Raw genomic sequence first — 230,686 nt, 5'->3', positions numbered from 1 at the left:
AGAAGCAGCAGGAGCCCATGTCCACCTCGTTGCCGTCGCCCCCACCGCAGAAGAAGCGGGCAGGTCGTGACCTGCGCGCCGCGATAGGGGTCGGTCTCGGGCTCGGCGTGGTCGTCGCCGGTTCGCTCTTCATCGTGAAGGCCGTCTTCGTCGGTGTGGTCGTGCTGGCGGTGGTGGTCGGGCTCTGGGAGCTCACCTCGCGCCTCAAGGAGCGCAAGGGGATCAACGCCCCCCTCGTGCCGCTCGCCGTCGGCGGCGCCGCCATGGTCGTCGCCGGCTACGTGCGGGACGCGGAGGGCGCCTGGGTCGCCATGGCGCTCACCGCGCTCGCGGTGCTCGTCTGGCGGATGACCGAGCCGCCGGAGGGCTACCTCAAGGACGTCACGGCCGGTGTCTTCGCCGTCTTCTACGTGCCGTTCCTGGCGACGTTCGTCGCGATGATGCTCACCGCGGACGACGGTCCGTGGCGGGTGCTGACGTTCCTGCTGCTCACCGTGGTCGCCGACACCGGTGCGTACGCCGTCGGCTGGCGCTTCGGCACGCACAAGCTCGCACCGCGCATCAGTCCCGGGAAGACCCGCGAGGGCCTGTTCGGCGCGATCGGGTTCGCGATGGTCGCCGGTGCGCTGTGCATGCAGTTCCTGATCGACGACGGCAGGTGGTGGCAGGGACTGCTGCTGGGCCTCGCGGTCGCCGCCAGCGCCACCCTGGGCGACCTGGGTGAGTCCATGATCAAGCGTGACCTCGGGATCAAGGACATGGGCACACTGCTGCCGGGCCACGGCGGCATCATGGACCGGCTGGACTCGCTGCTGCCGACCGCGCCGGTGGTCTGGATGCTGCTGGTGCTCTTCGTCGGATCCGGCTGAGCAGGCTCCGTACACATACCGTTCGACCTGCAGTTCTACGAGTGAGGGTCCGTTGCCCACAGGGCGGCGGGCCCTCACTCGTGCTGTGCCCGGCCTCGGCTCCGGTGCGGGGGAGCCGCGCCGCGTACAGTCGGCCACGGGTGCGATCGGTCACGGTCGCGCGCGCGGCCCGGACCCGTCCGCGGGCCGTCATAGGGCCTCCGACATCGACGGACGGCACCGGCGGCGGCCCGGACACGGTCGCGCCCTGCCCCACCCGGGCAGGTGACGATCTCTGGCACCACGGCGTGTCTGCGACACTGGAAGAACCATGCCTAAGCCCGGAGAACTCCAGTTTGTCGCGCCCCGCGGAGCCAAGCAGCCGCCGCGGCACCTCGCCGACCTCACCCCCGACGAGCGCAAGGAAGCAGTCGCCGCGACCGGCGAGAAGCCCTTCCGCGCCAAGCAGCTGTCGCAGCACTACTTCGCGCGGTACGCGCACGACCCGGCCGAGTGGAACAACATCCCGGCCGCTTCGCGGGAGAAGCTCGCCGAGGCGCTGTTCCCCGACCTGATGTCCGTCATGCGCCACATCAGCTGCGACGACGACACCACCCGTAAGACGCTCTGGAAGCTGCACGACGGGACGCTCGTCGAGTCCGTCCTGATGCGCTACCCGGACCGGGTGACGATGTGCATCTCCTCGCAGGCCGGGTGCGGGATGAACTGTCCGTTCTGCGCGACCGGGCAGGCCGGCCTCGACCGGAACCTCTCGACTGCCGAGATCGTGCACCAGATCGTGGACGGCATGCGGGCGCTGCGCGACGGTGAGGTCCCGGGCGGACCCGCGCGGCTCTCCAACATCGTCTTCATGGGTATGGGCGAGCCCCTGGCCAACTACAAGCGCGTCGTCGGAGCCATCCGACGGCTGACCGACCCCGAGCCGGACGGGCTCGGGCTCTCGCAGCGCGGGATCACCGTGTCCACGGTGGGCCTGGTGCCGGCCATGCTGCGCTTCGCCGACGAGGGCTTCAAGTGCCGTCTCGCCGTCTCGCTCCACGCCCCGGACGACGAGCTGCGCGACACCCTCGTTCCCGTGAACACGCGCTGGAACGTCCGGGAGGTGCTGGACGCGGCGTGGGAGTACGCCGAGAAGTCCGGCCGCCGTATCTCCATCGAGTACGCGCTGATCCGCGACATCAACGACCAGGCGTGGCGGGGCGACCGGCTGGGCCGGCTGCTCAAGGGCAAGCGCGTGCACGTCAACCTCATCCCGCTGAACCCGACGCCCGGTTCCAAGTGGACCGCCTCGCGGCCCGAGGACGAGAAGGCGTTCGTCGACGCGATCGCCGCTCATGGTGTGCCCGTCACGGTTCGTGACACCCGTGGCCAGGAGATCGACGGGGCCTGCGGACAGCTGGCGGCCTCCGAGCGCTGATGCGGTTCCGGGGACGGGCGCCATCCGGCCGGAACGGCGCGATCCGGCCGGTGTAGCCTGGCCCCGAAATCAACTTCATATTCCGACAGGGGAGCGCCACAGCGCTGAGAGTGCGGCACCGAGCCGCAGACCCTCTGAACCTCGCCCGGGTCATTCCGGGTAGGAAGTTCGGACCTTACTCAAGCTGTTGCGCCCTGCCCGCTCGCCGAGCGGGTGGGGCCGCGTCTCTTCCTGGTCACTTCCAGGAGGAATCATATGAACACCACCACGAAGTGCGCGGCGACGGCGCTTGCCGCCGCGCTGGGCGTCACCGTGCTCGCAGGCTGCGGCGGATCGGACGACGACGCCTCCGGTTCCGGGAGCTCCAAGGCCTCCAAGACCGTGACCCTCGTGAGCCACGACTCCTTCAACGCCTCGGAATCGGTCCTGAAGGCGTTCACCAAGGAGACCGGCTACACGGTCAAGGTGCTGAAGAGCGGTGACGCAGGTGCCGCGCTCAACCAGGAGATCCTGACCAAGGGATCCCCCCGCGGCGATGTGTTCTTCGGCGTCGACAACACGCTGCTCTCGCGTGCCCTGGACAACGGACTGTTCACGCCGTACGAGGCGAAGGGGCTCGACCGCGTCGCGGCCGACACCCAGCTGGACGCGGACAAGCACCGGGTCACGCCCGTCGACACCGGCGACATCTGCATCAACTACGACAAGAAGTACTTCGCCGACAAGAAGCTCGCGCCGCCGCAGTCGTTCGACGACCTGCTGAAGCCCGCGTACAAGAACCTCCTCGTCACCGAGAACGCCGCGACCTCCTCGCCCGGCCTCGGCTTCCTCCTCGGCACCGTCGCCACCTACGGCGAGGACGGCTACCAGGACTACTGGAAGAAGCTGAAGAACAACGGCGTCAAGGTCGTCGACGGCTGGGAGCAGGCGTACAACGAGGAGTTCTCCGGCTCCGCGGGCGGCAAGAAGACCAAGGCCGACCGGCCGCTCGTCGTCTCGTACGCCTCCAGCCCGCCCGTCGAGGTGCTGTACGCGGAGCCCCGGCCCACCGAGGCGCCGACCGGGGTCGCCACCGGAACCTGCTTCCGCCAGATCGAGTTCGCCGGCCTGCTGGACGGTGCGAAGAACGAGGCGGGCGGCAAGGCACTGCTGGACTTCCTGATCAGCAAGCAGTTCCAGGAGGACATGCCGCTCAACATGTTCGTCAACCCGGTCGCGAAGGACGCCGCGCTGCCGGAGCTCTTCACGAAGTTCGGTGCGACCGTCGACAAGCCGACGACCGTCGACCCGGAGAAGATCGCCAAGAACCGTGAGCAGTGGGTCCAGTCGTGGTCCTCGCTCGTCGTGAAGTAGCAGCGCGTCCCCCGCGCGGGGGGAACGCGGCGCGGCTCGGCCTGATGGCCCTGCCCGTCGCGTTCTTCGCGCTGTTCTTCGCCTACCCCGTCGTCGCGATCGTCGGCCGGGGGCTGAAGGTGGACGGCGTCTGGCAGTTCGGCCGGATCGGCGAGGTGCTGAGCCGGCCGGACATCGCCGAAGTCCTCTGGTTCACCACCTGGCAGGCGCTCGCGTCGACCGTGCTCACGCTGCTGATCGCGCTTCCGGGCGCCTATGTCTTCGCCCGGTTCGACTTTCCCGGCAAGCAACTGCTGCGTGCGGTCGTGACCGTGCCGTTCGTCCTGCCGACGGTCGTCGTGGGAACGGCGTTCCTGGCACTGCTGGGGCGCGGCGGATTCCTCGACGAGCTGTGGGGCGTCCGGCTCGACACCACGGTCTGGGCGATCCTCCTCGCCCATGTCTTCTTCAACTACGCGGTCGTCGTACGGACCGTCGGCGGCCTGTGGTCGCAGCTCGACCCCCGTCAGGAGGAGGCCGCCAGGGTGCTCGGCGCGGGACGCCTCGCGGCCTGGCGGCGGGTGACCCTGCCCGCGCTGGCGCCGGCCGTGGGCGCCGCCGCCCTGATGGTCTTCCTCTTCACGTTCACCTCGTTCGGAGTCGTCCAGATCCTCGGCGGCCCTGCCTACTCCACGCTGGAGGTGGAGATCTACCGGCAGACCGCCCAGCTGCTCGATCTTCCGACGGCCGCCGTGCTGACCCTGGTGCAGTTCGCCGCGGTCGGCGGGATCCTCGCCGTACACGCGTGGACCGTACGGCGCAGGGAGACCGCGCTCAGGCTCGTCGACCCGGCGCAGACCTCCCGCAGGCCGCGCGGGGCCGGGCAGCGGGCCCTGCTCGGCGGCGTACTGCTGACCGTCGCGCTGCTCATCGTGGTGCCCCTGGGTGTGCTGGTGGAACGCTCCCTGGACACGTCCGGCGGCTACGGCTTCGGCTTCTACCGCGCCCTGCAGTCCGCCGACGCGAGCGGCTCCACGTTCCTGGTCCCGCCGCTGGAAGCCATCGGGAACTCGCTGCAGTACGCGCTGGTCGCGACCCTCATCGCCCTCGTGATCGGCGGTCTCGCCGCGGCGGCCCTGACGAGGCGGGCGGGACCACTGGTGCGCGGCTTCGACGCGCTGCTGATGCTGCCTCTCGGGGTGTCCGCCGTCACCGTCGGCTTCGGCTTCCTGATCACGCTCGACGAGCCGCCCCTGGACCTGCGCACGTCCTGGATCCTCGTACCGCTCGCCCAGGCGCTGGTGGGCGTCCCCTTCGTCGTACGGAGCATGCTGCCCGTCCTGCGTGCGGTCGACGACCGGCTGCGGGAGGCTGCGGCGGTGCTCGGCGCCTCGCCGCTGCGGGCCTGGCGCGAGGTCGATCTGCCGCTGGTGCGACGGGCACTGCTGGTGGCCGCGGGCTTCGCGTTCGCGGTGTCACTCGGCGAGTTCGGGGCGACCGTGTTCATCGCCCGCCCCGACAACCCCACCCTGCCGGTGGCGGTCGCCCGGTTGCTGGGGCGGTCCGGGGAGCTCAACTACGGGCAGGCGATGGCACTCAGCACGATCCTGATGCTCGTCTGCGCGGTGTCCCTGCTCCTGCTCGAACGTATCCGCACCGACCGATCCGGGGAGTTCTAGAGATGCTGGCACTGGATTCGGCCACGGTCCGCTTCGGGGAGCGGACCGCGCTGGACGCCGTGGACCTGGAGGTCGCCGACCACGAGATCGTCTGTGTCCTCGGGCCCAGCGGCAGCGGCAAGTCGACGCTCCTGCGGGTCGTCGCCGGGCTGCAGCGGCTGGACGGGGGACGGGTGCTCCTGGACGGCGCCGACCAGGCCGCCGTGCCTGTGCACCGGCGCGGGCTCGGGCTGATGTTTCAGGACCACCAGCTCTTCCCGCACCGGGACGTCGGCGCGAACGTCGCGTTCGGGCTGCGGATGCGCGGGGTCTCCCGGGCCGAGCGCGACCGCAGGGCCGACGAGCTCCTCGACCTCGTCGGCCTGCCCGGCGCCGGGCGGCGGGCCGTCGCCGCCCTGTCGGGAGGCGAGCAGCAGCGCGTCGCCCTCGCCCGCGCGCTGGCACCCCGCCCGAAGCTGCTGATGCTGGACGAGCCGCTCGGGCAGCTGGACCGGAGCCTGCGCGAACGGCTCGTCGTCGAGCTGCGCACCCTCTTCGGCCGGCTCGGTACGACGGTGCTCGCCGTCACCCACGACCAGGGCGAAGCCTTCGCCCTCGCGGACCGGGTGGTGGTCATGCGGGACGGCAGGATCGCCCAGGTGGGAACCCCTCTGGAGGTCTGGCAGCGCCCGGCCTCCGCGTTCGTCGCCCGGTTCCTCGGCTTCGACAACGTGGTGGACGCGACGGTGACCGGCACGGCCGCCGACACGCCCTGGGGCAAGGTGCCGGTGCCCGACGGCTCGCCCCAGGGCGCGCGCGAGCTGCTGGTCCGGCCGGCCGGGGTACGGATCTGCGGCGCGAAGGGCGGGCTGACCTGCACGGTGGGCGCGCGTACGTTCCGGGGCCACCATGTCGCCGTGACCCTGCACCCCGCCGACGGGCCCGCTCTGGAGGCCGAATGCGGGCTGCGGGACACCCCGGAGGAGGGGGCCACGGTGGGCGTGACGTTCGACGTTGCGGAGACGGTGGTCCTGTCCCCGGCCCACGAGGTCTGACCCGTCCGGCTGGCGGAGCCCTCCGGAGCCTGGTCCCCTGGACACGGAACCGTCGGGAAGGACAGGGATCATGACTGGATCAGCGCGCGAGGGCATCGACATCACCCGCGTCGTCGAGGCACCGCGGGACCGGGTCTTCGCAGCCTGGACGGTCCCCGAGGACTTCGCCGCCTGGTACGGGGGCGACGCGGACGTGCCGCTGGACCGGGTGTCGATGGACGTCACGCCGGGCGGTGAATGGAGCCTGGTCATCATCGTGCCCGGCGCGGAGATGCCGTTCCACGGCGTCTACCGGGAGGTGTCCGCCCCCGAGCGGCTCGTCTTCACGCTCAAGGACAGGAGCGCGCCCGCGGACGTCGAGGGCGAGACCGTCACGGTCACCTTCACCGAGCGCGGCAGGAAGTCCACCGAGATGGTCTTCCAGCAGCGCGGCGGCCATCTCACGCCCGAGCAGTACGCGGCGGCCGAGGACGGCTGGGAGGCCTTCTTCGACGCCCTCGACGTCCGCCTCGCCGCCCGCTGAGCGACCGGCCGCCGAGCGACCGCCCGCCGAGCCCGCGAGCCCGGGACAGACGTCAGCCCGTCAGCACGCCGGCCCGCCAGCACGCCGTCCCGTCGGTCCGTTCAGCCCGTCAGCCGGGCGAGGGCCCCGGCGGCCTCCTCCACCGTGTCGACGAGCGCGATACGGGCCTCCATCGCCCGGTCCGCCGCCAGCGCGCTCAGCAGCGGCCAGGCGGGCAGCTTCTCCGTCCAGTGCGCGCGGTTCACGAGCACCATCGGCGTGGGCGCGGAGCGCGACTCGTAGTAGTTGGGCGTCGCGTTGTCGAAGATCTCCTGCACGGTCCCGGCGGCTCCGGGCAGAAAGATCACACCGGCGTTCGAGCGGGCCAGCAGCCCGTCCTCGCGCACGGCGTTGGCGAAGTACTTGGCGATGTGGTCCGCGAAGGCGTTCGGCGGCTCGTGGCCGTAGAACCAGGTCGGGATCGCGACCGAGGATCCGCCGTCGGGCCAGCGGCTCCGGACGGCGAAGGCAGCGGTCGCCCAGTCGGTGACCGAGGTGCTGAACGACGGTGACTCGGCGAGGAGTTCGCAGGCCTTGAGCAGCATCGCGTCGGAGTGCGGGGCGGCGTACGCGCCGAGGTTGGCCGCCTCCATGGCACCCGGGCCGCCGCCCGTCGCCACGGTCAGACCGCTGCGGGCCAGCTCCCTGCCGAGTGCGGCGGCGCCGCGGTACGCCTCGGATCCGCGAGCCATCGCATGGCCGCCCATCACGCCCACCACCCGGGCCCCGGCGAGGTGTTCGTCCAGCGCGTCGGAGACCGCGTCGTCGTGGAGCGCCCGCAGCATCGAGGCGAAGACATCGCCGTTCGACTTGGTCAGCTGGAACCAGTCGTACGCCCGCGCGTCCGGCGTCGACCCGTAACCGCCCTCGGCCAGGCCCTCGTAGAGCGCGTCGGGGGTGTAGAGCAGTCCGCGGTACGGGTCGAAGGGCAGCCCGGGCACCGGCGGGAAGACGAACGCCCCGTCCGCCCGTATCTTCGCCTCGGCACGGGGATCCATGCGGCAGCCGAGGAAGACCGCGCCCCGGGTCTCGGTCACGAGGAGTGCCTCGCCCCGGCCGGTCAGGTCGACGGACTGGACACGATGGCCGGCCAGGCTCCCGGCGGCGACTGCCACGTCGAATGCGGTGAGCGTCTCGATCTCGACGCCGGGTGCGTACGTGCTCTGCTCCGGATTCTCCACGCAGCCATGCTACGGACCGTCCCGGCGACGGGTGTCACCCCGTCAGAGGAAGGGCCGCCAGCTCCGCGATCACCCAGGTCAGCGGGGCGAAGACAGCCAGCAGCACCAGTGCCCGCAGGGCGGCGGCGCCGCGGAGCGAGGAAGCCGGCGCTCCGAGCCGGAGCAGGGTCTCGGCGGTACGGGTCCGGGACTGCTTGGCCTCCAGCGCGGAGGTCAGCAGCGTCGCCGTCGTACAGCCCAGGACGAGTACGGCGCCGAGCGTGGTGAGCGGACCGAAGGGACGCGGTCCCCCGTCGTACAGCACAGACCCCGCGATCACCCCGGACAGCACCGCGCAGACGATCCCGAGCGGGCGGCCGATCCGGCGCGCCTCGTCCATCAGGACCCTTCCGGCCAGCAGGCGTACGGCTCCGGGGCGCACCGCCTGGAGGAGCCGCCCGCAGAGATGGGTCAGGCCGGGACCGGCCATGGCCAGACCGATCGCCGTGAGGGTCCAGCCCACCAGCACGCTCGCCGGAGTGGAGTCCAGCCTCCCCGGCAGCGGGAAGGGACTGCCCGCCGAACCCCGGTTCGCGTACGCCTCGACAGCGAGGCCGGCGGCCGTCAGCGCGACTCCCCACGGCAGCCCCGTCGGGGCCGGTACGGGGGCGAGGAGCTCCTCCGCCTCCTGGGCCTCGGACGGTGCGACGGGGCGCGAGCGCAGCGCGAGCCCGCTCGCCGCCGCCGATGCGAGCGGCACGAGGGTCAGCAGCATCAGCGCGGCGGCCAGCGGCAACGGGGCCTGGGCGCCGAGGAGTTCGGCCGCACCTCCGTCGAACGGCAGCCCGGTCAGATCGCCCCGCAGATGGAGGAAGAAGAGCAGGGCGACCATCGAACCCAGCGTGGTGGACACCGCGGTGGACACGGCGGCGAGCACGCTCAGCCGGACCGGCCCGAGCCCCACGGCGAAGAGCCCCGGGCGTGGGCGTGTACTCGGATCGGTACGCGCCACCGCGACCGCGAACTGCACCGTCGCGGCCAGCGGAACGGCACACCACAGCAGCCTCAGGACGGAGGTCGAGGCGTGCGCCGGGTGCGCGGAGGCGTACCCGAGGGTGCACAGGAGCAGGAAGCCGACCCCGGCCGACGCGGCCGCGACGAGCAGCCGCCGTGTCAGGACCAGGGGATGGGAACCGCGGGTCAGACGGAGAGCGAGCACGCCGAGCGGCCTTCCGTATCCGATACGGCGGGCAGGGCGACGGTGGTGACACGACGGCCGTCCAGCAGCGAGACCGTGCGGTCGGCGAGGGTGGCGACCTCGGCGTCATGGGTGGCGAGCACGACGGTGATGCCGTGGGAGCGCGCCGCCGTGGTGAGGGTGCGCAGCAGCTGTGCGCGCTCCGGGCGGTGGAGGGACGCCGTCGGCTCGTCCGCGAAGATCACGGACGGTGACGCGGTCAGGGCGCGGGCCACGGAGATCCGCTGACGCTGCGCCTGGAGCAGCGTGTGCGGGCGCTTCTTGGCGAGCATGCCGATGTCGAGGCGCTCGAGCCACTCCGTCGCGGCCTTCTTCGCCGCCCGGTGCGAGACGCCCCGCAGCAGCAGCGGAAGAGCGGCGTTCTCCCAGGTGGTCAGCTCCGGTACGAGCTGGGGCTCGGCGGCGATCCAGCCGAAGCGGTCGCGGCGGAGCTGCTCGCGCAGCCGGGGGCCCATGGTGTGGACCGGGACGCTGTTGAACCAGACTTCGCCCTGCTGGGGCACCAACTGGCCGGAGAGGCAGTGCAGCAGCGTCGTCTTGCCGCTGCCCCTGGGGCCCGTGACGGCGAGGACCTCACCGTCACGGACGCCGAGGGAGACACCGCCGAGCCCCGGTGATCCGTTGTGGGAGTGGTGCAGGGAACGAGCCCAGATCACGTCGTTGTCCGGCGGGGCCACCATGGCGTACACCTCGGTTCAGATCAGATTTCCCGTCCCCCGTACGGGGGAACGAAGACAGGGCCGATCGGTCACTCGGCACGCTAGGTAGTCGGAGCGGGGTGTCGGGACAGCACGCGGCCCGGACGCACCCCTTCTCACTCGAACGGGTGTATCCGGGCCGCGTGGACCGTATGAAATGACTGCCGGAAGCGGTGCGACCGGTGGCCGGAGCGTCGGTCAGAGCTTCGTCCAGGCCTCCGTCAGGACGCTCCGCAGGATGCCCTCGATCTCGTCGAACGTCGACTGGTCGGAGATCAGCGGCGGAGCGAGCTGCACGACCGGGTCACCACGGTCGTCGGCCCGGCAGTACAGGCCGTTCTCGTACAGCGCCTTGGAGAGGAAGCCGTACAGGACGCGCTCGGTCTCCTCGTCGGTGAAGGTCTCCTTGGTGGCCTTGTCCTTCACCAGCTCGATGCCGTAGAAGAAGCCGTTGCCGCGGACGTCGCCGACGATCGGCAGGTCGTGCAGCTTCTGCAGCGTGGTGAGGAAGGCGTTCTCGTTGTCCAGGACGTGCTGGTTGAGACCCTCGCGCTCGAAGATGTCGAGGTTGGCGAGACCGACCGCGGCGGAGACCGGGTGGCCGCCGAAGGTGTAGCCGTGCAGGAAGGTGTTTCCGCCCCGGTAGAACGGCTCGGCCAGCCGGTCGGAGATGATGCAGGCGCCGATGGGGGAGTAGCCCGAGGTCATGCCCTTGGCGCAGGTGATCATGTCCGGTACGTAGTCGAACTTGTCGCAGGCGAACATCGTGCCGAGCCGGCCGAAGGCGCAGATGACCTCGTCGGAGACGAGCAGCACGTCGTGCCGGTCGCAGATCTCGCGGACCCGCTGGAAGTAGCCGGGCGGCGGCGGGAAGCAGCCGCCGGCGTTCTGTACCGGCTCCAGGAAGACGGCCGCGACGGTGTCCGCGCCCTCGAAGAGGATCTCCTGCTCGATCTGGTCGGCCGCCCAGCGGCCGAAGGCCTCCGGGTCGTCGCCGAAGAGCGGGGCGCGGTAGATGTTGGTGTTCGGGACCTTGTGCGCGCCGGGGACCAGCGGCTCGAAGGGGGCCTTGAGGGCCGGCAGACCGGTGATGGACAGGGCGCCCTGCGGGGTGCCGTGATAGGCGACCGCACGCGAGATGACCTTGTACTTGGTCGGCTTGCCCGTGAGCTTGAAGTACTGCTTGGCCAGCTTCCAGGCGGTCTCGACGGCCTCGCCGCCACCCGTGGTGAAGAAGACCTTGTTGAGGTCGCCCGGCGCGTGGGTGGCGAGACGCTCGGCCAGCTCGACGGCCTTCGGGTGGGCGTAGGACCACACGGGGAAGAAGGCCAGCTCCTGCGCCTGCTTGTACGCGGCCTCGGCGAGCTCGTGGCGGCCGTGTCCGGCGTTCACCACGAACAGGCCGGACAGGCCGTCGAGGTAGCGCTTGCCCTTGTCGTCGTAGATGTGGGTGCCCTCGCCACGCACGATGGTGGGAACGGGCGCGTTCTCGTAGTCCGACATGCGGGTGAAGTGCATCCACAGGTGGTCGTACGCGGTTCGGCTGAGGTCCTTGCTCACGGCTATCGGGTTCCCCACATGTAGGTCTGCTTCTTCAGCTTGAGGTAGACGAAACTCTCGGTGGAGCGCACTCCGGGAACGGCCCGGATGCGTCTGTTGATCGTCTCCAGCAGGTGGTCGTCGTCCTCGCAGACGATCTCCACCATCAGGTCGAAGGAGCCCGCGGTCATCACCACGTACTCGCATTCGGTCATCGCCGACAGCGCATCCGCCACCGGGTCGACATCGCCCTCGACGTTGACGCCGACCATGGCCTGGCGCCGGAACCCCACGGTCAGCGGGTCCGTGACGGCGACGATCTGCATCACGCCCTGGTCGAGCAGCTTCTGGACACGCTGGCGTACGGCCGCTTCGGAGAGGCCGACGGCCTTGCCTATCGCGGCGTACGGCCGACGTCCGTCCTCCTGGAGCTGTTCGATGATTGCGAGGGATACGGCATCGACCGCGGGTGACGATCCGTTCCCGGTCCTGGAGTCTGCGCTACGACTGGCCACGGACCCACTCTGCACCCCGACTCGTCTGTCTGGCAAGCCCGAATCGATGAAATTCGTTGTCTGGGCACCTGAATCTCACCGAATCCGAAGTTCTCGGCGGGTGGGTATGTCGAAAGCGTCACCGCAGCGTTTAGGGTGGAAGTCTCACCCATCGGACAGCCGACAGGAGTGGTGGTTGTGACCACCGAGGTGCGCCGTCTGCGCAACTACATCAACGGAGAGTTCCGGGACGCCGCGGACGGGCGGACCATCGACGTGGTCAACCCGGTCACGGAAGAGGTCTACGCGACCTCCCCGCTCTCGGGACAGGCCGACGTCGATGCCGCCATGGACGCCGCTGCCGCCGCGTTCCCCGCCTGGCGCGACGTGACACCCGCGGAGCGCCAGAAGGCGCTGCTGAAGATCGCGGACGCCTTCGAGGAGAGGGCCGAGGACCTCATCGCGGCGGAGTCGGAGAACACGGGCAAGCCGCTGGAGCTCACCCGTACCGAAGAGATCCCGCCCATGGTGGACCAGATCCGCTTCTTCGCGGGTGCCGCCCGGCTGCTCGAGGGCCGCTCGGCCGGCGAGTACATGGAGGGCCTGACCTCGATCGTGCGCCGCGAGCCCGTGGGCGTCTGCGCGCAGGTCGCCCCGTGGAACTACCCGATGATGATGGCCGTCTGGAAGTTCGCCCCGGCGCTCGCCGCGGGCAACACCGTCGTCATCAAGCCGTCCGACACCACGCCGGCGTCGACCGTGCTGATCGCCGAGATCATCGGGCAGATCCTCCCCAAGGGCGTCTTCAACGTCATCTGCGGCGACCGTGAGACCGGCCGCGCGATGGTCGAGCACCGGACCCCGGCGATGGCGTCCATCACCGGCTCGGTACGCGCCGGCATGCAGGTGGCCGAGTCCGCGGCCAAGGACGTCAAGCGCGTCCACCTGGAGCTCGGCGGCAAGGCTCCGGTCGTGGTCTTCGAGGACACCGACATCGCCAAGGCCGTCGAGGGCATCTCCGTCGCGGGCTACTTCAACGCCGGCCAGGACTGTACGGCGGCGACCCGCGTCATGGTCCACGAGTCCATCCACGACGAGTTCGTCACCGCGCTCGCCAAGGCGGCCGCCGACACGAAGACCGGCCTGCCGGACGACGAGGACGTGCTGTACGGCCCGCTCAACAACGCCAACCAGCTGGCACAGGTCAGCGGGTTCATCGAGCGCCTCCCCGCCCACGCCAAGGTCGAGGCGGGCGGCCACCGGGTCGGCGACAAGGGCTACTTCTACGCCCCGACCGTCGTCTCCGGCCTCAAGCAGGACGACGAGATCATCCAGCACGAGGTCTTCGGTCCCGTCATCACCGTCCAGTCGTTCGCGGACGAGGCCCAGGCGCTCGAGTACGCCAACGGCGTCGAGTACGCGCTGGCCTCCTCGGTGTGGACCAAGGACCACGCCCGCGCGATGCGGATGTCCAAGAACCTCGACTTCGGCTGCGTGTGGATCAACACCCACATCCCGCTCGTCGCCGAGATGCCGCACGGCGGGTTCAAGAAGTCCGGCTACGGCAAGGACCTCTCGGCGTACGGCTTCGAGGACTACACCCGGATCAAGCACGTCATGACGTCGCTCGGCGACTGACCGGCGCCGGTCGGCGAACGACCGACACCGTGCGCGAACGGCCCCGGGCTCCGGTCCGGGGCCGTTCGGCGTCCCGGGAGCCCCCCGCGGGGCGCACGGCACGCACCGCGTCGCACGGCATGGACATGGTGTGCGGAAGGGGCCGCTTCCGCTGGACGGTTGGTCCATTGCCCGCCGTCACGGGGGACGGGCATCCTGCGCGGGTGCGCTCGATTCCGGAACACCCCATGTCCCGTCGCTCCCTGCTGCGCGCCCTCGGCGCGGGAGCGGCCGGCACCGCTCTGGCCGGCTGCGGCGTGCCCGCCGCCTATGTGGAGCCAGGTGACCGCTCCGGACGCGACAGCTCGGACAGCGACCACTCGCTCCACTTCGCCAACTGGCCCCTCTACATCGACACCGACGACGAGGACGAGTCGAAGCGGCCCACGCTCGACGCGTTCTCCCGGCGGACCGGGATCTCCGTCACGTACACCGAGGAGATCAACGACAACGACGAGTTCTTCGGGAAGATCAGCCCGGCGCTGATGAACCACCAGTCGACGGGCCGGGACCTCGTCGTCGTCAGCGACTGGATGGCCGCGCGGTTCGTGCGGCTGGGCTGGGTGCAGGAGATGGACCGGTCGAAGCAGCCCAACGTGGCCAAGTACCTGGACCCGCAGCTGCGTTCGCCCGCGTTCGACAAGGGGCGGCTGCACAGCGTGCCCTGGCAGTCCGGGATCACCGGCATCGCGTACAACCGCGCGAAGCTCGGCCGGGAGATCCGGCACACGAGCGAGCTCTGGGCGGACGACCTGCGCGGCAGGGTGACACTGCTCTCCGGGCTCGACGAGGCGTTCGCCCTGCTCATGCAGGGCGACGGGGCCGACATCACGAAGTGGACCGCCGACGACTTCCACCGGATGTGCGAGCAGGTGGAGAAGCGTGTGCGATCCCGGCACATCCGCCGCTTCACCGGCAACGACTACATCAAGGACCTGGCCAACGGTGATGTGCTCGCCTGTCAGGCGTACTCCGGGGACGTCATCCAGCTCCAGGCAGACGACCCCGGCATCGAGTTCGTGGTGCCGGAGGAGGGCGCCGAGCTCTGGGCGGAGTCGCTCATGATCCCCAACCTGGCCGCCCACAAGCGCAATGCGGAGAGGCTCGTCGACCACTACTACGAGCCGGAGGTCGCCGCCGAACTGGCCACCTGGGTCAACTACGTCTGCCCGGTACCCGCCGCCCGCGAGATCCTGGCCTCCTCGAAGGACGAGGAGACCGCCGCGCTCGCCGAGGATCCGCTGATCTTCCCCGACGACGCGATGCGCGAACGGCTCGCCATCGCCCGCGACATCACCTCCGAGGAGCGCACCGGCTTCGCGAAGAAGTGGAACTCCATCGTCGGCCTCTGAGCCGGCGGCGAGCCACGGCGAGGTGCCACCTGAAGTGCGCCGGAAGGTTCACCGGTGACTCGGGCCAACGAGCGCCACCCCCACTTTTGAACGTGTTCATGATGGGCGTACGCTGCGGGCATGAGCGAGCGAGCCCTCTTGCGGCGCATACGCGTGTGGTTGGTCCTCTTCATCGTCTGCCTGGTGCTGAGCGGTCTGACCGCCTTCCCGCTGGTGCACGAACTCCACTGGGCGGAGGACCTGCTGAGGTCCTCCGCCTCCCCTGTCCCCGAGCACTTCCCGGCCCTGATGGAATGGATCACCAGGGTCCGCACCGGCCTCGACGAGGCCGACGCGAAGTACCCCTTCGTGCTCTACGGCACCGACTGGCTGGCCTTCGCCCACCTGGTCATCGCGGTCGCCTTCTACGGCCCCTACCGCGATCCGGTCCGCAACATCTGGGTCATCGAGTTCGGCATGATCGCCTGTGCCGGGATCATCCCGCTGGCCCTGATCTGCGGACCCATCCGGGACATCCCCTTCTGGTGGACCGTCATCGACATGTCCTTCGGGGTGTTCGGCATCCTCCCGCTGCTCGTCGTCCGCCGCATGATCAAGCGACTGGAAGCAGCCCAGGAGGTGCCGGTCCCGGTGCCGGCCTGACCCGGCCGGCCGCCGGTGGCTCAACCGGCGGACGGGGCGCCGAAGGCCGCCACGACTATGTCCATCGCCGTGGCATTCATGTCCTGGCCCTTCGCGTTCGTCGAGTTGACGCTGTACACCAGCGTGCGGGACAGATCACGGGTGGCCGCCACCAGCGAGTTGTACCCGTAGCGGCCACCCGTCTTCCCCCACACCTCACGCCCGCCCAGCGTCATCACACTCAGGCCCGCGCCGAACTGGGCGGGCTTGCCGGTTCCGTACGTCCGCACCGAGGAGTCGGGCAGCGTGAACATCTCCTCCAGCAGCGGACCGCGCACCACCTGCCCCCGGAACAGCGCGGTGGTGAAGCGCTCCAGGTCGGCGGTGGTCGAGATGATGTCCCCCGCCGCCCAGCCGTCGGTGGTGCCCCACACCGACACGTCCCGCAGCTCCGTCCCACCGCCGGGCGTGGCGAACACCTGGTAGCCGTGATTGTGCGGGCCACGGATGTGCGGGTCGGTGCCGGGGAACGACGTGGAGCGCAGACCCAGCGGGCGCAGGACGCGCTCACTCACCTGGTGGGCGTAGGAGTCGCCGGTCACCTGCTCGATCAGCAGTCCCAGGACCGTGTAGTTGATGTTGAGGTAGTGCTGGCTCCCACCGGGGGCGAACTCCGGCTCCTTGGCCGTGGCCGAGGCGACCATGCCGCGCGGTGTGTACAGGTCGAAGCGGTGCGCGTACCACTCCTCGATGGTCCCTCCGGGCATGCCCGCGGCCGGTATCCCACTGGTGTGGTTGAGCAGCTGCCGGACGGTGACCTGCCCGTACGCGGCGGGGATCAGGTCCGGGAGGTAGTGCCTGGCCGTCCGGTCGAGGTCCAGCTTCCCCTCGCCCGCCAGTTGCAGGGCCGTGGCCGCGGTGAAGACCTTGGTCACCGATCCGGCCCGGAACCGTGCCCGCGGATCGGCCGGACGGTTCGAGTCCAGATCGTGCACGCCCGAGCTGCCGCGCCAGGTGCCGTCGCTGCCGCCCACCCGTACGAGTGCTGCGGTGGCGTCCTCGGAGGGGAGGCCGGAGATCGCCGCGCGCAGTGCAGCCGCCTCGGGGATCTCATGGGAGCTCGCGCCGGCCGGTGCGGCAGGGGCAGGGCCGTTCGCCAGGGCGGGCGCGGCCGGGCCCGCGACGACGGCCAGGACGAGGGCTCCGGCGAGAAGCGTGCGCGTGCGGGTGTTCATCGGTGCCTCCGGGGGAGTGGAATCCGTAACTGCTCGACGGATCCATCCTGTTCGTCCCCGGCGCTCGGCGGATCACCCGACCGAGGGGTCCTGTGGGGGAGGTCTCCTCCCCTGGGCGGGGGAGAGCGGAGCGGCCCCTCCCTCCGGCGAGGGAGCGACGAGCCCTGTCTCGTACGCGCAGATGACCGCCTGGATGCGGTCCCGCAGCCCCAGTTTGGACAGCACGTTGCCCACGTGGGTCTTGACCGTGTGCTCGCTGACCACGAGCGCGGCGGCGATCTCCGCGTTGGACAGGCCGCGCGCCAGATGCAGCAGCGTCTCCCGCTCGCGGGCGGTGAGCGCCGCCAGCCGTTCCGGCTCCGGCGCGGACCGGACCGCCGGGCGCGAGGTGTACTCGGCGATCAGCCGGCGGGCCACGGACGGGGCGAGCAACGAGTCCCCCGCCGCCACCACGCGTACCGCGTGCACCAGGTCGTCGCGCCGGACGTCCTTGAGCAGAAAGCCGCTCGCGCCCGCGTGCAGCGCCTCGTAGACGTACTCGTCCGAGTCGAACGTCGTCAGCATGACCGTGCGGCAGGCGGTCTGCGCACTGATGGCCCGGCAGGACTCGATACCGTCCATGACGGGCATGCGGATGTCCAGCAGCGCCACGTCCGGCCGCAGCCTGCGCACCGCGTCCAACGCCTGCGCGCCGTCCCCCGCCTCGGCGAGGACCTCGATGTCGGGTTGCGCGTCCAGGATCATCGCGAAGCCGCTGCGCACCAGCTCCTGGTCGTCGGCCACCACCACACGGATCGTCAACTCCCCACCCCCTCGCCGGAGGTTACAAGGGGCAGGGTGACGAGGACCTGGAACCCCTCGCCCCCGGGGCCCGCCCCGGCCAGGGCCGTGCCGCCGTGCGCGGCCGCCCGCTCACGGATGCCGGCCAGCCCGAGCCCGGTCGTGGTCCCCGGGCCCCGCCCGTCGTCCGTGACCGTGATGGTCAGCCCGGTCGTGGCGTAGCCGAGTTCGACCCGGGCGCGGTGCGCCCCGGCGTGCTTGACGACGTTCGTCAGGGCCTCCTGCACGATCCGGTAGACAGTGGCCTCCGTGTCCGCGGGAAGAGGCCGAGGCTGACCCGTCGTCGTGTACGTCACCGCCGGGCCCCCGGACCGCACCCGCTCCAGCAGACCCGGCAGCTCAGCCAGTACGGGCTGCGGAGAACGCGGTGGGGGCGGCTGTCCGGGGCCCTCCTCCCGCAGTACACCGAGCATCCGTCGCAGCTGCATCATCGCGTCCCGGCCGGTCTCAGAGATGGCGTCGAACGCGGCCTCCGCCCGCTCCGGCGCAGTACGCACCGCGACCGGGCCGGCCTCCGCCTGCACGATCATCAGGCTCACGGCGTGGGAGAGGATGTCGTGCATCTCCCGGGCGATCCGGGCCCGTTCCCGCGCGGCGGCCTGCTCCGCCTCGATCCGGTGGGTCTCCTCCCGTTGCCGCGCCCGGTCCTCCATCGCCCGGATGTACGCCTTGCGGGTGTGGGTGAACCGCCCGAAGGCGTACGCCGCCGCGAACACGAACAGCGAGAACAGCAGCTCCCTGGCCTCTCCGGTGTTCTTCGCCACCGACGGGAACACCGCCGCCAGGACCAGCGCCGCCACCGCCGCCCGCCGCCGCGGCGAGGACAGCTCGGCCACGGTGTAGAAGGCCACCAGTCCGGTGTACGGCAGGGGCTGTCCGGGTCCGTCGACGGAGAACTTGTACAGGGCGCCGGCCGCGAGCACCAGGAGCAGCACGGTGACCGGGGCGCGCCGACGGGCCACCAACGGCAGAACGGTCAGAGTCGTCAGGCCGTACGAGGGCCAGGTGGCCGCCGGCAGTTCGGCCGAGCGGGGCACCACGAACGGCATGGTGACGGCGGCCTGCACCAGAAGGGCGACGGCGACGTCGACGGCCCACGCCCGGCGCGGAAGCCACCGGCTGCCCGGTATCCGCATCAGGGCTTCCGGCCCACAGCCCCGAACTGGGCGACCTCGGGGCCCCCGGTGCGGGCGTCGGCGCGCCAGCGGGAGCACGACACGATGCCCGGGTCCAGGATGTCCAGGCCGTCCAGGAACGCGGCGAACTCGAAGCGGCTGCGGGCCGTGATCGGCGGGGTGGCGTTCTTGTTCCAGAAACTCATCGCGGCCTCGTTGCCCTCGCCGCCCAGCTCCAGCGTGGGGTGGGTGAGCACCAGGTGGCTGCCGGACGGCAGCGCGTCCATCAGCCCGGTCACGACGGACCGCGCCTCGTCCGTGTCCAGGACGAAGTTGAGGATGCCGAGCATCATCACCGCGACCGGGCGCCGAAGGTCCAGGGTCCGCTCCGCGGCGCGCAGGATGCGCTCCGTGTCACGGGCGTCCGCGTCGAGGTACTCGGTGGCCCCTTCGGGGGAGCTGGTGAGCAGGGAGCGTGCGTGGACGAGCACGGTCGGGTCGTTGTCGACGTAGACGATGCGGGCGTCGGGCGCCGTGTGCTGGGCCACCTCATGGGTGTTGTTCACCGTCGGCAGGCCGGTGCCTATGTCCAGGAACTGGCCGATGCCGACGTCCCCGGCCAGATGGTGGACCACCCGGCCGAGGAACGCGCGGTCGGCGCGGGCCACTTCGCCGATGCTCGGATACATGGCGGTCACCCTGTTGCCGACCACACGGTCCACGGGGTAGTTGTCCTGGCCGCCCAGCCAGTAGTTCCACACCCGGGAGTTGTGGGCGATGTCGGAACGGACACGGGCGGATGCCGTGCGGGGGTCGGTCACTTCTGCTCCTCGGGCGCCGGTGGGGGACATCACGAATGACGCGGCACCCATGATGCCGGACCGATCAAGAAGCTTCCGAGGAACGGGAGTTGGCCACCAGTGCGCGCAGGACGTCGATCCGGTTGGTGGTGACCGAGTCGACGCCGTACCTGATCAGCCGGCGCATCGTGCGCCTGGTGTCGGCCGTCCAGGCGGAGACCAGCAGCCCGTCGCGGTGGATACGGTCCGTCAGTTCGCCGCTCAGCAGCCCGAAGCGGTAGTTCAGCCAGTGCGGCTTCACGGTGTCGAGCAGTACGGGACGGGGCGGAGCGAGCGACGTCCAGGTCAGCGCGATCTCGGCGGACGGGTCGGCGGCACGTACCCGCAGCATGGCCGCCGGGCCCGCGCAGTAGTACACGCGCTCGCCGGCCCCGCACTCGCGGACCACACCGACGATTGCCCGTACCGAGGCGTCCGTGGAACCGGGCAGGTCCACCATGACCCGGTGGGCCCCGGCGGCGGACAGTGCCTCACGCAGGGTGGGGACCCCGCCGCCGGTCACCTCCACCAGCTCCCGGTGTTCGATCCGGTCCAGGTGGATGTCGTGACGCCACAGGCGCTCCAGTGTGGCGTCGTGGAGGAGGACGGGCACCCCGTCACGGGTGACGCGGACATCGATCTCCACCGCGTCGGCCCCCCGTTCGAGGGCGGAGCGGATCGACGGGAGCGTGTTCTCGCGGGCACGGTACGGATCGCCGCGATGTCCCACGGCGGTGACGGTGGTGGCCATGCGTCCATTGTGACCGCGGAGGTCACCGGCCGGGCGCCTCCAGCCAGTTCGCCGTGTACGTGTCGATCTCGGCGGCCAGTGTCCGCTTGCCCGCCGGGTCGAGGTACGAGGCCTCCACCGCGTTCTTGGCCAGGTCGGCCACACCGCGTTCGTCCAGGCCCAGAAGCCGTGCCGCCACCGCGTACTCGTTGTTGAGGTCGGTACCGAACATCGGCGGGTCGTCACTGTTGATCGTGACGAGGACGCCCGCCTGGACCATCTCCTTCACCGGGTGCTGTTCGATGTCGGCGACGGCGCGGGTCGCGATGTTCGACGTCGGGCAGACCTCCAGAGCGATGCGGTGCTCGGCGAGGTGCTCCAGCAGCTTCGGGTCCTGGACGGAGCTGGTGCCGTGGCCGATGCGCTCGGCACGCAGTGCGGTGAGAGCGTCCCAGACGGTCTGCGGACCCGTGGTCTCCCCGGCGTGCGGGACGGAGTGCAGACCCGCGGCGATCGCCCGGTCGAAGTAGGGCTTGAACTGAGGGCGGTCCACCCCGACCTCGGGCCCGCCGAGACCGAAGGAGACGAGCCCCTCGGGCCGCAGGTCCACGGCGAGCCGGGCGGTCTCCGCGGCTGCCTCGAGGCCGGCCTCGCCCGGGATGTCGAAGCACCAGCGAAGGACGACCCCGAGCTCTGCCTCGGCGGACTTCCGTGCGTCCTCGATCGCCTCCATGAAGCCCTGCTCCGGGATGCCCCGGCGGGTCGAGCTGAACGGGGTGACGGTCAGTTCCGCGTACCGGATGTTCTGCCGCGCCATGTCCCGGGCGACCTCGAACGTCAGCAGCCTGACGTCCTCGGGGGTACGGATGAGGTCCACCACGGAGAGGTAGACGTCAATGAAGTGGCCGAAGTCGGTGAAGGTGAAGAAGTCCGACAGCGCCTCCGGGTCCGTGGGGACCTTGGAGTCGGGGTGGTGGGCAGCCAGCTCGGCCACGATGCGGGGCGAGGCGGAACCGACGTGGTGCACGTGGAGCTCGGCCTTGGGCAGCCCCGCGATGAAGGGGTGCAGATCGTTCATCGGATTCTCCCGGATCTCGGATATCGGCCGGGCACACCGGCTGCATCGATCATCGTAGGCGGGGCCCGGCCGCCGTAGGGCGGGCCGTAGCATGGCGGGACCACGATGGGGGAGGCCCATGTCAGACAACACACAGCAGCCCGGGGGCGGGCCGCGCGATCCGTGGGCACCGCCGGAGAGCAGGGTGGAGCTGAGCAAGCCGGCGGCCGACGCCCGTCCGCCGGGCGTGCACGACCAGCAGACCGTCACGTCCATGCCGGGCGTCGATTCGGGAAGCGGGCAGATACCCGGGGCAGGCGGAGGCTTCGGGCCGCCGACGGCCGACGTACCGCCGCCGCCGATCGCACCGAACGGACCGGGGCAGCCCACCCCGCCGCCCGCGGGACAGTACGGCTACCCGGCCGCGCCCGCGGCGCCCGCCGCTCCGTACGGCGGCTACCCGGGATACCCCGGCTACGGCGGTCAGCCGGCCTGGGGCCCGGCACCCGCGAACGGGCTCGGTATCGCGGCGATGGTGCTCGGCATCATCGCGGTGGTCGGCTTCTGCATGTGGGGACTCGGCATCATCCTCGGGATCCTCGCGCTGATCTTCGGCATCATCGGCCGGGGCCGCGCCAAGCGGGGCGAGGCGACCAACGGGGGCATGGCGCTCGCCGGGATCATCCTGGGCTCGATCTCCATCCTGATCAGCGCGGTGTTCCTCGGATTCCTGATCTGGGCCATCGCCAATGAAGAGTCCGGCAGCGACTACGACTACGACGACCCGTACGCGACCTCACTGGTCGTCGGCGCCACGCGCTGACCGCAGGAACCGCCCGTGGCGGGGCCGGGAAGATCCCCGGCCCCGCCACGGGCTGTTTCATATCGTGCGCAGCTGCGCACGCGCCTCCATGAGCGCGAAGCCCAGCAGATTCAGCCCCCGCCACGCAGCCGGGTCCGCGGTCCGCGCATCGTCCTTGGCCAGCCCGATGCCCCAGATCCGGTCCATCGGGCTCGCCTCGACCAGCACGCGCTCCCCGGTTCCCAGCAGGAACGCGCGCAGTGCCGGGTCCTGGCCGAACTTGTGGACGCTGCCCGCCACCACCAGTGCGAACCGCTCCCGCACCCATACGGCGTCGTCGAATCCCCGGACCAGCCGGCCCACCTTCTTCGCCGCCGCCGGGCTGCTCGCCGCCACGGCCTCGCGCTCCGCCTCCGCGTCACCGAAGAGCCGTGCCTTGCCGGCCATCATCCAGTGCTCCGCCGAGGCGTAGGTCACCGAATCCACCGTGAACGGCGCCGGCCACCACTGGCTGAGGCAGCTCTCGCCGAGACGGCCGTCCGCGCGCGGTCGGTGTCCCCAGAACGGCAGGTACTTCATGCGCTCCCCGCGTGCCGCGCGCGCCAGGAGGTCGTCCATGTGTTCCTGTCCCATGGCAGCCGAGTCTGGCATCCGCCACTGACAGTCCGTATGGGGATTTCCGTACCCGCACGACACATGGTCGACAGATTCCGTCGCGTAACCAAAAGGAAACAACGGAATCCCTTGTTGGCCGAGGTCTGCTCTGTCAGGATCGGCACTCAATTCGGGAAGAAGCTACGCCGCCCCCGGATCACGGGGACAGCGGAGGAGAGCGTCATGGGTAACGGCTTCCAGGTGCAGGACCGGTTCGCGGAGGGTGCGCAGTACATCGGCGGGAGACTGCTGCCCGGCACATCGGGTCACCACCAGGAGGTGGTGGACCCCGCGACGGGCAGGACGGTCTACCGCTACGAGCTGGCCGGTACGGACGATGTCGACGCGGCCGTCGCCGCCGCCCGCGAGGCCTTCCCCGCGTGGTCCGGCGCCACTCCGGGGGAGCGGTCCGGACTGCTGCACCGCTTCGCCGCCGTACTCGACGCGCAGGCAGCCGACTTCGCGTACGCCGAGTCACTGCAGTGCGGCAAGCCCGTCAAGCTCTCCACCGAGTTCGACGTGCCCGGAACCGTCGACAACACCTCGTTCTTCGCCGGCGCCGCCCGCAACCTCGAAGGGAAGTCGGCCGGCGAGTACAGCGGCGACCACACCTCCTACGTACGCCGCGAGGCGATCGGGGTCGTCGGCTCCATCGCTCCCTGGAACTACCCGCTCCAGATGGCGGCCTGGAAGATCCTCCCGGCCGTCGCCGCGGGCAACACCATCGTGCTGAAGCCCGCCGAGATCACCCCGCTGACCTCGTTGATGTTCGCCCAGGCGGCCACCGAGGCAGGCATCCCGGACGGCGTGATCAACATCGTCTGCGGCGCCGGAAAGGTCGCGGGTGAGCACCTCGTCGGCCACCCCGACGTCGTCATGACCTCGTTCACCGGCTCCACGGCCGTGGGCAAGCGGGTCGCCGAGATCGCCGCCTCCACCGTCACGCGCCTCCACCTGGAGCTCGGCGGCAAGGCGCCGTTCCTGGTGTTCGACGACGCCGACCTCGACGCCGCGGTCAACGGAGCGGTCGCCGGATCCCTCATCAACACCGGCCAGGACTGCACCGCCGCCACCCGTGCCTACGTCCAGCGCCCGCTGTACGACGCCTTCGTGGCCGGAGTCGCCGAACTGATGGAGAGCGTCCGGCTCGGAGACCCCTTCGACCCGTCGACCGACCTGGGCCCGCTGATCAGCCACGCACAGCGCGACCGCGTCGCCGCCTTCGTGGAGCGCGCCCGGGCGTACGCCACCGTCGTCACCGGCGGCGAGGCCCCCGGGGGCGACCTCGCGGCAGGCGCCTACTACCGGCCGACGCTGATCAAGGACGCCGCCCAGGACAGCGAGATCGTGAACTCGGAGATCTTCGGTCCGGTCCTGGTCGTGCTGCCCTTCGACACCGACGACGAGGGAATCCGCCTCGCCAACGACACCCCGTACGGACTCGCCGCCTCCGCCTGGACCCGCGACCTGTACCGGGCGAACCGCGCCACCCGTGAGATCGGGGCGGGCTGCGTGTGGATCAACGACCACATCCCGATCATCAGCGAGATGCCGCACGGCGGTTACAAGGCCAGCGGCTTCGGCAAGGACATGTCGTCGTACTCCTTCGATGAGTACACGCAGGTCAAACACGTCATGTACGACAACTCCGCGGTAGCCAGGAAGGACTGGCACCGCACCGTCTTCGGGGACCGATAGCAGCGGCCGCCGCCCGGCGGCCCACCCACCCGGAAGGGCAACGCGTATGGAGCAGTACGAGCCCGAGCACCTCTCCGCGGCCCAGTTGGCCGCCATGAGGCGCAGCCTGACGACAGGCAGGGGCGCCCTCACCCGCCGTTCACTGCTGCGCGCCTCCGGCGCCGGCGCCCTCGCGCTCGGCGGCATAGGAACGCTCGGCGCGTGCGGGATACCGCCCGCGAAGAGGGAAGGGGACGCGGCGGCGGCCTCGGACGACCACTCGGCCGGTGAGAAACAGATCAACTTCTCCAACTGGACCGAGTACATGGACGTCAGCGAGGACGAGAAGAGCCGCCCGACGCTGCAGGCGTTCACGAAGCGCACCGGGATCAAGGTCAAGTACACCGAGGACATCAACGACAACGTCGAGTTCTTCGGGAAGATCAAGCCGCAGCTGGCCGCGGGCCAGGACACCGGGCGCGACCTCGTCGTCGTCACCGACTGGCTGGCCGCCCGCATCATCCGGCTCGGCTGGGCGCAGAAGCTCGACCCGGCGAACCTGCCGCACGCGTTCGCCAACCTCTCGGCCCAGTTCCGCACCCCCGACTGGGACCCGGGACGCGCCTACTCCTATCCCTGGACCGGCATCCCCACCGTCATCGCGTACAACGTGAAGGCGACCGGCGGCCGCAAGGTCGACTCCGTCACCCAGCTGCTCGACGACCCGAAGCTCAAGGGCAAGGTCGCCTTCCTCTCCGAGATGCGCGACTCCGTCGGCATGACCCTGCTCGACATGGGCAAGGACCCCGGGGCGTTCACCGACGCCGACTTCGACGCCGCGATAGGCAGGCTCCAGAAGGGCGTCGACAAGAAGCAGATACGCCGCTTCACCGGCAACGACTACACGGCGGACCTCAGCAAGGGCGACCTGGCCGCGTGTGTCGCCTGGGCCGGCGACATCATCCAGCTGCAGGCCGACAACCCCGACATCAAGTTCGCGATACCTGCCGCCGGATACATCACCTCCAGCGACAACCTGCTGGTCCCGGCCAAGGCCCGGCACAAGACCAACGCCGAGAAGCTCATCGACTACTACTACGAGCCCCCGGTCGCCGCCCAGCTCGCCGCGTACATCAACTACGTCTGCCCGGTCGACGGGGTCGCCGCGGAGCTGGCGAAGATCGACCCGGCGATGGCCTCGAACACGCTGATCCTCCCGGACAAGGACATGGCCGCGAAGTCGCGTTCCTTCCGTTCGCTCAGCTCCAAGGAAGAGACGGCGTACGAGGAGAAGTTCGCCAAGCTCATCGGCGCCTGACCGGCCCGTTCCCCCTCCCGACCTCCCTCGACACCACTGGGACTGCGACCCATGACACAGCAGCAGACAGCGGGCGGCGACGTCCGTCTCACCGGGATCAGCAAGACATTCGGCTCCTTCACCGCCGTACAGCCACTCGATCTGACCGTCCCCCAGGGCTCCTTCTTCGCCCTGCTCGGCGCATCGGGATGCGGGAAGACCACCACCCTGCGGATGATCGCGGGCCTGGAGGAAGCCACCACCGGCACGGTCTCGCTCGGCGGCAAGGACATCACGGGCCTGCCCCCGTACAAACGGCCCGTCAACACCGTCTTCCAGAGCTACGCGCTGTTCCCGCACCTCGACGTCTCCGAGAACGTCGCCTTCGGCCTGCGCCGCCGCGGCATCAAGTCCGTGAAGAAGCAGGTGGGGGAGATGCTGGACCTCGTCCAGCTCGGAGACTTCGCCCGGCGCAAACCGCACCAGCTCTCCGGCGGCCAGCAGCAGCGCGTCGCCGTGGCCCGCGCACTCATCAACCACCCGCAGGTGCTGCTGCTCGACGAGCCCCTGGGCGCGCTCGACCTCAAACTGCGCCGCCAGATGCAGCTCGAACTCAAGCGGATCCAGACCGAGGTCGGCATCACGTTCATCCATGTCACCCACGATCAGGAGGAGGCCATGACCATGGCCGACACCGTCGCGGTGATGAACGGCGGCCGGGTCGAGCAGCTCGGCAGCCCCGCCGAGCTGTACGAGAACCCGCAGACCACCTTCGTGGCGAACTTCCTCGGGACCTCCAACCTCATCGAGGCCGAGATCGTCTCCGCGGGCACGGACATCGTCGTCTCGGCCGGCGGCGGGAAGCTCCGGCTGCCCGGCGGCCGATGTTCCGCGCCCACGGCGAGCGGCGGCAGGCTGCTCGTCGGCATCCGCCCCGAGAAGATCTCCCTCGCGCGCGCCGACGAGGCGGACGCGATAGCCGACGGCCGCAACCGGGTCACCGGACGGATCGCCGACTCGAGCTTCATCGGCGTCTCCACGCAGTACGTCGTCGAGAGCCCGGCCGGCAAGGCACTGCACGTGTACGAGCAGAACGTCGACCACCGCGCGGGCCTCGTCCCGGGTGCCGAGGTCGTCCTGCACTGGAACCCCGCACACACCTTCGGCCTGGACGCCGCACAGGACATGGACGCGGGCGTGGAGAGCGTGGAGGACGCGGCGTGAGCGTCACCGACGCGCCGCCGGCGCCACCCACCGAACCGAAGATCCGCAAGCCCTCCACCCGCAAGAGGCTCATCCCGTACTGGCTGCTGCTCCCCGGCATCCTGTGGCTGATCGTCTTCTTCGCGCTGCCGATGGTCTACCAGGCGTCGACCTCCGTGCAGACCGGATCCCTGGAGAAGGGCTTCCAGGTCACCTGGCACTTCCGGACGTACTGGGACGCCTTCGCCGACTACTACCCGCAGTTCATCCGGTCCCTGCTGTACGCCGGCACCGCCACGTTCCTGTGCCTGCTGCTGGGCTACCCGCTCGCCTACCTGATCGCCTTCAAGGCGGGCCGCTGGCGCAACCTGGTGCTCGTGCTGGTCATCGCGCCGTTCTTCACCAGCTTCCTGATCCGGACGCTCGCCTGGAAGACGATCCTCGCCGACGGCGGTGCGGTCGTCGACGTCATGGACACCCTGCACGTCCTGGACGTCACCAGCTGGCTCGGCTGGACGGAGAACAACCGGGTCCTGGCCACCCCGATGGCCGTGGTCTGCGGTCTGACGTACAACTTCCTGCCGTTCATGATCCTGCCGCTCTACACCTCGCTGGAGCGGATCGACGGCCGGCTGCACGAGGCGGCGGGCGACCTGTACGCCACTCCCGCCACCACCTTCCGCAAGGTGACGTTCCCGCTGTCCATGCCCGGGGTGGTCTCCGGAACCCTGCTGACCTTCATCCCGGCCAGCGGCGACTACGTCAACGCGGAGCTGCTCGGCTCCACGGACACCAAGATGGTCGGCAGCGTCATCCAGACCCAGTTCCTGAGAGTCCTGGACTACCCGACGGCGGCCGCCCTCTCCTTCATCCTCATGGCGGTGGTCCTGCTCGTGGTCACGTTCTACATCCGCCGCTCCGGGACGGAGGACCTGGTCTGATGCCCGCACTCCGCTGGATTCGCCGGAACCTGATCGTGATCGCGGGTCTGCTGACCCTCGCGTACATGATCCTGCCGAACATCGTCGTGATGGTGTTCTCCTTCAACAAGCCGAAGGGCCGCTTCAACTACGCCTGGCAGCAGTTCTCGCTGGACGCCTGGAAGGACCCCTGCGGCGTCGCCGACCTGTGCGGATCGCTCGGGCTCTCGCTCAGGATCGCCCTCTGGGCGACCATCGGCGCGACGGTGCTCGGCACGATGATCGCCTTCGCGCTGGTCCGCTACCGCTTCCGGGCGCGCGGCGCGATCAACTCGCTGATCTTCCTGCCGATGGCGATGCCCGAGGTCGTCATGGCCGCCTCGCTGCTCACGCTCTTCCTCAACATGGGAGCCGAGCTCGGCTTCTGGACCGTGCTGATCGCGCACATCATGTTCTGCCTCAGCTTCGTGGTGACGGCGGTCAAGGCGCGTGTGATGTCGATGGACCCGAGGCTCGAGGAAGCCGCCCGCGATCTCTACGCGGGCCCCGTACAGACATTCGTCCGGGTGACCTTCCCGATCGCCGCTCCCGGGATCGCGGCGGGCGCACTGCTCGCCTTCGCTCTCTCCTTCGACGATTTCATCATCACCAATTTCAACGCGGGCTCCACGGTGACCTTCCCCATGTTCGTCTGGGGATCGGCGCAGCGCGGTACACCTGTGCAGATCAACGTCATCGGTACGGCCATGTTCGTGATCGCCGTGGCGGTGGTACTCGTCGGGCAGCTCATTGCGACCCGGCGGAAGAGCAACGCGCGAAAGTAACACCTGAAGGAGTTGGAAACCATGGCCCCGGATGCCATGCGTACTGCTGCACATTCGCTCTCCGACGCGACCCCTCTCTCCTACTGGCTCGACGACCCGGGAAAGCCCGACGCGCTGCCCGCACTCACCGCGGACGAGCACTGCGACCTCCTCGTGGTAGGCGGCGGCTACAGCGGACTGTGGACGGCTCTGCTCGCCAAGGAGAGGGATCCCGGGCGCGATGTCGTCCTCATCGAGGGAAACGAGTCGGGCTGGGCGGCCTCGGGCCGCAACGGCGGATTCTGCGCGGCCTCGCTGACGCACGGCCTGGCCAACGGACTGGAGCGCTGGCCCGACGAGATCGGGAAGCTGGAGGAGCTGGGCGGGCGGAACCTCGACGCCATCGAGGCCGCCGTCGCCCGCTACTCCATCGACTGCGACTTCGAGCGCACCGGCGAGATCGATGTGGCCACCCAGCCCCACCAGCTCGAAGAGCTGCGGGAATGGCACAGCCGGACCGAGGAGCTCGGCTTCACCGGAGTGGAGTTCCTGGACCGGGAACAGGTGCGGACCCATGTCGATTCACCGACATTCCTGGGTGGTCTCTGGGACCGGCGCGGGGTCGCCCTGCTGCACCCGGCGAAGCTCGTCTGGGGGCTGAAGCAGGCCTGCCTCGGCCTGGGTGTACGGATCTTCGAGCACACCAGGGCCCTCGACCTCGCCGCGCAGGGAGCCGGCATGGCGGTGCGCACCCCGTACGGCAGGGTCTTCGCCCGCCAGGTCGCGCTCGGCACGAACATCTTCCCGTCGCTGGTCAAGCGCATGCGCCCGTTCACCGTCCCGGTGTACGACTACGCGCTGATGACCGAACCGCTCACCGCCGACCAGCTCGCTTCGATCGGCTGGCGGAACCGGCAGGGACTGGGGGACAGCGCGAATCAGTTCCACTATTTCCGGCTCTCGGCCGACAACCGGATCCTGTGGGGCGGATACGACGCGATCTATCCCTACGGGGGCCGGCTGAATTCCGATCTCGACCAGCGCCCGGAGACTTTCCTCAAGCTCGCAGGCCAGTTCTTCGAGTGTTTTCCGCAGCTCTCCGATGTGCGTTTCAGCCACGCCTGGGGCGGTGCGATCGACACCTGTTCGCGATTCTCCGCATTCTTCGGAACGGCCCATCGCGGCCGGGTCGCCTATGCGGCCGGATACACCGGACTGGGCGTCGGGGCCACGCGTTTCGGGGCCGATGTGATGCTGGATCTGCTGTCCGGCGAGGAAACGGAGCGCACCGCCCTCGAAATGGTCCGCTCCAAGCCGCTGCCTTTCCCGCCCGAGCCTTTCGCCTGGGCCGGGATCGAGCTCACCAAACGGTCGCTCGCCCGCGCGGACAGCCACGGCGGACACCGCAACCTGTGGCTGCGGACCATGGACCGGATGGGGCTCGGCTTCGACAGCTGAGGCTCCGGCAGCCGGGAAGACCGAGCGAGTGACCCAGCTCACTGCGGACGGGTGGCCGAACCCGCGTCATGATCCGGGCGGACGGCTCTCTCCCACGTGAACGCACCGGCAGAAACCTGCCGGTGCCCACGTCGGAGGAGGCAGTCCATGACCGGCACGGGGGCACACGCCGCGGTCGAATGGCTCGCATCGGTGGCACCGGACCCGGCAGCCTGCCGGTGGGAATGGGAGCGCAATCCGCAGGGGATTGCGCTCCTCCCCGCCGGAAAGCGCTGGGACGTACTGATCCTTCCGGGGGAGCTGGGCTATCCGACCCTCGATGTGCTCACCCGGCTCATCGACCGGCCGGGGCCGGTCCTCGCCGATTTCGGCGACGCCCGCATGGGGTTCTTCGTGCCGCCGGGAACGGCCGCGCGCTGGCTCGGGACCGGTGTCCGCGGGGCGGGACAGGGCACCTGGATCGTCATCCCCTACCCGGGCCGCACGGTCGGCGGGGTGCGGTGGCTCATCCAGCCGGACGGGTCCGGAACCCTCACCGACGCGACCGTCCTGGAGCTCGCGATGCACGAGGCCGCAGCCGCCCGGAGCGCCTACGGGGGAGGCGACTGCGACTGAGCGGGTGCTTCCTGTGCCGGGGCCCGTATCGCTACGCGCCAGGGGCCCGGTACCCGACCTGCCCGGCCTTCTGCAGGGCATCGAGCGTTTCCTCGATGCTCAGGAGGACCGTCGTCTCGAACGAGTCGAGCGCGCCACCTCCGCCGATCGCCAGCGCGACCGCGGCCATGGACACGTTGTCCGGGGCTTCCCAGAGGTTGTAGCCGTCATGTGTGCCGAAGGCGTACCAGAAGCCGTGCAGCTTCCCGCCGACGGACTCGATGTACGACTGGGCGGCCTTCGAGCGGTCCTCGGGGTGGCCGATCAGGCGTGCCCACGTTTCCGGCGTGTAGCTGAACCTCGACAGGTAGAGCGGCATCGTGTCCCTCTCTCGTTTCGTCAGGGATACCCGCTCCGCCCGGGAGGAGGGCGGGGGCGGCCCGCGGATCCCCCGAACAGCGGCATCCGCCCGGCCGGACGGGCAGGCCGCGGCGCTCGGCGACGGCGACGACGAGGAGTGGGGAACCGCCAGAGGTCTTGACAACTTGATTGGTCTGGACCATGTTGTGCGCGGCCCCACTCAATTCCCCCCTGCACGGAGGCTGTTGTGGAACGCACCGGACCACCCGCCCGATTCTCCGGACTTCTTGCTGCCTTCTCGGCCGCCCTGCTCGCCGCCGGGGGGCTCGTCGCCTCGGCGCCGGCCGCCGGTGCGGCCGACGCGGATCTGGCGCGCAACGGCGGCTTCGAGGCGGGCCTGGACGGCTGGAGCTGTACGGGCGGCAGCGGAGCCGTCGTCAGCACGCCCGTACACGGCGGCACTTCCGCGCTGAAGGCGACACCGGCCGGCAGCGACAACGCCAAGTGCTCCCAGACCGTCACGGTGAAGCCCGACTCCACGTACACGCTGAGTGCGTGGGTGCAGGGCAGCTACGTGTACCTCGGCGCCTCCGGCACCGGGACCACCGACGTCTCCACCTGGACCCAGTCCGCCGGCGCGTACACGAAGCTCACCACCACGTTCAGGACCGGCGCCGCGACCACCTCGGTCAGCGTCTACACCCACGGCTGGTACGGCACCCCGGCCTACTACGCCGACGACCTCACCCTCGTCGGCCCCGGCGGCGAACCCGTCGTCGTGCCCGCCGCGCCCACCGGACTGACGGCCGGTACGGCCACCGCGTCCGCCGTTCCGCTGTCCTGGACCGCCTCCGCCGGAGCCACCGGCTACAACGTCTACCGGGGCGGGACGAAGGTACTCAGCGTCTCCGGTACCTCGGCGACCGTGACGGGGCTGGCCGCGTCGACCGCGTACAGCTTCCAGGTCACCGCGGTCAACGCCGCGGGAGAGTCCGCGAAGTCCGCCGCCGTGAGCGCCACCACGACCGCCGGCGGCGGCGGGGGAGGCGGGAACGGGGACCTCCCCGCCCACGCACTCGTCGGCTATCTGCACTCCAGCTTCGCCAACGGCTCCGGCTACACCCGGATGGCCGATGTGCCCGACTCGTGGGACGTCATCAACCTCGCCTTCGGCGAGCCGACGTCCGTCACCTCCGGCGACATCCGCTTCTCGCTCTGCCCGGCCGCCGAGTGCCCCGGGGTGGAGTCCGAGGCGGAGTTCAAGGCCGCCATCAAGGCCAAGCAGGCCGCCGGCAAGAAGGTGCTGATCTCCATCGGCGGCCAGAACGGTCAGGTGCAGCTCGCCTCCACCGCCGCGCGTGACACCTTCGTCACCTCCGTGTCCAAGATCATCGACACCTACGGGCTCGACGGCCTGGACATCGACTTCGAGGGCCACTCGCTCTCGCTGAACACCGGGGACACCGACTTCCGCAGCCCGACGAGCCCCGTCATCGTCAACCTGATCTCCGCGGTGAAGTCCCTCAAGGCCAAGTACGGCGCCGACTTCGTCCTCACCATGGCCCCCGAGACCTTCTTCGTGCAGCTCGGCTACCAGTACTACGGCTCCGGCCCCTGGGGCGGCCAGGACCCGCGCGCCGGCGCCTACATCCCGGTCATCCACGCCCTGCGCGACGACCTCACCCTGCTGCACGTCCAGGACTACAACTCGGGCTCCATCATGGGCCTGGACAACCAGTACCACTCGATGGGCGGCGCCGACTTCCACATCGCCATGACCGACATGCTGCTCACCGGCTTCCCGGTCGCGGGCGACCAGACCAAGGTCTTCCCGGCCCTGCGCCCCGAGCAGGTCGCCTTCGGCCTCCCGGCCTCCACCCAGGCGGGCAACGGCCACACCTCGCCCGCCGAGGTCACCAAGGCGCTGAACTGCCTGACGAAGAAGACCGACTGTGGCTCGTACCAGACCCACGGCACCTGGTCCGGGCTGCGCGGGCTGATGACGTGGTCCATCAACTGGGACCGCTTCAACAACTGGGAGTTCCAGAAGAACTTCGACGCCTACTTCGGAAGCTGACCTCCCGCAGCACCAGCAGCAGTACCGCGCTCAGGCACCAGCTGGCGAACACGTCCAGCGGCCAGTGGTAGCCGCGCAGCACCAGACCGATGCTCGTCGCCGCCGTCATCAGGACGGCGGCGACGAGCATCATCCATGAACGGCGCACGTACGGCGCGAGCAGCAGGGCCGCGGCCCCGTACGCCACCGCCGCCGTGGCCGTGTGGCCCGAGGGGTAGTAGCCGGTCGCCTCGGTCAGCGGCCCCTGGCGGTCGGTCCACAGCTTGAGGGGAACGACCAGCACGGGTACCGCCGCCATGACCGCCACGGCGCACAGCGCGGCACGACGGTCACGACGGAACCAGGCGAAGACGACCGCGCACGCCAGCACCGGCACGGCGACCTGCATGTTGCCGAGATCGGCGAAGAAGTCGGAGAGCCGGGCGGAACCCCGTCCGGCCAGCGCCAGACCGGCCCGTTCGTCGGGTCCGAGCAGGGGGCCGTCGGCCACGACCTGCCAGGTGACCAGTGCGAAGAGCGCCAGCAGCGCCGACACCCGGTAAACGAGAAGAACCGGCCACCGGGGAACAGGGGGGATTGTTCCGAGGTGGCCGGTCGGATCGGTTTGCCGCGCGCCCCGGGGGGTGTGGGGCGAGCGGCCATCCGATCGGTGAGGAGTTCCGGAGCCAGAAGCTCCAGTGGTGTGCGCCAGGGCACGACCGGGTCGGCACTGGGGGAGCCCCGGCCCGGCATCGCCCGCAGTCCCCTGCGGGCGGGGTGTTTCTCTCATCTGCGGAAACCGTACGTCAGAGGAAGGGGGGACCGATAGCGCCAACGTTATCCCGCCATGGCCCCCGCACACCTTCTTCACAGGCCCACACGCGGGCCCAGGCCATCCCCGCCGAAATCGCCTCGCGGCGGCCGGCCGGCCCGCACGGGATCAGAGCGTGGCGAACGCCTGCTCGATGATGTCCAGGCCCTCGTTCAGCAGGTCCTCACCGATGACGAGCGGCGGCAGGAAGCGCAGGACGTTGCCGTACGTGCCACAGGTCAGCACCAGCAGGCCCTCGGCGTGGCAGGCCTTGGCCAGCGCCGCCGCGGCTGCCGCGTCGGGGTCCTTCGTGCCCGACTTCACGAGCTCGATCGCGATCATCGCGCCACGGCCCCGGATGTCACCGATGATGTCGCCGTTCGGGAGCTTGGACTGCAGCTCGGCCAGACGGCCCTTCATGACCTCCTCGATGCGCCTGGCCTTCCCGTTCAGGTCCAGCTCACGCATCGTCTCGATGGCGCCGAGCGCACCCGCGCAGGCCACCGGGTTGCCGCCGTACGTGCCACCGAGGCCGCCGGCGTGCGCGGCGTCCATGATCTCGGCGCGACCGGTCACCGCCGAGAGCGGCAGGCCGCCCGCGATGCCCTTGGCCGTGGTGATCAGGTCGGGGACGATGCCCTCGTCCTCACAGGCGAACCACTGGCCGGTGCGGCAGAAGCCGGACTGGATCTCGTCCGCGACGAAGACGATGCCGTTGTCCTTCGCGAACTGCGCGATCGCCGGGAGGAAGCCCTTGGCCGGCTCGATGAAACCGCCCTCGCCCAGGACCGGCTCGATGATGATCGCCGCGACGTTGTCCGCGCCGATCTGCTTGGTGATCTCGTCGATGGCCTGCGCGGACGCCTCGGCACCCGCGTTCTCGGCGCCGGTCGGCCAGCGGTAGCCGTACGCCACCGGGACGCGGTAGACCTCGGGCGCGAACGGACCGAAGCCCTGCTTGTACGGCATGTTCTTCGCGGTCAGCGCCATCGTGAGGTTCGTCCGGCCGTGGTAGCCGTGGTCGAACACGACGACCGCGGTGCGCTTGGTGTAGGCGCGGGCGATCTTCACGGCGTTCTCGACGGCCTCGGCGCCCGAGTTGAACAGCGCCGACTTCTTCGCGTGGTCGCCCGGCGTCAGCTCGGCGAGCTGCTCGCAGACCTCGACGTAGCCCTCGTACGGCGTGACCATGAAACAGGTGTGGGTGAAGTCGGCGAGCTGCGCGGTGGCGCGGCGCACGACCGCCTCGGCCGATGCGCCCACGGACGTCACGGCGATACCGGAACCGAAGTCGATCAGCCGGTTGCCGTCCACGTCCTCGATGATCCCGCCGCCCGCCCTGGCGGTGAACACCGGCAGCGTGGAGCCCACGCCCGCGGCGACGGCAGCGACGCGGCGAGCCTGCAGCTCGACCGACTTCGGGCCGGGAATGGCAGTGACGACGCGGCGCTCCTGCGGAATGTCGGACATGCGGGGCTCCTGGGGGTGTTTCGGACGCTTCTCTTTCTGCAGGCTAGGGGCGGGGGCGGGCGGCAGGCATGCTCCGATCGGGAGCACTGGGGGCGTGTCCTTGTCCGCGGCGGACAGATGGCCTTCAGGGCATGCTGTGCCGCCCCGACCTGTGCCATCCGGCCGGGTTGCTGAACTCCCCGTGTCCTGGCACTAGATTGACCGGTGCAGAAGGCGGGACGTGGCTGGTCAGGGGGCAGCGGTTCATGGACACCGAAGGCACGTACGGCAAACGGGGTACGAGCGCGGACCGGGTGCCCCGCCCGGCGGGACCACCACCGTCCGCTCCACCGCCTCCCGCGCACGCCCCTGTCGCCGCCGGCCCCTCGCTGGCGGAGTGGCTGCGCACCCCCCGCCCCGTACGGGAACCGGGTGTCTGGCGCTACGGACACACCCCGCGCCCGCCCGAGAAGCCGGAGGGCGTCCCGGACCGCTCGCTGGTGGCCGGGGTTCTGATCTCGGTGCTGTGCGGGCTCCTCCTGTGGTCCCTGTGGCGCAACGGCTACATCCCCTACCGGCTGGTCCCCCTGAAGCTCTTCACCCCGGGCGACTGGTGGTACGCGGGAACGTTCGGCGGACCCAGGACGGTCGAGGGCGCCGACGCCCTCACCGTCTACGAGGCCGTCCTCTTCGGACTCCTTGTCTACGGGTGCGGGCGTCTGGGGAACTGGTCCGAGATCTTCCGGCGTCATGTCGCCGGGCGCGGGCAGCCCTTCCTCGCCGTGGTGACGGCCGTTGCCGCGGGGGTCGCGCAGCTCCTGGTGTGGAAGGACGCCGTGCCCGTCGTCAGGCCGGTGCTCGTCCTCGTCGCCTCGGTCGCGGGCGGCGAGATCTACCAGAGCCAGGCCGTGGTGAACGTGATCTACACCCTGATCACCCTCGCGGTCCTCTGGCCGTTCGCCCGCCTCGGGAACTGGCGCGAGACGGCCGCCGAGCGCCTCAGGGGCCGCTCCGGCACCGCGGCCCCCGTCCCGGCGGCCCCCGCCGCACCCCCGGACGCCACCACCCCCGAACAGTGGCCGGAACTGCGCGCGGCAGGACAGACCGACGCGGCAGAGACACTCGCGGCCGAGGTGCGCACCGGCCGGATGAACGACGTCGACGTCGCGCGTCTGCGCCACGCCTGGACCGTGGGCCGGACGCACGCCGACCGGGTCGCCGCACTCACCGAGGCCGTCCTGCGCACCGGCGGAGCCGCGGCGCTCCACCCGTCCGGCGCCCGCGACCTGCCGCAGCGCACCGCACGCCACGATCTGCTCACCGGCCAGGTCCGCATCGGCAGCTGCGCCGACGACCCGCACAACCCCTACGCGCGCCGCGGCTCGGGCGTCGCCCTGGAACCCGCACTGCTCGGCACCTCGCTCCTCGCGGTCGGACCGCCGGGAGCCGGGAAGTCCGCCCGGCTGGTGCGCCCGGTCGTGGAGTCGCTCGCCCTCCAGGCACTCGCCGGACGGGCGGCCGTACTCGCGGTCGGCCCGGCCGGGGGACAGCTCGGCCCCGACGACGCGTACGACGTCGTCGTGCGGATCGGCGACGCCGCATCCGTCCACGACTTCGATCTGTACGGCGGCACGACCGACCCCGACGAGGCCGCGGGAGTGCTCGCGGAAGGGCTCGTCGGCGACGTCACCAACCTGGACAGCAGGCGCGCCGCCACGGTGCTGGCCCAGCTGCTCGGCCCCTACCGGGCCGTCCACGGGCACTTTCCCGGGGTGCCCGCACTCAGGGAACTCCTCGACGGGGACCTGTCCGCGATCGGCACGCTGCGGGACGCCCTGTCGGCCGGCGGTCACCACGCGATGCTGCGCGAACTCGAGACCCGCGCGCGCCAGAAGGGCGGAGCCGGAGACCCGGCGCCGGTGCTCGCCGACCGGATCGCGTTGCTCGACCGGCCCGCGTTCGCCCCGTTCTTCGCCACCGGTGACGGCGCCCGCCCCTTTTCGCTGCGCTCCCTGGAACACCTTCCGCTGCGGGTCAGGATCGATCTGCCGGAGCGTGCGCACGCCGAGGCCTCGCGGCTCCTCGCCCGGCTCGTCCTCGCCCAGTTCAACGCGATCGCCGCCGCCCGCACGGACCACTCGCTCTTCGTCTGCCTGGTACTGGACGACGCCACGCACACCGTCACCACCGAGACCGTCAGGGGCGTCCGGCGGCTGCGGTCGGTCAACGCGGGAGCCGTCCTCACCCTGCGTACCGTCGACGACGTACCCGAGGGGCTGCACACCGCGCTGCTCGGCGCGGTCGGCTGCTGCATGGCCTTCTCCGGCGTCACCACCTGGGACGGCAAACGCTTCGCGGAGGTCTGGGGCAAGGAGTGGGTGGAGACCCGCGAGGTCGCCCAGCACGCGGTCTTCGCCGACCAGCCGTTCACCCGCGCGCTGCACGGTCTGCGGAAACTGGTCACCGGCAAGGCCGTGACCAGGGACGCCGTGACGGTCAGGCGCGTCGAACGGGAGCGCTGGTCGGCGTCCGAGCTGGCCTACTCGCTGCCCTCCGGACACGCCGTCCTGTCCCTGACGACAGTCGACGGCGAACACGCCCCGCCCCTGCTGGTCGAGCTCGGACGCTGAGGGTGCGGGCCGGGGGCAAGCGGTTACGGGAAACCTGCCGCCCTGGCAGAATCGATTGCGGCCGTCTGTACGGGACGGCGCAATCGACTCCCAGAGGTCCGGCGATCCCATGCCCCCCACTCTCGCCTCGCTCGTCCAGCACTCCGCGCTCAAGCTCACGGTCCGGGCAGGGGCGGGCCGGCTCGACACGCCGGTGCGCTGGGCGCATGCCAGCGAGCTCGCCGACCCCGTGCCGTACATGGACGGCGGCGAACTCCTCCTCGTCACCGCCACGAACCTCGACGCCGAGGACCCCGAGACCATGCGCAGGTACGTCCAGCGCCTGGCCGGCGCCGGCGTCGCCGGGATCGGCTTCGCCGTCGGCGTCACCTACGAGGACATTCCCGACGCCCTCGTCGCCGCCGCCGACGAATCCGGGCTGCCGCTCCTCGAAGTTCCCCGCCGCACGCCGTTCATCGCCATCAGCAAGGCCGTGTCGGCGGCGATCGCCGCCGACCAGTACAGGGCCGTCACCGCGGGCTTCGAGGCCCAGCGGGAGCTGACCCGGGCCGCACTCGCCGGGGACGGCCCGGGAGAACTCCTGACCCGCCTCGCCGCGTACGTCGACGGCTGGGCGGCCCTGTACGACACCTCCGGCGCGGTCGTCGCCGCGGCGCCCGACTGGGCTGCCCGCCGCGCCGCCCGGCTCACGCCCGACGTCGAGCGCCTCCGGGACCGTCCCGCCCCGGCCAGCGCCGTCGTCGGAGACACCGACGACCGGGTCGAGCTCCAGTCGCTGGGCACCGGCCGCCGCACCCGCGGCGCGCTGGCCGTCGGCACGGGGGCCGCGCTCGGCACGGCCGAGCGCTACGCGGTGCACTCCGCGGTCGCCCTGCTGACACTCACCACGGCCCGCTCCCGCTCGCTCCAGGGCGCGGAGCAGCGCCTCGGCGCTGCGGTCCTGCGCATGCTGCTGGCCGGGCAGCCCGACCACGCCCGTGCTGTCGCCGGCGACCTGTACGGGGGCCTGCTCGACGCCCCCTTCCGGCTGCTCATCGCGGAGGCCTTCACCCCGTCGGCCCCCTCCGCCCCCGTCGCCACCGAGCTGCTCGCCGAGACGATGGAGGCCGCGGCGGCCCGGTCGGGCGAGGCGCTGCTGATGGTCCCCGAGGGCGAACGGGTCGTGGTGCTGGCCGCGGACGGCGGCGCCGCGGTCACCGCGTGCGCCGCGCATGCCGGGACGCAGGACGAGCGCCCGGCGCACGAGCCGGGGAAGGAGGAGGGCGACGTCGTCGTCGGACTGTCCGCCCCCTGCGGCCCCATCGCCGTCGCCGCCGCGTACAAGCAGGCCGAACAGGCGCTCTCGGTCGCCCGCCGCAGAGGCAGGGCCCTGGTCGAGCACGAGGAGCTCGCCGCCGGCTCCGTCCTGCCGCTCCTGGCCGACGACGCGGTACGGGCCTTCGCCGACGGGATGCTGCGCCCCCTGTACGAACACGACGCGAAGGGCCGGGGCGACCTGGTCGCCTCGCTGCAGGCCTGGCTCTCCCGGCACGGCCAGTGGGACGCCGCCGCCGCGGACCTGGGCGTCCACCGCCACACACTGCGGTACCGGATGCGCCGGGTGGAGGAGATCCTGGGCCGCTCCCTGGACGATCCGGACGTCCGGATGGAGCTGTGGCTGGCCCTGAAGACGACAGCCGCATCGTCCGGGACCCAGTAGCGGGCAGAGGACCGCGGCCGCCCGGCTCCGACAATCCGGAGCATCGCCCCTCCGGTCCGCTCCACGCCGGACAAACGTCATCGGAGCCCGGCCGACCTACGGTGGGGCCAGGAGGGTGCCTCCGCGGTGCCCGCGACCTCCCGTTCACACCCCTGAAGGGCCGGAACCGCCATGACTTCCACCCACGCCTTCTGGCTGGCCGGCCGCCAGGCCACCGGCGAGGACAGCTTCGACGTCACCAACCCCTGGGACGGCCGTCTCGTCGGCACGGTCAGCGTGCCGACCGACGCCCAGGTCGAGGAGGCCGTCGCCGCCGCGCACGCCGTGCGCGACGAGTTCGCCGCCACCCCGGCGCACGTGCGGGCAGCGGCGCTCGACCATGTGGTGCGGCGCCTGACGGAGCGCACCGAGGAGATCGCCCAGCTGATCTCCGGAGAGAACGGCAAGCCCATCAAGTGGGCCCGCGGCGAGGTCGGCCGTGCCGTCTCCGTGTTCCGGTTCGCCGCCGAGGAGGCCCGCCGCTTCAACGGCGGCGACGCCCAGCGGCTGGACACGGACGCCGGCGGGACCGGCCGTCTCGCACTGACCCGGCGCTTCCCGCGCGGTCCCGTCCTCGGCATCGCGCCCTTCAACTTCCCGCTCAACCTGAGCGCCCACAAGGTCGCCCCGGCCATCGCCGTCGGCGCGCCGATCATCCTCAAGCCCGCCCCGGCCACCCCCATCTCGTCCCTGATCCTGGGCGAGCTGCTGGCCGAGACGGACCTCCCGGCCGGTTCCTGGTCCGTCCTGCCCGTGCCGAACGACCGGATGCCCGCCCTGGTCAAGGACGAGCGGCTGCCCGTGATCTCCTTCACCGGCTCCGGCCCGGTCGGTTACTCGATCATGGAGTCGGTGCCGCGCAAGCACTGCACCCTGGAACTCGGCGGCAACGGCGCGGCCGTCGTCCTCGGCGACTACGCCTCCGAGGAGGACCTGGACTGGGCCGCGACCCGTATCGCGACCTTCTCCAACTACCAGGGCGGCCAGTCCTGCATCTCGGTGCAGCGCGTCATCGCCGACTCCTCCGTGTACGACCGCCTCGTCCCGAAGATCGTCACGGCCGTCGAGGCCCTCGTGACGGGCGACCCCTCGGACGCGGCCACGGACGTCGGCCCGCTCGTCGACGAGAACGCCGCCCGCCGGGTCGAGTCCTGGGTCGACGAGGCCGTCGAGGCGGGCGCCCAGCTGCTCACCGGCGGCAAGCGTGACGGTGCCACCTACGCCCCGACGGTCCTCACCGACCTTCCCGGCACGTCGAAGATCGCCTGCGAAGAGGTCTTCGGCCCCGTCCTGTCCGTACAGCGGACCGAGGGCGAGGCAGAGGCCTTCGCCGCCGTGAACGCCTCCAAGTACGGCCTGCAGGCTGGCGTCTTCACGCACGACCTGCAGACCGCGTTCCGCGCCCACCGCGCCCTGGAGGTGGGCGGCGTGGTCATCGGCGACGTCCCCTCCTACCGCGCCGACCAGATGCCGTACGGCGGCGCCAAGCAGTCCGGCGTGGGCCGCGAGGGCGTCCGCTACGCGATGGACGACTACACCTACGAGCGGGTCCTGGTCCTCACTGGCCTGGCCCTGTAGCCCGCGCGTGAGTCAGGAACCGGCCGGAGCCCGCTGTGCGGGGGCTCCGGCCGGTTCCGTAGCCGCCGGGAGCCGGCCGCAGGGGTGGTGGGGGTGGCGTGGATCGGGTACATACGGACGAGTAGTACCGATCGGTATGCGTACGTCCCGACCATCGACCCGACTCGCGGCGAGGTGAGCTCCTCATGTCCGCCCCATCCGACATTCCCCAGGCCCCCAAGGTCACCGAGCGTGAAGCACGGCAGGTGGCCGAGGCCGCCCGCGAACAGGACTGGCGCAAGCCGAGCTTCGCCAAGGAACTCTTCCTCGGTCGCTTCCGGCTGGACCTGATCCATCCGCACCCCCTGCCCGCCGCAGACGACGTACGGCGCGGCGAGGCCTTCCTCGCCCGGCTGCGCGAGTTCTGCGAGACCGGGATCGACGGGGCGCTCATCGAGAGGGAGGCCAGGATCCCCGACGAGGTCGTCAACGGCCTCAAGGAACTCGGCGCCCTCGGTATGAAGATCGAGCCCAAGTACGGCGGCCTGGGACTGACCCAGGTCTACTACAACAAGGCGCTCGCCCTGGTCGGTTCCGCCAGCCCCTCGCTCGGCGCGCTGCTCTCCGCCCACCAGTCCATCGGCGTACCGCAGCCGCTGAAGATGTTCGGCACCCAGGAGCAGAAGGACGCCTTCCTGCCCCGCCTGGCCAGTACGGACATCTCCGCGTTCCTCCTCACCGAACCCGACGTGGGCTCCGACCCGGCGAGGCTCGCGACCTCGGCCGTTCCCGACGGCGACGACTACGTCCTGGACGGCGTGAAGCTCTGGACGACCAACGGCGTCGTCGCCGACCTGCTCGTCGTGATGGCCCGCGTCCCGGAGTCCGAGGGCCACAAGGGCGGCATCACGGCCTTCGTCGTCGAGGCGGACTCCGAGGGCATCACCGTCGAGCACCGCAACGCCTTCATGGGCCTGCGTGGCATCGAGAACGGGGTGACCCGCTTCCACCGGGTCCGCGTGCCCGCCGCCAACCGGATCGGCCCCGAGGGCGCGGGGCTCAAGATCGCCCTGACCACGCTCAACACCGGACGCCTCTCGCTGCCCGCCATGTGCGTGGGCGTCGGGAAGTGGTCGCTGAAGATCGCCCGCGAATGGACGGCCGTGCGCGAGCAGTGGGGCCGGCCGGTCGCCCGGCACGAAGCGGTCGGCGCGAAGATCTCCTTCATCGCCGCCACCACGTTCGCGCTGGAGGCGGTCGTCGACCTCTCCTCGCAGATGGCCGACGAGAACCGCAACGACATCCGGATCGAAGCCGCACTGGCCAAGCTGTACGGCTCCGAGATGGGCTGGCTGATCTCCGACGAACTGGTCCAGATCCGCGGCGGGCGCGGCTTCGAGACCGCCGATTCGCTCGCGGCCCGCGGCGAACGCGCCGTCCCCGCCGAGCAGATGCTCCGCGACATGAGGATCAACCGGATCTTCGAGGGCTCCACGGAGATCATGCACCTGCTGATCGCCCGCGAGGCCGTCGACGCCCACCTCAAGGTCGCCGGCGACATCATCGACCCCGACAAGCCCCTCTCGGCCAAGGCGAAGGCGGGCGCCAACGCGGCGGGGTTCTACGCACGGTGGCTGCCGAAGCTCGTCAGCGGGCCGGGGCAGCTCCCCAGCGCGTACAGCGAGTTCAAGGTCCCGGGGCACCCGGACCTCTCCGCCCACCTCCGGTACGTCGAACGCTCCGCCCGCAAGCTCGCCCGCTCCACCTTCTACGCGATGTCCCGCTGGCAGGGCCGCATGGAGACCAAGCAGGGCTTCCTCGGCCGGATCGTCGACATCGGCGCCGAACTCTTCGCCATGAGCGCCGCCTGCGTCCGTGCCGAACACCTGCGCGTCAACGGCGACCACGGCCGCGAGGCCTACCAGCTCGCCGACGTCTTCTGCCGGCAGTCCCGCATCCGGGTCGAGGAACTCTTCACCCGGCTGTGGTCCAACACCGACGACATCGACCGGCGTGTGGTCGACGGAGTCCTGTCCGGTACGTACACCTGGCTGGAGGAGGGCGTCATCGACCCCAGCGGCGACGGCCCCTGGATCGCCGACGCCACCCCCGGCCCGGCCACCGGGGAGAACGTCCACCGCCCCATCCGCTGAACCGGCATCATCCCCGCGGGGCGCGTCCACTGCCTGGACGCGCCCCGCGGGTGCGCCCGCCGCACGGCAGGATGGGTGCCCGTGACCGTCATCCACATCCCCGGCTCCAAGTCCGTCACCGCCCGCGCCCTGTTCCTGGCCGCCGCGGCGGACGGCACCACCACCCTCCTGAGGCCCCTGCGCTCGGACGACACCGAAGGGTTCACCGAGGGGCTGACCCGCCTCGGATACGGGGTGACGCGCGAGCCGGACCGCTGGCGCATCGAGGGCCGCCCCTCCGGTCCCGCCGTCACCGAGGCAGAGGTCCACTGCCGCGACGGGGCAACCACCGCACGCTTCCTGCCGACGCTGGCCGCCGCCGCGGCCTCCGGCACCTACCGCTTCGACGCCTCCGCGCAGATGCGCCGGCGCCCCCTCGCCCCGCTCACCGAGGCCCTGCGCGCCCTCGGCGTCGACCTGCGCCACGAGGGCGCGGAGGGCCACCACCCGCTCCGCATCGAGGCGTCGGGGGTCAAGGGCGGTGAACTGACGCTGGACGCGGGGGAGTCGTCCCAGTACCTCACCGCCCTGCTCATGCTCGGACCGCTCACCGCCGAAGGGCTGCGGATCGACGTCACGGAGCTCGTGTCGGCGCCGTACATCGAGATCACCCTCTCGATGATGCGCAGCTTCGGCGTCGAGGTCGCCCGGGAGGGGAACACGTTCAGCGTCCCCCCGAGCGGCTACCGCGCCACCACGTACGCCGTCGAGCCCGACGCGTCCACCGCGAGCTACTTCTTCGCGGCCGCGGCTCTCACCGGCCGTGAGGTCACCGTTCCCGGTCTCGGGACGGAAGCGCTCCAGGGCGACCTGCGCTTCACCGACGTCCTGCGCCGCATGGGCGCCGAGGTGCGGACCACGGCCGACGCGACGACGGTCCGGTCCACCGGCACCCTGCGCGGTCTCACCGTCAACATGCGCGACATCTCCGACACGATGCCCACCCTGGCCGCGATCGCGCCGTTCGCCTCGTCGCCCGTACGGATCGAGGACGTCGCCAACACCCGGGTGAAGGAGTGCGACCGGCTGGAGGCGTGCGCGGCGAACCTGCGGCGGATGGGGATCACCGTGCACACCGGACACGACTGGATCGAGATCCACCCCGGCACCCCCCGTGCCACGGAGATCGCCACCCACGGCGACCACCGGATCGTGATGTCGTTCGCGGTCGCGGGGCTGCGCGCGCCCGGGATGAGTTACGACGACCCCGGCTGTGTACGCAAGACGTTCCCCGAATTCCACGAGGTGTTCGCGGAGTTCGCGGCAGACGGCGCCGGCTGACCGAAAAGGCCGTGCGCACGCGCGGCGGCGGCACCTACCCTGCCCGCATGATGTCCCGGAGCGATGTTCTGTCCACCCTGTCCCTGCTCCGACGGGCCGGGGCCGACGTGGTGATCGCGGGAGGCTGGGGCATCGACGCCCTGCTCGGCGAGGAGACCCGCGAGCACCGGGACCTCGACCTCCTGCACGTCCTGGAGCAGGAGCCCGCCGTCGTCGCGGCCCTGACCTCGGCCGGCTACGCCGAGACACTCGACTGGCGGCCCGCACGCTTCGTCCTCAGCCACCCCTCCGGGCTCGAGATCGACCTGCATCCGCTGGAGTTCGCCGCCGACGGCTCCGCGGTGCAGTCCTCGCTCGATCCGGCCGAGCCCTTTCGCTACCCCGCTTCCTGCTTCGTCACCGGCACCATCGGCACGACCACCGTGCGCTGCATCTCCGCGGAGCAGCAGGTGCTGTTCCACCAGGGGTACGAACCGGCCGACCGTGACGTCCGGGACATGGCGCTGCTGAGGAAGAAGTTCGGCATCGATACGCGAATCTGACCCCCGTATGCAGCACAATCGAGCCTCGGCGGCGGTCGGAGACATGATCGTCACCGCCAACGGGAGAGTGGGGCAGGGATGTTCGGGGCGGGAAACGGGCGGGCCGGATGGCGGAGTGCCGCAGCCGTGGGATGCGCGGTGGTGACGCTCCTCGGCGTCACCGGATGCGGCGACGGCGGTGACGACAAGGCCGGGAAGAGCCCCGCACCCTCGCGCTCCGCGGCCCCGGCCGCCGCGCTCACCGAGGCGCAGCTCGAGGCGGTCGCCCTCACCGACGGGGAGAAGGCGGGCGCCTACACCGCCAACGAGTACGCCCTCGACGGGCCTCTCGGCGACGGCTACACCGCCACCCCGGCCGTCTGCCAGCCGCTCGTCAGCCTCGCCGGTGACGTCAGCGACTACGACCCGGCCGCCCAGGTGCAGCGCAGGGTCGACGTCCACGAGGACATGCTCGGCGTCATGGTCGACGTGACCCTTCGCTCGTACGGTAACGGCGAAGCCGCGAAGGTCATGCGGTCCCTCCGCACGGCCGGCCGGGAATGTGCCGGGGGCCTGATGGAGGAGCGGGCCATCGCGCGGGCCAGGTACGTGAAGGTTGAACCCACCGGGCTGCCCGCCTTCGCGGGCGAGGCCGACGAGGCGAGTGCGTACCGCTTCACCATCCTCGACGTGAAGGACAAGGTGAAGCTGTACGAGTACCTCACCGTCGTACGGGTCGGCTCCACCACGCTCGCCTTCCGCGGGGAGATCCTCACCACCAAGGACATCGGCGGGGTTCCGCAGGACATCATGGCCGCCCAGTGGAAGAAATTCCGTGCCGGGCAGGCCTGAGTCACGCGCCGACGGGGACGCACTGTCCGCGCGCACAGCGGATGCGGCAACAATGGGGGGCATGAGCGACAGCCCCGTACCCCTCGCCGATCCGCATCTCGTATTCGACGCCGCGGACGGCCGCCGGGATCTCGTGATCCTCGGCTCCACCGGGTCCATCGGCACGCAGGCCATCGACCTCGTGCTGCGCAACCCCGACCGCTTCCGTGTCACGGCGCTGTCCGCCGCGGGCGGCCGGGTCGAGCTCCTCGCCGAGCAGGCGCGGCAGCTGCGGGTGCGTACGGTCGCGGTCGCCGCCGAGGACAAGGTGCCCGCGCTGCGCGAGGCCCTGCGCGCGAGTTACGGGGCGGGCGAGCCGCTCCCCGAGATCCTGGCCGGGCCCGGGGCCGCGGCCGAGCTCGCCGCGAGCGACTGCCACACCGTGCTGAACGGGATCACCGGCTCCATCGGCCTGGCCCCCACGCTCGCCGCGCTGAAGGCCGGGCGCACGCTCGCCCTCGCCAACAAGGAGTCGCTGATCGTCGGCGGCCCGCTCGTGAAGGCCCTCGCGGCTCCCGGCCAGATCATCCCGGTCGACTCCGAGCACGCCGCGCTCTTCCAGGCGCTCGCCGCCGGAAAGCGCGCCGACGTGCGCAAGCTCGTCGTGACCGCCTCCGGCGGACCGTTCCGCGGACGCACGAGGAGCGAGCTCGCCGGTGTCACCCGCGAGCAGGCCCTCGCGCACCCGACCTGGGCCATGGGCCCGGTCATCACGGTCAACTCGGCGACGCTGGTCAACAAGGGCCTGGAAGTCATCGAGGCGCATCTCCTCTACGACATTCCGTTCGACCGGATCGAGGTCGTGGTCCACCCCCAGTCGTACGTTCACTCGATGGTGGAGTTCACCGACGGCTCCACCCTCGCGCAGGCGACCCCGCCCGACATGCGGGGCCCGATCGCCATCGGGCTCGGCTGGCCCGAGCGGATCCCGGACGCGGCCCCCGCCTTCGACTGGACGAGGGCCTCCAGCTGGGAGTTCTTCCCGCTGGACACCGAGGCGTTCCCGTCCGTCGGGCTCGCCCGCCACGTCGGCGCCCTGGGCGGCACCGCCCCGGCGGTGTTCAACGCCGCCAACGAGGAGTGCGTGGACGCATTCCTGGCAGGACGGCTGCCCTTCAACGGCATCATGGATACGGTCACCGCAGTGGTCGCCGAACACGGCACCCCTGCCACGGGAACTTCACTCGACGTCGCGGACGTCCTCGAGGCGGAGACCTGGGCCCGTTCCCGGGCCAGGGAACTCTCGGCGAAAGCGACAGCGGAGGCGCACGCATGAGTATGACGACGATCCTGATGACGGTCCTGGGGATCGCCATCTTCGCCGTGGGTCTGCTGTTCTCGATCGCCTGGCACGAGCTGGGTCACCTGTCGACCGCCAAGCTCTTCGGCATCCGGGTGCCGCAGTACATGGTCGGCTTCGGCCCGACGATCTGGTCGCGCAAGAAGGGCGACACCGAGTACGGCATCAAGGCCATTCCCGCCGGCGGCTACATCCGGATGATCGGCATGTTCCCGCCGGGACCCGACGGGCGGCTGGAGGCACGCTCCACCTCGCCCTGGCGCGGCATGATCGAGGACGCCAGATCCGCCGCGTTCGAGGAGGTCGAGCCGGGCGACGAGACCCGGCTCTTCTACACGCGCAAGCCGTGGAAGCGCGTGATCGTGATGTTCGCCGGGCCGTTCATGAACCTGGTGCTGGCCGTCGCGATCTTCATGGGCGTGGCGATGACCTTCGGCTTCCAGACCCAGACCACGGAGGTCGCGGGCGTCCAGCAGTGCGTGATCGAGCAGAGCGAGGAACGCGACGCCTGCAAGGCCTCCGACCCGGTCTCGCCCGCCAAGGCCGCCGGGCTGCAGAAGGGCGACAGGATCGTCGCCTTCGACGGGGAGAAGATCGACGACTGGGCGACGCTCTCGGACCGGATCCGCAAGACCATCGGTCCGGCCGCCATCACCGTGGAGCGCGACGGCCGGGAGCAGACCCTGCACGCCGTGCTGCAGAAGAACACCGTCGCGAAGAAGGACGCCGACGGCCAGGTCGTGCCCAAGGCCTATGTCGAGGCCGGCTACCTCGGCTTCGCCGCCAACACGGAGATCCTGCCGCTCTCCTTCGGCGACTCGGTCGTCCGCATGGGCGACATGATCGAGAACGGCGTCGACTCGATCATTGCCCTGCCCTCCAAGATCCCCGATCTGTGGAACGCGGCCTTCAGTGACGGCGAGCGCGCCGACGACTCGCCGGTCGGCGTGGTCGGCGCGGCCAGGATCGGCGGCGAGGTGATGAACCTCGATGTCCCGGCACAGAACCAGATCGCGATGATGCTGTTCCTGCTGGCCGGCTTCAACCTCTCGCTGTTCCTCTTCAACATGCTGCCCCTGCTGCCGCTCGACGGCGGACACATCGCCGGTGCGCTCTGGGAATCCCTGCGCCGCAATGTGGCCCGCGTCTTCAAGCGGCCCGACCCCGGCCCCTTCGACGTGGCCAAGCTGATGCCGGTCGCCTATGTCGTCGCCGGCGTCTTCATCTGCTTCACGCTGCTGGTGCTGGTCGCCGACATCGTGAACCCCGTCAAGATCACCTGACGCCTCCCGCGTATCGGAGGTGGTGGCCGGGCACACAGGCGGTGTCCGGCCACTCACCGTTCGGCGGTATTGCCGGACGGGGTGCGCCCGTCCTCCCTCCGGTGCCGTAACCTCGGACTCTGGAGCCCGCCGTTCTCGGGACCTCGATCCACACTGATCCACACCTTGGGGATGCTCAGCGCATGACTGCGATTTCTCTCGGAATGCCGGCCGTTCCGACCAAGCTCGCCGACCGACGGGTCAGCCGTCAGATCCAGGTCGGGTCGGTGGCGGTCGGTGGGGACGCACCGGTGTCGGTGCAGTCGATGACGACGACGCGTACGTCGGACATCGGTGCGACGTTGCAGCAGATCGCGGAGCTGACTGCGTCGGGTTGTCAGATCGTGCGGGTGGCGTGTCCGACGCAGGATGACGCGGATGCGCTGTCGACGATCGCCCGGAAGTCGCAGATCCCGGTGATCGCGGATATTCATTTCCAGCCGAAGTACGTGTTCGCGGCGATCGACGCGGGCTGTGCGGCGGTGCGGGTGAACCCGGGCAACATCAAGCAGTTCGACGACAAGGTCAAGGAGATCGCGAAGGCGGCCGGTGATGCCGGTACGCCGATCCGGATCGGTGTGAACGCCGGCTCCCTGGACGCGCGACTGCTGAAGAAGTACGGCAAGGCGACGCCGGAGGCTCTGGTGGAGTCGGCGCTGTGGGAGGCGTCGCTGTTCGAGGAGCACGGCTTCCGGGACATCAAGATCTCGGTGAAGCACAACGACCCGGTCGTGATGGTGAACGCCTACCGTCTGCTGGCGGCGCAGTCCGACTACCCGCTGCACCTGGGTGTGACCGAGGCCGGCCCCGCGTTCCAGGGGACGATCAAGTCCGCGGTGGCGTTCGGTGCGCTGCTCTCCGAGGGGATCGGGGACACGATCCGCGTCTCGCTGTCGGCTCCGCCGGCGGAGGAGGTCAAGGTCGGTCTGCAGATCCTCGAGGCGCTGAATCTGAAGCAGCGGCGTCTGGAGATCGTGTCGTGCCCGTCGTGCGGGCGTGCGCAGGTGGATGTGTACAAGCTGGCCGACCAGGTCAGTGCGGGGCTGGAGGGCATGGAGGTCCCGCTGCGGGTCGCCGTGATGGGCTGCGTCGTGAACGGTCCCGGCGAGGCCCGTGAGGCGGACCTGGGTGTGGCGTCCGGAAACGGCAAGGGCCAGATCTTCGTGAAGGGCGAGGTCATCAAGACCGTCCCGGAGTCGAAGATCGTGGAGACCCTCATCGAGGAAGCCATGAAGATCGCGGAGCAGATGGAGAAGGACGGCATCGCCTCCGGCGAGCCCCAGGTCTCCATCGCGGGCTGACCCCACACCACTCACTGTGCCCCGCAGGGCCCGCCCTGCGGGGCACAGCCGTGTCCGCGCCCCCTCGCCGCACCCGGCCCGCCGGGCTTCGCATCCGGCCGTCCCGTCCCGTGCGGGGGGCGCCCCGCAGCCTTGTTGGGTACAGTGCGGAAATCAGCAGACAGTATGGTGAGGCCCCCAGTGTTGACGCAGACCACTACCCGGGTCCTCGACCCCGGCGAGCTCCCTGCCGCGCTCGCCATCCTCGAGAGCGAACCTGTCGACAACGCGTTCGTGACGTCCCGCGTCCAGGTCGCGGGACTCGACCCCTGGCGCCTCGGCGGCGAGATGTGGGGCTGGTACGCCGACGGCAGGCTGCGCTCGCTCTGCTACTCCGGCGCCAACCTGGTCCCCATCTGCGCGACCCCCGAGGCCATCAGGGCCTTCGCCGACCGCGCCCGGAGGGCCGGTCGCCGCTGCTCCTCGATCGTGGGCCCCGCCGGGCCCACCACCCAGCTGTGGCGCCTGCTGGAACCGAGCTGGGGTCCCGCCAGGGAAGTCCGGCCCAACCAGCCCCTCATGGTCACCGAGAGCCCGTCCGCCGAGGTGGCGCCGGACCCGCTCGTGCGCCGTATGCACAAGGAGGACATCGACGTCCTCATGCCGGCGTGCGTGGCGATGTTCACCGAGGAGGTCGGCATCTCCCCGCTGGCCGGTGACGGCGGGCTGCTCTACCAGGCACGCGTCGCCGAGCTGATCACCACCGGCCGCTCCTACGCCCGCATCGACGACGGCAAGGTCGTCTTCAAGGCGGAGATCGGCGCGGCCACCTCACGGGCCTGCCAGATCCAGGGCGTCTGGGTCGCCCCCGAATTCAGGGGCCGCGGTCTCTCCGAGACAGGCATGGCGGCCGTCCTGCGCTACGCGCTGGCCGATGTGGCACCGGTCGTCAGCCTGTACGTGAACGACTACAACACCGCCGCACGCAGGGCCTACAGCCGCGTCGGCTTCCGCGAGACCGGTGCGTTCATGAGCGTGCTGTTCTGACGGGGCGGCACGGCCAGTAGGGTTCCGGCATGGCAGCAGCACACCCCGCATCCCCCCGGGGCTCCGGGGCCCCCGGCATCGTGGTCGGACCGCTCGACCTCGCCGCACGTGTCGATGAGGCCCTGGCCGTGCAGGCGCTCGCCTTCGGGCTCTCCCAGGACGAGATCGACGTACGCCGCCACATCGTGCTCAGGCACCTCGACCACCCGCAGGCCCGCGCCCTCGGTGCCACGACCCCTGACGGGCGGCTCGTCGGATTCGTCTACGGCCTGCCGAACAACCGGGCCCACTGGTGGTCGACCGTCGTCGAGCCGTACCTGCGCGCCACTGGCTCCTCGGAATGGCTCGACGACTCCTTCGTGATCACCGAACTCCACGTCCACCCGGAGTTCCAGCAGCGCGGCCTCGGCCGCAGCCTGATCACCACCATCACGGACGCCGTCGACCTGCCCCGGTCCATCCTCTCGGCGATCGACACGGAGAGCCCCGCACGCGGCCTCTACCGCGCCCTCGGCTACCAGGACCTGGCCAGGCACGTGCTCTTCCCCAGCGCACCCAAGCCCTACGCGGTGATGGGCGCGCTCCTTCCACTGCGCCGCCGATAGCGAATCGATTTCCGCCCGCGCGCACCGCCCCGCTAACCTCGGCCTCATCACCCTTCCGAGCAGGAGTTCATCATGGCCCAGGTCCAGCGCATGTCCCGATTGATGATCAAGACACTGCGCGATGACCCGGCCGACGCCGAGACGCTCAACCACAAGCTCCTCGTCCGGGCCGGATACGTACGTCGCACCGCCGCCGGAATCTGGTCCTGGCTCCCGCTCGGCAAGAAGGTCCTGGAGAACATCACCCGCGTCGTCCGCGAGGAGATGGACGCCATCGGCGGCCAGGAGGTCCTGCTGCCCGCGCTCCTGCCCAAGGAGGCCTACGAGGCGAGCGGCCGGTACGACGAGTACGGCGACCTGCTGTTCCGCCTCAAGGACCGCAAGGGTGCCGACTACCTCCTCGGCCCCACCCACGAGGAGATCTTCACCCAGATCGTCAAGGACATGTGCTCGTCCTACAAGGACCTGCCCGTGATCCTGTACCAGATCCAGACCAAGTACCGCGACGAGGCCCGTCCCCGCGCCGGTGTGCTGCGCGGCCGTGAGTTCCAGATGAAGGACTCGTACTCCTTCGACACCACCGACGAGGGCCTCGCCGAGGCGTACCGGCTCCACCGCGCCGCGTACATCCGGATCTTCGAGCGCCTCGGCCTCGACCACCGCATCGTCTCGGCCGTCTCCGGAGCCATGGGCGGCTCGGCGTCCGAGGAGTTCCTGGCGCCCGCCCCGGCCGGCGAGGACACCTTCGTCGACTGCCCGAACTGCGACTACGCCGCCAACACGGAGGCCGTGACCTTCAAGGCCACGCCCGTCGACGGTTCCGCGGTCGCCCCCGTCGAGGAGCTGGACACCCCCGACACCCCGACCATCGAGACCCTCGCCGCCCACCTCGGCGTCCCGGCCTCCGCCACCCTGAAGAACCTCCTGGTCAAGGTCGACGGCGAGATCGTGGCCGTGGGCGTGCCCGGCGACCGCGAGGTCGACCTCGGCAAGCTCGGCGAGCACCTCGCCCCCGCGGTCGTCGAGCTCGTCACCGCCGAGGACTTCGTGGGCCGCCCCGACCTGGTGCGCGGCTACGTCGGCCCGCAGGGCCTGGAGAAGGTCCGCTACATCGCCGACCCCCGCGTCACCTCCGGCACCGCCTGGATCACGGGCGCCAACAAGGAGGGCAAGCACGCGAAGAACGTCGTCGCGGGCCGCGACTTCGAGGTCGACGACTACCTCGACGTCGTCGTCGTCGAGGCGGGCGACCCCTGCCCCGAGTGCGGCACCGGCCTCCAGGTGGACCGCGCCATCGAGATCGGCCACATCTTCCAGCTCGGCCGCAAGTACGCCGACATCTTCAACCTCGACGTCCTCGGCCAGCAGGGCAAGCCCGTCCGCGTCACGATGGGCTCGTACGGCATCGGCGTCTCCCGCGCGGTGGCCGCACTCGCCGAGCAGACCGCCGACGACAAGGGCCTGTGCTGGCCCCGCGAGATCGCCCCGGCCGACGTGCACGTCGTCGCCGCGGGCAAGGCGCTCCAGACCGAACTGGCCCTCGAGGTCTCCGAGAAGCTGAACGCCGCGGGCCTGCGCGTCCTGGTCGACGACCGCGCCGGAGTCTCGCCCGGCGTCAAGTTCACCGACTCCGAGCTCATCGGTGTCCCGAAGATCCTTGTCGCCGGCCGCCGTTCGGCCGAGGGCGTCCTGGAGCTGAAGGACCGCCGCACGGGCGAGCGCGAGGAGCTCACCGTCGACGAGGCGATCGCCCGCCTGACCGAACAGGGCTGATCCGCACCGCACCCAGCGGACACACGAGAGGCCCCCACCGGGTGGGGGCCTCTCGCGTACGTTCGGGTCCCTACAGCCAGCCCGCGAACTCCAGGGTCAGCTCGCCGTCCTGCCGACGCCCCGCAGTCAGCGCACGGGTGCCCGACTCCACGGCCCGGAACAGCGTCCAGCCGTGCAGCCGTGCCTGGTCCAGCTCCAGCGACTCCGCGAGCTTCTTGATCCGGCGGCGTGCCGTCACCGCACCGCCGGGCGACGCGATCAGGTCCTCGACCCGGTCGCGCACCAACCGCGCGAGGTCGTAGGCGCGCTCGCCCACCAGCGGCTCGGGACCCACCGCGAGCCACGGGGCACGCTCACCGGACAGCACCTTGCTCTGCCGGAAGTTGCCGTGCAGCAGAAGGAGTTCGGGGGAGTGCGCGACCAGCTCCTCGCGGGCGGCCAGCGCCGCGGAGACCAGCCCTGCGAGCTCCGGTTCCGCCGCCGCGGCCGCCCGCATCGGCTCCGCCTGCCGGGCGGTACGCTCCGCGACGGTCTCGAAGGGGTGCCCGGCCGGCGGGTCGATCCACAGCCGCCGTACCGTGCCCGAGGCCTCCAGCAGGGCCTTGGCCTCCGGAAGCGAACGCAGGGACACCTCGTGGTGCAGCCGCTCCAGCAGCAGGCTGTCACCCGCCGCCGCGCCGCCTTCGGGGGCCAGGAGCTCCACCGCACCCCAGCCGTTCCAGTGGGCGAGCGCGGCCCGCTCCAGCGAAGGCTCGGCACCGGGCGGCGCGATCTTCAGCACGGCCGGCGTGCCGTCCGGACGGTGCACGAGGAGGGCGAGGCTGCTGCGGCCGCCCGGGGCCACGACCCGGTCTGCCGAGACATCATGACCCGCCGCGGACAGCGCCTCCTCGGTGAGTGCGGGGAGCTGCCCGAGCCAATCGGCGGCGGCCGCGTCCCCGTACGTCTCGCCGAGCGCTCGCACCAGCCGCTGCGGCGGTTCGAAACCCATACGTGCCCAGTTCCCTTTCAGAGCGTTCTCAGTGCGTGACAGCCGCGGCGCCGGCATCGGCGGTCTTGTCCGACGGGCGTGCGGCGGCCTTCTCGGCGAGCCCCGGAAAGGCTACGCCGGTGCCGCGCCAGCGCACCGACCGCACTGCGGCCTCCCGCAGAGCAGCCGCGGCCTCCTGCCGCAGGGGCCCGAGGGCGGCGCGTACGAGATCGGAGTAGACGCCCGCGATCCGGTCCTCCAGCAGGGCGGCGAACCGCACCGCCGCCGCCGGATCCCGTACCGCGAACGGCAGAGCGTACGCGGCGTCGGCCGCCACCGGAGCACCGCCCAGGTCGCGGACCCTGCGTACCAGGGCGTCGCGCCGGGCCCGGTGGGCGTCGTACGCCGCCGTGGCCTCGGTACGGCGGCGGCCCTCCAGCCGGCCGCCCAGCACCCCGTACCCGTACACGGCGGCGTGCTCGGCGGCGAGCGCGGCCTGCGCCGCCGGCAGGGCCGTCTGCCCGGCCTCGTCGGTCCGCCCGGCTTCCTGCCCGGCCCCTTCGGTCATGACGAGGACTCCTTGGCCAGTTCGGTCAGCAGATACGCGTGGGCCGCACCGGCTGCGGCGACCGAGGCCAGCAGCCTTGCCAGTTCCGGTTCGGCCGTCAGCAGGGTCTGGGTGTGGGCGTCGGCCACCCGCCGCTCCTCGGCCGCCAGCGCCTGCAGCGCGGCCTTCGCCCCGGTGGCGGGAGCCGTCGGTGCCGGCCGGGCGGTGCCCTTCGGCGGGCCGCCCAGGGCCGATGTGTGCTCCTGTACCGCGGACCGCAGCGGGGCGAGCCCGGCCGCGGTCGCCGGGTGGGCCGTCACGACCTCGTCGTACCGGGCGAGCAGCGAGGAACTGGCGCGGGCGGCTGCCGCCCGCAGCGCCGTCTGCGCGCGGGCCGCCGCGGCCCGGGCGTCGGCACTCGCGTTCCCCTGTTGCCCGCCGGAGTCCTCGTCGGACCCGCAGCCGGTCAGCACCGCACCCAGTGCAAGCGCTCCGGTAGCGGTGAGCGCACTCCTGCGCGTCGTCCCCGTGCGCCGCACTTGTCTCCTTCGGGCCTGGTTTGTGACCGATTCTGTCCTGAAGTGATCACCGCTGGCGAGCGTACCCGCGCACGGGCGGGAGGCGGACGGCAACACCCCTGCGGACCGGATACCCTTTGACCAGACACGCGACGATCCCCACAACAGCACACGCGGCCGAGGAGTCACCCGGATGAGCACCACCCAGAGCGATAGGCTGCGCGCACTGATCGATCCGCTCGTCGGCGCCAAGGAGCTGGACCTCGAGGAGATCGAGGTGTCCAGGGCAGGCCGCCGCCGGGTTCTGCGGGTCATCGTGGATTCCGAGGACGGCGTGGAGCTCGACGCGTGCGCCGAGCTGAGCCGCGCGATCTCCGAGACGCTCGACGAGACCGACGCGATGGGTGAGGGCGAGTACGTCCTCGAAGTGAGCTCTCCGGGCGCCGACCGCCCGTTGACCGAGCACCGCCACTACGTACGCGCCATCGGCAGGCTGGCGAAGCTGGGCCTGAACGACGGCGACGAGCTGGTGGCCCGCATCCTCGCAGTCGACGACGAAGGGCTCGATCTCGAAGTGCCGGGCGTCAAGGGCCGCAAGCCCACGTCGCGCCGTGTCGCCTTCGACGAGATCGCCAAGGCGCGCGTGGAGATCGAATTCAACCGCAAGGACAAGAAGGAAGAGGAGGCGTAGCCGTGGACATCGATGTGAAGCTTTTGAAGGGCTTGGCGCAGGACAAGGAGATCCCCTTCGACGTGCTCGTCGGGGCGATCGAGGCGGCCCTCCTCATCGCGTACCACCGCACCGACGGCAGCCACCGCCGGGCGCGGGTCGAGCTGAACGAGCGCGGCCACGTGACGGTGTGGGCCAAGGAGGATCCGGCCGACCTCGAGGAGGGCCAGGAGCCCAAGGAGTTCGACGACACCCCGTCCGGCTTCGGCCGTATCGCGGCGACCACCGCCAAGCAGGTCATCCTGCAGCGCCTGCGCGACGCCGAGGACGACAAGACGTTCGGCGAGTACGCGGGCCACGAGGGCGATGTCGTCACCGGCCTGGTCCAGCAGGGCAAGGACCCGAAGAACGTCCTCGTCGACATCGGCAAGATGGAAGCGATCCTGCCGGTGCAGGAGCAGGTGCCGGGCGAGGAGTACAAGCACGGTCTGCGGCTGCGCACGTACGTCGTACGGGTGGCCAAGGGCGTGCGCGGTCCGTCGGTGACCCTGTCGCGGACCCACCCCAACCTGGTGAAGAAGCTCTTCGCGCTGGAGGTCCCGGAGATCGCGGACGGTTCGGTGGTCATCGAGGCCATCGCCCGTGAGGCCGGACACCGCAGCAAGATCGCCGTGCGGTCCACCCGGGCCGGGCTGAACCCCAAGGGCGCCTGCATCGGCCCGATGGGCAGCCGTGTGCGCAATGTCATGGCCGAGCTGCACGGCGAGAAGATCGACATCGTGGACTGGTCGGACGACCCGGCCGAGATGGTCGCCAACGCGCTGTCACCCGCACGGGTGAGCCAGGTCGAGGTCGTGGACCTCGCCGCGCGCTCCGCCCGGGTCACCGTGCCCGACTACCAGCTGTCGCTGGCGATCGGCAAGGAGGGGCAGAACGCCCGCCTGGCGGCCCGCCTCACCGGCTGGCGCATCGACATCCGCCCGGACACCGAGACCGACGCCGAGCGGGACGTCGCCGACCGTGAGCGCGCCGAGCGCGCCCGGGAGCGGTCCGAGCGCGGCTGATCCGTTCCGCCCCGGGATGCCGGGGCGGTCCGAAGGAATAGATCAAGGCGTCCTGTCGCTGAGATCACGACAACATCCGTTCGATTTTTGCCCCAAAGGGGTGAGGTCGGTGCGGGGAGGTAGACTTAAACGTGTCTGGCCGGACGCACGCCCGCGCTTGCCCCGAACGAACCTGTGTGGGATGCCGGGAGCGAGCGGCCAAGAGCGAGCTGCTGCGCATCGTGGTGGACGAGGGTGAAGTTGTCCCTGATCCACGCGGTACGCTGCCCGGCCGGGGTGCGTACGTGCACCCGGTCTCTGTCTGTCTCGACCTGGCGGTCCGCCGCCGGGCATTCCCCCGGGCCTTCAAGGCCAAGGGGCCGTTCGATTCCGCGGCACTGCAGCGGTTCGTCGAGCGGGTGACACCGTAAGAAAAGTGAACGGCACGGGTCCCCGTGCGGTCAGGTACCTCGCGAGTTGGAAGTAGGTCGAGATTGCGATGAGCACTCGATGAGTACGCGATGAGTACGCCCATGAAGTAGCGACGGTCCGGCGGTAACCCGGACCTAAAAGGAGCGAAGTGGCTAAGGTCCGGGTATACGAACTCGCCAAGGAGTTCGGGGTTGAGAGCAAGGTCGTCATGGCCAAGCTCCAAGAACTCGGTGAATTCGTCCGTTCGGCGTCCTCGACGATCGAGGCGCCGGTTGTACGCAAATTGACTGACGCACTGCAGGGTCCCGGCGGCAACGCCGGCAAGTCCGCTGCAAAGCCTGGCGCGCCCCGCAAGGCCGCCCCCGTGAAGCCCGCAGCGCCCTCCCCGGCCGCTGCGGCACGTCCTGCTGCCCCCAAGCCCGGCGCACCGGCCCCCAAGCCGGCCGCTGCCGAGGCCCCGGCGAGCAGCACCCCCGCAGCACCTTCCGCGCCGTCTGCGGGCCCGCGTCCGGGTCCGAAGCCCGCGCCCAAGGCTGCCCCGGTCACCCCGGTGCCCGCCGCCGAGTTCTCGGCTCCGGCACCGGCCCAGCCGGCCGCACCCCAGCAGCCGCAGGCCCCGCGTCCCGCGGGTGCCACCCCCGGTCCCCGCCCCGCCCGTCCGGCTCCGGCCGGCGGTCAGCGTGACGGTGGCCGCGGTGGCGAGCGCGGCGGCGACCGTCCGGCACGTCCCGCAGGCCAGGGCGCACCCCGCCCCGGTGGCGCGCGTCCGGCGGGTCCCCGTCCGGGTAACAACCCGTTCACCTCCGGTGGCTCCACCGGCATGGCGCGCCCCGGCGCGCCCCGTCCCGGCGGCGCCCCGCGTCCCGGCGGCGGTCAGGAGCGCCCCGGCGCTCCGCGTCCGCAGGGCGGCTCGGGTGGCCCCGGTGGCGCACCGCGCCCGCAGGGCCAGGGTGGTGCCCGTCCGTCTCCGGGCGGCATGCCCCGTCCGCAGTCCCCGCGTCCGGGCGGTGCCCCCGCGGGTAACCGTCCGAACCCGGGCATGATGCCGCAGCGTCCCGCTGCGGCCCCGCGTCCCGGCGGTGGCCCCGGCGGCGGCGGGCGTGGTCCCGGTGCCGGTGGCGGTCGTCCCGGTGGCGGTGGCGGCGCAGGTCGTCCCGGTGGCGGCGGCTTCGCCGGCCGTCCGGCCGGTCCCGGTGGTGGCGGCGGCGGCTTCGCCGGCCGTCCCGGTGGTCCCGGTGGCGGTGGCGGCGCAGGCCGTCCCGGTGGTGGCGGCGGCTTCGGCGGTCGTCCCGGCTTCGGTGGACGTCCCGGCGGCCCGGGTGCCCGTGGTGGCACACAGGGTGCGTTCGGCCGTCCCGGCGGTCCCGCGCGTCGTGGCCGTAAGTCGAAGAGGCAGAGGCGCCAGGAGTACGAGGCCATGCAGGCCCCGTCGGTGGGCGGCGTCATGCTGCCCCGTGGCAACGGACAGGCTGTCCGGCTGTCGCGCGGTGCTTCCCTCACCGACTTCGCCGAGAAGATCAACGCCAACCCGGCGTCGCTCGTCGGCGTGATGATGAACCTCGGCGAGATGGTCACTGCCACGCAGTCCGTCTCCGACGAGACGCTGAAGATGCTCGCGGACGAGATGAACTTCGTCCTGGAGATCGTCAGCCCCGAGGAGGAGGACCGCGAGCTGCTCGAGTCCTTCGACATCGAGTTCGGCGAGGACGAGGGCGGCGAAGAGGCCCTGGTCTCCCGTCCGCCGGTCGTGACCGTCATGGGTCACGTCGACCACGGTAAGACCCGACTGCTGGACGCGATCCGCAAGACGAACGTCATTGCGGGCGAGGCCGGCGGCATCACGCAGCACATCGGTGCGTACCAGGTCGGCGCCGAGGTCAATGGCGAGGACCGCAGGATCACCTTCATCGACACCCCGGGTCACGAGGCGTTCACCGCCATGCGTGCACGTGGTGCGAAGTCCACCGACATCGCGATCCTCGTGGTGGCGGCGAACGACGGTGTGATGCCCCAGACGATCGAGGCGCTGAACCACGCCAAGGCGGCCGACGTGCCGATCGTGGTCGCGGTCAACAAGATCGACGTCGAGGGTGCGGACCCGACCAAGGTGCGCGGTCAGCTCACCGAGTTCGGTCTGGTGGCCGAGGAGTACGGCGGCGACACGATGTTCGTCGACATCTCCGCCAAGCAGGGCCTCAACATCGAGGCTCTTCTGGAGGCCGTCGTCCTCACCGCCGACGCCTCGCTCGACCTGCGGGCCAACCCGGAGCAGGACGCGCAGGGTATTGCGATCGAGTCCCACCTCGACCGCGGCCGCGGTGCCGTTGCGACCGTCCTGGTCCAGCGAGGCACGCTGCGGGTCGGCGACACGATGGTGGTCGGCGACGCGTACGGCCGAGTCCGCGCGATGCTCGACGACAAGGGCGAGAACGTCGAGGAAGCGGGTCCCTCGACCCCCGTCCTCGTGCTGGGTCTCACCAATGTCCCGGGTGCCGGCGACAACTTCCTGGTCGTCGACGAGGACCGTACGGCCCGTCAGATCGCCGAGAAGCGTGCCGCTCGTGAGCGCAACGCCAACTTCGCCCGCAAGGGTGTCCGGTTCTCCCTGGAGAACCTGGACGAGGCGCTCAAGGCCGGTCTGGTCCAGGAGCTCAACCTCATCATCAAGGGCGACGCGTCCGGTTCGGTGGAGGCTCTCGAGTCCTCGCTGCTCCAGCTCGACGTCGGTGAAGAGGTCGACATCCGGGTCCTGCACCGCGGTGTGGGTGCGGTCACCGAGTCGGACATCGACCTGGCGACCGGATCCGACGCCATCGTGATCGGCTTCAACGTGCGCGCCGCAGGGCGTGCCGCGCAGATGGCCGACCGCGAAGGTGTGGACGTCCGGTACTACTCGGTCATCTACCAGGCGATCGAAGAGATCGAAGCGGCCCTCAAGGGCATGCTCAAGCCGGAGTACGAAGAGGTCGAGCTCGGTACGGCGGAGATCCGCGAGATCTTCCGCTCGTCCAAGCTGGGCAACATCGCCGGTGTGCTGGTCCGGTCCGGCGAGGTCAAGCGCAACACCAAGGCGCGCCTGCTGCGTGATGGCAAGGTCATCGCGGAGAGCCTCAACATCTCCGGTCTGCGCCGCTTCAAGGACGACGTCACCGAGATCCGCGAAGGCTACGAGGGCGGTATCAACCTCGGAAACTTCAACGACATCAAGATCGACGACGTCATCGCGACGTACGAGATGCGCGAGAAGCCGCGAGGCTGATCCACAGGGATGCCCGGGGGGAGACCCCGGGCATCCCGCACGGTCGGGGCCGGTCGACGGGTCGTATTTCCGTCGATCGGCCCCGGCCGTTCCGTGTACGGTTCTTGTGTCCCTGCCAAGCGATGGCGGGGCGCGAACCCGAACCGGCGGGACATCCGGACACACATGTATGTGGGGACACTGTCCTTCGACCTTCTCCTCGGCGACGTACGGTCGCTGAAGGAGAAACGCTCCATCGTCCGTCCGATCGTTGCCGAGATCCACCGCAAGTTCGGGGTGAGTGTCGCGGAGACGGGCGGCCAGGACCTCCATCGCAGGGCCGAGATCGGCCTTGCCGTGGTCTCCGGGGACACCGGACACCTCACAGACGTACTGGACCGGTGCGAGCGCATGGTCGCCGGCCGGCCGGAAGTGGAGCTGCTGTCCGTACGACGGCGGCTGCACAACGACGAAGACGATTGAGCACGTTCAAGAAGGAGACGGACCAGTGGCCGACAACGCGCGGGCAAAGAAGCTGGCGGACCTCATCCAGGTGGTGGTCGCCGAGAAACTGCAGCGCGGTATCAAGGACCCGCGTCTGGGCACGCACGTGACCATCACGGACACCCGGGTCACCGGCGACCTGCGGGAGGCCACGGTCTTCTACACGGTCTACGGCGACGACGAGGAGCGGGCGTCCGCGGCGGCCGGGCTGGAGAGCGCCAAGGGCATCCTGCGTTCGGCGGTCGGCGCGGCGGCGGGGACGAAGTTCACCCCGACCCTGGCCTTCGTGGCCGACGCCCTGCCGGACAACGCCAAGGCGATCGAGGACCTGCTCGACCGGGCACGCGCCTCGGACGCCAAGGTCCGCGAGGCATCCTCCGGCGCCACGTACGCCGGTGACGCGGACCCGTACCGCAAGCCGGAGGACGAGGACGACGAGTCCGGCGAGAACGGCGAGGGCTCACCTTCCGCATGACGCAGAACAAAACGCCGGACGGCCTTGTCATCGTCGACAAGCCGTCCGGCTTCACTTCGCACGACGTCGTGGCCAAGATGCGCGGCATCGCCCGCACCCGGCGGGTCGGCCATGCGGGCACCCTGGACCCGATGGCGACCGGTGTCCTCGTGCTCGGCGTCGAGAAGGCCACCAAGCTCCTCGGCCATCTCGCACTGACCGAGAAGGAGTACCTCGGTACGATCCGGCTCGGCCAGGACACCGTCACCGATGACGCGGAGGGCGAGATCACCTCGTCCACCGACGCCTCGGGCGTGACCCGTGAGGGCATCGACGCCGGTGTCGCCGCGCTGAGCGGCGCGATCATGCAGGTGCCGTCCAAGGTCAGCGCCATCAAGATCGACGGCAAGCGTTCGTACGCCCGGGTGCGGGGCGGCGAGGAGTTCGAGATCCCGGCCCGCCCGGTGACCATCTCGTCCTTCCGCGTCTACGACGTGCGCGAGGCGGTGGCCGAGGACGGGACACCCGTGGTCGACCTGGTCGTCTCGGTCGTCTGCTCCTCGGGTACGTACATCCGGGCCCTGGCGCGTGACCTCGGTGCCGGACTCGGCGTCGGCGGGCACCTGACGGCGCTGCGGCGCACCCGCGTCGGCCCGTACGGGATCGACGCGGCCAGGACGCTCGACCAGCACCAGGAGGAGCTGGTCGTCATGCCGGTCGCCGAGGCGGCCGCTTCCGCGTTCCCCCGCTGGGACGTGGACGAGAAGCGGGCCAGGCTCCTGCTCAACGGCGTGCGGGTCGACATGCCCGCGTATCCGCCGGGTCCGGTCGGGGTCTTCGGGCCCGACGGGACGTTCCTGGTGCTCGTCGAGGAGCAGAAGGGCAAGGCCAAGAGCCTCGCCGTCTTCGCCTGACAGCGCATGAGGACCGGTCGGTCCCATCGTGGAGCGGGCAGGCCCCCCGGTGCCCGCTCCACGATCCCCCTCCAGGGACCATCCCTGTCCAAGCGAACCCGTGGATTCACCCCAATGGACGGGCGCTCGGAGTGACTGAGGGGTGTGAGGGGGGCGCTTTCGCCCCCTGCGCTTCTCGTCCTGATCACCCGAGATCTACCGTCGGACCATGGGCAGCGGGGACCGGTCGAAACTGGTAAGAATCTGCGATCAGGCCGGCCGGCCGCGGGGGACCGGATTCGTCGCGGACGACCGCGGCACGGTCGTCACCGGACATCAGGCCGTCGCCTCCGGTCAACCCCTGGTGCTGCACGGGGCGGACGGCCGGACCTGCCCCGCGGGAACCGGCGACATCACCTCCCTGCCCGGCCTCGGCCTCGCGCTGCTGCGCACCGGCGGACCCGAAGTCCTCGGTGTGGAACCGCTCCCCATCGCCGCACGCGACCGCGTCGGGACAGGCACCTACGTGCGGATCGCCGCCCACGGCTGGCGGGAGGCGCGCGTACTGGGCACGACCCCGGCGACGTACGACGAGGGCGGACGCAGCCACCGGCTGGCCGCCGCGATGGAGCTGGCCCTCGGCACGGACGGGCGCGACGCGCTGCGGTCGGGCGGCGCCGCCGTGGGCGGGCCCGTCACCGACCCGGACACCGGCGCCGTCCTCGGCGTGCTCTCCACCGCGCTGCGGGCGGAGCACGAGGCGGCGGGGCTCGCGGTGCTCCTCCCCGGCCCGGACCACGGCCGGGACGGACCGCTGGAGGAGCTGCTGCGGCGCAACGCGAGCGGTGTCCCCGGATACGGATGCGACCTCAACCTGGCGGGGGCACTGCAGCTGACCGCGACCTCGCTCGGCTCCGCGGGACGGGCCGACGGTACGGAGGCCGTCGAACGTCCGCACATCACCGACGAGTTCACCGCATTCGAGTCCGGTTCGGGACCGGTACTCGGCGTCGTCGGGGCGCCCGGCACGGGGCGGACCACGGAGCTGGCGGCCCTCGCCGCCCGCCGTTCCCGCGGTCAGGTTCCCGCCCTGACCGTCTGGCTGCGCGGCGCCGATCTGCTGGCCGAGGACACCTCGGTCGCGGACGCGATCACCCGTGCGCTCCGCCGCTCCGGACGGATCGTCTCGGCGGCCGGGGCCCGGGGCGACATGACGACGGCCACTCCCGAGAGGGTGGCCCGCCTCGCCGCGGCGTCCGGCAACCCGCTGCTGGTCGTCGTGGACGGTCCCGAGGAGATGCCGCCCCTGCTGGCCCACCGGCTCGCCGAGTGGACCCGCGGGACGGTGGACTGGCTGTGCTGCCACGGGGTGCGGATGGTCGTCGCCTGCCGCACCGAGCACTGGGAGACCGCAGGCGCGCTGTATCCGCCGGACGTCCTGCACGGCCCGCAGCGGCCCGCCCGCCGGCTGCCGCCCGCCGTCCGGCTGGGCGACCTGACCGCGGACCAGGCGGAGCGGGCCAGGGAGCGCTACGACATCCCGCCTGACGCGATCGCACCGGGACACGACCGGCACCCGCTGACCCTGCGGCTGCTCGCCGAGGTACGGGGCGCGCTGCCGCCCGACGTACCGGGCAGGCCCGGCACCGAAGAGGTCTTCGCGGCCTGGCTGGACCTCGCCTGCGTGCGGATCGCCGTCCGCATCGGGGCGGAGGCCGAACCGAGACTCCGGGGCACGGCGGTCCGCAGGCTGGCCGCGAAGGTGGCGGGACAGGTCCACGAAGCGGCCCGGCGCTGCCTCGGGCCGGGGCAGGGGGAGCTGGACCGTGCGACGTTCGAGGAAATCTTCCCGTGGCGTACGGGATGGGCCTCGGCCGTCCTCACCGAGGGACTCCTCGTACCGGCGGGCGCCGGATACCGCTTCGCCCACGAGGAGCTGGGCGACTGGGTGCAGGGTGCCCACCTGGACCTGGACGCCGCACTGCGCTCCCTGGTCCACCGCTGGCACACCGCAGAGGTGCCCGCACCCTCCCGGGCGGACGCACAGCGGCCCGCGGCACCGCCGGAGCCGTCCGGGGGCGCCGAACCCCGCAACCTCCCCGTGCCGCGCCATCGCATCGGCCCGGTGATCCAGGCGATGCTCCTGCTGGGGCGCCGCCAGGGGAGCGCGGCGCTGGCGCACCGGATGGCCGACCTGATCGAGGCGACGGACCGTCTGAGCGCCGGTGCCGAGCCCGGCGGCGCCGCGTCCGCCCGGCATGCCGACGCCGTGTGGTGGGCGGCCCACCTGCTCGGGGAGAGCCTGCTCAGAGTTCCCGACGCCCGGCCCTACCTCGGGGTGCTGCGCGTCCTCACCGGACGGATCACCCGGCGGTCCCCTGCCCCAGGTGCCTACGCCGAATTCGGGCCGTGGTTCTGGCGGAGGCTCCGGCTGCCGGAGGAGGACCGGATCGACCTGCTCCGCCGCCTCGTACCGGCCGACGGAGCCCCGCGCGCCGACGGGGACGAACGGTATCTGGACGCCGTGGCCCGGCGGCTCGCCGCGAACCCGCGGACGGTGCAGGCACTGCTGTGCCGCTGGTTCACCGACGAGAGCCCGCTGCCCGCCGAGGAGGGCATGCCGATGCGGCTCACCGTGGCCGCGGCCGCACAGGCCCTGCTGTACGCCCGCCGCGACCTCGCCGTCGACGACCTGACCGAAGCGCTGGTGGACACCTCCCACCCGCGCGCCGCCGAACTGCTCACCGCCCTCGCCGAGGACGAGCCGTCCGCGCTCTGCAGGGCCGTCGACCGCTGGGCACGCGACGAGGAGCGGCCCGCGCGCCGGGCGGCCGCAGCGGTCCACGCCACGCTCACCGCCCCTCTGGCCACCTCGGACGCCGACCGGGCCCTGCTGCGCGGCGCCGCGCTCACCCTGCTCGCCCGCGCGGGCGACACCGCCCTGCACGCTCCGGCGCTCACCCTGCTCGTCAGGGATCCGCAGACCCGGATCCGCTACCTGCCGCAGGCCCTGCGGGTCTTCGCCGCCGGGGACCCCAGGCTGCCCGTGGCGCTGCTGGCCGAGGTGTTCCCCGAGTACCCGGAGCCGGTGCTCGCCGCGTTCCGTGCGCGCCTCGCGGTGCCCGGGGACGCGGCCGACGAGGTCCTGGGAGCGCTGGCCGGCCTGGACACCCCTGCCCTGGCCCTGCACGCCCCCGGCCTCGTGCGGCAGTACATCGACAACCACCCGGGACGGGGGGCGCAGGCCGCCGCCTATGTGGAGCGCAGGCTGGAGCACAGCCCGGCCGCCCGCGCACTGCTGCTGCCCCTGGTGACCGGGCTGCTGCGGGACCGCCCCGCGCCCGCGCCGGTACGCGCCGCGCTGGCCCGGGTGCTCGCCGCGCCGGGCAGCGCCGGGTCCCGGCCCCTGAGGTCCGAGCTGCTGGAGGTGCTGCTGGACTTCGAGCAGGACACCGGGAGGGACCCCGCGGTGCTCGAAGCCCTGCTGCGGGCCGCGGCAGCGGGTTCCGGCCGGCGCCCCGAGGCCCGTACGAGGGCGCTGGTGCACCGCACCGGGATGCTCCTGGTGCGGACACCCGAGGGAGCCGTCCGCTTCGACCGCGGACTGGTCGACCTCGCCCGCGAGGTGCCCGGATTCGCCCTGCTCGTCACCCGGTGGCTGGCCGACGCCCCCCAGGAGTGGGCCGCCGTCGTGGGACCCAGCGCCCGGCGGACGGTGGAGGGCCTGGAGAGATCACAGCCCGGGATGCCGATGCCGATGCAGGCCGTGGGACGTGAGCATGGCAGTCTTAGACCTGCGTAATGGACATACACACGTACACAGGTTCGGGCGAGGAGCGGTCACAGTGCAGCGCTGGCGTGGCTTGGAGGACATCCCCGAGGACTGGGGACGCAGCGTCGTCACCATCGGCTCCTACGACGGGGTGCACCGCGGACACCAGCTGATCATCGGCCGGGCCGTGGAGCAGGCGCGCGCGCTCGGCATTCCGTCCGTCGTCGTCACCTTCGACCCGCATCCCAGCGAGGTCGTACGCCCCGGCAGCCACCCGCCGCTGCTCGCCCCGCACGACCGGCGTGCCGAGCTGATGGCGGACCTGGGTGTGGACGCGGTGCTGATCCTGCCGTTCACCACCGACTTCTCGAAGCTGGCGCCCGCCGACTTCATCGTGAAGGTCCTCGTCGACAAGCTGCACGCGCAGCTGGTCATCGAGGGCCCGAACTTCCGCTTCGGACACCGGGCGGCGGGCAACGTCGCACTGCTCACCGAGCTCGGTGCCACGTACGACTACAGCGTCGAGGTCATCGATCTCTTCGTGAGCGGCGAGGCGGGCGGCGGCGAGCCGTTCTCCTCGACCCTGACCCGCCGGCTGATCGCCGAGGGCGATGTGGCGGGGGCAGCCGAGATCCTCGGCCGCCCGCACCGCGTCGAGGGCATCGTCGTGCGCGGCGCGCAGCGCGGCCGCGAGCTCGGCTTCCCGACGGCGAACGTGGAGACCCTGCCGCACACCGCGATCCCCGCCGACGGCGTCTACGCGGGCTGGCTGACGGTGAACGGCGAGGCCATGCCCGCCGCGATCTCCGTCGGCACGAACCCGCAGTTCAACGGCACGGAGCGGACCGTCGAGGCGTACGCGATCGACAGGGTCGGCCTCGACCTGTACGGGCTGCACGTGGCGGTGGACTTCCTCGCGTACGTACGCGGCATGCTGAAGTTCGACTCCATCGACGACCTGCTCGTGGCGATGGCCGCCGACGTGAAGCGCTCCAGCGAGCTGACCGCCGCGTACGAACGGGCCTGACACCTCCTCCTGCGGTGCGCGCGCCGTCCCACCGAGGCATCGTCGGGGTAGGACCCGTCGAGCCGGGAGGTCGTCCGCACCGTGCGTGAACTGCTGTCGGAACTGCGTGACTGGCACGACTCAGGTGTGCCCTTCGCCCTGGCCACCGTCGTGGCCGTACGGGGCAGCGCGCCGCGTGCCCCCGGTGCGGTGATGGCGGTGACCGCCGACGGTCGGGTGGTGGGCAGCGTCTCCGGCGGGTGTGTCGAGAGTGACGTGTACGAGGTGGCCACCGAGACACTCGCCACCGGCAGCCCCCTGCTGCGGACCTACGGCATCAGCGACGACGAGGCCTTCGGCGTCGGACTGACCTGCGGCGGCACGATCGACGTCCTGGTACAGCCCTTCGTCACGGCGGACGACAGGGACCGGCTGCGCGAGCTCGTCGACACCGTCGCCGCCGGGGAACGGGTCGCTGTCGCGACCGTGGTGTCCGGAGCGGCACCCGTCGGCGCCCGCCGGGTGGTCCTGGCCGACCGTGTCACGGGTTCGCTCGGCAGCGAGGGCCTCGACGCGGCCGTCACCGACGACGCGCGCGGACTGCTCGCCCAGGGAGCCACGGGAAGCCACCGGTACGGAGCGCACGGCGAGCGCCGCATGGAGGACGTGACCGTCTTCGTCCAGACGTACGCGCCCGCACCCCGCATGCTCGTCTTCGGGGCCATCGACCACGCGGCTGCCACCGCGAGGATCGGTTCCTTCCTCGGCTACCGGGTGACGGTGTGCGACGCCCGTCCGGCCTTCGCCACCCGGGAACGCTTCCCCACGGCCGACGAGGTCGTCTGCGCCTGGCCGCACACCTATCTGGAGTCGACGGCCGTGGATGCGCGCACCGTGGTCTGCGTACTGACGCACGACCCGAAGTTCGACGTGCCCCTGCTGGCCGCGGCGCTGCGCACCCCTGCCGCGTACATCGGCGTGATGGGCAGCAGGCGCACCCACCAGGACCGGATCGCCCGGCTGCGCGAGGCCGGGGTGGACGAGGCGGGACTGGCCCGCCTCGCGTCACCCGTGGGCCTGGACCTCGGAGCCCGTACGCCGGAGGAGACGGCCGTCTCCATCGCCGCCGAGATCATCCAGCACCGCTGGGGCGGCACGGGGCGCCCGCTGGGCGAGCTCACCGGGACGATCCACCACCACCGGACCTGACCCCCTCCCGGGGGATGCCGTCACACGCCGGCCGGGCTCGCCGCGGTCGCCGCCGCCCAGTGGCACGCGACCTGCGTCCGGCCGCCGCCCTCCAGCACCGGCAGGTCCTTCGTACGGCACGCGTCCGCGACCCCCGCACGCTCCGCCTCGCCCGAGGCGAGGACCTGGCAGCGGGCATGGAACCGGCAGCCCGAGGGCACCTTCGAGGGGTCCGGCGGCTCCCCGGTCAGGATCACCGGATCGCCCTCGGCCTCCGGCAGCACGGACAGCAGCGCCTGGGTGTACGGGTGCCGGGGTGCCGTAAGGATCTGCTCCACGTCGCCCGTCTCGACGATGCGGCCCAGATACATCACCGCCACCCGGTCCGCGATGTTCCACGCCAGACCCAGATCGTGCGTGACCACCAGCGCCGACAGGCCCAGCTCGTCGCGCAGCCGCAGCAGCAGTGCCAGGATCTCGCCGCGCACGGACGCGTCCAGCGAGGCCACGGGCTCGTCCGCGACGATGAGTTCCGGCTCCAGGACCAGCGCGCCCGCGATCACGACGCGCTGGCGCTGGCCGCCGGACAGCTCGTGCGGGTACCGGAGGAAGAACCGCTCCGGGGGCCGCAGCCCCGCCCGTGCCAGCGCCTCTGCCACGGCCGCCTGTTCGTCCCCCGCGTACCCGTGGATGCGCAGGCCCTCCGCCACCGCGTCGTACACCGTGTGGCGCGGGTTGAGGGAGCCGCTGGGATCCTGCAGCACCAACTGCACCCGCTTGCGGTACGCCTTGAGGGCGCGGCCCGCGTAGTCCAGCGGCTTGCCGCCGAACGTGACCCGGCCCGACGTGGGCGGTACGAGGCCCAGCAGCGAGCGGGCCAGCGTCGTCTTGCCGCAGCCCGACTCGCCGACCAGGGCGACGATCTCGCCGGGCCGGATGTCCAGGTCGACCCCGTCGACGGCGCGTGCCGTCGCCGCCCCGCGCCGGCCCGGGAAGGTGACCTTCAGAGCCTCCGCACTGAGCAGCGGAGCCGGGGGAGTGGTGGTCATGACGTGCTCCTTGCCTTGTCGGCGCCGTCCTGCGGACCGGGCGCCGTGACCGCATCCGGCTCCACCAGCACACAGGCCGCACGCCGGTCCTGCCCCGCGTCCCGCAGCTCCTGGTCCTCGGTGGCGCAGGAGTCCAGTGCCACCGGGCAGCGCGGATGGAACGTACAGCCGGACGGCAGCGCCGACGGGTCCGGCGGGTCGCCCGGCAGACCGCGCGGCGCGTGCCGGGAGGAGAGGTCACCGATCCGCGGGAAGGCGGCCGACAGCGCGTTTCCGTAGGGGTGCCTGGCGTTCTCGTACACCTGTTTGGCGGGACCCTCCTCGACGATCCGGCCCGCGTACATCACCGACAGGCGGTCACAGGTGTCGGAGAGCACCGCCAGGTCATGGCTGATCATGATGAGCCCGAGGTCCTGGTCGGCGACGAGCTGCTCGATCAGCCGCAGGATCTGCGCCTGGATCATCACGTCGAGCGCGGTGGTCGGCTCGTCGGCGATGATCAGCCGCGGGTCGCAGGCCAGTGCCATGGCGATCATCACGCGCTGGCGCTGCCCGCCGGACAGCTCGTGGGGATAGGCGTCGGCCCGCGCGGCGGGAAGCCCCACCTGTTCCAGCAGTTCGCCCGCCCGCTTGTGCGCGGCGGCCGGGGTGGCCTTCTTGTGCAGCAGGATCGGCTCGGCGATCTGGTCCCCGATCCGGTGCACGGCGTTCAGCGAGTGCATCGCGCCCTGGAAGACGATCGACGCCCCCGCCCAGCGCACGGCGCGCAGCCGGCCCCACTTCATGGTGAGGATGTCCTCGCCGTCCAGCAGGATCTCACCGCTCAGGGTCGCGGACGCCGGCAGCAGCCGCAGCAGCGCGAGCGCCAGCGTCGACTTCCCGCAGCCGGACTCCCCGGCGATGCCGAGCTTCTGGCCCGCCTCGACCCGCAGGTCGACGCCGCGTACGGCGGGGACGGCCGAGTCTCCCGTGCCGTAGGTGATGTGGAGGTTCCTGACGTCGAGCAACGGCTGCCGGGTCTCCGGTTCCGTCACGGTCTCTGTCTTCACAGCGGTCAACGGGTCACCCCCAGCTTGGGGTTGAGCACGGACTCGATCGTGCGGCCGCACAGCGTGAACGCGAGGGCGACGACCGCGATGGCGAGTCCGGGCGGAGCGAGGTACCACCAGTTGCCGGAGCTGACCGCTCCGGCCTCACGGGCGTCCTGGAGCAGCCCGCCCCAGGAGACGATCGTCGGATCGCCGAGCCCGAGGAAGGCGAGGGTCGCCTCGGTGAGGATGGCCGTGGAGATCACCAGCGTGGTCTGTGCGAGCACCAGCGGCATCACATTGGGCAGCACGTGACGGGACATGATGTGGCCGTGGCCCCCGCCGAGCGCCTTGGAACGCTCGATGTACGGACGTGACTCCACGGACAGCGTCTGCGCACGGACCAGCCGTGCCGTCGTCGGCCAGGTCGTCACGCCGATGGCGAGGATCGTCGTCCAGACCGACCGCGACAGCACCGTGGCCAGCGCGATGGCCAGCACCAGGGTCGGCATCACCAGGAACCAGTCGGTGATCCGCATGACCACGTTCCCGTACCAGCCCTTGAAGTGACCGGCCGTGATGCCCACCAGGGTCCCGATGGCGACCGAGAGGAACGCAGCGAGCAGGCCGACGGTCAGTGAGACCCGCGTCCCCCATACGAGCAGGGCCAGCAGACTGCGGCCGAACTGGTCGGTGCCGAGCGGGAATTCGGCGCTCGGTGACTCCAGAGGACCGCCCGGCGCCTGGGTGACGCTCTGCGAGTCCGCTCCCACCAGCAGCGGGGCGAACAGCGCGATGAGCGCGATGACCGCGAGTACGGCGAGGCCGGCGAGGCCCGCGCGGTGGCTGCGGTACTCGCGCCAGAAGCGGGCGGTGGCGACGCGCCTGCGGGTCCAGGTGAGGGCACGCGGGCTGATGGTCTTCACCGCGTCGGTCGTGGTCGTCATCGGCCCACCCGGGGATCGAGGAGCGGATAGATCACATCGGCGAGCGTGTTCATCAGGATCACCGCGGCGGCGAAGACGAAGAACAGTGCCTGCACCAGTGGCAGGTCGGGCACGCTCAGCGCCTGGTAGAAGAGCCCGCCGAGGCCGGGCCAGGAGAACACCGTCTCCACCAGGATCGCTCCCGCCACCGTGTTGCCCAGGTTGACGAAGAGCAGGGTCACGGTCGGCAGCATCGCGTTCGGCACGGCATGACGGCGGCGTACGAGATCGTCGCGCAGCCCCTTCGCCCGTGCCGTCGTCAGGTAGTCGCTGCCCATCTCGTCGAGCAGCGAGGAGCGCATCACCAGCAGGGTGCGCGCGTACTCGACGGCGACGAGGGTGACGACCGGCAGCACCAGGTGGTGGGCCACGTCGAGGACGTAGCCGAAGCCGCTCGAGTTGCCCGATTCCATGCCGCCCGTCGGGAAGAGACCCGGGATCGGGCCGATACCCACCGACAGGGTGACGATCAGGAGCAGGCCGAGCCAGAACGAGGGCACCGAGTACAGCGTCAGGGCGAAGGCCGTGTGGAAGCGGTCCCCGGCCGAGCCGTTGCGCCAGGCGGATCTGGCACCCAGCCAGATGCCGATCGCCGTGTAGATCACGAAGGCGGTGCCGGTGAGCAGCAGCGTCGCGGGCAGCGCCTCGGAGATCTTGTCCATCACGGGCGCGCGGAACTGGTAGGACGTACCGAAGTCCCCGGTCAGGGCCTCGCCGCAGTACCGGGTGAACTGGTGCCAGAGCGGCAGGTCCAGCCCGAATTCCCGGCGCATCGCGGCGATCTGCTCGGTGGAGACCTGTCGGCCACCCGTCATCTGCTTGACCGGGTCGCCGGGGATCAGACGGAAGAGAAAGAAGCTGGTGACGAGCACGGCGAACAGCGAGACGGCCGCACCGGCCAGCTTGCCCGCCGCATAACGGAGATAGGCGGTCGTGCTGCGGGCACGCGGACTGCGGGCCGACGGCCCGGCCGGAGCCGGGCCGTCGGTCTGCACAGTGTCCACGCCCGCCGCGCTCTTCAGGAGCGCGGGAGTGCTTTCTGTGCTCATGGACTATTCACGGTCTTCCGCGGTGGAACGACGACGCATGGCGAACAGCAGCCCGCCACCGGCGAGGACGACTACGGCGATTCCGACACCGATGAGGACTCCGGTGCTGCTGCCGCTGTCGCCGGACGAATCGCCCGACGCACCGGAGGCCGGGACCGCCGACCACCAGCTCCAGTAACCGTCCTGGCCGAAGATGTTCCCCGCATCGGAGGGCATCGTCGTGATGGACTTGATCTGGTCGGTGCGGTAGGCCTCGACAGCATTCGGGTACGCCATGACATTCATGTACCCCGTGTCGTACAGCCGCGACTCCATCTGCTTGACGAGGTCAGCCCGTTTGGCGGGGTCGTACTCCGCGAGCTGCTTCGCGTAGAGCGCGTCGTACTGCTTGTCGCAGATGAAGTTGTCGGTCGCCGCCGACTCCTTCGCCTTGGACGGGAGCGCGGCGCAGGTGTGGATCGACATCACGAAGTCGGGGTCCGGGTTGACGGACCAGCCGTCGAAGGCGAGGTCGTACTCACCCGCGTACCAGGGGTCGGAGACGTTGTCGCGGCAGTCGACCTTCAGGCCGACCCCGAGGTCGCCCCACCACTCCTGGAGGTACTTGCCGATCGCCTTGTCGTTCGGGTCCGTGGCGTGGCACAGGATGCGGAAGTCGAGCGGCTTGCCGTCCTTGCCGGCCCGCTTGCCCGCGCTGTTCTTCTTGTAGCCCGCCTGGTCGAGGAGCGCACCGGCCTTCGCCGGGTCGTAGGCGAGCTTCTGTTCGGCCGTCGGCTTCCAGAAGTACGAGCCGTAGCGGGGCGGGATGTAACCCTCACCCTCTATGGCGTGGCCCTGGAAGACCTTGTCGATGATGGTGGTGCGGTCGACGCTCATGAAGAGCGCCTGACGGACCTTCTGGTCCAGCAGCGCCGGATGCCCGTCGCCGAACTTCTTGCCGTCCTTGGTCTGCGCGCCGGGGTTGGTGGCCAGTGCGTAGAAGCGCCGGCCGGGGGCGTCGTTCACCTTGATGTTCTCGGCGGTCTTCAGCGACGCGGCCTGCGCGGGCGTCAGGCTCGGGCTGCCGGCCACGAAGGAAACTTCACCCTTTCGGAGGGCGGCGACGGCTGCGTCCTGGTCCTTGTAGTACCGGAAGACGAGCTCGTCGAACTTGGGAGCGCCCCGCCAGAAGTCCTTGTTGGCCTTCAGCTTCACATAGCTGTCGACCTTGTAGTCCGTCAGGATGAACGGCCCGTTGCCGACGATCGGGAACTTCGTGTCGTTGTTGAACTTCGAGAAGTCGCCGACCTTCTCCCAGACGTGCTTGGGGACGATGGGCACATCCAGCGCCGTCATCGTGGCCTGAGGCTGCTTCAGCTCTATGACCAGCTTGTCCGGACTCGGTGCGGTCACCGTCTTGAAGTTGCCGACGAAGCTGCCGTTCGAGGTGGCGGCGCCCTCGTCGGTCATCATCTTGTTGAAGGTCCATGCCGCGTCCTCGGCGGTCGCCTTCTCACCGTCCGACCACTTCGAGTCGTCCCGGATGGTGTACGTCCACGTCAGCTTGTCCGCCGAGGCCTCCCACTTGGTGGCGAGCCCGGGGATCGTGTGGCTGTCCTTGGCGTCGTAGTTGGTGAGGTAGTCGTACATCAGCCGGTGGATGCTCGTGGAGAGCAGCCGCTGAGCAAGGAACGGGCTCAGGGAGTCGACGCTCTGTGCGACCGCGACCGTGAGGGTCGACTTGCCGTCGGCGGCCTGCGCCTCCTGCGGGGCGGGGCCGATCGGGTTACCGGGGACGACCGATCCGGCGGCCAGCGCGAAGGCGGCGGCCCCGGAGGCGAGAAGGATACGCAGGCGGCCGCGTGGGCCGGAGGAGCGTGGTGGGAATCTTGTGACCATGGACGTGGACCTCGCGTCATGACTCGCACGGTGAAGGCGGGCAGATCTCTGGTTCGCCAGCTGGTGAAGCGAAGGTTTATCAGCGGCGGTCGAGTCGCGTCAACGGTGGGTCAAACCGCGTGTGGGCTGCGGGAATGCAAGAAGGGCCCGCACCGTGGGAACGGTGCGAGCCCTCATTGGTTTAGACCTCTACTGCCTTACTGCTGAGGCGCTGGCGGCGGCTGCGGCGGGTACTGCTGCCAGCCGGCCGGCGGAACGGGACCTTGCAGTTCGGGCTGACCGGGCTGACTTGCCTGGCCATCGGCGTGCGCGGGTGCCGGAGGCGGACCGGCCGGGTTCGCGCCCGACTGCGCCTGGGGCGGCAGCGACTGCTGCCAGCCGTTCTGCTGCGCGGCCGGGCCGGGCTGCGGCGGGTACGGCTGCTGGGGCGCGGCGCCCTGCTGGTGCGGAGGCTGCTGGCCGCCGTACTGCTGCTGGGGGTAGGGCGGCTGGGACTGACCGGGCTGGGGCTGCGCGGGGTACGGCTGCGCGGGCTGCCCGGGGTACGGCTGTCCGGGGTACGGCTGCTGGGGCGGCTGGGGCGCGTACTGCTGCTGGCCCGGCACCTGCTGACCGGGCGTCTGGTGGCCGGGCATCGGCGGGGCGTACTGCGGCGGCGGGTTGCTGCCGTCCGCCGTCCACAGCCCCTGCTGCTGCTGGGCCCGCTGGAAGTCCTCCGCGACCAGCGCGGAGAGGTGGAAGTACGCCTCGCGGGTCTTCGGACGCATCATGTCGAGGTCGACCTCGGCGCCCGCCGACAGGTGCTCGTCGAAGGGCACGACCACGACACCGCGGCAGCGCGTCTCGAAGTGCTGCACGATGTCATCGACCTTGATCATCTTCCCGGTCTCGCGGACCCCGGAGATGACCGTGAGGGACCGCTGCACCAGGTCCGCGTATCCGTGCGCAGAGAGCCAGTCCAGCGTGGTGGACGCGCTGGACGCGCCGTCGACGGACGGAGTCGAAATGATGATCAGCTGATCGGCGAGGTCCAGCACGCCGCGCATCGCGCTGTAGAGCAGGCCGGTGCCCGAGTCGGTGAGGATGATCGGGTACTGCTTGCCGAGGACCTCGATCGCCCTGCGGTAGTCCTCGTCGTTGAAGGCGGTGGAGACGGCCGGGTCCACGTCGTTGGCGATGATCTCCAGACCGGAGGGCGCCTGCGAGGTGAAGCGGCGGATGTCCATGTACGAGTTGAGATACGGGATCGCCTGGACCAGGTCACGGATGGTGGCCCCGGTCTCGCGGCGCACCCGGCGGCCGAGCGTACCCGCGTCCGGGTTGGCGTCGATGGCGAGGATCTTGTCCTGCCGCTCGGTGGCCAGGGTCGAGCCGAGCGCGGTGGTCGTCGTGGTCTTGCCGACACCGCCCTTGAGGCTGATGACCGCGATCCGGTAGCAGGAGAGCACCGGTGTACGGATCAGGTCCAGCTTGCGCTGACGCTCGAGCTCCTCCTTCTTTCCGCCCAGCTTGAAGCGGGCGGCGCTGGAGGGATTGCGGCTGCTCTTGGCCTTCTGCTTGCCCCGGACCAGCCGGTCGGAGGAGAGCTCCACGGCGGCCGTGTAGCCGAGCGGGGCGCCGGGCACGGAGCGCTCGCGCTGGTCGTGGGTGACCGGCGTGGGCCAGGCGGCTCCGGCGCGCGGGTCGACGGGCGGGGCCTGGGGGCCGGGCTGCTGGGGCGGGTAGGCCTGGTGCTGGGCCTGCGGCTGGTAGGGCTCGGGCGGCTGCGGGGTCACATGGGCCGGCAGATTCGGCGTGCCCTGGACGGGCTGCTGCGGGATCTGCGGGTGCTGAGGGTGCTGAGGGATCTGTGGCGGGAGAGGGGCACCCTGCGCGGGGAACTGCTGCGGCTGGGGGGCCTGGGACGCCTGAGGGGCCTGCGGCGGGAATCCGTAGCCGTCCTGTGCTGCTCGGGCCTCGCCCTGGCCCGGGGGCAGTTGGGGTGCGCCCTGTCCCGGGTACTGCTGCTGCGGCGGCTGCGGGAATCCGTAACCGCCCTGCGGTGCCGGGGCGTTGGGCTGAACCGGCTGCAGAGGCTGAGCGGGCTGCTGGGGCGCGGGTGCCTGCGGGAATCCGTATCCGCCGGGTGCCTCGTTGGTGGGCGTGGGCGTGGGCGCCTGCGCGGGCCACTGCGACGCCGGCTGGGGCGTACCGGGCTGCGGCGCGGCGGGCTGGAACGCGGGCGGCAGCGGCGGGAGGGCGCCCTGCGGGGGCGGTGCGGGGGACCAAGGAGCCGGCACGTTCGACGGCGGCGCGTCCTGGGGTTCCGCGGCGGGCAGGGCGGAGGCCGACGGAACGTCCTCGGGCACCGCGTCCGTGACGGCGCCCGCGGGCCCGTCGGCCTGCGTGGGATCCGTCGCCGGTACGTCGTCGGAGGCCGACGCGGAGTCCGCGACGGGGTCCGTGTCCGTGTCCGCGGCGGACGAGGCGCCGGAAGCCGGGGCGGACCCGTCAGCGCCAGGCTCCATGTACTCCCCGGAGTCCCCCGTGCCTGACCCGCTCACCGGAGACGGTTCCGCAGCGATGTGCCCGGAGTCGTCTCCGGACGCGTCCGCCGATTCCGCTGATGCTGACGAGGCGTCCGGAGCCACGGGCTCCGCGGGATCGCCGGAGACCGCAGCGTGGGAAGCACCGGAAGCCGCGGCTTCGGCCTCGGCCGCCGCCTCGCGCTCCGCGATCTCACGCTTCAGCGAAGCGGCGGAGAACCGCATCGTCGAACCGCTCTCCAGGTCGCCGCCCCCGAACGGGGCCGGGGCGCCGCTCGCGCCATCCGTACCCTCGGGGCCGGCCGAAGCGGAGGCGGAAGCCACCGGACCGGGCTCGGAGGGCGAGGAGGACGGTGCGGGCGCCGTGGCCGGCGCGGGTTCGGCCGGCGCGGGCGGACCCGGTGACCAGTTGGGCTCGAATCCGCCGCCGGACGGCAGTCCGGGCACGGACACCGGCGCCCCCTGCGGCGGGGGAGGCGGCGCAAGGTGCGACCCCGCCCCGCCGGACGAGTCACCCGCCGCGTTCTGGGTGTACCAGGCGGGCGGGGTGTAGTCGATGGTGAACTCACCCGTCATCTCGGCGGGCTCCGCGTCGGACGACTCGTCGACGGGTGTGTTCCATCCCCCGCGGATCTCGTCCCGATCGCCGTTCACTTTGCCTCCTGGTGTGGTCGAGCACCCTTGTGCCGTGGGGGTGGGGCGACCGTTCCCGTTGTCCGATCCGCCCGGCTCTCCCCCTTGCGACGCGCAGTGCCTGCCCTCAGGTTCCTCTGTCACGCCCCCACCCACCCTAATCGCCATCGGGCGCACTACGGCAGGCCGTACCGCACGGGAAGAACTGTCCGGTAGGTCACGCCCCGCCATCAAGTGAAACAAGTACGGCGGAAAGCGAAGGAAGAAGCGGTCTATTCGTCACACAACAGGACACGGAGCGACCTGGTGAGAGGGTGGCGGTCCGGTGCGGACAGCCACCCACCACCCGCGCCACCGCCTACGTGAGGTCGAACTCACCGTCCCGTGCGCCCAGTACGAAAGCGCGCCACTCGGCTTCCGTGTACCGCAGCACGGTGTCCGGATCCAGCGAGGAGCGCATCGCGACCGCACCCTTCGGGAGGTACGCGATCTCGACCCGTTCCTCGACGTTCTCGGTGCCGGGTGCGCTCAGCCACTCCACGTCCGAGATGTCGAGAGCGTAGAGCTCGTCCTTTTCCTGCTGGGTGCCCATGCGCACGTCCCTTCGGTCGAACTGTGTCGTTCCCTCGCCATGATCCTGAAAAGCGGCGAGCAGGGGGTGCGAACGAGCCAGGAATCAGTCCATCCTGCGAGCGGTGCCCAGCAGTCCGCTCTCCACGTCCGTCGCGCTGGTCATCACCCAGTGGCGCTCGCGGCCCGCCACCCAGAGCGTGACACCGTCCGCCAGGGTGGGCAGGGCCTCGCTCTCGGCACGTGCGAGCCCCAGGATCCTGCCGATCTGCTCCGCCTCGGCCGGCGAGACCCGCTGGATGCCCACGAGCGTGGACGCACGCAGCAACCGGGGTGCCACGGGGCTCAGATAGGGCAGCAGCGTCAGCACCGACTGCCACGGCGAGGACACCACACGGCCACGGGGCGGGCGCATACCGCAGTCGCGCACGACGAGCACCGGGCTGCCCACGGTCGCTCCGGTCGGCGGCACCTGGCCCACGTCATGAAGGGAGATGCACTCGAGGCCGGCACCCGCGGCCTGCGCCAGCGTGGTCCACGCCTGGGTACGCCCCGTCTCGACCGCCACCCGCGCACCGGTACCGGCCGCGCGAAGTGCCAGCACCTGCGCGGTCCACAGACCGCCGATCAGCAGGACGTCGTACGGTGCCGGCCGATGGAACCCGATCATCTGCGGGCGGCCCTCGGCGTCGTCGCCGATGATCACCCCGTCGTCGCCCACCGGCAGCGACAGCGCGCCCAGGTGGTCCGCCGCCAGGGTGTGGCCGGCATGACGGGGCCCCAGCAGCCCTCGCCTCGGAGCGATGTGCTTCGTCACTGCGCGCCTCCCAGCGGGAGCGTGGCCAGGACACCCGGCAGCTGCTCGCGGTCCAGCCGTACGAGGCCGACCCCGGCATGCCGAGCGGCCTGCTCCAATGTCCTTCGGACCCCGACCAGTTCGGTGTCGGAGCCGCCGGTGATCCGTACGTGGCCGCGTACGGACACATGTCCCTGGTGCGTACCGCGGCGCACGGTCAGGCTGAACGTCGTCGCATACGCCGGAACCGAGGTCAGCAGCGAGACGAGCCGCGGCAGCGGAGTGGCTCCGCGGCCCAGTTCGGGCCACCGGTCCACGGCGTACGTGGTGTGCCAGCGGTCGTCGCAGCGCCAGACCCGTGGTGTCTCCATCGTCCGCCGCTGAGCCTGCGCGTCCGGCCGGCCCGCACGCGCCGACAGGATGGGACTGGCACAAGCGGACGTCGCCACCGCGGAGTTGAGCTCGTCCTGGTCCAGTACCGAGGCCCGGAACCCGGCGCCGGTGATACGGCTCGCCACGTGGTCCGCGGCCCGCACCAGGCAGCGCTGCGCTCCTCCGATCCCGCCACCGCGTGCCTCCACGGCCTCCCGGCACAGCTCCGGATCCAGCTTCACCGCCACCCAGGTCATCCGCAGCGCGGGCGCCCCGGTCCGGTCCTGGAGGGGGCCGTACGAGAGCCGGGCCACCGACCGCTCCGGCAGGTGCGGCGCCGGAGCGGGGCGTACCTGCTGCACGAGCTGCGCGGACTCCAGCACGATGTCGTCCACCGAGAGCGCGTCGCCCAGGAGGGACAGCGGCAGCGCCCGCGCACCCATTGCCTGGCGGAGCGATTCACCGCTCGCCTCGACCCGTACGACCGCGGTCAGGAAAGTGCCGTCCCCGACCATGCCCACCGTGCGGCGGGCGCCGTCCACATAGATGTACGGAGCGAATCCCGGCACGTTCTCCGCGACCGGAGCCAGCTGCGGCTCCGTCTCGGCGGGGGGCGCCGCGGCGGTCCGCCTGCGGCGGCGGAGGGACGACACGGTCGACAGCCAGTCCTGCACGGCCCGGCCCCGGCGGCGTACCACCGCGAGAAGGATCAGCAGACAGGCGATCACGCCGGCCGGGATCAGCCACGCGCCGCCGAGCGCGGCACCCACGACGGCGACTGCCAGGGCTGCCTCGACGAGCACCATCTGCCGCAGCGCGGGTCCGACTCGGCTGGTCCTCGAGATCGAGTGGAGAGTGGTCGCAGCGGGGGCGTCCGCCGACGGATGGGGAGCTGTGCCGTCCGACCCGTTGCTGCGTTGCCGCCGGGAAGGGCCGGGCGTTCGGTGGGCAGACCGCCTCGTGCGCTCCCCCGTCGCTGCACCCATCGCCGCGTTGCCCCCTCGTGTCCGTATTTACCGTTTTTTTCACGGGCGTTGATCGGGCGATCACCCTACCTGAGCAGTGAGAGCCAAGTACCAACAGGCATAGTAGGGGTCCCGGTCGGCGGCAGCGGTCCACGGCGGGTGTGGGAACCTGGTCGCCCACTGGGGAGAAGGGGCAGCGCGCACATGGCATCACGGCGGGACGAACTCAATGCCTACACCTTCGCGAAGCGGAGGTTGGTCGCACAGTTCCTGCAGCCCCACCCGTCCGGCTCGGAGGAGGGCGCACCTCGCCCTCTTCGCGCGGTGGTGCCCGGAGTGATCGTCGGCGCGGTCGTCCTGGCGGTGTTCGGAGCCTGGGGGATGTTCAAGCCCGTGGCCCCCCAGAAATGGGACACCCCATACGAGAACGTCATCATCGCCAGCAAGTCCACGACCCGCTATGTGGTGTTGAAGACCGACGGCAAGACGCAGCTCCACCCGGTGCTGAACATGTCCAGCGCCAAGCTCCTCCTCGCCCCGGACAAGGGCACCGTCATCAACGTCGACGAATCGGTCCTCGACAGCGGCAAGATCCCGCACGGGGCGACCCTCGGCATTCCGTACGCCCCGGACCGGCTGCCCGACAAGGCCGAAGCCGGCTCCATGAAGCGCTGGGCGGTCTGCGAGCGGCCCGGAGAGGGCGGCAGGGCCATCCAGAAGGCGGCGTTCCTCTTCGCGGAGCGCGAGCAGAAGAAGACCGAGGGCGCGAGCAAGCTGCAGGGCGGCGAGCTGATGTACGTCGAGGGCCCGGGGCCGGACAGGACCCGCTACATCGCCGACGCCACGGGCACGGCGTACGCGGTGGAGAAGGACGAGCTCCTGCTGCGCACCCTCGTCGGCCAGGACCGTGACCCCCAGCGGGTGTCCGCCGACTGGCTGGAGACGCTGCACAAGGGGGACGAGGTCACCTTCCCGGCGATCGAGGGAACTCCCGGTGCTGCTGCGGGTGTTCCGGGAAAGCTGCAGCCCGAGGACAACAAGGTGGGCATGGTCCTCGCGGCGACATCCGGCACCAGGACCCAGCAGTACGTGGTCCTGAAGGGCAGGGTCGCCCCGGTGTCCGACTTCGTCGCCAAACTCCTGCTCAACAGCCGCGCCCTGGCCAACCTCAACCCGAACGGCAAGGTCAAGCACGTGAGCGCCGGAGCCTTCGTGCCCGGTGCGGCGTTCGGGCATGAGCGGGACTGGCCCACGAGCGAGCCGACACCCGTCAACTCCGCGAGCACGGCGAGCGGAAGCCGTAACACCGTATGCAACGTCCTGCGCGGCGTCTCCGACAAGGACGGTGCCAGCACGCTCAGCACCTGGGCGGGCACGGGCTTTCCCGCCACGCTCCCCTCCGGCTCCAGCAGCGCCTACGTCACCCCCGGATCCGGCCTGCTCTTCAGGCAGTTCAAGGGTTCCAGCCCCGACTCCGGTCCCCTCTTCCTGGTGACCGACACCGGTCTGCGCTACGCCATGCAGTCCAACGGCGACAGCGTGCAGGACGACTCCGGCATCGGTGAGTCCGGTACGAAGGACGAGAAGCAGAGGCAGCAGGAGGCACAGCAGGCGCAGAACCGGCTCGGGTACAAGGACGTCGATCCCGCCCCCGTTCCCGCCGCCTGGTCCACCTTCCTGCCGACGGGCCCCCGGTTGTCGACCGGTGCCGCCCGCCAGCCGCAGGGTTCGTGAGGAGCGATCACGTGACCACGCAGCCCTCCTGCCGCCGGCGCCTGCTGACAGCCGCGGCCGCCACCGCCGTACTCCTCTTCACACTGCCGGCGCTGCCCGCGGCCGCGGACGACTCCACCCAGTGCACCTTCCCCGCGAAGAAGTACGTGGGCCGTCCCTGGGCGCTGCAGCGCGTGCTGATGGACGAGCTGTGGGAGCAGTCCACAGGCAAGGGCGTACGGGTGGCGGTCATCGACACCGGCGTCGACGTCAAGAACCCCCAGCTCACGAAGGCCGTGGACGCCGGGAGCGGTCGCAACCTCCTGGACAAGAACCTCAAGGACGAGAGCGGCAACAAGCTCGAGCGCGGCAAGGAGAACGGCACCACCGACATCGTCGGCCACGGCACCAAGGTCGCCGGCATCATCGCCGCACGCGAGGCGAAGGGCACGGGCTTCACCGGCCTGGCCCCGGACGCGACGATCATCCCGATCCAGCAGAACGACGCCGAGGGCCACGGGACCGCGGAAACCCTGGCTGCCGCCATCCGTTACGCGGCCGACCAGGCCGACGCGGACGTCATCAACATCTCCCAGGACACCGCCAACGCGGTCAAGCCCACGGCCCTCCTCGAACAGGCGGTGAAAGCCGCCCTGGCCAAGGAGATCGTGATCGTCGCCTCCGCAGGCAACGACGGGCTGGGCGGCAACGTCAAGGAGACCTACCCGGCCTCCTACGACGGCGTCCTGGCCGTGGCCGCGTCGGACCGCAACAACGAACGGGCCGCCTTCTCCCAGTCCGGCGAGTTCGTGGGCATCGCCGCCCCCGGCGTCGACATGATCTCGACGGTTCCCGGTGGGGGACACTGCGCCGACAACGGCACCAGCTTCTCGGCTCCGTACGTCGCCGGAGTCGCGGCCCTCATCAAGGCCAAGCACCAGGACTGGACGCAGGAGCAAATCGTCGCCCAGATCGAGCAGACGGCGGAACGCTCGATCGCGGGCCACGACCGCCTGGTCGGCTGGGGTGTCGTCGACCCGGTGCGCGCCCTGACCGAGGACGACAAGCCCATCGAGAAGCCGGTGGCACACGAGGGCGTGAGCAAGGGCGAGGCACCCGTCCCTGCCGCACTCCACCTGGGCGAGACGGCGGACGAACGCAACGCCCGGCTGGCGACCTATGTCGTGGTGGGCGGGGGAGTCCTGGTCGCGGCCATCGCGGGTGCCGCAGTTGCCGTACGCGACAGACGACGACGCCAGGGTCGACCGGGTGCCGTGTGACGTCCGGGCGGCCGGTTACGTGACGGAAGTTACGTGATGGACAAGACAGTTGGACCTGTCAGTGCCATTGGTTAGAGTGATGTTGTGGGGCCAGTGCTGTTCACGTGGGTGCGATAGCAACGCGAAACGGACTGAGCAAACGGGGAATCGGGGAAGGGCAGCAACGTGAGCGAAGGCAACGGGGATCTCCGGCGTGGAGTAGGAGCCCTCGAGCAGTTCCAGAAGCGTGTGAACGCGTTGCTGACGGACCTGGAAGGCTCGGCGGCCGGCAAGTCGAAGGTTGCGGCACAGACGGTGTCGCGTACCTCCTTGAGTGGCCAGAACGCATGCTTCGCGGAAGCGGATGGGCTCTACAGCCAGTACAACCGCGTCCACGAGTCGCTCGTCACGCTCTCGAAGTCGTTGGGCGACCAGATCGAGTACCTGAGCCTCGGCGTGCACGCGGCAGCCGTGGGCTTCGACAACGTGGACGACGACACGCGGCGGCGGTTCTACGAGATCCAGACCCGCCTGGACACGGAGCACGAGAAGGCCGCGGCCGAGAAGACGGCCAAGCCTGAGCAGCCGCGTTCCGACAGCAAGACCGGCTCTGCCTACGACGACTTGGGTGATAGCTGATGAGTGACGACAAGCAGCCGGAACTGACTCCCGCGGAACAGCAGCAGCAGGACAACGAGCGCGTCCAGGGGCAATTGGTCGTCACGGACGTGACCCGCCAGATGCAGGACGTCATGGAGGCGTTCGGCTTCGGCGGCTCCGGCTCCTCGGGCCGGACCTCCTTCGAGGGCCATGAACTCAACGCGATGATCGACCTGATCGAGAACTCCAACCCGGAGCACCTCGAGGAGGCGGGTCAGGCGCTACTGAAGGCAAGGACCGCGATCAACGACGCGGCGAAGGAACTCAAGGACTTCATCGCGGCCGTCGACTGGGAGGGCGAGTCGGGAACCGCCTTCCGCGACTGGGGCAACGGCCTGGTCGCCCACGCCACGAAGCTGGGCGAGTTCGCACAGACGGCGGGCACGCAGATCACGGTCGCGGGCACGGGCCTGGCCTCGGTACGCAACTCCCTCCCGCCCCGCGACACCCGCCTGAACCGCAAGTCCCCCGACGAGATCGAGACCCCGAAGCGGATCGATGGCAACCCGGAGTACGCGGCGGCGCTGAAGGTCGAGAAGGACCGCCAGGAGGCCATCAACCAGGCGAACCGGCTGGCTTCGTACTACGCGGTCTCGGAGGAGACGCTGGCGGCACAGGAGCCGCCGCGGTTCGAGAAGCAGCTTGATGTTGCGATGCCGCGGCCGCGAGTCGCTGGGCTCGAGGGGGAGGAGTCGGGCTCCGCGTCGTCGGGAGGTTCCGCATCGTCAGGCAGCGTGGGCTCGGGCGGTGCAGCGGGGCATGCGGCGACCGGTAGCCAAGGCTCTGCAACAATTGGTCAGGGCTATGAGCCGCCCGTGGCGGTGGCCCCCGTCCCGGACAAGAGCGTCTCCACGGAGATCGACAGTGTGGCCACACCGCCAGCCCCCGTGACTACTACCGGTCCCTCTCCAACTCCCGCTCCCACGGGTCCTGTCGGCCCGGCGGGAGGTCCGAATCTGACTCCGCCCATGGCGACCGGCTTCGTGAACCCAGTGACCAGCAGCTCCCGGGTGCCCCAGTCGGCAACAGGCGCGCCCAAGACAGTTGGCCAGACCGGGTTCGGCGGGCCAAGGGCAAGTGGCCCCACGGTCGGTGGCCCTGCGGCCAACGGTCGTACCGGGCCTCCGGTGGGGCGTCCTGCGCCCGCGAGTGGGGGCCCGGCCTCCGGACGTGGAGCGCAGCCCCCCACGGCTGGTCGGTCCGGTGTCACTGGCGGCAGGCCCATGGCTGCAGGCCATACGGGTACGTCCGCCGGCACCGGCCCGCGTTCCGGCCGGGCAGCGACCGGCATCGTCGGCGGGACCCCGCAGCGCGCCGTCCCGGGCGGTGCTACGCCAGGGGGCGCTCGTGGTGTCCCGCGCGGCACGGTCATCGGAGCCGGGGGTGCGCCACGACCGGGCGGCCCGGTCGGCGGCGTCGGCCAGCGCGGTGTCGTCGGAGCTGGAGGGGCGAGCAGCGCCTCCCGCCCTGGTGGGCGAGGTACTCCCAGCACCAACGGAGTTGTGGGTACGCCCCGCGGCGGCGCTGTGGGATCTGGTGCTGGTTCGAAGGGCTTCACGGCCGGTGGCGCGGGCCTCGTGCGTGGCCCGGCGGGTCGGAGGGATTCCGAGGATGAGGACCAGGACGGTGGCACCCCGCGCCCGGACTACCTGACGGAAGACAGAGAGACGTGGGAGGCCGGCCGGCGTGGAGTCGCACCGCCGGTGATCGAGTAGGTACAGGGAAGGTTCGGAAGTCAGGATGACAGCAGGAATGAGCCAGACCCGGAAGCGCCGTATGCCTCTGGCATTGAGAAGGCGCCTGTTCGGCACGATGGCCGTGGCCGCTGCCTGGAGCGTGGGGTTCGTAGGGGTTGCTCCCGTTGCGGTCGCCGCGGACGTGCAGTCGAAGCAGTGGTACCTCGACCCCATGCACGCCGAAGAGATGTGGAAGACGACCACAGGCGAAGGCATCAAAATTGCTGTCATCGACACCGGCGTCAACTCTGCCACGCCGTCCCTGAAGGGCCAGGTTCTGAAAGGGCTTGATGCTACGGGGGCAGAGGGCGACGAGACCGACGATTATGACGGTCACGGCACCACGATGGCTGAGTTGATCGCCGGGACTGGCCAGGGTGGGGGTTTGAAGGGCCTCGCTCCAGGGGCGAAGATCATCCCGATGAGGGTAGCCGACACCCAGTTCCAGAATAAGAATTCGGTCAATGCCTACGACATCGCGGACTCAATTCGAGCCGCCGCTGACAGTGATGCGCAGATCATCAGCATGTCGTTTGGCGGAGAATTCAAGATGTACAGAGAGATTGAAGCGGTAAAGTACGCTCAAAGTAAGGGTAAGTTGTTTTTCGCGGCTGTAGGTAATGATGCCGAGAAGGGCAACAAGGCGATCTACCCGGCCGCGTACCCAGAAGTTGTCGGTGTTGGCGCCACCGACCAACAGGGCAAGGTATCTGATACTTCCCAGCACGGTGAATTCGTGGATATCGCCGCACCTGGTGACGACCTTCCGCGATGGTGCGATGAGAATTTCGAACGCTATTGCCAGGGAAATGGTGGCACCAGCGCCGCAACGGCCATCACCTCAGCTGCCGCCGCCCTGATCTGGTCCGCCCACCCGGACTGGACAGCCAACCAAGTTCTCAACGTCCTCTTCGACACTGCTGGGCGAGGTGACTGGGAAAAGGGCACCCTCAGTAACTACCTCGGCCACGGCATCATTCGCCCGGCCGTCAACATCCTTAAGGGCACAGGAAATCCCGGCGCCCCGGACATCAGCCCTCTCACCAAGGAGAAGACGTCCGGTTCCGCGGGCTCAGCCGCCCCGTCTGCACCAGCTTCGTCACAGCCTGACAAGAAGAAGAAGGCAGACGACGCTGCCCTGGCAGGCTCCAAAACCGAGAACGACGACAGCCAACTGGGCCTGATCCTCGGCGGAGTGGCAGTCGTGCTCGTGCTCGGCGGCGGTGCTTTCGCGCTCGTGCGCAAGCGCCGTACCGCCTGACTGACCGTAGTTCCTCACACGCACCGCCCGGCGGGATTGCCGGGTCGAACAAGAGAACCAGGAAGGAAGCCAGAACTATGGCAGATCAGAAGCTTTCAGATGACAGTCTCCTCAAGCTCGAGGGCGAGCTCACCAAGCGGTTCGAGTCCGTCAGGGGCCAGCTGAAGACGCTGCAGGCGACGATCGACAGCCTGGAAGGCGCGTGGAAGGGCATCGGCGCCACCGCCTTCAACGCCAAGCAGGCTGACATCAACCTCAAGATGGGCAACATCGCTACCCGGCTGGTCAACTTCCAGGAAGCGATCAAGGCGGCCCGGACCATCTCGGGCAACACCGAAGACGAGATCAAGCAGGCTCTCCAGGGCGTGGACGTCGTCGCCGGTCACTCCGGGGGCACCGAGGCCCGGACCTCGGCAATGAACAAGTTCTGACCCTTGCCTCACCCGTACCACGTACGGGCCATCACATCTAACTAGATTGAACTGGAGGACCGTATGTCGACCAACGACGGCACGATGGTTGTCACTTACGCGAGCCTGGAACTGGCCGCGTCGGACATCGACAGGCAGGGCAGGCAGCTTCAGGAAGACCTTGCCTCCATCAAGCGGATGGTTGCCAGCGTTTCCGAGCTCTGGGTGGGCGAGGCCAAGTCGGCGTACGACACCGCGCAGGCCGGCTGGGACCGCGACGCCACCGGGATTCAGACGGCCCTGGCCGAGATCTCCCGCAAGGTGCGCGATGCCGGTACCGCCTACCAGGCCGGTGACAAGCGGGCGCGGGCCAACTTCGAGTAGGACTCACCGCAGAGAACAAACAGGTCAGGGTGGGCACGCACGGGAGGTGCCCACCCTGACCTGTGTCGTGAGCGCCCCGTTTGTCTCGGTGCCCTGGGAGGCCGGGCAGCGTGGCGCCCGCGCTCTGCCGGTGATCGAGTAGGTACAGGGAAGGTTTGGAAGTCAGGATGACAGCAGGAATGAGCCAGACCCGGAAGCGCCGTACGCCTCTCGGATCGAGGGGGCGCCTGCTCGGCACGATGGCTGTGGCCGCTGCCTGGAGTGTGGGGTTCGCGGGGGCTGCTCCCTCCGCCATTGCGGCGGATGTGCAATCGAAGCAGTGGTACCTCAGCGCGATGCAGGCCGACGAGATGTGGAAGACAGCCACCGGCGAAGGCGTCAAGGTTGCTGTCATTGACACGGGGGTCAACTCATCGACGCCGTCTCTTGAGGGTCAGGTTCTGAAAGGGCTTGATGCTACGGGCGCCGAGGGCGACGAGACCGACGACTACGACGGACATGGCACCACCATGGCTGAGTTGATCGCTGGTACGGGTCGGGGCGGGGGCCTGAAGGGTCTTGCTCCAAGCGCGAAGATCGTTCCGATGAGGGTGGCCGACGCCGAGTTTCAGAAGAAGCATTCAGCGAATGCGTACGATACTGCGGACTCGATTCGGGCAGCCGCTGACAGTGATGTCAAGATCATCAGTATGTCATTTGGCAGCGATTTCCGGATGACGCGAGAGGCTGACGCGGTCAAGTACGCCCAGAGTAAGGGAAAGCTCTTCTTCTCTGCTGTCGGCAATGAGGCCCAGGAGGGCAACCCGGAGAGCTATCCCGCTGCATACCCAGAGGTTGTTGGAGTGTCGTCGGCTGACCGTGGAGGAAGGGTAGCCGAATACTCCCAGAACGGGAGCACTGTCGATATCGCTGCTCCCGGTAATGACATCCCTTACTGGTGTGACGAGACCTTCCAGAATTACTGTGACGGAGGCAACGGAACGAGTGCCGCTACTGCCATCGCTTCAGCCTCCGCAGCCCTGGTGTGGTCAGCCCACCCGGACTGGACTGCAAACCAAGTTCTCAACGTACTTTTTGACACCGCCAGCCGGGACTGGGAAAAAGGCACTCTCAGCAAATACCTCGGCCATGGCCTGATCCGCCCCTCCATGAACATCCTGAAGGGCAAGGGAACTCCTGGTGCGGCGGACATCAGCCCTCTCACCAAGGAGAAGACATCCGGCTCCGCAGCCTCGCCTGCCGCACCAGCTTCGTCACAGCCTGCGAAGAACGAGAAGGCTGAAGACGCTGCCCTGGCAGGTTCGAGCCCCGAGACGGACGACGGCAGTCAACTGGGCCTGATCCTTACCGGAGTGGCAGTCGTACTCGTGCTCGGCGTGGGCGCTTTCGCGTTCGCCCGCAAGCGCCGCACCACCTGAGTAGCTGTCAGCAACTAGTTACCTTCTTGCCGAACTACGGCGAACGATCCCTCCGACGGTGCCCAGATGGGTCTGCAGGACGACTACGGACCGCTTGAAGCCTGAAAGCGGCGAGGATACATCCGCACGCACCGTCGCTTCCGGCCGCAGGGCTCCTGACTTCGGTGCCAGACAGTCAGGGGAGACCAACTCCGGGCACAAGTCTCGCTCGGCCGGGCTCCAGCACGATCTAAGGCCGTTTGGGGGGAGGCGGCGCTGCCGGCGGGAAGGGCCGCGGGGTTCTCCGGACTGCGTAGCGATTTGGTGGTGAGGGATCAGTCGTCGGTGGCGTGGATTCAGGAGTGGCAGCCCGCGATCCAACGGCGGACTTCAGGGCCGGCGTCGCTAGCTCCGCTCGAAACGTGACGGAAAACGGCGTCTCAGCCGCTCACGCCTCTCCTGGCAGTGCTGGAAGCGACATTGAGAGGCAATCGCACTCAGCACTCACCCTTGCGGCTTGTCACCGCGAAGTCGTAACTCGGGACGGTCACCGTGCCGGGGTTGCCTGCTATCCCAGGGGGCGTATAGTCCCCGTCCTTCGACCGCGTGCGTACGACGTGTACGCAGAAGGCTGCGTCGGCGCCGGAGGCCATGACCGTGTAGTCGGCGTCGGAGGGTTTGTTCGACGCTGTGGAGCCGGCGTCCACGCCGCTCTGCGGGGCGCCACCGCCTCCGTTCTCGACGACCTCCTCCTCGATCATCGTCGCGAATTGCTCATCGAATCCGCTGTCGTCATCGAAGATGTCGCCAAAGCGCGAAGTGCCGTCCAGCTCGGCCGTAGCCTGGCTGACCGCACTGTTCAGTTCGTCATCGCTCCACTCCGCATCGGCGACCACGGTCATGAACTGGAACACCGAAAAGATGGCGACACCTGCCATCCCGAAGAGGACGACACGAGCGGCGACGAAGGCGGAATCGGGAAGTTCCGGTGCCGAAGGATTGAACGACTCGCGCCACCCACGGACCCGGTCCGCCTTGACGCAGCCCATGGCAACGAGTCCAGCAGCCAGCACTATGAGGATGACGTTCAGGGTATTCAACGCCTGTCTCTTTCAAATTACTAAAGCGGTGTGAAGAGCGCGGGTATAGCCACCATGCCCCTGTCCCTCACGTTACTTGGGGCCGCTCGTGATTGGGGCATCCAAAATGTCCAGCCTCGCCTTTGGGGCCGGCGTTTAGTCAAACTTTGAAGGAACTTGCATATCTCCCCTGCCTCGATGGTCCCGACGCCTTCGAATGGCGGGATTTTAAGCAGGTAGGCGGCGGCGCCCCCCAGAGCTGTAGCCGCAGCCAGGCTTACTGCGAGAATTCGCACCTTGCTCTTGTCGACTACTTCTTCTCCTCGAGCTTCCTTGGTATCCCCTCGCTGTCTAGGGAGGATTCGACTTTTGGAATCTCTTCGCCGGGAGACGGCGGCGGTCCGCTGCGTGAGCGAGGGAGCGGGGCCGCGCGTACCGACCGTGAACCGGTGCGACCGCGCTGCCCCGCTCCCCGGGCCCTTACCGGTCCCCGTCCATCAACCCGGACTGCACCAGCGGGTTCCCGCGGCGCCGGGTGACGAAGACCCCGCGCCCCGGAGGCATCGGGCGCGGCCGTACGTTGCCGAGGATGTCGCCCTCGATGGGGTCGCCCGACAGCATCAGGCCCTGCGCTCCCAGTTCCAGGATGCGCTGCATGAAGGGCTCGTACAGCGCGCGGCCCGCCCCCGCCGTGCTGCGGGCGATGATGAACCGCACGCCGACGTCACGGGCGAACGGCAGCATCTCCGTGAGCGCGCCCAGCGGGTTGCCGCTGGACGTCGAGACCAGGTCGTAGTCGTCGACGACCACGTACACGGTCGGGCCGCTCCACCAGCTTCGGTCGCGCAGCTCCTGGGCGGTGACCTCGGGCGAGGGCGTACGACGCTTCATCAGGTCGTACAGCGCGTCCGTGTGGTGCTCCATGTTGTTGGACATGGGTACGTACTCCGCCAGGTGCGTCGCGGGAGTGACGTCCAGGAGTGCTCGCCGGTTGTCGATGACGAAGAACTTGGCGGCGTTCCCTTCGTACCTCTCGGTGAGCTGCTTGATGAGCAGGCGCAGCAGATTCGACTTGCCGGACTCGCTCTCGCCGAACACCAGGAAGAACGGGTCGCGCTCGAAGTCGAGGAAGACCGGTTCCAGGTTGTTCTCGTCGATGCCGAACGCGATGCCGCGGTCCGGCTGCGCGTAGCCCGCGGGCAGCTCGTGGACCGGGAGTTCGCGGGGCAGCAGACGGACCGCGGGGGCGGGCGCCGCGGTCCAGTGCCGGGCGACCTCCTGGTTCATCGCCGCCGTGGCCTCGGAGAGGTCGCTGTCGGAGTTGATGCCGTCGATCCGCGGTACCGCGGCCATGAAGTGGAGCTTCTCCGGCGTGAGACCACGTCCGGGGACACCGGCGGGCACGTTGACCGCGGCCTTGCGGTCCAGTTCGGAGTCCATGACGTCACCGAGCCGCAGTTCGAGCCGGTTCATCAGGTGGTCCTTCAGGTTGGCCCGGACCTCCATGGAACGCGACGCCGTGACGATCAGGTGGATGCCGTATCCGAGCCCGCGCTGTGCGATGTCGACGGCAGCCGACTCCAGGCCCTCGTAGTCCGTACGGAAGTTGCCCCAGCCGTCGATGAGCAGGAAGACGTCGCCCCACGGCTGGTCCGTCGCCGAGATCTCACCGCGCGCCCGCAGCCTGCGGAACGTGGCGATCGAGTCGATGCCGGCGCTGCGGAAGTACTCCTCACGGCGCGCCATGATCCCGTACACCTCGGAGACCGTACGGCGGACCCGTTCGGGGTCGAGCCGGGACGCGATCCCTCCGACATGCGGCAGACCGGAGACCGAGGCCAGACCGCCGCCACCGAAGTCGAGCCCGTAGAACTGGACCTCCTGCGGAGTGTGGGTGAGGGCGAAGCCCGCGATGAGCGTGCGCAGCAGTGTGGACTTGCCCGACTGCGGGCCGCCCGTGATCTGCATGTGGCCCGCGGCACCGGAGAAGTCCCGGTAGAGCGTGTCGCGCCGCTGCTCGTACGGCTTGTCGACCACGCCCAGCGGGACGACGAGGCGCCCCGAGCCTTCGAACCCGGGCTGGGTCAGCCCACGGCCCTCGACCGGGGAGAGTCCCGGCAGGAGCTCGTCCAGCGACGGCGGGTTGTCCAGCGGAGGCAACCACACCTGGTGCGCGGAGGCCCCCCGGCCCTCCAGCCGGCGCACGATCACGTCGAGCACGGTGTCGGCGAGCGCGTCGTCCTCGGCCTTGCGCGCATCGGGTACGGCGGCCTGCGCCGTCGGCTGTACGTAGCGCACCGGCACCGGAGCCGCGGTGAACACCACCGGCCTGCGGTCCACCGGCAGAGGGCCGGAGGACGCGGCAGGCTGGGCGCCCGAGCGGTACACCCCGGAGACGTACGCCGCCTTGAAGCGCACCATCTCGTCCGTGCCGTACTTCAGATAGCCGGAACCGGGGACATTGGGCAGGTGGTAGGCGTCGGGGACGCCCAGCGCGGCCCGGGACTCGCCCGCGGAGAACGTACGCAGACCGATCCGGTACGACAGATAGGTCTCCAGGCCGCGCAGCCGCCCCTCCTCGAGGCGCTGCGAGGCCAGCAGCAGATGGACGCCCAGCGAACGTCCGATGCGCCCGATCTGCACGAACATCTCGATGAAGTCCGGCTTCGCGGTCAGCAGTTCGCTGAACTCGTCGATGACCAGGACGAGGGAGGGAATGGGCTGCAGCGGGGCACCCGCGGCCCGCGCCTTCTCGTAGTCGTGGATGTTGGCGTAGTTGCCCGCGTCGCGCAGCATCTCCTGGCGGCGGTTGAGCTCACCGCTGATGGAGTCGCCCATGCGGTCCACCAGCGTCAGGTCGTCCGCGAGGTTGGTGATCACCGCTGCGACGTGGGGCATCTGCGCCATACCGGCGAAGGTGGCGCCACCCTTGAAGTCCGCGAGGACGAAGTTCAGCGTCTCCGAGGTGTGGGTGACGGCAAGACCCAGTACGAGCGTACGGAGCAGCTCGGACTTGCCGGAACCGGTGGCGCCGACACACAGGCCGTGCGGCCCCATGCCCTCCTGCGCCGCCTCCTTGAGGTCGAGCATCACCGGGGCGCCGTCCTCGCCCACACCGATCGGGACCCGGAGCCGCTCCGCCTGCGAACGGGCCCGCCAGGTCCGGCTCACGTCGACCGATGCGGCGTCACCGAGGTTCAGCAGATCGGTGAACTCCAGGTTGGCGAGCAGTGGTTCGTCGTCGTCCCCGCCCGAGGCCACGTGGAGGGGGGCCAGCTGCCGTGCCAGTGCCTCCGCGGCCTCGAGGCTCAGCAGGTCGGGAAGGCCGTCGTACACGAGGCCGTGCCCCGACTCCAGCTGCAGCGAGTGGGGATCCACCACGATGGAGAGGCCGCCGCGTGCTCCGTTGACCTGGCCCGTGACGATCTCGACGACCGTCACGCCCTGAAGGCCCTCGGCCGATGCGAGCGCGGACGTCGCCGGTACGGACTCGCCGTCGAGCACGACGACGACGTGCGGCTGGTCGAGGAGTGGCTGACCACCCGGCTGGAACCGGGGCCGGCCGTCGAAACGGCCGGCGAGCATCTCCTCCAGCTCAGCGACACTGGTGGTGAGCAGGCGACGGCTGCCGGCGCCGTCGACGGAGCCCTGTACCTGGACGTGCGGGAGCCACTTCGCCCACTCCCAGCGCGGAGCGGCGTCCCGGCCGGTCGCGACGGCGATGATCAGGTCCTCGGGGGAGTGCAGCGAGGCGAGCGACCCGACCATCGCGCGGGCCGCGGCACGCGCGGATTCGGCCTCGCCGCTGATCGTCAGGTGGTAGAAGGCACGGAGCGAGACCGCCATCGGCAGGCCGTCCAGCGTGCTGTGGGTCGTCAGGAACTGCTGCATCGCCCCGGCGGTCAGCGGCTCCAGTTCATCGACCGGTGCGGTGTCGGGTGCGACGAGCGGCGTGGCAAGTTCCTGGCTGCCCAGGCCGATGCGTACGTGCGCGAAGTCCGCGTCCCCGATACGGCGCTCCCACACCCGGCTGCCCTCGGCGACGAGCGCCCACAGCTGCTCCGGGGACGGGTGGAGGTAGAACTGCGCGTCACGCTGCTCCCGGGCGGTCTTCAGTACGACGCGCCTGGTCTGCGTCAGGTACTTCAGGTAGTCGCGCCGCATGTCCGCGAGCTGACCCTGGGTGCCGCGCCGGAAGCGAATGATCATCGAGATCGCCATGGCGACCGTCGACGCGATCATGATCATGCCCATGATCCGCATGATCGGGTTCGGCGTCATGAAGAAGAAGACGACGGAACCACCCATACCGAGCATCGGCAGCAGCTGCATCATCACCCCCTCCTGCTGCCCGCGAGGCAACTCGGGCGGAGGTTGCAAGTGCACCTGCTCGCCCGGAACTTCGGAGGGGAGGGCCCGCGGTGGGCGCTTGACGACAATCTGGCTCACAGCTCACCAATTCCCTTGCCGGACGGAACTGTTCCTATCGGCGCCCCCGTGGCGACGGGTTCCGTCCGCGGGAGGATCCTACTGGCGTACCCCATGAGCCCAGGGCGGTAGGGTGTCGCGATGCGTGTACGCATCCGCTAACTACCGCAAAAAAATGGGTCATTCGGGACGCAGGCGGAGCCCATGATCCAGGGGTGCGTATTTCGGGAGATCCAGGAGAACCATGAGGGGGAGCAGCACGTGACTATGACGGCCCAAACGGCGGCTACCGGATCCGGCCGACCGGGTCCCGGAGTTCCGGCCGGCAACGGAACCGGCTTCTGCCGGATCACGGTCGTCGCGCCCGACGGCCGCGTTGACGTGGCGCTGCCCGAGGACATCCCCGTCGCCGACCTCTACCCGGAGATCCTCCGGCTGTCGGGGCAGAGCCCCACCCCCGGCGCACCGGTCGGCTACCACCTGGTGCGCCGTGACGGCACCGTCCTCGACAGCGGACGCACGCTGGCCGGCCAGCGCATCCTCGACGGCGAGCTGCTGTCCCTGCGGCCCTTCTCGGAGTCGCTGCCCCCCGCGGTCTTCGACGACGTCTCCGACGCCGTCGCCACCGCCGTCGCCCGCGACCGCACCCTCTGGGGCGACAGCCTCATGCGCTCGGCCGGCCTCTTCGGCGGATCGGTCCTGCTGGTCCTGCTCGGCTTCGTGCTGTGGACCTCCGACGTCCGGCACGACATGCACGGCCTGCCGGGCATCCTGGCCGCCGTCACCGCCCTGCTCCTTCTCGCGCTGGCCTGCGTGCGCGCGCGCGTCTACGCGGACCGCGGTTCGTCCATCTCGCTGGGGATCGGCGTGCTCGCCAACGCCGCGGTCGCCGGAGCCGGGCTCCTGCCGCTCAGTGACGGCCAGGGCATCGGCAGGCTCCAGTTCCTGCTCGCCTGCGCCGCCGTGCTGGTGGCGTCGGTGATCCTCATGATCGCCGCCCCCGAGGGCGACGGCACGTTCGTCGCGTTCGTGTTCGCCTCGGCCATCGGCCTGCTGGTCACCTTCATCGCGATCATGACCGGCATGGAGCCGGCCGAGACCGCGGCCGTGTGCGCCCCCCTCTCCGTGGGGCTCCTCGCCTTCCTGCCCGGACTCTCCACCCGCTTCGCCCGCCTCCCGATCGGCTTCGAGCCGCCCCGCACGACCACGGGTGACTACGGGGCGTCCGACCCGGCTCCGCAGGGCCCGGTCGACGCGGACCGCATCGCCGCCCAGGCGCGGCGCGGCCACGAACTGCTCGTCGGTCTGGTCGGCGGATGCGCGCTGGTGGCCGTGGGAGCCGCAGCGGTGCTCGGCTTCTCGGACAGCATCTGGGGCCAGCTGCTTGCGCTCGCCACCGGCATCGCGATGCTGATGCGCGCCCACCTGTTCCGCTACACCGCACAGGTCGGCTGCGCCCTGGGGGCGGGCCTCGCCGCACTCGTGCTCCTGGGCCTCGGACTGTCGCTCAACCCGCCGGTCGACCTGATCCGCGAGGCGTTCAAGGGCGACAGCGGGGGGCTCGACATCCGTACGATCTGGCTCACCGCCGCCGTCGCCGGTGTCGCCGCGCTGATCACCGCCATAGGCCTGATCGTGCCGCGCAAGGGCGTCACCCCCTTCTGGGGCCGCTTCCTGGAGATCGCCGAGGCGTGCGTGCTCCTGACACTGCTGCCCCTGTGCCTCGCCGTTTTCGAGGTCTACCACTCGATCCGCGCACTCACCAGCTGATACCCGTCCGGGGGCGCTCCGAACGGCTGGTACTCTGACCAGTGGCCGTTTGTGTACGCGTCCCCGGATCATCCTGGGGGCTGCGCTCATCGGACCTTCGCCTCCGAGTCATGGAAGCTCCCCTGAGATCAAGACCAGGGGCACTCGTGGGCGCATCGAACATCAAGAGGAGTACGCGTGCCGCTCGACGCCGCTACGAAGAAGCAGATCATGTCCGAGTTCGCCCAGAAGGAGGGTGACACCGGATCCCCCGAGGTCCAGGTCGCCATGCTCTCCCGCCGGATCTCGGACCTGACGGAGCACCTCAAGACGCACAAGCACGACCACCACTCCCGTCGTGGTCTGCTGATCCTGGTCGGCCAGCGTCGCCGCCTCCTTCAGTACCTGGCCAAGAAGGACATCCAGCGCTTCCGTGCGCTCGTCGACCGCCTCGGCATCCGCCGTGGTGCGGCCGGCGGCGCCAAGTAAGGACGCTGTGAGAGGGAGCGGTTCCCCCATTCCAGGGGGCCGCTCCCTTTGCTGTACGTGCGGGACCGGGGTCAGGCTCAGTAACCTGGACGCACGACAACAGAACGAGGAGAGGCGCCCTACGGCCGCCGCCGGTCCTCGGTAGTGGCCCCCGGGACAACGCCCGGGAGCTTCGATCGAAGACCGGCCCCGCACACAAGGTGCGCCTCTCCGCACCGTCCTCCGCCACACGGGCGCCAGGACGAAAGACGACGAGTATGGAGAAATCACTAGTGGAGAACGAGACCCACTACGCCGAGGCCGTTATCGACAACGGAACCTTCGGCACCCGCACCATCCGCTTCGAGACGGGCCGCCTTGCCAAGCAGGCCGCCGGCTCCGCCGTCGCGTACCTGGACGACGACACCATGGTGCTGTCGGCCACCACCGCTTCCAAGCGGCCCAAGGACAACCTCGACTTCTTCCCCCTCACGGTGGACGTCGAGGAGCGGCAGTACGCCGCCGGCAAGATCCCCGGCTCCTTCTTCCGCCGGGAGGGCCGCCCCTCCGAGGACGCGATCCTCACCTGCCGCCTGATCGACCGCCCGCTGCGCCCCTCCTTCAAGAAGGGCCTGCGCAACGAGATCCAGATCGTCGAGACGATCATGGCGCTCAACCCCGACCACCTGTACGACGTGGTCGCGATCAACGCCGCCTCCGCTTCCACGATCCTGGCGGGCCTGCCCTTCTCCGGCCCGATCGGCGCCACCCGCGTCGCCCTGATCAAGGGCCAGTGGGTCGCGTTCCCGACGCACACCGAGCTCGAGGACGCCGTCTTCGACATGGTCGTCGCCGGTCGCGTCCTCGAGGACGGCGACGTCGCGATCATGATGGTCGAGGCCGAGGCCACCGAGAAGACCATCCAGCTCGTCCAGGACGGTGCCGAGGCCCCGACCGAAGAGGTCGTCGCCGCCGGTCTGGAAGCCGCGAAGCCCTTCATCAAGGCGCTCTGCAAGGCCCAGTCCGACCTCGCCGCCAAGGCTGCCAAGCCCACCGGCGAGTTCCCGGTCTTCCTCGACTACCAGGACGACGTCCTGGAGGCGCTCACCAAGGCCGTCAGCACCGAGCTCGCCAAGGCGCTCACCATCGCCGGCAAGCAGGAGCGCGAGGCGGAGCTGGACCGCATCAAGGAGATCGCGGGCGAGAAGCTCCTCCCGGCCTTCGAGGGCCGCGAGAAGGAGATCTCCGGTGCCTACCGCGCGCTGACCAAGAAGCTGGTCCGCGAGCGCGTCATCAAGGACAAGGTCCGCATCGACGGCCGTGGCGTCACGGACATCCGTACGCTCGCCGCCGAGGTCGAGGCCATCCCGCGCGTGCACGGCTCGGCGCTGTTCGAGCGTGGCGAGACCCAGATCCTGGGCGTCACCACCCTCAACATGCTCCGTATGGAGCAGCAGCTGGACACCCTTTCCCCGGTGACCCGCAAGCGCTACATGCACAACTACAACTTCCCGCCGTACTCCGTCGGCGAGACCGGCCGCGTGGGCTCGCCCAAGCGCCGCGAGATCGGCCACGGAGCGCTCGCCGAGCGCGCCATCGTGCCGGTGCTGCCGTCGCGCGAGGACTTCCCCTACGCGATCCGCCAGGTCTCCGAGGCGCTGGGCTCCAACGGCTCGACGTCCATGGGCTCGGTCTGCGCCTCCACCATGTCCCTGCTGAACGCCGGTGTGCCCCTCAAGGCCGCCGTCGCCGGTATCGCCATGGGCCTGATCTCGCAGGAGATCGACGGCAAGACCCACTACGTCGCCCTCACCGACATCCTCGGTGCGGAGGACGCCTTCGGTGACATGGACTTCAAGGTCGCCGGTACGAAGCAGTTCGTGACCGCGCTCCAGCTCGACACCAAGCTCGACGGCATCCCCGCCTCGGTCCTGGCCGCCGCGCTGAAGCAGGCCCGTGACGCGCGTCTGCACATCCTGGACGTCATGAACGAGGCCATCGACGTCCCGGACGAGATGTCCCCGAACGCCCCGCGGATCATCACCGTCAAGATCCCGGTGGACAAGATCGGTGAGGTCATCGGCCCCAAGGGCAAGATGATCAACCAGATCCAGGAGGACACCGGCGCCGACATCACGATCGAGGACGACGGCACCATCTACATCGGTGCCCAGCAGGGCTCGCAGGCCGAGGCCGCCCGCGCCACGATCAACGCGATCGCCAACCCGACCATGCCGGAGGTCGGCGAGCGCTACCTGGGTACGGTCGTCAAGACCACCACCTTCGGTGCGTTCGTCTCCCTGATGCCCGGCAAGGACGGTCTGCTGCACATCTCGCAGATCCGCAAGCTCGCCGGTGGCAAGCGCGTGGAGAACGTCGAGGACGTGCTCGGCGTCGGCGCCAAGGTCCAGGTCGAGATCGCGGAGATCGACTCCCGCGGCAAGCTCTCGCTCATCCCCGTCATCGAGGGTGAAGAGGACGAGAAGAAGGACGACACCGACAAGTGACGTCCCGTAGTTCCGTGACGACGGCCCGCACCTCCTCGGAGGCGCGGGCCGTCGCCCGTACCCAAACGCTTCTCAAGGGCAGCAACGGCATCGGCACGGTCCGCCGCACGGTCCTCCCCGGCGGCCTCAGGATCGTCACCGAGACCCTGCCCTCCGTCCGCTCCGCCACCTTCGGGATCTGGGCCAACGTCGGATCACGCGACGAGACACCCACCCTGAACGGCGCGACGCACTACCTCGAACACCTCCTCTTCAAGGGCACCGCCAAGCGCAGCGCCCTCGACATCTCCTCCGCGATCGACGCGGTCGGCGGCGAGATGAACGCCTTCACGGCGAAGGAGTACACCTGCTACTACGCGCGGGTCCTGGACACCGACCTGCCGCTGGCGATCGACGTCGTCTGCGACATGCTGACCGGCTCGCTGATCGCCCCCGAGGACGTCGACGCCGAGCGCGGCGTCGTCCTCGAGGAGATCGCGATGACGGAGGACGACCCGGGCGACTGCGTGCACGACCTGTTCGCGCACACCATGCTCGGCGACACCCCGCTCGGCCGTCCGGTCCTCGGCACCGTCGACACGATCAACGCGCTGAACCGGGGCCAGATCGCCCGCTTCTACAAGAAGCACTACGACCCCACGAACCTCGTCGTCGCCGCGGCGGGCAACGTCGACCACGCCACGGTCGTACGCCAGGTCCGCAGGGCTTTCGAGCGCGCGGGTGCTCTGAACAGCACCGACGCCGTACCCAAGACCCCGCGCGAGGGCTCACGCACACTGCGCACCGCGGGCAGGGTCGAGCTGCTGAACCGCAAGACCGAGCAGGCCCATGTCGTCCTCGGCATGCCCGGCCTGGCCAGGACCGACGAGCGCCGCTGGGCGCTCGGCGTCCTGAACACCGCACTCGGCGGCGGCATGAGCTCGCGCCTCTTCCAGGAGGTACGGGAGAAGCGCGGCCTCGCCTACAGCGTGTACTCGTACACCTCGGGCTTCGCGGACTGCGGCCTCTTCGGCGTGTACGCGGGCTGCCGGCCCAGCCAGGTGCACGACGTCCTCAAGATCTGCCGCGACGAGCTCGACCGTGCGGCGACGGACGGCCTCGGTGACGAGGAGATCAGCCGTGCCGTCGGTCAGCTCGCGGGCTCGACCGTCCTCGGCCTTGAGGACACCGGTGCGCTGATGAACCGCATCGGCAAGAGCGAGCTGTGCTGGGGCGAGCAGATGTCGGTCGACGACATGCTGGCGAAGATCGCGGCGGTCACCCCCGACGAGGTCCGTGCGGTGGCGGCCGATGTCCTCGGACACCGGCCCTCGCTGTCGGTCATCGGGCCGCTCAAGGACAAGCAGGCGGACCGCCTCCACGAAACGGTCTCCTGACCCGGTTTCTCCACCCTTCAGTCAAGGAAGCAGAGCACATGAGCAAGCTGCGCGTGGCCGTTCTCGGCGCCCAGGGACGCATCGGGTCCGAGGCGGTGCGAGCCGTCGAGGCCGCCGGCGACATGGAGCTGGTGGCCGCACTCGGCCGCGGCGACAAGCTGGAGACCCTCACGGAAACCGGCGCCCAGGCCGTCGTCGAGCTCACCACCCCCGCGTCGGTGATGGACAACCTCGACTTCTGTGTCCGGCACGGGATCCACGCGGTCGTCGGTACCACGGGCTGGAACGACGAACGGCTCGCGCAGCTGAACACCTGGCTCTCCGGCTCGCCGGAGACCGGTGTGCTCATCGCGCCGAACTTCTCCATCGGCGCGGTCCTCACCATGAAGTTCGCGGCGCAGGCCGCGCGCTACTTCGAGTCGGTCGAGGTCATCGAGCTCCACCACCCGAACAAGGCGGACGCCCCCTCCGGCACCGCCACCCGCACCGCCCAGCTCATCGCCGAGGCCCGGCGGACGGCCGGCTGTGCCCCGCAGCCGGACGCCACCGCCACGGCACTGGACGGCGCCCGCGGCGCGGACGTCGACGGAGTCCCGGTCCACTCGGTCCGGCTCCGCGGTCTCCTCGCCCACCAGGAGGTCCTGCTGGGCGGCGAGGGCGAGACCCTCACCCTCCGCCACGACTCCCTGCACCACAGCAGCTTCATGCCGGGCATCCTGCTCGGCACCCGCCGCGTGGTGACCACTCCCGGCCTCACCTTCGGCCTGGAACACTTCCTCGACCTGAACTGACTGGGCCCAACCCCATGCGCGCAAAGCTCACGTACGCCGTCACCGCTGCCGTCCTGGTCTTCTACTTCGTCCTGGCCGGCAGCCGCGGTGTCCTGCTCATCCGGCACGGCACGCTGCTCACGGTCACCTTCGGCGTGGCGGTACTGATCCTGCCGGTGATCGGGATCTGGTTCCTCTGGAAGAACACCCAGTTCGTCCGCAGGGCCAACGCCCTCGCCGCGGAACTGGACGCGGAGGGCGGCCTCCCCGTCGACGAGCTGCTGCGCACCCCGTCCGGGCGCATCGACCGGGACTCCGCCGACGCCGTGTTCACACAGCGCCGCGAGGAGACCGAGGACAGCCCGGACGACTGGCGCTGCTGGTTCCGGCTGGCCGTCGCCTACCAGGACGCCAGGGACACCCCACGGGCCCGTAAGGCGATGCAGCGCGCCATCGCCCTGCACGCGAACAAGCCGGTACGCGCCTGAGCGGCGCCGTACCGGCTTGTCAGCGGGGTCTGCGCCCCCTGCGGGGCGCTCGGATCAGTCCGTGCGGTACTCGTCGCCCCAGGCCTCGATCGTGTCGGTGGCACGCTCGAACGCCTCGCCGCGGGCCAGGAAGTCCGCGTTGTGGTCGGTGACCAGCGGCGGCAGGGGGTCACCGCCCCGGCGCACCACGACAAGGGCCTGGCCCTGGACGGTCCGCGGGAATCCCAGCCACTTCACCGGCTGCTGGACCGTGCGGACCGACGCGGCCCGGTTCCACGGCACCGTCGTCGTCCGGAAGAAACCCACCCGGCGCACACCGTGCCTGCTGACCCAGGCACCGACCCGCAGCAGCCGCAGCGCGCAGGTGATCAGCAGCCCGGCGAGCACGAAACACGCGGTGGCGCCGGAGAGCGATCCGGCCAACGAGATGATCATTGCCGCGAGCAGCACGAAGGACGCGAGCAGCAGCACGGTGGCCGCGGCTGCGACCCGCCACGGGCCGGGACGGTAGGGCCGCCGCCAGCTGTCGTGGTCGTCGAACGGCAGCGCGATGTCCTCTGCGCCCGCGTCGAATGCGCGGTCGGCCGTCAGAAAGGGCAGGGGCACGACTGATCCTCACTCACAAGCACGCTCGATTGCTGTGCCCGGTGAGGCTACCGAGCACCCCACCGGCCGACCACCCCAGGGGGCCCGTACGGCTCAGCGGTTCTGGGACGCCTCGGACTTCTGACTGTGCGTGGGCGTCTGGTCGGTACTGAGGGCGGGTACGCCGAAGAGCAGCGATCCCGCGAGGCCCGCGAGCACCGTCAGTCCGACGAGGGAACGGCCGGCCAGCTGGGAGACGCTGGCACGCTCCCTGGGCGGCGGAGTGACATTACTGCGGAACCGGTCTGCCTCGGCAACGAACGAGAACGGGACGGATTCACGCCGGCGGAACATGAGGTAACTCTCCTTGAACTCTGTAACGGGTGCTGCTAATGAGTCAGACGTACGGGAGAGGCGATCGGTGCCCCGAATCGCCGAACGGGTCCAAGAATTCCTGCGGACGGATGCGCGTCCCCCGAACGGCTGCGCTCGGACAGGCGCCTTCCCGGCAGTCGCCGGATAATGCGCCCCGGCCGGGCCCGTAGAGTGGACGCCGCCCGAGCGACGCCATTGGAAGGACCCCCGCCGGTGACCGACACCCCCGAGCCCACGAAAGCTCACTTCCGTAGCGATGTCACCGTTGACCTGGTGAAATCTGCCGCCAGTGACTCCGACGTGCTGTTCGCAGCCCGTGTGTCCACGGCCGGTGAGCAGTCCCTGGAAGAGGTCACCAAGGACCCCGAGCGCTCCAAGGGACTCATCAATTACCTGATGCGGGACCGGCACGGCAGCCCGTTCGAGCACAACTCGATGACCTTCTTCATCAGTGCCCCGATCTTCGTGTTCCGCGAGTTCATGCGGCACCGCGTGGGCTGGTCCTACAACGAGGAATCGGGCCGCTACAGGGAGCTCGAGCCGGTCTTCTACGTCCCGGGGGAGTCCCGCAAGCTCATCCAGCAGGGCCGCCCCGGCAAGTACGAATTCGTCGAGGGCACCCCGGAGCAGCACGAGCTCACGAGCCGCGTCATGGAGGACTCCTACCGCCAGGCGTACGACGCCTACCAGGAGATGCTCGCGGCCGGAGTCGCCCGCGAGGTCGCCCGTGCGGTGCTCCCGGTGGGGCTCTTCTCCACGATGTACGCGACGTGCAACGCCCGCTCGCTGATGCACTTCCTCGGCCTGCGTACCCAGCACGAACTGGCGAAGGTCCCGTCCTTCCCGCAGCGCGAGATCGAAATGGTCGGCGAACAGATGGAGCAGCACTGGCAGCAGCTCATGCCGCTCACTCATGCCGCCTTCAACAAAAACGGACGGGTAGCCCCGTAGGCGGTGTCCGTATTGCGGCGTTTCGTGAAGTTCATCTAGGCTGATCAAACGGACCCGGTACTGCCTGAACCCCCGAGCAGGCAGTGCCGGGCTCCACTTCCCCGTCCCCCCGAGGGACCACGGCGCTCCGAGCAACGAGTAGCGTGTTACCCATGGCTCCGATCTCCACTCCGCAGACCCCCTTCGGGCGGGTCCTCACCGCTATGGTCACGCCCTTCACGGCGGACGGCGCACTCGACCTCGACGGCGCCCAGCGGCTCGCCGCCCATCTGGTGGACGCAGGCAATGACGGCCTGGTCGTCAACGGCACCACCGGCGAGTCCCCGACCACCAGCGACGCGGAGAAAGACCAGCTCGTACGGGCTGTACTCGAAGCCGTGGGGGACCGGGCCCACGTCGTCGCCGGCATCGGCACCAACGACACCCGCCACAGCATCGAGCTGGCCCGCACCGCAGAGCGCTCCGGCGCCCACGGCCTCCTCGCCGTCACGCCGTACTACAACAAGCCGCCGCAGGAAGGCCTCCTGCGCCACTTCAGCGCCATCGCGGACTCCACCGGACTGCCGGTGATGCTCTACGACATCCCAGGCCGCAGCGGTGTGCCGATCGACACAGAGACGCTGGTACGGCTGGCCGAGCACCCCCGTATCGTCGCCAACAAGGACGCCAAGGGAGACCTGGGCCGCGCCAGCTGGGCCATTTCCGAGTCCGGCCTCGCCTGGTACTCCGGCGACGACATGCTGAACCTCCCGCTGCTCTCGGTCGGTGCCGTCGGCATCGTCTCCGTGGTCGGGCACGTCGTCACCCCTGACCTGCGTGCGCTCATCGAGGCCTACCTCGGCGGCGACGTACAGAAGGCCACCGAGATCCACCAGAAGCTGCTCCCGGTCTTCACCGGGATGTTCCGCACCCAGGGTGTGATCACCACCAAGGCCGCACTCACACTGCAGGGCCTGCCCGCCGGCCCGCTGCGCCTCCCTCTGGTGGAACTCACCGCACAGGAGACGGCCCAGCTCAAGATCGATCTGGCCGCCGGCGGGGTACAGCTGTAACCACGGACTTCACAACTGAATACGCGAGGTCACTCGCAACAGAAACACCACCTGACAACAGCAAGTGCACGAATGACATGCGCGCCACGTGCCCTCAGCGGTACGTGGCGCGCGTGGTAAGGAGAGTCTTTTGAGTCATCCGCATCCTGAACTCGGTACCCCGCCGAAGCTCCCGAAGGGCGGCCTGCGCGTCACCCCGCTCGGCGGCCTGGGCGAAATCGGCCGCAACATGACGGTCTTCGAGTACGGCGGACGCCTGCTCATCGTCGACTGCGGTGTCCTCTTCCCCGAGGAGGAGCAGCCGGGCATCGACCTGATCCTGCCGGACTTCACCACCATCAGGGACCGCCTGGACGACGTCGAGGGCATCGTCCTCACGCACGGCCACGAGGACCACATCGGTGCCGTCCCCTATCTGCTCCGGCTGAAGCCGGACATCCCGCTCATCGGCTCCAAGCTGACCCTCGCGCTCATCGAGGCCAAGCTCCAGGAGCACCGGATCCGTCCCTACACCCTCGAGGTGACCGAGGGACAGCGTGAGCGCATCGGGATCTTCGACTGCGAGTTCATCGCGGTCAACCACTCCATCCCGGACGCCCTCGCGGTCGCCATCCGCACCCCTGCGGGTATGGCCGTCGTGACCGGCGACTTCAAGATGGACCAGCTCCCGCTGGACGGCCGTCTCACCGACCTGCACGCCTTCGCCCGGCTGAGCGAGGAGGGCATCGACCTTCTTCTCTCCGACTCGACGAACGCAGAGGTCCCCGGCTTCGTGCCGCCGGAGCGGGACATCTCCAACGTCCTGCGCACGGTGTTCGCGAACGCCCAGAAGCGCATCATCGTGGCCAGCTTCGCCAGCCACGTCCACCGCATCCAGCAGATCCTGGACGCCGCCCACGAGTACGGCCGCCGCGTCGCGTTCGTCGGACGCTCGATGGTCCGCAACATGGGCATCGCCCGTGATCTGGGCTATCTGAAGGTCCCCGCCGGCCTGGTCGTCGACGTCAAGACGCTGGACGACCTGCCCGACGACGAGGTCGTGCTGGTCTGCACGGGCTCGCAGGGCGAGCCGATGGCCGCCCTCTCCCGGATGGCCAACCGCGACCACCAGATCCGGATCGTCCCGGGCGACACGGTGATCCTCGCGTCGTCCCTGATCCCGGGCAACGAGAACGCGGTCTACCGCGTGATCAACGGCCTGACCCGCTGGGGCGCCAACGTCATCCACAAGGGCAACGCCAAGGTGCACGTCTCCGGCCACGCCTCGGCCGGCGAGCTGCTGTACTTCTACAACATCTGCAAGCCGAAGAACCTCATGCCGGTCCACGGCGAATGGCGCCACCTCAGGGCCAATGCGGAACTCGGCGCGCTGACGGGTGTACCCAAGGACCACATCGTCATCGCCGAGGACGGCGTCGTCGTCGACCTCATCGACGGCAAGGCCAAGATCGTCGGCAAGGTCCAGGCGGGCTACGTGTACGTCGACGGCCTCTCGGTCGGCGACGTCACGGAGACGTCCCTCAAGGACCGGCGCATCCTCGGTGACGAGGGGATCATCTCCGTCTTCATCGTGGTCGACAGCTCCTCGGGCAAGATCGTGGGAGGCCCCCACATCCAGGCCCGCGGCTCGGGCATCGACGACGGTGCGTTCACCGCCGTGGTGCCCAAGGTCGAGGAAGCGCTCAACAAGTCGGCGCAGGACGGCGTGATGGAGCCGCACCAGCTCCAGCAGCTGGTCCGCCGCACGGTGGGCAAGTGGGTCTCCGACACCTACCGCCGGCGCCCGATGATCCTTCCGGTCGTCGTCGAGGTCTGACCCGAAGGGCACCGACCAGGAGCGGGGCGCCTCGATTTGCATCGGGGCGCCCCGCTCCAGTACGTTTACGGCTCCGCCTGACCGGGAAGCACCGCGCGCAGCCATGCGCGCGGAGCGCACCGAGCGGGGCGGGGAATTCCGACTCAGAATCTCTGATAAAGTCGGATCCGCCGAAAGGCAAAGGCCAGTCCACAGGCCACCGGAATCAAATTCGGACCGGAAACGGAACGAAAAAGAGTCTGGTAAAGTTGGAATCGCTGGAAAGGGAAACGCGAAAGCGAAGAACTGGAAAGGGAAACCCGCTTCGACCGGGAATCGGACACGAAAGAGTCTGATAGAGTCGGAAACGCAAGAACGAAGGGAAGCGCCCGGAGGGCCCCGGTGAAACGGGACCGAAGGAAGCGTCCGTTCCTTGAGAACTCAACAGCGTGCCAAAAGTCAACGCCAAATTTGTTGATACCCCGGCCCACTTCGGTGGGTTGGTGGTTCCTTTGAAGTCCTACTGGCCCATGTGGCGGGTAGGCAACATCAGCGAGGACGCTGTGGATGACCAGCCCTATTCCGGTTGGTTGTCCCGCTCTTTTATGGTGCTCTCCCGATTACGGGAAAACATTCATGGAGAGTTTGATCCTGGCTCAGGACGAACGCTGGCGGCGTGCTTAACACATGCAAGTCGAACGATGAAGCCCTTCGGGGTGGATTAGTGGCGAACGGGTGAGTAACACGTGGGCAATCTGCCCTTCACTCTGGGACAAGCCCTGGAAACGGGGTCTAATACCGGATAACACTCTGTCCTGCATGGGACGGGGTTAAAAGCTCCGGCGGTGAAGGATGAGCCCGCGGCCTATCAGCTTGTTGGTGGGGTAATGGCCTACCAAGGCGACGACGGGTAGCCGGCCTGAGAGGGCGACCGGCCACACTGGGACTGAGACACGGCCCAGACTCCTACGGGAGGCAGCAGTGGGGAATATTGCACAATGGGCGAAAGCCTGATGCAGCGACGCCGCGTGAGGGATGACGGCCTTCGGGTTGTAAACCTCTTTCAGCAGGGAAGAAGCGCAAGTGACGGTACCTGCAGAAGAAGCACCGGCTAACTACGTGCCAGCAGCCGCGGTAATACGTAGGGTGCGAGCGTTGTCCGGAATTATTGGGCGTAAAGAGCTCGTAGGCGGCTTGTCACGTCGGATGTGAAAGCTCGGGGCTTAACCCCGAGTCTGCATTCGATACGGGCTAGCTAGAGTGTGGTAGGGGAGATCGGAATTCCTGGTGTAGCGGTGAAATGCGCAGATATCAGGAGGAACACCGGTGGCGAAGGCGGATCTCTGGGCCATTACTGACGCTGAGGAGCGAAAGCGTGGGGAGCGAACAGGATTAGATACCCTGGTAGTCCACGCCGTAAACGTTGGGAACTAGGTGTTGGCGACATTCCACGTCGTCGGTGCCGCAGCTAACGCATTAAGTTCCCCGCCTGGGGAGTACGGCCGCAAGGCTAAAACTCAAAGGAATTGACGGGGGCCCGCACAAGCAGCGGAGCATGTGGCTTAATTCGACGCAACGCGAAGAACCTTACCAAGGCTTGACATATACCGGAAAGCATCAGAGATGGTGCCCCCCTTGTGGTCGGTATACAGGTGGTGCATGGCTGTCGTCAGCTCGTGTCGTGAGATGTTGGGTTAAGTCCCGCAACGAGCGCAACCCTTGTTCTGTGTTGCCAGCATGCCCTTCGGGGTGATGGGGACTCACAGGAGACTGCCGGGGTCAACTCGGAGGAAGGTGGGGACGACGTCAAGTCATCATGCCCCTTATGTCTTGGGCTGCACACGTGCTACAATGGCCGGTACAATGAGCTGCGATGCCGCGAGGCGGAGCGAATCTCAAAAAGCCGGTCTCAGTTCGGATTGGGGTCTGCAACTCGACCCCATGAAGTCGGAGTTGCTAGTAATCGCAGATCAGCATTGCTGCGGTGAATACGTTCCCGGGCCTTGTACACACCGCCCGTCACGTCACGAAAGTCGGTAACACCCGAAGCCGGTGGCCCAACCCCTTGTGGGAGGGAGCTGTCGAAGGTGGGACTGGCGATTGGGACGAAGTCGTAACAAGGTAGCCGTACCGGAAGGTGCGGCTGGATCACCTCCTTTCTAAGGAGCATCTAGATTCTCTTCGGGGAATCCAGAGACCATTTCGTCGGCAAATGTTCGACGGTGGTTGCTCATGGGTGGAACGTTGACTATTCGGCACGACAGGTTGTTTTTGCGAGTACTGCTTCGGCGTGGAAAGTGAAGAGGATCGGTCGGGTCGGGCACGCTGTTGGGTATCTGAAGGTATGGCCGCAAGGCTGCCTTCGGTTGCCGGCCCCAGTGAACTCGCCTGTTAGGGCGGGGTGATGGGTGGCTGGTCGTTGTTTGAGAACTGCACAGTGGACGCGAGCATCTGTGGCCAAGTTTTTAAGGGCGCACGGTGGATGCCTTGGCACCAGGAACCGATGAAGGACGTGGGAGGCCACGATAGTCCCCGGGGAGCTGTCAACCAAGCTTTGATCCGGGGGTTTCCGAATGGGGAAACCCGGCAGTCGTCATGGGCTGTCACCCACTGCTGAACACATAGGCAGTGTGGAGGGAACGCGGGGAAGTGAAACATCTCAGTACCCGCAGGAAGAGAAAACAACCGTGATTCCGGGAGTAGTGGCGAGCGAAACTGGATGAGGCCAAACCGTATGCGTGTGATACCCGGCAGGGGTTGCGCATACGGGGTTGTGGGATCTCTTTTTCATAGTCTGCCGACTGTGAGACGAGTCAGAAACCGTTGATGTAGGCGAAGGACATGCGAAAGGTCCGGCGTAGAGGGTAAGACCCCCGTAGCTGAAACATCAACGGCTCGTTTAAGAGACACCCAAGTAGCACGGGGCCCGAGAAATCCCGTGTGAATCTGGCGGGACCACCCGCTAAGCCTAAATATTCCCTGGTGACCGATAGCGGATAGTACCGTGAGGGAATGGTGAAAAGTACCGCGGGAGCGGAGTGAAATAGTACCTGAAACCGTGTGCCTACAAGCCGTGGGAGCGTCGCTGTTGTTCTTCGGAACAGCAGTCGTGACTGCGTGCCTTTTGAAGAATGAGCCTGCGAGTTTGCGGTGTGTTGCGAGGTTAACCCGTGTGGGGAAGCCGTAGCGAAAGCGAGTCCGAATAGGGCGATTTAGTAGCGCGCTCAAGACCCGAAGCGGAGTGATCTAGCCATGGGCAGGTTGAAGCGGAGGTAAGACTTCGTGGAGGACCGAACCCACCAGGGTTGAAAACCTGGGGGATGACCTGTGGTTAGGGGTGAAAGGCCAATCAAACTCCGTGATAGCTGGTTCTCCCCGAAATGCATTTAGGTGCAGCGTCGTGTGTTTCTTGCCGGAGGTAGAGCACTGGATAGGCGATGGGCCCTACCGGGTTACTGACCTTAGCCAAACTCCGAATGCCGGTAAGTGAGAGCACGGCAGTGAGACTGTGGGGGATAAGCTCCATGGTCGAGAGGGAAACAGCCCAGAGCATCGACTAAGGCCCCTAAGCGTACGCTAAGTGGGAAAGGATGTGGAGTCGCAGAGACAACCAGGAGGTTGGCTTAGAAGCAGCCACCCTTGAAAGAGTGCGTAATAGCTCACTGGTCAAGTGATTCCGCGCCGACAATGTAGCGGGGCTCAAGCGTACCGCCGAAGTCGTGTCATTCATACACATATCCCCAACGGGAGTATGGATGGGTAGGGGAGCGTCGTGTGCCGGGTGAAGCAGCCGCGGAAGCGAGTTGTGGACGGTTCACGAGTGAGAATGCAGGCATGAGTAGCGATACACACGTGAGAAACGTGTGCGCCGATTGACTAAGGGTTCCTGGGTCAAGCTGATCTGCCCAGGGTAAGTCGGGACCTAAGGCGAGGCCGACAGGCGTAGTCGATGGACAACCGGTTGATATTCCGGTACCCGCTTTGAAACGCCCAATACTGAATCAGGCGATGCTAAGTCCGTGAAGCCGGCCCGATCTCTTCGGAGTTGAGGGTAGTGGTGGAGCCGATGAACCAGACTTGTACTAGGTAAGCGATGGGGTGACGCAGGAAGGTAGTCCAGCCCGGGCGGTGGTAGTCCCGGGGTAAGGGTGTAGGCCGTGTGGTAGGTAAATCCGTCACACATTAAGGCTGAGACCTGATGCCGAGCCGATTGTGGTGAAGTGGATGATCCTATGCTGTCGAGAAAAGCCTCTAGCGAGTTTCATGGCGGCCCGTACCCTAAACCGACTCAGGTAGTCAGGTAGAGAATACCGAGGCGTTCGGGTGAACTATGGTTAAGGAACTCGGCAAAATGCCCCCGTAACTTCGGGAGAAGGGGGGCCATCACTGGTGATCCGATTTACTCGGTGAGCTGGGGGTGGCCGCAGAGACCAGCGAGAAGCGACTGTTTACTAAAAACACAGGTCCGTGCGAAGCCGTAAGGCGATGTATACGGACTGACGCCTGCCCGGTGCTGGAACGTTAAGGGGACCGGTTAGTGCACTTTCGGGTGTGCGAAGCTGAGAACTTAAGCGCCAGTAAACGGCGGTGGTAACTATAACCATCCTAAGGTAGCGAAATTCCTTGTCGGGTAAGTTCCGACCTGCACGAATGGCGTAACGACTTCTCGACTGTCTCAACCATAGGCCCGGTGAAATTGCACTACGAGTAAAGATGCTCGTTTCGCGCAGCAGGACGGAAAGACCCCGGGACCTTTACTATAGTTTGATATTGGTGTTCGGTTCGGCTTGTGTAGGATAGGTGGGAGACTTTGAAGCAGCCACGCCAGTGGTTGTGGAGTCGTCGTTGAAATACCACTCTGGTCGTGCTGGATGTCTAACCTGGGTCCGTGATCCGGATCAGGGACAGTGTCTGATGGGTAGTTTAACTGGGGCGGTTGCCTCCTAAAGAGTAACGGAGGCGCCCAAAGGTTCCCTCAGCCTGGTTGGCAATCAGGTGTTGAGTGTAAGTGCACAAGGGAGCTTGACTGTGAGACCGACGGGTCGAGCAGGGACGAAAGTCGGGACTAGTGATCCGGCAGTGGCTTGTGGAAGCGCTGTCGCTCAACGGATAAAAGGTACCCCGGGGATAACAGGCTGATCTTCCCCAAGAGTCCATATCGACGGGATGGTTTGGCACCTCGATGTCGGCTCGTCGCATCCTGGGGCTGGAGTCGGTCCCAAGGGTTGGGCTGTTCGCCCATTAAAGCGGTACGCGAGCTGGGTTTAGAACGTCGTGAGACAGTTCGGTCCCTATCCGCTGTGCGCGTAGGAATATTGAGAAGGGCTGTCCCTAGTACGAGAGGACCGGGACGGACGAACCTCTGGTGTGCCAGTTGTCCTGCCAAGGGCATGGCTGGTTGGCTACGTTCGGAAAGGATAACCGCTGAAAGCATCTAAGCGGGAAGCCTGCTTCGAGATGAGTATTCCCACCACCTTGAGTGGTTAAGGCTCCCAGTAGACGACTGGGTTGATAGGCCAGATGTGGAAGCCCGGTAACGGGTGGAGCTGACTGGTACTAATAGGCCGAGGGCTTGTCCTCAGTTGCTCGCGTCCACTGTGTTAGTTCTGAAATAACGAACGGCCGTGTTTTCATCCGGTGTTGGTTAATTTCATAGTGTTTCGGTGGTCATTGCGTTAGGGAAACGCCCGGTTATATTCCGAACCCGGAAGCTAAGCCTTTCAGCGCCGATGGTACTGCAGGGGGGACCCTGTGGGAGAGTAGGACGCCGCCGAACAATTATTCCGGGAAAGCCCCGTGCCCTTGTGGCACGGGGCTTTTCTGCGTTCATGCGTCGGTTGGGGAGGATGTGCCGACAGTGCGGGCGCCTGCCCTCCGATGCCGGCCCCGTCCGTCGTCATGGAAGGCCGCCCTGGAAGGCCCCCTGGAACGCGGCACGGAACCCCTGAACGCAGCTCAGAAACGTCGATCGGATGGTTTTGAGCATCCCTTCGTTCAGGGTATGCTTTAGCTCGTTGCCGCAAGGCGACAGGCCCCAATAGCTCAGTCGGTAGAGCGTCTCCATGGTAAGGAGAAGGTCTGCGGTTCGATTCCGCATTGGGGCTCCAGCAAGGAGAAAGGCCCCCGCCAATGGCGGGGGCCTTTCTCGTTCCCGGGGACGATGTGGGCGTCAACCCCGATCCTCGGCTGCCACCTGAATGAGTGGTCGCGCTCTCGTTGAGTCCTTGCCGGTCGGGGACGGAAGCCTGCCCGACCGGGCACGTCGCGGTCAGAAGTTCTGTGGCTCTGGGACGCGCATGGCGAGGATGGCCATGTCGTCCGACGCGGGTTCGGCCGCGAAGCGTTCCACCGCCCGCAGGATGCGGCCGGCCACCGCACCGGCCGTCAGGCCCGTACACATGGCCAGGACATCGGCCAGGCCGTCGTCGCCGAGCATGCGCGTGCCCTCACGGCGTTCGGTGACGCCGTCGGTGACGCACAGAAGGACGTCGCCGGGCTCAAGGGTGACTTCCTGCTCGTAGAGCTCCAGGTCCTCGATCACGCCCAGCAGCGGCTGAGGTTCGGCCGCCGCCTCCACGGAGCCGTCCTGCCGCAGGCGCAGCGGGAGCGGATGACCGGCGCAGACGACCTTGAGCAGTGCGCTGCCGTCCTCCTGGGGCCACAACTCCCCGTACAGGAGCGTGAGGAAGCGGCTGCGGGCGCCCTCGTCGAGGATGGCCGCGTTGAGCCGTTCCAGTACGGCCGGGCCGCCGAACCCTTCACGGGCCAGCAGCCGCAGCGCGTGGCGGGCCAGGCCCGTGACGGCCGCGGCCTCCGGTCCCGTACCGCAGACGTCACCGATGGCGAAGCCGTAGGCGCCGTCACGGATGGGGAACACGTCGTAGAAGTCGCCGCCGACCTCGTTGCCCTCGCCCGCCGCGCGGTAGATGACCTCGATCTCGACATTGGGCACGTCGGGCAGGCCGGGGGGCAGCAGGCTGCGCTGGAGGGACTGGCTGATCGCCATGCGCTCCGAGTAGAGGCGGGCGTTGTCGAGGGCCAGAGCGGCCCTGCGGGACAAGTCCTCGGCCAGTTCCAGGATTTCCTGACGGAAGTGGTCGTCGGACGGCTTGCCGAGGGTGAGCATGCCGATCACGCGGTTCCGCGCGACGAGCGGCAGCACCACGGTCTCGCCGCCCACGGCCGAGGCCGTCGCGAGCGTGGTGCGCGCGGCCGCCCCCATGCTCGCGGGCGCATCCCTGCCGAGGCTGCGCGTGGACGTGCGAAGGGCCGCCTTGTGGGCTGCCGCGGCCGGTGCCGGCCAGATGCGGGCGCCCGGGGCCGGAACGGGGTCCGGCGGCTCGATGGAGGACAGCAGGGCCTTGATGCCGTCGATGAGTTCCTCGTCCTCGTGGAGCACGTAGGAGAGGTACGGCTCCGAGGACTGGTCGGCAATGGTGTAGACGGCGCACCAGGTGGCCAGCGTCGGTACCGTCATCTGGGCCATCAGCGCCAGCGTCTGGTCCCTGTCCAGCGTGCCGGCGAGCAGATCGGACGCCTCGACGAGGAAGGACAGCGAGCCGCGGCGCAGGCGTTCCAGCTCGCCCAGCCGGGCCGACTCGACGGCCAGCGCGATGCGGTCCGCGGCGAACTGAAGGCGCAGGGCCTCCTCGTTCGTGTACCGGCCGGGTGCTTCGGCCGCGACGCCGAGGGAACCGGTGAGCCGGCCCTCGACCTTGAGCGGGACCGTGACGACGGAGCGCATCCCCGTGTCGATGAGGAGCGGTACGGCACCCGGTACGGCGGTGAGGTCCTCGTGGACCGCGGGCATCCTGGCGGAGCCGTAGCGGCCCGTTCCGGCCTCGACGGGGACCCGGGCGAAGCGCTGGCGAGCCGAGGGAAGGCCGGTCGTCGCCCTTACCTCCAGCTCCGTCTCGTCGTCGGTGGCCAGCAGCAGGAATGCGGAATCCGCGTCGAGCATGTCGCGCGCCCGCTCGACCGTGCGCTGCAGCAGTCCGTCGAGGTCGTCGGGGGCGGGAGAACCGATGAAGACCTCGAACGGGTCCGTGGTGCGATTCTCGGCCGAAGTGTCGGTGACCGGTGCACGCACCGGGCTCTGGAGCACGGCCCGCTCGTAGTCGCGAACGAGAAGGCAGACCGTGGACGGTTCGCCCTGGGTGTCGCGGACTCTGAGATGGGAGGCGTAGACGGGGATGACGCGTCCGTCGGCTCCCCGGATGCCGTAACTGCCCTCCCATCGGGAGAGCCGCAGGGCATCGGCGATGCCGGTGTTCGTGCCCGGTGTGTGCGGCCAGGCCGCGAAGTCGGTGAGCTGCTTGCCGGTGACCTTCTCGGCAGCGTGTCCGAACAGGAAGGCGGCGTCGTCGTTCCACGCGGCGATGGAGCCGGAGCGGTCGATCTGGACGACGGCGACACGTACTCGCTCGTCGGTGACGGGGAGCAGCTCCGTGGGCAGGACGGGACCCGCCGAGCGGATGCCCACGGGGCGGTCCGGAAGGTCGAGCTGGAACCAGACCTGCTTGTGCGTCGGCGTGTACTCGACTCCCCAGCGGGAAGCGAGTGCGGCGCAGAGCAGCAGGCCGCGGCCGCCTTCCCGGTCCGGGCTGCCGAAGTCCAGGCCGGAGCTCTGGAGCGGGATCTCGCGTTCCGGATAGTGGTCGGAGACCTCGACGCGCACGCCGTCCTCGGTGCGCAGACAGAGCACATCCGCGGCGGTGCCCGCGTGCACCACCGCGTTGGTCACAAGTTCACTGGTGAGGACGACGGCGTCATCGACGACGTCGGTGTACCCCCACCCCTGCAGGGTGTCGCGGACGAATGCGCGGGCGGTCGCCACCGAGCGTCCGACCGGATCGAAGGTGGCAGCCGCACGCGCGGTGATCACAGCACTCCCCATTTGGTGTCTCGTCGCTTCCCCGAGTCCTGTGCCCGTTTATCGCCGCTTCGATTCGCCTGCCAGGCTAGACGCTCACCAGGCGTCCCGTGTACAGGAGGGCCGACTTGGGCGCGCAGGCCACCGGCGGATGTGCGGGGGCGCACAAGTATGGAGTCCCCGGTGAGGGAAATGGGGCAACCGTGGGACCTTGCACGCCGTCCGGTTCAGGCCTGGTACGTTTCAACGATTTGACGTTCCCATAGTCACCCGTCGACGGTGTGCTGTGGCGGTGAGTCAAAGTGGAAGTGGGCAAGCTTCCGGTTAAGGCCCGAGCGATACGGTCAACCCCTGCGGGAGGGACACGGTGGAGTCTGGCGTGGCGGCGCGGGGTTCAGGAACGCGCACAAAAGGCGGACAGCCCGTGAAGAAACAGCGCAATGGGACCATCGACGTGGATGCGGCAGCTCTGAACAGACTGCTTGCGGCTCTCGTGGCGATGCGCGACGGGAATTTCCGCAGGCGGCTCACCGTCTCGGGCGACGGCGTGCTCACGGAGATCGCAGCGGTCTTCAACGAGGTAGCCGACCGCAATCTTCATCTGACCGGCGAGCTGGCGCGCGTCCGTCGTGTGGTCGGACGTGAGGGGAAACTCACCGAGCGTCTGGAGACCGGCGCCTGCGAGGGTTCCTGGGCGGCCGCGATCGACGCCTCCAACGAACTCGTCGATGATCTGGCGCGCCCGGTGTCCGAGGTCGGCCGGGTGCTCTCCGCGGTCGCCGACGGTGACCTCGAGCAGCGGATGGAACTGCGGTCGCACACGGCCGACGAGACGGTACGCCCGCTGCGCGGCGAGTTCCTGAAGGTCTCCCGCACGGTCAACAACCTGGTCGATCAGCTGTCCGCGTTCACCGAGCAGGTGACACGGGTCGCGGTCGAGGTGGGCACCGAGGGCAAGCTCGGCGGGCAGGCCCAGGTACGCGGAATGTCCGGGTCGTGGAAGGACCTCACGGACTCCGTGAACACCATGGCGTACCGGCTGACCGCCCAGGTGCGCGATATCGCCCTGGTGACGACGGCCGTGGCCAAAGGCGATCTGTCGCGGAAGGTCACCGTTCATGTGGCCGGCGAGATGCTCCAGCTCAAGAACACCGTCAACACGATGGTCGACCAGCTGTCGTCGTTCTCCTCCGAGGTGACCCGCGTCGCCCGCGAGGTGGGCACGGAGGGCGAGCTCGGCGGACAGGCGACGGTGCCCGGAGTGGCCGGGGTCTGGAAGGACCTCACGGACTCCGTGAACACGATGGCCGGGAACCTGACGTCCCAGGTGCGCGGTATCGCCGAAGTGACGACGGCGGTCGCCAACGGTGACCTGTCGCAGAAGGTCACGGTGAGCGCCCGCGGCGAGGTCGCGCAGCTCGCCGAGACGATCAACCAGATGACCGAGACACTGCGCACCTTCGCGGACGAAGTGACACGTGTGGCGAGCGAGGTCGGTGGCGAGGGGCTCCTCGGCGGCCAGGCGCAGGTGCCGGGTGCCGCGGGTACCTGGAAGGACCTCACCGACTCGGTCAACACAGTCTTCCGGAACCTGACGACACAGGTGCGCGACATCGCCCAGGTGACGACCGCGGTGGCCAGCGGTGACATGACCCAGAAGGTCACCGTCGACGTGGCCGGCGAGATGCTGGAACTGAAGAACACCGTCAACACGATGGTCGACCAGCTCCAGGCCTTCGGTTCGGAGGTGACCCGGGTCGCCCGGGAGGTCGGCGTCGAGGGCCGGCTGGGCGGACAGGCCGAGGTGCCGGGAGCGGCGGGCACCTGGAAGGACCTCACCGACTCGGTGAACACGGCTTTCCGGAACCTGACGGGCCAGGTCCGTGACATCGCGCAGGTGACGACGGCGGTCGCCAACGGTGACCTGTCGCAGAAGGTCACCGTCGATGTCGCCGGCGAGATGCTGGAACTGAAGAACACCGTCAACACGATGGTGGCGCAGCTGTCGAACTTCGCCGACCAGGTGACCCGGATGGCACGCGACGTGGGCACCGAGGGCCGCCTCGGCGGTCAGGCGCGTGTCGACGGCGTCTCCGGTACGTGGAAGGAACTCACCGACTCCGTCAACTTCATGGCGGGGAACCTCACCTCCCAGGTGCGTCAGATCGCCCAGGTGACCACGGCGGTGGCGCGGGGTGACCTGTCGCAGAAGATCGACGTGGACGCCCGGGGCGAGATCCTGGAGCTGAAGAACACCATCAACACGATGGTCGACCAGCTCTCGGCCTTCGCCGACCAGGTGACCCGGGTGGCCCGCGAGGTGGGCACGGACGGGCGGCTCGGCGGCCAGGCGCAGGTGCCCGGTGTGGCCGGTGTGTGGCGAGATCTGACCGACTCGGTGAACGGCATGGCGGGGAACCTCACCGCCCAGGTCCGCAACATCGCTCAGGTCGCCACGGCGGTGGCGCGGGGTGACCTGTCGCAGAAGATCGACGTGGATGCCCGGGGCGAGATCCTGGAGCTGAAGAACACCCTCAACACGATGGTCGACCAGCTCTCCAACTTCGCCGAGCAGGTGACCCGCGTCGCCCGCGAGGTGGGCACGGAGGGCATCCTCGGCGGGCAGGCGGAGGTGCAGGGCGTCTCCGGTACGTGGAAGGACCTCACACAGTCCGTCAACGGCATGGCGAACAACCTGACCCTCCAGGTCCGCAACATCGCCGAGGTGACGACGGCGGTCGCCAAGGGCGATCTCTCCAAGAAGATCACCGTCGACGCCAAGGGCGAGATCCTCGAACTGGTGACGACGGTCAACACGATGGTCGACCAGCTGCTCAACTTCGCCGACGAGGTGACGCGAGTCGCCCGTGAGGTGGGTACCGAAGGCATCCTCGGCGGCCAGGCCCGGGTGCGCGGTGCGACGGGCATCTGGAAGGACCTCAGCGACAACGTCAACCTGATGGCCAACAACCTGACCAGCCAGGTGCGCAACATCTCCCGGGTCTCGTCCGCGGTCGCCAACGGAGACCTGACCAAGAAGGTCACCGTCGAGGCACGCGGCGAGGTCGCGGAGCTCGCAGACACCGTCAACACGATGGTGACGACCCTGTCCTCGTTCGCCGACGAGGTGACCCGCGTGGCGCGCGAGGTGGGTACCGAGGGCGAGCTGGGCGGCCAGGCACGTGTCCCGGGTGTCGCGGGCACCTGGAAGGACCTCACCGAGTCCGTGAACTCGATGGCGTCGAACCTGACCGGTCAGGTCCGCCAGATCGCCACGGTCACCACGGCCATCGCCAAGGGCGATCTCACGAAGAAGATCGACATCGATGCGCGCGGTGAGATCCAGGAGCTGAAGAACACCATCAACACGATGGTCGACCAGCTCTCGTCCTTCGCCGAGCAGGTGACCCGGGTGGCCCGCGAAGTGGGTACCGAGGGACAGCTGGGCGGCCAGGCCCGGGTCCGCGACGTCGACGGGACCTGGCGCGACCTCACCGAGTCGGTGAACGAGATGGCCGGGAACCTGACCCGTCAGGTGCGTGCCATCGCCGCGGTCGCCACCGCGGTGACCCGGGGCGATCTCAACCTCAAGATCGACGTGGACGCGGCCGGCGAGATCCAGGTGCTGCAGGACAACATCAACACGATGATCGCCAACCTGCGTGACACCACCCTGGCCAACAAGGAGCAGGACTGGCTCAAGGGCAACCTCGCCCGGATCTCGGGCCTCATGCAGGGCCGCCGCGACCTGGACGACGTCGCCTCGTTGATCATGAGCGAGCTGACGCCGGTCGTATCCGCCCAGCACGGTGCGTTCTTCCTGGCCATGACCACCGGTGACACGGCAGAGGTGGGTGCGGACGGCGGCAAGGACAGCTCGTACGAGCTTCGCATGCGCGGCAGTTACGGCTACTCCGCCGGCTCCATGCCGACCTCCTTCCGGCCGGGGGAGACGCTCATCGGGACGGCGGCCGAGGAGAAGCGGACGATCCAGGTGGACCATGTGCCGCCGGGTTATCTGAAGATCTCCTCCGGCCTCGGCGAGGCACCGCCCGCGCACGTCATCGTGCTGCCGGTGCTGTTCGAGGGCAAGGTGCTCGGTGTGATCGAGCTGGCGTCGTTCCAGCCGTTCACCCACATCCAGCGCGACTTCCTCAACCAGCTCGCAGAGATGATCGCGACGAGCGTCAACACCATCAGCGTCAACACGAAGACCGAGAAGCTGCTCGAACAGTCCCAGGAACTCACCGAACAGCTGCGCGACCGGTCCCAGGAGCTGGAGAACCGGCAGAAGGCGCTCCAGGCCTCCAACGCCGAACTGGAGGAGAAGGCCGAGCTGCTGGCCCAGCAGAACCGCGACATCGAGGTGAAGAACACCGAGATCGAGGAGGCCCGGCAGGTCCTGGAGGAGCGCGCCGAGCAGCTCGCGGTCTCGATGCGCTACAAGTCCGAGTTCCTCGCCAACATGTCGCACGAGCTGCGCACACCGCTCAACTCACTGCTGATTCTGGCCAAGTTGCTCGCGGACAACGCCGAGGGCAATCTCTCGCCGAAGCAGGTGGAGTTCGCCGAGACGATCCACGGGGCGGGGTCCGACCTGCTCCAGCTGATCAACGACATCCTCGATCTGTCCAAGGTCGAGGCGGGCAAGATGGATGTCAGCCCGACCCGGATCGCACTGGTCCAGCTGGTCGACTACGTGGAGGCGACGTTCCGGCCGCTCACCGCGGAGAAGGGGCTCGACTTCTCCGTACGGGTGTCTCCGGAGCTGCCCGCCACACTGCACACCGACGAGCAGAGGCTGCTCCAGGTGCTGCGCAACCTCCTCTCCAACGCGGTGAAGTTCACCGACGGAGGCGCCGTGGAGCTGGTGATCCGGCCGGCCGGCGCGGATGTGCCGAACTCGATCAGGGAGCATCTGCTCGAGGCCGGTTCGCTGCGCGACGCCGATGGGGACCTCATCGCCTTCTCGGTCACCGACACCGGCATCGGCATCGCCTCCAGCAAGATGCTGGTCATCTTCGAAGCGTTCAAGCAGGCGGACGGCACCACGAGCCGCAAGTACGGCGGTACGGGCCTCGGCCTCTCCATCAGCCGCGAGATCGCCCGGCTGCTGGGCGGCGAGATCCACGCGGCCAGTGAGCCGGGGCGCGGTTCGACGTTCACGCTGTACCTGCCGCTGCACCCGAGCGAACTGCCGCCGCAGGGCTACCCGCAGATGGGGCCCGGTCCCATCGAGGTCCACGGGACGTCCGGCGAGGGAGCTCCGCACCTGGAGGCCTCGCAGCGGACCGGCGTCGAGCTGCCCCTGGGCGATCCGGCCAACTCGGCCGGGATGTTCAGGCGGCGGCGCAAGGCGCTGGGCGGAGCGGCGCAGCGCCCGGCCCTGGCGAACGGCAGGGTCGCCGAGGAGAGTTCCCCGCAGGGGGAGTGGGTGCAGGCACCGCAGGAGGAGCCCGAGCAGCGCCGGACGTTCCGCTTCCACGGGGAGAAGGTGCTGATCGTCGACGACGACATCCGCAACGTCTTCGCGCTCACCAGCGTGCTGGAGCAGCACGGCCTGTCGGTGCTGTACGCGGAGAACGGCCGCGAGGGCATCGAAGTCCTCGAGCAGCACGACGATGTGACGATCGTACTGATGGACATCATGATGCCCGAGATGGACGGATACGCCACGACCACGGCGATCCGCCGGATGCCGCAGTTCGCCGGACTTCCGATCGTCGCGCTGACAGCGAAGGCGATGAAGGGCGACCGTGAGAAGGCCATCGATTGCGGAGCGTCCGACTACGTCACGAAGCCGGTCGATTCGGATCATCTGCTGTCGGTGATGGAGAAGTGGATGAGCGAAGAGTGACCGGACGTGGTGTGAATTCCCCTGCGGTGTTGACCCGCTCTGCCCGAAAGGGTGTGAGGGCGGGTTTTCCGGGGAACCTTCTGGTCTTCCACCGCGTTTCCGGTACGTGCACAGTGACATCTCGGTGACAGGGTGTGGTGACGGGCGGGGTGCGGCTACCATGACCGGCACAAGGACGGACGGCGTAAGGGAGTCGTCCCCTGGGGCGGCACCCGGTGCGATCCCGGGGCGAGGAGGACGGGCCATGATGCAGAAGGCCAAGATCCTCCTGGTCGATGACCGGCCGGAGAATCTGTTGGCGCTGGAGGCCATTCTCTCTGCGCTCGATCAGACACTGGTACGGGCATCGTCAGGGGAGGAGGCGCTCAAAGCGCTGCTCACGGACGATTTCGCGGTCATTCTGCTGGACGTCCAGATGCCAGGCATGGACGGCTTCGAGACGGCCGCGCACATCAAGCGGCGCGAGCGGACCCGGGACATCCCGATCATCTTCCTCACCGCGATCAACCACGGTCCGCATCACACCTTCCGGGGTTATGCGGCCGGAGCGGTGGACTACATCTCGAAGCCCTTCGACCCCTGGGTGCTGCGCGCCAAGGTCTCGGTGTTCGTCGAGCTGTACATGAAGAACTGTCAGCTGCGTGAACAGGCTGCGCTCCTGCGGCTCCAGCTCGAGGGCGGTGCCCACACGGGCGCCGAGGAGAAGGAGCCGGCCGGTCTGCTGGCCGAACTCTCGGCGCGGCTCGCCGCGGTCGAGGAGCAGGCGGAGGCACTCTCCAAGCAGTTGGACGACGAGTCGGCGGATGCCGCGGCCGTGGCGACCGCCGCCCACCTGGAACGCAAGCTCACCGGACTGCGCCGCGCACTCGACGCGTTGGAGCCCGGCGCGGGCGGCTCCGGAGCCGCTCTGCCCTCGCAGGGCTGACCTGCGGCGGTTGAGGGGGCGTCAGTTCGGCGCCTGCGCAGGACGACACGGTCGGGTGAAGCGGTAGGCACACGTGTCCCGTGCCGTAGACACCGGTAACCTCTGGCACATGGCCTCACGTACGTCCGGCAAGGGTTCCCAGGGCACGGCGGGCACCGCGAAGCGTGCCGGCCGTACCCAGGGACCGGCGAAGAAAGCCGCGCCCGCGAAGAAGACCGCGCCCGCGAAGAAAGCCCCCGCCAAAAAGGCCGTGGCCAAGAAGCCCGTGCCCAAGCCCGCACCGTCCCCCACCGGGGGCGTGTACAGACTCGTCCGTGCCCTCTGGCTGGGGACGGCACACGGTGTGGGGGCGGTGTTCCGTTCCATAGGGCGCGGCGCGAAGGGACTCGACCCCGCGCACCGCAAGGACGGCCTCGCCCTGCTGCTGCTCGGTCTCGCGCTGATCGTGGCGGCGGGCACCTGGTCGCATCTGCAGGGCCCTGTCGGTGATCTCGTCGAGATGCTCGTGACCGGCGCCTTCGGCCGGCTCGATCTGCTCGTGCCGATACTGCTGGGCGCCGTCGCGGTGCGGCTGATCCTCTACCCGGAGAAGCCCGAGGCCAACGGCCGTATCGTCATCGGCCTGTCCGCCCTGGTCGTCGGAGTGCTCGGCCAGGTCCACATCGCCTGCGGATCGCCCGGCCGTGAGGACGGCACAGGCGCCATGCAGGATGCGGGCGGGCTGATCGGATGGGCCGCTTCCAAGCCGCTCGTCTTCACGATGGGCGAGGTCCTCGCCGTACCGCTGCTCCTGCTCCTGACGGTCTTCGGACTCCTGGTCGTCACCGCCACCCCGGTCAACGCCATTCCGCAGCGGCTGCGGCTGCTCGGCTCCAAGCTCGGCATCGTCGACCCGGTGCACGAGCAGGGCGAGCAGGACGGGGGCGACGACGACCGGTACGACGAGCAGTGGCGCGAAGCGCTGCCCGAACGCTCGCGGCGCTCCCCGGGACGCCGTTCGGCGGCGGACGGCGACTACGACCCGGACCACGCCGAGGGGGAGGCGCTGGCCGGACGGCGCAGGCCGCGCAGGCCCTCCGTCCAGCCCGCCATGAACCGCACCATGGACGCCGTGGACGTGGCCGCCGCGGCTGCCGCCGCGCTCGACGGCGCGGTCCTCAACGGAATGCCGCCCTCGCCGGTCGTCGCCGATCTGACGCAGGGCGTCTCCACGGAGCGGGACCGCGAGCGGACGGGAACGCCCGTTCCAGGGGCCAGGGCGGGCGAGAAGGCATCCTCGGGCGACCGGGCAGGAAAGGCCGCGTCGTCGTCCTCCGGCGGCGTACCCGACCTGACCAAGCCCGCCCCCGAGCGGTCCCAGCCACTGCCTCCGCGCGCCGAGCAGCTTCAGCTCTCGGGCGACATCACCTACTCCCTGCCCTCGCTCGACCTGCTGGAGCGCGGCGGTCCGGGCAAGACGCGCAGCGCCGCCAACGACGTGGTCGTCGCCTCACTGACGAACGTCTTCATGGAGTTCAAGGTCGACGCGGCCGTCACCGGGTTCACCCGCGGCCCGACGGTCACACGGTACGAGGTGGAGCTCGGCCCGGCCGTCAAGGTCGAGCGGATCACCGCCCTGACCAAGAACATCGCGTACGCGGTCGCCAGCCCGGACGTCCGGATCATCTCCCCGATCCCGGGGAAGTCCGCCGTCGGTATCGAGATCCCCAACTCAGACCGGGAGATGGTCAATCTCGGAGACGTCCTGCGCCTCGCGGACGCGGCCGAGGACGACCACCCCATGCTCGTGGCGCTCGGGAAGAACGTCGAGGGCGGCTACGAGATGGCGAATCTCGCGAAGATGCCGCATGTCCTGGTCGCGGGTGCGACCGGTTCCGGCAAGTCCTCCTGCATCAACTGTCTGATCACGTCGGTCATGGTGCGGGCGACCCCGGAGGACGTCCGGATGGTGCTGGTCGACCCCAAGCGGGTCGAGCTCACCGCGTACGAAGGCATTCCGCACCTGATCACGCCCATCATCACCAACCCGAAGAAGGCCGCCGAGGCACTTCAGTGGGTCGTACGGGAGATGGACCTGCGCTACGACGACCTCGCGGCGTACGGGTACCGGCACATCGACGACTTCAACCACGCCGTGCGCAACGGCAAGGCCAAGGCACCCGAGGGCAGCGAGCGCGAGCTGTCCCCGTACCCCTACCTGCTGGTGATCGTCGACGAGCTCGCGGACCTCATGATGGTCGCACCGCGTGACGTCGAGGACTCCATCGTCCGCATCACCCAGCTGGCGCGCGCCGCAGGCATCCATCTGGTCCTCGCCACCCAGCGGCCCTCGGTCGACGTCGTCACCGGACTGATCAAGGCCAATGTGCCCTCACGGCTGGCCTTCGCCACCTCTTCCCTCGCCGACAGCCGCGTCATCCTCGACCAGCCCGGAGCCGAAAAGCTCATCGGAAAGGGTGACGGGCTGTTCCTGCCGATGGGTGCGAACAAGCCCACGCGCATGCAGGGAGCGTTCGTCACCGAGGACGAGGTCGCGGCAGTCGTCCAGCACTGCAAGGATCAGATGGCGCCGGTCTTCCGCGAGGACGTGGTGGTCGGCACGAAGCAGAAGAAGGAGATCGACGAGGACATCGGCGACGATCTCGATCTGCTCTGCCAGGCCACCGAGCTGGTCGTCTCCACCCAGTTCGGTTCGACGTCGATGCTCCAGCGCAAGCTGCGGGTCGGCTTCGCGAAGGCGGGCCGGCTGATGGACCTCATGGAGTCGCGCAACATCGTGGGCCCCAGCGAGGGTTCCAAGGCGCGCGACGTGCTGGTGAAGCCGGATGAGATCGACGGAGTGTTGGCCGTCATTCGTGGGGAAACCGCTTCGTAAGAGTTTTGCGGGCAACCGTTTCGCCCGGCCGTACGTCAAGTTGAAGGGAGGAGAAGCGGGATGATCCGTCTTCTGCTCCATCCCCTGCATTGCCCAAGGGGCTGTCCGGCGAACCCGATGGCGTACAAAGTCGTCCCTCCCGGTTGCCCCACCCTTTCGTACCACCCCTAGACTGAACATCCAGCAGGTGGCTCACGCTCGAAAGGCGCCCCCGTGTCCATCGGCAACTCCCCCGAAGACGACCGTCCTTCGATCGGTCGCGCGCTTCAGCAGGCTCGTATCGCCGCAGGTCTGACGGTCGAGGAAGTCAGCAGCTCCACCCGGGTGCGCATCCCCATCGTGCACGCGATCGAGGACGACGACTTCTCCCGCAGTGGCGGCGACGTGTACGCGCGCGGTCACATCCGAATGCTCGCCCGCGCCGTCCGGCTGGAGCCGGATCCGCTGATCGCGCAGTACGACGCCGAGCACGGCGGCCGTCCTGCGCCCACGCCCGCGGCACCGCTGTTCGAGGCGGAACGGATCCGTTCCGAACCCCGTCGGCCCAACTGGACCGCGGCGATGGTCGCGGCGATCGTCGCCGTGATCGGCTTCGTCGGTTTCACCCTCTTCAACGGCGACGACGGCTCCGGAACCGCCCAGGTCGCGGAAGGCTCCACGCCCGACAAGACGACTCCCAAGCCCACCACCACAACCAAGCCCGCCGACCCCAAGCCCGTGCCCTCCGAAAGTGCCATCGCCGCAGCTCCGCGCGACAAGGTGACGGTGAAGCTCAGCGCCACCGAGCGCAAGAGCTGGATCTCGGCGAAGGACCACAACGGGCGGCAGCTCTTCGACGGGATCCTGCTCCCGGGCGACTCCAAGACCTTCCAGGACAACGAGCGCGTCGATCTGGTCCTCGGGGACGCCGGGGCGATCGAGCTCTTCGTGAACGGCAAGAAGGTCGAGGACCGCTTCGAGCCCGGTCAGGTCGAGCGGCTTTCGTACACGAAGGGCGACCCCGAGGTCGGCTGACCTCCCGCCCCGCCCCCTCATCGGTGAGTGCCCGGCAGTCGCGCCGGGCGCTCACCGCCTTTGTTTTCCTCGCGCTTCACCCGGTGTTTCGGTCACTCCCTGTAGCAGGAACCCTGCACGGCAGGACGAGTGCCGGGACAAAGTAGTCTTGAGCCCATGCCCGAACGCCGTACCGTCGCCCTTGTCACTCTCGGCTGCGCCCGTAACGAGGTGGACTCGGAGGAGCTCGCAGGCCGCTTGGCAGCGGACGGCTGGGAGCTCGTCGAGAACGCCTCCGACGCGGATGTCGCCGTCGTCAACACCTGTGGATTCGTCGAAGCCGCCAAGAAGGACTCCGTCGATGCCCTGCTCGAAGCCAATGATCTGAAGGATCACGGCAGAACCCAGGCCGTGGTGGCCGTCGGCTGCATGGCCGAGCGCTACGGCAAGGATCTCGCCGAGGCGCTGCCGGAAGCGGACGGGGTCCTCGGCTTCGACGACTACGCCGACATCTCCGACCGCCTGCAGACCATTCTCAACGGCGGCATCCACGCCTCACACACCCCGCGCGACCGGCGCAAACTGCTCCCGATCAGCCCGGCCGAGCGGCAGGACGCCTCCGTCGCGCTGCCCGGGCACGCCCAGGAGGAGGTCACGCCGGCTCCTGCGGACCTCCCGGAGGGTCTCGCACCCGTATCCGGTCCGCGGGCACCACTGCGCCGCAGGCTGGGGACCAGCCCCGTCGCGTCGGTGAAGCTCGCCTCCGGCTGCGACCGCCGCTGCACCTTCTGCGCCATCCCCTCCTTCCGCGGTTCCTTCATCTCCAGGCGCCCGTCGGACGTCCTGGGGGAGACGCGCTGGCTCGCCGAGCAGGGCGTCAAGGAGGTCATGCTGGTCTCCGAGAACAACACCTCGTACGGCAAGGACCTCGGCGACATCCGTCTCCTGGAGACCCTGCTGCCGGAGCTCGCGGACGTCGACGGGATCGAGCGGATCCGCGTCAGCTATCTGCAGCCCGCCGAGATGCGTCCCGGACTGATCGACGTACTCACGTCCACGCCGAAGGTCGCCCCCTACTTCGACCTCTCCTTCCAGCACTCCGCCCCCGGAGTGCTGCGGGCGATGCGACGCTTCGGCGACACGGACCGTTTCCTGGAGCTCCTGGACACCATCCGCGGCAAGGCGCCGCAGGCCGGTGCCCGGTCGAACTTCATCGTCGGCTTCCCCGGCGAGACCGAGGCCGACCTCGCCGAGCTGGAACGCTTCCTCACCGGAGCGCGCCTGGACGCCATCGGGGTGTTCGGGTACTCCGACGAGGAGGGCACCGAAGCCGTCGGCTACGAGAACAAGCTGGACGCCGACGTCATCGCGGAGCGGCTCGCCCACATCTCGCAGCTGGCCGAGGAACTGACCTCGCAGCGCGCCGAGGAGCGGGTCGGCGAGACCCTTCAGGTTCTTGTCGAGTCCGTGGAGTCGGAGGAGGACGGCCCCGTCGCGGTGGGCCGCGCCGCGCACCAGGCGCCCGAAACGGACGGCCAGGTCGTCTTCACCGCACGCGAGGGTCTCGTGCCGGGCCGTATGGTCGAGGCAAAGGCAGTGGGCTCCGAGGGAGTGGACCTCGTGGCCGAACACCACGAGCTTGCGGAGGCAGCCAGATGACGGGAGTCCCGGCATCCGCGGCAGGCGGCTCCGGCGCGACGCCGGTACCCCGCGGCGGCAAGCTGGGCACCGCGGCCGTCAACCAGGCCAGTCTGTGGAACATCGCCAACATCCTGACCATGGTGCGGCTGCTGCTGGTTCCGGGCTTCGTGATGCTGCTCCTGCACGACGGCGGCTACGACCCGGTCTGGCGGTCCTTCGCCTGGGCGGCCTTCGCCGTAGCGATGATCACCGACCTGTTCGACGGCCATCTGGCACGCGCGTACAACCTGGTGACGGACTTCGGCAAGATCGCCGACCCGATCGCCGACAAGGCGATCATGGGCGCGGCGCTGATCTGCCTGTCCTCGCTCGGGGATCTGCCGTGGTGGATCACGGGCGTGATCCTCTTCCGGGAACTCGGCATCACCCTCATGCGGTTCTGGGTGATCCGGCACGCGGTGATTCCGGCCAGTCGCGGCGGGAAGATGAAGACGCTGGCGCAGGGCACGGCCGTCGGGATGTACGTCCTTGTGCTGACGGGCCCCCTGGCCACGATGCGCTTCTGGGTGATGATGGCTGCCGTCGTGCTGACGGTCGTCACCGGCCTCGACTATGTGCGCCAGGCCGTCGTGCTGAGGCGCAAGGGGCTGGCGGCCGAGCGGTACGCGGCCATGGAGGCGGTCGCGGCGGCAGCGGATCCGGGCACGGGCCCGGCCGCTGCGAGCGCGGAAGCCGGCGGAGAACCCGCGCGGCCCGTGAGCGGCAGCCGGGGCGCCGCGGACGCCGAGCGGTGACTGCCGTGGCCGCCCGGGTGCTGCGGAGGCTCGTGGAGCGGGGCGAGACACTCGCCGTCGCCGAGTCCCTCACCGGCGGCCTGGTCGCCGCGGAGCTCACCTCCGTACCCGGTGCCTCACAGTCCTTCCGCGGGTCCGTCACGGCGTATGCCACGTCCCTGAAGCATGACGTGCTGGGCGTCGACGGAGCGCTTCTCACCGAACGGGGCGCGGTGGACCCCGACGTCGCGCTCGCGATGGCAGCAGGCGTACGGCTGACCCTGGGCGCAGACTGGGGAGTGTCGACCACCGGGGTCGCGGGCCCCGAGCCGCAGGACGGCAAGCCCGTCGGAACGGTCTTTGTGGCGGTCTCCGGGCCCGATGGCGTACGGAAAGTCGCCGAGCTGAGGTTGAACGGTGAGCGGGCGGACATCCGTAGAGAGAGTGTACGGAGCCTGCTCGAGCTGCTCTCCGGCGAACTCGGCGACAATGCGAGGGCACAGGATACGGAACAGAACGGGGGGAATTGATGTTTGCAGCCCTGAGTGAACACGACATCGCTCCCCGCACGGCCGCAGCGCAAGGCGGTACGGTGGGGCGTGAAGGATGCGGCTACGCGGTCCGAGGAGGGAGCCACCGATGATTCTGCTCCGTCGCCTGCTTGGTGACGTGCTGCGTCGGCAGCGCCAGCGCCAAGGCCGTACTCTGCGCGAAGTCTCCTCGTCCGCCCGAGTCTCGCTCGGCTATCTCTCCGAGGTGGAGCGGGGGCAGAAGGAGGCATCCTCCGAGCTGCTCTCCGCCATTTGCGACGCGCTTGACGTACGGATGTCCGAGCTCATGCGTGAAGTGAGCGATGAACTGTCTCTGGCAGAGCTGGCCGAGTCGGCAGCAGCCAGCGACCCGGTGCCTGTACCGGTACGCCCAATGCTCAATTCCGTCTCCGTGTCGTCGGTCGCAGGCGTGCCGACGGGACGAGTGACAATCAAGGCGCCCGCGGAAGCGGTGGATGTCGTCGCCGCCTGACCTGCGTGGTTCATTGAGAGCCGAAAGCCCCGGTCGACCCTGATGGGTCGACCGGGGCTTTCGGTGTGTGCGGGGCTGTTCGCCGGGCAGGCGCGGAGTGAGGCGCGCTTTCGCAGCAGTCGCCGGATGAAGATTTTATGACATATGTGCCATCGTGGACGAGTGGTACGCCGAACAGCAATCTGATCGGAGAATCGCATGTCTGTCGTGAAGAGTCCGTTGTCGGAGAGCGACCGCAAGGTCGTGGGGGATGCGCTGCAAGGCGCCCTGGTCGACCTGATCGACCTCTCCCTGGCGGCGAAGCAGGTCCACTGGAATGTGGTCGGTCCGCGCTTCCGGTCCGTGCACCTTCAGCTCGACGAGGTCGTGGACACGGCGCGGCAGCATTCGGACACGGTCGCGGAAAGGGCTTCAGCGGTCGGTGTCAACCCTGACGGGCGGAGCCGGACCCTCGCCAAGACCACGGCCATCGACTCCGTCCCGGAGGGCTGGATCAAGGACGTGGACGCGGTACGGGCACTCGTGGACGCCCTCCGTGTGGTCATCGACCGCATGCGGGAGCGGATCGACGCGACCGCTGAGCCGGATCCCGTCAGCCAGGACATCCTGATCACGCTGACGGCGGATCTCGAGAAGCACGCCTGGATGTTCCAAGCCGAGAGTGCCTGACCAGCGACCGGCGACCGGTCGGCAGCTGTCGGTTCTCAGCTGTCGGCGGCGAACGAGTGAGGAGTCGACATGAGTGACAAGAACGAGATGGACAAGGTCAAGGGCAAGGCCAAGGAAGCGACCGGCAAGCTGACCGGCAACCGTCGTATGGAGACCGAGGGCAAGACCGACCAGGCGAAGGCCAAGGCCAAGGACGCCCTGGGCGGGGCCGGAGACCGCGCCAAGGGTGTCAAGGACTCGATGACCGACGACGACGGGCACTAGTCCTCGTCAGTGCGACCTGTGGGTCGCGTACGCCCCCGTCGACACCGGTCGGCGGGGGCGTACGCATGCCGGGGGCCTGGTGCAAGGGGCCCGGGCGTGGGATGGCAGGAGGGGCCGTATCGGGGGAAACTGCGGGGAGGGCCGCCCTTTCACCCTCTCCCGGCGGCCCGTCGGAGAGCGCGCGTCACCGTCCCCTTGGCGCCGCGCACGCCGGTAGTGCACCGGTGCGCCCTCCCCTCAGCAGATCGAGCCGTACTAGCGTCCAGCGTCGGCCGGAGGAGGCAGCCATGGTGCGGCGGTGGGCGCTGGTGCTTGTCCTCGGCGGAGTGTGGTGGTGGGCCGTGCTCCGCCTGTTGCTGGCGCCGGAGCACGCCGGACTGGTCGAGGGCGCGGTGGCGGCCGGCGGCTGGGGGCTGAGCCTGCTGCCCGTTCATGTGACGGCGACTGCCCGGCCGGGGCGCGCGGCGAAGCGGACCGCGATGGGGAGCCGTGAGAACAGCGAGCTCGGAACGGAGTGATCCCCTCCCGCGGCGGGCCCGGGCGGACTGTCCTGCGCCGCTGACGGCCGTCTCCTAGTGAGTGGGCCCCGGCTGGCAGTGCGGGCACCAGTACGTGGGCCGGTCGGCCTGGTCCGCCTTGCGGATCGGAGTGCGGCACCTCAGGCAGGGGCGGTGGCCCCGGCCGTAGACGAAGAGCCGCTCCCGCGTGGGCGCCCGGCCGAGAGCGGCGACGGGGCCGGTCGTCGTCCGTGTCGGGCGGTCACGGTTGGCTTCGAGGAGCTGCTTGGCGGTCGTCACCAGCCGGCCGGCCGTGGGCACGGGCAGCTCTCCCACGGGCAGCCAGGGGGTGACGCGGGCCAGGAAGCAGAGTTCGCACTTGTAGACGTTGCCGATACCGGCCAGGTTGCGCTGGTCCAGGAGCGCTTCCCCGAGAGGGCGTGCGGGGTCGCTGAGCAGATTGCGCAGGGCCGTGTGCGGTTCCCAGTCGGGCCCGAGCAGATCAGGGCCGAGATGGCCGACGGCCTGCTCCTCGTCCCGGGTGCGGAGCAGCTCGAGGACGGGGAGCCGGTAGCCGACGGCGGCGTGCTCCGCGGTGGCGAGGACGGCGCGGATCTGGTGGGCGGGCCCGCCGCTCCAGCGTTCTCCCGCCGCGTAGACGCGCCAGGCACCGTCCATCCGCAGGTGGCTGTGAAGGGTGAGACCGTCTTCGATGCGGGTGAGGAGATGCTTGCCCCGCGCGGTGACATCGAGCACAGCACGGCCGGTCAGGTCCGCGGTGGCGAACCGGGGGACCCGTAGGTCGGAGCGGGTCAGTACATGACCTGCGAGCGCCGCGTCGAGACGCTTGGCGGTCTGCAGGACGGTGTCACCTTCGGGCATGTCTCCATGATGCGCGGCCCCCGGCAGGGACGGGAGCCGCCGGCCGCCGCCGTCACCCGAGGCCGCAGGCGCGCCGCTCCCACCGGAGGTCTCAGGCGCGCAGACGCAGCCCTCTGGGCGTGGCGAGGAAGCCGGCGGCTTCCAGGGTGCGGCCCAGCGGGGAGGTGAGGGAGGAAGCACCGTTGGTGCGCTCCACCGTCACGGTGCCGAGGGTCCCGGCGCGGGCTGCCGACGCGAGCGCCTCGGCCGCCGCCAGAAGTGCGGGATCGGCGGGGTCGGTCGGCCATGCCAGCAGGGTCTTGCCGCCGCGCTCCATGTACAGCGTCAGCTCGCCGTCGACGATGACCACCAGCGCGCCGGCCTTGCGGCCGGGCTTGTGCCCGGCGCCGTCCGGGGAATCGGGCCAGGGCAGGGCGGCGCCGTACGCGTTGGCCGGATCGGCCGCCGCGAGAACGAGCGCGCGGGGAGTCGCGCCGGGGTCCGTACGGTCACGGGCGGTCGACGTCGCCCTGAGCCGGTCCACGGCACCGTCCATCGCGAACTGGGCCGCTCCCAGGCCCTCGACAACATACCCACGGCGTGCCTGGCCGCTGTCCTCGAACGCGGCAAGGATGCGGTACGTCGCGGAGAACCCGCCCTCGACACCCTCCGCCTGCACGGCGCCACGGGTCACCACACCGTGGCGGTCCAGGAGCGTGCGGGCCAGGGCGTGCGCGCGGTGGGTCGGTTCGGGCTCGGCCGGGGGCAGCAGGGCCCAACGGCCCGAGACGGTCGGCGGACCGGTGCGGGACGCCGGACGGGCCGCGGCGCTCAGCGAGCCGTAACGGCCGCGCGGGACACTGCGCTTCGCGCGGTGGGCGGTGGATCCCGCCGTGCGCCCCGAGCCCAGGAGCGAGCGCAGCGGGGCGAGGGTGTCGTTGGTGAGGCGGCCGGACCAGACAAGGTCCCAGAGCGCGTCCGCCAGTTGAGGATCGGTGCAGTCGGGGTGGGTGGTGGCGCGGACCTGGTCGGCGATCTGCCGAAAGAACAGGCCGTACCCGCCCGCCAGGGTCGTGAGGACCGACTCGTGCAGCGCGGTCTGCTCCAGCGGATGGGGTGGAGGCAGGAGCAGAGGCGCACTGTCCGCGGGATAGAGGGAGAGCCAGCCGTCCTTCCCGGGCAGCGCGCCCGCGCCGGCCCAGACGACCTCGCCGGTGGTCGTGAGCTCGTCGAGCAGGGCGGGGGTGTATCCCGCGACGCGGCTCGGCAGGATCAGCTTCTCCAGAGCCGATGCGGGGACCGGGGCACCCTGCAACTGCTCGATGGCGCGGGCCAGTCCGTCGATCCCGCGCAGGCTGTTGTCGCCGAGGTGCTGCCACTGGGGGAGGAAGCCGGCCAGGGCGGCGGGTGGCACGGGCTCCAGCTCCTGGCGGAGCGCTGCGAGCGAGCGGCGGCGCAGGCGCCGCAGGACCGTGGCGTCGCACCACTCCTGCCCGATTCCTGCCGGGTGGAACTCGCCCTGGACGACCCGGCCGGACGCGGCGAGCCGTTGCAGCGCGCCGTCCGTGACAGCGCTGCCGAGACCGAAGCGGGCGGCGGCCCGTGTGGTGGTGAACGGGCCGTGGGTACGGGCATGGCGGGCCAGGAGGTCGCCGAGAGGATCCTTCACCGGCTCGGTGAAGGCCTCGGGAACCCCCACGGGCAACGCGGTCCCGAGGGCGTCCCGCAGCCGGCCCGCGTCCTCGATGGCCGCCCAGTGGACGGACCCGCCGATGCGCACCTGGATCGCGCGCCGCGCCGCGGCGAGCTCGGGCGCCCATGCGGGCTCGGCACCGCGCGCCGCCAGTTCGTCGTCGGTGAGCGGACCGAGGACGCGCAGGAGGTCGGCGACACCTTCGATGTCCTTGATCCTCCGGTCCTCCGTCAGCCACTGTAGCTCCCGCTCCAGTTCGTCGAGGACATCGGCGTCGAGCAGCTCGCGCAGCTCCGCCTGGCCGAGCAGCTCGGCCAGGAGATGGGAGTCGAGCGAGAGCGCGGCGGCACGCCGCTCGGCGAGCGGGGAGTCACCCTCGTACAGGAACTGCGCGACGTAACCGAACAGGAGGGAGCGCGCGAACGGTGAAGGCTCGGTGGTCGTCACCTCGACCAGACGGATACGGCGTGCCTCCAGGTCGCCCATCAGTTCTGTGAGACCCGGGACGTCGAAGACGTCCTGGAGGCACTCACGGACCGCTTCGAGAACGATCGGGAACGAGCCGAACTCGGAGGCCACCTGCAGCAACTGGGACGCTCTCTGGCGCTGCTGCCAGAGCGGGGTGCGCTTTCCGGGGCTGCGGCGGGGCAACAGCAGGGCACGCGCCGCACATTCACGGAACCTGGACGCGAACAGGGCCGATCCGCCCACCTGATCGGTGACGACCTGGCCGATCTCCCCCTTGTCGAAGACGACATCAGTGGCGCCGACGGGAGGCTGCTCACTGTCGTACCCGCCGGCACCCGGGAAGCCCGGGGCCGTATCGCCCCGCCCGGACTCGGGTCCGGCCTGCTGTCCGGGATCCGCCTGCACCGGATCGAAGTCGAGGAGATCCAGGCCCATCAGATCGGCGTCCGGAAGCCGCAGCACGATGCCGTCGTCGGCATGCATGATCTGGGCGTCCATGCCGTACCGCTCGGCGAGCCGGGCGGACAGGGCGAGCGCCCAGGGGGCGTGCACCTGGGCACCGAACGGCGAGTGCACCACGATCCGCCAGTCGCCGAGCTCGTCGCGGAACCTCTCGACGAGGATGGTCCGGTCGTCGGGGACATGACCGCAGGCACGACGCTGCTCGTCCAGGTACGACAGGATGTTGTCCGCGGCCCATGTGTCGAGGCCGGCAGCGAGCAGCCGGTGCCGGGCGTCCTCGGGCGACAGCCCGCCGATCTCCCGGAGGAACGCGCCCAGCGCACGGCCCAGCTCCAGTGGCCGACCCAGCTGGTCGCCCTTCCAGAACGGCAGCCGCCCCGGGACGCCGGGGGCGGGCGAGACCAGGACCCGGTCCCTGGTGATGTCCTCGATCCGCCAGGACGTGGTGCCCAGCGTGAAGACGTCGCCGACCCGGGACTCGTACACCATCTCCTCGTCCAGCTCGCCGACCCGCCCGCCGCCCTTCTTGGGGTCCGCTCCGGCGAGGAAGACCCCGAAGAGCCCGCGGTCGGGGATGGTGCCGCCCGAGGTGACGGCGAGCCGCTGGGCACCGGGACGGCCCGTGACCGTACCGGCGACGCGGTCCCAGACGACGCGCGGGCGAAGCTCCGCGAAGGCGTCGGACGGATAGCGCCCGGCCAGCATGTCGAGCACCGCGGTGAACGCGGACTCGGGGAGCGAGGCGAACGGGGCGGCCCGCCGGGCCAGGGCCAGCAGATCATCGGCCTGCCAGGTGTCGAGCGCGACCATGGCGACCAGCTGCTGGGCCAGCACGTCCAGAGGGTTGGACGGGATCCGCAGGGCCTCGATGGCACCCTCGCGCATCCGCTCGGTGACCACCGCCGCCTGCACCAGGTCACCGCGGTACTTGGGGAAGACCACTCCTGTCGATACGGCACCCACCTGGTGACCGGCGCGGCCCACCCTCTGCAGTCCCGAGGCGACGGACGGCGGGGACTCGACCTGGATCACCAGATCGACCGCACCCATGTCGATGCCGAGCTCCAGGCTCGAGGTGGCGACCACAGCGGGCAGCCGACCGGCCTTGAGGTCCTCCTCGACCTGGGAGCGCTGCTCCTTGGACACCGAACCGTGGTGTGCACGAGCGAGCAGGGCGGGCGCACCCTTGGCCGCCCCGGACTCGGCCATGATCTCGGCGGGGGAGTGGGCCTCGGGCATGGCTTCGCCCGTTGCCCGCTCGTAGGCGATCTCGTTGAGCCGGTTGCAGAGGCGTTCCGCCAGCCGCCGTGAGTTGGCGAAGACGATGGTGGAGCGGTGGGACTGGACGAGATCCGCGATCCGCTCCTCGACATGCGGCCAGATCGACGGCTTCTCCGCCTGGTCCGCCCCGCCGTCCGTGGCGGGGGAGCCGCCCAGTTCACCGAGATCCTCGACCGGAACCACGACAGACAGGTCGAACTGCTTGGTGGACGGGGGCTGGACGATCTCCACCTTCCGCTGCGGCGACAGGAAGCGCGCCACTTCGCCCACCGGACGCACGGTCGCCGACAGCCCGATGCGACGGGCAGGCCGCGGCAGCAGCTCGTCCAGGCGCTCCAACGACACGGCGAGATGGGCACCACGCTTCGTGCCCGCGACGGCATGCACCTCGTCCAGGATCACCGTCTCGACCCCCGCCAGCGCCTCCCGGGCCGATGAGGTGAGCATCAGGAACAGCGACTCGGGGGTGGTGATCAGGATGTCCGGCGGCTTGGTCGCCATCGAACGGCGCTCGGCCGGCGGGGTGTCGCCGGACCGGATCCCGACCCGCACCTCCGGCTCGGGAAGCCCCAGACGCACCGACTCCTGGCGGATCCCCGTCAGCGGCGAGCGCAGGTTGCGCTCCACGTCGACCGCGAGAGCCTTCAGCGGCGACACGTACAGCACCCGGCAGCGCTTCTTCGCCTCGGCCGGCGGCGGGACCGCGGCCAGCCGGTCCAGCGAGGCGAGGAACGCGGCGAGCGTCTTGCCCGAACCGGTCGGCGCGACGACCAGGACGTCCGAACCCTCGCCGATGGCCCGCCAGGCACCCTCCTGCGCCGCGGTGGGCGCGTCGAAGGCACCTGAGAACCAGCTACGGGTCGCGGGTGAGAACGAATCGAGTGCGGAACCGGCCATGTCCCCCATCGTGCACCCCACCACTGACAACGGCCGCCGAGCCTGCCGGACATCCGCCGACCGGACCTGCGGTCACCGGCCCGGACCTGCGAGAATGCGAGCATGGCGGCAACGGGAGCAGCGAGGGAATGGGCGAGGTACTGGCAGCACGCCGAGCTGCCCGAGCTCGATCTGCTGCGCGCCCGGTATGTCCGTCACACCTTCCCGCGCCACAGCCACGAGGGCTACGTCTTCGGCACGATCACCCGCGGGATCGAGGACGTCGGGCTGCCCGACGGCACCGTGCACGCCGGTCCGGGCACCGTGGTCATGATCAACCCGGAGGTGCCGCACACCGCACGCGCCGGAGACCCCGAAGGCTGGGTGTACGCCACGCTCTACCCGTCCGCCCAGGTGGTCAACGACATCGCGGCCGACCTGACGAGCCTGCGCGGCACGGTCGGTTTCGCCGAGACCAGCACGGTGGACCCGGAGGCGGCCCGGCTGATCACTGAGGTCCACCGTGCGGCAGAGGAGAGCAACGCGCTTGCGGCCGACAGCCTGCTCAGGGTTCTGGTCGCCCGGCTGCTGGATTCTCACGGCCGGGTGCTGCCCACCCGCACGCCCCGCTCCGCAGGCGCCGGCGACGCAGCCCGTGCGCGGGCGGCACTGGAAGCGCGGATGGAGCGGCCACCCACCCTGGACGCGCTCGCCACCGAGCTCGGCACCAGCCCCTTCGCGCTGCTCCGGGCCTTCAAGAAGCAGTACGGAATGCCACCGCACACCTGGCTCACCGACGCCCGGGTCCGCCGGGCGCGGCAGTTGCTGGACGCGGGGAGCACGCCCGCCGATGCCGCCACGGCTGTCGGCTTCACCGACCAGCCCCACCTCAACCGCCACTTCACCCGGATCGTGGGAGTGCCCCCGGGCGCGTACCGGCGCGAGCGCGCAAGAACGTACAAGACCGGCACGCATCTCGCCACGTAACGTTCCGGGCGTGGCAGAACAGACAGCACCTCCCGAAAGCAGCGGCGTCATAGCCGCAGGCCCGCCCGCCGTCGGGGAGAAGACGGACGCGGCGGTCGTCCGCGACGCCCTCGGCGTGGGCGTCGCGGTAGGTCTCTCCGGTTTCGCGTTCGGGGTCACCTCGGCAGGCTCCGGGCTGACCCTCCTCCAGACCTGCGTCCTCAGCCTCCTCGTCTTCACCGGCGCCTCGCAGTTCGCCCTCGTGGGCGCGCTCGCGGCCGGCGGCAATCCCTACACCGCCGCGGCCGGAGCGTTCTTCCTCGGCGTACGCAACGCCTTCTACGGGCTGCGGCTGTCGCAGCTGCTTGCCCTGCCGCGCGCGGTACGGCCCTTCGCCGCCCACTGGGTCATCGACGAGACGACCGCGGTCACCCTGCCCCAGCCCACCCGCCGGGCAGCGCGCATCGGCTTCACGGTCACCGGACTCACCCTCTACGTGCTGTGGAACCTGACCACGCTGGTGGGCGCACTCGGTGCGGAGGCGCTCGGCGACACCAACACCTGGGGGCTGGACGCCGCCAGCCCCGCGGTGTTCCTCGCCCTGCTCGCGCCGATGCTGAAGAGCACCACGGAGCGCGTCACGGCAGGCGTCGCCGTCCTGCTGGCCCTCGGACTGCTGCCGGTACTGCCTGCCGGCGTCCCCGTACTGCTGTCCGCGCTGGCAGCCCCCGTGGTCCTCTTCCTGATGGGACGCGGGAAGACCGCACAGGCCGAAGCCGCCGCAGGCGGCACGGACAAGCCCCAGGAGCGCCGATGAACGTGTGGATCGCCATCGGACTCACCGTGGCCGGCTGCTATCTCGCCAAGCTCGCGGGGCTGCTGGTTCCCGCCGGAGTACTGGAACGACCGGTCGTCCAGCGACTGGCCGCGCTGCTGCCGGTGGCGCTGCTCGCGGCCCTCACCGCACAGCAGACCTTCGGCGACGGACAGCAACTGGTCCTGGACGCCAGGGCGGCCGGGCTCGCCGCAGCGGCCCTCGCGCTCGTTCTGCGGGCACCCTTCCTGATCGTCGTCGGCGCCGCCGTCGTGGTCACCGCGGGGGTACGCGCCCTGGGATAGGCGGCCGGCAGCGGTTCAGCGGAGGCCGCGCCCGTGCGCCCGCAGGGTCTGCAGGGCCTTGAGCGTCACGATCGGGCGCCCCTCCAGAGCCGTGCCCGGGGCCCACTGCCGCCAGGTGACCGGCCAGCCTCCGTCCTCCTGCTGCCCGGCCTCCAGGTGATCGAGCGAACGGTCCAGCTCGGCGTCGCTGAACCAGCGGCGCGCGAGCGACCCGGGCGTACGCGCGTAGTCGTACGGGAAGTGATGCTCACCCGGGGCATATCCGGGAGCCACCGGGTGGTCCGCGGACCGCTGCGGATCAAGCACCACCAGCCGCTGCTCACGCACCAGCCGCCCCAGACGGTCGGCGGCGGCCTCGGCGCGCGCCCGGTCCGGGACACCGTCCAGGAAGGCGACGGCCGCCTCGATCTCGTACGGGTGGGACTGTTCCAGCGCGTCCACGGCGGACCAGCAGAAATCGGTGGCCCGGAAGAGCCAGGCGTGCCACACCTGATTACGGTGCAGCAGCCCGACGACGGGGCCGGTGGCCAGCAGTTCGGCGGGCGGATCGTCGACGACCGGGATGAAGGGAGCGGCGGGATAGCCGCGCTGGGAGGGGTGGAGTGCCGGCAGTGCGCCCTCTTTGGTCGACACGTCGGTCAGATAGCGACAGATCCGTTCCACGCGCAGACCGCTGCAACGACCGATCGAATCGAGAACACTCAGCGCGTGAGCGGTGTGCAGCGGCTGGCTCACGGGCCCGCGAAGGTCGGGTTCGAGCGCGTGCCCGTAGCCGCCGTCCTCGTTCAGATAGGCGGCGAGCGCGGTCTCGACCACATCCGCACCCCCGTCCAGGAAGTGATGGGCGAACCGCCGCTGCTCGAGGACACGTGCGGTGAGCCAGACGAACTGCTCGGCGCGGGCGAGGGATTTTGCTCCGGTTCCAGCCATGGACCGACCGTAGAGGGGAAAGCGCCGGGGGTAGGGCGTACCGGCTCGGCTGCACTCTCAGGAGCGGGATACTGAAGGCATGCGGTTGACGATTTTCTGGGAGCGGATGGCGGACCACTTCGGTGAGGGGTACGCGGATTCCTTCGCGCGCGACCACGTGATGGCCGAGCTCGGAGGCCGTACGGTGCACGAGGCACTGGCCGCGGGCTGGGAGACCAAGGACGTCTGGCGCGGGGTCTGCTCGGCGGTCGGCATCCCCGCCGACAAGCGCTGACCGGAAGATCCGGCACCGGGGCGGGCAACCGGCTGTCACCGGAGTGAGCGAGACTTGTCCCGTGGCACCGACAGACGAGACCGCCGAGATCCAGCCGCCCGACTCACCACCCGTCCCGCCCGCCGAGCCACCGACCCCGCCGCCCGGCAGCGGTCCGGTCCGCATGCCTGCCTGGCTGCCGCGCGCGATCATCCTCGCCCTGGCGCTCTACGGGTGCTTCCAGCTCGGCAGCTGGGCGTTCGACCAGCTCATCGGGTTGCTGACCAACATCCTCATCGCCTTCTTCCTGGCGCTCGCCATCGAGCCGGCGGTCAGCCGCATGGCGACACGCGGGATGCGCCGCGGACTCGCCACCTTCCTGGTCTCCCTCGGGGTTCTGATCTTCGGAGTCGGCTTCGTCGTCCTGCTCGGCTCCATGCTCGCGGGCCAGATCGTCGACATGGTCGAGGACTTCCCCCAGTACCTCGACTCGGTGATCAACTGGGTCAACGAGACCTTCCACACCTCGCTCTCGCGGGTCGAGGTGCAGGACAGCCTGCTCCACTCGGACTGGCTCCAGAAGTACGTCCAGAACAGCGCGACCGGAGTGCTCGATGTCTCCACGACGGTGCTCGGCGGGCTCTTCCGGCTGCTGACGATCTTCCTGTTCTCGTTCTACTTCGCGGCCGACGGCCCCCGGCTGAGGCGGGCGCTGTGCTCCGTACTGCCGCCCGCCCGGCAGGCCGAGGTGCTGCGCGCCTGGGAGATCGCGGTCGACAAGACCGGCGGCTACATCTACTCGCGCGGCCTGATGGCGCTGATCTCAGGAGTGGCGCACTACATCCTGCTGGTGATCCTCGGTGTGCCGTACGCTCCGGCGCTCGCGGTCTGGGTCGGTCTGGTCTCCCAGTTCATCCCGACGATCGGTACGTATCTCGCGGGTGCGCTGCCCATGCTCATCGCCTTCACCGTGAATCCCTGGTACGCGCTGTGGGTGCTCGGATTCGTCGTGGTCTACCAGCAGTTCGAGAACTACGTGCTGCAGCCCAAGGTCACCTCGAAGACGGTCGACATCCACCCCGCGGTCGCCTTCGGATCCGTGGTCGCGGGTACCGCTCTGATGGGCGCGGTCGGTGCGCTGATCGCCATTCCCGCGGTGGCGACGCTCCAGGCATTCCTGGGCGCGTACGTGAAGCGCTACGCCGTGACGGACGACCCGAGGGTGCGCGGCGGCCACGACCGGCGCCGCGGTGAGCCGGTGCTGTCAAGGATCCGCCGTGCTGTCAGGGGCCGCCGGGACCGGTGACGCGGGGCTGCCGGCTCAGCGGTAGCCGGAGACGTCGGCGGGCAGCCCGGGGTCCTGGACCTCGGTGAGGTACCTCCAGGCGTCGGGCCGGCTGCCGTCGAGATCGGTGAAGCCGTAGACCTGCGCCAGCTGCCCGCTGGACAGCGAGTCCCCGTTCCAGCGAGCCACCTCGGGATCCTGGGCGAGCGCGGCCACGGCCCGCCCGACGAACGCCGGTGACTCGGAGATGGCGAAGTGGGGCGAGTGGGCGACGGCGTCACGCCAGTTCGCCTCGGTGACGCCGTGGGCCTGGAGCATGGCCTCGGACCTGAGCCAGCCCGGAGTGAGCGACACGGCGGTCGCCCCGTGCGGCTCCACCTCGTGCGCGAGGGCGAAGGCCATGCGGTTCACCGCGGCCTTCGCGAGGTCGTAGAAGAACGACACCCGGTAGTTGGTGGCGTTGTACTCGTCCGTGCCGTCCGTCACCTCGACCACCAGGCCGCCCGGTGTCGCGATGAGCAGCGGGATCGCGAAGTGGCTGGTGATCGCGTGGGTGTCCACGGCCAGGCGCAGCGTGTGCAGCCCGGTGTCCAGGGACGACTCCCACACGGTCTTGTCCCACTCGATCTCTGCGCCCCAGATGTCGTTCACCAGGATGTGCAGAGCCCCCTGCTCGCTCCGGATGCGTGCCACCAGCGCGCTGACCTGGTCGGGCACGAGATGATCGACCCGGACGGCGATGCCGCGACCGCCTGCCTCGTCGACGAGCGCCGCGGTCTCCTCGATGGTCTCGGGGCGGTCCATCTCCGAGCGCTCGGAACCGCTGGTGCGTCCGGTGACGTACACGGTCGCTCCGGCCGCTCCCAGCTGTACGGCGATTCCTCGGCCCGCACCGCGTGTACCACCGGCGACAAGAGCGACTTTTCCTGACAGACCCCTCGGAGGCATCTCCATGACGCCGGAACCTAGCATGGCACCTGTCACTTTTCGTTGACTCGGTCGACCTTGGCTGTTATAAGCCGCTACTCTCGGCTGTGCCGGCCCGGCGTGGTGTGCTTGACACCAAAATCGAACATCCATTCTCATTGGATTCCGGCCGGGTTTTCCCGGGCACGACCGTGGAGTTGTCCACAGGTCGGGAGGACGTCGAGGCCCATTGTCAGTGGCAGGGGTTAGCGTCTTTGACGTGAAGCGATCGACTCAAGCAAATCGGGTGGAACCCATGGCAGGTAACGACCGCGAGAAGGCGTTGGACGCCGCACTCGCACAGATTGAGCGGCAATTCGGCAAGGGCGCGGTGATGCGCCTCGGTGAGCGGCCGAACGAGCCCATCGAGGTGATCCCCACCGGGTCGACGGCACTCGACGTCGCGCTCGGCGTCGGCGGCCTGCCGCGCGGCCGTGTGGTGGAGGTGTACGGACCGGAGTCCTCCGGTAAGACGACGCTGACGCTGCACGCCGTGGCGAACGCGCAGAAGCTCGGCGGCACGGTGGCCTTCATCGACGCCGAGCACGCCCTCGACCCCGAGTACGCGAAGAAGCTCGGCGTCGACATCGACAACCTCATCCTGTCCCAGCCGGACAATGGTGAGCAGGCTCTCGAGATCGTGGACATGCTGATCCGCTCGGGCGCCCTCGACCTGATCGTCATCGACTCCGTCGCGGCCCTGGTGCCCCGTGCGGAGATCGAGGGCGAGATGGGTGACTCGCACGTGGGTCTGCAGGCCCGCCTGATGAGCCAGGCGCTCCGGAAGATCACCAGCGCGCTCAACCAGTCCAAGACCACCGCGATCTTCATCAACCAGCTCCGCGAGAAGATCGGCGTGATGTTCGGCTCGCCGGAGACCACCACCGGTGGCCGCGCGCTCAAGTTCTACGCCTCGGTGCGCCTCGACATCCGGCGGATCGAGACGCTCAAGGACGGTACCGACGCCGTCGGTAACCGCACCCGCGTCAAGGTCGTCAAGAACAAGGTCGCGCCCCCCTTCAAGCAGGCCGAGTTCGACATCCTCTACGGCCAGGGCATCAGCCGCGAGGGCGGTCTGATCGACATGGGCGTGGACCACGGCTTCGTCCGCAAGGCCGGCGCCTGGTACACGTACGAGGGCGACCAGCTCGGCCAGGGCAAGGAGAACGCCCGCAACTTCCTCAAGGACAACCCCGATCTCGCCAACGAGATCGAGAAGAAGATCCTGGAGAAGCTCGGCATCGGTGTGCGGCCGAAGGACCCGGCGGCAGAGCCCGCTGCCGACGCGACGGCCACCGCGGGTGCTGTCGCGGCCGACGGGACGGCGAAGTCGGTGCCCGCTCCTGCGACCAAGGCCAAGCCCGCCAAGACCGCGGCGGCCAAGAGCTAGGCCGTGACGCGTCGCACGGAGTGGCAGGACAGCGCCGCCGGCGCGGGTCCCGGCCCCGAATTCGCCGCAGAGTCCGCAGACGGTCCCCCGGGTTCCGGCCCGGGGACCGGGTTCGGTGAGGGGGCGGGCCGTCGTTCCCGCTCCCGTTCCAGAAGCAGCGGTTCCCCCGCCCCGTCGAGGGCCGGGAAGGGGGAACCGCTCGATCCGGTGGAGCAGGCACGCAACATCTGCCTGAGGCTGCTCACCGGGACCCCGCGCACCCGCAAGCAGCTCGCCGATGCCCTGCGCAAACGGGAAATCCCCGACGAGGCGGCTGAGGAAGTGCTGTCGCGCTTCGAGGATGTCGGGCTGATCAACGACGCGGCGTTCGCGGGCGCCTGGGTCGAATCCCGGCACCACGGCAGGGGGCTGGCACGTCGTGCCCTCGTGCAGGAGCTGCGCACCAAGGGCGTGGACTCCGGGCTGATCGACGAGGCGGTCGGACAGCTCGACGCCGAGCAGGAGGAGGAGACCGCGAGAGAGCTTGTCGCGCGCAAACTCCGCTCCACCCGAGGGCTGGACCGGGACAAGCGGCTGCGCCGGCTCGCGGGCATGCTCGCGCGCAAGGGGTACGGGGAGGGGATGGCCCTGCGCGTCGTCCGTCAGGCGATCGAGCAGGAGGGCGAGGACATGGAAGGGCTGGACGAGACCTACTGAGAGTGGTCGGCGGTAGCGGAGGGGGCTGTCGCCGGCCGGTGTCGGAGGGGATCGGCATCCCACGTACATGGTCAGGAGTCCCGCAGGCCTGGCGCGTGGGAATCCCGCAGGTGCGGTGTGGACAGGGGCCTGGGGTCCCGCAGGTGCGGTGTGGACAGGGGCCAGGGGTCCCGCAGGCTCAGTGTCCGGCGAGGGAGGCCCGGCGGATCGTGGCGTCGAGCAGGGCAAGCGCATCCGAGGCGGTACGCCCGGGTTGGCGGTTCCACGGACCGATCAGTCCGGTCCAGCCCTGTGAGCGCAGTTCGGTGATCAGCCAGGCGCCCGCCCGGTCCACGGTGTCGAGCGAGCCGTAGCCGAGCCTGTGCGCGGTCAGCATGGCCCCGCACACGCAGCGGGCACCACGGGCGTTGCGCAGACGGTACGGCGTGTTCTGCCAGCCCCACTCGGTCAGGATCTGCCGCGCGTAGCCGAGATGGGTGGAAGGGCGGACATCCGGCTGCCCGATGCGGCGCCACGCGTGCAGGCGCTCGGGCAGGACTGCACCCAGCCGCCCGGGGAGCGGGCGCTCGCGGGGCAGAGCCACGGGCATCGCCCGCAGCGATTCGTCGATCAGCTCGTCGACGGGCACGGACAGCAGATCCCGCCAGTCGGCCGGGGGCAGTGACGGTGCTGCGTGTGAAAGCCCGGGTGCCGGGAGGCCGGGCTCGGGGGCGGTGCGCTCCCAGCCCGTGACGATCTGCTGCCACGCCTGCGTGTCATGGAGCAGCGAGGCCTGGGTGTCGAGCTGGTCAGGGGTGAGGCGAGCGGTTTCCATCGGCGCGACATCTCCGTACATTCCGATCCTCAGTGATGAGGCGAATGTCCGTCGCGCGAGGCGAATGCTCCACCGGGGAGCGGCGTTCGGGTGTGTCGGGGCACCATTCGGTCCTGCGAGCCGCAGCGCGGCCTGCCCCGGCGTCAGTCGGACCGAGACCGATGGTGGGGGCCTCCGGGCGGAGGCCCCGGCACGCGTACAGGTTCAGCTGGCTGCCAGGACCGCGAGTCAGAGAGCGACCGGAAGCCCGGCGGAACGCCACGCCTGGAAGCCGCCGACCAGGTCGGTGACCCGGTGCAGTCCCAACTGCCGCAGGGAATCGACCGCGAGACTCGACGCGTACCCCTCGTTGCAGATCACCACGACCTGCAGATCGTGGCTCACGGCCTCCGGAGCCCGGTGGCTGCCCTGCGGATCGAGCCGCCACTCCAGCTCGTTGCGCTCGACGACCAGCGCCCCCGGGATCAGGCCGTCCGCCTCGCGCAGCGCCGCGTAGCGGATGTCGACCAGCAGCGCCCCGTCCGCCGCTGCGGCAGCGGCCTCCTCGGGGCCGATCCGCTCGTAGCCGGCCCGGACCCGGTCCAGCAGCTCGTCGATCCCGACCCGCTCCGCCCGCTGTTCCTGTGTGCTGCTCACTGCCAGTCCTCCGGGCGTTCGGTCTGCTCCAGGCGGAGCACCGCACCCGTCCGACTGAACCGGCGGATCTGCGGAAGTGGTGGGTAGTAGGCGTGCACCGATACGGCATGTTCGGTCTCGGACTCGTTGAGCACCTCGTGCACGTGGTGCCGGCCGAACGCCCTGCCCCGGCCCTTCGCCAGCTGCCGGGTCCGGTCGATCCCGTCGGTCAGCTCAAGGGTCTTCCAGCCGTCGGCGGGCAGCCGGGCGGCCAGCGAGTGCTCGGTGAGGGAACCTGAGGCCAGGGTGAAAGCGCCGATCGACTCGGCGTGGTCGTGCCAGCCGGTGCCGGTACCAGGCGGCCAGCCGATCAGCCAGGCCTCGCTGCCACCGGGACCGTCGAGCCGGAGCCAGGTGCGGCCCTCGGGATCGAGCGGGAGCGAAGAGATGAGCGCGGTGTCGTCCGCGGTACGGCGGACGAAGTCGAGGAGCTCCGTGGCCGTCGGCCCGGGGGTGCTGGTGCCGACGGCGGACGCGGGCGTGGGTACGGAGGGGGAAGGTGCAGACACGGTGACCGTCCTGAGAGTTCGCTTGGAGGCACGCGTCCGTACGGAAAGCAGCACGGCGCGGCATGACGAGGCGATTCAGCAGGACGGACGACACACGCAGCCCGCATAGCGGACCAGGTCCATATGGACCCTCCGCCACAGGCGCACATCGGTGTCGGTCATGATCTGGAGTACACCATGTGCGTGTGAGACGGTCAATTGACGTCCGCAGTCCGGTCGGAGGCCGCGGTCGCACGAGCCGTGCCACCGTCGGCGGCGTCGACCGCACCGCCGCGCGCCGCGTCGGCCGCGGCGAAGAGCTCCGCGGACCGGACTCCGCTGAACGCCGCCACGAGGTGTCCGTCCGGCCTGACCAGCAGCACGGTGTGCGCCGTTGCCCCCGGATAGCTCTCGGTCACCAGGAGCTCGGCCTTCACGGGCAGCGCGTCCACGGCCTCGACGAGCCTGGGCATGACCCCGGCGGTCAGCCAGTGCCGCCGGTCCCACACCCCGGTGCCCGGTGCGACCAGGATCACCAGCAGATGCCCCTGCCCGAGCCGGTCGCGCAGCCGCACCGTCTTCCCGTCGGGCGCCGTCACCCGTGTGTCGGCGACCGGCGCACCGGGGGGCGTGCCCACGGCAGTGTGCGCCCCGGCGCGTTGAGGTGAAAGAGGGGACTTAGCGTACGAGGGGGGCGCACCCAGGGGGCCGCATCCCAGATGGCCATCGGCCAGCAGGGTGTCGTGCCCGCGTCCGCTGCCCGGTACCAGCGTCCGCAGGCCGGCCCCGCCACGCAGTATCGGCAGCGACTGATCGGCAGCACGCAACCGGGAGGCGACGGCAGCCCTCCGTTCCGCCTGGTAGCTGTCGAGGAGCAGCTCGGAGGCGCCGTGGTGCCAGGCCTGGGCAAGCTTCCAGGCCAGGTTCTCGGCATCGCGCAGTCCCTCGTCCAGACCCTGGGTGCCGAGAGCCCCCAGCAGATGGGCGGCGTCGCCGGCCAGGAAGGAGCGCTTCGACCTCCAGCGCAGGGCGAGGCGGTGGTGCAGCGTGTACACGCCGGTGTCCAGCAGTTCGTAGGCCGGGGTCTCGCCGCACCAGCCCGCGAGGGTGTCACGGATCCGGGTGACCAGAGCGTCAGGGGTGACGAGCTCACCACGCGGCGGAAGGAGCCAGTCCAGCCTCCAGACGCCGTCGGGCAGGGGCCGCGCGGTGACCTCCGCACCCCCGGTCCGCCACGGCGGCGCCCGGTGCAGCACGGCCTCGTCGGGCCACGGCAGTTCGGCACGGAGCGCGGCCACGGCATGCCGTTCCACCGCCGTACGGCCGGGAAACCGGATGTCCAGGAGCTTGCGCACGGTGGACCTGGCACCGTCGCAGCCGACCAGATAGCTGCCGCGCCACCACGTCGAACCGGGCTCCCTGGTGTGCACGGTGACACCGTGCGGGTCCTGTTCCAGCGTGTCGATCCTGCTGAACGGGACCATGCTGATCAGGTGCTGTGCGGCGGCCGCGGCCCGCAGACCCCGGGTGAGGGCGTGCTGGGGAAGGTGGACGGGCGAGGGCAGCGGGACAGGGCCTTCCGCGTCACCGAGCGGAACCGCGCGCACCAGCTGCTTGCGCCGCACCGAGCGCCACCCCGCCCAGCGCAGCCCCTCGTCGCGGAGGCTCTCGCACCCGAGCCGTCCGACCAGGTCCGCGGTGTCCTCGCGCAGAACCACGGTGCGGGCCGGGCGGGGTTCGTCCTTGCCCGGCCCTTCGTCCAGCACGACGGAGGGGACGCCCTGGGCGGCGAGGGCGAGCGACAGTGCCAGGCCGACCGGCCCGGCACCGACGACGATCACCGGGTCCACGGTGTGAACCCTCCGGTGCTGACGGTCGACGTATTGAGGGGGGAAGGGGTGGCGGAGGCTCGGGGCGCGATCACAGAACGTATGCAACCTACTGCCGGTGCTTGCGTCAAGTGACAACGGAACGTGGCGGGGGGCGCGGCATCTGCGCCGGCGCCCCCCAGTGGTTCTTCGACCGACGATCCGTCAGACCTGGTGCGTGTCGTCCGACTTGACCGGCGGTGCCTCGATGGTCTCCAGACCACCGTCCGGCGCGACGCCGACCACTGCGCCCGTGCTCTTCTTCGCGCGGCGCAGCCGGCCTTCGAGCCAGCTCGCGAACGAGGTGAGTGCGAAGTTCACCGCAATGAAGATCAGCGCGATGATCGTGAAACACGCGATGGTGTTCGCACCGTAGTTGGCGCTCATCGGACGGACCGACGCGAGCAGCTCGGGGAAGGTGAGCACCGCACCGCCGAGAGCGGTGTCCTTCACGATGACGACGATCTGGCTGACGATCGCGGGCAGCATGGCGGTGACCGACTGCGGCAGCAGCACGTACCGCATGGTCTGGCCCTTGCGCATGCCGATCGCCTTGGCGGCATCCGTCTGCCCCTGGGGGAGGGACAGGATGCCGGCCCGCACGATCTCGGCGAGGACCGAGGCGTTGTACAGCACCAGACCTGTGACGACGGCGTACAGCGGACGCACGTCGCTGGCGATGTCGGTGAACTCCGAATACGCGGCGTTCGCCGTGATCATCAGGATCAGGACGGGGATGGCGCGGAAGAACTCCACGACGATGCCGGACGGCATCCGCATCCAACGGTGGTCGGAGAGTCGGCCGATACCGAACAGCGCTCCGAGCGGCAGCGCGATCAGCAGGGCGAAGAACGCGGCCTTGAGCGTGTTCTGGAGCCCCGGCCAGAGGTAGGTCTCCCACGGCTGGGAGCTCGTGAAGAACGGCTCCCACTTGACCCAGTCGAGCTGGTGCTTCTCGTTGAGGGCGCCGTAGACCCACCAGATCACCGCGGCGAGAGCCACGACGAAGACGGCCGAGTACAGGACGTTGCGCCGCTTGGCGCGGGGCCCCTGTGCGTCGAAGAGGACAGACGTCGTCATCGCTTCACCGCCACCTTCTTGCTCACCCAGCCGAGGAGGAGCCCGGTCGGAAGGGTGAGGCAGATGAATCCGAACGCAAAGATGGCGGAGATCAGAATCAGTTGAGCCTCTGCTTCGATCATGTCCTTCATCAGGTACGCCGCTTCGACCACGCCGATCGCCGCGGCGACGGTGGTGTTCTTGGTCAGCGCGATCAGCACGTTGGCCAGCGGGTTGACGACCGATCGGAAGGCCTGCGGGAGGATGATCAGGCGCAGGACCTGGGTGAAGCTCAGGCCGAGTGCCCTTGCCGCCTCGGCCTGGCCCGCCGGCACCGTGTTGATGCCCGAGCGCAGCGCCTCGCAGACGAAGGCGGCCGTGTAGAGGGCGAGCGCGAGCACCGCGAGCCGGAAGTTGATGACCTCGAAGTCGTCGCCGCCCCCGAGGGTGACCTGCAAGGTCTGGAAGAGGCCCAGCGACGCGAAGACGATGATCACAGTCAGCGGGATGTTGCGGACGATGTTCACATAAGCGGTACCGAACCCGCGCATCAGAGGGACCGGGCCGACCCGCATACCGGCCAGCAGCGTTCCCCATATGAGGGAACCGAGGGCGGAGTAGACGGTGAGTTTCACCGTCACCCAGAAGGCCCCCAGTAGGTCGTAACCTTCAAGAAAGTCGAACACGATCTCCCGTGCTTCCAGGTGTGGGGAGGGCTCGGTGCGCCGCCTCGACGGCGGCGCACCTCATCAGCCCGGTTTCGGACCGCCCGGCGATGGGAGCCCTACTTGACGATGTTGCCGACCTTCGGCGCGGGCTCGTACTTGTAGTTGGCGGGACCGAAGTTGGCCTCGACCGCCTTCTCCCACGAACCGTCCGAGACCATCTTGGTGAGCGCGGCGTCGATCTTCTTCTTGAGGTCGGCGTCGCCCTTCTTCAGGCCGATGCCGTAGTTCTCGTTGGTCATCTTGAAGCCGGCCAGCTTGAACTTGCCCTTGTGGGCCTCCTGCGCCGCGTATCCGGCGAGGATGGAGTCGTCCGTGGTCAGCGCGTCAACAGCCTCGTTCTCCAGGCCGGTGAGGCACTCGGAGTAGCCGCCGTAGTTCTGCAGCTGAGCCTTGGGGGCCAGCTTCTCCTTGACGTTCTTCGCGGAGGTCGAACCGGTGACGGAGCACAGCTTCTTGTCGTTGAGGTCCTCGGGCGACTTGATGGAGTCGTCGTCGGCACGGACGAGGACGTCCTGGTGAGCCAGGAGGTACGGGCCCGCGAAGTCGACCTTCTGCTGACGCTCGTCGTTGATGGAGTACGTCGCCGCGATGAACTTCACGTCGCCGCGCTCGATGGCGGTCTCGCGGTCGGCGCTCTTCGTCTCGACGAAGTTGATGTTCTTGGCGTCGTAGCCGAGTTCCTTGGCGATGTACGTGGCGACGTCGACGTCGAAGCCGGCGAACTTGCCGTCGGGCGTCTTCAGGCCCAGGCCGGGCTGGTCGATCTTGATACCGATGGTGATCTTCTCGCCGCCGCCGGATCCCGCGGCGTCGTCCTTGTCTCCGGAACCACAAGCGGTGGCGGTGAGGGCGAGCGCGAGCACGGCGGCCGAGGCGGCGGTGACCTTACGAAGCTGCATGGTGAAATCCCTGGGTTGACGCGATGTGAGTGTTCAGCTGGTCCGGAGAACAGTCGTGCGGGGTCAGTGGTGAAGGATCTTCGACAGGAAGTCCTTGGCCCGGTCACTGCGCGGGTTGCTGAAGAACTGGTCGGGCACTGCCTCTTCGACGATCTTCCCGTCCGCCATGAAGACGACCCGGTTGGCCGCGGAGCGGGCGAAGCCCATCTCGTGGGTGACGACGACCATGGTCATCCCGTCCCGGGCGAGCTGCTGCATGACCTCCAGCACCTCATTGATCATTTCCGGGTCGAGCGCGGACGTCGGCTCGTCGAACAGCATGACCTTGGGGTCCATCGCCAACGCGCGTGCGATGGCGACGCGTTGCTGCTGACCGCCGGAGAGCTGCGAAGGGTACTTGTCGGCCTGTGTTGCCACGCCCACCCGGTCGAGCAGTGAACGTGCCTTGTCCTCTGCGGCCGCCTTGTCCATCTTGCGGACCTTGAGCTGGCCCAGCATCACGTTCTCGAGCACCGTCTTGTGCGCGAAGAGATTGAACGACTGGAAGACCATGCCGACGTCGGCGCGCAGCCTGGCCAGCTCCTTGCCCTCCTGGGGCAGTGGCTTGCCGTCGATCGTGATCGCGCCCGAGTCGATCGTCTCCAAGCGGTTGATCGTGCGGCACAGCGTGGACTTCCCGGACCCGGAGGGCCCGATGACGACGACGACCTCGCCACGGGCGATGGTCAGGTCGATGTCCTGGAGCACATGCAGCGCGCCGAAGTGCTTGTTGACGTTGCTCAGTACGACAAGGTCGTCTCCCGCAGGTGCGGCATCCTCGGCGGCCTTGGTCACTGAAACTCCGCTCATCGGCTTTTTGCTCCGTCCTCCTCGGTTAGGGAAAGACCCTAGTGACGCAGTGCTACCAGCGTCATTACATCTGAGCGGAAATTGAGCATAACGATCCGGCCGCAACCGGACACACCGTGTGAACAGGGCGTCACGAGGCGCACGTCGGAGTACCGGGTGGATAACGGAAACCCAGTGGTAACGGGCTGGGCCTTGACTGGCATACCCGTCATCGGAGTGGATGCCCTGGTACGGGATGGCGTGAATCGTCGCCGTACGAGAAGGTTCGCGGAGCGGAACAGCCGCGCAACATCACCCACAGTTTCAATCGTCCCGAAATGTCGGGAAGCGGAGAGGGGGGCCATGAGACTGCTGCTCGTCGAGGACGACGATCACGTCGCGGCGGCCCTGTCCGCCGTGCTCGCGCGGCACGGGTTCCGGGTCGTGCACGCCCGCAACGGCGAGGAGGCCCTGCAGGCGCTGCTGCCCGCGGACAAGGAGCCCTTCGGGGTCGTCCTCCTCGACCTCGGGCTGCCCGACCAGGACGGCTACGAGGTGTGCGGGAAGATCCGCAAGCGTTCCGCGATCCCGGTGATCATGGTGACGGCGCGTGCCGACGTACGCTCACGGATCCACGGCCTCAACCTCGGCGCGGACGACTACGTCGTCAAGCCCTACGACACCGGCGAGCTCCTTGCCCGGATCCATGCGGTCGCCCGGCGCAGGACGGCCGGCGAGGACACCGGGCAGACCCCCCTCGCAGCTCTGCGGGTCGGGCCCGTGCACATCGAACTGCCGACCCGCAGGGTCAGCGTCGACGATCACGAGGTCCAGCTCACACGCAAGGAGTTCGACCTCCTCGCGCTGCTCGCCCAGCGCCCGGGCGTGGTCTTCCGCCGGGAACAGATCATCAGTGAGGTGTGGCGGACCAGTTGGGAGGGAACGGGGCGCACCCTCGAGGTGCACGTCGCGTCGCTCCGTTCCAAACTGCGCCTTCCCGCACTCATCGAGACCGTGCGGGGCGTCGGCTACCGGCTCGTCCCGCCGTCCGCGTAGGGGCGAACGTTCCAGGTGCGTACCCGTCTGCTTCCCCTGCTCATCGTTCTGATGGCCGCCGTGCTGCTCGCGCTCGGCTTCCCGCTGGCCGTTCGGGTGGCCGCCGCCGAACAGCAGCGGGTCGTCATCGACCGGATCGACGACACGGCGCGCTTCGCCGCACTCGCCCAGTTCGTCAGTGAGCCCGTCGGGGGCAACGACGAGCGGCAGCGGATACTCCAGACCGAACTCGAGGCCTACGACTCGGTGTACGGGATCCGGGCAGGGGTCTTCTACCGGGACGACAGGGCCCTCGCGAAGGCGCCCGCCTCCTGGACCCTGCCCGTCGAGGGGGAGGGGCGTGAAGCGTTCGAGGAGGCACTCCTCGGCCGCCGTTCCCATGACCCGCCCCAGGTGTGGCCGTGGCAGAACGGCCGGATCGTCGTCGCTTCACCCGTGGTGCGCGACGGCGACGTGGTCGCTGTCGTCGTGACCGACTCGCCCACCGGTGAGATGCGGTCCCGCACGCTGCGCGGCTGGCTGCTGATCGCTCTCGGTGAGGCCGTGGCGATGCTGGTGGCGGTCGGCGCCGCCTTCCGGCTCACCGGGTGGGTGCTGCTGCCCGTACGGATCCTGGACGCGGCGACCCACGACATCGCCAGCGGCCGGATGAGGTCCCGGGTCGTCGCGTCCGGAGGCCCGCCCGAACTCAGGCGCCTGGCACGCTCGTTCAACGAGATGGCCGACAACGTCGAGGACGTGCTGGAGCAGCAGCGTGCCTTCGTCGCCGACGCATCGCACCAACTGCGCAACCCCCTCGCCGCGCTGCTGCTGCGGATCGAGCTCCTCGCACTCGAACTCCCCGAGGGCAACGAGGAGATCGCCTCGGTGCGCACGGAGGGCAAGCGCCTGGCCCACGTCCTGGACGATCTGCTGGACCTGGCCCTGGCCGAACACGCCGCGGCGGATCTCCAGCTCACGGACATCGGGGCGCTCACCGCCGAACGCGTGGCCTCGTGGCGCCCGGTGGCCGAGGACAAGGGCGTACGGCTGGTGCTGGACGGTGCGTCCGCCGTGACCGGCTGGGCCGACCCCATCGCGCTCTCCAGCGCCCTGGACGCCGTCGTCGACAACGCGCTGAAGTTCACCCCGGAGGGCGAGGAGGTCCGGGTCACCGTCGCCTCCGACGGCGCGGTCGCCACGGTGGTCGTCGCCGACCGCGGGCCCGGCCTGACCGAGCAGGAACTCGAGCGCATCGGTGACCGCTTCTGGCGCAGCAACCGGCACCAGAACGTCAAGGGGTCGGGCCTCGGGCTCTCGATCGCCCGGGTGCTGCTCGCCGCGGGCGGCGGGAGAATCGGCTACGACAAGCACGAACCGCACGGTCTGCGGGTGACGGTCGGCGTGCCGCGCAACCTTCCGCACGCGTGATGCGGAGGGTTCAGGGCTTGGCCGAGCGGTAGTAGCGCTTGGCGCCTTCGTGCAGCGGCAGCGGATCGGTGTAGATCGCGGTCCGCAGGTCCACCAGCTGCGCCGCGTGCACCTCGCGGCCAATCCGGTCCCGGCTGTCGATCACGGTCCGGGTGAATGCCTCGGTCATCAGCGGATCCGTGCGATCCGTCGTGATCAGCAGATTGGCGACCGCGACGGTCTGCACGGCCTGACCCTGCTGCGCGTTCAGGTACGCGTCGGCGGGCATCACGGCCGAGCGGTAGTGGCGGGTGGACCCGCCGGCTGCCTGGAGCTCCGTGATCAGCGGGTCCTCCAGCGGCACCAGGCGGATGGCGAACCGCTCCGAGAGCTCCTGCACCGCACCGGTCGGCAGACCTCCCGACCAGAAGAAGGCGTCCAGCCGGTCGTCCATCAGCCTGGCCGGCATCGTGTCGATACCGGCGGAGACCGGAGTGATGTCCCCGGCCGGGTCGACGCCTGCCGCCGTCATCAGCCGGTCGGCGACCAGGCGCACCCCCGACCCCTTCTGGCCCACGCCCACGCGCTTGCCCCGCAGATCGGCGACCTTCTGGATCTTCGAGCCCCTGGGCACGATCAGCTGGACGTAGTCGTCGTACAGCCGGACGCAGCCGCGCAGCCGTGCGCCACCGGGCTTGCCGCTCTGCAGGTAAGTGGTCACGGCATCGGCGGTGGCGATGGTGAAGTCCGCCTTCCCCATCGCGACCCGTTCGATGTTCTGCTGCGACCCCTCGCTGGTCTGCAGCTCTATCGACACCTTGGGCATGTCCTTGGCCAGCGAGCCCTCGAGCCGCTGCCCGTAGAGCTGGTAGACCCCGCTGCGTACACCGGTGGAGAAGGTCAGCGATCCGCTCGGCTCCGGCTCCCCGAGCGGGAGCACCCACCACAGCAGCAGCCCGAGAACGACAGCGGCGACTGCGCCCCCCTGAAGGGTGCGTCGTCGGCCGAATCGGGACAGTGCGTGCAGCATGGCGCGATCCTGCCAGGCCGCCCCCCGTCCTGGCCAGGCCGGACGGCGGGCAGAGGCTCCGGCGGCGGGAGGGGCGCCGCCAGCGCCTACCCTTGTCCCATGAGCAGCGGCAACCGGAGCGAAGCAGTGGACGTCCAGAAGAGCTACGAGGTACGCACTTACGGGTGCCAGATGAACGTCCACGACTCCGAACGCTTGTCGGGGTTGCTCGAGGACGCCGGATACGTGCGCGCCCCGGAGGGCTCCGACGGCGACGCCGACGTCGTCGTCTTCAACACCTGTGCGGTACGTGAGAACGCCGACAACAAGCTCTACGGCAACCTCGGCCGGCTCGCCCCGATGAAGACCAAGCGCCCCGGGATGCAGATCGCCGTCGGCGGCTGCCTCGCGCAGAAGGACCGCGACACCATCGTGCGCCGGGCGCCCTGGGTCGACGTGGTCTTCGGTACGCACAACATCGGCAAGCTGCCGGTGCTCCTGGAGCGTGCGCGCATCCAGGAGGAGGCGCAGATCGAGATCGCCGAGTCCCTGGAGGCGTTCCCCTCCACGCTGCCCACCCGCCGCGAGTCCGCGTACGCCGCGTGGGTGTCGATCTCCGTGGGCTGCAACAACACCTGCACGTTCTGTATCGTCCCGGCGCTGCGGGGCAAGGAGAAGGACCGCCGCACCGGCGACATCCTGGCCGAGATCGAGGCGCTGGTCGCCGAGGGCGTCAGCGAGATCACGCTGCTCGGCCAGAACGTGAACGCGTACGGCTCCGACATCGGTGACCGCGAGGCCTTCTCCAAGCTGCTGCGCGCCTGCGGCGGCATCGACGGTCTGGAGCGCGTGCGGTTCACCTCGCCCCACCCGCGCGACTTCACCGACGACGTGATCGCCGCGATGGCCGAGACGCCGAACGTGATGCCGCAGCTCCACATGCCGATGCAGTCGGGCTCGGACACGATCCTGAAGGCGATGCGGCGCTCGTACCGTCAGGACCGCTTCCTCGGGATCATCGAGAAGGTGCGCGCCGCGATGCCGGACGCGGCCATCTCCACCGACATCATCGTGGGCTTCCCGGGTGAGACCGAGGAGGACTTCGAGCAGACGATGCACGCGGTGCGCGAGGCGCGTTTCGCGAACGCCTTCACCTTCCAGTACTCCAAGCGTCCCGGGACCCCGGCCGCCGACATGGAGGGGCAGATCCCCAAGGAGGTCGTCCAGGAGCGTTACATGCGCCTGTCCGCCCTCCAGGAGGAGATCTCCTGGGAGGAGAACAAGAAGCAGGTCGGCCGCATCCTGGAGGTCATGGTCGCCGAGGGCGAGGGGCGCAAGGACGGTGCCACGCACCGGCTCTCCGGCCGGGCGCCGGACAATCGCCTGGTCCACTTCACCAAGCCGGAGCAGGAGGTGCGTCCCGGGGACGTGGTGACCGTCGAGATCTCCTATGCCGCTCCGCACCACCTCCTCGCCGAGGGCGCGCCCCTGGGCGTACGGCGGACCCGGTCGGGAGATGCCTGGGACAAGCGGGCGGGGGCTGCTGCCGCCGAGCCCGCCGGAGTGATGCTGGGTCTGCCCGGCATCGGCGTCCCGGCCCCGCTGCCCGCCGCCGCGGCCCCGGGATGCGGCATCGGCTGACGGCCGGCCCGGGAGCAGCCTGTCCGGGTGGTGACCGCAGCTGCTGCCCCGGGGCAGCAGCGGGGGCTGCCTGCCCGGGGCAGCCACCGGGGACGGCCGCAGTACGCTGACCGGCATGCTTGTCGCCGCCGCCGTCTGTCCCTGCCCGCCGCTCCTGGTTCCCGAGGTGGCGGCAGGAGCCGCGCCCGAGCTCGACGCCGCGCGTGCCGCGTGCGTCGACGCACTGGGTGTGCTCGCCGCCGCGCGGCCTGATCTGCTGATCGTGGTCGGGCCGGCGGAGCCGGAGGCCCGTGGGCCGTATCCCTCGGGCTCGCCCGGTTCCTTCGCGGGGTTCGGCGTCGACCTCGCGGTGCGGCTGGGGGAGGCACCCGCAGGGGTTGCGGTTCCCGAACGCCCGCTGCCGGTATCCCTTGCCGTCGGTGCCTGGCTGCTGGCCCGCGCCCGGTGGGCCGGCGCACCCGTCGAAGCGCTCGGGGTGGGCGAGCCCCTGGCCGCCGACCGCTGCGTGCAGGCCGGACGGGACCTGGCCGGCAGGGCGGACAGGGTGGCCCTGCTGGTGATGGGCGACGGAAGCGCCTGCCGCACGGTCAAGGCGCCCGGCTACCTGGACGAGCGCGCGATCGACTTCGACACCGCGGTGGCCCGTGCGCTGGGCGCCGCGGACCTCGCCGCACTGGGCTCGCTGGACGAGTCGCTCGCGTACGAGCTGAAGGCGGCGGGCCGGGCGCCGTGGCAGGTGCTCGCGGGCGCCGCGCAGGGGGCCGGGCTCGGCGGGCAGCTGCTGTACGAGGAGGCTCCCTACGGCGTGGGCTATGCCGTTGCCGCCTGGTCGTGAGGAAGAGCGGACGGCCGTCGACACACCTGAGGCCCGTGGCGCGCTCGCGCGCCACGGGCCTCAGGTGTATTCACTCCCGGGTCAGGGAGCGGGCGGCGCGGGCGGTGCCGGAGGCGTACCACCGTCGTTCTTGTGACCCAGGCGGTCGACCGCGTCCTTGGCCTTCTGCGTGCCGGACACGATCTTGTCGCTGTACTTGCCCTTGGTCTTCTGGTCGACGGTCCGAGCGGCCTTGTCGAGGCCCTGTTCGATCTTGCCCCCGTGCTGCTGCGCGAGGTCACCGACCTTTTCCTTGGCCGGGGCCAGCTTGGCCTTCAGGCTGTCCAGGAAACCCATGGGTCACCTTCCGTGCTGGGGGACTGTCGTCACATTTTACTGGTGTGGGATGGAAAGCGCGTTACTCGGAGTGTCCGGTCGAGCCGACCGGGCGACGAGTCCGCATCCGGTGTGTGAAGCGCACTTGTCCGGGAAGCGTCCCAGGGTTTGGGACACTGTCGCGGTGAGAAGATCAGCTCCCGTACCCCGCGTCATCACCGTCGTCGGTCCCACCGCAGCCGGAAAGTCCGATCTGGGAGTGTTCCTTGCCCAGCAGCTCGGTGGTGAAGTGGTCAATGCCGACTCCATGCAGCTCTACCGGGGGATGGACATCGGCACAGCGAAGCTGACGGTCCCCGAGCGCGGTGACATTCCCCACCATCTGCTGGACATCTGGGACGTCACCGAGGCAGCCAGTGTCGCCGAGTACCAGCGGCTCGCCCGTGCGGAGATCGACCGGCTGATCGACCAAGGGCGTACACCCGTACTGGTGGGCGGTTCCGGTCTCTACGTGAAGGGCGCGATCGACGCCCTGGAATTCCCCGGTACGGATCCCGAGGTCCGCGGGCGGCTCGAACAGGAACTGACGGAACGTGGCTCCGGCGCGCTGCACGCCCGGCTCGCCGCGGCGGACCCCGACGCCGCCCGGGCCATTCTGGCCAGTAACGGACGCCGCATCGTCCGCGCCCTGGAGGTCATCGAGATCACGGGCAAACCCTTCACGGCCAACCTCCCGGGGGACGAGGCGGTCTACGACGCCGTCCAGATCGGTGTGGACGTCGAGCGCCCGGAACTCGACGCGAGGATCAGCGCCAGGGTGGACCGGATGTGGGAGGCCGGCCTCGTCGACGAGGTGCGTTCCCTGGAGGCCCAGGGGTTGCGCGAGGGGCGCACCGCCTCCCGGGCGCTCGGCTACCAGCAGGTGCTCGCGGCGCTCGCCGGGGAGTGCACCGAGGAAGAGGCGCGCGCCGAGACGGTACGCGCCACCAAACGCTTCGCGCGCCGCCAGGACTCATGGTTCAGGCGCGACCCGCGAGTTCACTGGCTGAGCGGCGCCGAGGAACGGCGCGGGGAACTCCCGCACCGGGCGCTGGCGTTGGTCGAACGAGCGGTTACAGCCTGATCACGTGATGGCATCGGGACGCTCAGCGCGTCATTTCGGTGCCCGGGACCGTGCCATCATCGAGCATCGATCGACCAGTGGAGTCCGAGTTGGGAGGGCGCGTGGCGATGGAGGCCGGCCCTCGCGATACAGACCAGGACGCACCGGATACGCAGCACGAGGCAGGACGACTGAGCCCTGACGGGCCCGACGAGCACGACGTGACCCCCGAGGTCGAAGTCGAGCTGCGCCCCGCCCGCCGCATGCGGATCTGGCAGCTCGCACCGATCATCATGCTTGCCGCCCTCGGCTCCCTGATGTTCGCCTTCCCGCTCGCCTTCGAGTTCGGCGACGGTGGCGCGGTCGTGGCCATGCTGGGACTGCTCATCAGCTGCTGTGCCGCGGGCTGGGGCATGATGGCGGCCCGCCGTGTCGGCCACACGTGGCCCGGACTGCCGTCCAGAGGATCGAGCGAGCGCCCCGACTGGCGGGTGATCGGCCTGTACGTCGCCGTGTGCGCCGGACTCGTCGCCCTGGCCGTCTGGCGCGTGGCGCGGCTCCGCTGACGGAGCGCCCCCGGTCCCGCTGAGGGGACCGGGTCCGGCCTGCCGGATCCGGCTCGGCCGCCCCGGCTCTGCGGACTGTCGGCGAGGCCTCGTACAGTTGCTTCGTGAGCACTTCGCAGATTCCCTTCCTCAAGGGACACGGCACGGAGAACGACTTCGTGATCGTTCCCGACCCCGACAACACCGTCGGCCTGCCGGCCTCCGTCGTCGCCCGGCTCTGTGACCGCCGGGCGGGCATCGGCGGCGACGGTCTGCTGCACGTCGTACGGTCCGCCGCGCATCCCGAGGCGCGAGGCATGGCGGACCGGGCCGAGTGGTTCATGGACTACCGCAACTCCGACGGCTCGATCGCCGAGATGTGCGGCAACGGCGTGCGCGTCTTCGCCAGCTATCTGCAGCGCGCCGGACTCGTCGCCGAAGGCGATCTGGCCGTCGCGACCCGGGGCGGGGTCAAGAAGGTGCACATCGCCAAGGACGGCGACGTCACGGTCTCCATGGGACGCGCCGTGCTTCCCGAGGACGGCGTCACGGTCTCGGTGAACGGCCGTAACTGGGACGCCCGCAACGTGAACATGGGCAATCCGCACGCCGTCGCCTTCGTCGACGACCTGGCACACGCGGGGGAACTGCGCTCGGTGCCGCCGTTCAGCCCCGCCTCCGTCTACCCGGACGGCGTCAACATCGAGTTCGTCGTGGACCGGGGCCCGCGCCACGTCGCGATGCGCGTCCACGAACGCGGCTCGGGGGAGACCCGCTCCTGCGGTACGGGCGCCTGCGCCGTCGCCGTCGCCGCCGCCCGCAGGGATGGTGTGGACCCGGCGGAGACCGGTACCCCCGCCACGTACACGGTGGATCTCCCCGGCGGCACACTGGTGATCACCGAGCATCCGGACGGTGGCGTCGACATGACCGGGCCCGCCGTGATCGTCGCCGAAGGCTTGATCGACCCGGCCTGGCTCGAAACGGTGATCGGGTAGAGCTTCGCTCGAATGGGTGATCCGTTTCACGCTGAGCGAGAGCTGGACTGCGCCGCGTGCTGGGGTCGGTAGCATCAAGCACCGGCCCGGAGGCGCAACCGCATCTCCTCACCGCCGGTCGACGTTGCCGGAGGTGCCCCATGAGCGCAGAGGCCACCAATCCAGGTGCTCCCCTTCGCAAGCGCAGTCGTCCGCGGATCGATCTGCGCAGGCTCGGCCGTGTTGCCCTGCTGGGGCCTGCCTCACGCGGCCGGCTGCCGGACGCCATCGGACACGTTGCGGAGACCCACCGTGCCCATTACCCGGACGCGGACCTCAATAACCTCCGTCGGGCCTACGTGCTTGCCGAGTCGTCCCACCGCGGTCAGATGCGCAAGAGCGGCGAGCCGTACATCACGCACCCGCTGGCCGTGACCCTGATCCTCGCCGAACTCGGCGCCGAGACAACGACCCTGACCGCCTCTCTCCTCCACGACACCGTGGAGGACACCGAGGTGACCCTCGATCAGGTCCGGGAGGAGTTCGGCGACGAGGTCTGCTACCTGGTCGACGGAGTCACCAAGCTGGAGAAGGTCGACTACGGCGCGGCAGCCGAACCCGAGACCTTCCGGAAGATGCTCGTCGCCACCGGTAACGACGTCCGGGTCATGTCGATCAAGCTGGCGGACCGGCTGCACAACATGCGGACCCTCGGTGTCATGCGTCCCGAGAAGCAGGAACGGATCGCCAAGGTCACCCGCGACGTCCTCATCCCGCTCGCCGAACGGCTCGGCGTGCAGGCCCTCAAGACCGAGCTCGAGGACCTTGTCTTCGCGATTCTCCATCCCGAGGAGTACGAGGACACCCGGGCTCTGATCACCGCGTCGGAAAAGGCGCAGGACCCGCTCGCGGAGATCGCCGAAAGCGTCAGATCCACACTGAGGGATGCCGGCATCACCGCCGAAGTCCTCATCAGACCGCGTCACTTCGTCTCGGTGCACCGGGTCAGGATCAAACGGGGTGAGCTGCGTGGCACCGACTTCGGACGGCTGTTGGTGCTGGTAGGGGAGGACGCCGACTGCTACGCCGTCCTCGGTGAACTGCACACCTGTTTCACCCCGGTGATCTCCGAGTTCAAGGACTTCATCGCAGCGCCCAAGTTCAACCTCTACCAGTCGCTGCACACCGCCGTCGTGGGCCCCGAGGGCGCGGTCGCCGAAGTCCTCATCCGGACGCACCAGATGCACAAGGTGGCGGAGGCGGGCGTCGTCGCGCTCGGCAACCCGTACACCCCCGACAACGCGACCGCCGCGCTGCAGGCCGAACCCACCGACGGTGAGCGCGCCGACCCGACCAGGCCCGGCTGGCTCTCCCGGCTCCTGGACTGGCAGGAGTCCGCCACCGACCCCGACACGTTCTGGACCACGCTGCGGGCCGATCTCGCCCAGGACCGTGAGATCACCGTCTTCCGCACCGACGGCGGGACGCTCGGGCTACCCGCCGGGGCCAGCTGCGTCGACGCCGCGTACGCGCAGTACGGCGAAGAGGCGCACGGCTGCATCGGCGCCCGCGTCAACGGCCGCCTGGCCACGCTCAGCACCGTTCTGAACGACGGCGACACCGTGCAGCTGCTGCTCGCCCAGGACGCCTCCTCCGGCCCCTCTCCCGAGTGGCTCGACCATGCCCGTACCCCCGGGGCACGGATCGCGATCACCGGCTGGCTCGAGGCCAACCCCGGCGACGCGCAGGGACCTCATGGAAGCCGCCCGGCCTCCCCGAGGCCGCAGACCCAGCCGGCCGACGACCCGGCGAACGGCCGCGGCAAGGCGGGAGGCCGCGCCGCGAGCGTGGCCGTCGACGGGCCGGGCGCCCCGGTCCGTCTGGCCGGCTGCTGCACTCCTGTTCCCCCCGACGACATCATCGGCTTCACGGTGCGCGGAGGAGCCGTCACCGTGCACCGGGGTGAATGTCCCGCGGTGGCCCGGATGCGGTCGCTCGGCCGGGCAGCTGTCGGGGCCCGCTGGAACGACACGGGTGGCTGGAGCGACGCGGCCGACTACCGGGTCACCCTCGTCGCCGAATCCTTCGGACGCCCCAGGCTCCTCGCCGATCTCACCGAGGCCATCGCGACGGCGGACGCGGCCATCGTCGCAGCGACCGTCGAGCCGCCCAGCGAACAGCGCGTCCGGCACACCTACACGCTGCAACTCCCGGACGCGGCAGGGCTGCCCGGCCTGATGCGGGCGATGCGCGACGTACCGGGTGTGTACGACGTGAGCCGGGCCCAGCAGCCCGCGGCGACCGCCTGACCCGCTGACCGCCACGGCCCTTCTGTCCCGTCACGCCACGTCCCGCCGGCGCCGGTCCTTTCATCGGACCACGCCGGACGTCCGGGTATCCAGCCGTGAGGATCCCTCTACGACCCCGTTCGGGTGGCGCGGCGCGCGGCACCCCCGCGTGGGGCGTTCCCGCTGGTAGCCGTAGTCCATGCCGCTCATCTCCCGTCGACTGCGGGCCGCTCTGCTGGTCACCGCGTCGGCCACCCTTGTCGCCGCGACCGTGCCCACGCCAGTACCGCTCGGCATCGGCGACCGCCTGTTCCCTCAGCTCGGAAACCCCGGGTACGACGTCCTCTCGTACGACATCTCGCTGACCTACCACGGCAGCAACACCAAGCCGCTCGATGCCGTCACCAGGATCGGGGCGCGGACCACCGCGCCACTGGAACAGATCAATCTCGACTTCGCCCGCGGTGACGTCCGCGCCGTCGAGGTCAACGGGCTGCGGTCCGAGTTCGCACTCAAGGACGAGGACCTGATCGTCCGGGCCCCCGCCCGGCTCCCGGCCGGCGTACCCGTGAACATCACCGTCCGGCACACGAGCGATCCGTCCGGGGACACGGCCGACGGCGGTTGGGTCCGTACGGCCGACGGCCTCGCCATGGCCAACCAGGCCGACGCGGCGCACCGGGTCTTCCCGGGCAACGACCATCCCTCGGACAAGGCGTACTTCACCTTCCGGGTCACCGCCCCGAAGGACCTCACGGTCGTGGCGGGCGGGCTGCCCGGCGGAACGCGACGACACGGAACCGCGACGACCTGGACGTACCGCACGGAGCACCCGATGGCCACGGAGCTGGCGCAGGTCTCCATCGGCCGCTCCGCCGTCCTGCGGCGGAACGGCCCGGACGGGCTGCCCGTGCGTGACGTCGTCCCGGCGGCGGACCGGGAGAAGCTGGAGCCGTGGCTGCGGAAGACCCCGGGGCAGCTGGCCTGGATGGAGGCACAGGTCGGCCCCTATCCGTTCGAGACGTACGGGCTGCTCGTGGCGGACGCCGAGACCGGCTTCGAGCTGGAGACCCAGACGCTGTCGCTCTTCGAGCGGTCCCTGTTCACCACGCCCGGGTACCCCGAGTGGTACGTCGACTCGATCATGGTGCACGAGCTGGCCCACCAGTGGTTCGGCAACAGTGTCTCCCCCCAGGCATGGTCCGACCTGTGGCTCAACGAAGGCCACGCCACCTGGTACGAGGCCCTCTACGCGCAGGAGCACGCACAGAAGCCGATGGAGCGGCGGATGCGCGAGGCCTACACCCGGTCCGACACATGGCGAGCCGCCGGCGGTCCGCCGGCGCATCCCGACGCTCCGTCCCCGGAGAACAAGATCAGCCTGTTCAGGCCCGTGGTGTACGACGGCAGCGCGCTCGTCCTGTACGCGCTGCGCCAGGAGATCGGTGCGGAGGCCTTCGACCGGCTGGAGCGGACCTGGGTGCGCAAGTACCGGGACGAGTCGGCGAGCACCGCGCACTTCACGACGCTGGCGTCGAGGGTCGCGGGGCGGGACCTGACCGCCTTCTTCGACGGCTGGCTGTACGGGGAGAAGACCCCTCCGATGCCGGGCCATCCGGACTGGCGCAGCGCGAAGCCGCGGGAAGCGACGGCCCCGCAGGGTTCGGCACGCACAGCGAAACCCGAGTGACGCGTCCGGCGAGGACATGCCACTATCAGGGCGTCGGCACCGCGGCCGGGCCGGAGAATCCACCAGTGGGAATCTTCCGGCGGGGTCACGCGTTGTGACTGACGTATCGGACTTCTATCGACGTAAGGATCCAATGACCTCCTCTTCTTCCCTTCCCCAGGACGCGCAGGACGCGCAGAGCGCCACGGAAAGCAACTCCGAGAGCCTCACCGAGAGCCTTCGGGCCGACGCCCTGATGGAAGAGGACGTCGCCTGGAGCCACGAAATCGACGGCGAGCGGGACGGCGATCAGCTCGACCGCTCCGAGCGCGCGGCACTGCGTCGCGTGGTGGGCCTCTCCACCGAGCTCGAGGACGTCACCGAGGTCGAGTACCGACAGCTGCGCCTGGAGCGCGTCGTGCTGGTCGGTGTCTGGACCTCCGGGACGGTGCACGACGCGGAGATCTCACTCGCCGAGCTTGCGGCACTGGCCGAGACGGCGGGCGCCCAGGTGCTCGACGCGGTCTTCCAGCGGCGCGACAAGCCCGACCCGGCCACCTACATCGGCTCGGGCAAGGCGCTGGAACTGCGCGACATCGTTCTCGAATCCGGGGCCGACACCGTCGTCTGCGACGGTGAGCTCAGCCCGGGCCAGCTGATCCACCTGGAAGACGTCGTCAAGGTCAAGGTGGTCGACAGGACCGCCCTGATCCTCGACATCTTCGCCCAGCACGCCAAGTCCCGAGAGGGCAAGGCGCAGGTGTCGCTGGCGCAGATGCAGTACATGCTGCCGCGACTGCGCGGCTGGGGTCAGTCGCTCTCCCGGCAGATGGGCGGTGGCGGATCCAGCGGCGGCGGGGGCATGGCGACCCGTGGTCCCGGTGAGACCAAGATCGAGACGGACCGGCGTCGTATCCGCGAGAAGATGGCGAAGATGCGCCGTGAGATCGCGGAGATGAAGACCGGCCGCGAGATCAAGCGCCAGGAACGCAAGCGCAACAAGGTGCCGTCGGTCGCGATCGCCGGATACACCAACGCCGGAAAGTCCTCGCTGCTCAACCGCCTCACCGGTGCGGGCGTCCTCGTGGAGAACTCGCTGTTCGCCACCCTCGACCCGACCGTGCGGCGGGCGGAGACACCCAGCGGCCGGATCTACACCCTGGCCGACACCGTCGGCTTCGTGCGTCACCTTCCGCACCACCTCGTCGAGGCGTTCCGCTCCACCATGGAGGAGGTCGGCGAATCCGACCTGATCCTGCACGTGGTGGACGGCTCCCACCCGGTGCCGGAGGAGCAGCTCGCCGCCGTGCGCGAGGTGATCCGGGAGGTAGGCGCGGTCAACGTGCGCGAGGTCGTCGTGATCAACAAGGCGGACGCGGCGGACCCGCTCGTGCTCCAGCGGCTGCTGCGCACCGAGAAGCACGCGATCGCCGTGTCGGCCCGTACCGGTGCCGGCATCGACGAGCTGCTCGCTCTGATCGACGTGGAGCTGCCGCACCCGTCCGTCGAGATCGAGGCACTCGTGCCCTACATCCAGGGCGGACTCGTCTCCCGGGTCCATGCCGAGGGCGAGGTGATCTCCGAGGAGCACACCGCGGAGGGCACGCTGCTCAAGGCGCGGGTGCACGAGGAGCTCGGAGCGGAACTCGCGATGTTCGTTCCGGTCACCGGCTGACGCCGCACCGATCTGCTTCCCGGGACATGATCCCGGGGCAGCACGCAGACCGAAGGCCCGGACCCTCTTCTGGGGGTCCGGGCCTTCGGCCGTGGCGCGTGGGAGGACCCGGGCCGACTACCGGCCCGCGAACTTCTCGCTCATCATCGTGAAGATGCTCCGCGCGCCCTCACCGAGCTGAGGACCGGCCAGCCAGCCCGAAGTGACCGGGCCGATGGAGGTGTTGGAGACCAGGACGGACTTGCCGTCGGGGCCTGCGACGAACCAGCCGCCGCCGGATGAGCCACCGGTCATGGAACAGCCGATGCGGTACATCGTCGGCGTCCCGGGACTGACCGAGAGGCGGCCGGGGCGGTCGACGCACTTGTGCATGAGCAGTCCGTTGTACGGCGGACCCGCCGGGTAGCCCCAGGCTCCCATGCCGCTGATCTGCTGGATCTCGGGGGCGTCGAAGTCGACGGTGAGGGCGTTGCCCACGGTCTCCTCGAGCGACTTGGTGCCCTTCTCCGGCTTCACGTGCAGCACCGCGTAGTCGTACGGGGCTCCCGCGCCGCCCGTGTGGCCACCGTCGGCGATCCACTCGCCGGAGGACGCGGCCCAGTCCGCCCAGTACGCACCGTACGGAGCGATCTCCTGGGGCTGCGCGTTCTCCAGTGCCGCAGCGGACTTGCCCTGGTCGTTGTACGAGGGGACGAAGACGATGTTGCGGTACCAGCCGCCCTCCGAGCCGGCGTGGACGCAGTGTCCCGCGGTCCAGACGAGGTTGGACCTGCCGGGGTTCTCCGGGTCCTTCACCACGGTGCCCGAACACACCATGGAGCCCTCGGGGGAGTCGAAGAAGACCTTGCCGACCGGGGCAGCATGCTCGTGGTACGGCAGCTTCTCCGGCTCGGCCCGGACCGGGGCGGGCTCCGGGTCGCTCACGCCCTGATCGCCCGAGAGGTCGCCGGCCGACATCGTCCTGGCCGGGTCCTTGGCCTTCTTCATCCGGTCGGGCTTCCACAGCCCCTCGATGACAGGGTTGACGAAGTCCTTGGCGTCACGCAGCCACTTGTCCTTGTCCCAGTTCTTCCATTCGCCCTTCTTCCACTTCTCCGGATCGACACCGTGCTTCTTGAGGGCGTCGGCCAGATCTGCGGGCGTGTCACCCGATGCGGAGCCCCCGGTGGATCCGGCGGATTCGGCGGCAGGTTTGCCGGCGGCGTCGTCCTCGCCGGGGCCGCAGGCCGTGGCGGTGAGTGCGAGCGCCGCGACAAGGCCGGTGGCGGCCAGCAGCGGACGTATCGGTCGCATGGAAAAGATCCCCCTGAATGCTGTGCGAATTGCCATGAGCGCGTCATGTGGGTGCGCTGGTGCACCCACTGACCATCCGTGGTGCGGGGCCCACCCTATGACGTGGCGGACCCCTGGTGCCCGCCGCAGGACCCGCGCCGCCACCCGGCACGGCGGGCCCCCTGCACGTCAAGTGCCGTACCGGGGGCCCGCCGTGCTGCCGCTCGTGCGAGAAGGAGCGGCCCCGACCGGACCTACTGGCCCGCGTACTTCTTGCTGACCGCCGTGTAGACGCCCTTGGCCTCCGAGCCGAGGCGCGGTCCGGCAAGCCAGCCCGCCGTGACCGGGCCGATGGAGGTGTTCGAGACCAGGGCGGGCTTACCGTCCTGCCCGGCCGCGACCCAGCCACCACCGGAGGAACCACCGGTCATCGTGCACCCGATGCGGTACATCGTCGGCTCGCTCTCGGCGATGGAGAGGCGGCCCGGCTTGTCGGCGCACTGCAGCGCCTTCTGGCCGTCGAACGGCGGGGCCGCCGGATAGCCAGTCGCGGTCATGCTGTCGATCTCCGGGACGGCCGGGGCGTTGAAGTCGACCGGCAGTGCCGAACCGACGGTCTCCTCCAGGGACTTGCCCGTCGCACCCTTCTCCGGCGTGACCTGCAGGACCGCGAAGTCGTACGGAGCGCCCTGTCCGCCCGTCGAGGCGCCCTGGGCGATCCACTGCTCGGAGGTCTGTGCCCACTGGCCCCACCACACGCCGTACGGAGCGATCTCCTCCTTGGTCGCGTCCTGCAGCTCGGCCACCGACAGGCCGCTGTCGTTGTACGACGGCACGAAGGCGATGTTGCGGTACCAGCCACCGTTCTTGCCCGCGTGCACGCAGTGCCCCGCGGTCCACACCATGTTGGACTTGCCGGGGTGGGCCGGGTCCTTCACCACGGTCGCCGAGCAGACCATCGAGCCCTCGGGCCCGTCGAAGAGGAGCTTCCCGGACTCGGGCGCGCTGTCGTGGTACGGCGTCTCCACGTCCGCGGCCCGGACGGGAACGGGAGTCGGATCCGTCACGCCCTCGTCGCCCGAGATGTCGTTGTCGACGGGCTTCTCCGGGGACTTGTCGGCATCCCGCATCCGGTCCGGGTTCCAGAGGTCCTCGATGATCGGGTTGACGTAGTCCTTGGCCTCACGCAGCCACTTGTCCTTGTCCCAGTTCTTCCACTCGCCGTCCCTCCACTGCTCGATGTCGATCCCGTGCTCCTTGAGCCGGTCCTTCAGATCGTCAGGGATGGTGACCTTGCCGTCGGACGGCTGCTCGGCGGCGGCGCTCGGCTCGCTGCTCGCCGCGTCCTCCTCCGGACCGCAGGCCGTCGTGGTGAGCGTCAGAACAGCGGCGAGGGCGGCTGCGGCAAACACGGGGGAGATGCGACGTGCGCTCCTCCCGCGGCGTGCGGTATCGATCTGGCGGATGGGTCGCATGCGGTGATCCCCCTGGGACTTCGTCACTTACTCCGGTACTGCACTGCGGACTGCTGGGTGCACGCGGCCTGGCGGTACGGCGGCGCGCACACCGAGGGCGTCGGAGCGGCAGCCCGTCCTGAGTGCGGCCTCCACTATGCCGGTGCCGTTGGGGACGGCACGCGGCAGGGCCACGGTTCCGTCTCCGCAAGGATCTTCCGATTTACCCGTGATCCCCGGCGTCCCGCGTCGTTGGTACGTACGGGGGACCCCCGGACAGCGTTCACCGACGTCGTCCGTTCCGGGGCACCGTACTGACGTGCAACGCAACTGTTACAGCAGGAGGACGACCAGCCGTGGCCGTGACCGAACCAGCTCCGGTGGCACCGCCCGCTGCGCACGAGGGGATTCTGCGACGTCAGGCACTGCGTGAATCGGCGGCCCGTACGTACGCGCGATCTCTGCCGATCGTGCCCGTACGGGCGAGGGGTATGACCATCGAAGGTGCCGACGGGCGGCGCTATCTCGACTGTCTGTCCGGGGCGGGCACCCTGGCTCTCGGACACAACCACCCCGTGGTGCTCGAGGCCATCAGAAAGGTCATCGACTCCGGCGCACCCCTGCACGTGCTCGATCTCGCCACACCGGTCAAGGACGCCTTCACGACCGAGCTGTTCGCCACCCTGCCCCGGCAGTTCGCCGACAACGCGCGAATCCAGTTCTGCGGCCCGGCCGGAACGGACGCGGTGGAGGCGGCATTCAAGCTCGTGCGCGCCGCGACCGGACGCAGTGAACTCCTCGCCTTCACCGGCGCGTACCACGGGATGACGGCCGGAGCGCTGGCAGCATCGGGCGGAGCCCCGGACGTACGGGTGACGAGGCTGCCCTTCCCGCAGGACTACCGCTGCCCCTTCGGGGAGGGAGGGGAACGGGGCGCGGACATCGCCGCTCGCTGGACCGAGAGCCTCCTGGACGATCCCAAGGGCGGTGTTCCCGCTCCCGCCGGAATGATCCTGGAACCCGTCCAGGGCGAGGGCGGAGTCAATCCGGCTCCCGACGGCTGGCTGCGCCGCATGCGGGAGATCACCAAGTCCCGCTCCATCCCGTTGATCGCGGACGAGGTACAGACCGGCGTCGGCAGGACCGGGACCTTCTGGGCGGTCGAGCACAGCGGCATCGTGCCCGACGTGATGGTGCTCTCCAAGGCCATCGGAGGCTCGCTGCCGCTCGCCGTGATCGTCTACCGCTCCGAACTCGACGTCTGGCAGCCGGGCGCCCACGCGGGTACCTTCCGGGGCAACCAGCTCGCCATGGCCGCCGGCGCCGCCACCCTCGCCCACGTACGGGAGAACGGGCTCGCCGAGCGGGCCGCGACACTCGGGGCGCGCATGCTCGCCAGTCTCCGGGCGCTGAGCGCGGACCATCCCAGCATCGGCGACGTCCGCGGCCGTGGACTGATGATCGGGATCGAGCTCGTCGACCCCGAAGCCGCGCCGCTCGCCCGCACCGCGGGGAACGCTTCGCCCCCGCCGGCCCCGGCTCTCGCCGCCGCGGTCCAGCAGGAATGCCTGCTCCGGGGCCTCATCGTCGAACTGGGCGGGCGCCACGATGCCGTGGTCCGACTCCTTCCTCCGCTCACCCTCACCGACGAACAGGCAACGGCTGTGGTCGACCGCCTCGCCGACGCGCTGAGGGCCGCCGAGCGCTCGCCGTACCGTCGGGCCGCTGCCGGGCCGACCCGCTGATCCCGGATCCCTCACCAAGGAAGACAGCCGTGAACCCCACCCCTGCGCCCGAGGCCGACGGCCCTCTCACCAGCCAGCAGCGAGGACAGAACCTGCCGGACGGCCCTCTCGCCTTCGAATCGACGAGCGTGCCGCGGCAGAAGGTCGGGCCACAGGGAAACCGGCGCACTCCGGCCGGAGGGCCCGCGGACGCGTCCCCGGAAGACCTCCTCGACGCCCCGGACGCCCTGAACAGCCTGGGCCGGCTCGATGCGCCCGGTCTGCTGGACCCCCTCGGACACCCGGACCCCCTCCAGGCCGCGGACGCAGCGGGCACGGAGAATCTGCTGCGCTGCTGGGTCAGGGAGAACGACCTGCCCCAGCCGAAGGGCAGCACACTGCGCATCCCCCTCCCCGCCAGCGGTACGGCCCTCCTCGCCCCCGTCATCCACTGGTCCGCGACGGGATGGCACCGCTTCGGCACGCCCACGCTGGAGAACGCTCCCGGAGCAGCGAGCGCCGACGCCGTCACCGTGGCCGCACTCATGGGACGCGAGACCTGCAGGAACGCCGGCGTGGACATGGTCGCCCGAGTTGCCGACTCGGTGAGGCGCACGGCCGACTTCATCGCGGACCGGCGCCGCGAGCCCGCGGCCCACCCCGGGGCAGACCTCTTCCTCACGGCGGAGCAGTCACTCCTCCTCGGTCACCCGCTGCATCCCACGCCCAAGAGCCGTGAGGGCCTCTCGGATTCCGAAACCCGCCTCTACTCACCCGAGTTGCGCGGCTCCTTCCCTCTTCACTGGATGGCTGTGGACCGGTCCGTGCTGGCCACAGCCTCGTCCTGGACCCAGGGCGAGCGTCCGGTGTCCGCGGAGGAACTCCTGGCACCCCACTCCGAAGGGCTGCGCCTCCCCAGCGGGACCACGGCGCTCCCGCTCCATCCCTGGCAGGCCGCGGAGCTCAAGCGCCGCCCCGAAGTCGCCGCGCTGTGCGACAAGGGGCTGCTGCACGACCTCGGCCCGCACGGAGAGGAGTGGCACCCCACCTCCTCCGTGCGCACCGTGCACCGGCCCGGTGCCGGGATCATGCTGAAGCTCTCCCTGGGCGTACGCATCACCAACTCCCGTCGTGAGAACCTCCGCAAGGAACTCCACCGCGGAGCAGAGGTCCACCGGCTGCTCAGCACCGGGCTGGGGGACCAGTGGCAGAAGGCCCACCCCGGTTTCGACATCGTCAGGGACCCCGCGTGGCTCGCCGTCGACGCCCCGGACGGCAGCCCCGTCCCGGGCCTGGACGTCATGCTCCGCCACAATCCGTTCGGACCGGCCGACGACGCCGTCTGCATCGCCGGACTCACCGCACCGCGCCCCTGGCCGGGCCGTTCGGGCATGCACTCACGACTCGCGGAGATCGTGTCCCGCCTCGCCGCCCGTACCGGCAGGACGCCCGGAGCCGTCTGTGCCGAGTGGTTCCTGCGCTATCTCGACCGCGTCGTCCTCCCCGTTCTCTGGTTCGATGCCACCGCCGGTGTCGCCCTGGAAGCCCACCAGCAGAACACCCTCGTCCTCCTCGACCCGGACGGCTGGCCGGTCGGCGGCAGGTACCGCGACAACCAGGGCTACTACTTCCGTGAGTCCCACCGAGCCGCACTCGAGCAACGGCTCCCCGGTATCGGAGCCGTCAGCGACACCTTCGTCTCCGACGCCGTCACCGATGAGCGACTCGCCTACTACCTGGGCATCAACAACGTGTTCGGACTCATCGGAGCCTTCGGGTCCCAGCGGCTCGCCGAGGAACAACTGCTCCTCGCCGCCTTCCGCCGGTTCCTGGAGGCGGCCGTGCCCCTGGGATCGCCGCTGCCCGCTTATCTGCTCGGAACCCCACAACTCCGCTGCAAGGCAAACCTGCTGACCCGGCTGCACGGTCTCGACGAACTCGTCGGTCCCGTCGACACCCAGTCCGTCTACGTCACCATCGCCAACCCCCTCCGCGCCTGACCGGCAGGACCGTCTGAAACCACGAGAGGAGAGCGTCACGGTGCCCCCCGCCGATGCGCACGCCGATGCCGGAACCGGTGCCGCCCCACCGGGTGTCCAGAGTGTCGAGGACACCCTGGAGCTGCGGCTGACCGAAGAGCTCCTTGCCCTGCTCGGCGAGGACCCACCGGCAGCCGTCCGGCCCCCCGACGCCTCCGATCTGCTCGGCAGCCCTGCCGCGTGGCGCCCGGTCACCACCGCCGCCGGTGTGTTCCAGCTGGTTCCCGTCCAGCCGGCACGCGATCTCGCGATGATCAGCCGCTGGATGAACGACCCCGCGGTCGCCGAGTTCTGGGAACTTGCGGGACCGGAGTCGATCACCGCCGGTCATATCCGTCGCCAGCTCGACGGAGACGGACGCAGCGTCCCCTGCCTCGGAGTGCTGGACGGCAGGCCCATGAGCTACTGGGAGATCTACCGCGCGGACCTGGACCCGCTGGCCCGCCACTACCCTGCCCGGCCCCATGACACAGGCATCCACCTCCTCATCGGCGGTGTGGACAACCGGGGCCGGGGCATCGGCACCACACTGCTCCGTGCCGTCTCCGACCTCGTACTCGACAACCGTCCTCTGTGCGCACGCGTCGTCGCAGAGCCCGATCTGCGCAACACCCCTTCCGTCTCCGCCTTCCTGAGCGCTGGTTTCCGCTTTTCCGCCGAAGTGGAACTACCTGACAAGCGAGCCGCCCTGATGGTTCGCGACCGAGCCCACCGTGCACAGCTGTGAACAACTCGCTGCTTTACCTACACCGCTCGAACCCCATCGGTTCCCACCCGAGGAGTCCCCGTGCAGACATACCCTGCGAGCCACAACTCAGCGGAGCCTCACACGCTGCTCGACGCACCAGAACTCAACCGGGCACTCTGGGACCGGGCCGCGGTGCGGCTGCTGGCGAAGATGATCAGTGAGTTCGCCTACGAGGAAGTCATCGAGCCCACGGCGCGGCCGGGAAACAGCGGCAGTTACTCCGTCCCGCTCGACGACGGCGGGGCACTGCACTTCCGCGCAGGGCGCGGCGTCTACGGCAGCTGGCGCGTCGACCCGGACACGATCCGCGAGATCGCACAGGAGGACCCCCCGGCGGCCCACGCGGGGAACGGCGGCGGCACGCCGTTCCGTGACCCGCTGCAGTTCCTCGCCCGCGCCCGCCGCCTGCTCGGACTCGACGGAGCAACCCTCGGCCACCTCATTCGCGAGCTCACCACCACGCTCGCGGCCGATGCCCGGCTCGGCCACACCGCACTCGGCGTGTCACAGCTGGCCGAGCTCCCGTACGCCGAGCTGGAAGGACACCAGACCGGCCATCCCTGGCTCGTGGCCAACAAGGGACGCCTCGGATTCTCAGCCGCGGACGCGGCCCGCTTCACCCCCGAAGCCCGGTCCGCCACCAGGCTGCCGTGGATCGCGGTCAGCACGCGCATCGCGGGCTACAGGGGCGTGAAGGCTCTCGCGACCCCCGAACATCTCTACGCGCAGGAACTGGACCCGCCCGTCCGGGCCTCTTTCGCCGCCGTTCTGCGCGCCCGGGGTCTCGACCCCCAGGACTACCTGTTCCTTCCGGTGCATCCGTGGCAGTGGGACGAGTGGATCGTCCCGCTCTTCGCGCCGGCGATCGCCGACGGTGCGATCGTGCCCCTGCACGCCGACGACGACCTGCGGCTGCCGCAGCAGTCCATCCGTACCTTCACCAACGTCGGACGACCCGACCGGCACACGGTCAAGCTGCCGCTGTCGATCCTCAACACACTCGTCTGGCGAGGCCTGCCGACCGAGCGCACCCTCGCCGCGCCGGCAGTCACCGCCTGGGTCCAGGGACTGTGCGACAGCGACCCCTTCCTGCGCGACACCTGCGGAGTCATCCTGCTCGGAGAGGTCGCGTCGGTGACGGTCGAGCACCCGCTCTACGACCATCTTCCCGAGGCGCCGTATCAGTTCAAGGAGATCCTCGGTGCGATCTGGCGAGAACCCCTGCAACCGAGGCTGGCACCGGGCGAGCGTGCGCGCACGCTCGCCTCTTTGCTGCACACGGACGCGGCAGGCCGTGCCTTCACCGCCGAATTGGTCGCCCGCTCGGGGCTGACACCGGCCGCCTGGCTGACCAGGCTCTTCGCCGCGCTCCTGCCCCCGCTGCTGCACTTCCTGTACCGCTACGGCACGGTCTTCTCCCCGCACGGCGAGAACGCCATCGTCGTCTTCGACGAGAACGACGTGCCGGTGCGCCTCGCGATCAAGGACTTCGTCGACGACGTGAACGTCAGCGCCCAGCCGCTGCCGGAGCAGGACCCGATGCCCCAGGACGTCCGCGACATCCTGCTGACCGAGGACGCGTCCTTCCTCACCCAGTTCATCCACTCGGGGCTCTTCGTCGGCGTCTTCCGCTATCTGTCCCCGCTCTGCGAGGAACAACTGGGCGTACCGGAGAGTGAATTCTGGTCACTCGTCCGGGCCGAGATCCTCCGCCACCACGCACGGTTTCCCGAGCTGAAGGAGCGGTTCGAGATGTTCGACATGCTGGCGCCGAGGATCGAGCGCCTCTGCCTCAACCGCAACCGTCTGCATCTGGACGGCTACCGCGACAGGCCGGAGCGCCCTCACGCAGCCGTCCACGGCTCGGTCCCCAACCCTCTCCACCTTTCCGTGTGAGGCCGGGAGTGAACGCCGGTGTCAGTGGTGCGCCGTAGGGTGGTCGGGCTATGACGAAGCCATCTCTCCCCGAGCTCCTGCACGCCGCCGTCACCGCCGTCGGCGGTACGGAACGGCCCGGCCAGGCCACCATGGCCTCGGCTGTCGCCGAGGCGGTCGACGACAACGCCCACCTCCTTGTCCAGGCCGGTACGGGCACGGGCAAGTCCCTCGGGTACCTGGTGCCCGCGCTCGCCCATGGGGAGCGGGTCGTGGTGGCCACCGCGACCCTCGCCCTCCAGCGCCAGCTGGTGGAGCGGGACCTTCCGCGCACGGTCGACGCGTTGCAGCCGCTGCTCCGCCGCCGCCCGCAGTTCGCGATGCTCAAGGGCCGGTCGAACTATCTGTGCCTGCACCGTCTGCACGAGGGGGTGCCGCAGGAAGAGGAGGAGGGGCTCTTCGACCAGTTCGAGGCAGCTGCCCCGTCGAGCAAGCTGGGCCAGGACCTGTTGCGCATGCGCGACTGGTCGGGCGAGACGGAGACCGGCGACCGGGACGACCTCACGCCGGGCGTCTCGGACCGGGCCTGGGCGCAGATCTCGGTGTCCTCGCGGGAATGCCTCGGTGCGACGAAGTGCGCGTACGGCGCGGAGTGCTTCGCGGAGATGGCCCGGGAGCGGGCCAAGCTCGCCGATGTCGTCGTCACGAACCACGCCCTGCTCGCCATCGACGCGATCGAGGGCGCGCCGGTGCTCCCGAAGCACGAGGTGCTGATCGTCGACGAGGCCCACGAGCTGGTCTCGCGGGTCACCGGTGTGGCCACCGGCGAGCTCACTCCCGGCCAGGTGAACCGCGCGGTGCGCCGCGCGGCCAAGCTGGTCAACGAGAAGGCCGCCGACGCACTGCAGACCGCCTCGGAGGGCTTTGAGCGGGTGATGGAGCTGGCCCTGCCGGGACGTCTCGAGGAGGTCCCCGAGGACCTCGGCTACGCCCTGATGGCGCTGCGTGACGCCGCGCGCACCGTGATCTCGGCCCTCGGCTCCACCCGGGACAAGTCCGTCCAGGACGAGGACGCCGTCCGCAAGCAGGCGATGGCGTCCGTCGAGTCGGTCCACAGCGTCGCGGAGCGCATCACGCAGGGTTCCGAGTACGACGTCGTGTGGTACGAGCGCCATGACCGCTTCGGGGCGTCCGTGCGCGTCGCGCCGCTCTCGGTGTCGGGGCTGTTGCGCGAGAGGCTCTTCACCGACCGGTCCGTGGTCCTGACGTCCGCGACGCTCAAACTCGGCGGGGATTTCAACGGGGTGGGTGCGTCGCTGGGCCTCGCGCCCGAAGGCACCGCGGGCGAGGACGTCCCCCAGTGGAAGGGGCTGGACGTCGGATCACCGTTCGACTACCCGAAGCAGGGCATTCTGTATGTCGCCCGGCATCTGGGGACCCCGGGACGGGAAGGCTCCCGCACCGACATGCTGGACGAGCTCGCCGATCTGGTGGAGGCGGCGGGAGGCCGGACCCTGGGTCTGTTCTCCTCCATGCGGGCGGCTCAAGCCGCCGCCGAGGAGCTGCGCGGCAGGCAGGACCGGCCGATCCTGCTGCAGGGCGAGGAGACCCTCGGCGAACTGATCAAGAACTTCGCCGCAGACCCGGATACCTGCCTCTTCGGAACGCTGTCGCTGTGGCAGGGCGTCGACGTGCCGGGTTCGAGCTGCCAGCTCGTGGTCATGGACCGGATCCCGTTTCCCAGGCCCGACGACCCGCTGATGAGCGCCCGGCAGAAAGCGGTCGAGGAGGCCGGAGGCAACGGCTTCATGGCGGTCGCCGCGACGCATGCCGCCCTGCTGATGGCGCAGGGGGCGGGCCGGCTCGTCCGTGCGACGGGCGACAAGGGCGTCGTCGCCGTACTGGACCCACGCCTGGCCAACGCCCGGTACGGAAGCTACCTGCGTGCCTCGATGCCCGACTTCTGGTACACCACGGACCGGAACCAGGCACGGCGCTCGCTCGCGGCCATCGACGCGGCGGCCAAGCCGGCTCCGTAGCGGGACATGGCTGGGCCCCGGGATCGGCGCAGTGAATCCCGGGGCCCGGTCCGAACCGGCGGATTCACACCCGCCGCAGCACCGCCACGACCTTGCCGAGAATGGTCGCCTCGTCACCGGGGATCGGCTGGTACGCGGAGTTGTGCGGGAGCAGCCAGACATGGCCGTCCTCGCGCTTGAAACGCTTGACCGTCGCTTCGCCGTCCAGCATGGCCGCCACGATGTCCCCGTTCTCCGCGACGGGCTGGCGCCGGACGGTGACCCAGTCACCGTCCATGATCGCCGCCTCGATCATCGAGTCACCGACGACCTTCAGCACGAAGAGCTCGCCGTCACCGACGAGCTGGCGGGGGAGCGGGAAGACGTCCTCGACGGACTCCTCGGCGAGGATCGGACCGCCGGCCGCGATCCGGCCGACCAGCGGGACGTACGAAGCCGCGGGCTTCCCCGTGGTGTCCGTCGGCTGGGTGCTGGGCTGATCCGAACCCCGGACCTCGTACGCCCGGGGGCGATGGGGATCTCGGCGCAGGAAGCCCTTGCGCTCCAGGGCCATCAGCTGATGGGCGACGGACGACGTGCTGGACAGCCCCACCGCCTGACCGATCTCCCGCATCGACGGGGGGTATCCCCGGCGCTGTACGGAGTCACGGATGACCTCGATGACCCGCCGCTGCCGGTCCGTGAGCCCCGAACTGTCCGCCCGGATTCCTGGAGGTCGGCCGGGCAACGAGCGCGCGGGGCGTGTGGGCTCCGGCCCCTCCGTGTTTGTGCCTGAGTCATTCATCGCATGCACCGGCTCAAGTCGGCTCTGGGAGCGGTGGTCCTGGGCAGTGATGGTGGCACTGTCTGCGGTGGTGGTCACGTCGGCCCCTCTCGAATGGTCTCCCTAGTTGGACAACGGTAGTAGCTTTCGAAAGGTTGCGCCAAACACACGTTCGAGTGAAAAACAAATAAAGGGCTGCCACGGGCTTGTCGTGAGGTGTATGAGCGGGCTTCCGGGCGAGGGGGACCCGGTCGGTCACGCTAGCGTCCGCGGGTCCGCAGGCGGCGCCCGGGGGTCCCGCGAGGGGGTGCCCCCAGGGCTCGCGAGGGGGTGCTTCGAAGCGCGTCCAGGAGTCCCGCGACAGTCTGCCATCCGGCGGCCCCGGATCCGGGCAGTGGTGCGTTTCCCGTACCCTCGTGCCGGGTCGTAGGCTGCGCCCGGGGCGCCCGTCAGGCGCGACACGCGCCGGGGTGAAAACGAAGCCAAACCCTAGATCTAGTGGTTGGATTGACTTAGCCACCCAGAACTTGTGGTCCCGGTCTTTCGGGGCTGAGTCCATCGCCTATGCTTGTGGCTGCCTCGAAGGTCCGTGACGGACCTGAACAGGCCATTCAGTCGTGCTGTGAAGGAGGGTTGGGAGCCATGCACTGCCCCTTCTGCAGGCACCCCGACAGCCGGGTCGTCGACAGTCGCACCACGGACGACGGGACGTCGATCCGGCGGCGTCGTCAGTGCCCCGACTGCTCCCGCCGTTTCACGACGGTGGAGACCTGCTCGCTGATGGTGGTGAAGCGCAGCGGCGTGACCGAGCCCTTCAGCCGTACCAAGGTCATCTCGGGCGTCCGCAAGGCATGCCAGGGGCGGCCCGTCACCGAGGACGCCCTCGCCAAGCTCGGCCAGCGGGTCGAGGAGGCGGTGCGGGCGACCGGCAGCGCCGAGCTGACCACGCACGACGTGGGCCTGGCCATACTCGGCCCCCTGCAGGAACTCGACCTCGTCGCGTACCTGCGCTTCGCGTCCGTGTACCGGGCGTTCAATTCGCTCGAAGACTTCGAGGCCGCCATCGCGGAGCTCCGCGAACAACGGCCTCCCGCAGAGAAATGCGGGAGCGGCGAGATCCTCGAGGTCCCCGCCCCCGCCGCTATCGCCGCAGATTGACCACAGCCGCCGACCGGCAGGAACGACGAGGTCGACGGCGGGCGGCACCAGACCTGCTCCCGGCGCCCCACGCGGCGTCCGGAGTATTCAGACACAGACTGTGCCCTGGGAAGAACTGGGCACTTCAGGGCGTTTTTGCCCACATATGGGAGGCGGCATGACAGAGACGGCGAGCGGCCCGGCACGAGGTTCCCGCACCAAGGGAGCCAAGTCGACCGCGACCAAGCAGGGTCTGCGCATCGAGCGCATCCACACGTCTCCCGGCGTGCATCCGTACGACGAGGTCGCGTGGGAGCGCCGTGACGTCGTCATGACCAACTGGCGCGACGGCTCGATCAACTTCGAGCAGCGTGGCGTCGAGTTCCCCGACTTCTGGTCGGTGAACGCGGTCAACATCGTCACCAGCAAGTACTTCCGGGGGGCCGTCGGCACGCCGCAGCGCGAGACCGGTCTGCGACAGCTGATCGACCGGATCGTGAAGACGTACCGGAAGGCCGGCGAGGACTACGACTACTTCGCCTCGCCCGCCGACGCGGAGATCTTCGAGCACGAGCTGGCGTACGCCCTCCTGCACCAGATCTTCAGCTTCAACTCGCCGGTCTGGTTCAACGTAGGCACGCCTCAGCCGCAGCAGGTCTCGGCCTGCTTCATCCTGGCCGTCGACGACTCCATGGAGTCGATCCTCGACTGGTACAAGGAAGAGGGAATGATCTTCAAGGGCGGCTCCGGTGCCGGCCTGAACCTCTCCCGCATCCGCTCCTCCAAGGAGCTCCTCTCCTCCGGCGGCAACGCTTCCGGTCCTGTCTCGTTCATGCGGGGCGCCGACGCGTCCGCCGGAACGATCAAGTCCGGTGGTGCGACCCGCCGCGCGGCCAAGATGGTCATTCTCGATGTCGACCACCCCGACATCGAGAACTTCATCGAGACCAAGGTGAAGGAGGAGGAGAAGATCCGCGCCCTGCGTGACGCGGGCTTCGACATGGACCTGGGCGGCGACGACATCACGTCCGTCCAGTACCAGAACGCCAACAACTCGGTCCGCGTGAACGACGAGTTCATGAAGGCCGTCGAGTCCGGCGGGAAGTTCGGCCTCCGCGCCCGTATGACCGGTGACGTCATCGAAGAGGTCGAGGCCAAGTCCCTCTTCCGCAAGATGGCCGAGGCGGCCTGGGCCTGTGCCGACCCGGGCATCCAGTACGACGACACCATCAACCAGTGGCACACCTGCCCGGAGTCCGGCCGGATCAACGGCTCGAACCCCTGCAGCGAGTACATGCACCTGGACAACACCTCGTGCAACCTGGCCTCGCTGAACCTGATGAAGTTCCTCAAGGACGACGGCGAGGGCAACCAGTCCTTCGAGGTCGAGCGCTTCGCCAAGGTCGTCGAGCTGGTCATCACCGCGATGGACATCTCGATCTGCTTCGCGGACTTCCCGACCCAGAAGATCGGCGAGAACACCCGCGCCTACCGTCAGCTGGGCATCGGCTACGCCAACCTCGGCGCCCTCCTGATGGCGACCGGCCACGCGTACGACAGCGACGGCGGCCGCGCGCTCGCCGGTGCGATCACCTCGCTGATGACCGGCACCTCCTACCGGCGCTCCGCCGAGCTGGCCGCGGTCGTCGGCCCGTACGACGGCTACGCCCGTAACGCCGAGCCCCACCAGCGCGTCATGAAGCAGCACTCCGACGCCAACGGCAAGGCCGTCCACGTGGACGACCTGGACTCGCCGATCTGGGCCGCCGCGACGGAGGCCTGGCAGGACGTGATCCGCATCGGTGCGAAGAACGGCTTCCGCAACGCGCAGGCCTCGGTCATCGCGCCCACCGGCACCATCGGTCTCGCGATGTCCTGCGACACCACCGGCCTGGAGCCCGACCTCGCCCTGGTCAAGTTCAAGAAGCTCGTCGGCGGCGGCTCGATGCAGATCGTCAACGGCACGGTGCCGCAGGCCCTGCGTCGCCTCGGCTACCAGCCGGAGCAGATCGAGGCGGTCGTCGCCCACATCGCCGAGAACGGCAACGTGATCGACGCCCCGGGCCTGAAGCCCGAGCACTACAGCGTCTTCGACTGCGCGATGGGCGAGCGTTCCATCTCGGCCATGGGCCACGTCCGGATGATGGCGGCGATCCAGCCGTGGATCTCCGGCGCGCTGTCCAAGACGGTGAACCTGCCGGAGACGGCCACCGTCGAGGACGTCGAAGAGGTCTACTTCGAGGCGTGGAAGATGGGCGTCAAGGCGCTCGCGATCTACCGCGACAACTGCAAGGTCGGCCAGCCCCTCTCCGCGAAGACCAAGGAGAAGGAGAAGGCGGCGGTCACCGCCAAGGCCGAGGACACCATCCGTACCGCGGTCGAGAAGGTCGTCGAGTACCGCCCGGTCCGCAAGCGTCTGCCCAAGGGCCGTCCCGGCATCACCACCTCCTTCACGGTGGGCGGCGCCGAGGGCTACATGACCGCCAACTCCTACCCGGACGACGGTCTCGGTGAGGTCTTCCTGAAGATGTCCAAGCAGGGTTCGACCCTCGCGGGCATGATGGACGCCTTCTCGATCGCCGTCTCGGTCGGTCTGCAGTACGGCGTGCCGCTGGAGACCTACGTCTCCAAGTTCACCAACATGCGCTTCGAGCCGGCCGGTATGACGGACGACCCGGACGTGCGGATGGCGCAGTCGATCGTCGACTACATCTTCCGCCGCCTGGCGCTCGACTTCCTGCCCTTCGAGACGCGTTCGGCACTCGGCATCCACTCGGCCGAGGAGCGCCAGCGTCACCTCGACACGGGTTCGTACGAGCCCTCCTTCGGGGACGACCAGCTGGATGTCGAGAGCCTGGCCCAGTCCGCGCCCGTACAGGTGGAGCCGCTGAAGGCGGTCGCGTCGCCCAAGGCGAGCGTTGCCGAGACGCCGGCTCCCAGGACGGCACACACCTCGGCCGAGCTGGTCGAGATGCAGCTCGGCATCAGCGCGGACGCACCGCTGTGCTTCTCCTGCGGTACGAAGATGCAGCGCGCCGGATCCTGCTACATCTGCGAGGGCTGCGGGTCGACCAGCGGTTGCAGCTGACATCGGCTGACTGAAGCGTGAAAGGGGAGGGGCACCGGCTGCTGAGCCGGTGCCCCTCCCCTCGTGCGTGTCAGGTCTCGCGCGCTGCGGGGCGGGCCGGCGCTCGTAGCGGAGGGGGCGACTTTCCCTGGCCGAGGATCACCGGGCGGGGTGGACGCAGAGGCGGGTACTCGTCGATCAGGTCGTACGGCACGAAGGAGGCGGCGGGACCGGTCGTTCTCAGCTTCCGGGGAGGCGGTTTCCCATGACCGCCGCGAACGAATCAGGGTCACCGTCGAATCCGCGAACGGCCGCGTGGAACCCCCAGGAGCCCGAAGCGTTCCGGGTGAATTCCGCGACGACCGCGGCCGTGGCCGCGGAGACTCCCGAGAAATCGTCCTCATCCAGATTGGTGTAGCCCTCGCGGATCTGCACGGCCGTGTGCTCTATCTGGCCGAAGGTCTTCCGCCCGTCGCGCTGCTGGATGGCCACGCCGACGACGACCCTGGTGTACACGTCCGAGAGCCGGTCCAGCTCGAGGGTCATCACCTCGTCGAAGCCGAAACCCTGACCTGTCCGGCTGTCCCGGTTCAGCGTGATGGTGCCGTCCGGTGAGCGGCTGTCGAAGTGCACGAGGTACGCGGGGCTGCCGTACGGCGCGTCCGACTCGTACGTGGCCGCGATGATGTCGAGGTCGTTGGCGGGCTCGCCGGTCTCGCTCGGGTCCCATTTGACCCTCACTTCGACCTTCTCGATGTCCTTGTTGGGAGTGCTCATCGGACTTCCCTCCTTGCTGCTGGGCCGACGGACCTCTTCCACCCCGATGATGTCCGTAACTGTCCGTGGATCCAACCACGTTGGGTGGGTACGGCGGATTCGGGCCATCGCCTGGCCGAGGATGTCCGGTGCCGCTGACGGCCGGCCGGACGACCGCCCGGAGCGTGACCCGCGCCACCTCCGGCGCCGTACGATGGCCCAGTGCTGGTCAAGTGGATTCGTTGCACCGTGGTGGACCGTCGCGGTTTCGAACGGGGGCAGCGAAAGTGGGCGGGGCTGCTCGGTGAGCCGGGGTTCAGGGGACAGAGCGGCGGGTGGAGCCGGGGGAAGCCCGATGTCGCCCATGTGTTCGCATTCTGGGAGAACCGGGTCTTCTACGACTCGTTCATGGCCCGGGAGCACGACCGGCTGGCTGCTGCCCAGTCCGGGATGTACAAGGACATGCAGGTCAAGCTCTTCGAGTGCCGGTTCGACGTGAAGACCGGCTTCGAGCCGCTCTTCACCGACGCGGACGTGCTGAGGGTGGCGCACAGCCGGGTGTACGAGGATCGCGTCGAGCATTTCGCACTCACGCAGAAGCGGGTGTGGAACCCGGCGATGGCCGGTTCTCCCGGCATGCTCCGCGGGGTGTTCGGAGAAGCGCCGGGACACGAATTCCTGGTGCTGTCCATGTGGCAGTCGAGTGCCGAACGCGGCAAGTACCGGCCGGAGAGCCTCGCGCGGCTGTCCGCACTGGCACAGACGGAGACGGACGTCGAGGCGCTCACCGGGGACGTGGTCCAGCTCGAGGCGTCCTGGACGGTGTGACCGCGCCGCCCCGCCACCCGGCGTTCCCTCGGTCACATACGCCGGATGGAGCCGGTACGACTGCTCGGTCACGCCGGACGGCAATTAGGGTCGGTACATGGCACGACCGCAACGCATAGTTCTCGTCCGGCACGGCGAGTCCGAGGGCAATGCCGACGACACGGTGTACGAACGCGAGCCCGACCATGCGCTGAGGCTCACGGCGACCGGTCTGCGCCAGGCCCGGGAGACCGGGGCGGGGCTGCGCGAGCTGTTCGGGGACGAGCAGGTCAGCGTCTACGTCTCGCCCTACCGGCGCACCCACGAGACGTTCCGGCTGTTCGGCCTCGATGTGCGGCAGGTCCGCATCCGGGAGGAACCACGGCTGCGCGAGCAGGACTGGGGCAACTGGCAGGACCGGGACGACGTCAGGCTGCAGAAGGCCTACCGGGACGCGTACGGGCACTTCTTCTACCGCTTCGCGCAGGGCGAGTCCGGGGCCGATGTGTACGACCGGGTCGGAGCGTTCCTGGAGAGTCTGCACCGCAGCTTCGAGGCCCCCGACCACCCGGAGAACGTCCTGCTGGTCACCCACGGACTGACCATGCGGCTCTTCTGCATGCGCTGGTTCCACTGGTCGGTCGCCGAGTTCGAATCGCTGTCCAACCCGGGCAACGGCGAGACCCGCACGCTGCTGCTCGGCGAGAACGGCCGGTACACGCTCGACCGGCCCTTCGAACGGTGGCGCACCCCCGAGCCGTACGGCAGCACCGGATAGGGTGGCAGAGCGATGACCGTTGACTCCGCTTTTGACCGGCGCTTCGAACGCGCTCTGGCCAGCCTGCGTGGACTGTCCGTGGGAGATGCCCTCGGCTCCCAGTTCTTCGTCCCGGCCAACTACCCGCTCCTCAAGAGGCGAGCCCTGCCGCCGGGTCCCTGGCAGTGGACCGACGACACCGAGATGGCGTGCTCGGTGCTCGCCGTCCTGGCCGCACACCAGCGCATCGACCAGGACGCGCTCGCCCACTCCTTCGCCGAGCACCACGACTTCGACCGGGGCTACGGCCCCGCGGTGAACCGGCTGCTCAGACTGGTCCGGGAGGGCGGTGACTGGCGCGAGCTGGCTTCCGCGCTCTTCAAGGGCCAGGGGTCCTGGGGGAACGGGTCGGCCATGCGCATCGCGCCGCTCGGCGCCTGGTACGCCGACGACCCCGAGCAGGCCACCCACCAGGCCGAGATCTCCTCGTACACCACGCACCAGCACCGCGAAGCCGTCGTGGGCGCCATGGCCGTCGCGGCAGCTGCCTCGCTGGTCGCCTCGCCGGACGGGCCGCCGACGCCCGAGGGCCTGCTCGACGGCGTCGTCGCACTCGTACCGCGCAGTGCGGTGGGTGCCGGGCTGCGCCGTGCACGCGACATGCTCGACTACCGGGACGCCGGAACGGTCGCGGCCGTCCTGGGCAACGGCCGCCGGACGAGTGCGCACGACACGGTTCCGTTCGCTCTCTGGTCGGCGGCACGCAGCCTCGGCGACTTCGAACAGGCTTTCTGGGTGACTGCTCAAGCAGGCGGCGACGTGGACACCACCTGCGCGATCGTCGGCGGCGTTGTCGCCGCGGGCGAGGCAGGCAGTCCTCCGGCCGACTGGCTGGCCCTTACGGAAGAGCCGCCGCACTGGCTGACCCGGGCGCACGCCTGACGGGTCCGCCCGGCCGCTTCCACTTGTCACGGTCCTGCCACAGCAGCCCCCCGGACACCTGGAGACGCCGGGACGGGGCTAATCTTTCGGCCACGCCGCTCTCATTGATCTTGAAGGGCGTGCGCCGATGAGACGCCGGGGCCGGCGCGCCGCCATGTGGCCGTGCGGAAGGACCCCGGTGGGGGGAGGGGTCCCATGTCCGATCAACCGTCCGAGGCAGCCCGCCGGGCCGAGGCGTCACCGCAGCCCGAAGGCGTCCAGGCGTCCAGCACCGTGCCCGAGCGGGCCGACGCGGGGTCTCCCGAGGACGCCGGCAGGCAGAAGGCGGCTCCCCGGGAGCGCGCGCAGACACCGGCAGCGGTTCCGGGCCAGGCTTCCGGCCAGGAACCGCCGGTGCGGCCGGCCTATCTCCAGCCGCCGGCCGACCCCTGGCAGCGGGGCGCGCAGAAGCCGTCCCCCGGTGTGCTGTCCGGACTCCGGCCCTCTGCGCCGCCCGCGATCGGCGCCGCGACGTTCTGGTCGGTCCTCGCCACGGCCCTGCTCAGCGCCTTGCTGCTCGGTGACGGCCTCGGGCTGAATCTTCTGCTGGTCGCCGTGCCCGCGACCCTGGCGGCATTCTTCGCGGCGCGTGAGGCAGGCCGCAGGATTCGCCCGTGGACCGTCACATGGGCGGTCGGAGGCCTGGCGCTCCTGGTGGTCCCGGCGCTCCGGGACGCCGGATGGCCCACCTTCCTCGCCGTGGTGTCGGCACTCGCCCTCGGCTCGCTCGCGCTGCACGGCAGCCGAAGCTGGCCGGGGGTCCTGCTCGGATCGCTGGGGCTGTTCGACTCGGTCCCGGCGGGCGTGCGCTGGGGTCTGCGGGGTGTGCGCGACCGTGCCGACGATTCCAAGGGCCGCGTGCGCACGGCGGTACGCAGCGCTGCGGTGGCCATCGTTCTGCTTGTCGTGTTCGGAGCGCTCTTCGCCAGCGCCGATGCCGCGTTCGCGGACCTCCTGGGCAACCTCCTGCCCGACGTGTCGATCGGCGAGGCGCCGTGGCGGGTCTTCCTGTTCGTGCTCGGGCTCGTCGGCGCCCTTGCCGCCGCGTACACCGCGGCCGCCCCGGTCCGCTGGGACGGCATCACCGTCCGCCCGGGCCCGGCCCGCAGCAGGGTCGAGTGGGCGCTTCCCCTGATCGTGCTCAACCTCCTCTTCGCCGCCTTCATCGCGCTCCAGCTCACGGTCCTGCTCGGCGGGTACGACAACGTCTACGAGGAGACCGGGCTGTACCCGGCCCAGTACGCACGCCAGGGTTTCTGGCAGCTGCTCTGGGCCACGGTCCTCACCCTGATCGTCATCGCGCTCGCGCTGCGCTGGGCCCCGCGGGGCGGATCGCGTGACCGGACCCTGGTCAGGGGCGTCCTCGGTGTCCTGTGCGTGCTCACCCTTGTCGTCGTGGCCTCGGCGCTGCGCCGCATGGACCTCTACGTGGACGCCTTCGGCCTGACGCGGCTGCGGATCTCCGTCGCCGCGGTGGAACTCTGGCTCGGTGTGGTGCTGGTCCTCATCCTCGCGGCGGGAGTGTTCGGCGCGAGGCTGCTGCCGCGCGCGGTCGCCGTGAGCGCCGCTGTCGGTGTGCTCGCCTTCGGGCTGCTCTCGCCCGACGGGCTGATCGCGGAACAGAACGTCCAGCGCCACGACAAGGGCAAGACCATCGACATCGACTACCTCGGAGGCCTCTCGGCCGACGCCGTACCGGCTCTGGACAAACTGCCGGAGCCACTGCGGTCCTGCTCACTGGTGAGGATCCAGCGCGACCTCGTCACCTCGGACACCCCCTGGTACGCGTCGAGCTGGGGCGAGGCGAGGGCCCGGGACATTCTCGAGGAGCGCGTGGTCCAGGACCGGGGCAACGAGTGCGACGGGCTGGGCAGTGACACCAGCGAGCGGGACTACGAGGAGGACGACTCCTACGACCCGTACTAGATAGCGCACGCACTGTGCGGGCCGTCCCTCTCAGGAGCGGCCCGCACAGTGCTGTCCGGCCCTGCTGGGCGTCGGGCCCGCTGGGCATCGGGCCCGCTGGGCGCCGGGCCCTGGGCGTCGGGCCTCGCTAGGCGCCGGGACCTGCCGCCGCGGACTTCCCGCTCAGCGCTTCCAGGTCGCTCTTGCGTACCCGGATCACGAGCGCGGCGGTCAGCAGAGCGAGTGCGACCATGGCGACGGCCGCGGTGAAGGCAGTGGAGATGCCGTGGGTGAGCACGTCGTGTCCCCAGGGAGCGGGCAGTTCGTGCGTCCTGGCGAACTCCGCCTTCTGCTCGGGTGTCGCCTGTGCCATGAAGGACGGAACCTGCTTCTCGGCCTCGTTGCGACTCGCGGTGCCGAAGACCGTCACCAGGATGGACAGCCCCAGCGAACCTCCGACCTGCTGGCTCGCATTGAGGAGGCTGGAGGCAGCGCCGGCCTCGTGCTGAGCGACGCCGGAGACCGCGGTCAGGGTGAGGGTGACGAAGTTCAGCCCCATGCCGAATCCGAAGAGGAACATCGGTCCGAGCACACCGCCCACGTACGAACTGTCCGGTGAGATGAGGGTCTGCCAGAAGAGTCCGATCCCGGTGATCGCCGACCCGGTGACCATGAACGGCTTCGGCCCCAGCACCGGGAGCAGCCGCTGGGAGAGCCCCGCGCCCATGATGATCGCGACCGTGACGGGCAGGAAGGCCAGACCCGACTCGATCGGGCTGTAGTCCAGGACGTTCTGAACGAACAGCACGATGAAGAAGAACATGCCGAACATGGCCGCAGCCAGGCTGAGCATGATCATGTAGGTGCCCGAGCGGTTGCGGTCGGCGAACATCCGCAGCGGGGTGATCGGTTCCCTGGCGCGAGACTCGATGAGCACGAACGCGGCGAGGAGCACCACGGCGGCACCGAAGGACGACAGCGTGAGGGTGTCCCGCCAGCCCGACTCCGAGGCGCGGATGAATCCGTACACGAGCGAGGCCATGCCGAGTGTCGAGGTCAGGGCCCCGGATATGTCGAAGCGCCCCGGGTGCTTCTCCGACTCGTTGATGTACATCGGTGCCAGGACCGCGATCAGCACACCGATGGGTACGTTGACGAAGAGGACCCAGCGCCAGTCGAGCCATTCGGTGAGCATGCCGCCGGTCAGCAGCCCGATCGCCCCGCCGCCCGCCGACACTGCGGCGAACACGCCGAACGCCCGGTTGCGTTCGGGGCCTTCGGGGAACGTGGTGGTGATCAGGGCGAGGGAGGTGGGCGACGCGATGGCGCCCCCGACGCCCTGCAATGCGCGTGCTGCCAGCAACTGCCAGGGTTCCTGGGCGAGTCCGCCGAGGAGCGAGGCAAGCGTGAAGAGCAGGATTCCGGTCATGAAGACCCGGCGGCGCCCCAGGATGTCGCCCGCCCTGCCGCCCAGCAGCAGCAGTCCGCCGAAGGTGAGCGTGTAGGAACTCAGCACCCAGGAGAGGTCGGTCGTGGAGAAGCTGAGCGCGTCCTGGATGTGCGGAAGCGCGATGTTGACGATCGTGGCATCCAGCACAACCATCAACTGACACGCGGCGATGACGGCGAGGGCGATCCCCGGACGCCCTGTCCGGCGTGCCGCGCCGGGTTTGCTCTGTGCTTCTAACTGAGATGTTGTCACTATGGATCCCCCACAAGTGAGTTAGTGAACGAACGCGTTCACTGTCTCGCCAACGGTAGTGAGTCCCCATTAGTGAACGCAAGCGTTCACTGACACTGCTGTCGGCGGGATGCGATCGGGGGTGCTCGTCCTCGGTACCGGGTCCGCTCAGGCCCGCGACGATGTGCGCTTCCCTGTTCCGATGGAGAACTGCTGATGACTTCTTCGCGTCCCACGGCCGCCGCCCGGCCCGGGTCGATGTCCCTGCGCCGCCGCGGGCCGGTGCTCGAACGGGCCATCCTCGATGCCGCGCTCGAGCAGCTGAGCACGGTGGGATGGAGCGGTCTGACGATGGAAGGCGTCGCGGCCGGCGCCCGGACCGGCAAGGCCGCGGTGTACCGGCGGTGGCCCTCGAAGGAGGACCTGGTCGCCGATGCGCTGCGCGCCGGTCTGCCGACCCTCGACGAGGCACCCGACCGGGGAGGGGTCCGCGAGGACCTCTACGAGGTGTGCCGCAGAATGCGCGACGCGATGCTTTCAGGACCCGGCATCGCCCTGAGGTCGGTCCTGCACGAGTGCGACGTGAACGCTGCTGAGCGATTTCAGGCCGTGATCGTCAACGGCATGATCGAACCCTCCACCGAACTCTTCCGGGAAGTCGTTGCCCGTGGTGTCGCCCGGGGCGAGGTGCGACCGGACGCCATGAGCGGGATGGTGCTGGACGTGATTCCGGCCATGATGATGTACCGCACCAAGGTGAGCGGGAGCGAGTGGCCGGACGACGAGATCGCTCAGATGATCGACCAGGTCATGGTGCCGCTGTTCCGCTCCTGACGCCGTCGGCGGATGCCGCTCCGAGGCGTCCGCCCCGTACCGGCCCCGGCCGGGTGCGGGTCCGCCCGTTGTCCGGTGGCCCCGGGGTGTTCTTGCCGTGCCCATCGGCGTACGCTGACAGGCGTCATGCCGTACGAACCGCCCACGCACACCGTCGAGCGCTCACTGCGCGCTACCTCCGGTGCCAGGACCGTCGCAGGTGTCGATGAGGTCGGACGCGGAGCGTGGGCCGGCCCCGTCACCGTGTGCGCGGCCGTCACCGGTCTCCGCAGACCCCCTGAGGGCCTCACCGACTCCAAGCTGATCAGCCCCAAGCGCCGGGCGGAACTGGCCCCGCTCCTCGAGGGCTGGGTCACGGCCTACGGGCTGGGCCACGCGTCGCCGGTGGAAATCGATGATCTCGGCATGACCGCGGCGCTTCGTCTCGCGGCGGTCAGGGCCCTGAATGAGCTGCCGGTGCGTCCGGATGCCGTGATTCTCGACGGCAAGCACGACTACCTCGGACAGCCCTGGAACGTCCGTACGGTGATCAAGGGCGACCAGTCCTGCATCGCTGTCGCTGCGGCGTCGGTGATCGCGAAGGTCCGCCGGGACACGATGATGGCCGAACTGGGAGCGGAATCGGGCGAGTACGAAGACTTCGCCTTCTCCGCCAACGCGGGTTATCCGTCACCGGTGCACCGGGCCGCGCTGGAGGAGATGGGGCCCACGCCTCACCACCGCCTCAGCTGGTCCTACCTCGACGCGCTGCCGAGGTGGCAGCACCTGAAGAAGGTCCGACTCTCCGCCGAGGCGGCTGCACTGGAAAGCGGGGGCCAGCTCGGCTTCGACTTCTGATCGCGCAGGCGTAACTCCCCGGCACACCGCCGGTGTTCGACAGACAACCATTCAAGCGTCTTATCCCCTCCTTGAGGAGCCTCAGATTCCCGAGAGCGTCCAGGGTCCCCGCGCCACTCCGGCCGCCGGCCGTACCGCGCCGACCCCCCGTCCCGTACCTGGCCCGCGTTCCGCGGCCACGCCGCGTCCCGGACATCCGGGCCCCGGCCCCGCGCGGCCCGCGCCCCCGGCGCAGCGCCCGCTTCCCACATCCACGCGTCCCGCCTCGGCTACCGCTTCGGCCGGCGCCCCGGCTCCCGCCCCGGCCGGGCGCAAGCTGCCGGAGAATCGTTCCGCGGCGCAGCTCCAGCTGATCCCGGCCCCGGCCGGCGGCGCGCTCGACGCGGCCGACGAGGCCGTCGACCTGCTCCTGGACTCCGGGCGGGCACCCGGGGACATCCTCGTCCTCACCATGGGTGACAACCACCCCTGGGCCACGCACGAACTCTCCTTCGGAGAGACCGCGTACTGGGCCCAGCAGGAGGCCGGTGAAGATGTCTTCTTCGCCCACACGGCGTCTGTCGACCGCTGTGCTTCCCGTCCCGTGGTCATCGTCGCCGCCAACGGGGACATCGACGACAGTGCCGCCCGTGCACTGTCCGTCGCCCGGGACCGCGCGGGCGCGCTGCTGATCGTGTGCGGAGACCCGCAGAAGATCAACTCCGCGCTCGGTGCGGGCGTCTGAGTCGAGTCGTACGTCAAGTCGTACGTTCGTGGGTCCCGATGGTCCGAAAGGGCTCTCGGGACCCACATTCCGTTTCACCGGGCGGCGGTCCGCCTCAGTGCCTCCGCCGCTCCGCCGCCCGTGCGCAACGGGATCGGATCATGATCGGTGGATGTGTCTGCGAGAGCTGACGGCTGGGACAGCGAACTGGGACGGCGGCCGCCCCGGCCCTCACCCAGGACCTGCCAGCCTCCACGCGTCAGGGTGATGTAGGCCCCGCAGCGAAGCCCGTGCAGCGTGCAGGCATCCCTCAGCCCCCACATCCACGCCCCGTCCTCCTCCGTCCACCGTTCGTCACCCTCGCGGCAGTAGAGCAGCACTGCGGTACGCACCGGGGTGCGGCGGCGCAGATCGTGCGGGATCACCCGGCGAAGATGGGCGAGCACGGCATTACGGAACTCCCATCCGTCCGCCGTCACCGAGGTGCGGCGGGCGAACGAGGCGCTGGCTGTGAGCCGTTCCTCATGATCGAGGACAGCGACCACGGCGGTGGCCGGGGTCGGCCGGTGCCGCGCGTGCAAGCCGCTGACGACCTCGCGCGGGCTGCGCAGCAGGGGTATGCCGGCCGCCGCCCACTCGGCCGGTTCGAGCATCCTGGCAAGGTGGTTGACGGAGTCTGCGGATACCGGGGACGCCGACAGCGATGTGGCTGCGGACGGAGCGAATCCGAAGGTCACGGTCCTCCCTTCGCTACGCGCCCACGGTGCGGGCAGGGTCGAATGAGGGCGCGCCGCGGCACAGCCCTTGCGGGCCCGCGAAAGGACCGTGCGGGGAGCGAGTTCAATTCTTCCTGTCGTATCGGCAGGCGGCAACGAGCAATTGGTGCACCTGACGGGTATCGGCCGGAATGACACGGATATCCCTGCCCATACGGCGCCGGATGAAGCCTTGGGTCATGCCTGGATGGCGAGGACCAGCGGAAACACACCCTCTGCGCCGGCCCGGCGGAGCAGCCGAGCCGCTACGGCGAGCGTCCAGCCGGTGTCGGAGAGGTCGTCCACGAGCAGGACGGGCCCCTTCGCGGCCGCCAGGGCCTCGGCGAGGGAAGGTTCCACGACGAGCGCCTCGTGCAGGGCCTTCACCCGCTGTGCGCTGTTGGTCTGCGAGATGCGGAGGTCCTCGGCGCCGGGCGCGTAGGTCACGCTGCCCAGCAGAGGCATCCTGCCGACCTCGGCGATACGGCTTCCGAGCGAGTGCACCAACTGCGGCCTGCGGCGCGAGGCGACCGTGACGACGCCGACCGGTCTGGCGGCGGCGTCCGGAGCCCCGGAAGCCCAACCACCCGGTCCCTTGGCCCAGTCGGTGATGACAGTGACCACCGCGTTCGACACATCGTCCGGAACGGTGGTGTCCGGGGCCTGTGCTGCGAGCATCGGGCGCAGCCGGTTGCCCCAGCCGATGTCGGAGAGCCGTCCGAGTGCGCGTCCGGTGAAGGACAGGTCTCCCGCGGGGATCCGGCCTTTGAGGTCGACCCCGACCGCCGCCAGCCCTGTGGGCCACATCTTGCGCGGCTCGACCTCCACGCCCGGCCGGCCGAGCTCGCCCCGCGCACCGTCGAGTGCCGCGGTGGAGACCTTGTCGTCGAACCGGGCGCCTGCGCAGTTGTCACAGCGTCCGCACGCCCTGGCCTCCTCGTCGTCCAGTTGGCGTCGGAGGAACTCCATGCGGCAACCGGTCCCCGAGGCGTAGTCACGCATGGCCTGCTGCTCGGCGGACCGCTGCCTGGCGACCCAGGCGTAGCGCTCGGAATCGTAGATCCAGGGCTCGCCCGTGGAGATCCAGCCGCCCTTCACCCGCTTCACGGCACCGTCGACATCCAGCACCTTGAGCATGGTTTCGAGACGGGTGCGCCGCAGATCGACCAAAGGCTCCATGGCGGGCAGCGAGAGAGGCCGGCCGGCCTGGGCGAGGACATCGAGCGTTCGGCGCACCTGCTCCTCGGGAGGGAAGGCGACCGAGGCGAAGTACTGCCAGATGGCTTCGTCCTCCTTGCCCGGGAGCAGCAGCACCTCGGCATGTTCGACGCCACGCCCCGCGCGCCCCACCTGCTGGTAGTACGCGATGGGGGAGGACGGCGAGCCCAGGTGCACGACGAAGCCGAGGTCGGGTTTGTCGAATCCCATACCGAGTGCCGATGTGGCGACCAGGGCTTTTACCCGATTGGCCAGCAGATCGTCCTCCGCCTGCTGCCGGTCGGCGTTCTCCGTCCGGCCGGTGTACGACGCGACCGTGTGCCCGCCCTGGCGCAGGTAGGCCGTGATCTCCTCGGCCGCCGCGACGGTGAGCGTGTAGATGATCCCGGAGCCGGGAAGCTCCCCGAGATGGTCCCCCAGCCACGCCAGGCGATGTGCGGCGTTGGGCAGTTGGAGCACGCTGAGACTGAGGCTCTCCCGGTCCAGCGGGCCGCGCAGGACCAGCGCGTCCGTGCCCGCGCCCGTTCCGAGCTGCTCCGCGACGTCCGCGGTCACACGGGCATTGGCGGTCGCCGTGGTGGCGAGGACGGGGACGCCTGCGGGGAGGTCGGCGAGCATGGTCCGCAGGCGCCGGTAATCCGGCCGGAAATCGTGCCCCCAGTCGGAGATGCAGTGGGCCTCGTCCACCACCAGCAGGCCCGTCGCGGCGGCGAGCGCCGGCAGCACCTGGTCGCGGAAATCGGGGTTGTTGAGCCGCTCGGGGCTGACGAGCAGCACATCCACCTCGCCTGCGGCGACCTCTGCCTGGACGGTCTCCCACTCCTCGGTGTTCGAGGAGTTGATCGTGCGGGCGCTGATGCCGGCCCGGGCGGCTGCGGCGACCTGGTTGCGCATCAGTGCGAGCAGGGGCGAGACGATCACCGTCGGGCCGCTGCCCTGCGCGCGCAGCAGCGAGGTCGCCACGAAGTACACAGCGGATTTCCCCCATCCCGTCCGCTGTACGACCAGGGCTCTGCGCTTGTCGGCGACGAGGGCCTCGATGGCCCGCCACTGGTCCTCGCGCAGGCGGGCAGCGCCGGTGGTGTCCCCGACGAGTCGGGCAAGTACGGAATCGGCCGAGGCCCTGAGCTCTGCGCGGTCTGCGTTGGTCATGCCCCCATGCAACCCGATGCCTGTGACAAACCGCGAACGACCGTGCGGTGCCTGTGGATAAAGTTATCCACAGGGGTCGCGGAAATCGGCTGCCCGCGGGACGGTCGTGCCATGAACAAGCACCGCGAATCCACCGGACCGGCCGACGAGCAGCAGATCACCCTGCGCGGCCCCGCCGAACTTGCCGACGCCCTGCCGTACCTCATGGGCTTCCATCCGAACGACAGCGTGGTCATGGTGGCCCTCCACGGCGGGCGGGGCCGCTTCGGCGGGCGGCTCAGGCTCGGCATCCCGCAATCGCCGACGGAGTGGGCGCCGGTCGCCGACCAGCTTGCGCAGTGCCTGATCTCCGGCAGCGAACGGCGTGACACGCGTCCGGACGCGATCGTCGTCTTTCTCTGCCAGGACCCTGCCGACGGAGAGAGCGGCAACCAGACCATGGAGCGGCTGAGGCCCCTCGCACAGCGTCTGCGCAGGGCCTGCGGGGCACTCGATGTTCCGGTGCTGGAGGCGCTCTGCATCTCCGACGGTCGCTACTGGTCCTACTGCTGCCCCGATGAGCGGTGCTGCCCGGCCGAGGGGAATCCACTGGCACTTCCCGGTACGACCGTGATGGCAGCGGCAGCCGCCTACGCCGGTATCCAGGTGCGAGGTTCGCTGCGGGAGATGGAGGCGCGGCTCTCGCCCTGGGATTCCGCGGCCGCGGCCGCGGCCGCGGCGGAACAGGAGCGGGCACTGGACTCCGCGGGAGCCGCGCTGATGTCCAGGCTCCTCGACGCCGTGGGACGGCGTGAGGTGGCCGCGGAGACTCTGACACTCGCGCGTGCCCTCATGAAGCGCCTCGGAAGTGGGCCGGTGCCCGCTCCGTCGGACGCGGACAGCGGTGATGACCGTCTGATCAGCTCGGAGGAGGCCGCCGCTGTGATTCTCGGGCTGCAGGACAGGGAGACACGGGACAGGGCGGCGGAGTGGATGGAAGGCCCAGAGGCCGAAACGGCTCTGCGGCTGTGGCGGGCACTGGCCCGTCGATGTGTGGGCCCGTACGTGGAGCATGCGGCTGCACCGCTCTCGCTGGCGGGCTGGGTCTCCTGGTCCTCGGGTGATGAACCGGCCGCGAGGGTGGCGCTGGGGCTCGCGCTGCGGGCCGACCCGGACTACACGTTCGCTCAGCTGCTGCACCAGGCGTGCAACGAGGGCCTGGACCCGGAGACACTGCGCCGGTGTCTTCGCAGCGAGCGCAGGGTGCGCTCCGGGCGGGGCGGCGGCCGCAGCGCCGGCGGACAAGTTGCGCGGCGTACGGCGGGACGCACCCGGCAGCAGCAGGCGCGTACCTCGGCCGCACGGCGCAGGAGGACGTCCCCCGGCTCCGCGCGCCCCGGCTCCGCGCGCCCCGGACCGGCGGCATCGTCCCGGCGGCGGGTGCGGGACCTCCAGCGGCAGGGCCGACGTGATACCAGGAGCGGCCGTTGAGGCGGAGCCCCGTCGGGAGGGTGGGCGGTCCGTCCGGAGCGGATACCGAGGCCGAAAGGTGCAGGAGGCCGGGTCGGTCAGGGAACCGGCCGAATGAACGCGAGCGCTTGGCCGGGCGAAGACAGTGGCGCAGTGGCGGAGCGACGGACGGAGGTCCGGCACGGCGAAGGGACTGTTTATCGTCAGGCAGACGACTATGATCTCGGCATGCCGCCCTACGACCCGTCGACCTTCCCGCCCTTCGCTGTCACCGTCGACCTGGTTGTGCTCACGGTGCGCCGTCACGCGCTCTGTGCGTTGGTGGTCCGCCGCGGCGAGCAGCCTTTCCAGGGCAGGTGGGCGCTACCGGGCGGATTCGTCAGAGCCGATGAGGATCTCGCTGCTGCGGCAGCGCGTGAACTCGTCGAGGAAACCGGGCTCTGCGCACACGATCCGGCAGTCCCCGCTGCCGGAAACGGCGCACACCTCGAACAGCTCGCCACCTACGGAGATCCCGAGCGCGACCCCCGGATGAGGGTCGTCAGCGTCGCACACCTCGCGCTGGCACCCGATCTTCCCGCACCTCGCGCCGGTGGTGATGCGAACAGTGCCCGCTGGGCGCCGGTCGAGGACCTGCTCGGCCCCGAAGGAGGCTTCGGCCGGGACGGTGAGCAGTCCGAGCCGCTCGCCTTCGATCACGCACGGATTCTCGACGACGGGGTGGAGCGGGCCCGCTCCAAGATCGAATATTCCTCGCTGGCCACGGCGTTCTGCCCGCCCGAGTTCACCGTCGGTGAGCTCCGCCGGGTCTACGAAGCGGTGTGGGGCGTCGTCCTGGATCCGCGCAACTTCCACCGGAAGGTCACCGGCACGCCCGGTTTCCTGGTTCCCTCCGGAGGGACGACCACCCGCCAGGGCGGGCGCCCCGCGCAGCTCTTCCGGGCGGGTGCGGCCACTGTGCTCAATCCTCCGATGCTGAGGCCCGAGGTCTGACGGCGCGGACGTGTGAAGTCCGGGGCTGCGGAACGCCCGCCGCCTCACTGGTGCGCAAAAAGTCTGAAATGTCGCGTTATCTTGCTGGGGTACCCGCCCCTGCCGCCGAGCGGTCTCACACTCCGCGAGAGAAGCGATGCTCCAGGCCATCGGACTCACCAGCACCCCCCGCCGCGACCTGTCCCCCGCTGTGGACGACCTGACCTTCGAAGCCCCGCCCGGCCGCGTCACCGCACTTCTCGGCGCTCCGGGTTCCGGCAAGACCACTGCTCTGCGTCTGATGCTCGAGCTCGACTCCGGGCGAGGAGTCACCTATTTCCGAGGTCGGCCCCTGCACCGCATCGGCCATCCCGCCCGCGAGGTCGGCGTGCTGCTCGGCGACGTACCCGGCCATCCCGCACGGACCGCCCGCGGACAGCTCCGCATGCTCTGCGCCGCCGCCGGCGTCCCCGCGTCACGAGCCGACGACCTGCTCGAAGTCGTCGGTCTCGCCGGACTGGGGGATCAGCGCCTCGGCACCCTCTCGGTCGGTATGGACCGTCGCCTCGGCCTCGCGTCGGCCCTGCTCGGCGACCCGCACACGCTCGTTCTCGACAACCCCGCCGAGGGACTCTCCCCTCGGGAGAGGAGCTGGTTGCACGGGCTGCTCCGCGCGCACGCGAGCGAGGGCGGCACCGTTCTGCACACCACCAGCGATCCGAAGGAGGCCGCCCGTACCGCCGACCGCGTCGTGACCATCGATGACGGGCGCCTCGTCGCCGACCAGGACGTCGCCGACTTCTCCCACACCAGACTCCGTCCCCGCGTTGCTGTACGGACTCCGCATGCGGCCAGGCTGGCCTCGGTGGTCAGACGTGAGGCGAGGGCCGCGCAGCGTTCCGTCGAGGTGGTCGCCGAGGAGAGCAACCGGCTGTCGGTGTACGGCAGCAGTTGTGCGGAGATCGGTGACACGGCCTACCGTCACGGCGTTCCGGTGCACCAACTCGCCGACGAGACCGGGGACACGGGTCCGGTGTCCGCTTCTGCCGGTGCCGGTGCCGGTGTGCGTGCCGTACCGAGGCCCGCCTCGTCCGTGGCGATCTCGGAGCTCCCCCCGCCGATCCCTGTACGCCCGGCCCGTGGCCCCCTGCGTCCTGTGCGCTACGAACTGCGCCGCCTCCTGGGCGTCCGGACGACGACCATGATCATGGCGGCCGTTCTTGCTGTCTCCGTGGGGCTCTCCGTCCTGCTGGCCCGCTCGGGCCGGGCGCCCCTGCCCGATCTGCTGGTTGCCTGGCCCGACCTGCTGCCTCTGCCTCCCGCCGCGTTCGGCGCAGGTCTGCTCGGTGCGCTGTCCTTCGGCGACGAGTTCCGCTACCCGGCACTCGCGGCGGGGCGCGGGACCGTCCCGCGCCGTCTTGGTCTCCTGTTCGCCAAGCTGGTTGTCTCCGCAGGCGTGGCGGTGTTTCTGGCCACGGCATCCGTGCTCGTGGACGCCGAGGCCCTGCGTCTCGTCTACGGCGGCGACTTGGTCGAGGTCCCCGCAAACGCCGCGCCACTGGCCGTGAGTTGGGCGGGTCTGGCGGTCGGCTGCGCCTGGGCGGGGCTGCTGGCGGCCGGCGTCTTTCGCCTGACGGGCGCCGGAGTTGCCGCAGTCCTCGCTGTCCCGGTCCTCGTCGTTCCCCTCGTGCAGTGGCTGCTCTCGGGTCCGTCCGCCCGTTCGATCGTCGGACTCCCGAGCAGGCTGCGGGAGCTCGCCTGGCTGCAATGGCCCTACGAAACGGACAGGTGGGCGATGGCCGCAGTGCGCGTGGTGACCCAGCCCGTGGGAGTGGCACTTTCCTTGTCGTTGTCCGCCCTCATCTGCGCGTATGTGTTCACCAGCCTTCGAGGAAGGGCCCGTTGGTGACCGAGGGGATTCGTCCTGGAGGCGGGGCGCGGGCAACTCTCCCGAAAATGTGCGATTTCAGCCGATAAGGCGTCAATTGCGAGGTGGGTGCCGATCACCCTTTCGTGTGCTTTTCACCAAAGACCTCAAGGGTCGGCTGAGCCACGCCGACAAATGATGCGTGAGTACCCTTGCGCACACCATGATGACCGCCGCCCGCTCCGCCGATTCCGGCCTCGCCGGCCCGGGCGAACTCGACCGATACCCCTACGGGGAGGCGCCGGCCGGCGAGCGCGCCGCGCTGCGTTCCTGGGGCGGTGCGGATTCCGAATTCGGGCGGGCGAGCCGGCGCGGCACGGCCAGCCGGGGCCGTGGGCTCCATGGCCAACTGGTCCAGCAGCTGGGTCAGATGATTGTTTCCGGCGACCTCGGTGCGGACCGGCCCCTCGTTCCGGAGGAGATCGGTCAGCGATTCGAGGTCTCCCGCACCGTTGTGAGGGAGTCCCTGCGCGTTCTCGAGGCCAAGGGGCTGGTCAGTGCCCGGCCCAATGTGGGCACCCGTGTCCGGCCGGTCAGCGACTGGAACCTTCTGGATCCCGACATCATCGAATGGCGGGCCTTTGGTCCTCAGCGCGACGACCAGCGCCGGGAGCTGGCCGAGCTCCGCTGGACGATCGAGCCGCTGGCCGCCCGGCTCGCCGCGGGGCATGGGCGTGAGGACATCCAGCAGCGGCTCGGCGACATGATCGAGATCATGGGGCACGCGATGGCGCAGGCGGACGGAATCACGTTCTCCCGGGCCGACGCGGAGTTTCATTCCCTGCTCATTCAGGCGGCGGGCAATCGCATGCTCGAGCACCTCTCCGGGATCGTCTCGTCGGCCCTGCAGGTCTCCGGTGGCCCCGTCACTGGCTGTGACCGGCCCGGTGAAGTGTCGCTCGGCCACCATGCGCGCATCGTCGAGGCGCTCGCGTCGGGTGACTCGGCCGGTGCCGAAGCGGCCATGCGGCAGCTGCTCGTCGTCCACCTGGACGTGGAGCGGGTGGTTCCCGCGCCGCGCGAGCACTGACCGCTGTACTGCCGGGGTATGAGAACCGTGTGCCGCCGGACCCCCATGGTCCGGCGGCATAATTATACGGAGATATGACCTCTGGCTACGTTTGTCGCGTATGAGGTGTGACTCGGGCCACGCGGATTGGGCGTAACACTCCTCGAAACAGTGCGATGACTTAAGAGGTGACCGCCGCGGAAGGAATACAGCAGCCACGTAGTGCGCTGTGCAGTTCTGAGGCCAAGCCCGCGCCGTCGGCAACATCCCCAGCCGCCGGTCGTCGGTTCCAGCTCTCTCCAGGGCCGGGCCGGAAGCCGTTTCCATCGTTCCGAGAGGTTGTTCGTGTCGGCCAGCACATCCCGTACGCTCCCGCCGGAGATCGCCGAGTCCGAGTCTGTGATGGCGCTCATCGAGCGGGGAAAGGCTGATGGGCAGATCGCCGGCGACGACGTGCGTCGGGCCTTCGAGGCTGACCAGATTCCGCCAACCCAGTGGAAGAATGTTCTGCGCAGCCTCAACCAGATCCTCGAGGAAGAGGGTGTGACGCTGATGGTCAGTGCCGCGGAGTCGCCGAAGCGCGCCCGCAAGAGCGTCGCAGCGAAGAGCCCGGTCAAGCGCACCGCCACCAAGACTGTCGCCGCCAAGACCGCCGTGACGCGGACCGTCGCGGCCACTGCCGCCCCGGCGGCCGAAGGCGTGGACCCGGCGGCTGACGACGCTGCCGCGGCCGCCCCTGCGAAGAAGACCGCCGCCAAGAAGACCGCGGCCAAGAAGACTGCCGCGAAGAAGACCGTGGCCAAGAAGACCGCGGCGAAGAAGGCCGGCAAGCAGGACGAGGAGCTCCTCGACGGCGACGAGGCGGCCGAGGAAGTCAAGGCTGCCAAGGGCGACGAAGAGGAGGGCGAGGGCGAGAACAAGGGCTTCGTCCTCTCCGACGACGACGAGGACGACGCACCTGCCCAGCAGGTCGCCGTCGCCGGCGCCACTGCCGACCCGGTCAAGGACTACCTGAAGCAGATCGGCAAGGTTCCCCTCCTCAACGCCGAGCAGGAGGTCGAGCTCGCCAAGCGCATCGAGGCCGGCCTGTTTGCCGAGGACAAGCTGGCGAATTCCGACAAGCTCGCGCCGAAGCTCAAGCGCGAACTGGAGATCATCGCCGAGGACGGCCGCAGGGCCAAGAACCACCTGCTGGAGGCCAACCTCCGGCTCGTGGTCTCGCTGGCCAAGCGCTACACCGGCCGCGGCATGCTCTTCCTGGACCTCATCCAGGAGGGCAACCTCGGTCTGATCCGCGCGGTCGAGAAGTTCGACTACACCAAGGGCTACAAGTTCTCCACGTACGCCACCTGGTGGATCCGTCAGGCGATCACCCGCGCCATGGCCGACCAGGCCCGCACCATCCGTATCCCGGTGCACATGGTCGAGGTCATCAACAAGCTCGCGCGCGTGCAGCGCCAGATGCTCCAGGACCTGGGCCGTGAGCCCACCCCGGAGGAGCTGGCCAAGGAGCTCGACATGACCCCTGAGAAGGTCATCGAGGTCCAGAAGTACGGCCGTGAACCGATTTCCCTCCACACCCCGCTGGGTGAGGACGGCGACAGCGAGTTCGGAGACCTGATCGAGGACTCCGAGGCGGTCGTGCCGGCCGACGCGGTCAGCTTCACGCTGCTCCAGGAGCAGCTGCACTCCGTGCTCGACACGCTCTCCGAGCGTGAGGCGGGCGTGGTGTCGATGCGCTTCGGTCTCACCGACGGTCAGCCGAAGACGCTGGACGAGATCGGCAAGGTCTACGGCGTGACGCGCGAGCGCATCCGTCAGATCGAGTCGAAGACGATGTCGAAGCTGCGTCACCCGTCGCGCTCCCAGGTGCTGCGCGACTACCTCGACTAGATCGCGGACAGACGCCGACGCGGGGCCCGGAACCTTCTCAGGTTCCGGGCCCCGCGTCCGTGTGCGGGTGCGGGCGACTGCGGTGCGGATGACGCTGAGTGGGCATCGTTCACCCCGGAGTCAGGAGTCTTCATGCCCCGCTTTGTCGTCCGTGCCGTGCCCGTGGCGTTCGCCCTGGCGGCTGTTGCGGCCGTGATACCTCTCGCCCCCCAGGCCCCTGCCGTGGCGGACAGCATTGTTGTCGGCGGCAGTCCGGCCCGTATCGCGGACAGTCCCTGGACCGTGGCACTGTCCAGCCGTGACCGGTTCGGAGGAACCCGCGACGGTCAGTTCTGCGGTGCGGTGGCGATCGCGCCCGCGAAAGTGCTGACGGCCGCGCACTGCCTGAGGCAGGACGTCCTGGGCGTCGGCGTCTCCCAGGTCCGCGATCTGCGGATCATCGCCGGCCGGGAGGAGCTGAGCGGACCAGGCGGCCAGGAGATCCCGGTGCGTACCGCATGGATCAATCCCGGCTACGACCCGCGCACGAACGCCGGCGATCTGGCGGTGCTGACTCTGGCGGGGAAGCTGCCGGCGAGCAGCGTCATCCCGATGGCCGGAGCTGGGAACGCCGCATACGAGCCGGGCACCGGTGCGAAGGTGTACGGCTGGGGGGACACGACCGGCTACGGCGCGTACGCGTCGGCCCTGCACGCCGCCCAGGTACGTGTGCTGCCGGACAGTGCCTGCGCGCGCGCCTACCCCGGCGGTCTGCACGGCACGTACGACGCCTCATCGATGCTCTGCGCCGGTGATACGGCCGGCGGGCGGGATGCGTGCCAGGGCGACTCGGGCGGCCCGCTGGTGGCCCGTGGGCGGCTCATCGGCCTGGTGTCCTGGGGCAGCGGCTGCGGGAGCCCGGGGAGCCCCGGTGTGTACACGCGTGTCTCCGCGGCGATCCGGTGGATGGCCGCCGGTCAGGACTGACTGCGCGAACACCCCGGACGTACGAGAACGGGCGGCTTCCCCTTACGGGAAGGCCGCCCGTCGGCCGGTCCTGGACAGGCCCCTGGCTCGTCGTGGATGCGAGGTGTCAGTGTTGTTCCTCGTCGGCTGCACTTGCCTGTACGGCGGTGAGCCGATCTGTCTCATCCTGTATTTCCGCGGCGATCTTCTTGAGTTCCGGCTCGAACTTGCGTCCGTGGTGGGCGCAGAAGAGCAGTTCACCGCCGCTGATCAGGACGACGCGCAGATATGCCTGGGCGCCGCAACGGTCACAGCGGTCAGCTGCGGTCAGCGGGCTCGCGGGGGTCAGAACAGTAGTCACGTCGCCTCTTCTCTAGCTCGACGAGCTGTCGTACCAGGGTCAACATCCAACCAGGCCGAAAACGTTCCCGCTCGTGGCTTTTCTTCGAAACTTCTTCTCAAGATGGCTGTCTGTTGCCGGTTGGCGGCGAATGTGCCGTATTGCGGAGCGCTACGGTTTCGCGTTGCTTGCGGTGGGTGGGTCCGCCGGCTGGCTTGCCGGTTGTTCATGAGGACGTGCCCGGAGCCTAAATGGTTCATGCCTCGAAGGGAACGTGATGTGCACGTCACCCTAACGAATGATCGAACGCGTATGCGAGGCTGGACTAGCATAATGATTCCCCCTGGGTGGCGTTACAACCGCTCTACCAGGCCTCGGTAGGCTCTCAGCGGCTACCGAGGCCGAGCCCGTTACCCACTGGGCCCCAAATGAAATTCAGCGAGGAGCGAACCGCGTGACCGCCGATTCCGTGCCGTCCACTGCGCTGCTGACCGGAGCAGGCGGCGCAGACAGGGACAGCTCCAACTACACCGCGCGGCACCTTCTCGTTCTTGAGGGGCTCGAAGCGGTCCGCAAGCGCCCCGGAATGTACATCGGGTCCACGGACAGTCGCGGACTCATGCACTGCCTCTGGGAGATCATCGACAACTCGGTCGACGAGGCTCTCGGCGGCTACTGCGACAGCATCGAGGTCATCCTCCACGACGACAGCTCCGTCGAGGTCCGCGACAACGGTCGGGGTATCCCGGTCGACGTCGAGCCCAAGACGGGGCTCTCCGGCATCGAGGTCGTCATGACCAAGCTCCATGCCGGCGGAAAGTTCGGCGGTGGCTCCTACGCGGCGTCGGGCGGCCTGCACGGCGTGGGCGCCTCGGTGGTCAACGCGCTCTCCGCCCGGCTCGACGTGGAGGTCGACCGCACCAGCTCGACCCACTCGATCAGCTTCCGGCGTGGCGTTCCGGGCATGTTCACGGAGCAGGGGCCGGACAGCCCCTTCGACCCGTCGAACGGGCTGCGCAAGGGGAAGCGGGTCCCGAAGAACCGCACCGGTACCCGGGTGAGGTACTGGGCCGACCGGCAGATCTTCCTCAAGGACGCCAAGCTCAACCTCGAGACGCTGTACCAGCGAGCGCGCCAGACGGCCTTCCTTGTGCCGGGCCTGACGATCGTCGTACGGGACGAGCGCGGCATCGACGGCGAGGGAAAGACGGAGGAGACGTTCCGCTTCGACGGCGGAATCAGCGAGTTCTGTGAGTACCTGGCCCAGGACAAGGCGGTCTGTGACGTCCAGCGCCTGACCGGAACGGGGACGTTCAAGGAGACCGTGCCGGTCCTGGACGACCGCGGCCACATGACGGCGACAGAGGTCACCCGCGAGCTGGGCGTCGACATCGCGCTCCGCTGGGGCACCGGGTACGACACCAACGTCAAGTCTTTCGTCAACATCATTGCCACCCCCAAGGGCGGCACCCATGTCTCGGGCTTCGAGCGCTCCCTGACCAAGACGGTCAACGAGGTGCTCCGCTCCGCCAAGTTGCTGCGCGTGGCCGAGGACGACGTCGTCAAGGACGACGCCCTGGAGGGCCTCACGGCGGTCGTCACCGTACGGCTGGCGGAGCCGCAGTTCGAGGGCCAGACCAAGGAGGTGCTCGGCACCTCGGCGGCCAACCGGATCGTTGCCAATGTGGTGGCCAAGGAGCTCAAGGCGTTCCTGACCTCCACGAAGCGTGACGACAAGGCCCAGGCCAGGTCGGTGCTGGAGAAGGCGGTGGCAGCCGCCCGCACGCGGATCGCCGCCCGCCAGCACAAGGACGCACAGCGCCGTAAGACCGCGCTGGAGTCCTCCTCCCTGCCCGCGAAGCTCGCCGACTGCCGCAGCGACGACGTCGAGCGCAGTGAGCTCTTCATCGTGGAGGGAGACTCGGCGCTGGGTACGGCCAAGCTCGCCCGGAACAGTGAGTTCCAGGCGCTGCTGCCGATCCGCGGAAAGATCCTCAACGTTCAGAAGTCGTCCGTCTCGGACATGCTCAAGAACGCCGAGTGCGGCGCCATCATCCAGGTCATAGGAGCGGGGTCCGGACGGACCTTCGACATCGACGCCGCGCGCTACGGCAAGATCGTCCTGCTGGTGGATGCCGATGTCGACGGTGCCCACATCCGGTGCCTGCTGCTCACGCTCTTCCAGCGCTACATGCGGCCCATGGTCGAGGCCGGGCGGGTCTTCGCGGCGGTGCCCCCGCTGCACCGGATCGAGCTGGTCCAGCCCAAGAAGGGCCAGGACAAGTACATCTACACGTACTCCGACAACGAGCTGCGGCAGACGCTGCTGGAGCTGCAGCGGAAGAACGTCCGGTACAAGGACTCGATCCAGCGCTACAAGGGTCTGGGCGAGATGGACGCGGACCAGCTGGCGGAGACCACGATGGACCCGCGCCACCGCACACTGCGCCGGATCAACATCGGTGACCTCGAATCCTCCGAGCAGGTCTTCGATCTGCTGATGGGCAACGAGGTCGCGCCCCGCAAGGAATTCATCACCAGCTCGGCGGCCACGCTCGACCGCTCGCGCATCGACGTCTGACCGGGTCCACGTCCGAACGGGTCCACCCGTGGGTGGAGGAAGCTTCTCCACCCACGCTCAACCCCTGAGCCGATCCCCTGATCCCCGTGCTTCCGTAGCGTCGAAGGCCTCGAACCTTCCCGCCCGTCGGAGGCATACATGTCCGCGCTCTTCCACGCTCTGGTGATCGCCGCGGTCGTCGCGCTCGTCGTCGTGCGCCAGTTCACGGCGCAGCGGATCGGCGACGACAAGCGGTGGTGGGTCCTGCCGGGGATCCTGCTGATCATCTCCGCGCGCAACGACGGGGCCCTCGATCCGCACCACGAGGCACTGTCCGCACTGATTCTCGGAGCGGGGCTCGTGGTGGGGCTGGTCACCGGTGCCGGTTGGGGCTGGACGGCCCGGCTGTGGCCCGATCCGGACGGCTCCGTGTGGACCAGGGGTACCAAGGGCACAGTCCTGGTGTGGGCGGGAGGCCTCACGATCCGCGCCGCGCTGGCGGGTGCCGGGGTGCTGTTGGGCATAGACCAGGGGGCAGCCGCTCTCACGATGTCGCTCGCGGCCATGCTGCTCGCGCGCAGCGGAGTGCTGAGCCTGCGGGCCCGGAGCCTGCGTGCGCCGCACGGTGGTCCGGCCGGCGCGATGCCGTTGCAGTCCGCACATGCCGCGTGGGAGGGGCACGCGTGAACCGCAGCACGTGGACGAGCTGGCCGTCCAAGGAAGCCCTCGCCAGAGCCGCGCACACACGCCCGCGGGCCGCCATCGGACTACTCGTATGGACCGCAGTCCTCGTCGGCCTCCTCTGGCGCACTCTCGCCGAAGGCGGGTTCACTCCCTGGCAGATCGCGGTCCTCCCGGTGGGAGTGGCCGGCTGCGCGGTGGCGGGCGTCGCATTCTTCCGGAGCACCCTGGCGCATCGTCTGTGGCCGTCCCTGGGGCTGCTGGTGCTGCTGATGGCCGCGGCGTTCGGGGCGCGGGAGGTGGGCGCCGGGGCCCTCGCCGTCGTGCTGTGGTGCGGGTGCGCCGTCACCGCCCTGGAGCGGCTCCCGCTGTCCGCGGCTGTTCCGCTCACCGCTGTGGCTCTGGCGGCCTACGCGATCGTGGAGGGCGACGGGTGGCTGACCACGGTGGTCACCACCGGAAGTCTGTGCCTGGGGGGATACGTCCTGCGGCTCGATGCCGAGGCGCGGGGCAGCGCCAAGCGGCTCCTCGCCCAGGAACGGGCGGCGAGGGTGGCTGAGGCAGGGACGGCAGCGCTGGCCGAGAGGTCCAGGATCGCCCGCGAGATCCACGATGTGCTCGCCCACAGCCTCTCCGCGCAGCTGGTGCACCTGGAGGCGGCCCGGCTGCTGATCGAACGCGAGCCTGCGGGCGAGTTCCGCGACCTTGTGCTGGAGAGAGTCGTCGCGGCGCGCTCCATGGCGCGTGAGGGGCTCGCAGAGACGCGCCAGGCCCTGTCCGCGCTGAGAGGGGAGATGACGCCGGTGGAGGACTTCCTGCGTCAGCTGGTGGCCGGGGAGGCTGCCGAGGTGCTCGTGGCGGGGGAGTGCAGGCCGTTGGCCGCGGACGCCTCCCAGACGGTGCGGAGGGTTGCACAGGAGGCTGTGACCAATGCCCGGAAGCACGCTCCGGGGGCCGCGGTCCTGGTCCGGCTCGAGTACCTGCCGGACTCCGTCGCCCTGGAGGTGCGGGACTCCGGCGGACGCAGCTCGGCGGGGGAGCTCGCTGTCAGTGGCTCCGGTTACGGTCTGCTGGGGATGAGGGAGCGCGCCGAACTGATCGGCGGGACGCTTCAGGCAGGGCCGGGCGAGGAGGGGTTCGTGGTGAATCTTCGGGTGCCTGCGTGAGTGCGCGGGTGGTGGTCGCCGATGATCAGGCAATCGTGCGCGAAGGCATCGTCATGCTGCTGGGGCTGTTGCCCGGCATCGAGGTGGTCGGTGCGGCGAAGGACGGGCACGAGGCGGTTGCTCTCGTCGCCGAGAAGGCGCCCGACGTGGTCCTGATGGATCTGCGGATGCCCCGCTGCGACGGCGTCGAGGCAACGCGCAGGATCCGCAAGGAACATCCGCGCACCCAGGTGGTGGTGCTCACGACCTTCGCCGACGACGACTCGCTGTTCACCGCGCTGCAGGCGGGCGCGCGAGGGTATCTGACCAAGGACGCGCGGGGTGAGGAGATCGTGCAGGCCATCGAGGCGGTGCTGTCCGGTGAGGCCGGACTCTCGCCGAAGGTGCAGCGCCGGCTGCTGGAGCGCGTCATGGCGGAGGCAGGACCCCCGGTGCCCTCCGAGCTGCCCGACGGGCTCACCCCACGGGAGGCCGAGGTGCTCGTCCTGATCGCCGGGGGACTGTCCAACGCGGAGATCGCACGCACGCTGCACATCTCCCAGGCCACGGTGAAGACCCACATCAACAACCTCTTCGCCAAGACGGGAGCGCGTGACCGGGCACAGGCCGTGCGCTATGCGTACGGCCGGGGACTCGCACACCCGCCCGGCACTTCCGTCACCTGAAATGGTGAAGCCGGGCGAATGAAGTGCCCGGGATCTTCCTGATCTGCCCATTCTTGGCTACGCGACCGAAAAGGCTCGTGGACAAGGGAGTTGTTCGGGTGGAGAAGGAAGCAGGGCCGAAAGTCGCATCAGTGCGGCTCGACGACCCGTGGTACGACGCGCTGGCTCCCGGATGGGGCGAGCTGGACGGTACGGGAGGCATTGCGCCCGACGGGCCGCCCGGGCCCGTGGCGCCACAGCACAACCACAGTGCTGCCGACATCTATCTCGAGGTGCAGCAGAGCGCGGCCTTCCGCGAAGTACGCCGCCGCTACCGGAGGTTCGTGGTCCCCGCGGCGGTCGCCTTCCTCCTCTGGTACTTCGCCTACGTCGTCGCCGCGACCACGGCACACGACCTGATGGCGCGCCCGGTCGCCGGTGCGCTCAACGTGGCGATGATCGCGGGGCTCGGACAGTTCGTCACCACGTTCCTGCTCACCTGGGCGTACGCGCGACACGCCCGGCTTCGCCGGGACCGCGCCGCACTGGAGCTGCGCTGGGACACCCAGGAGATGACGAGAGGGATCGACCGGTGAGCGGGGACCACCAGACGCTGGCACTGCTGCTGTTCAGCGCGTTCATCGCCGTGACGCTCGGCATCACCACCTGGGTGAGCCGGAACAGGCAGGGATCGCCGGAGGAGTTCTATGCGGGCGGGCGGCTCTTCTCGCCCATGGAAAACGGATTCGCCATCGCCGGCGACTACATGTCCGCCGCCTCGTTCCTCGGGATCTCGGGACTGATCGCCCTCTTCGGCTACGACGGCATGCTCTACTCGGTCGGCTTCCTCGTCGCCTGGCTGGTCGTCCTGCTCCTCGTCGCCGAACTCGTGCGCAACTGCGGGCGGTTCACCCTCGCCGACGTGGTTGCCGCCCGCATGGCGGAGCGTCCGGTGCGCACCGCGCTCGGCACCTCGTCGGTCACCGTCTCGGTGCTGTACCTGGTGGCGCAGATGGTGGGTGCGGGCAGCCTCGTCGCGCTCCTGCTCGGCGGGACGAGCGACACCGCCCGGTCCTGGACCGTGGTCGGGGTCGGCGCGCTCATGGTGATCTACGTGTCGCTCGGCGGTATGCGTGCCACGACCTGGATCCAGATCGTCAAGGCCGTCCTGCTGATGGCCGGTGCTCTCGCGCTCACCGTGCTCGTCCTCGTGCACTTCCACGGCAACGTCAACACACTGCTCAACACCGCCGCCGAACGCAGCGGACACGGACGGGACTTCCTCTCGCCCGGACTCAAGTACGGCGGGAGCTGGACGGCACGCTTCGACTTCATGAGCCTGGGCCTGGCCCTCGTGCTCGGCACGGCCGGTCTGCCGCACATTCTGTCGCGCTTCTACACCGTGCCCACGGCCCGGGCGGCCCGGCGGTCCGTCGTCTGGTCCATCGGACTCATCGGCAGCTTCTACCTGATGACGATCGTGCTCGGGTTCGGAGCCGCAGCCCTGGTCGGCTCGGCGGACGTACGGGCGTCGAACGCCTCGGGGAACACGGCGGTCCCGCTCCTGGCGCTCGTTCTCGGAGGCGGCGAAGGATCCACCGGCGGCACGGTTCTGTTCGCCGTGGTCGCAGCCATCGCCTTCGCGACCATTCTCGCCGTCGTCGCCGGGATCACGCTGGCCTCCTCCGCCTCGGTCGCGCACGACCTCTACGCCTCGTTCCGGCGCAGGGGTTCCAAGCAGCGCAGCGAGGTGGCCGTGGCCAGGACGGCGGCAGCGGGCATCGGCGTCGTCGCGATCGCACTGGGACTTCTCGCCCAGGATCTCAACGTCGCGTTCCTGGTGGGACTGGCCTTCGCGGTCGCCGCCTCGGCCAACCTTCCGGCGCTGCTCTATTCGCTGTTCTGGCGGAACTTCACCACGCGGGGAGCGGTCTGGGCCGTCTACGGCGGGCTGATTCCCGCAGTGCTGCTCGTCCTGCTCTCGCCGGTCGTCTCGGGGAGTCCGACCTCGCTCTTCCCGGGCGTGGACTTCCAGCTCTTCCCCCTGGACAACCCGGGGCTGGTGTCCATCCCGACCGGATTCCTGGCCGGCTGGATCGGCACGGTCACCTCCGCGGAGCCGCCCGACGCGGCCAAGTACGCGGAGGCCGAGGTCCGGTCGCTGACGGGCGCGGGTGCGGCCTGAGAACCGTGCCGCTCCTGCCGCTGGTTCAGGCGCCCGAAGCCCAGGTGTACCGGTGTTCGGGGCGGCCCGTCTCGCCGTACTTCAGGGACAGCCGCACCCGTCCCGTTCGCTCCAGCAGCTTGAGATAGCGCTGGGCGGTCTGGCGGCTCATTCCGGCGCTCTCCGCGATCTCCTGCGCGGAGAGCGGCCCGTCGGCGGTGCGCAGGGCCTGGCGGACCAGCTCGGCGGTCGTCGGCGAGTGCCCCTTGGGCAGGTCGGACTCCCCGGTGGCCCACAGGGCGCCGAAGAGCCGGTCCACCTCTGTCTGCTCCGCCTCGCCGCCGCCCTCGAAGGAGTGCCGCAGGGCTGCGTACGCCTCCAGCTTGGTGCGCAGCCCCGCGTACGCGAACGGCTTCACCAGGTACTGCAGGGCTCCGTGGCGCATCGCCGCCTGAACGGTCGCGACATCGCGTGCCGCCGTCACCATGATCACGTCGGTGTGATGGCCGAGCGCTCGCAGCTCCCGCACCAGGGCCAGACCGTTGCGGTCCGGCAGGTAGTGGTCGAGCAGGATCAGGTCGATGGGCGTCTCACCGATCCTGGCGAGGGCCTCGGTGGACGAGTGGGCCTGGCCTGCCACGTGGAAGCCGGGCACCTTGGAGACATACGCCGCGTTGATCTGCGCGACCCTGATGTCGTCGTCCACGATCAGGACCTCGATCACGGGGTCTCTCCTGCCGTCGCCAGTTGCGCGGGTGTCGCCATGCCGTCCGGGGCCCGTTCCCCGAGTGCCTCGGGCAGGACGACCGTGAACACGGCCCCGCCCTCCGGGGAATCCGACACGGACACGCTGCCGCCCTGCCGTTCCGCCAGCCGCCGCACCAACGGCAGGCCCAGCCCGCGTTTGCCGTGGGCAGGGGGCTCCTTGGTGGACCAGCCTTCCATGAAGATCGAGTCACGGCTGCCCGAGGGTATGCCCGGTCCGCTGTCGCGCACGTGCAGGACCACCGTACGGTCGTCGGCCCGCAGGCCCACCTCGACCTGGGCGTCCACCGATCCCGCGGCGGCGTCCAGGGCGTTGTCGACGAGATTGCCGACGACCGTGACGAGACCGCGCGGGTCCACCAGCCGGTCCGGCAGGAGCGTGCCGGGTGCCATGCGCAGGGCGACGCCACGCTCCGCGGCGACCGTCGTCTTGCCGACGAGCAGCGCGGCCAGCAGCGGGTCGTGGACCTTCTCGGTGACCTGCTCGGCGGTCGCCCGGTGGACGCCGACGACTTCGGTGACGAACTCCATCGCGTCGTCGTGCATCTCCAGCTCCAGGAGCCCCAGGAGCGTGTGCAGCCGGTTCGCGTGCTCATGGTCCTGGGCGCGGAGTGCGTCGATCAGGCCGCGGGTGGAGTCGAGCTCACGGCCGAGGTTCTCGAGCTCGGTCCGGTCGCGGAGGGTGGCGACTGCCCCGCCGTCGTCGGTCGGCATCCGGTTGGCGAGCAGCACACGGTTGCCGCGGACGGTCACCAGGTCGTGCCCGACCACCCGGCCCGCCAGTACGTCGGCGGTCCGCCCGGCTCCCAGGGCCTCGTCGAGCGGGCGGCCGGCCGCATCGGGACCGAGGCCGAGGAGGCGCTGGGCCTCGTCGTTCAGCAGCCGGATGCGTCCCGTGCGGTCGAGGGCGACCACACCCTCACGGATGCTGTGCAGCATGGCCTCGCGCTCCGTCAGCAGCGCGGAGATGTCGGAGAACGCCAGGTCATGGGTCTGCCGCTGGAGGCGGCGCGAGATCAGGTAGGCGGCGAGCGCTCCCACGGCCAGAGCCCCGCCGGCGTAGGCGAGCAGCCCCGGGATCGCGGCGAGCAGCCGGGCACGGACGCTGTCGTACGCGATGCCGACGGAGACTGCGCCCACGATCCGGTCCGTCCCGTCGCGCAGCGGCACCTTGCCGCGGGCGGAGCGGCCGAGCGTGCCGCTGTCGATCTCCATCACGGACCTGCCCGCGAGCGCCGTACTGGGGTCCGTCGAGACGACTTCGCCGATCCGGGCTGTGTCGGTGTGCGACCAGCGCACCCCGCGCCTGTCCATGACCACGACGTACTCGGCGCCCGTGGACCGCCTGATCCGTTCGGCCACGGTCTGGACCGGGCCGTCCGGGGCCGGGGCCGTGGTGAGCAGTGATGAGGCGACCTGGGGCTGTGCCGCCGTGCTCTGCGCGATGGCGAGGGCCCTGCGCATCGCCTGGTCGTCGAGCTGGTCGCTGAGCGGTGCCAGGAAGAGGCCGGTGACCAGCGCTGTGACACCGGTGATGATGGTCAACTGCATCAGGAGGACCTGCGAGAAGACCCGCTTCGGCCAGCCGAACCGGCGGGGTCCCCGGACGGTGGTCTTTGGGGCGCTCATCGTATGAACGGTAGAGGGCATTCCGGTCCTTCCCGAAATCCGTTCCCGTTGATCTTCCGTCGGCGCACCGGAACGCTTGAGCCGGAGGGCTTGCCTCCAGGCGCTCGATCTGTGAGCGTGCAATGGGTTTCGGTGATTTCCACCGCAGCGCAATCTTCTTGCGGTTCTTGCGCTAATCTTGCGTTCATGACGCGACGACTTGCTCAGGTTGCCCAGAAGGTTGGAGTCAGCGAGGCCACGGTCAGCCGGGTGCTGAACGGCAAGCCGGGCGTCTCCGACGCCACGAGGCAAGCCGTCCTCTCCGCGCTGGACGTCCTTGGTTACGAGCGCCCCACGCAACTGCGCGGAGAGCGGGCCCGGCTCGTCGGACTCGTCCTTCCCGAGCTGCAGAACCCGATCTTCCCGGCGTTCGCCGAAGTGGTCGGGGGTGCGCTCGCCCAGCAGGGGCTGACTCCCGTGCTCTGCACCCAGACCAAGGGCGGCGTCTCCGAAGCCGACTACGTCGAGCTCCTCCTGCAGCAGCAGGTGTCCGGGGTCGTGTTCGCCGGTGGGCTCTATGCCCAGGCCGACGCCCCGCACGATCACTACAAGGTCCTCGCCGACCGCAAGATCCCCGTGGTCCTGATCAACGCGGCCATCGACCGTCTCGGATTCCCCGGGGTCTCGTGCGACGACTCGGTGGCTGTCGAGCAGGCGTGGCGCCACCTCGTCTCGCTCGGTCACGAGCGGATCGGGTTCGTCCTCGGCCCGTCCGATCACGTGCCCTCGCAGCGGAAGCTCGCTGCCGCCCGCGCGCTCGCCGAGGAGGCGGGTACGACCGTTCCGGACGAGCGGGTGGCCAGGGCCATGTTCTCGCTCGAGGGCGGGCAGGCCGCCGCCATGCGGCTGCTGGACCAGGGGGTCACCGGCATCATCTGCGCCAGCGACCCGCTCGCCCTGGGCGCGGTGCGCGCGGCGCGCCGCCGCGGACTGTCCGTGCCCGCGGACGTCTCGGTCGTCGGCTACGACGACTCGGCCTTCATGAACTGCACCGAGCCGCCGCTGACCACGGTCCGCCAGCCCATCGAGGCCATGGGCCGGGCAGCGGTGGAGCTGCTCTCGGTGCAGATCGCGGGGCGTGCGGTGCCGTCCGACGAGCTTCTCTTCGAGCCGGAACTCGTGGTGCGCGGCTCCACGGCTCAGCCGCCACGCGAAAATTCCCGCTGATTGTAGCTAATTTGCAGGATCGGCCCGCGGCAGCGGTGCGGGCCGCAGTACCGGTGCGGGCAGTGGCTGCGGCGGGCGAGGTCCTGTGTACTGCCCGCTGGGCCGCATCCGCAGGGGCCGCTCCGTGTACTCCTCCAGGGCGTGGGCGATCCAGCCCGCGGTGCGGGACACGGCGAACACCGTCTCGCCCGCCTCCGCGGACATGCCGCAGGCGACCGACAGGACGGCAAGCGCCAGGTCGACATTGGCGTGCAGGGGAGTGTGGCGGGCGGTGGTGGCGACCACGTCGCGGGACGCGGCCAGCGCCCGGGCAGCCTGCGGTACGTCCTCCAGTAGGCCGAACAGGACCTGGGCCCGCGGATCCTCACCCGTGTAAATGCGGTGCCCCAGCCCCGGTACGCGGCGGCCGGCGCGGAGATGGTCGGCGACGACCGGGGACGCGCTGCCCCGTTCCACGACCTCGGACAGCATCCGGTGGGCCAGGCCGCTCGCGGCGCCGTGCAGGGGGCCCTCCAGTACGCCCAGCCCCGCCGAGACCACCGCGTACGGATGGGCGTGCGCGGACGCGGCGACCCGCGCGGCCAGCGTCGACGCCGCCAGGTCGTGGTCGGTGAGCAGGGCGAGAGCGGTGTCGAGCACCGCCAGTGACGCCTCGTCGGCCGGCTGACGGGTGAGCCTCGGCCACAGCTGCCGGGCGAGGGACGCGGAAGCGCCGCCCGCCACGTCGTGGCTGCCTGCGGTCGGCTGCTCCCCGACCACGGGCAATGCGGCCACCAGGGTGGGGATCAGGCCGCGTGCGCTGCTGAGAACCCCCTGGGGCGAGAGATCGAACCGCAGCGGATCGGCTGCCGCGGCCGCGGCGACCGCGACCCGCAGCCGGTCGGTCGAGCCGCTGTGGGCCGGGAGGGCGGCGACCGTCTGCCGTGCCGCAGCGAGCGATTCCGCAGGCGCGGTGAAGCGCACGCCCGGACGGAGCTCGCCGGTCCAGATCCACTCCGCGACCTCCTCGTAGCCGTATTCGCGGGCGAGCTCGGTGGCGTCGACACCGCGGAAGTAGTACGCGTCGTGCTCGATGAGCGTGATGCCCGTACGGAAGACCAGCTCACCCGCGACGGGAACGGGCTCCCTGCGTCCGGTGCGCCGGACCAGGGCCGCGACCTCCGCGGCGTCGAACGTGCTGCCGCGCCCCCCGGGGCTCCGCCTGCTGCTGAGCTGTCCCCGGCTCACGTAGGCGTACACGGTCTCGGGCTTCACCCCCAGCAGTTCTGCCGTCTCCCGTGTGGTGAGCCTGCGCGCCTCCCCGGGGTCTTCGCCGCCGGAGCCTTCCGTGCCGGCGCCGCGCGTTGCCTCATGCGTCATGGTGCCCACCGTATCCATATCCATCGGCATCCATCGGGACTCCATATTGATTGAATCAATGTTGACATCGATTGAGTCAATCATAGACAGTCGAATCAATGTTCAATCGACTGTCGGAGGAGAACCGGAAATGTCTGCCTTGAGGACTGGTACCGCCCCGCTCGACGTGCCCCGCGGCCTCGCCGGCGTGATCGTCACCGACACCGCGATCGGTGATGTGCGCGGGCGCGAGGGCTTCTACCACTACCGGCACTACTCGGCGATCGACCTGGCGCAGAGCCGCAGCTTCGAGGACGTCTGGTACCTGCTGTTCCACGGCGAACTGCCCGAGCGTGCCGCAGGCGCCGGCTTCGCGGCCCGCACGGCCGGTCTGCGCCGTCTGCCGGACGAGGTGCGCGACGCGCTGCCGGCCATCGCACGCGCCGGCGCGGTCTCCGGCCCGCTGGCCGGCCTGCGCACCGCACTCTCACTGCTCGGGGCCTCGGCCGGATTCCGCCCGGTGTACGACATCGGCCCCGACCGCCGCCGCGGCGACGCGCTCGCCGTCTGCGCCGCCGTACCGACCGTGCTGACCGCCCTGTACCGGCTCGGCCAGGGCCTCGAACCGGTCGAACCGCGTGAGGACCTGCCGTTCGCGGCGAACTACCTGTACATGCTCACCGGGGCCGAGCCGGACGCCGCGCGGGTCAGGGCCGTCGAGCAGTACCTCATCTCCACCATCGACCACGGCTTCAACGCCTCGACGTTCACCGGCAGGGTGGTGGCGTCCACCGGCGCGGACGTGGCCGCCTGCCTGGTCGCGGCGGTCGGCGCGCTCTCCGGACCGCTGCACGGCGGCGCGCCCAGCCGGGCTCTGGACACCCTGGACGCCATCGGGACTCCCGACCGCATCGACGGATGGATCCGGGAACAGGTCCTTGCGGGGGGCCGGATCATGGGCTTCGGACACCCCGTCTACCGCACCGAGGACCCCCGCTCACGCATGCTGCGCTCGATCGCGCAGAGCTTCGGCGGCCCGCTCGTCGACTTCGCCGTCGAGGTCGAACGGCAGGTGGAGGTCATCCTCGCCGAGCTCAAGCCGGGGCGCGAGCTGCACACCAACGTGGAGTTCTACGCCGGGGTCGTCATGGAGCTCTGCGGTCTGCCGCGCGAGATGTTCACCCCCACCTTCTGCGCCGCGCGTGTGGTCGGCTGGAGCGCCAATATCCTGGAGCAGGCGGAGGACTCGAAGATCATCCGCCCGGCGGCCCGCTATGTGGGAACGCCCCCGCCCCAGCCCGTACCGGCACCCTGACCGACCCCGAGAAAGGCCCACGTTGACCCCGCCCCGCGCCCCGCAGATCCCGGTCGTCGTTCTGGCGGGGTTCCTGGGATCAGGCAAGACGACCCTGCTCAACCATCTGCTCCGCAACCGGGCCGGCAACCGGATCGGTGTGATCGTCAACGACTTCGGTTCCATCGAGATCGATGCCATGGCCGTCGCGGGGCAGGTCGGGTCGACGGTCTCGCTGGGCAACGGCTGCCTGTGCTGCGCGGTCGACGCGAGCGAGCTCGACACCTTCCTGGAGACGCTGACCAGGCCTGCCGCCCGGCTCGACGTGATCGTCATCGAGGCGAGCGGTCTCGCCGAGCCCCAGGAGCTCGTACGGATGCTGCTGGCCAGCGACAATCCGCACATCCGGTACGGGGGACTGGTCGAGGTCGTCGACGCCGCCGAATTCCTGTCCACGCGGGAGCGGCACCCGGAGATCGACCGCCATCTCGGGGCCGCCGACCTCGTCGTGCTGAACAAGACCGACCGGGTGGCACCGGCGGAACTGGACGCCGTGCGGGAGGCGGTGGCGACCGCCGGCAGCAGGGCGGCCGTCATCAGCGCCGAGTTCGGGCGCGTGGACCCCGAGCTGCTCGTCGATCCCGTGCTGCGGCCGGACGGTGACGACACCGCACGTCAGCTGACGTTCGAGGACCTTCTCCTGGAGACGGACCACGAGCACGACAGCCATCTGCACGCGGCGTACGAGAGCGTCTCCTTCACGACCGACGTGCCGGTGAACCCCCGGAGGTTCATCGAGTTCCTCGACTCCAGACCCGAAGGCCTCTACCGGATCAAGGGGTACGTCGACTTCGGCGCGGGCGATCCGGGAAACAGGTACACCCTGCACTCCGTCGGCAGGTTTCTGCGCTTCGTCCCACAGGCGTGGACGCGGGACGAGCCGAGGCGCACGCAGCTGGTGCTCATCGGTTCCGGCATCGACGCGGAGGCGCTGGACAAGGGGCTCTCCGACTGCCGGGAGCCGGAGCAGGCCGTCACCGGAGAACTCGAGCGCAGCATGTGGGGCATCCTGCGCTACGTACAGCGGCCGGACGACGACGAGGCCTGAGCGGCCCCGGCGTCGTCCGGCCGGGTGTTACAGCGGTCCGGCGATCACGGAGACCGGGCTCGTCAGCGGCGTGCCCGAGCCGTCGCGCCGCGGATCCGGGGCAGGCAGCTCTGCCGGTGTGCCGTTCTGCTGCGCGGCGCGGGCCGGAACAGCGCCTGCCCACGCGAACACCAGGACGTCCTCGCCCTTGAGGAAGCGCTGGCAGCGCACCCCACCGGTGGCCCTGCCCTTGCGCGGATACTGGTCGAACGGGGTGAGCTTCGAGGTCAGCTCCGAATCGTCCAGCGTGCCGTGCGAGCCGGCCACCGTGAAGACCACGGCGTCCACCGCGGGATCCACCGCTGTGAACGAGAGCACCACGGCCCCCGCCGTGAGCTTGACGCCCGCCATGCCGCCCGCCGGGCGCCCCTGCGGGCGCACCTGCGCCGCCGGATAGCGCAGCAGCTGTGCGTCGGACGTGATGAAGACCAGGTCCTCCTCGCCCGTACGCAGCTCCGTCGCGCCGACGATGCGGTCACCGTCCTTGAGCGTGATGACCTCCAGCTCGTCCTTGTTGGCCGGATAGTCGGGCACCACGCGCTTCACCACCCCCTGCAGGGTGCCGATCGCCAGGCCCGGCGACTCCTCGTCCAGCGTGGTGAGGCAGATCAGCTCCTCGCCCGTCTCCAGCGTGAGGAACTCCGAGATCTGAGCCCCTCCCGAGAGGTTGGGAGCCGCATGGGTGTCCGGCAACTGCGGCAGATCGATCACCGACAACCGCAGCAGGCGCCCCGTGGACGTCACCGCACCCACATCACCGCGCGCCGTCGCGGGGACGGCCGAGACGACCACGTCGTGCTTCGTGCGCTTGGCGTCCTCGGCCGCCACGACCTGGTCGGCGTTGGCCGTACGGGCCAGCAGACCGGTCGACGAGAGGAGCACCCGGCACGGGTCGTCGGCGACCTCCAGCGGTACGGAGGCGACCTGCGAACCTGCCGACTCCAGCAGCACCGTGCGCCGGTCGGTGCCGAACTTCTTCGCCACCGCGGCCAGTTCGGCCGAGACGAGCTTGCGCAGCTCCGCGTCCGACTCCAGGATCGCCGTCAGCTTGCCGATCTCGTCGTTGAGCCGGTCGCGCTCGCTCTCCAGCTCGATCCGGTCGAACCGGGTGAGCCTGCGCAGCGGGGTGTCCAGGATGTACATCGTCTGGATCTCGCTCAGGGAGAAGCGCTCGATCAGCCGCTCCTTGGCCTGCGCCGAGTTGTCGCTGTCCCGGATGATGCGGATGACCTCGTCGATGTCGAGCAGGGCGACGAGAAGTCCCTCGACCAGATGCAGCCGGTCCCGGCGCTTGGTCCGGCGGAACTCGCTGCGCCGGCGCACCACCTCGAAGCGGTGGTCGAGGTAGACCTCCAGGAGCTCCTTGAGCCCCAGGGTGAGCGGCTGCCCGTCGACCAGCGCCACGTTATTGATGCCGAAGGACTCCTCCATCGGCGTCAGCTTGTAGAGCTGCTCCAGCACGGCCTCCGGCACGAAGCCGTTCTTGACCTCGATCACCAGCCGGAGCCCGTGCGACCGGTCGGTGAGGTCCTTGACGTCCGCGATGCCCTGGAGCTTCTTCGCGGAGACGAGGTCCTTGATCTTGGCGATCACCTTCTCCGGGCCGACGGTGAAGGGCAGTTCGGTGACGACGAGGCCCTTGCGGCGCGGCGTGACGTCCTCTATCGCGACGGTCGCACGGATCTTGAACGTGCCGCGGCCTGCCGCGTACGCGTCCTTGATCCCGCCGAGACCGACGATCCTGCCACCGGTCGGCAGGTCGGGGCCCGGGACGAAACGCATCAGGGTCTCGAGGTCGGCGTTCGGGTGCCTGATGAGATGGCGCGCGGCGGCGATCACCTCGCCGAGGTTGTGCGGGGGCATGTTGGTCGCCATGCCGACCGCGATCCCGGACGCCCCGTTGACCAGGAGGTTCGGGTACGCCGCAGGCAGGACGACGGGCTCCTGCTCCTGGCCGTCGTAGTTCGACTGGTAGTCGACGGTGTCCTCGTCGATCGACTCCGTCATCAGCGACGTGGCGTCGGCCATCCGGCACTCGGTGTACCGCATGGCGGCCGGCGGGTCGTCGTTGCCGAGCGAGCCGAAGTTGCCGTGTCCGTCGACGAGGGGCAGGCGCATCGAGAACGGCTGTGCCATGCGCACCAGTGCGTCATAGATCGACGCGTCACCGTGCGGGTGCAACTTGCCCATCACTTCGCCGACGACACGGGCGCACTTCACGTAGCCGCGGTCGGGGCGCAGCCCCATCTCGTTCATCTGGGACACGATGCGGCGGTGCACGGGCTTCATGCCGTCGCGGGCGTCGGGCAGAGCCCTGGAGTAGATCACCGAGTACGCGTACTCGAGGAAGGAGCCCTGCATTTCGTCGACGACGTCGATGTCGAGGATCTTCTCCTCGAAGTCGTCCGGCGGCGGGGTCTTCGTGCTGCGGCGGGCCATCGCGGCTGCGACTCCTTCACAGATTCTGTCGGGCAACCTCAGGTTCTGACGCCGACCATTGTGGACCGCCGCACCGACAACGCCGACCTCGACCCGTCCGAAGTGGTCTCAGGGGCCCCTCAGGAGCCCCTGTTTACGGCACCATCTACGACAACATTCACCGATCGGGAACTTCGCCAGGTGCCGGTGCGCTTGCTTACAGTGGCAGGTCCGGCAGGAAATCCTGTATCGCGATCGAAGGGACGTACATGCCCATGGGTCACACGGCCACAGCCCAGGCCGGTTCCGGCGGCTTGACGGCGACCGAGCACCGCTTGGCCAACGGCCTGCGCGTGGTGCTCTCGGAGGACCATCTGACCCCGGTCGCCGCGGTCTGCCTCTGGTACGACGTCGGTTCCCGTCACGAGGTCAAGGGACGCACCGGCCTGGCTCACCTCTTCGAGCACCTGATGTTCCAGGGCTCCGGCCAGGTCAAGGGGAACGGACACTTCGAGCTGGTGCAGGGGGCCGGCGGTTCCCTCAACGGCACCACCAGCTTCGAGCGCACCAACTACTTCGAGACGATGCCCACGCACCAGCTGGAGCTCGCCCTGTGGCTCGAGGCCGACCGGATGGGCTCGCTGCTCGCCGCGCTCGACGACGAGTCCATGGAGAACCAGCGCGACGTCGTGAAGAACGAGCGCCGCCAGCGCTACGACAACGTTCCGTACGGCACGGCGTTCGAGAAGCTCACGGCCCTCGCGTACCCGGAGGGCCACCCGTACCACCACACGCCGATCGGCTCGATGGCCGATCTGGACGCGGCGACCCTGGACGACGCGCAGGCGTTCTTCCGCACGTACTACGCGCCCAACAACGCCGTGCTCTCGGTGGTCGGCGACATCGACCCGGAGCAGACGCTGGCCTGGATCGAGAAGTACTTCGGCTCCATCCCCTCGCACGACGGCAAGCAGCCGCCGCGCGACGGCACGCTGCCCGGCACCATCGGTGAGCAGCTGCGCGAAGTGGTGCACGAGGAGGTCCCCGCGCGTGCGCTGATGGCCGCCTACCGGCTGCCGCACGACGGCACCCGCGAGTGTGACGCCGCTGACCTGGCGCTGACCGTCCTCGGCGGCGGCGAGTCGTCCCGGCTGCACAACCGCCTGGTCCGCCGCGACCGTACGGCGGTGGCCGCGGGATTCGGGCTGCTCAGGCTCTCCGGAGCGCCCTCCCTGGGCTGGCTGGACGTCAAGACGTCCGGTGGTGTCGAGGTGCCGCAGATCGAGACGGCCGTCGACGAGGAGCTGGCCCGCTTCGCGGCCGAGGGCCCCACGCCCGAGGAAATGGAGCGTGCGCAGGCCCAGTTGGAGCGTGAGTGGCTGGACAGGCTCGGCACGGTCGCGGGCCGCGCCGACGAACTGTGCAGGTACGCCGTGCTGTTCGGCGACCCCCAGCTCGCCCTGACCGCCGTGCAGCGGGTGCTCGACGTCACCGCGCAGGAGGTCCAGGCGGCCGCCCAGGCGCATCTGCGTCCCGACAACCGGGCGGTCCTGGTCTACGAGCCGGTCGAGCCGGCGGACGAGGCCGAGGATGCCGCAGGCAGCACCGACGACCACGAGGGGGCCGAGAAGTGACCGACGCCGCCGTGACTGGAGTAGCGATGGAGTACCACCCGCAGCCGACCGCAGGCGAGGCCAGGCCCTGGGCCTTTCCCGCGCCCGATCGCGGCGCCCTGCCCAACGGCCTGACCGTGCTGCGCTGCCACCGCCCCGGCCAGCAGGTCGTCGCCGTGGAGATCTTCCTGGACGCGCCGCTCGACGCCGAGCCCGAGGGTCTGGACGGTGTGGCCACGATCATGGCGCGCGCGCTGTCCGAGGGCACCGACAAGCACTCCGCGGAGGAGTTCGCGGCCGAGCTGGAGCGCTGCGGTGCCACGCTCGACGCGCACGCCGACCACCCCGGTGTCCGGGTCTCGCTGGAGGTTCCGGTCTCCCGGCTCTCCAAGGCGCTCGGCCTGGTCGCCGAAGCGCTGCGGGCGCCTGCCTTCACCGAGAGCGAGGTGGAGCGCCTGGTGGGCAACCGGCTCGACGAGATTCCGCACGAGCAGGCCAACCCCGCCCGGCGTGCCGCCAAGCAGCTCTCCAAGGAGCTGTTCCCCGCAACGGCGCGGATGTCACGTCCGCGCCAGGGCACCGAGGAGACCGTCCGGCGGATCGACGCCGCGGGTGTGCGCGCCTTCTACGACGCCCATGTCCGCCCGTCCACCGCGACGGCCGTCATCGTCGGCGATCTCACGGGGGTCGATCTGGACACGCTGCTCGCGGACACCATCGGTGACTGGTCGGGCAATGCCGGCCAGTCGCGCCCGGTGCCGCCGATCACCGCGGACGACACCGGCCGAGTGGTGATCGTGGACCGTCCCGGAGCCGTGCAGACGCAGCTGCTGATCGGCCGGATCGGCGCCGACCGGCACGACAGCGTCTGGCCCGCCCAGGTCCTGGGCACGTACTGCCTGGGGGGCACCCTCACCTCCCGGCTGGACCGCGTCCTGCGCGAGGAGAAGGGCTACACCTACGGTGTCCGGGCCTTCGGCCAGGTGCTGCGCTCGACGGCACCCGGATCCGTGTCCGGGGCGACCGGCGCCGCGATGCTCGCCATCAGCGGCTCCGTGGACACGGAGTCCACCGGGCCGGCCCTGGACGACCTGTGGAAGGTCCTGCGCACCCTGGCTGCCGAGGGGCTCACGGACGCCGAGCGCGAGACCGCCGTGCAGAACCTCGTGGGGGTCGCCCCGCTGAAGTTCGAGACGGCGGCATCGGTCGCGGGCACCCTCGCCGACCAGGTGGAGCAGCACCTCCCGGACGACTACCAGGCCCAGCTGTACGCGCGCCTGGCGGAGACCGGCACGGTGGAGGCGACGGCCGCGGTCGTCAACGCGTTCCCCGTGGACCGGCTGGTCACGGTTCTCGTGGGAGACGCTTCGCAGATCGCGGAGCCCGTCAGGGCGCTGGGTATCGGCGAGGTGTCGGTCGTCACCGGCTGACGGAACGGAGCAGAGCGAACCCCGGCGAGTGCGTTCTCGCCGGGGTTCTCCCTTTTGTCTGAATTGGTGGAGAAAGTTCATGTATGGCCTGTGGGATGTGCGACAAAGCGACCTGTCCGTTTGGTGATTGAAAGTCGCCCGGCCTAGCGTCGGCTCGGCTGTCCGCCAGACGTATGCCGCATCCGCGGCGCCGGACAGTCATCGCCGAGTCCCCGTCAGGCGCGAGCCTGGGGAGCCGGGGACCCACGTAGTCCCTGGGGTGAATCGGATGTCCGCGTCTCGTACGAGGCGGGGGATCCGTAGGAGACCTTCCTGCTCCGAACCCGTCAGCTAACCCGGTAGGCGAGAAGGAAGGAAAGGATCAGCCCCTCCATGGCGTTCACCCGTGCCACCGGGAAGCACCGTGCCCCGAGCCGCCTGACGCGCAGGAGCGCCAAGGCCGCCGGCATCGCGGCTCTGGCCACCACCGGCGTCATCGGCGGAATGGCCTCCCCGGCCCTCGCCGCGGACTCCGAGGCCCTCACCGTCACCGGTCTGACCCAGGCCGTTGCCATCGACACCACTCTCGCCGCCCAGATCGACGCCCAGGCCGAGGCGCAGCAGCACCAGGCCGACGTCGTGGCGAAGGCGAAGGCCGAAGCGGCGGCCAAGGCGAAGGCCGAGGCCGAGGCGAAGCGCAAGGCCGAAGCCCGCGCCAAGGAGGTCCGTGAGGCCAAGGCGCGCGCCGCCCGCGCCGCCGAGCGCGCCCGGCTGAACTCCTTCCACCTCCCGGTCGCCGGCTCCTCCGTGACCACCGGCTACAAGTCCAGCGGTGCCCTCTGGTCCTCCGGCAGCCACTCCGGCATCGACTTCCGCGCCGCGTCCGGCAGCTCCGTCGTCGCCGTCGGCGCCGGAACGGTCGTCGAGGCGGGCTGGGGCGGCGCGTACGGCAACAACATCGTGCTCCGGATGACGGACGGCACGTACACCCAGTACGGCCACCTCTCCTCGATCGGCGTGTCCGTCGGACAGAGTGTCACCTCGGGGCAGCAGATAGGCCTGTCGGGCTCCACCGGCAACTCCACCGGACCGCACCTGCACTTCGAGGCGCGGACCACCCCGGAGTACGGATCCGACATGGACCCTGTCGCCTACCTCCGAGCACACGGTCTCCAGGTCTGAGACCTCCTGCCGCACAGCTTTGCGAAGGCCCCGGCACCTGCCGGGGCCTTCGTCGTGCCGCCCCGTACCGCTCCGCTGCGAACCTCCGCAGAAGTACTCGTCGGCCGGCAGATATCCATGGATTCCGCTCCGCCATCGGAAATTGCGGCTGATTGCAATAGAGTCACAGAACAGGCGTCGATCGGCCGCGTTTCGCGGGGATTAAGGCGGAGGTTCGGACATGCGCATTCCCGCGCATTCGGTATGCACGGCAATCCGTGACGACATCGTCTCCGGTGTCTTCGAACGCGGCAGCCGCCTCACCGAGGAGGTGCTCGCACGTCGGTACGGGGTCTCCCGCGTCCCGGTGCGCGAGGCACTGCGCACCCTGGAGTCCGAGGGGTTCGTCGTCACCCGCCGGCACGCCGGTGCCTGTGTCGCCGAGCCCACGGAGCAGGAGGCCGCCGACCTCCTGGAGATCCGCATGCTCCTGGAGCCACTGGGCGCGGCCCGCGCCGCCCAGCGTCGTACCGAGGCACACCTCAAAGTGCTCCGAGGCCTGGTCAGGCTGGGGCAGGAGCGGGTTCGCCGGGGCGAGGGGGAGGATCTGCGCTCGCTGGGCGGCTGGTTCCACGAGACGCTGGCCCAAGCCTCGGGCAGCCCCGCCCTCATCGCGCTGCTCACCCAGCTCAGGCACAAGATCACCTGGATGTACGCGGTCGAGCACCCGGCCCGCCCCGCCGATTCCTGGGCCGAGCACGGCGCCATCGTGGACGCCGTGGCGCGCGGTGACGCGGAACGGGCCAGGGCGCTGGCGGCCCAGCACGCCGAGCGGGCCAGCGCCGCCCACCGGCTGCGGCGCACGGACCGGCCCGGCCGCACGGCGGGTCCGGCCCGGGTGAGGACTTCGCAACATTCTGTAAACATCGCAGGTGTCCGGCATTAACAATGGCGCCGTATACAAAGAAGGGAATTCGGGAGGGCTTTCTTTTTGCTGCCCGAATTCAGGCCGCCTTCGCGGTCGTCCGGGACTTCCCGCAAACGAGAAAGCCGCGGCTCCCGATGGGGATACCGCGGCTTTGTCGTGGAAGTAATTCCGGTCCGGAACGGGCGGAATCAGACGGTCTCCGGAAGCTCCTCGAGCCCCTCGGTGACCAGCTTCGCCAGACGGTCCAGAGCGGCTTCGGCGTCGTCCGCCTCGGACGCGAGCACGATCTCCTCGCCACCCTGGGCGCCCAGGCCGAGCACGGCGAGCATGGAGGCGGCGTTCACCGGGTTGCCGTCAGCCTTGGCGATCGTCACGGGGACGCCGGAGGCCGTGGCGGCACGGACGAAGATGGATGCGGGGCGGGCGTGCAGGCCCTCGGCCCAACCGACGTTGACGCGGCGCTCAGCCATGGTTCTGCCCTTCACGAATCAATAGTTGTCTAGACCAGTCTCTCATGCAGTGCGCACTGCTGTGTCCGACCTCCGGCCAGGCCGCCACCGCCGATCGGCTCCCTCAGACTGCCCGCGCAACGATCCGTCCGCGACCGGTGCGGCGGCCGTAGGCTTTGCCCATGGAGCCCACGCCGGAGCAGAGTCCGCATCACGCGTACCCCGACCACTGGGAGGCGGACGTGGTGCTCCGCGACGGTGGTACCGCCAGGATCAGGCCCATCACCACGGACGATGCCGAGCGGCTGGTCAGCTTCTACGAACAGGTCTCCGACGAGTCGAAGTACTACCGCTTCTTCGCGCCCTACCCACGTCTCTCCGCCAAGGACGTGCACCGCTTCACCCATCACGACTACGTCGACCGGGTGGGGCTGGCCGTCACGATCGGCGGAGAGTTCATCGCGACCGTCCGCTTCGACCGGATCAACGAACAGGGCAGACCGGCCTCCGCACCCGCCGACGAGGCCGAGGTCGCCTTCCTCGTCCAGGACGCCCACCAGGGCCGCGGTGTGGCATCGGCGCTCCTCGAACACATCGCGGCGGTCGCCCGTGAGCGCGGCATCGTGCGCTTCGCCGCCGAAGTGCTGCCCGCGAACAACAAGATGATCAAGGTGTTCCGGGACGCCGGCTACACCCAGCAGCGCAGCTTCGAGGACGGTTCCGTCCACCTCACGCTCGACCTCGAACCCACCGCGGCGTCCCTGGCCGTCCAGCGGGGCCGTGAACAGCGGGCCGAGGCGCGCTCCGTGCAGCGGCTGCTGGCCCCCGGATCGGTCGTCGTCGTCGGCGCCGGCCGCGCCGCGGGCGGAGTGGGCCGCACGGTGCTGCGCAACCTCCTCGGCTCGGGCTTCACCGGACGCACGTACGCGGTGAACCGGTCCTTCGGCGCCGAACAGGCCACGGTCGACGGTGTGCCCGCGCACCGCTCCGTGGGCGAGATCGGCGAACAGGTCGACCTCGCGATCGTCGCCGTCCCGGCCGAACGGGTGCCGGAGGTCGTGGCCGACTGCGGTGAGCACGGGGTCCAGGGCCTCGTCGTCCTCTCCGCCGGTTACGCCGAGCGCGGCGCCGAAGGCCGGGAGCGCCAGCGCGAACTGGTCCGGCAGGCCCGTAGTTACGGAATGCGGATCATCGGTCCGAACGCCTTCGGCATCATCAACACCTCCGACACCGTCCGGATGAACGCCTCCCTCGCCCCCACGTCGCCCGCACCCGGACGCATCGGGCTGTTCACCCAGTCCGGCGCGATCGGGATCGCCCTGCTGTCCGGCCTGCACCGGCGCGGCGCGGGGCTGTCGACGTTCATCTCCGCGGGCAACCGGGCCGATATCTCCGGCAACGACTTCCTGCAGTACTGGTTCGAGGACCAGGACACCGATGTGGCCCTCCTCTACCTCGAATCGCTCGGCAACCCGCGCAAGTTCACCCGGCTCGCCCGCCGGACCGCCGCCGTGAAGCCCGTGGTCGTCGTCAAGGGCGCCCGGCACAGCGGTTCCACCCCGCCCGGCCACGCCGTCCCCGTCAGCCGGATCCCCGACGCGACCGTCTCCGCGCTGATGCGCCAGGCCGGTGTGATCCGCGTCGACACCGTCACGGAGATGGTCGACGCGGGCCTGCTGCTCGCCGATCAGCCCTTGCCGGCCGGTCCCCGGGTGGCGATCCTCGGCAACTCGGAATCCCTCGGCCTCCTCACCTACGACGCCTGCCTCGCCGAAGGGCTTCGCCCGCGCCCGCCGCGCGACCTGACGACTGCTGCCGGGCCGCAGGACTTCCGGGACGCCCTGGCCGAGGCGCTCACCGACCAGACCTGCGACGCCGTGATCGTGACCGCGATCCCCTGGGTGGGAGAGAACGGCGAAGCGGAGACGGGCGACGGCGAGGTGCTGGCCGCGGCCCTGCGTGAAGCTGCGGCCACGGGCCCGGCCAAGCCGGTCGCCGTGGTGCACGTCGAAATGGGCGGCCTGGCGGAGGCCCTGGCCGCGGCCGCGAGCACGGCCACCCCGGCCGGCGGATCCCGGACAGCGGCACCGGACCCGTACGCGACAGGCGCCCCGGCGACCCCCGGGCGGGAGCAGGGCGAGCAGGAGCCCGACGGGCCCGCAGCCGGTGCGCCGCGGCCGGATGCGTCACGGACCGGCACGGCAGCCCGCGAGGGCACCGGCCGGGACGGTGCCGCCGGGCCCGGGGCGAGCGGCACCGCGGAACGCGGCGACGGCCCCGACGAGGCGCCCGGCCAGCGGCCCCGGACCGGGCGGATCCCCGCCTACCCGGCCGCCGAACGTGCCGTCCGTGCGCTCTCCGAGGCCGTGAAGTACGCGCAGTGGCGGCGGCAGGCCGCCGTGCCCGGGAAGATTCCCGAGTTCCTGGACGAGACCATCGACGAGCCGGGGGCGGCCACCCTGATCGAGGCGCTGCTCGGCCCCAGCCCCGACCCGAAGGGCCGTCCGCTCACCCACGAGGAGGCAGCCGAACTGCTCGGCCGCTACGGCATCGACGTACGGCCGGCCATCCCGGCCCTCGACCCGCAGGCCGCCGTCGCCGCCGCCGAGCGGCTCGGCTACCCGGTGGCACTCAAGACGACCGCCCCCCACCTCCGTCACCGCGCGGACCTCGGCGGTGTCCGGCTCGACCTCGCCAACGAGAGCGCCCTGAGCCGGGCCTACGGCGAACTGACCGAGCTGCTCGGCACGCCTGCCGAGCTGCGGCCCGTCGTCCAGGCCATGGCGCCGCGCGGCGTCGACACCGTCGTACGGGCCTCGATCGACGCCGCCGCGGGAGCCGTCCTCTCCTTCGGTCTGGCCGGCGCACCCTCCGAGCTGCTCGGCGACGTGGCCCACCGCCTCGTACCGGCCACCGACCGCGATGCCGCGGAGCTGGTGCGGTCCATCAGGGCCGCGCCGGTGCTGTTCGGCTGGCGGGGGTCCGCGCCCGCGGACACCGCGGCGCTCGAGGAGCTCCTGCTGCGGGTGTCGCGTCTGGTCGACGACCATCCCGAGGTGGTGTCGGTCGCACTGGAACCCGTCGTGGTCGCCACGCGGGGCCTGACCGTCCTGGGGGCGAGCGTCCGGCTCGCGCCGCCTCCGGCCCGTACCGATCTCGGTCCCCGCAGACTCCCCAGCTACTGACTGCCCCCGGACCTCACCACGGCGTCCCCGGCAGCCACCGGCCCCCCGTAGGATGGTCCGTATGGCAAAGACCGGTACGACGACCCAGGGGCTGCGCGCGGCGATCGAGCGCAGCGGCTACTACCCGGCCCTCGTGGCCGAGGCGGTGGAGGCCGCCGTCGGCGGTGAGCCTGTCGCGTCGTACCTGGTGCACCAGGAGACCACCTTCGACTCCAACGAGGTGCGTCGCCATGTCACGGTCCTGGTCCTGACGGACACCCGCTTCATCGTCAGCCACACCGACGAGCAGGCCGCCGACACCAGCTCCCCGACGCCGTACGCCACCACGTCCACCGAGTCGGTCAAGCTCGACCGGATCTCCTCCGTCGTGGTCAGCCGCGTGGTCGCCGACCCCGAGAAGTACGTGCCCGGCACCCTGCCCCGCGAGGTCGTCCTGACCATCGGCTGGGGCGCGGTCTCCCGGATCGACCTCGAGCCCGCCGCCTGCGGCGACCCCAACTGCGAAGCCGACCACGGCTACACGGGCAGTTCCACCGCCGACGACCTGAGCCTGCGGGTCAGCGAGGCCGGTGACGGACCGGACACCGTGCGCCAGACCCTGGCCTTCGCCCAGGCCCTCTCCGAGGCAACGGCCGCGACCGCGGCGACCGGCCGCTGATGGCCCACCCGGCCTGGCAGGACCCCGTTCTGCTCGCTCTCGACAGCGCTCCCGTTCCCGAGTACGGCAGCGGCTCGCTCGCGGACCTGCTCCCGACGATCGCCGCGGGGCAGGGCGTACCCGGGTTCGAGGCAACGCTCGCGGAACTGACCCCCGCCGACCGGAACTGCGTCTTCCTCATCGACGGACTCGGCTGGGAGCAGATCAAGGCACACCCGGACGAGGCGCCCTTCCTGCACTCGCTGCTCCCCACGTCCCGCGGCGGCACGGGCCGCCCGATCACGTCGGGCTTCCCGTCCACCACGGCGACCTCGCTCGCCTCCGTCGGTACGGGGCTGGCGCCCGGCGAGCACGGCCTTCCCGGCTACACCGCGCGCAATCCGGAGACCGGCGAGCTGATGAACCAGCTCCGCTGGAGGCCCTGGACCGAGCCCAAGGTCTGGCAGCCGTACCCCACCGTCTTCCAGCTCGCCGACGCG

182 protein-coding genes, 1 tRNA gene, 3 rRNA genes and 1 riboswitch (2 of these 187 cut by a window edge) are annotated in these 230,686 nt (G+C 69.7%); of the genes, 126 read left to right on the top strand and 60 right to left on the bottom strand.

The annotated features are described in order from the left end of the window. The 6 genes from OG257_RS11215 to OG257_RS11190 form a co-directional block, all read left to right on the top strand. A protein-coding gene (locus OG257_RS11215) for a phosphatidate cytidylyltransferase (protein WP_329206931.1) crosses the window boundary here: on the top strand, positions 1–869 show its 3' portion. It extends 220 nt beyond the left edge of the window; the window shows 869 of its 1,089 coding nt (coding positions 221–1,089); the start codon falls outside the window, past its left edge; it ends in the stop codon at positions 867–869. A gap of 310 nt (positions 870–1,179) precedes the next feature. Further along, complete coding sequence (rlmN, locus tag OG257_RS11210; protein WP_329206930.1) at positions 1,180–2,286, top strand: 23S rRNA (adenine(2503)-C(2))-methyltransferase RlmN; 1,107 nt, start codon at positions 1,180–1,182, stop codon at positions 2,284–2,286. A 255-nt stretch (positions 2,287–2,541) separates the two neighbouring features. Continuing rightward, positions 2,542–3,639, top strand: a complete 1,098-nt coding sequence (locus OG257_RS11205) for a thiamine ABC transporter substrate-binding protein (protein ID WP_329206928.1) — start codon at positions 2,542–2,544, stop codon at positions 3,637–3,639. Positions 3,640–3,683: 44 nt separating this feature from the next. Beyond that, on the top strand, positions 3,684–5,297 hold the full coding sequence (locus OG257_RS11200) for an ABC transporter permease (protein WP_329206926.1): 1,614 nt from the start codon (positions 3,684–3,686) through the stop codon (positions 5,295–5,297). Positions 5,298–5,299: 2 nt separating this feature from the next. Further along, entirely contained in the window at positions 5,300–6,331 is a 1,032-nt protein-coding gene (locus tag OG257_RS11195; protein WP_329206924.1) for an ABC transporter ATP-binding protein, read from the top strand. Positions 6,332–6,401: 70 nt separating this feature from the next. Continuing rightward, on the top strand, positions 6,402–6,854 hold the full coding sequence (locus tag OG257_RS11190; RefSeq protein ID WP_329206922.1) for an SRPBCC family protein: 453 nt from the start codon (positions 6,402–6,404) through the stop codon (positions 6,852–6,854). 101 nt (positions 6,855–6,955) lie between these two features. Here the strand turns inward: OG257_RS11190 and OG257_RS11185 are convergent, their stop codons facing one another. From OG257_RS11185 to OG257_RS11165, 5 genes are all read right to left on the bottom strand, one after another. Continuing rightward, on the bottom strand, positions 6,956–8,074 hold the full coding sequence (locus OG257_RS11185) for an LOG family protein (RefSeq protein ID WP_329206920.1): 1,119 nt from the start codon (positions 8,072–8,074) through the stop codon (positions 6,956–6,958). Positions 8,075–8,108: 34 nt separating this feature from the next. After that, a complete protein-coding gene (locus OG257_RS11180; protein WP_329206919.1) occupies positions 8,109–9,272 on the bottom strand; it encodes a hypothetical protein in 1,164 nt (387 codons plus the stop codon). Next, a complete protein-coding gene (locus OG257_RS11175) occupies positions 9,254–9,991 on the bottom strand; it encodes an ABC transporter ATP-binding protein (protein WP_329206918.1) in 738 nt (245 codons plus the stop codon). The genes OG257_RS11180 and OG257_RS11175 overlap by 19 nt, the downstream gene beginning before the upstream one ends. Positions 9,992–10,207: 216 nt before the next feature. Then, positions 10,208–11,587 carry an aspartate aminotransferase family protein gene (locus OG257_RS11170; protein WP_329206916.1) on the bottom strand — a complete coding sequence of 460 codons (1,380 nt, stop codon included), beginning with the start codon at positions 11,585–11,587 and terminating at the stop codon, positions 10,208–10,210. Continuing rightward, entirely contained in the window at positions 11,572–12,078 is a 507-nt protein-coding gene (locus OG257_RS11165; protein ID WP_329215027.1) for an Lrp/AsnC family transcriptional regulator, read from the bottom strand. The genes OG257_RS11170 and OG257_RS11165 overlap by 16 nt, the downstream gene beginning before the upstream one ends. Positions 12,079–12,240: 162 nt before the next feature. Between OG257_RS11165 and OG257_RS11160 the strand changes: the two genes are divergently transcribed. The 3 genes from OG257_RS11160 (at position 12,241) to OG257_RS11150 (ending at position 15,713) form a co-directional block, all read left to right on the top strand. Next, positions 12,241–13,680 carry a gamma-aminobutyraldehyde dehydrogenase gene (locus tag OG257_RS11160; protein ID WP_329206914.1) on the top strand — a complete coding sequence of 480 codons (1,440 nt, stop codon included), beginning with the start codon at positions 12,241–12,243 and terminating at the stop codon, positions 13,678–13,680. Positions 13,681–13,907: 227 nt separating this feature from the next. After that, positions 13,908–15,071: a polyamine ABC transporter substrate-binding protein gene (locus OG257_RS11155; RefSeq protein WP_329206912.1), complete on the top strand. Its 1,164-nt coding sequence runs from the start codon at positions 13,908–13,910 to the stop codon at positions 15,069–15,071. 120 nt (positions 15,072–15,191) lie between these two features. Continuing rightward, positions 15,192–15,713, top strand: coding sequence for a hypothetical protein (locus OG257_RS11150; RefSeq protein WP_329206910.1), 522 nt, complete (start codon positions 15,192–15,194; stop codon positions 15,711–15,713). A 20-nt stretch (positions 15,714–15,733) separates the two neighbouring features. On the opposite strand, the gene OG257_RS11145 is transcribed toward OG257_RS11150, so the two are convergent. The 6 genes from OG257_RS11145 to OG257_RS11120 form a co-directional block, all read right to left on the bottom strand. Continuing rightward, entirely contained in the window at positions 15,734–16,927 is a 1,194-nt protein-coding gene (locus OG257_RS11145; RefSeq protein ID WP_329206908.1) for a serine hydrolase domain-containing protein, read from the bottom strand. A 72-nt stretch (positions 16,928–16,999) separates the two neighbouring features. After that, positions 17,000–17,728: a response regulator transcription factor gene (locus tag OG257_RS11140; RefSeq protein WP_329206906.1), complete on the bottom strand. Its 729-nt coding sequence runs from the start codon at positions 17,726–17,728 to the stop codon at positions 17,000–17,002. Further along, positions 17,725–18,903 (bottom strand): sensor histidine kinase, encoded by a 1,179-nt coding sequence (locus OG257_RS11135; protein WP_329206904.1) that lies wholly within the window; start codon positions 18,901–18,903, stop codon positions 17,725–17,727. The genes OG257_RS11140 and OG257_RS11135 overlap by 4 nt, the downstream gene beginning before the upstream one ends. After that, the gene (locus tag OG257_RS11130) at positions 18,903–19,733 is read right to left on the bottom strand and encodes an SAM-dependent methyltransferase (protein WP_329215025.1); all 831 of its coding nucleotides are present in this window, start codon (positions 19,731–19,733) and stop codon (positions 18,903–18,905) included. Before OG257_RS11130 ends, OG257_RS11135 begins: the two co-directional genes overlap by 1 nt. A gap of 34 nt (positions 19,734–19,767) precedes the next feature. After that, positions 19,768–20,472, bottom strand: coding sequence for a glycerophosphodiester phosphodiesterase (locus OG257_RS11125; protein WP_329206903.1), 705 nt, complete (start codon positions 20,470–20,472; stop codon positions 19,768–19,770). A 22-nt stretch (positions 20,473–20,494) separates the two neighbouring features. Then, the gene (locus OG257_RS11120) at positions 20,495–21,529 is read right to left on the bottom strand and encodes an adenosine deaminase (protein WP_329206901.1); all 1,035 of its coding nucleotides are present in this window, start codon (positions 21,527–21,529) and stop codon (positions 20,495–20,497) included. 118 nt (positions 21,530–21,647) lie between these two features. On the opposite strand from OG257_RS11120, the gene OG257_RS11115 reads away from it, so the two are divergent. After that, positions 21,648–22,331, top strand: a complete 684-nt coding sequence (locus tag OG257_RS11115; protein ID WP_329206900.1) for a DUF4190 domain-containing protein — start codon at positions 21,648–21,650, stop codon at positions 22,329–22,331. A 57-nt stretch (positions 22,332–22,388) separates the two neighbouring features. On the opposite strand, the gene OG257_RS11110 is transcribed toward OG257_RS11115, so the two are convergent. Next, a complete protein-coding gene (locus OG257_RS11110) occupies positions 22,389–22,928 on the bottom strand; it encodes an NADAR family protein (RefSeq protein WP_383810165.1) in 540 nt (179 codons plus the stop codon). 219 nt (positions 22,929–23,147) lie between these two features. Between OG257_RS11110 and OG257_RS11105 the strand changes: the two genes are divergently transcribed. The 7 genes from OG257_RS11105 (at position 23,148) to OG257_RS11075 (ending at position 30,937) form a co-directional block, all read left to right on the top strand. Then, positions 23,148–24,662 (top strand): gamma-aminobutyraldehyde dehydrogenase, encoded by a 1,515-nt coding sequence (locus OG257_RS11105; RefSeq protein ID WP_329206897.1) that lies wholly within the window; start codon positions 23,148–23,150, stop codon positions 24,660–24,662. 46 nt (positions 24,663–24,708) lie between these two features. Further along, complete coding sequence (locus OG257_RS11100) at positions 24,709–25,959, top strand: polyamine ABC transporter substrate-binding protein (RefSeq protein WP_329206895.1); 1,251 nt, start codon at positions 24,709–24,711, stop codon at positions 25,957–25,959. 51 nt (positions 25,960–26,010) lie between these two features. Further along, positions 26,011–27,162 (top strand): ABC transporter ATP-binding protein, encoded by a 1,152-nt coding sequence (locus OG257_RS11095; protein ID WP_329206894.1) that lies wholly within the window; start codon positions 26,011–26,013, stop codon positions 27,160–27,162. Further along, on the top strand, positions 27,159–28,082 hold the full coding sequence (locus OG257_RS11090; protein ID WP_329206892.1) for an ABC transporter permease: 924 nt from the start codon (positions 27,159–27,161) through the stop codon (positions 28,080–28,082). The genes OG257_RS11095 and OG257_RS11090 overlap by 4 nt, the downstream gene beginning before the upstream one ends. Then, a complete protein-coding gene (locus OG257_RS11085; protein WP_329206890.1) occupies positions 28,082–28,885 on the top strand; it encodes an ABC transporter permease in 804 nt (267 codons plus the stop codon). The genes OG257_RS11090 and OG257_RS11085 overlap by 1 nt, the downstream gene beginning before the upstream one ends. Positions 28,886–28,906: 21 nt before the next feature. Beyond that, positions 28,907–30,322 carry an NAD(P)/FAD-dependent oxidoreductase gene (locus OG257_RS11080; protein ID WP_329206888.1) on the top strand — a complete coding sequence of 472 codons (1,416 nt, stop codon included), beginning with the start codon at positions 28,907–28,909 and terminating at the stop codon, positions 30,320–30,322. Positions 30,323–30,469: 147 nt separating this feature from the next. After that, the gene (locus OG257_RS11075) at positions 30,470–30,937 is read left to right on the top strand and encodes a hypothetical protein (protein WP_329206886.1); all 468 of its coding nucleotides are present in this window, start codon (positions 30,470–30,472) and stop codon (positions 30,935–30,937) included. A 31-nt stretch (positions 30,938–30,968) separates the two neighbouring features. On the opposite strand, the gene OG257_RS11070 is transcribed toward OG257_RS11075, so the two are convergent. Beyond that, on the bottom strand, positions 30,969–31,295 hold the full coding sequence (locus OG257_RS11070; protein WP_329206885.1) for a GYD domain-containing protein: 327 nt from the start codon (positions 31,293–31,295) through the stop codon (positions 30,969–30,971). A gap of 228 nt (positions 31,296–31,523) precedes the next feature. Between OG257_RS11070 and OG257_RS11065 the strand changes: the two genes are divergently transcribed. After that, positions 31,524–33,353, top strand: a complete 1,830-nt coding sequence (locus OG257_RS11065; protein WP_329206883.1) for a chitinase — start codon at positions 31,524–31,526, stop codon at positions 33,351–33,353. Here OG257_RS11065 and OG257_RS11060 read toward each other — a convergent pair. Then, positions 33,304–34,122, bottom strand: a complete 819-nt coding sequence (locus tag OG257_RS11060; protein WP_329206881.1) for a phosphatase PAP2 family protein — start codon at positions 34,120–34,122, stop codon at positions 33,304–33,306. The genes OG257_RS11065 and OG257_RS11060 overlap by 50 nt on opposite strands. A 150-nt stretch (positions 34,123–34,272) precedes the next feature. After that, entirely contained in the window at positions 34,273–35,613 is a 1,341-nt protein-coding gene (gene gabT, locus OG257_RS11055; RefSeq protein ID WP_329206880.1) for a 4-aminobutyrate--2-oxoglutarate transaminase, read from the bottom strand. Between the two features lie 245 nt (positions 35,614–35,858). Here gabT and OG257_RS11050 point away from each other — a divergent pair, with 245 nt between their 5' ends. The 13 genes from OG257_RS11050 (at position 35,859) to OG257_RS10990 (ending at position 53,729) form a co-directional block, all read left to right on the top strand. After that, positions 35,859–38,222, top strand: a complete 2,364-nt coding sequence (locus OG257_RS11050) for an ATP/GTP-binding protein (RefSeq protein ID WP_329206878.1) — start codon at positions 35,859–35,861, stop codon at positions 38,220–38,222. 109 nt (positions 38,223–38,331) lie between these two features. Further along, complete coding sequence (locus tag OG257_RS11045) at positions 38,332–39,921, top strand: PucR family transcriptional regulator (RefSeq protein WP_329206876.1); 1,590 nt, start codon at positions 38,332–38,334, stop codon at positions 39,919–39,921. A gap of 171 nt (positions 39,922–40,092) precedes the next feature. Then, on the top strand, positions 40,093–41,538 hold the full coding sequence (locus tag OG257_RS11040) for an aldehyde dehydrogenase family protein (protein WP_329206875.1): 1,446 nt from the start codon (positions 40,093–40,095) through the stop codon (positions 41,536–41,538). Positions 41,539–41,723: 185 nt separating this feature from the next. Then, a complete protein-coding gene (locus OG257_RS11035; RefSeq protein WP_329206874.1) occupies positions 41,724–43,670 on the top strand; it encodes an acyl-CoA dehydrogenase family protein in 1,947 nt (648 codons plus the stop codon). Between the two features lie 81 nt (positions 43,671–43,751). Then, complete coding sequence (gene aroA / locus OG257_RS11030) at positions 43,752–44,990, top strand: 3-phosphoshikimate 1-carboxyvinyltransferase (protein ID WP_329206873.1); 1,239 nt, start codon at positions 43,752–43,754, stop codon at positions 44,988–44,990. 47 nt (positions 44,991–45,037) lie between these two features. Beyond that, positions 45,038–45,532 carry a nucleotidyltransferase domain-containing protein gene (locus OG257_RS11025; RefSeq protein WP_329206872.1) on the top strand — a complete coding sequence of 165 codons (495 nt, stop codon included), beginning with the start codon at positions 45,038–45,040 and terminating at the stop codon, positions 45,530–45,532. 138 nt (positions 45,533–45,670) lie between these two features. Beyond that, complete coding sequence (locus OG257_RS11020; protein WP_329206870.1) at positions 45,671–46,363, top strand: hypothetical protein; 693 nt, start codon at positions 45,671–45,673, stop codon at positions 46,361–46,363. A 52-nt stretch (positions 46,364–46,415) separates the two neighbouring features. Continuing rightward, positions 46,416–47,678: a 1-deoxy-D-xylulose-5-phosphate reductoisomerase gene (gene dxr / locus OG257_RS11015; protein ID WP_329206868.1), complete on the top strand. Its 1,263-nt coding sequence runs from the start codon at positions 46,416–46,418 to the stop codon at positions 47,676–47,678. Continuing rightward, on the top strand, positions 47,675–48,985 hold the full coding sequence (locus OG257_RS11010; RefSeq protein ID WP_329206866.1) for a M50 family metallopeptidase: 1,311 nt from the start codon (positions 47,675–47,677) through the stop codon (positions 48,983–48,985). Before dxr ends, OG257_RS11010 begins: the two co-directional genes overlap by 4 nt. 182 nt (positions 48,986–49,167) lie before the next feature. After that, positions 49,168–50,325 carry a flavodoxin-dependent (E)-4-hydroxy-3-methylbut-2-enyl-diphosphate synthase gene (gene ispG, locus OG257_RS11005; RefSeq protein ID WP_329206864.1) on the top strand — a complete coding sequence of 386 codons (1,158 nt, stop codon included), beginning with the start codon at positions 49,168–49,170 and terminating at the stop codon, positions 50,323–50,325. Positions 50,326–50,490: 165 nt separating this feature from the next. Continuing rightward, positions 50,491–51,351, top strand: a complete 861-nt coding sequence (locus OG257_RS11000) for a GNAT family N-acetyltransferase (protein WP_329206862.1) — start codon at positions 50,491–50,493, stop codon at positions 51,349–51,351. A gap of 29 nt (positions 51,352–51,380) precedes the next feature. Beyond that, on the top strand, positions 51,381–51,956 hold the full coding sequence (locus OG257_RS10995; protein ID WP_329206860.1) for a GNAT family N-acetyltransferase: 576 nt from the start codon (positions 51,381–51,383) through the stop codon (positions 51,954–51,956). Between the two features lie 72 nt (positions 51,957–52,028). Next, positions 52,029–53,729: a proline--tRNA ligase gene (locus OG257_RS10990; protein ID WP_329206858.1), complete on the top strand. Its 1,701-nt coding sequence runs from the start codon at positions 52,029–52,031 to the stop codon at positions 53,727–53,729. A gap of 70 nt (positions 53,730–53,799) precedes the next feature. On the opposite strand, the gene OG257_RS10985 is transcribed toward OG257_RS10990, so the two are convergent. The 3 genes from OG257_RS10985 to OG257_RS10975 are packed head-to-tail and all read right to left on the bottom strand — an operon-like array spanning position 53,800 to position 55,785. Continuing rightward, positions 53,800–54,720: an aminoglycoside phosphotransferase family protein gene (locus OG257_RS10985; RefSeq protein ID WP_329206856.1), complete on the bottom strand. Its 921-nt coding sequence runs from the start codon at positions 54,718–54,720 to the stop codon at positions 53,800–53,802. Positions 54,721–54,748: 28 nt separating this feature from the next. Then, on the bottom strand, positions 54,749–55,267 hold the full coding sequence (locus tag OG257_RS10980) for a ferritin-like domain-containing protein (protein ID WP_329206854.1): 519 nt from the start codon (positions 55,265–55,267) through the stop codon (positions 54,749–54,751). After that, positions 55,264–55,785, bottom strand: coding sequence for a hypothetical protein (locus OG257_RS10975; protein ID WP_329206852.1), 522 nt, complete (start codon positions 55,783–55,785; stop codon positions 55,264–55,266). The genes OG257_RS10980 and OG257_RS10975 overlap by 4 nt, the downstream gene beginning before the upstream one ends. Before the next feature lie 172 nt (positions 55,786–55,957). Between OG257_RS10975 and rimP the strand changes: the two genes are divergently transcribed. The 10 genes from rimP (at position 55,958) to OG257_RS10925 (ending at position 68,985) form a co-directional block, all read left to right on the top strand. Continuing rightward, complete coding sequence (gene rimP, locus OG257_RS10970) at positions 55,958–56,455, top strand: ribosome maturation factor RimP (RefSeq protein WP_329206851.1); 498 nt, start codon at positions 55,958–55,960, stop codon at positions 56,453–56,455. Positions 56,456–56,457: 2 nt separating this feature from the next. Next, entirely contained in the window at positions 56,458–57,498 is a 1,041-nt protein-coding gene (gene nusA / locus OG257_RS10965; RefSeq protein WP_329206849.1) for a transcription termination factor NusA, read from the top strand. A gap of 131 nt (positions 57,499–57,629) precedes the next feature. Next, positions 57,630–57,908, top strand: a complete 279-nt coding sequence (locus OG257_RS10960) for a YlxR family protein (RefSeq protein WP_329206847.1) — start codon at positions 57,630–57,632, stop codon at positions 57,906–57,908. A 149-nt stretch (positions 57,909–58,057) separates the two neighbouring features. Next, complete coding sequence (gene infB, locus OG257_RS10955) at positions 58,058–61,168, top strand: translation initiation factor IF-2 (RefSeq protein ID WP_329206846.1); 3,111 nt, start codon at positions 58,058–58,060, stop codon at positions 61,166–61,168. Between the two features lie 165 nt (positions 61,169–61,333). After that, positions 61,334–61,630, top strand: coding sequence for a DUF503 domain-containing protein (locus tag OG257_RS10950; RefSeq protein ID WP_329206844.1), 297 nt, complete (start codon positions 61,334–61,336; stop codon positions 61,628–61,630). Between the two features lie 25 nt (positions 61,631–61,655). Continuing rightward, positions 61,656–62,126 (top strand): 30S ribosome-binding factor RbfA, encoded by a 471-nt coding sequence (gene rbfA / locus OG257_RS10945; RefSeq protein WP_329206843.1) that lies wholly within the window; start codon positions 61,656–61,658, stop codon positions 62,124–62,126. Continuing rightward, on the top strand, positions 62,123–63,019 hold the full coding sequence (truB, locus tag OG257_RS10940) for a tRNA pseudouridine(55) synthase TruB (protein WP_329206841.1): 897 nt from the start codon (positions 62,123–62,125) through the stop codon (positions 63,017–63,019). The genes rbfA and truB overlap by 4 nt, the downstream gene beginning before the upstream one ends. Positions 63,020–63,227: 208 nt before the next feature. Beyond that, positions 63,228–66,800 carry a serine protease gene (locus tag OG257_RS10935; protein WP_329206839.1) on the top strand — a complete coding sequence of 1,191 codons (3,573 nt, stop codon included), beginning with the start codon at positions 63,228–63,230 and terminating at the stop codon, positions 66,798–66,800. Positions 66,801–66,843: 43 nt separating this feature from the next. Beyond that, positions 66,844–67,797, top strand: a complete 954-nt coding sequence (locus tag OG257_RS10930; protein ID WP_329206838.1) for a bifunctional riboflavin kinase/FAD synthetase — start codon at positions 66,844–66,846, stop codon at positions 67,795–67,797. Positions 67,798–67,878: 81 nt separating this feature from the next. Beyond that, a complete protein-coding gene (locus tag OG257_RS10925) occupies positions 67,879–68,985 on the top strand; it encodes an XdhC family protein (RefSeq protein WP_329206837.1) in 1,107 nt (368 codons plus the stop codon). A gap of 20 nt (positions 68,986–69,005) precedes the next feature. Here the strand turns inward: OG257_RS10925 and OG257_RS10920 are convergent, their stop codons facing one another. From OG257_RS10920 to eccE, 9 genes are all read right to left on the bottom strand, one after another. After that, positions 69,006–70,013 carry an ABC transporter ATP-binding protein gene (locus tag OG257_RS10920; RefSeq protein ID WP_329206835.1) on the bottom strand — a complete coding sequence of 336 codons (1,008 nt, stop codon included), beginning with the start codon at positions 70,011–70,013 and terminating at the stop codon, positions 69,006–69,008. Continuing rightward, positions 70,010–71,071: an ABC transporter ATP-binding protein gene (locus OG257_RS10915; protein WP_329206833.1), complete on the bottom strand. Its 1,062-nt coding sequence runs from the start codon at positions 71,069–71,071 to the stop codon at positions 70,010–70,012. Before OG257_RS10915 ends, OG257_RS10920 begins: the two co-directional genes overlap by 4 nt. After that, positions 71,068–71,988, bottom strand: coding sequence for an ABC transporter permease (locus OG257_RS10910; protein ID WP_329206831.1), 921 nt, complete (start codon positions 71,986–71,988; stop codon positions 71,068–71,070). The genes OG257_RS10915 and OG257_RS10910 overlap by 4 nt, the downstream gene beginning before the upstream one ends. Then, positions 71,985–73,076 (bottom strand): ABC transporter permease, encoded by a 1,092-nt coding sequence (locus tag OG257_RS10905; protein WP_329206830.1) that lies wholly within the window; start codon positions 73,074–73,076, stop codon positions 71,985–71,987. Before OG257_RS10905 ends, OG257_RS10910 begins: the two co-directional genes overlap by 4 nt. A gap of 3 nt (positions 73,077–73,079) precedes the next feature. After that, on the bottom strand, positions 73,080–74,954 hold the full coding sequence (locus OG257_RS10900) for an ABC transporter substrate-binding protein (RefSeq protein WP_329206828.1): 1,875 nt from the start codon (positions 74,952–74,954) through the stop codon (positions 73,080–73,082). A 197-nt stretch (positions 74,955–75,151) separates the two neighbouring features. Next, a complete protein-coding gene (locus tag OG257_RS10895; RefSeq protein WP_329206826.1) occupies positions 75,152–78,133 on the bottom strand; it encodes an SCO5717 family growth-regulating ATPase in 2,982 nt (993 codons plus the stop codon). A gap of 337 nt (positions 78,134–78,470) precedes the next feature. After that, the gene (locus tag OG257_RS10890; RefSeq protein WP_329206825.1) at positions 78,471–78,704 is read right to left on the bottom strand and encodes a DUF397 domain-containing protein; all 234 of its coding nucleotides are present in this window, start codon (positions 78,702–78,704) and stop codon (positions 78,471–78,473) included. Between the two features lie 84 nt (positions 78,705–78,788). Further along, on the bottom strand, positions 78,789–79,499 hold the full coding sequence (locus OG257_RS10885) for a hypothetical protein (protein ID WP_329206823.1): 711 nt from the start codon (positions 79,497–79,499) through the stop codon (positions 78,789–78,791). Then, complete coding sequence (gene eccE / locus OG257_RS10880) at positions 79,496–80,836, bottom strand: type VII secretion protein EccE (RefSeq protein WP_329206822.1); 1,341 nt, start codon at positions 80,834–80,836, stop codon at positions 79,496–79,498. The genes OG257_RS10885 and eccE overlap by 4 nt, the downstream gene beginning before the upstream one ends. A gap of 183 nt (positions 80,837–81,019) precedes the next feature. On the opposite strand from eccE, the gene eccB reads away from it, so the two are divergent. The 8 genes from eccB to OG257_RS10840 all read left to right on the top strand — a co-directional run bounded on the left by eccB (position 81,020) and on the right by OG257_RS10840 (position 89,656). Beyond that, complete coding sequence (eccB, locus tag OG257_RS10875; protein WP_329206820.1) at positions 81,020–82,549, top strand: type VII secretion protein EccB; 1,530 nt, start codon at positions 81,020–81,022, stop codon at positions 82,547–82,549. Positions 82,550–82,560: 11 nt separating this feature from the next. Continuing rightward, complete coding sequence (gene mycP / locus OG257_RS10870; protein ID WP_329206818.1) at positions 82,561–83,808, top strand: type VII secretion-associated serine protease mycosin; 1,248 nt, start codon at positions 82,561–82,563, stop codon at positions 83,806–83,808. Positions 83,809–83,973: 165 nt separating this feature from the next. After that, positions 83,974–84,426: a hypothetical protein gene (locus OG257_RS10865; RefSeq protein WP_329206816.1), complete on the top strand. Its 453-nt coding sequence runs from the start codon at positions 83,974–83,976 to the stop codon at positions 84,424–84,426. After that, positions 84,426–86,162 carry a hypothetical protein gene (locus tag OG257_RS10860; RefSeq protein WP_329206815.1) on the top strand — a complete coding sequence of 579 codons (1,737 nt, stop codon included), beginning with the start codon at positions 84,426–84,428 and terminating at the stop codon, positions 86,160–86,162. Before OG257_RS10865 ends, OG257_RS10860 begins: the two co-directional genes overlap by 1 nt. 25 nt (positions 86,163–86,187) lie before the next feature. Next, positions 86,188–87,444 carry a S8 family serine peptidase gene (locus tag OG257_RS10855; RefSeq protein ID WP_329206814.1) on the top strand — a complete coding sequence of 419 codons (1,257 nt, stop codon included), beginning with the start codon at positions 86,188–86,190 and terminating at the stop codon, positions 87,442–87,444. 77 nt (positions 87,445–87,521) lie between these two features. Then, positions 87,522–87,875, top strand: coding sequence for a WXG100 family type VII secretion target (locus OG257_RS10850; RefSeq protein ID WP_329206813.1), 354 nt, complete (start codon positions 87,522–87,524; stop codon positions 87,873–87,875). 63 nt (positions 87,876–87,938) lie between these two features. Further along, positions 87,939–88,238: a WXG100 family type VII secretion target gene (locus OG257_RS10845; RefSeq protein WP_329206812.1), complete on the top strand. Its 300-nt coding sequence runs from the start codon at positions 87,939–87,941 to the stop codon at positions 88,236–88,238. Between the two features lie 167 nt (positions 88,239–88,405). Continuing rightward, positions 88,406–89,656, top strand: coding sequence for a S8 family serine peptidase (locus OG257_RS10840; protein ID WP_329206810.1), 1,251 nt, complete (start codon positions 88,406–88,408; stop codon positions 89,654–89,656). 476 nt (positions 89,657–90,132) lie between these two features. Here OG257_RS10840 and OG257_RS10835 read toward each other — a convergent pair whose 3' ends face one another. Together OG257_RS10835 and eccCa are read right to left on the bottom strand one after the other, a co-directional pair. After that, a complete protein-coding gene (locus OG257_RS10835; protein WP_329206808.1) occupies positions 90,133–90,735 on the bottom strand; it encodes a hypothetical protein in 603 nt (200 codons plus the stop codon). Between the two features lie 459 nt (positions 90,736–91,194). Further along, positions 91,195–95,163 carry a type VII secretion protein EccCa gene (eccCa, locus tag OG257_RS10830; RefSeq protein ID WP_329206806.1) on the bottom strand — a complete coding sequence of 1,323 codons (3,969 nt, stop codon included), beginning with the start codon at positions 95,161–95,163 and terminating at the stop codon, positions 91,195–91,197. A 246-nt stretch (positions 95,164–95,409) separates the two neighbouring features. On the opposite strand from eccCa, the gene eccD reads away from it, so the two are divergent. The 6 genes from eccD to OG257_RS10800 all read left to right on the top strand — a co-directional run bounded on the left by eccD (position 95,410) and on the right by OG257_RS10800 (position 102,500). Then, a complete protein-coding gene (eccD, locus tag OG257_RS10825) occupies positions 95,410–96,912 on the top strand; it encodes a type VII secretion integral membrane protein EccD (RefSeq protein ID WP_329206805.1) in 1,503 nt (500 codons plus the stop codon). Between the two features lie 177 nt (positions 96,913–97,089). After that, the gene (gene rpsO / locus OG257_RS10820) at positions 97,090–97,380 is read left to right on the top strand and encodes a 30S ribosomal protein S15 (protein WP_003965855.1); all 291 of its coding nucleotides are present in this window, start codon (positions 97,090–97,092) and stop codon (positions 97,378–97,380) included. 272 nt (positions 97,381–97,652) lie between these two features. Then, a complete protein-coding gene (locus OG257_RS10815; RefSeq protein ID WP_329215023.1) occupies positions 97,653–99,866 on the top strand; it encodes a polyribonucleotide nucleotidyltransferase in 2,214 nt (737 codons plus the stop codon). Further along, positions 99,863–101,242, top strand: a complete 1,380-nt coding sequence (locus OG257_RS10810; RefSeq protein WP_329206803.1) for a M16 family metallopeptidase — start codon at positions 99,863–99,865, stop codon at positions 101,240–101,242. The genes OG257_RS10815 and OG257_RS10810 overlap by 4 nt, the downstream gene beginning before the upstream one ends. Before the next feature lie 38 nt (positions 101,243–101,280). Beyond that, a complete protein-coding gene (dapB, locus tag OG257_RS10805; protein ID WP_329206802.1) occupies positions 101,281–102,033 on the top strand; it encodes a 4-hydroxy-tetrahydrodipicolinate reductase in 753 nt (250 codons plus the stop codon). Positions 102,034–102,047: 14 nt separating this feature from the next. Then, positions 102,048–102,500, top strand: a complete 453-nt coding sequence (locus OG257_RS10800) for a hypothetical protein (RefSeq protein ID WP_329206801.1) — start codon at positions 102,048–102,050, stop codon at positions 102,498–102,500. A 54-nt stretch (positions 102,501–102,554) separates the two neighbouring features. Here OG257_RS10800 and OG257_RS10795 read toward each other — a convergent pair whose 3' ends face one another. Then, positions 102,555–103,106: a hypothetical protein gene (locus OG257_RS10795; RefSeq protein WP_329206800.1), complete on the bottom strand. Its 552-nt coding sequence runs from the start codon at positions 103,104–103,106 to the stop codon at positions 102,555–102,557. 93 nt (positions 103,107–103,199) lie between these two features. After that, a complete protein-coding gene (locus OG257_RS10790; RefSeq protein ID WP_329206799.1) occupies positions 103,200–103,439 on the bottom strand; it encodes a hypothetical protein in 240 nt (79 codons plus the stop codon). Between the two features lie 234 nt (positions 103,440–103,673). Here OG257_RS10790 and thyX point away from each other — a divergent pair, with 234 nt between their 5' ends. From thyX to OG257_RS10755, 7 genes are all read left to right on the top strand, one after another. Further along, complete coding sequence (gene thyX, locus OG257_RS10785; RefSeq protein WP_329206798.1) at positions 103,674–104,411, top strand: FAD-dependent thymidylate synthase; 738 nt, start codon at positions 103,674–103,676, stop codon at positions 104,409–104,411. 152 nt (positions 104,412–104,563) lie between these two features. After that, positions 104,564–105,463, top strand: coding sequence for a 4-hydroxy-tetrahydrodipicolinate synthase (dapA, locus tag OG257_RS10780; protein ID WP_329206796.1), 900 nt, complete (start codon positions 104,564–104,566; stop codon positions 105,461–105,463). Positions 105,464–105,593: 130 nt separating this feature from the next. Beyond that, the gene (locus tag OG257_RS10775) at positions 105,594–107,279 is read left to right on the top strand and encodes a ribonuclease J (protein WP_329206795.1); all 1,686 of its coding nucleotides are present in this window, start codon (positions 105,594–105,596) and stop codon (positions 107,277–107,279) included. A 612-nt stretch (positions 107,280–107,891) separates the two neighbouring features. Beyond that, a 16S ribosomal RNA gene (locus OG257_RS10770) occupies positions 107,892–109,417 on the top strand. Positions 109,418–109,713: 296 nt separating this feature from the next. Beyond that, positions 109,714–112,838, top strand: a 23S ribosomal RNA gene (locus tag OG257_RS10765). A gap of 79 nt (positions 112,839–112,917) precedes the next feature. Continuing rightward, positions 112,918–113,034: ribosomal RNA gene (gene rrf, locus OG257_RS10760) — 5S ribosomal RNA — on the top strand. The 16S, 23S and 5S rRNA genes sit together here with 1 tRNA gene alongside, the layout of an rRNA operon. 255 nt (positions 113,035–113,289) lie before the next feature. After that, positions 113,290–113,365, top strand: a tRNA-Thr gene (locus OG257_RS10755). A gap of 161 nt (positions 113,366–113,526) precedes the next feature. Here OG257_RS10755 and OG257_RS10750 read toward each other — a convergent pair. Continuing rightward, positions 113,527–116,154: a SpoIIE family protein phosphatase gene (locus tag OG257_RS10750; RefSeq protein ID WP_329206794.1), complete on the bottom strand. Its 2,628-nt coding sequence runs from the start codon at positions 116,152–116,154 to the stop codon at positions 113,527–113,529. A 400-nt stretch (positions 116,155–116,554) separates the two neighbouring features. Between OG257_RS10750 and OG257_RS10745 the strand changes: the two genes are divergently transcribed. From OG257_RS10745 to OG257_RS10695, 11 genes are all read left to right on the top strand, one after another. Continuing rightward, positions 116,555–121,987 (top strand): HAMP domain-containing protein, encoded by a 5,433-nt coding sequence (locus tag OG257_RS10745; RefSeq protein WP_329206792.1) that lies wholly within the window; start codon positions 116,555–116,557, stop codon positions 121,985–121,987. A gap of 244 nt (positions 121,988–122,231) precedes the next feature. Beyond that, positions 122,232–122,912 (top strand): response regulator, encoded by a 681-nt coding sequence (locus OG257_RS10740; protein WP_329206790.1) that lies wholly within the window; start codon positions 122,232–122,234, stop codon positions 122,910–122,912. A 109-nt stretch (positions 122,913–123,021) separates the two neighbouring features. Continuing rightward, complete coding sequence (locus tag OG257_RS10735) at positions 123,022–125,787, top strand: DNA translocase FtsK (protein ID WP_329206788.1); 2,766 nt, start codon at positions 123,022–123,024, stop codon at positions 125,785–125,787. Positions 125,788–126,000: 213 nt separating this feature from the next. Next, complete coding sequence (locus tag OG257_RS10730; protein WP_329206787.1) at positions 126,001–126,801, top strand: helix-turn-helix domain-containing protein; 801 nt, start codon at positions 126,001–126,003, stop codon at positions 126,799–126,801. 156 nt (positions 126,802–126,957) lie between these two features. Continuing rightward, entirely contained in the window at positions 126,958–128,439 is a 1,482-nt protein-coding gene (gene rimO / locus OG257_RS10725; RefSeq protein ID WP_329206786.1) for a 30S ribosomal protein S12 methylthiotransferase RimO, read from the top strand. After that, the gene (gene pgsA / locus OG257_RS10720) at positions 128,436–129,215 is read left to right on the top strand and encodes a CDP-diacylglycerol--glycerol-3-phosphate 3-phosphatidyltransferase (protein WP_329206785.1); all 780 of its coding nucleotides are present in this window, start codon (positions 128,436–128,438) and stop codon (positions 129,213–129,215) included. The genes rimO and pgsA overlap by 4 nt, the downstream gene beginning before the upstream one ends. Further along, positions 129,212–129,724 carry a CinA family protein gene (locus OG257_RS10715; protein WP_329206784.1) on the top strand — a complete coding sequence of 171 codons (513 nt, stop codon included), beginning with the start codon at positions 129,212–129,214 and terminating at the stop codon, positions 129,722–129,724. Before pgsA ends, OG257_RS10715 begins: the two co-directional genes overlap by 4 nt. A gap of 109 nt (positions 129,725–129,833) precedes the next feature. Then, positions 129,834–130,217, top strand: a complete 384-nt coding sequence (locus OG257_RS10710) for a helix-turn-helix domain-containing protein (protein ID WP_069169097.1) — start codon at positions 129,834–129,836, stop codon at positions 130,215–130,217. 198 nt (positions 130,218–130,415) lie between these two features. Continuing rightward, positions 130,416–130,886 (top strand): Dps family protein, encoded by a 471-nt coding sequence (locus OG257_RS10705; protein WP_329206783.1) that lies wholly within the window; start codon positions 130,416–130,418, stop codon positions 130,884–130,886. 69 nt (positions 130,887–130,955) lie between these two features. Further along, positions 130,956–131,150 (top strand): CsbD family protein, encoded by a 195-nt coding sequence (locus tag OG257_RS10700; protein ID WP_329206782.1) that lies wholly within the window; start codon positions 130,956–130,958, stop codon positions 131,148–131,150. Between the two features lie 287 nt (positions 131,151–131,437). Then, positions 131,438–131,668, top strand: a complete 231-nt coding sequence (locus OG257_RS10695; protein ID WP_329206781.1) for a hypothetical protein — start codon at positions 131,438–131,440, stop codon at positions 131,666–131,668. A gap of 54 nt (positions 131,669–131,722) precedes the next feature. On the opposite strand, the gene OG257_RS10690 is transcribed toward OG257_RS10695, so the two are convergent. Then, positions 131,723–132,529 carry an Fpg/Nei family DNA glycosylase gene (locus OG257_RS10690; RefSeq protein WP_329206780.1) on the bottom strand — a complete coding sequence of 269 codons (807 nt, stop codon included), beginning with the start codon at positions 132,527–132,529 and terminating at the stop codon, positions 131,723–131,725. A gap of 91 nt (positions 132,530–132,620) precedes the next feature. Continuing rightward, a complete protein-coding gene (locus OG257_RS10685; protein ID WP_329206779.1) occupies positions 132,621–137,309 on the bottom strand; it encodes an Lhr family helicase in 4,689 nt (1,562 codons plus the stop codon). A 102-nt stretch (positions 137,310–137,411) separates the two neighbouring features. Between OG257_RS10685 and OG257_RS10680 the strand changes: the two genes are divergently transcribed. The 3 genes from OG257_RS10680 to OG257_RS10670 are packed head-to-tail and all read left to right on the top strand — an operon-like array spanning position 137,412 to position 139,373. Further along, on the top strand, positions 137,412–138,275 hold the full coding sequence (locus tag OG257_RS10680; protein WP_329206778.1) for an AraC family transcriptional regulator: 864 nt from the start codon (positions 137,412–137,414) through the stop codon (positions 138,273–138,275). 10 nt (positions 138,276–138,285) lie between these two features. Then, the gene (locus OG257_RS10675) at positions 138,286–139,071 is read left to right on the top strand and encodes an AzlC family ABC transporter permease (RefSeq protein ID WP_329206776.1); all 786 of its coding nucleotides are present in this window, start codon (positions 138,286–138,288) and stop codon (positions 139,069–139,071) included. Next, positions 139,068–139,373, top strand: coding sequence for an AzlD domain-containing protein (locus OG257_RS10670; protein WP_329206774.1), 306 nt, complete (start codon positions 139,068–139,070; stop codon positions 139,371–139,373). The genes OG257_RS10675 and OG257_RS10670 overlap by 4 nt, the downstream gene beginning before the upstream one ends. Before the next feature lie 15 nt (positions 139,374–139,388). Here OG257_RS10670 and OG257_RS10665 read toward each other — a convergent pair whose 3' ends face one another. Beyond that, on the bottom strand, positions 139,389–140,303 hold the full coding sequence (locus OG257_RS10665) for a hypothetical protein (protein ID WP_329206773.1): 915 nt from the start codon (positions 140,301–140,303) through the stop codon (positions 139,389–139,391). A gap of 79 nt (positions 140,304–140,382) precedes the next feature. Between OG257_RS10665 and OG257_RS10660 the strand changes: the two genes are divergently transcribed. Together OG257_RS10660 and OG257_RS10655 are read left to right on the top strand one after the other, a co-directional pair. Then, entirely contained in the window at positions 140,383–140,577 is a 195-nt protein-coding gene (locus OG257_RS10660; RefSeq protein WP_329206772.1) for a DUF3046 domain-containing protein, read from the top strand. 163 nt (positions 140,578–140,740) lie between these two features. After that, positions 140,741–141,862, top strand: a complete 1,122-nt coding sequence (locus OG257_RS10655; RefSeq protein ID WP_329215021.1) for an AI-2E family transporter — start codon at positions 140,741–140,743, stop codon at positions 141,860–141,862. 15 nt (positions 141,863–141,877) lie between these two features. Here the strand turns inward: OG257_RS10655 and OG257_RS10650 are convergent, their stop codons facing one another. Then, positions 141,878–142,789 (bottom strand): SDR family oxidoreductase, encoded by a 912-nt coding sequence (locus OG257_RS10650; protein ID WP_329215019.1) that lies wholly within the window; start codon positions 142,787–142,789, stop codon positions 141,878–141,880. A gap of 274 nt (positions 142,790–143,063) precedes the next feature. Here OG257_RS10650 and recA point away from each other — a divergent pair, with 274 nt between their 5' ends. Both recA and recX read left to right on the top strand, forming a co-directional pair. After that, complete coding sequence (recA, locus tag OG257_RS10645; RefSeq protein WP_329206771.1) at positions 143,064–144,197, top strand: recombinase RecA; 1,134 nt, start codon at positions 143,064–143,066, stop codon at positions 144,195–144,197. A 3-nt stretch (positions 144,198–144,200) separates the two neighbouring features. Next, positions 144,201–144,893 (top strand): recombination regulator RecX, encoded by a 693-nt coding sequence (recX, locus tag OG257_RS10640; RefSeq protein WP_329206770.1) that lies wholly within the window; start codon positions 144,201–144,203, stop codon positions 144,891–144,893. Between the two features lie 178 nt (positions 144,894–145,071). On the opposite strand, the gene OG257_RS10635 is transcribed toward recX, so the two are convergent. From OG257_RS10635 to OG257_RS10595, 9 genes are all read right to left on the bottom strand, one after another. Continuing rightward, positions 145,072–145,707: a DUF6197 family protein gene (locus OG257_RS10635; protein WP_329206769.1), complete on the bottom strand. Its 636-nt coding sequence runs from the start codon at positions 145,705–145,707 to the stop codon at positions 145,072–145,074. Positions 145,708–145,935: 228 nt separating this feature from the next. Continuing rightward, positions 145,936–146,343 carry a rhodanese-like domain-containing protein gene (locus OG257_RS10630; RefSeq protein ID WP_329206768.1) on the bottom strand — a complete coding sequence of 136 codons (408 nt, stop codon included), beginning with the start codon at positions 146,341–146,343 and terminating at the stop codon, positions 145,936–145,938. Further along, positions 146,340–146,891, bottom strand: a complete 552-nt coding sequence (locus tag OG257_RS10625; protein ID WP_329206767.1) for a cysteine dioxygenase — start codon at positions 146,889–146,891, stop codon at positions 146,340–146,342. The genes OG257_RS10630 and OG257_RS10625 overlap by 4 nt, the downstream gene beginning before the upstream one ends. Positions 146,892–146,966: 75 nt before the next feature. Further along, positions 146,967–147,053 (bottom strand): putative leader peptide, encoded by an 87-nt coding sequence (locus OG257_RS10620; protein WP_311605579.1) that lies wholly within the window; start codon positions 147,051–147,053, stop codon positions 146,967–146,969. Between the two features lie 32 nt (positions 147,054–147,085). Continuing rightward, the gene (locus OG257_RS10615; protein ID WP_329206766.1) at positions 147,086–148,720 is read right to left on the bottom strand and encodes an FAD-dependent monooxygenase; all 1,635 of its coding nucleotides are present in this window, start codon (positions 148,718–148,720) and stop codon (positions 147,086–147,088) included. Between the two features lie 183 nt (positions 148,721–148,903). Beyond that, positions 148,904–149,818 carry an amino acid ABC transporter permease gene (locus OG257_RS10610; protein ID WP_329206765.1) on the bottom strand — a complete coding sequence of 305 codons (915 nt, stop codon included), beginning with the start codon at positions 149,816–149,818 and terminating at the stop codon, positions 148,904–148,906. Continuing rightward, on the bottom strand, positions 149,815–150,483 hold the full coding sequence (locus OG257_RS10605; protein WP_329206764.1) for an amino acid ABC transporter permease: 669 nt from the start codon (positions 150,481–150,483) through the stop codon (positions 149,815–149,817). The genes OG257_RS10610 and OG257_RS10605 overlap by 4 nt, the downstream gene beginning before the upstream one ends. 98 nt (positions 150,484–150,581) lie before the next feature. Then, positions 150,582–151,424 (bottom strand): glutamate ABC transporter substrate-binding protein, encoded by an 843-nt coding sequence (locus tag OG257_RS10600; RefSeq protein ID WP_329206763.1) that lies wholly within the window; start codon positions 151,422–151,424, stop codon positions 150,582–150,584. 63 nt (positions 151,425–151,487) lie between these two features. Then, positions 151,488–152,273, bottom strand: a complete 786-nt coding sequence (locus OG257_RS10595) for an amino acid ABC transporter ATP-binding protein (RefSeq protein ID WP_329206762.1) — start codon at positions 152,271–152,273, stop codon at positions 151,488–151,490. A 342-nt stretch (positions 152,274–152,615) separates the two neighbouring features. Here OG257_RS10595 and OG257_RS10590 point away from each other — a divergent pair, with 342 nt between their 5' ends. Then, complete coding sequence (locus OG257_RS10590) at positions 152,616–153,308, top strand: response regulator transcription factor (protein ID WP_329206760.1); 693 nt, start codon at positions 152,616–152,618, stop codon at positions 153,306–153,308. 15 nt (positions 153,309–153,323) lie between these two features. Next, the gene (locus OG257_RS10585) at positions 153,324–154,718 is read left to right on the top strand and encodes a sensor histidine kinase (RefSeq protein ID WP_329206759.1); all 1,395 of its coding nucleotides are present in this window, start codon (positions 153,324–153,326) and stop codon (positions 154,716–154,718) included. Between the two features lie 10 nt (positions 154,719–154,728). On the opposite strand, the gene OG257_RS10580 is transcribed toward OG257_RS10585, so the two are convergent. Beyond that, positions 154,729–155,727 carry a TAXI family TRAP transporter solute-binding subunit gene (locus OG257_RS10580; RefSeq protein ID WP_329206757.1) on the bottom strand — a complete coding sequence of 333 codons (999 nt, stop codon included), beginning with the start codon at positions 155,725–155,727 and terminating at the stop codon, positions 154,729–154,731. Between the two features lie 99 nt (positions 155,728–155,826). On the opposite strand from OG257_RS10580, the gene miaB reads away from it, so the two are divergent. Further along, positions 155,827–157,347, top strand: coding sequence for a tRNA (N6-isopentenyl adenosine(37)-C2)-methylthiotransferase MiaB (miaB, locus tag OG257_RS10575; RefSeq protein WP_329206755.1), 1,521 nt, complete (start codon positions 155,827–155,829; stop codon positions 157,345–157,347). A 115-nt stretch (positions 157,348–157,462) separates the two neighbouring features. Beyond that, the gene (locus OG257_RS10570; RefSeq protein WP_329206754.1) at positions 157,463–158,182 is read left to right on the top strand and encodes a class III extradiol dioxygenase subunit B-like domain-containing protein; all 720 of its coding nucleotides are present in this window, start codon (positions 157,463–157,465) and stop codon (positions 158,180–158,182) included. Between the two features lie 81 nt (positions 158,183–158,263). Here the strand turns inward: OG257_RS10570 and OG257_RS10565 are convergent, their stop codons facing one another. Further along, positions 158,264–158,518: an antitoxin gene (locus tag OG257_RS10565; RefSeq protein ID WP_329206752.1), complete on the bottom strand. Its 255-nt coding sequence runs from the start codon at positions 158,516–158,518 to the stop codon at positions 158,264–158,266. A 163-nt stretch (positions 158,519–158,681) separates the two neighbouring features. Between OG257_RS10565 and miaA the strand changes: the two genes are divergently transcribed. The 6 genes from miaA (at position 158,682) to hflX (ending at position 166,753) form a co-directional block, all read left to right on the top strand. Continuing rightward, on the top strand, positions 158,682–159,620 hold the full coding sequence (miaA, locus tag OG257_RS10560; protein WP_329206751.1) for a tRNA (adenosine(37)-N6)-dimethylallyltransferase MiaA: 939 nt from the start codon (positions 158,682–158,684) through the stop codon (positions 159,618–159,620). 107 nt (positions 159,621–159,727) lie between these two features. Next, positions 159,728–160,165: a hypothetical protein gene (locus OG257_RS10555; RefSeq protein WP_329215016.1), complete on the top strand. Its 438-nt coding sequence runs from the start codon at positions 159,728–159,730 to the stop codon at positions 160,163–160,165. Between the two features lie 104 nt (positions 160,166–160,269). Continuing rightward, positions 160,270–161,142 carry a diaminopimelate epimerase gene (gene dapF / locus OG257_RS10550; protein WP_329206750.1) on the top strand — a complete coding sequence of 291 codons (873 nt, stop codon included), beginning with the start codon at positions 160,270–160,272 and terminating at the stop codon, positions 161,140–161,142. A 140-nt stretch (positions 161,143–161,282) separates the two neighbouring features. Then, positions 161,283–163,430, top strand: a complete 2,148-nt coding sequence (locus tag OG257_RS10545; RefSeq protein WP_329206748.1) for a RelA/SpoT family protein — start codon at positions 161,283–161,285, stop codon at positions 163,428–163,430. Positions 163,431–163,608: 178 nt separating this feature from the next. Next, positions 163,609–165,099: a M1 family metallopeptidase gene (locus tag OG257_RS10540; RefSeq protein ID WP_329206746.1), complete on the top strand. Its 1,491-nt coding sequence runs from the start codon at positions 163,609–163,611 to the stop codon at positions 165,097–165,099. A 133-nt stretch (positions 165,100–165,232) separates the two neighbouring features. Continuing rightward, the gene (gene hflX, locus OG257_RS10535; RefSeq protein ID WP_329206745.1) at positions 165,233–166,753 is read left to right on the top strand and encodes a GTPase HflX; all 1,521 of its coding nucleotides are present in this window, start codon (positions 165,233–165,235) and stop codon (positions 166,751–166,753) included. Between the two features lie 117 nt (positions 166,754–166,870). Here hflX and OG257_RS10530 read toward each other — a convergent pair whose 3' ends face one another. Together OG257_RS10530 and OG257_RS10525 are read right to left on the bottom strand one after the other, a co-directional pair. After that, on the bottom strand, positions 166,871–168,046 hold the full coding sequence (locus OG257_RS10530; RefSeq protein WP_329206744.1) for a trypsin-like serine peptidase: 1,176 nt from the start codon (positions 168,044–168,046) through the stop codon (positions 166,871–166,873). A 233-nt stretch (positions 168,047–168,279) separates the two neighbouring features. Then, on the bottom strand, positions 168,280–169,500 hold the full coding sequence (locus OG257_RS10525; protein ID WP_329206743.1) for a trypsin-like serine peptidase: 1,221 nt from the start codon (positions 169,498–169,500) through the stop codon (positions 168,280–168,282). Positions 169,501–169,835: 335 nt separating this feature from the next. Here OG257_RS10525 and OG257_RS10520 point away from each other — a divergent pair, with 335 nt between their 5' ends. Genes OG257_RS10520 through OG257_RS10500 form a run of 5 tightly spaced genes read left to right on the top strand, consistent with a single transcriptional unit; the run spans position 169,836 to position 177,904 of the window. Then, on the top strand, positions 169,836–171,224 hold the full coding sequence (locus OG257_RS10520) for a diaminobutyrate--2-oxoglutarate transaminase family protein (protein WP_329206742.1): 1,389 nt from the start codon (positions 169,836–169,838) through the stop codon (positions 171,222–171,224). Between the two features lie 29 nt (positions 171,225–171,253). After that, positions 171,254–173,203 carry an IucA/IucC family protein gene (locus tag OG257_RS10515; protein ID WP_329206740.1) on the top strand — a complete coding sequence of 650 codons (1,950 nt, stop codon included), beginning with the start codon at positions 171,254–171,256 and terminating at the stop codon, positions 173,201–173,203. Between the two features lie 40 nt (positions 173,204–173,243). Next, the gene (locus tag OG257_RS10510; protein WP_329206739.1) at positions 173,244–173,969 is read left to right on the top strand and encodes a GNAT family N-acetyltransferase; all 726 of its coding nucleotides are present in this window, start codon (positions 173,244–173,246) and stop codon (positions 173,967–173,969) included. A 60-nt stretch (positions 173,970–174,029) separates the two neighbouring features. Next, positions 174,030–175,886, top strand: coding sequence for an IucA/IucC family protein (locus tag OG257_RS10505; RefSeq protein WP_329206738.1), 1,857 nt, complete (start codon positions 174,030–174,032; stop codon positions 175,884–175,886). A 50-nt stretch (positions 175,887–175,936) separates the two neighbouring features. Further along, positions 175,937–177,904: an ATP-dependent DNA helicase gene (locus tag OG257_RS10500; RefSeq protein ID WP_329206737.1), complete on the top strand. Its 1,968-nt coding sequence runs from the start codon at positions 175,937–175,939 to the stop codon at positions 177,902–177,904. A gap of 64 nt (positions 177,905–177,968) precedes the next feature. Here OG257_RS10500 and lexA read toward each other — a convergent pair whose 3' ends face one another. Beyond that, positions 177,969–178,766, bottom strand: coding sequence for a transcriptional repressor LexA (gene lexA / locus OG257_RS10495; protein WP_329206735.1), 798 nt, complete (start codon positions 178,764–178,766; stop codon positions 177,969–177,971). Positions 178,767–179,309: 543 nt separating this feature from the next. Here lexA and nrdR point away from each other — a divergent pair. Continuing rightward, entirely contained in the window at positions 179,310–179,825 is a 516-nt protein-coding gene (nrdR, locus tag OG257_RS10490) for a transcriptional regulator NrdR (protein ID WP_329206733.1), read from the top strand. 157 nt (positions 179,826–179,982) lie between these two features. After that, positions 179,983–182,892 carry a vitamin B12-dependent ribonucleotide reductase gene (locus OG257_RS10485; protein ID WP_329206731.1) on the top strand — a complete coding sequence of 970 codons (2,910 nt, stop codon included), beginning with the start codon at positions 179,983–179,985 and terminating at the stop codon, positions 182,890–182,892. A 219-nt stretch (positions 182,893–183,111) separates the two neighbouring features. Here the strand turns inward: OG257_RS10485 and OG257_RS10480 are convergent, their stop codons facing one another. Beyond that, the gene (locus OG257_RS10480; RefSeq protein WP_329206730.1) at positions 183,112–183,648 is read right to left on the bottom strand and encodes a TerD family protein; all 537 of its coding nucleotides are present in this window, start codon (positions 183,646–183,648) and stop codon (positions 183,112–183,114) included. Positions 183,649–183,849: 201 nt separating this feature from the next. On the opposite strand from OG257_RS10480, the gene OG257_RS10475 reads away from it, so the two are divergent. The 4 genes from OG257_RS10475 to OG257_RS10460 all read left to right on the top strand — a co-directional run bounded on the left by OG257_RS10475 (position 183,850) and on the right by OG257_RS10460 (position 188,098). After that, complete coding sequence (locus OG257_RS10475) at positions 183,850–184,455, top strand: YdbC family protein (RefSeq protein ID WP_329206728.1); 606 nt, start codon at positions 183,850–183,852, stop codon at positions 184,453–184,455. A 97-nt stretch (positions 184,456–184,552) separates the two neighbouring features. After that, complete coding sequence (locus OG257_RS10470) at positions 184,553–185,212, top strand: histidine phosphatase family protein (RefSeq protein ID WP_329206726.1); 660 nt, start codon at positions 184,553–184,555, stop codon at positions 185,210–185,212. A gap of 12 nt (positions 185,213–185,224) precedes the next feature. Beyond that, positions 185,225–186,133 carry an ADP-ribosylglycohydrolase family protein gene (locus OG257_RS10465; RefSeq protein ID WP_329206725.1) on the top strand — a complete coding sequence of 303 codons (909 nt, stop codon included), beginning with the start codon at positions 185,225–185,227 and terminating at the stop codon, positions 186,131–186,133. Positions 186,134–186,328: 195 nt separating this feature from the next. After that, positions 186,329–188,098, top strand: coding sequence for a DUF4153 domain-containing protein (locus OG257_RS10460; protein ID WP_329206723.1), 1,770 nt, complete (start codon positions 186,329–186,331; stop codon positions 188,096–188,098). Positions 188,099–188,225: 127 nt separating this feature from the next. Here the strand turns inward: OG257_RS10460 and OG257_RS10455 are convergent, their stop codons facing one another. Beyond that, on the bottom strand, positions 188,226–189,779 hold the full coding sequence (locus OG257_RS10455; protein ID WP_329206721.1) for an MFS transporter: 1,554 nt from the start codon (positions 189,777–189,779) through the stop codon (positions 188,226–188,228). A 195-nt stretch (positions 189,780–189,974) separates the two neighbouring features. Here OG257_RS10455 and OG257_RS10450 point away from each other — a divergent pair, with 195 nt between their 5' ends. The 3 genes from OG257_RS10450 to OG257_RS10440 all read left to right on the top strand — a co-directional run bounded on the left by OG257_RS10450 (position 189,975) and on the right by OG257_RS10440 (position 192,153). After that, positions 189,975–190,592 (top strand): TetR/AcrR family transcriptional regulator, encoded by a 618-nt coding sequence (locus tag OG257_RS10450; protein ID WP_329206719.1) that lies wholly within the window; start codon positions 189,975–189,977, stop codon positions 190,590–190,592. A gap of 126 nt (positions 190,593–190,718) precedes the next feature. Next, positions 190,719–191,429: a ribonuclease HII gene (locus tag OG257_RS10445; protein ID WP_329206717.1), complete on the top strand. Its 711-nt coding sequence runs from the start codon at positions 190,719–190,721 to the stop codon at positions 191,427–191,429. A 49-nt stretch (positions 191,430–191,478) separates the two neighbouring features. Next, positions 191,479–192,153 (top strand): hypothetical protein, encoded by a 675-nt coding sequence (locus OG257_RS10440; RefSeq protein ID WP_329215014.1) that lies wholly within the window; start codon positions 191,479–191,481, stop codon positions 192,151–192,153. A gap of 74 nt (positions 192,154–192,227) precedes the next feature. Here OG257_RS10440 and OG257_RS10435 read toward each other — a convergent pair whose 3' ends face one another. Together OG257_RS10435 and OG257_RS10430 are read right to left on the bottom strand one after the other, a co-directional pair. Then, positions 192,228–192,869, bottom strand: a complete 642-nt coding sequence (locus OG257_RS10435) for a hypothetical protein (protein ID WP_329206716.1) — start codon at positions 192,867–192,869, stop codon at positions 192,228–192,230. 216 nt (positions 192,870–193,085) lie between these two features. Continuing rightward, a complete protein-coding gene (locus tag OG257_RS10430; RefSeq protein ID WP_329206714.1) occupies positions 193,086–195,257 on the bottom strand; it encodes a RecQ family ATP-dependent DNA helicase in 2,172 nt (723 codons plus the stop codon). Between the two features lie 111 nt (positions 195,258–195,368). Between OG257_RS10430 and OG257_RS10425 the strand changes: the two genes are divergently transcribed. The 6 genes from OG257_RS10425 (at position 195,369) to OG257_RS10400 (ending at position 203,473) form a co-directional block, all read left to right on the top strand. Further along, positions 195,369–196,727 carry a DUF4192 domain-containing protein gene (locus OG257_RS10425; RefSeq protein ID WP_329206713.1) on the top strand — a complete coding sequence of 453 codons (1,359 nt, stop codon included), beginning with the start codon at positions 195,369–195,371 and terminating at the stop codon, positions 196,725–196,727. A gap of 207 nt (positions 196,728–196,934) precedes the next feature. Next, positions 196,935–197,699, top strand: coding sequence for an NUDIX hydrolase (locus OG257_RS10420; RefSeq protein WP_329206711.1), 765 nt, complete (start codon positions 196,935–196,937; stop codon positions 197,697–197,699). Positions 197,700–197,835: 136 nt separating this feature from the next. Continuing rightward, positions 197,836–199,587, top strand: coding sequence for an ATP-binding cassette domain-containing protein (locus OG257_RS10415; RefSeq protein ID WP_329206710.1), 1,752 nt, complete (start codon positions 197,836–197,838; stop codon positions 199,585–199,587). Positions 199,588–199,768: 181 nt separating this feature from the next. After that, entirely contained in the window at positions 199,769–200,635 is an 867-nt protein-coding gene (locus tag OG257_RS10410) for a FadR/GntR family transcriptional regulator (RefSeq protein ID WP_329206709.1), read from the top strand. Positions 200,636–200,959: 324 nt separating this feature from the next. Next, a complete protein-coding gene (locus OG257_RS10405) occupies positions 200,960–202,507 on the top strand; it encodes an RNA polymerase sigma factor (protein WP_329206708.1) in 1,548 nt (515 codons plus the stop codon). 132 nt (positions 202,508–202,639) lie between these two features. After that, complete coding sequence (locus OG257_RS10400) at positions 202,640–203,473, top strand: S1 family peptidase (RefSeq protein WP_329206707.1); 834 nt, start codon at positions 202,640–202,642, stop codon at positions 203,471–203,473. 106 nt (positions 203,474–203,579) lie between these two features. Here the strand turns inward: OG257_RS10400 and OG257_RS10395 are convergent, their stop codons facing one another. After that, positions 203,580–203,813 (bottom strand): DUF7455 domain-containing protein, encoded by a 234-nt coding sequence (locus OG257_RS10395; protein WP_014153643.1) that lies wholly within the window; start codon positions 203,811–203,813, stop codon positions 203,580–203,582. Between the two features lie 433 nt (positions 203,814–204,246). On the opposite strand from OG257_RS10395, the gene OG257_RS10390 reads away from it, so the two are divergent. The 6 genes from OG257_RS10390 to OG257_RS10365 all read left to right on the top strand — a co-directional run bounded on the left by OG257_RS10390 (position 204,247) and on the right by OG257_RS10365 (position 211,028). Continuing rightward, a complete protein-coding gene (locus OG257_RS10390) occupies positions 204,247–206,373 on the top strand; it encodes a DNA gyrase/topoisomerase IV subunit B (RefSeq protein ID WP_329206706.1) in 2,127 nt (708 codons plus the stop codon). A 138-nt stretch (positions 206,374–206,511) separates the two neighbouring features. Beyond that, entirely contained in the window at positions 206,512–207,039 is a 528-nt protein-coding gene (locus tag OG257_RS10385) for a DUF1453 domain-containing protein (protein ID WP_329206705.1), read from the top strand. Next, the gene (locus OG257_RS10380) at positions 207,036–208,199 is read left to right on the top strand and encodes a sensor histidine kinase (protein ID WP_329206703.1); all 1,164 of its coding nucleotides are present in this window, start codon (positions 207,036–207,038) and stop codon (positions 208,197–208,199) included. Before OG257_RS10385 ends, OG257_RS10380 begins: the two co-directional genes overlap by 4 nt. Next, positions 208,196–208,864, top strand: a complete 669-nt coding sequence (locus OG257_RS10375) for a response regulator transcription factor (RefSeq protein ID WP_329206702.1) — start codon at positions 208,196–208,198, stop codon at positions 208,862–208,864. The genes OG257_RS10380 and OG257_RS10375 overlap by 4 nt, the downstream gene beginning before the upstream one ends. A gap of 131 nt (positions 208,865–208,995) precedes the next feature. Next, entirely contained in the window at positions 208,996–209,439 is a 444-nt protein-coding gene (locus OG257_RS10370) for a DUF485 domain-containing protein (RefSeq protein WP_329206701.1), read from the top strand. Next, positions 209,436–211,028 carry a solute symporter family protein gene (locus OG257_RS10365; RefSeq protein WP_329206700.1) on the top strand — a complete coding sequence of 531 codons (1,593 nt, stop codon included), beginning with the start codon at positions 209,436–209,438 and terminating at the stop codon, positions 211,026–211,028. Before OG257_RS10370 ends, OG257_RS10365 begins: the two co-directional genes overlap by 4 nt. A 25-nt stretch (positions 211,029–211,053) precedes the next feature. Here the strand turns inward: OG257_RS10365 and OG257_RS10360 are convergent, their stop codons facing one another. Further along, a complete protein-coding gene (locus tag OG257_RS10360; RefSeq protein ID WP_329206699.1) occupies positions 211,054–211,731 on the bottom strand; it encodes a DUF7342 family protein in 678 nt (225 codons plus the stop codon). After that, positions 211,728–213,401, bottom strand: a complete 1,674-nt coding sequence (locus OG257_RS10355) for a sensor histidine kinase (RefSeq protein WP_329206698.1) — start codon at positions 213,399–213,401, stop codon at positions 211,728–211,730. Before OG257_RS10355 ends, OG257_RS10360 begins: the two co-directional genes overlap by 4 nt. Positions 213,402–213,587: 186 nt before the next feature. On the opposite strand from OG257_RS10355, the gene OG257_RS10350 reads away from it, so the two are divergent. Further along, on the top strand, positions 213,588–214,607 hold the full coding sequence (locus tag OG257_RS10350; protein WP_329206697.1) for a LacI family DNA-binding transcriptional regulator: 1,020 nt from the start codon (positions 213,588–213,590) through the stop codon (positions 214,605–214,607). A gap of 6 nt (positions 214,608–214,613) precedes the next feature. Here OG257_RS10350 and OG257_RS10345 read toward each other — a convergent pair whose 3' ends face one another. Continuing rightward, positions 214,614–215,966 (bottom strand): citrate synthase, encoded by a 1,353-nt coding sequence (locus OG257_RS10345; protein WP_329206696.1) that lies wholly within the window; start codon positions 215,964–215,966, stop codon positions 214,614–214,616. A gap of 130 nt (positions 215,967–216,096) precedes the next feature. On the opposite strand from OG257_RS10345, the gene OG257_RS10340 reads away from it, so the two are divergent. Beyond that, complete coding sequence (locus OG257_RS10340; protein ID WP_329206694.1) at positions 216,097–217,260, top strand: citrate synthase/methylcitrate synthase; 1,164 nt, start codon at positions 216,097–216,099, stop codon at positions 217,258–217,260. A 22-nt stretch (positions 217,261–217,282) separates the two neighbouring features. Continuing rightward, positions 217,283–218,347: a CobW family GTP-binding protein gene (locus tag OG257_RS10335; RefSeq protein WP_329206693.1), complete on the top strand. Its 1,065-nt coding sequence runs from the start codon at positions 217,283–217,285 to the stop codon at positions 218,345–218,347. A gap of 27 nt (positions 218,348–218,374) precedes the next feature. Here the strand turns inward: OG257_RS10335 and OG257_RS10330 are convergent, their stop codons facing one another. Beyond that, positions 218,375–220,825 carry a DNA gyrase/topoisomerase IV subunit A gene (locus OG257_RS10330; protein WP_329206692.1) on the bottom strand — a complete coding sequence of 817 codons (2,451 nt, stop codon included), beginning with the start codon at positions 220,823–220,825 and terminating at the stop codon, positions 218,375–218,377. Positions 220,826–221,073: 248 nt separating this feature from the next. Here OG257_RS10330 and OG257_RS10325 point away from each other — a divergent pair, with 248 nt between their 5' ends. The 4 genes from OG257_RS10325 (at position 221,074) to OG257_RS10310 (ending at position 225,933) form a co-directional block, all read left to right on the top strand. Next, entirely contained in the window at positions 221,074–222,438 is a 1,365-nt protein-coding gene (locus tag OG257_RS10325) for a M16 family metallopeptidase (protein WP_329206691.1), read from the top strand. A 26-nt stretch (positions 222,439–222,464) separates the two neighbouring features. Further along, positions 222,465–223,847, top strand: a complete 1,383-nt coding sequence (locus tag OG257_RS10320) for a M16 family metallopeptidase (RefSeq protein WP_329215012.1) — start codon at positions 222,465–222,467, stop codon at positions 223,845–223,847. A gap of 192 nt (positions 223,848–224,039) precedes the next feature. Further along, a riboswitch (cyclic di-AMP (ydaO/yuaA leader) is annotated at positions 224,040–224,207 on the top strand. A 12-nt stretch (positions 224,208–224,219) separates the two neighbouring features. After that, the gene (locus OG257_RS10315; protein WP_329206690.1) at positions 224,220–225,008 is read left to right on the top strand and encodes a M23 family metallopeptidase; all 789 of its coding nucleotides are present in this window, start codon (positions 224,220–224,222) and stop codon (positions 225,006–225,008) included. A 220-nt stretch (positions 225,009–225,228) separates the two neighbouring features. Next, complete coding sequence (locus OG257_RS10310; RefSeq protein WP_329206689.1) at positions 225,229–225,933, top strand: GntR family transcriptional regulator; 705 nt, start codon at positions 225,229–225,231, stop codon at positions 225,931–225,933. A gap of 170 nt (positions 225,934–226,103) precedes the next feature. Here the strand turns inward: OG257_RS10310 and OG257_RS10305 are convergent, their stop codons facing one another. Then, positions 226,104–226,385: an HPr family phosphocarrier protein gene (locus tag OG257_RS10305; RefSeq protein WP_329206688.1), complete on the bottom strand. Its 282-nt coding sequence runs from the start codon at positions 226,383–226,385 to the stop codon at positions 226,104–226,106. A gap of 161 nt (positions 226,386–226,546) precedes the next feature. On the opposite strand from OG257_RS10305, the gene OG257_RS10300 reads away from it, so the two are divergent. The 3 genes from OG257_RS10300 to OG257_RS10290 form a co-directional block, all read left to right on the top strand. Further along, positions 226,547–229,549 carry a GNAT family N-acetyltransferase gene (locus tag OG257_RS10300; protein WP_329206687.1) on the top strand — a complete coding sequence of 1,001 codons (3,003 nt, stop codon included), beginning with the start codon at positions 226,547–226,549 and terminating at the stop codon, positions 229,547–229,549. A gap of 61 nt (positions 229,550–229,610) precedes the next feature. Continuing rightward, entirely contained in the window at positions 229,611–230,207 is a 597-nt protein-coding gene (locus OG257_RS10295; protein ID WP_329206686.1) for a DUF5998 family protein, read from the top strand. Then, a protein-coding gene (locus OG257_RS10290; protein WP_329206685.1) for an alkaline phosphatase family protein crosses the window boundary here: on the top strand, positions 230,207–230,686 show its beginning. 708 nt of this gene lie beyond the right edge of the window; the window shows 480 of its 1,188 coding nt (coding positions 1–480); its start codon is at positions 230,207–230,209; its stop codon lies off the right edge, out of view. The genes OG257_RS10295 and OG257_RS10290 overlap by 1 nt, the downstream gene beginning before the upstream one ends.

This window comes from Streptomyces sp. NBC_00683 (genome assembly GCF_036226745.1).
GTDB lineage: Bacteria > Actinomycetota > Actinomycetes > Streptomycetales > Streptomycetaceae > Streptomyces.
The sequence above is the reverse complement of the archived record's forward strand: the minus strand, read 5'-3'. Positions and strand labels throughout refer to the sequence as shown.

Coding starts and splice junctions, on each gene's coding strand:
- rlmN (WP_329206930.1), top strand. CDS start 1,180: ATGCCTAAGCCCGGAGAACTCCAGTTTGTCGCGCCCCGCGGAGCCAAG.
- OG257_RS11205 (WP_329206928.1), top strand. CDS start 2,542: ATGAACACCACCACGAAGTGCGCGGCGACGGCGCTTGCCGCCGCGCTG.
- OG257_RS11200 (WP_329206926.1), top strand. CDS start 3,684: ATGGCCCTGCCCGTCGCGTTCTTCGCGCTGTTCTTCGCCTACCCCGTC.
- OG257_RS11195 (WP_329206924.1), top strand. CDS start 5,300: ATGCTGGCACTGGATTCGGCCACGGTCCGCTTCGGGGAGCGGACCGCG.
- OG257_RS11190 (WP_329206922.1), top strand. CDS start 6,402: ATGACTGGATCAGCGCGCGAGGGCATCGACATCACCCGCGTCGTCGAG.
- OG257_RS11175 (WP_329206918.1), bottom strand. CDS start 9,991: ATGGTGGCCCCGCCGGACAACGACGTGATCTGGGCTCGTTCCCTGCAC.
- OG257_RS11155 (WP_329206912.1), top strand. CDS start 13,908: ATGTCCCGTCGCTCCCTGCTGCGCGCCCTCGGCGCGGGAGCGGCCGGC.
- OG257_RS11150 (WP_329206910.1), top strand. CDS start 15,192: ATGAGCGAGCGAGCCCTCTTGCGGCGCATACGCGTGTGGTTGGTCCTC.
- OG257_RS11145 (WP_329206908.1), bottom strand. CDS start 16,927: ATGAACACCCGCACGCGCACGCTTCTCGCCGGAGCCCTCGTCCTGGCC.
- OG257_RS11135 (WP_329206904.1), bottom strand. CDS start 18,903: ATGCGGATACCGGGCAGCCGGTGGCTTCCGCGCCGGGCGTGGGCCGTC.
- OG257_RS11130 (WP_329215025.1), bottom strand. CDS start 19,733: ATGTCCCCCACCGGCGCCCGAGGAGCAGAAGTGACCGACCCCCGCACG.
- OG257_RS11125 (WP_329206903.1), bottom strand. CDS start 20,472: ATGGCCACCACCGTCACCGCCGTGGGACATCGCGGCGATCCGTACCGT.
- OG257_RS11120 (WP_329206901.1), bottom strand. CDS start 21,529: ATGAACGATCTGCACCCCTTCATCGCGGGGCTGCCCAAGGCCGAGCTC.
- OG257_RS11115 (WP_329206900.1), top strand. CDS start 21,648: ATGTCAGACAACACACAGCAGCCCGGGGGCGGGCCGCGCGATCCGTGG.
- OG257_RS11110 (WP_383810165.1), bottom strand. CDS start 22,928: ATGGACGACCTCCTGGCGCGCGCGGCACGCGGGGAGCGCATGAAGTAC.
- OG257_RS11105 (WP_329206897.1), top strand. CDS start 23,148: ATGGGTAACGGCTTCCAGGTGCAGGACCGGTTCGCGGAGGGTGCGCAG.
- OG257_RS11100 (WP_329206895.1), top strand. CDS start 24,709: ATGGAGCAGTACGAGCCCGAGCACCTCTCCGCGGCCCAGTTGGCCGCC.
- OG257_RS11095 (WP_329206894.1), top strand. CDS start 26,011: ATGACACAGCAGCAGACAGCGGGCGGCGACGTCCGTCTCACCGGGATC.
- OG257_RS11085 (WP_329206890.1), top strand. CDS start 28,082: ATGCCCGCACTCCGCTGGATTCGCCGGAACCTGATCGTGATCGCGGGT.
- OG257_RS11080 (WP_329206888.1), top strand. CDS start 28,907: ATGGCCCCGGATGCCATGCGTACTGCTGCACATTCGCTCTCCGACGCG.
- OG257_RS11075 (WP_329206886.1), top strand. CDS start 30,470: ATGACCGGCACGGGGGCACACGCCGCGGTCGAATGGCTCGCATCGGTG.
- OG257_RS11070 (WP_329206885.1), bottom strand. CDS start 31,295: ATGCCGCTCTACCTGTCGAGGTTCAGCTACACGCCGGAAACGTGGGCA.
- OG257_RS11060 (WP_329206881.1), bottom strand. CDS start 34,122: ATGAGAGAAACACCCCGCCCGCAGGGGACTGCGGGCGATGCCGGGCCG.
- gabT (WP_329206880.1), bottom strand. CDS start 35,613: ATGTCCGACATTCCGCAGGAGCGCCGCGTCGTCACTGCCATTCCCGGC.
- OG257_RS11050 (WP_329206878.1), top strand. CDS start 35,859: ATGGACACCGAAGGCACGTACGGCAAACGGGGTACGAGCGCGGACCGG.
- OG257_RS11045 (WP_329206876.1), top strand. CDS start 38,332: ATGCCCCCCACTCTCGCCTCGCTCGTCCAGCACTCCGCGCTCAAGCTC.
- OG257_RS11040 (WP_329206875.1), top strand. CDS start 40,093: ATGACTTCCACCCACGCCTTCTGGCTGGCCGGCCGCCAGGCCACCGGC.
- OG257_RS11035 (WP_329206874.1), top strand. CDS start 41,724: ATGTCCGCCCCATCCGACATTCCCCAGGCCCCCAAGGTCACCGAGCGT.
- OG257_RS11025 (WP_329206872.1), top strand. CDS start 45,038: ATGATGTCCCGGAGCGATGTTCTGTCCACCCTGTCCCTGCTCCGACGG.
- dxr (WP_329206868.1), top strand. CDS start 46,416: ATGGGGGGCATGAGCGACAGCCCCGTACCCCTCGCCGATCCGCATCTC.
- OG257_RS11010 (WP_329206866.1), top strand. CDS start 47,675: ATGAGTATGACGACGATCCTGATGACGGTCCTGGGGATCGCCATCTTC.
- ispG (WP_329206864.1), top strand. CDS start 49,168: ATGACTGCGATTTCTCTCGGAATGCCGGCCGTTCCGACCAAGCTCGCC.
- OG257_RS11000 (WP_329206862.1), top strand. CDS start 50,491: ATGGTGAGGCCCCCAGTGTTGACGCAGACCACTACCCGGGTCCTCGAC.
- OG257_RS10995 (WP_329206860.1), top strand. CDS start 51,381: ATGGCAGCAGCACACCCCGCATCCCCCCGGGGCTCCGGGGCCCCCGGC.
- OG257_RS10990 (WP_329206858.1), top strand. CDS start 52,029: ATGGCCCAGGTCCAGCGCATGTCCCGATTGATGATCAAGACACTGCGC.
- OG257_RS10985 (WP_329206856.1), bottom strand. CDS start 54,720: ATGGGTTTCGAACCGCCGCAGCGGCTGGTGCGAGCGCTCGGCGAGACG.
- OG257_RS10980 (WP_329206854.1), bottom strand. CDS start 55,267: ATGACCGAAGGGGCCGGGCAGGAAGCCGGGCGGACCGACGAGGCCGGG.
- rimP (WP_329206851.1), top strand. CDS start 55,958: ATGAGCACCACCCAGAGCGATAGGCTGCGCGCACTGATCGATCCGCTC.
- OG257_RS10950 (WP_329206844.1), top strand. CDS start 61,334: ATGTATGTGGGGACACTGTCCTTCGACCTTCTCCTCGGCGACGTACGG.
- truB (WP_329206841.1), top strand. CDS start 62,123: ATGACGCAGAACAAAACGCCGGACGGCCTTGTCATCGTCGACAAGCCG.
- OG257_RS10935 (WP_329206839.1), top strand. CDS start 63,228: ATGGGCAGCGGGGACCGGTCGAAACTGGTAAGAATCTGCGATCAGGCC.
- OG257_RS10920 (WP_329206835.1), bottom strand. CDS start 70,013: ATGACCACCACTCCCCCGGCTCCGCTGCTCAGTGCGGAGGCTCTGAAG.
- OG257_RS10910 (WP_329206831.1), bottom strand. CDS start 71,988: ATGACGACCACGACCGACGCGGTGAAGACCATCAGCCCGCGTGCCCTC.
- OG257_RS10905 (WP_329206830.1), bottom strand. CDS start 73,076: ATGAGCACAGAAAGCACTCCCGCGCTCCTGAAGAGCGCGGCGGGCGTG.
- OG257_RS10900 (WP_329206828.1), bottom strand. CDS start 74,954: ATGGTCACAAGATTCCCACCACGCTCCTCCGGCCCACGCGGCCGCCTG.
- OG257_RS10890 (WP_329206825.1), bottom strand. CDS start 78,704: ATGGGCACCCAGCAGGAAAAGGACGAGCTCTACGCTCTCGACATCTCG.
- eccE (WP_329206822.1), bottom strand. CDS start 80,836: ATGGGTGCAGCGACGGGGGAGCGCACGAGGCGGTCTGCCCACCGAACG.
- eccB (WP_329206820.1), top strand. CDS start 81,020: ATGGCATCACGGCGGGACGAACTCAATGCCTACACCTTCGCGAAGCGG.
- OG257_RS10860 (WP_329206815.1), top strand. CDS start 84,426: ATGAGTGACGACAAGCAGCCGGAACTGACTCCCGCGGAACAGCAGCAG.
- OG257_RS10855 (WP_329206814.1), top strand. CDS start 86,188: ATGACAGCAGGAATGAGCCAGACCCGGAAGCGCCGTATGCCTCTGGCA.
- OG257_RS10850 (WP_329206813.1), top strand. CDS start 87,522: ATGGCAGATCAGAAGCTTTCAGATGACAGTCTCCTCAAGCTCGAGGGC.
- OG257_RS10845 (WP_329206812.1), top strand. CDS start 87,939: ATGTCGACCAACGACGGCACGATGGTTGTCACTTACGCGAGCCTGGAA.
- OG257_RS10840 (WP_329206810.1), top strand. CDS start 88,406: ATGACAGCAGGAATGAGCCAGACCCGGAAGCGCCGTACGCCTCTCGGA.
- eccD (WP_329206805.1), top strand. CDS start 95,410: ATGACGGCCCAAACGGCGGCTACCGGATCCGGCCGACCGGGTCCCGGA.
- dapB (WP_329206802.1), top strand. CDS start 101,281: ATGAGCAAGCTGCGCGTGGCCGTTCTCGGCGCCCAGGGACGCATCGGG.
- OG257_RS10800 (WP_329206801.1), top strand. CDS start 102,048: ATGCGCGCAAAGCTCACGTACGCCGTCACCGCTGCCGTCCTGGTCTTC.
- OG257_RS10790 (WP_329206799.1), bottom strand. CDS start 103,439: ATGTTCCGCCGGCGTGAATCCGTCCCGTTCTCGTTCGTTGCCGAGGCA.
- dapA (WP_329206796.1), top strand. CDS start 104,564: ATGGCTCCGATCTCCACTCCGCAGACCCCCTTCGGGCGGGTCCTCACC.
- OG257_RS10750 (WP_329206794.1), bottom strand. CDS start 116,154: ATGGGGAGTGCTGTGATCACCGCGCGTGCGGCTGCCACCTTCGATCCG.
- OG257_RS10740 (WP_329206790.1), top strand. CDS start 122,232: ATGATGCAGAAGGCCAAGATCCTCCTGGTCGATGACCGGCCGGAGAAT.
- OG257_RS10735 (WP_329206788.1), top strand. CDS start 123,022: ATGGCCTCACGTACGTCCGGCAAGGGTTCCCAGGGCACGGCGGGCACC.
- rimO (WP_329206786.1), top strand. CDS start 126,958: ATGCCCGAACGCCGTACCGTCGCCCTTGTCACTCTCGGCTGCGCCCGT.
- pgsA (WP_329206785.1), top strand. CDS start 128,436: ATGACGGGAGTCCCGGCATCCGCGGCAGGCGGCTCCGGCGCGACGCCG.
- OG257_RS10710 (WP_069169097.1), top strand. CDS start 129,834: ATGATTCTGCTCCGTCGCCTGCTTGGTGACGTGCTGCGTCGGCAGCGC.
- OG257_RS10705 (WP_329206783.1), top strand. CDS start 130,416: ATGTCTGTCGTGAAGAGTCCGTTGTCGGAGAGCGACCGCAAGGTCGTG.
- OG257_RS10700 (WP_329206782.1), top strand. CDS start 130,956: ATGAGTGACAAGAACGAGATGGACAAGGTCAAGGGCAAGGCCAAGGAA.
- OG257_RS10695 (WP_329206781.1), top strand. CDS start 131,438: ATGGTGCGGCGGTGGGCGCTGGTGCTTGTCCTCGGCGGAGTGTGGTGG.
- OG257_RS10690 (WP_329206780.1), bottom strand. CDS start 132,529: ATGCCCGAAGGTGACACCGTCCTGCAGACCGCCAAGCGTCTCGACGCG.
- OG257_RS10685 (WP_329206779.1), bottom strand. CDS start 137,309: ATGGCCGGTTCCGCACTCGATTCGTTCTCACCCGCGACCCGTAGCTGG.
- OG257_RS10680 (WP_329206778.1), top strand. CDS start 137,412: ATGGCGGCAACGGGAGCAGCGAGGGAATGGGCGAGGTACTGGCAGCAC.
- OG257_RS10670 (WP_329206774.1), top strand. CDS start 139,068: ATGAACGTGTGGATCGCCATCGGACTCACCGTGGCCGGCTGCTATCTC.
- OG257_RS10665 (WP_329206773.1), bottom strand. CDS start 140,303: ATGGCTGGAACCGGAGCAAAATCCCTCGCCCGCGCCGAGCAGTTCGTC.
- OG257_RS10660 (WP_329206772.1), top strand. CDS start 140,383: ATGCGGTTGACGATTTTCTGGGAGCGGATGGCGGACCACTTCGGTGAG.
- OG257_RS10655 (WP_329215021.1), top strand. CDS start 140,741: ATGCCTGCCTGGCTGCCGCGCGCGATCATCCTCGCCCTGGCGCTCTAC.
- OG257_RS10650 (WP_329215019.1), bottom strand. CDS start 142,789: ATGCCTCCGAGGGGTCTGTCAGGAAAAGTCGCTCTTGTCGCCGGTGGT.
- recA (WP_329206771.1), top strand. CDS start 143,064: ATGGCAGGTAACGACCGCGAGAAGGCGTTGGACGCCGCACTCGCACAG.
- OG257_RS10635 (WP_329206769.1), bottom strand. CDS start 145,707: ATGGAAACCGCTCGCCTCACCCCTGACCAGCTCGACACCCAGGCCTCG.
- OG257_RS10620 (WP_311605579.1), bottom strand. CDS start 147,053: ATGACCGACACCGATGTGCGCCTGTGGCGGAGGGTCCATATGGACCTG.
- OG257_RS10610 (WP_329206765.1), bottom strand. CDS start 149,818: ATGACGACGTCTGTCCTCTTCGACGCACAGGGGCCCCGCGCCAAGCGG.
- OG257_RS10600 (WP_329206763.1), bottom strand. CDS start 151,424: ATGCAGCTTCGTAAGGTCACCGCCGCCTCGGCCGCCGTGCTCGCGCTC.
- OG257_RS10595 (WP_329206762.1), bottom strand. CDS start 152,273: ATGAGCGGAGTTTCAGTGACCAAGGCCGCCGAGGATGCCGCACCTGCG.
- OG257_RS10590 (WP_329206760.1), top strand. CDS start 152,616: ATGAGACTGCTGCTCGTCGAGGACGACGATCACGTCGCGGCGGCCCTG.
- OG257_RS10580 (WP_329206757.1), bottom strand. CDS start 155,727: ATGCTGCACGCACTGTCCCGATTCGGCCGACGACGCACCCTTCAGGGG.
- miaB (WP_329206755.1), top strand. CDS start 155,827: ATGAGCAGCGGCAACCGGAGCGAAGCAGTGGACGTCCAGAAGAGCTAC.
- OG257_RS10570 (WP_329206754.1), top strand. CDS start 157,463: ATGCTTGTCGCCGCCGCCGTCTGTCCCTGCCCGCCGCTCCTGGTTCCC.
- OG257_RS10565 (WP_329206752.1), bottom strand. CDS start 158,518: ATGGGTTTCCTGGACAGCCTGAAGGCCAAGCTGGCCCCGGCCAAGGAA.
- OG257_RS10555 (WP_329215016.1), top strand. CDS start 159,728: ATGGAGGCCGGCCCTCGCGATACAGACCAGGACGCACCGGATACGCAG.
- OG257_RS10545 (WP_329206748.1), top strand. CDS start 161,283: ATGAGCGCAGAGGCCACCAATCCAGGTGCTCCCCTTCGCAAGCGCAGT.
- OG257_RS10540 (WP_329206746.1), top strand. CDS start 163,609: ATGCCGCTCATCTCCCGTCGACTGCGGGCCGCTCTGCTGGTCACCGCG.
- hflX (WP_329206745.1), top strand. CDS start 165,233: ATGACCTCCTCTTCTTCCCTTCCCCAGGACGCGCAGGACGCGCAGAGC.
- OG257_RS10530 (WP_329206744.1), bottom strand. CDS start 168,046: ATGCGACCGATACGTCCGCTGCTGGCCGCCACCGGCCTTGTCGCGGCG.
- OG257_RS10525 (WP_329206743.1), bottom strand. CDS start 169,500: ATGCGACCCATCCGCCAGATCGATACCGCACGCCGCGGGAGGAGCGCA.
- OG257_RS10500 (WP_329206737.1), top strand. CDS start 175,937: ATGACGAAGCCATCTCTCCCCGAGCTCCTGCACGCCGCCGTCACCGCC.
- nrdR (WP_329206733.1), top strand. CDS start 179,310: ATGCACTGCCCCTTCTGCAGGCACCCCGACAGCCGGGTCGTCGACAGT.
- OG257_RS10485 (WP_329206731.1), top strand. CDS start 179,983: ATGACAGAGACGGCGAGCGGCCCGGCACGAGGTTCCCGCACCAAGGGA.
- OG257_RS10480 (WP_329206730.1), bottom strand. CDS start 183,648: ATGAGCACTCCCAACAAGGACATCGAGAAGGTCGAAGTGAGGGTCAAA.
- OG257_RS10470 (WP_329206726.1), top strand. CDS start 184,553: ATGGCACGACCGCAACGCATAGTTCTCGTCCGGCACGGCGAGTCCGAG.
- OG257_RS10465 (WP_329206725.1), top strand. CDS start 185,225: ATGACCGTTGACTCCGCTTTTGACCGGCGCTTCGAACGCGCTCTGGCC.
- OG257_RS10460 (WP_329206723.1), top strand. CDS start 186,329: ATGTCCGATCAACCGTCCGAGGCAGCCCGCCGGGCCGAGGCGTCACCG.
- OG257_RS10450 (WP_329206719.1), top strand. CDS start 189,975: ATGACTTCTTCGCGTCCCACGGCCGCCGCCCGGCCCGGGTCGATGTCC.
- OG257_RS10445 (WP_329206717.1), top strand. CDS start 190,719: ATGCCGTACGAACCGCCCACGCACACCGTCGAGCGCTCACTGCGCGCT.
- OG257_RS10430 (WP_329206714.1), bottom strand. CDS start 195,257: ATGACCAACGCAGACCGCGCAGAGCTCAGGGCCTCGGCCGATTCCGTA.
- OG257_RS10425 (WP_329206713.1), top strand. CDS start 195,369: ATGAACAAGCACCGCGAATCCACCGGACCGGCCGACGAGCAGCAGATC.
- OG257_RS10420 (WP_329206711.1), top strand. CDS start 196,935: ATGCCGCCCTACGACCCGTCGACCTTCCCGCCCTTCGCTGTCACCGTC.
- OG257_RS10415 (WP_329206710.1), top strand. CDS start 197,836: ATGCTCCAGGCCATCGGACTCACCAGCACCCCCCGCCGCGACCTGTCC.
- OG257_RS10410 (WP_329206709.1), top strand. CDS start 199,769: ATGATGACCGCCGCCCGCTCCGCCGATTCCGGCCTCGCCGGCCCGGGC.
- OG257_RS10400 (WP_329206707.1), top strand. CDS start 202,640: ATGCCCCGCTTTGTCGTCCGTGCCGTGCCCGTGGCGTTCGCCCTGGCG.
- OG257_RS10385 (WP_329206705.1), top strand. CDS start 206,512: ATGTCCGCGCTCTTCCACGCTCTGGTGATCGCCGCGGTCGTCGCGCTC.
- OG257_RS10355 (WP_329206698.1), bottom strand. CDS start 213,401: ATGAGCGCCCCAAAGACCACCGTCCGGGGACCCCGCCGGTTCGGCTGG.
- OG257_RS10350 (WP_329206697.1), top strand. CDS start 213,588: ATGACGCGACGACTTGCTCAGGTTGCCCAGAAGGTTGGAGTCAGCGAG.
- OG257_RS10345 (WP_329206696.1), bottom strand. CDS start 215,966: ATGACGCATGAGGCAACGCGCGGCGCCGGCACGGAAGGCTCCGGCGGC.
- OG257_RS10340 (WP_329206694.1), top strand. CDS start 216,097: ATGTCTGCCTTGAGGACTGGTACCGCCCCGCTCGACGTGCCCCGCGGC.
- OG257_RS10330 (WP_329206692.1), bottom strand. CDS start 220,825: ATGGCCCGCCGCAGCACGAAGACCCCGCCGCCGGACGACTTCGAGGAG.
- OG257_RS10325 (WP_329206691.1), top strand. CDS start 221,074: ATGCCCATGGGTCACACGGCCACAGCCCAGGCCGGTTCCGGCGGCTTG.
- OG257_RS10320 (WP_329215012.1), top strand. CDS start 222,465: ATGGAGTACCACCCGCAGCCGACCGCAGGCGAGGCCAGGCCCTGGGCC.
- OG257_RS10315 (WP_329206690.1), top strand. CDS start 224,220: ATGGCGTTCACCCGTGCCACCGGGAAGCACCGTGCCCCGAGCCGCCTG.
- OG257_RS10310 (WP_329206689.1), top strand. CDS start 225,229: ATGCGCATTCCCGCGCATTCGGTATGCACGGCAATCCGTGACGACATC.
- OG257_RS10305 (WP_329206688.1), bottom strand. CDS start 226,385: ATGGCTGAGCGCCGCGTCAACGTCGGTTGGGCCGAGGGCCTGCACGCC.
- OG257_RS10300 (WP_329206687.1), top strand. CDS start 226,547: ATGGAGCCCACGCCGGAGCAGAGTCCGCATCACGCGTACCCCGACCAC.
- OG257_RS10295 (WP_329206686.1), top strand. CDS start 229,611: ATGGCAAAGACCGGTACGACGACCCAGGGGCTGCGCGCGGCGATCGAG.